This window comes from Pseudomonas sp. CC6-YY-74 (assembly GCF_002025205.1).
GTDB lineage: Bacteria > Pseudomonadota > Gammaproteobacteria > Pseudomonadales > Pseudomonadaceae > Aquipseudomonas > Aquipseudomonas paeninsulae.
In genome coordinates this window covers 1,730,795-1,955,000 of record NZ_CP019947.1, presented here as the reverse complement: position 1 = coordinate 1,955,000, position 224,206 = coordinate 1,730,795, and the positions used below count along the sequence as shown (strand labels likewise).

Genomic DNA, 224,206 nt, shown 5'->3' with positions numbered 1-224,206 from the left:
CACCGAAGCTACGGGTTCATCTTAGGATGAGCGGTAGAGGAGCGTTCTGTAAGCCTGTGAAGGTGAGTTGAGAAGCTTGCTGGAGGTATCAGAAGTGCGAATGCTGACATGAGTAACGATAATGGGTGTGAAAAACACCCACGCCGAAAGACCAAGGTTTCCTGCGCAACGTTAATCGACGCAGGGTTAGTCGGCCCCTAAGGCGAGGCAGAAATGCGTAGTCGATGGAAAACGGGTTAATATTCCCGTACTTCTAGTTACTGCGATGGAGGGACGGAGAAGGCTAGGCCAGCACGGCGTTGGTTGTCCGTGTTTAAGGTGGTAGGCTGATTTCTTAGGTAAATCCGGGAGATCAAGGCCGAGAACTGATGACGAGTTGTCTTTTAGACGACGAAGTGGTTGATGCCATGCTTCCAGGAAAAGCTTCTAAGCTTCAGGTAACTAGGAACCGTACCCCAAACCGACACAGGTGGTTAGGTAGAGAATACCAAGGCGCTTGAGAGAACTCGGGTGAAGGAACTAGGCAAAATGGCACCGTAACTTCGGGAGAAGGTGCGCCGGTGAGGGTGAAGCATTTACTGCGTAAGCCCACGCCGGTCGAAGATACCAGGCCGCTGCGACTGTTTATTAAAAACACAGCACTCTGCAAACACGAAAGTGGACGTATAGGGTGTGACGCCTGCCCGGTGCCGGAAGGTTAATTGATGGGGTTAGCTAACGCGAAGCTCTTGATCGAAGCCCCGGTAAACGGCGGCCGTAACTATAACGGTCCTAAGGTAGCGAAATTCCTTGTCGGGTAAGTTCCGACCTGCACGAATGGCGTAACGATGGCGGCGCTGTCTCCACCCGAGACTCAGTGAAATTGAAATCGCTGTGAAGATGCAGTGTATCCGCGGCTAGACGGAAAGACCCCGTGAACCTTTACTATAGCTTTGCACTGGACTTTGAGCTTGCTTGTGTAGGATAGGTGGGAGGCTTTGAAGCGTGGACGCTAGTTCGCGTGGAGCCAACCTTGAAATACCACCCTGGCAACCTTGAGGTTCTAACTCTGGTCCGTTATCCGGATCGAGGACAGTGTATGGTGGGTAGTTTGACTGGGGCGGTCTCCTCCTAAAGAGTAACGGAGGAGTACGAAGGTGCGCTCAGACCGGTCGGAAATCGGTCGTAGAGTATAAAGGCAAAAGCGCGCTTGACTGCGAGACAGACACGTCGAGCAGGTACGAAAGTAGGTCTTAGTGATCCGGTGGTTCTGTATGGAAGGGCCATCGCTCAACGGATAAAAGGTACTCCGGGGATAACAGGCTGATACCGCCCAAGAGTTCATATCGACGGCGGTGTTTGGCACCTCGATGTCGGCTCATCACATCCTGGGGCTGAAGCCGGTCCCAAGGGTATGGCTGTTCGCCATTTAAAGTGGTACGCGAGCTGGGTTTAGAACGTCGTGAGACAGTTCGGTCCCTATCTGCCGTGGACGTTTGAGATTTGAGAGGGGCTGCTCCTAGTACGAGAGGACCGGAGTGGACGAACCTCTGGTGTTCCGGTTGTCACGCCAGTGGCATTGCCGGGTAGCTACGTTCGGGAAAGATAACCGCTGAAAGCATCTAAGCGGGAAACTTGCCTCGAGATGAGATCTCACTGGAACCTTGAGTTCCCTAAAGGGCCGTCGAAGACTACGACGTTGATAGGTTGGGTGTGTAAGCGCTGTGAGGCGTTGAGCTAACCAATACTAATTGCCCGTGAGGCTTGACCATATAACACCCAAACAATTTGCTGTTTGTGTGCTAGACGATCGAAGTCGACAACACACCGAAAGTTTGCAAGACCACGCACTACCCTTTATCACATACCCAATTTGGAGCCGCGTCCTTCTCGATAAAAGAAGCACGATGTTCCACCCGAATTGCTTGACGACCATAGAGCATTGGAACCACCTGATCCCATCCCGAACTCAGTAGTGAAACGATGCATCGCCGATGGTAGTGTGGGGTTTCCCCATGTGAGAGTAGGTCATCGTCAAGCTTGTATTCCAAACCCCCCATCCGTGAAAACGGGTGGGGGGTTTGTCTTTGTGGGCAGAAAAGACTAATCATCGGTAACCCATCGGGCGGTACCGGAGTGAGCGATTCTGTGCTCCACTCGTCTAGAATAGTTATTCACCTTGCTTGAGCCTTTACAAATGGCCGACTCGACTGGCACTCATGACCTATCGGCGCTTCCACTGGATGAGTTGGTTGCTTGCCCAAGCCAGTCGACTTTCGAAAATCCATTGATGGCCTGGCGGCTTTGGCCAAGTTGGATATCAAGGTGGCGGTGTTCGACCCTGTGTTATTCGTCTTCCTCAACAAGTCGCGCAACCGGGTGAAGATCCCGTACTGGGAGCGCAACGGCTTCTGTTTATGGCTCAAGCGCTTGGAAGCGGAGGGCTTCAAGTCGCATCCCGAGCTAGGCGAGGATGCCATCGTGCTGACGGCCCAGGAATTGAACTGGATATTGGACGGCATCGACCTCTGGCGCAATCGTCCGCATCAGGTGTTGACCCCGCGTTTCGTCACCTGAGTCGGTATAATCCACGGCATGATTTTCGTGCCCGAAACCCTTCCTGACGATCCTGTGTTGCTCAAGTAACTGCTTGTGCGGATGCTCAGTTCGCGTCAGGCGGACCAGGGCACAATCAGTCAACTTAAAGAATAAAACACGCTGCTAATCTAACGCCTGTTCGGCCGCAAATCCGAACAAACCCTTGATCCAGATTCGCCGCAGCTGGCCATGTTCAACGAAGCCGAAAGCCTGGCCGAGCCTGCGCCAGAGGTGGCCGCCGAGGTGGCCGCCGAGGTGGTCGAGGAAGAAGTCGTGACGCCGCTCAAGCGTCGCGGCAAGCGCAAGCCGTTTCCGACCGAACTGCCACGCGTTGAAGTCGCCCACGAATTGCCCGAGCATGAACTGACCCGCACGTGCGGTTGCCGCAAGCAGGTTATTGGTGCTGTTCAGCGACACGCCTAAAAGTGCGGCCGCCAGCGCTCAGCTCTACAGCCTGGTGGAAACCGCCAAGGCCAACGGCCAGGAGCCTCATGCCTACTTGCGCCATATCCTCGAGCGCCTACCTCAGGTCAATAGCGTCGAAGGCTACGAAGCGCTGTTACCCTGGAACTACGTACCTGCAATCGCACCCTGACAGCCAAACCCCATCATAAAAAGACGGGATTTATAGGGCGATTACTACAGTGCAGCCGTCGGTTGGCATAGATTTATGGCGCGCTTACAAAAAGCCACCCGCAGGTGGCTTTTGGATAGTGGCGGCTTGTTCAGTCTCCGCGGTATACACAGCCACTGGTGCAGGTCTCGTGGATGCGGATCCGGGACAGTTCGGGAAGGAGGGGCTTGAGTTGCTGCCAGATCCACTTCGCGATGACTTCGCTGGTGGGGTTTTCCAGGCCAGGAATTTCGTTCAGGTAGTTGTGATCAAGTTGCTCATACAGTGGTTTGAAGATGGCTTTTATTTCAGAAAAGTCACGAATCCAGCCGGTGTAAGGATCGACCTCGCCTTCGATATAAACGGCAACGCGGAAGGAGTGGCCATGTAATCGCCCACACTTATGTCCTTCGGGCACATGGGGAAGTCGGTGGGCCGCTTCGAAAGTAAACTCTTTGAACAGTTCCACGGGTTGTCTCTCTGAAAATTCGCGGTTGCACGCACCGCTCCGATAAAGAGTGATATTACCAGTTCTGGTTGCCCAACGTACGCGTGCAGCCTCCTGGTGTGTTGGTCTTGCAAGTGCACCACCACGCCCTGCAGCGTTTAGCCGCTACCTCGCTGGCCTCTACTTGGTAGCGCTTTGCCGGTTTCTCTCTTGCCGATAAACGCTGACGGCTTCATATACAGCCTTTCTCAGGCGGTTGATCCCGCCTATGGGACGATGCTCCGGTAGCGAGTGCCATGGATTGAATGCCAGGTTGTCGCAAAAGAGATTTTGCTCACTGCTGTCGAAGTCTTGCGCAGGCAACTGGATAGTGGCGACTGTTTCGAATGCTGCAATTGACTCGTCCCACTCGACGCTAGGGTCTTCGATCGGCATGTAGTGCGCAGGATTCTGCCGCTGTATCTGTAGCGCGAAGCAGGCGGGTACGCGGTCGAGCGAAAGCTGCTGGTAGAGCGCATTGCGCAGGAAGTTGGGCAGATCTCTGTTTGGTGTCGGTAGGGCATAATCCGGGCAGTTCTCTGGCGCAGGAATGACTCGGAATTTGATGTTGTGCGGGCCAAGCTTGAACGGGGCGATGGAGTTATAGGTGGTTTCAACCGGGCTTTGGGGGGCGGGGGCAAGAGTTTTCAGAGCAATGATCAAATGGCGGATTTCCCAGCTCTGCGGGTTCCAGCCAGGAAAGAATGCCAGCGCTTTCTTGCCCTCGGCTTGGGCGGCGAAGTTGCTTTTGTACTCAGCTACATCGCGGACGAAAAATGCAGGGTGATTGAACATGACGAAGTCTTGTTCAGTTGTGTGCGCAGGGCTGCTCAAGAGTTTTTCTCCTGGCACCGCTAGCAGTTTGAGGGCCATGCCGCGGGCATCGCGAGCGCGGTCGAATTGCGGGTAAGCGTTGCCGTTGGATAAGCGCACCCATGCTTGCCAGGTTTTGCCTCGCTCGCTGAAGACGCCATACCGGAGACTACCGTCCAGGTTTTTGAGCACGGTTACTTGTGCCTTTATGCAGCCGTGGGCTTTGGCATGGGCGTCGCGCAGGACACGGGTGTTGTCTCGGTGTTGTTCGACTACCCGGATAGCATCTTCGATGATGCCTTGGGTAAGCGCCGCTTCACCGGGAGGGATTTGTTCTTCGCTGGCAACCGGGCCGGAGAATTTCCAGCTGTAGTACACCGTACCTATGCCCCAGGCGCTCAGGCCTATGACCACTAGCAATAGCACTAGCTTTGCGAGCCAGCGGCCAAACCAGAGCCAGAGTCGATTGAGCATGAGGCTAATCCTTGTTCGTTATTGTTATTCCTGTTGGCAGCTACCGGCTCTGCCGTTCGGTCAACGGTATTGGATCAAGCTTGGCACTTGGGTCCTGGGTTCCAGGGTGTTGCTTTGATCGGTTGGAGTTGGGCTTCGAACTCTGGGATGCCCAGCACCTTGAGGTATTCGAGCAAAGCCCAGCGCTCTTCAGGTTGCAATGCACGACCGATCACGCCGTCCTGGCGGCAACCTTCGCGAAATTCATGGCCGCGGTTGCTGTTGCCGCTGATGCTGGTATCGAATAAGAAGCCACCTGGGAATTTGCCGCTGTCGAAGCCGAGATGCTTGGGGTTGTACTCGAAGCTGCCGACCCAGAATTGAGCTTGTCGCTCCGAAAGGGGTGATAGCAGTTGGAACAATGTAGGAACCGAACCGTTGTGCAAGAACGGTGGGGTGGCCCAAATGCCGTGCAGTGGTCGGGCCTTGTAACCGCGTTTTTCTTGCACGCCTATAGGTAGGCCGTAGCCGTTCATGCGCCAGCGTTCACGAGGTTGGATCTCCGCGTTTTGGTAGGCGCGGTTTTCCACATAGGCGGTCAGGTAGGCCAGGCCCTTGGCGCTGGAGATACTGCGCAGATCAACGTCATCCAGGCTCGTGCCGAAAAGGCGGACATCCAGCTTGCTGAGCTCCGCTTCAGTCCAGCCGAGTTTGCTCATATCGAAGCGGTGATCGGCAATATTGTCGGCGGTGGTTGGATCTGTGCCGATTATGTCGGTTGGCACGATGCGCATGCGCCATTCGGGATCGCGTGCCGGCGCCAGACGTTCGGCGCGCGGTTTTGGGTCGGGGGCGTGACAGTAGGCGCAGTTTTCGGCGAACAGGGCGCGACCCTGGCTGGCCAGTGGCAGGTCGATCTTGCCGAAGATATCCACGGGCCAAGCTGGTGGCTTCAACTGCTTGAGGGCTTCCTCCAGGGCGTACAGGTCGCGCAGGCGTACGCTTGATGTGTATCGCTCAGCTTCCGGCACAGGATGTCCATCAGCTTGCAGTAGCTGCAATGTTGCCCCGACGCCTAGCGCTTCGCCGACATTGCGCGCCATGGGCTGCATGGCTGAGCCATTCCACTGTACCCAGTCGAATTTCCAGATATCCCAGACTTGTGGGTAGCTGACCGGGGCGTTCGCGACCCTGTAATTACTGGCGTCGATAGCATCACCGAAGACGCTGTTGGCGATGCGGCCAAAGGCATCGGTACGGCCAAAACCTTCCTCGGTCGGGTACAGGTCGCGATGCCAGTCGTTGAATGCCGTACCGAGCAAGCGATCGAGTACGACTTTGAAGTCCTGGCGCAGTTGATCACGGTCTTGCGGGTAGCGTTCACCGAGTACGGCCTTGGAAAAACGCTTGAATTTAAAGGGATTATAGTAAGTGAAGGCCATACTCATGCCGAGTGACTGGCCAAAGCTGCCGCCTCTCAACGTCGGCACGGTTGAGGCCAATGAATGCAGCGCTGCGCCCCCATCGATCCGCACGGCCTGTCCTTGATAGCGCAACTCGCCGGTATGACAGGCCGCGCAGCTTATATCCAGGTAATGAGTGGACGTCTCGCTATCTTCATGGCGGGCAAAGCCAACAGGCAGATTGGCGGGGTTGAATTCTGTCGGCTTCTGGTCGGGATCGACTAGAAAGCCAAAGCGCGCCAGGTAGTCGGGCGCAGAAAATTTGTCTCTACTCAGGGGTAGCTCAAGGGCGCTGAACCAGTCGTAACGCAAGCCTTTAACTTGAGTGCCCTGAGGTGTGTAGTAATACGTCTGGCGCTGCTCGTCGCTCCATTGATTGAGGTAGTGGAGCTTGTCCGGCTTCTGGTAACTGGGTAGGTTGGGGTAGGCAATGAAGTAGAAACCCAGAGCCAGAGCGCAAACCACAAGCACTAGGAACCCGCTGGCAACTATACGGAGCACACGCATCAGACACTTCCTTGTTGCGTTCTTGTTTTCTGACTTTATGCCAAGCTGGATGGTTGATGGCAAGCTGCCTTTACTAATTTTTCTCAGGCTGGAAAGCCTGGGCTGTTCCATTGCTAATACTTGGCCTTTGCTCAACACATGGATAAGTCGCAGACGGTCGTGGCATTAAACCGAAAGTCAGGAGTAGGTAATGCACCCATTTGAGGCCGAAAAACCACCGCAGTTGGCAATTTTGCTCGGTTATGCCGGGTTGCTACCCTTTGTTAGTGGTGCGCTGGGAATCTGGGTGATTCCATTGGGTTGGCGTCCCTTCGTTTTAGAGGCGTTGCTGGATTTCGCAGCCTTGATCCTGGCTTTTATGGGGGCGATCCATTGGGGCCTGGCGATACGGGCCGAGGAGAGCGATGAGCAAGCGCAGATTCAGTTAGGCTTGTCGGTGATTCCGCCATTGCTCGGCTGGTTGGCTATTTCTGCAGGAATGCCAATGGGGTTGGCCCTGCCGACACTTCTGATCGCGTTCGTAGGTCTTCATTTTGCTGATGTGCATGCGGTCAAGTTGGGGTTGGCTCCACGCTGGTATTCGAGCTTGCGTATGCCGCTAACTGTGGTTGTCTCACTCAGTTTGTTATTGGCCTGGGCCAGCGTGCTGGTTGCATGAGCTCAGTGCGTCGCTGATGCATGCCCGCGCGACTCGAGCCGTTGCCCTCAGTCGTAGTGAAAGCCCTGATCGCGTTGTTTAGGCTGGCCAAGTCCGAAGGGACGGCTCATCGTCATTAGAACCCGTCGGGGTTGGTGGGCTAGCTGGATGAGCCGGTATCTAGCGTTGTGGGAGCGGACCTGGCGCTAACACGCCAGACTGTCAGCTTGGCGATAGAGCATTAGCAGTTTACGGGTGATGGTCTGCTGAATATCGTCGCGCTCGAACGTGGACAATCGGCTGAGGTGGCTGATCTGCAAGCGGTGCAAGTGGATATATGGCATCTGTTGATCGAACTCGCGCAGATCACCTTTCATCATGATGGGCAGAAAAACGTCGCCGGATTTCTTCTGATTGCTGATGATTTGCGCCAGTGCGCGCTTGAACGGCATGGTTTTCGGCGCGGAGCCACCGTCTGTTATCTGTGTGGATAACAGCAGGCCCGGTTTCCCCAGTACCACGCCCGGCAATACGCAGAGTCCGGTTTTGCGTACTGCGTGTGCTTCGATGCCATGCAGGGTGTCATGGAACGCATAGGGGTTGGGCAGTACCACCATTTTGCGTCCCTGATCGTGAGGGAAGTGCAGGTTGTAATTGGTGTAGAGCTGGCGCACGGATTCGGAATAGACGCACAAGCGGTTTTCGAACAGCTTGATGAAGCTCTCAGCCAGCTCGCGTCGAGCCATGCTGTCCAGATCCCAGATCAAATCCTGATTCTGTGGTCGGTCGAGGTCGACTTCCTGGTGTTCCATGCCGCTCATTCATTCCCTCATACGCGAAACTGGCCCAGTAATTGATTGAGCTGCTCAGCCAGTTGGCCCAGGCGTTGGCTGGACTCGCTGGATTGTTCAGCTGCCAGGGCGTTGCTGTGCGCTAAACCGGCTGCCTGGGTGACATTCTGGTTGATATCTTCAACCACTTGCGACTGCTGTAGTGTGGCACTGGCGATCGAGGCGTTCAAACCGGTGAGGTTGCGCAGCGATTGGGCTATTTGCCCCAGGCTCTCACCGGCCAGGCTGGCTTGCTCGACCGTGAGTTGTGACGCGCGGCTGCTCTCATTGATGACCTTTACTGCGGCCTCGGAGTTACCTTGCAAGCGCTCGATCATACCCTGAATTTCAGCGGTCGATTGCTGGGTGCGTTGCGCCAGCAAACGCACTTCGTCGGCGACCACGGCAAAACCGCGACCTTGCTCGCCAGCGCGGGCGGCTTCGATCGCAGCATTGAGGGCGAGGAGGTTGGTCTGTTCGGCAATCGAGCGAATTACTTCCAAAACGCTGCCTATCTGCGTGCTTTCTAGAGCCAGCTTTTGAATCACTTCCACCGCCTGATTGATCGTGCCGGACAGTTGGCTGATCTGGCGCAGGCTGGCATCGATGTTCTGTTGGCCTTGGCTCGCCTGGGCTTCGGCGGCATGTACTTCGCTCGACGCATGCTCGGCATTTTTCGCGACGTCTTGTACGCCATAGGTTACCTGGTTGATCGCGGTGGCTACGAGTTCCATCTGTTGGGATTGCTGCTGACCGTGCTGCTGGGCCTCACGGGCAATGCCGCCGAGCGAGCGCGCGGCTTGATCGAGTGCGCCGGCAGAGTCGAGCGACTGGCGGATCACATGGCGCAACTTTTCGGTAAAGGCATTGAAGTGTCTGGCCAGGGCAGTCAGTTCGTCATTGCCGTTGGTATCCATGGAGTGGGTCAGGTCGCCTTCACCGCTGGCGATGTTGGCCATGGCGTCGACCTGCTCCTGCAGGGGCCGGGCAATACTGCGCGAGATCAGGGTTACCAGCAGGGTCATCAGCAGAGCGATCGCAATGCCGATAGCGAGTGCGCGTAAGGCTTGTGCCTGGAACTCCTCCTGCACGTCATCGACGTACACGCCCGAACCGATGATCCAACCCCAGGGCTGGAACAAGCTAACGTAGGAAACCTTGGCTATCGGGGCGCTCGAGCCTGGCTTCGGCCAGCGATAATGCACGGGGCCGGCGCCCTTGGTTTTGCTGATCTGCACCATTTCATTGAACAGCGCCTTGCCGTCCTGATCCTTGACGGCGGAAAGGTTCTGTCCTTCGAGTTTGGGGTTGGTTGGATGCATGATCATGGTTGGCGTCTGGTCATTGATCCAGAAATACTCCTGGCCGTCGTAGCGCAGGCCGCGGATCACCTCCATAGCCTGTTTCTGCGCCTCCTCGCGACTGAGCGTAGTGGCTGTCTCGAGGCTGTGGTAATGGGCGAGAATGCCTGCCGCGCTCTGTACCACGTGCTGGGTCTTCTCTTCTTTGGCGGCATACAGGTTGCGATTAACCTGTTGCAGCATCAACGCCCCGAGGATGAACAACATGGCGATGGCGACAACGAGAATAAGCCACAAGCGACGGCTAATAGGCAGGCTGCGTAGGCTGTTCATAGAAAGGCTCTCTCGGTTCTTGATCTGGGGGGCAGGGCGCGTCCCTTATATACGGAATGCACCACTGGTTGTGCTAGACCATCCGCCAATTGGCTTGGGGCGTTGGGCGAAGCCGAAATTTCCTCGAATCTGCATCAGTTGGCTCTAATGCAGACAATAAAACCTGGGTCTCTGATAGCATTTCGGCCGCGCAGGCCAAAACCTGAGGGTTTCCCGGCTTTTCCTGTTTATTAGGACCGAAGCACAGGGTCTGAGTCCGACAGCCGTTCACGTGTTGATGGTGTTTCACATAATTTATGTCGTTCGTGCGGTGCATACCGCGCGCCTTAGGAGTGTTGATGGATCTTTGGACCGCCGTGCAGTCGTTTATTTTGGGCGTTGTCGAGGGTATTACCGAGTTTTTGCCGATTTCCAGTACGGGTCATCAAATCATAGTCGCCGATCTCATCGACTTTTCCGGTGAGCGGGCCATGGCGTTCAATATCATTATCCAGTTGGGCGCGATCCTGGCGGTGGTTTGGCAATTCAGGCGCAAGATCATCGAGGTGGTGGTTGGCTTGCCGCGGGAGGCAGAAGCGCAACGCTTCACCGCCAATCTGCTAGTTGCCTTCCTGCCCGCGGTGATTCTCGGTGTGAGCTTTGCCGATCTGATTCAGCAATACCTGTTCAATCCGATTACTGTCGCTGCAGCGCTGATAGTGGGTGGCGTGATCATGCTCTGGGCTGAGCGGCGTGAGCATGTTATCCACGCCGAAAGCGTCGACGATATGACCTGGAAGGATGCGCTGAAAGTCGGCTTTGCCCAGTGTCTGGCGATGATTCCGGGCACCTCGCGCTCGGGCGCGACGATTATCGGCGGCCTGTTGTTTGGCCTGTCACGCAAGGCGGCTACCGAGTTCTCCTTCTTTCTGGCGATGCCCACCATGGTCGGCGCGGCGGTGTACTCCGGCTACAAGTACCGCGAACTGTTCCTGCCAGCGGATCTGCCGGTGTTCGCCATCGGCTTCGTGACCTCGTTCATCTTCGCCATGATCGCCGTGCGTGCACTGCTCAAGTTCATCGGCAGCCATAGCTATGCGGTATTCGCCTGGTATCGCATCGGTTTCGGTCTGCTGATTCTGGCGACCTGGCAGCTGCATCTGATCGACTGGAGTACCGCCCAGGGTTGAACGTGTAAGGCTGTATTCGGCGGATTGATAAAAGGCGCGCTGCTTGGCGCGCCTTTGTCATAGTGATGCCCGCTCATGGAGGCCTGTTATGAATTCGCTGGAACACCAACTGCTCGTCGTCAACGGCATTACGCTTAGCCTCTACAGTGCAGGCCCGGCCGATGGCCGTCCGCTGTGGTTGCTGCATGGTTTTCCCGAATGCTGGCACTCCTGGCGTCAGCAGATCGGCCCATTGGCGGCGGCCGGTTATCGGGTGCTGATCCCGGAAATGCGTGGCTATGGGCAAAGCAGCGCGCCGCGTGATCCGGCGGCTTATGACCTGATTACCGTGTGTGGCGATATCCAGGCAGCCATGGATCTGCTCGGGCACAGCGAGGCGTGCGTGGTCGGCCACGATTGGGGCGCGCCGATTGCCTGGCACCTGGCGTTATTGGCGCCGCAGCGGGTAAAAGCAGTGGTTGGCATGGCCGTGCCATTTGGCGGGCGGCCCCGGCAGCCCGCGATTGACATGATGCGTCAGCACTATGCCGAGCGCTTCCATTACATCCTGCACTTCCAGCAACCGGGTGTTGCCGAGCAGGAAATGGACGCCGATATCCCGCGCACCCTGCGCATGATGATGCACAACACCTCTGCCGCCGTACCCAAGGATTTTTTCCTGCAGGAAAAGCCTGCGGGTGCCGGGTTGTTCGACGGCATGCAGGACCCCTGCATATTGCCGCGTTGGTGCGATGCCGAGGCGTTCAACCACTATCTGCAGACTTTCACTGGCCGCGGTTTCCATGGCGCACTCAACTGGTACCGCAACTTCGAACGCAACTGGCAGCGCACCGAGGCGTTGGCTGACAAGCACATCGAACAACCGGCGCTGTTCCTGCTCGGCGACAAGGACCCGGTTGGCACCCTGGAAGCCTACACCCTCAAGCAGATGCCCAAGCGCATCGCGAACCTGGAACAGCATCTGCTGAGCGATTGCGGTCACTGGATCCAGAACGAACAGGCCGCCCAGGTAAATCGGCTATTGCTGGCGTTTCTCACGCGTCACTACGCCGCGTGAGCCCGCTAGAATAGATCCTTTTCAGTTAAGGACTGGCGTCATGGAACAGCGCGGGCTGTTGCGCAATTGGGACGACGACAAGGGCTTTGGCTTTATCCAGCCGCAGCAGGGCGGTGGCGAGGTGTTTGCGCATATCTCGGCGATGCGTGGCGATCGGCGTCCCGTAGCCGGCGACCAGGTGTTGTATATCGCGGGCAAGGACCGACAAGGGCGTCTGCGCGCCGAGCATATACGCCTGGCGGGCGATTTGGCGCTCGATCAGCCGGCCATCCGGCGGAAGCCGCGGTCCGCCAAACCGTCACCTACGCTGGTGCGAAAACCCAGTCAGCCAAGGGCAAAACGCGAGGCCTCTGGACCGATTCAGAACCGCGGCCTGAAGTTGCTGCTGTTCGCCGGGTTGGGCGGCCTGCCGCTGTTTGGCGCACTGCAACTGCTGCTGAGTGCGGGCTTGATCTGGGCGCTGGTGGCATATGCCGCCGCCAGCCTGATCAGCTTCGGGCAATACTGGCATGACAAAAGCCGTGCGCTGCATGGCGGCAGGCGGATCCCGGAGAACAGCTTGCATCTGGTCGAGTTGCTGGGCGGCTGGCCCGGCGCTTTGTTGGCTCAGCAGATCTTTCGCCATAAAACCCGCAAGGGGTCTTATCAGCTGCTGTTCTGGACGATTGTCGCGGCACACCAGGCGTTCTGGTTCGATTGGCTGGTGCTGGACGGCGTCTATTTCGGTGCCGTGCTGCGCTAGATCGATCACGGGTCGAGGAGCAGGCCCACTTGCAGGCGCTTGGGCAGCCTGCGTACCACCAATTGGTGCGAGCGGGTCAGCAGCTGCCACAGTTCGTCGTCGCCAAGGGGCGGGTGCGCGCAGCTCATGCTGATCCAATGCGCTCGCGCCAGATAGGGCGCCGGGCGGATGCCGGGGCGGTCGACGTAACCAAGGAACAGATCGCTGTCGACCTTGAACGCCAGCTCATGGCCGAGAAAATTGAGGATGGCGAACATCTTGTTGCCCGCCACGGAAAACACCTGGTTGTTGCCCCACTTGAAATCTTCGCGGGCACCGGGCAGTTGCAGACAAAAAGCGGCTATTTCCTGTTGTTTCATGTGCCTCGAGCCTTGTTGCGGGTTCTCTAGCTAAGCTAGCAGAGTGTTGGCCCAACCTTCAGCCCCGATGGAGATTTCCTTATGTCGCTGTCCATGTATGACGCCTCGCTTGCGCAGTTCATTCGTATGCTTGGCAATCTGTCGGCCATCCTGGATAAAGCCGAAGCTTACGCCGCTGAGCGCAAGATCGAGCCGAGCGTGCTGCTCAATGCGCGCCTGGCGCCGGATATGCTGCCCTTGATCAGCCAGGTGCAGATCGCCAGCGACAGCGTCAAAGGCTGCGCCGCGCGTCTGGCCGGTATCGACATCCCTAGCTATGCCGACAACGAAAGCAGCTTTGCCGAATTGCAGGCGCGTATCGCCAAGACCCAGGCATTTCTCGGCAGCGTTACTGCGGTGCAGCTCGAGGGCAGCGAAGGCAAGTCGATCACCCTGAACTTTCCGGGTCTGGAGTTGCAGTTCACGGGGCAGGAGTACTTGCTGCATTTCGTCCTGCCGAACGTCTATTTTCACCTGACCACCGCCTACGCGATCCTGCGCCACAACGGCCTGGATATCGGCAAGATGGACTTCCTCGGCCGGCCTTGAATCCCCAGGGGCTGTAATGCCCGTTACTCAGGGACGTGCGGCTGTCCCGGTAAGGCGAAAGTGGCGGGTTTCGGGGGCATGCAGGCGCGGGAGCAGGGGCGGAGTTGGTGCATGGCCGGGTGTAAAAAATCTAGTGCGCCATTCGGGCTCCACGCAACCTGCCAAGCGGGGGCGGCCTGTTTCATCTGCTTGTTCGCCAGGCGCACAACACTTGTGCGCGGTGGCGTGAGCCAGCGGGCCAGAGCGCGTGCTAGGCTTTGTGCCGGCCTGTTCGGGCCTGATTGCGAGTGTCGTCGATGTCTTCCTCTGCTGCCAGTGCACACCTCAAACGCGGCACCCCTGCCTACCGGCGTGCCACCCTGGCGTTGTTCTGCGCCGGCTTCGCCACCTTTGCCTTGCTCTATTGCGTGCAGCCGCTGTTGCCGCTGTTGGCCGCGCACTTCTCGGTATCGGCGGCCGGTAGTAGCCTGGCGTTGTCGCTGACCACCCTGAGCCTGGCGCTGTGCCTGCTGGTATCAGGCGCGTTGGCTGAGAGCTGGGGGCGCAAGCCGGTGATGGTCGGCGCCTTGGGCCTGGCCTGTGTACTCGGCATCGCCTGTGCGCTGGTCGAAACCTGGGACTACCTGTTGCTGCTGCGCGCGTTGCTCGGCCTGGCACTGAGCGGTTTGCCGGCACTGGCCATGGCCTATGTCGGCGAGGAGTTCGACCCCGAGGCGTTGCCGGCGGCGATGGGCCTGTACATCGGCGGCACCGCTCTGGGCGGCCTGCTCGGGCGTTTGCTCGCAGGCCTGCTCAGCGATATCGGCGGCTGGCCGCTGGCGCTGGGTGGCATCGCCGGCATGGGCTTGCTGGCTTTGGCGCTGTTTATCTGGCTGTTGCCGCCGTCGCGGCATTTTCGCGCCCAGCCATTGTCGCTGCGCGGGTTGCTCGGCAACTTCGCTCAACACCTGGGCAACCGGCAGCTGCGCGCGCTGTTTCTGCTGGCATTTCTGTTGATGGGCGGCTTCGTCGCGCTGTTCAACTATGTCGGTTTTCGCCTGGCGGCGGCGCCGTTCAGTTTGTCGTCGACGTTGATCGGCCTGCTGTTCACGGTGTATCTGGTCGGCATTCTCAGTGCCGGTTGGGCCGGGCGCCTGGTGCCGCATTTCGGTGCGCGCCAGGTGCTGCAGGGCGGTATCGGCATCATGCTGCTCGGCGTCGCGCTCTGTGCCACGCCTTGGCTGAGTGCCGTGGTGCTGGGCCTGGCGCTGCTGACCCTGGGCTTCTTCGCCGCCCATGCGGTGGCCAGCGGCCAGGTCGGTCAGCATGCCAAAGGCGCCAAGGCGCAGGCCTCGGCGCTGTATCTGTGTGCCTATTACCTGGGCTCCAGCGTGGTCGGCTATGTCGGCGGCTATGTCTGGGAACATGCCGGCTGGTTGCCGTTATTGGCGGTTTTGGCGGGTTTGTTCCTGCTGGCCGGATGGTCGGCGCGTAAGCTCTGACTGTGCCGTTTTCCTGGATGACAGCCGGGCTGCGGTGTAGGCCGTACTCGCGAAGCAGTACGCCGTCCGGTGCGCGGTAATAGGCGGCTGTTCGTTGCGCCCCTGAGCGGTGGCCGCTGCGGTCCGCCCTAGAGTTTTGCACGGCTTGCGTATCGACAGACCCGAGGCATCTGCGTTTCAGACGGCGTCAGCTTTCCTGGGCGCGATAAGCACCCGGGGTCAGGCCGGTCCACTTCTTGAACGCGCGGTGAAAGGCCGAAGGCTCAGAAAACCCCAGCTGTTCGGCAATGTCCTGAATCGGCAGATCATCGCGGCCCAGGTGGTAGATGGCCAGGTCGCGGCGCAGGTGATCCTTCAGCTCCTGAAAGCTCGAACCCTCTTCGCGCAGATGCCGACGCAGGGTCTGCGGGCTCATATGCAGTTGTTGCGCGACCGCGTCCAGGTCAGGCCAGGCGCTGCAGTCGCGGCCGAGCAGGCGGCGGATCTGGCTGATCAGGCTGTCGCCGCCGTCTGGGCGGGCCAACAGATCGGCGGGGGAGTGTTGGAGGAATTGCTTGAGCGTGCGTTCGTCCTGCAACAGCGGCATGGCCAGGTAGCGGGCGTGGAACAGTAGGCTGGTTTGCCCGGCGGCGAAGCGCCGGTTGCAGGGGAATAGCAGTTCGTATTCGCCGGCATGGGCGGGTTGGCTGTAGGTGAAGGTGGCTTCTTCCAGGCGGATACGCTGGCCGATCAACCAGCTGCCGAGGCGATGCCAGATCACCAGCAGGCTCTCGAGCAGAAAGTGGTCGGGGTCGCACAGGGTTGAGTCGTCCACCGACAGCCGCGCCCAGTCGCCTTCGCGCTGGATGCTGATGGTCGGGGCTTCGGGGAACAGGCTGTAGAACAGCGCGCCCCGGCCCAGGGCTTTTTCCAGTGAACGGCAGTGGATGATCGCGTAACACATCATGGCGAAGGTACCGGGCTTGCTGCGCAGGCGGCCAAAGCCGAGGTATTCATCGCCGAGGCTTTCCCACAGTAATTGCATCAGGCGGGCGAACTGTTCGGGGGCGACCCGTGCGCGCGGCTCATCCAGCAGGGCGGCCTGAATCCCCACTTGGCGCAGCAGCGCGGCGCAGTCGTGGCCCTGGCGTTCGGCTCCGCACAACGCGGCGCGGACAAAGTGGCTGGCGATGGTGCGTTCGCGCATGACAACTCCTTGAAAGTGCGCCGATGGTAGGCAGCTCGGTGGACTGAGGACAAGTGCCGAGCGAATGGGTCAATCCAGGCTGAGCGTATGGGTCATTGAGGCAGGCGGGTGGGCGGGCCTAACCTGCAACACGACTTCAACTCAGGGAGCACACGCGCATGCAACGCAATATTTTCGATACCGAACACAATATGTTTCGCGACGCCTTCGCCGCCTTTCTGAAGAAAGAGGTGCTGCCGCATCAGGACGAATGGGAAGCGGCCGGCATAGTCAGCCGTGAGGTGTGGAAGAAGGCCGGCGAGATGGGTTTCCTGCTGCCCTGGGCGGACGAGGAATACGGCGGTTCGGGCCTCAAGGATTTTCGCTATGAGCAGATCATGTGCGAGGAACTGGCCAAGATAAACGAGGCGGGCTTCATGCTGCCGCTGCATTCGGCGCTGTGCGGCCCCTATATCGCCGAGTACGGCAACGCCGAGCAGAAGGCGCGGTTTATGCCGGGCATCATCAGTGGTGAGCTGATTTTAGCCGTGGCGATGACTGAGCCCAGCGCTGGCTCCGACCTGGCCGGCATGCGCACCAGCGCGGTGGACAGGGGCGATCACTACCTACTCAACGGCTCCAAGGTGTTCATCTCCAACGGCGTGCTGGCCGATGTGGTGATAGTCGCGGCCAAGACTGACCCGGATAACAAACACGCCATGGGCCTGTTCCTGATTGAGCGTGGGATGGAAGGTTTCGAACGCGGCAAGAAGCTGGAAAAACTCGGCATGAAGAGCCAGGACACCGCCGAACTGTTCTTCAATAACGTCAAAGTACCCAAGGCCAATCTGCTCGGCGATGCCAAGGGTGGTTTTTTCTATTTGATGAACATGCTCGCCCAGGAACGCCTGACCAACGCCTGCGGCGCGGTGGCCGGTGCCGAGGCGGCGCTGCAAGTGACCATCGATTATGTGCGCGAGCGCAAGGCGTTCGATCGGCCGATCTCGCACTTCCAGAACACCCGTTTCAAGCTGGCGGAAATGCGCACTCAGATCGATGTGGCCCAGGTGTTCGTCGACCGTTGCGTGATGGATCACAACGAGAAAAAGCTCACCCCGGAAGTCGCCGCCGAGGCCAAGTTGTTTACCACTGAGCTACTGGGCAAGGTGGTGGATGAAGGGGTACAGCTGCACGGCGGCTGGGGCTATATGTGGGAATACCCAATCTGCAAGATGTACGCGAATGCGCGTATCCAGCGCATTTTTGCCGGCACCTCGGAGATCATGAAAGAGATCATCAGCCGCGGCATGAAGCTTTAATCGAGGGTCGGACACCTAAGCGTCCAGCGCTGAACTAGAACAATAATCATGAGGGCGGGATATGACGGATCAACTGCCCCTGGAGCGTTTCGCGCTCTGGGTCGAGAAACGCCCGGATGCGGCCTGGCTGCGCCAGCCGGTAAACGGCCAGTGGCATGATTTCACCTGGCGTCAGGTCGATGACCAGGCCCGGCGTTTGGCCAGCGCACTACTGGCCCGGGGCTGCGAGCCGGGAGACCGGGTGGCGCTGCTGTCGAAGAACTGCGCCGAATGGTTTATCTGTGATCTGGCGATCATGATGGCTGGGCTGGTCAGCGTGCCGTTGTATCCGCTGCAATCGGCCGAGAGCATTGCCTACGTGCTGGAGCATGCGCAGTGCAGGGTCATCCTGCTCGGCAAACTGGATGACGCGGAGAAGCTGGAGGCGGGGATTGGCCCGCAGCTGACGCGCATTGCTCTGCCGTACCCGACGCTGGCCTGCGCCTATGACTGGCACGCTTTGCTGGCCGCCCATGAACCGCTGCAAACTCCTGCAGTGCAAGAGCCCGGGCAGGTGCTGACGCTGGTGTATACCTCCGGCACCACGGGTAATCCCAAGGGGGTGATGCTCTCGGTGCACGCTATGGCCTTTACCGCAGCTAACGCCTGCCGGGAAATGGACATGAGTACGGAGGATCGATTCTTCTCCTTTCTACCGTTGTCGCATGTGGCCGAGCGCTTTATGGTCGAATTCAACAGCCTGTATAGCGGCGCGCCAGTGGCGTTTGTTGAGTCGATGGAGACCTTTTCCCGCGATCTGTGCCATGTGCGGCCCACGGTGTTTTTCGCCGTGCCACGCCTGTGGACACGCTTTCAGCTGGGGGTGCTGGAGAAACTGCCGCAGGCCAAGCTGACCCTGCTACTGCGTATCCCGTTGCTGGGTCGGCTGGTCGCGCGCAAGGTGCGTCGCGGCCTGGGCCTCGATCAGGCACGCATCATGATCTCTGGCGCTGCGGCGATTTCGCCTGGGCTGCTCGACTGGTATCAAACTATCGGCCTGACTCTCTGTGAAGGCTATGGCATGAGTGAAAATGTCGCCTACGGCTGCTTCAATCGCCCCGGTCAGGTGCGCTTTGGCACTGTGGGGCGGCCGATGAAAGGCCTGGAGGTGCGTATAGCCGACACCGGCGAGATTTTGTTTCGCAGCCCGACGCTGATGCTCGGCTATTACCGGGATCCAGAGAAAACCGCCGAGGCGTTGGTCGGTGGCTGGCTACACACCGGTGACAAGGGTGAATTGGACAGCGATGGCTACTTGCGCATCACCGGACGGGTGAAGGACATCTTCAAAACCAGCAAGGGCAAGTACATCGCTCCGGCACCGATTGAGGGTGAGATTGCCAAGAATCAGTGGGTCGAGCAGGTGTGCCTGATGGGCAGCAATCTGGATCAGCCGCTGGCGCTGATCGAGCTGTCGCCCGCAGCCCGCGATCAGGCGCGCGAACAGGTGACGGCTGACCTGCAGCAAACCTTGCAGCAACTCAATGCCACGCTGCAAAACCATGAGAGGATCAGCCATTTTGTGCTGGTGCGTGAACCCTGGACCGTGGACAACGGTTGCATGACGCCGACCATGAAAATCCGCCGCAATGTGCTGGAAGCGCGCTTTGCTGAGGAGGTCGCCGCGCTCAATGCCGAGCAGCCACTGCATTGGCAATGACTCGACTACGTAGGATGGGGCGGGCCGCGTAGGTTGAGCGCAGCGATACCCATCGGCATTTAAAGAGTATCCACAGGAGTTTTTATGTCAGGCCCGCTCTCCACCCTGAAAGTGCTGGATTTTTCCACCCTATTGCCTGGGCCATTCGCCTCATTGCTGCTGGCTGATATGGGCGCGGAGGTACTGCGGGTTGAGTCGCCCACGCGCATGGACCTGGTGCGGGTATTGCCGCCGCATGACGGCGGGGTGTCCGCCAGCCATGCCTACCTCAACCGCAACAAGCGCTGCATCGCCCTGGATCTGAAGCAGGCCGAGGCGGTGGCGATGGTTAAACAGTTGGTGGCCGATTACGACATCGTTCTTGAGCAGTTTCGCCCTGGGGTGATGGACAAACTCGGCGTGGGTTATGAAGCGCTGAAAGCGATCAACCCCAGGCTGATCTACGTGTCGATCACCGGTTATGGCCAGACCGGGCCGTATAAAGACCGGGCAGGGCATGACATCAATTACCTGGCCCTGGCCGGCATCGCCAGTTACACCGGGCGGCGAGAAACCGGGCCTTTGCCGCTGGGCATTCAGGCGGCGGATATTGCCGGTGGCTCATTGCACGGGGTGATCGGCTTGCTGGCCGCAGTAATTCAGCGGCAGGCAACGGGGCAGGGGCAGCAGGTGGATATCAGCATGACCGACTGCGCCTTCAGCCTGCACGGCATGGCCGGGGCGGGTTATCTGGCTGCCGGCGTCGAGCCGCAGATGGAAAACCAGGTGCTCAACGGCGGCAGCTTCTATGACTACTACCGCACCCGCGATGGTCGCTGGTTCTCGGTCGGCAGCCTGGAACCGCAGTTCATGCAGCAGTTCTGCGCCGCCTTGGGGCGTCCGGAACTGGCTGCCCGCGGCCTGTCGCCCAAGCCCGAGGATCAGCGCGCGCTCAAGCGCGAGCTTGAGATCGAATTCGAGACGCGCGATTTTGCCGAATGGGGCCAGCTATTCGCCGGTCTGGACGCCTGCGTCGAGCCGATGCTGAGCCTGGCCGAGGCGGTCGAGCACCCGCAGCTCAAGGCGCGCCAGCTGGTCACCGAGGTGCCGCGTGCAGGCCGCGACCCACAGCCGCAGATCGCCTGTCCGATCAAATTCTCCGGCGGTTTGCCCGAGCCCAGGCATGTGGGCGCAGCGGTGGGGGCACACACCGAGGAGGTATTGCGCGAGCTGGGCTACTCGGCTGAACGAATCGCCGCGCTGAAGGCGGCCAAGGTCGTGGCGTAAGGGGGGATGCGCGCCATCGGCGGGGTGTCCCGGTGCGTATGGCCTAGGCGGCCCCGCGCACCCTACGCGGAAAGCGGCAATCCCGCCCCCGCCAGCTGTTGCCGGTAGCAATCCTGCAGGCCGTTTGCAGCCGGCCATACCGGGGTGATGAACTCGTCCAGCGGCACATGACTGGCGACCCGACAACGGCTCGGCAGGTCGCAATCCCGGTAGAAGCTATTGACCACCTCGACCATCGACTGGCGCTGATTGTCCAGCAGGATAGCGGCATGGGCCAGGGTCACGTGGCGGCCATCGCTCGGCCGCCGGCGCCAGCGTTGCGCGGTACCGACCAGCTTGCGTTGCTCCAGGGTGACGTTGTAGCGGCCGTCGCAGAAGGCGCCATCCACTTCGCCCAGGCCGGGATCCAGACCGAGGTCGCGCAACCAGTCACACAGTGGCTGGCACAGGCGCAGGTAGGCTGTTTCGATGCGTTTTTGCTCATCGTCGCCCGCGGGCACGGCATAGGCCAACGCCACGTTGAGCACCGCCGGAGACTGCGGCACCGGTTCGCCGCCGGTATCGCGCAGTGCCACCGGCCAGCCTTGCGCCGCGCAGGCCGCCTCGGCGGCGGCGAAACCGGCCAGACGGCTCAGGCGGCGCGGCATCACCAGCGCGGTATCCAGTGGCCGCCAGAACAGCAAGCCACACTCGAGGGCACCGGCATGCACCTGATCCAGCAACTGCCGTTCCGCATCCAGACCGGCCTCGACCGGCAGTCGTTGTATGGGCGTCATGTCACCTCGCTTCGCTTGAGTCGTCGCTACAACCATCGAGAAACTACACCGCTGATGGTAACCGACTTGCCCTTATCTGCCATTCCCGGGGCGGCCGTGCTGTCGCGGGTGCGAATCGCGCGCAGGCCTAACCCGCACAGGTAGCGCCCGCTCAGTACGCCGAGCACGGCGACGACGCTGCTGCCAATCTCCAGGGCACCGGGGATGGCAATCAACAGCCGTGCTGCAGCAGACCAGATCCCCAGCCAGATGGCCGCAGAGGAACGCTGCCCCGGCCTGCGCGGTACCTATACCGTACAACGCCAGCACTCCAGATCCAGACGTGATGCCGGCAAGTGGGCCCTTTGCGATCTGAGTTGCGCGCAGGCGCGGTCGTTGGTAATGCAGATGGGCCTATCCCAGGTGTCTGCTGGCTGACGAGAGGCCGCCGCTTGGCTCTTGGCTGTTCGATGTATTGCGGGGGGAGTCTCGACGGCGGCTCACTCCACTCGCTGTTCGCCGGTATAGCTCAGGGTCACCTTGCAGCTCCGGCAGAAGTAGCGCCGGCCTTTGCCGACCAGGGCGTGACGTTGGGCGGAGAAGGGGAAGTCGCCCTGGGGGCAGCTGCAGCGGTAGATGAAGCGGCTGACCTTGCGACGCTTGACGTCATAGCTATGGCAGCGGTTTGGCGGCAATTCATAGACGCCGCGCATGATCAGTTGCCATTCCTCGCCGTGAGCTTGGATCTTCAGGCCAAACAGTTGATGGGCGATCAGGTGCGCTACTTCGTGGGCCACCGTCTGCTTGAGGAAGTCTTCGCGGTTTTCCCGGTATAGCTGGGGGTTGAAGCGCAGTTTGTTTTCCGTCAGGTGCGCCACCCCGGCCTTTTGCCCGCGCAGTTTGAAGCTCACTTCGGCACGGACAAAGCGCTGTTTGAAAAAGGCCTCGGCCTGCTGGTAACAAGACTCGACACGGGTGTGGATGTGTTCGGGCATGGGCGTAACCTGAAGATGACGGCGCGATTATGCCTAAGCCGAACCGCTACGGCAGCCCCAAAACGACGAAACCACCGTGAGGTGGTTTCGTACGGTCTTCGCTGCCATGCCTTAGCTGGTGTAGACCGGGCCTACCCCAAGACCCCAGAAAATCACCGAGCAGGCGATCATCGCCACCAGTACCACCAACCCTACCGCGAGTACCGAGCTGGAGAACATGAAACCCTCATCCTCGGGGATACTCATGAAGGTTGGGATACCCACATAGAGCAAGTAGACGGTGTGGCAGATGGCCAGTGTTCCCACCACCATGGCCAGCCACATATTTGGATAGAGTGCCGCCAGGCCGCCGACGAACAAGGGCGTAGCAGTGTAGGCGGCGAACACGATGCACCTGGTCAGGTTGGGGCTGGCGTCATAGGTACGTGCCATCCAGTGAATGAAGGCGCCCATCACCGCAACACCGGCAAGCATCGCCAGGTAGGTCATGATCGTCATTTGCAATGCGCTGGCTTCGGTCAGCATTACCGGTGCCCGATCACCGATGGACCAGCCGACCTGAGTGGTGCCGATAAAAGCTGAGATCGCCGGAATCGCGGCGAGCACCAGTACGTGGGTGAGATACATGTGGCTGATGGTTTCTTCTTCGCCACGAATTTCCTGCCATTCCTGATCGGGATGGGTGAAGAGCCCCCAAACGTGATGGATCATGCCAGACACCTCCTCTTGTTATGCGGTCGCCCCCCAGCGTAGTGCCCGGCGCGCGTAGACAGCGCCACCGGGTACTGGCCGAACCTATGCGACCGTATGTCGCAGTATAGGCAGAGGCTGGCGTTCGAGAGGGGGCTGCTCTTAGAGCAAATTGGTCTCTGAAAGTCAGCTGTAATAGCGTTCCAGAATTTCCATCGCTTTGTTGATTGACTGCAGGCGCGCAGTGCTGCCGCCTCGATCGGGGTGATGCAGGCTGACCAGTTGCCTGTAGCGATGCTTGATAAGCCCGAGATTGAGCACTTGCTGGCTTTCGCTCAGTTCGAACAGCTCCAGGGCGGCACGCTTTTCCTCGCCGCCTTGCATGCGTGTCCAGAAACTGGCCAGCAGCTTTTCCACATCGCGCTCGTCGGTGTCGCTCAATTGACTGAGATCCAGGTAATACTCGCGCAACGGGTCGTGCTCGCTCAGTTCGGCGCTGCCAGCCTGGTAAGGCAGCAGCTGGATGCACAGCGGGTTGATCTGGACAAAGCCGAGCCGTTCGCTCCATAGCTGCTCGCGCAGCCGGTACAGGGCGTTGAAGACTAGAAAGTGGGTGCGAAATAGCACCAGGTTGTCGGTCAGCGGCAAGTGGGGAATGTGCGTGCAGTGGCGATCTTTCAGCTGTTGGATCAACTGGTATTCGCCAATCCCGGCGGGGGCGTCCTGCAGCAGCTGGTGCAGGTGTTCTGCCAGATCGGCAGAGGGGTCAAGTTCGTCGTTCATTATTCGAGCCTAGCATTGCAGCGCGATTGGGGTAGGGCGCGTCGCGCTTTCTGGGTAAAATGCCGCTCTTTAGTAAGCCTCCGGATTCCAGTGCACCATGGGTAGCCTCTCGGTCAATCAGAACAAGCTGCAAAAACGCCTGCGTCGTCAGGCCGGCGAAGCCATTGCCGACTTCAACATGATCGAGGACGGTGACAAGGTCATGGTTTGTCTGTCCGGGGGCAAGGACAGCTACACCATGCTCGATGTGTTGCTGCATATGCAGAAGGTCGCGCCGATCAAGTTCGAGATAGTCGCGGTGAATATGGACCAGAAACAGCCAGGCTTCCCCGAGCATGTGTTGCCGGCCTACCTGGAATCCATTGGTGTGCCCTATCACATCGTCGAAAAAGACACCTATTCGGTGGTCAAGGAGATGATCCCGGAAGGCAAGACCACCTGTTCGCTGTGTTCACGCCTGCGCCGCGGCACCCTGTACACCTTCGCCGACGAGATCGGCGCGACCAAGATGGCCCTGGGGCATCACCGCGACGACATCCTGGAAACCTTCTTCCTCAACATGTTCTACGGCGGAACGCTCAAGGCCATGCCGCCGAAGCTGCGTGCCGATGACGGGCGCAACGTGGTGATCCGCCCGCTGGCCTACTGCAATGAGGCGGATATCGAGGCTTACAGCAAGCTCAGGCAGTTCCCGATCATTCCGTGCAACCTCTGCGGCTCGCAGGAAAACCTGCAACGTCAGGTGGTCAAAGAGATGCTCCAGGACTGGGAGCGCAAATCGCCGGGGCGTATCGAGATCATGTTCCGCGCGTTGCAGAACGTAGTGCCTTCGCAGTTGGCCGACCGCAACCTGTTCGACTTCAAGAACCTGAGAATCGACGAAAATGCCGCATCACGTTTCGTCAATGTGATGAATCTGTAGGGCCAGCGATAAAGCTCAAGCGACAAGCAAAGGCAAGGGATGATGCGCGACTACAAATGGCTCCATGAGTATTGCCTGAATCGTTTTGGCTCGGCCGCTGCCCTCGAGGCGCGCTTGCCGCAGCCGTGTAGCGATGCAGAGTTGCGTGCGCTGAGCGATGACCGCTATCTGTCCACCCTCAGCCTGCGCATCTTTCGGGCCGGTCTCAAGCACAGCCTGGTCGATGCCAAGTGGCCGGTTTTCGAGCAGGTGTTCTTCGCTTTCGATCCGGAGAAAGTCGTACTGATGGGCGCCGAGCGTCTGGAAAACCTGATGCAGGATGCGCGCATCATCCGCCACCTGGGCAAGCTCAAGAGCGTGCCGCGCAATGCCCAGTTCGTGCTGGATGTGCGCCGGGAGAAAGGCAGCTTCGGTGCGTTGATCGCCGACTGGCCAGTGACCGATATCGTTGGTCTGTGGCGCTACCTGGCCAAGCACGGTAGCCAGATGGGCGGGTTGTCCGCGCCGCGGTTCTTGCGCATGGTCGGCAAGGATACCTTCATTCCCAGCGATGACATGGTCGCCGCGCTCAAGGCGCAGAACATCATCGACAAGGTGCCGACCAGCCTAAAAGACCGCGCAGCCGTGCAGGCGGCGTTCAATCAGTGGCACGTACAGAGCGGCCGACCGCTGTGCCAGTTGTCGATGATGCTGGCGTATACGGTCAATCATTGACTGACGTTTCATCCACCCACCAAGTCGATGTCGCGGTGGACGAAAGAGCGTCGTCAGGAGAGCTTGAGATGGATGAGGTCATTGCCCGTGTTGCCGAGGCCATCAATGCGGTCGAGCGCATCCTGATCATTACTGGCGCCGGTCTGTCCGCCGACTCCGGTTTGCCGACCTACCGCGGCATCGGCGGCCTGTACAACGGCCAGACCGCCGAAGGCCTGCCGATCGAGGCGGCGCTTTCCGGGCCCATGCTGCAACGCGACCCCGCGCTGTGCTGGAAGTACCTGGCCGAACTGGCCAAAGCCTGCCTCGGCGCACAGGCCAATGCCGGGCATTACGCCATCGCCGAGTTGCAGCGTTTGAAACCCCAGTGCTGGGTGCTGACCCAGAATATCGATGGCTATCACCGCGCTGCCGGCAGTCCGCCCGAGCGCTTGATCGAGATCCATGGCGAACTGGCGCCGCTGTATTGCCAGTCCTGCGGCGCACAAGACCCGCAACTGGCCGAGCACCTGAGCCGGCCACTGCCGCCCAAGTGCCAGCAGTGCGGCGGCATCCTGCGCCCGCCGGTGGTGTTGTTCGAGGAAATGCTGCCGGAGCAGGCGATCGACAGCCTGTATGCCGAACTGGGCAAAGGCTTCGAGGCGGTCATCAGCATCGGCACCAGTGCCAGTTTTCCCTACATAGTCGAACCGCTGCTGCGCACCCGTCAGGCGGGTGGTTTCACCGCCGAGATCAATCCCAATCGTAGCGATTTGAGCGATGCCGTCGACGTGCATCTGCAGGGGCGAGCCTTAGATGTTTTGCCAGCGCTACTGAGTCACATCAACGGTCATAGAATTTGCAAATGAAGGGCATTGAAGGCATAGTCGCGCCCTTGTGAAACTACGACACGTTGTGCTCATGTTCAAACACTTCGCACCTCTCGTGCCTCTCGCACTTACTCTGGTTCTGGCCGCTTGCGCCAGTCATGCGCCGCAAACTCCGGCGACCACTGCAGTGGCGAAGGCCAAGACGGCTGAACATGCAGCTCTTCTTGACGATACCGAAGCGAAAGCCGAAGCCGATGCAGTCATCGACTTTGCCGGCGACAAATCCTACGAGCTTCCCCAGTTGGCCGACAGCATCCTGTCCCATGGTTTGTCGCTGGTTGGCACCCGTTACCGCTACGGCGGCAGCACGGTGAAGTCGGGGTTCGATTGCAGCGGTTTCATCGGTTATCTGTTCAAGGAAGAGCTCGGCATGCAACTGCCGCGTTCTACCCGCGAAATGATCAACATCAACGCGCCTCTGGTCGAGCGTGAAGAGCTCGAACCGGGCGATCTGCTGTTCTTCAGCACCAACGGCCGTGGTCGAGTCAGCCACGCTGGCATTTATCTGGGGGACGATCAGTTCATTCATTCCTCCAGCAGCCGTAGCGGTGGTGTGCGGGTCGATAGCCTGGAAGATCGCTATTGGAACCGCACCTTTATCGAGGCCAAACGGGCGCTGGCCATGGCCCCGACCGATCAGCTCGCCCGCCATCCCTGATTTCTCGGCGCAACCGCAAAGGTTGCGCGGTTTCTCCTGAGTCGGCACAGTAGAGCGCACTCAGGCTCTGGATCGTTTCGCTCATGCACTTCACGACCCGTGTTGCCCTGCTTCTGCTTGCCGCGCTGCTGACTGCCTGCGCCGGTCGCCCTCCTGCTCCACAGCCAATCGTCCATGTGCCCGTTGCCAGCATCGACAGTGGTGCCGAAGAGGTCTTGTTTCGCGCCCTCGGACTGGTCGGCACACCCTATCGCTATGGCGGCAATACCCCGGCGGGCGGTTTTGATTGCAGCGGGCTGATCGGCTACGTCTACCGCGACGCGGCTGGCGTCAGCCTGCCGCGTTCTACCCGCGAGCTGATCAGCATGCGCGCGCCCGCCGTCGGCCGTAATGCGCTGAAAAGCGGTGACCTGGTGTTTTTTGCCACCAGCGGTGGGCGCCAGGTCAGCCATGCGGGGATCTATGTCGGTGACGGCCGCTTCGTGCATGCACCTTCCAGCGGCGGCACCGTGCGTCTGGATAGCCTCAGCAACAGCTACTGGCAACGCACCTATCTGGATGCCAAGCGCGTATTCAGTCCCGAACTGGCGCGTAATCCCTGACGACTGCGTAGGAACCTGCCCCGTCGGCCGGGTGCAATTCGGGTCGATTGTCGATAGAAGCTCCGGACTTCATTCGTGCGGACTCACGCGATGCCGCAGACCCTGCATCTGAACAGAGGCTCTACGGATTGCTGGGTAGACGACATGGCATCTCTTACCTGGACCTGCACGTGGTTAATTCAGGAGAGTCATATGACCAACCGTACCCTCACGCTTGACGACAGCCTTTACCACTATCTACTCGACGTTTCCCTGCGCGAAACGTCGCTGCTCAAGCGTCTGCGCGATGAGACGGCGCAGCTGGCCAATGCCAACTGGCAAATTGCGCCCGAACAGGGCCAGTTCATGGCGCTGCTGGTGCAACTGACCGGCGCCAGGCGGATTGTCGAGGTCGGCACCTTCACCGGCTACAGCGCCCTCTGCATGGCTCAGGCCATGGGGGAAGCGGGGCGGATGATCTGCTGTGATATCCCCGGCGACTACAACGCCATCGCCGAGCGCTACTGGCGCGAAGCCGGCCTCTGCGAACGCATCGAACAACGCCTGGCACCGGCTCTGGAGACCTTGGTCGCGCTTGAGCGTGGAGGTCAGGCGGGTAGCTTCGACCTGATCTTCATCGATGCGGACAAAGCCAACTACCCGGCCTATCTGGAACATGCCCTGCGGCTGGTGCGCCAGGGCGGCCTGATCCTGTTTGACAACACCCTGTGGAGCGGGCGGGTGCTGGAGCAGGCTCCAGACAGTGACGACACCCGCGCCATTCAGGCACTCAACCTGGCACTGAAAGACGATCAGCGCATCGACTTGTCTCTGCTGCCGCTGGGTGACGGTTTGACGCTGTGTCGCAAGCGCTGAAGGCTGTTTTTGCATAGCTCCTATGTTTTCATGCACAAGGCCTGCGATACGTAGGCCGGATGCAACCCGGGAGTGATTCGGCGGATGTGCAACTCATCCAGGTTCAGCTCGCGGTAGTGGGTGACTCCCAGTAGGGCGCCTGGCTTTGGTCTTTTTACGATCCGTGCGGCTTGCCTAGAGCGCGCGCCCATCGTAGTGGGTGACGGGCACGGCCTCCAGCTCGATGTCCTCCAGGCAGCGGATATTGATCGCCGCTATGGCGTTGCCCTTGGGGTCGCTGCCTTCGCCGAAGGGATGGATACCGCAGGTCGGGCAGAAATAGTGCCGGATCACGTGCTTGTTGAAGGTGTAGGTGGCCATCTGGCTTTCCGGCGTGAGCAGCTTTAACTGGTCGCGCGGCACGAACCAGAGCAGCGAACCCTTGCGCTGGCAGATCGAGCAATTGCACGCCATCGCGCCGTCGATCTGGCCTTCCACCTCAAAGGCCACCTGGCCGCAGTGGCAGCTGCCGTGGTATTTCATGGCTGTTCTCCTGTGCGAGAGAGTAGAGAGCAAAGCTTAGACCCGCTGCGCTAACCCTGGGCTCCACGTTCCATCCGCTCTTGATGGCTTCCCCGGATTGCCCCGGCTACTGAGCTGCGCCTATGCATTGACGCTAAGACCGCGTGCCACTAACCTGCGCGGCTTGCAACAGGTGCCCCCAACGCTGTGCGTCCGAGGGGTGAAACAGGGAAGTCGGTACGCTGTGCGTGTTCACGCCAACAATTCCGACGCTGCCCCCGCAACGGTATGCGAGTTGAAACAAACGCTGATTGAGCCACTGTGCATTGGCATGGGAAGGCGCGTTTGAAGGTGTTCTGCATAGTCGGAGCGCCACTCGCAAGCCCGGAGACCGGCCTGCTGCAGTCCACGACATCGCGGAGGGCGTTGTCTGGCGTGTGGCTGCACGCTTGGTGCAGTTCATGCGTCCCCGCTCTCCGTATGTCTTTTCCTGCCTGGGTCGCACGGGTGAGCGCGACGGAGCTAGATCGAGATGAGCAAACCCCTTCCCCCCATGACAGCCGCTGTGCTGTGCAGCCTTTCCTGTATGCCGTCACGGCTGTGGGAGCGCGCGCGATGAGCGAGTCGGCAGAACGCGACGCGCGACACAAGACGCGCATGGCCCGCAAGAAGGCCTTGATCGACGAGAAAATCGCCCAGGCCCAGGACCAATACGGCCTGCTGCTGGTGCACAGCGGCAACGGCAAAGGCAAGAGCAGCAGTGCCTTCGGCATGGTCGCGCGCGCCCTCGGCCATGGCCTCAGGGTCGGTGTGGTGCAATTCATCAAGGGCGCGGCCAGCACCGGGGAAGAGACCTTCTTCCGGCGTTTTCCCGATGAAGTCAGCTACCACGTGATGGGCGAGGGCTTTACCTGGGAAACCCAGGATCGTCAGCGCGATATCGACAAGGCCCGCGAAGCCTGGACGGTCGCCGCGCAGTTGCTCAGTGATCCGGGTATTGGCCTGGTGGTGCTCGACGAGCTGAATATCGCCCTGAAATATGGCTATCTGGAGCTGGAAGCGGTGCTTACCGATATCGAGTCGCGGCCGTTGCTACAGCATGTGGTGGTGACCGGGCGTGGCGCCTTGCCGGGCATGATCGAGGCGGCGGACACCGTCACCGAGATGAACCTGGTCAAGCATGCGTTTAAATCTGGGGTGAAGGCGCAGAAAGGAGTGGAGTTTTGATCGGTGCCAGGATCGACTCGGCTAGGGCGTACTCGCCCCAGACAGTATGCCGTGATGGGTGGGTTGAGCGGATGTGGCGGGCTGCCACTGCGTGGCGAGGCCGCCCTACATGGTGTGGCGCTTCCTCGCGCAGCGCATTGGCTGACGAGAGGTCGCGATGAGTGCGAGAAACTGCCCGGCCCTGCTGATCGCCGCGCCCGCCTCGGGGCAGGGCAAGACCACGGTCACCGCCGCCCTGGCGCGCTTGCATACGCGCCAGGGCAAGCGGGTGCGGGTGTTCAAGTGCGGGCCGGATTTTCTCGATCCGATGATCCTCGCCCGCGCCAGCGGTGCGCCTGTGTATCAGCTCGATCTGTGGATGGTCGGCGAGGCCGAGAGCCGGCGCCTGCTCTGGGAGGCCGCGGGCGAGGCCGACCTGATCCTGATCGAGGGGGTGATGGGCCTGTTCGACGGCACCCCTTCGGCGGCCGATCTGGCGCGCCGCTTTGCTGTGCCGGTAATGGCGGTGATCGACGGCTCGGCCATGGCCCAGACTTTCGGCGCCATGGCCCATGGCCTGGCGACCTTCCAGCCTGACTTGCCGTTTTCCGGGGTGCTCGGCAACCGGGTTGGCAGCACGCGCCATGGCGAGATACTGTGCGCTGCGTTGCCGGCGTCGATCCGCTGGTACGGCGCCCTGCCGCGCAGCGTCGAAGTCGGATTGCCGAGCCGCCACCTGGGCTTGGTGCAGGCCGCAGAGTTGGCCGATCTGGATGCCCGTCTGGATGCCGCCGCCGATGCCTTGGCCGCCAGCGCCGACGTGGCTTTGCCGCCTGCAGTCGAGTTCGCCGCGCCCGAACCGCGCACGATTGAGCCTCTGCTCGACGGCGTGCGCATCGGCGTTGCCCGCGACAGCGCCTTCGCCTTTCTCTACCAGGCCAACCTGGATCTGCTGGGTGAGCTGGGCGCCGAGTTGCATTTCTTCTCGCCGCTGACCGATCAGGTGCTGCCCGAGGTCGACAGCCTCTACCTGCCCGGTGGCTACCCGGAGTTGCACCTGGCGCGGCTCGAGGCCAATCAGGCCATGGCCCAGGCGATTCGTGACCATCACGCCGCCGGCAAGCCAATCCATGCCGAGTGTGGCGGCATGCTCTATCTGTTCGACAAACTGACCGACAAGCAGGGCGCCAGTGGCCGCATGCTCGGTGTGCTGGAGGGCGAGGCGACCCTGCAGCCACGCATGACGGCCATGGCCTTGCAGCACACCGAACTGCCTGAGGGGCGGCTGCGCGGTCACAGTTTCCATTACTCCGCGTTGACCAGCGCGCTGGTCCCGATCACCCGCGGCGAGTGCCCGAACTACAAACGCACCGCCGAGGCGGTCTATCGCATGGGGCGGCTGACGGCCTCCTATATCCACTTTTATTTGCCTTCAGACCCAGTCGCCGCTGCGGCGCTGTTTCACCCCTGCGAGCAGCCATGAACGAGCATACCTTCAGTCCTGAGGAGCGCGCGGCGGTGTATCGCGCCATCGCCGAACGTCGCGACATGCGCCATTTCAGCGGTGGCGAGGTGACGCCGGAACTGCTCGCGCGTTTGCTCGAGGCGGCGCATCAGGCCCCCAGCGTTGGCCTGATGCAGCCCTGGCGCTTTATTCGGATTACCCGCCCGGCGTTGCGCGAGGCGATCCATGGTCTGGTGGACGAGGAGCGGCTACGCACCGCCGAGGCCCTGGGCGAGCGCTCCGGCGAATTCATGCGGCTCAAGGTCGAGGGCATCCGCGACTGCGCCGAACTGCTGGTAGTGGCGCTGATGGACGGGCGCGAGGGGCATGTGTTCGGCCGCCGCACCCTGCCGGAAATGGACCTGGCCTCGCTGGCCTGCGCGATTCAGAATCTCTGGCTCGCCGCCCGCGCCGAGGGCCTGGGCATGGGCTGGGTTTCATTGTTCGAGCCACAGGCGTTGGCCGAGTTGCTGGGCATGCCGCCCGGCAGCAAGCCGTTGGCGGTGCTCTGTCTGGGACCGGTGGTGGCGTTCTACGACGCGCCGATGCTGGTGCAACAAGGGTGGGCAGAGCCGCGTCCACTGAGTGAACTGCTGTTTCAGGATCAATGGGGAACACGATGATGGTATTGCCTGCGAGCGAGGCATGGGCTTGAGTCTGCTACTCAGCGCCCTGGCCGGAGTGGCGCTGGATGCAGCCCTTGGCGAGCCGAAAGGCTGGCATCCGCTAGTGGCCTTCGGGCGCATGGCTGAGCGCATCGAACAACGCTTCAATGCTGGCGGCAGTGGTTGGCGCAGTCATGGGGTCAGCGCCTGGTGCCTGGCGGTACTGCCCTTGACCCTGCTGGTCGGAGTGCTCGCGCAGGTGTCGGTATTCGGTTGGGCGGTGGAGATACTTGCCCTCTATGCCGCCCTCGGCTTGAAGAGCCTGGGCGAACATGCCCAGCCGGTGGCCCAGGCCCTGCGCCTGGGCGATCTGCAACTGGCGCGCGCACGGGTCGGTTATATGGTCAGCCGCAACACCGCCGAACTGGATGCCACAGGCGTGGCGCGCGCAGGCACCGAGTCGGTGCTGGAAAACGGCGCGGATGCGGTATTCGCCGCGCTGTTCTGGTTCCTCGTCGCCGGTGCGCCGGGTGTGGTGCTGTATCGCCTGAGCAACACCCTGGACGCCATGTGGGGCTACCGCAATCCACGTTTCGAGCGCTTCGGCTGGGCCGCAGCGAAGATCGACGATGTCCTCAATTACCTGCCGGCGCGGTTGGTGGCGCTGACCTATGCGCTGCTCGGCAAGACGGCCCTGGCACTGCGCTGCTGGCAACGCCAGGCGCCGCAGTGGGACAGCCCCAACGCCGGGCCGGTGATGGCCGCCGGTGCGGGTGCCCTCGGCGTCAGCCTGGGCGGCGCGGCCGAGTATCACGGCGAATTGCACCCGCGGGCGCAACTGGGTCAGGGCCCGCCAGCGCGGGCGCGGGATATCGAGCGGGCGATCAATCTGGTCTACGCCGGCGTGCTGCTGTGGCTGGCGCTGCTGGTGCTATGGGGGCTTTATCGTGCTTGAACATGGCGGCCGCTTGCGTGCGGCGGCGCTGAATTTTGCCATTCCGTTGCGCGACTGGCTGGATCTGTCCACCGGTATCGCCCCTTATGGTTGGCCGCTGCCGGATATTCCCGCGTCGGCCTGGACACGTCTGCCCGAACTGGACGACGGCCTGGAAGTTGCCGCCCGCGACTATTACGGGGTGGCCAATCTACTGCCGGTGGCTGGCTCCCAGGCGGCGATCCAGGCGCTGCCGCGATTGCGGCGCAACGCTCGGGTCGGCATCGTCTCGCCGGCCTATGCCGAACATGCCGCCGCCTGGCAACGCGAAGGCCATCGCCTGCTGGAACTCAGCGAAGGCGGGATCAATCGCGCGCTGGAGCGCCTCGATGTGCTGCTGCTGATTAACCCGAACAACCCCACCGGCCGCCGTTTCGCGCCCGAGCAATTGCTGAGCTGGCATGCACGCCTGGTCGAGCGTGGCGGCTGGCTGGTGGTCGACGAGGCCTTTATCGATTGCACCCCCGAGCACAGCCTGGCGGCGCATAGCGCGCTGCCAGGGCTGATCGTGCTGCGCTCGTTCGGCAAGTTCTTCGGTTTGGCCGGCATTCGCCTGGGTTTTGTCCTGGCCCAGCCGGGGCTGCTCGATCAGTTGGCCGAGTTGCTTGGGCCTTGGGCTGTCAGCGGGCCGAGCAGGGTAGTCGCAACGGCGCTGCTGCAGGATCAGCTCGGCCAGCAAGCGCAACGCGAGCGCTTGCGTGCCGATGGTCTGCGTCTGGCCGTGTTGCTCAGCGCCTATGGTTTAGCGCCGACTGGCGGTTGTGCCTTGTTCCAGTGGATCGTCAATCGGCGGGCCAGCCTGATACACGAATTTCTCGCCTGTAATGGCATTCTCACCCGCCTGTTCGACAGCCCCGACAGCCTGCGTTTCGGCCTGCCTGCGGGCGAGCAGGGCTGGCTGCGCCTGGAGCAGGCACTGCAGGTATTCGCCAAGGAGTTCGCATGAGCACGCTAATGGTTCAAGGTACGACCTCGGACGCCGGCAAAAGCACCCTGGTAACCGCGCTGTGTCGCTGGCTCAAGCGCCAGGGCGTGGCCGTGGTGCCGTTCAAACCGCAGAACATGGCGCTCAATAGCGCGGTAACTGCCGACGGCGGCGAGATCGGTCGCGCCCAGGCGGTGCAGGCCCAGGCGGCCGGCCTGGCGCCGCACAGCGACATGAATCCGGTGCTGCTCAAGCCCAATAGCGACACTGGCGCCCAGGTGATCATCCATGGCCGCGCCCTGAGCAGCATGGATGCCGTGGCCTACCACGACTACAAGAAGGTGGCGATGAACGCGGTGCTGGAGTCGCACCAGCGTCTGGCTGCCGCCTATCCGGTGGTGATGGTCGAGGGCGCTGGCTCGCCGGCTGAGATCAACCTGCGCGTCGGCGACATCGCCAATATGGGCTTTGCCGAGGCGGTGGATTGCCCGGTGATCCTGATCGCCGATATCGACAAGGGCGGCGTCTTCGCTCATCTGGTCGGTACACTCGAATTGCTCAGCGTGTCGGAACAGGCGCGGGTCCAGGGTTTTGTGATCAACCGTTTTCGCGGTGACATCGCCCTGTTGCAGCCGGGGCTGGATTGGCTGGAGCAACGCACCGACAAACCGGTGCTCGGTGTGCTGCCCTATCTGATGGATTTCCACCTGGAAGCCGAGGACGCCATCGATACCCGGCAGATCGCCAAGGCGGCCGAGACGCTCAAAGTGCTGGTGCCGGTACTGCCGCGCATCAGCAACCACACTGACTTCGACCCGCTGCGCCTGCACCCGCAGGTCGAGCTGACGTTTGTCGGCCCCGGCCAGGCGATCCCGCCGGCCGACCTGATTATCCTGCCTGGCTCGAAGAGCGTGCGCGCCGACCTGGCCTTTCTGCGCGAGCAGGGCTGGGAGGCGGCCATCGACAAACACCTGCGCTACGGCGGCAAGCTGCTGGGCATCTGCGGCGGTCTGCAGATGCTCGGCCAGCGCATCGATGATCCACGCGGCCTGGAGGGCGCGGCGGGCAGCAGCCAGGGTTTGGGCCTGCTGGACTTCTCAACCGTGCTGGAACCCGAGAAGCAGCTGCGCAATGTGCGCGGTCAACTGCGCCTGGAAAATGCCGAAGTCAGCGGTTACGAGATTCACGCCGGGGTCAGCAGCGGGCCGGCCCTGAAGGCCGCTGCCGTGCTGCTGGACGATGGCCGTTGCGATGGCGCGCAGAGTGAGGACGGCCAGGTGCTCGGCAGCTACCTGCACGGTCTGTTCGAGTCGAGCGCGGCCTGCAGCGCGCTGCTGCGCTGGGCCGGGCTGCGCGAGGTGCAAGCGGTGGACTACCACGCCCTGCGCGAGCGCGACATCGAGCGCCTGGCCGATATGGTCGAGGCGCATCTGGATACCGACCGGCTGCGCGAGCTGTGCGGCCTGTGAGCTGCTTTCGTGGGAGGGGCTTTAGCCGCGAAATCGCGGAATGAAGCGTTTCGCGGCTAAAACGGATCGCCGCTCGGCCCCTCCCACACGGCCTCCGCCATCCATTGGATTGAAAAGGTTATCGACATGCTTGAACTGATCCTCGGCGGTGCCCGCTCTGGCAAGAGCCGTCTGGCCGAGACGCTGGCTGACGAATCTGGCCTGGCGGTGACCTATATCGCCACCAGCCAGGCGCTGGACGGCGAAATGACTGCGCGCATCCAGCACCACCGCGCGCGGCGTCCGGAACATTGGGCGTTGCTGGAAGAACCGTTCGAGCTGGCCCGGGTGCTGGGCGAGCACGCGGCGGCGGGGCGCTGCCTGCTGGTCGACTGCCTGACCCTGTGGCTAACCAACCTGCTGATGCTGGAAGACCCGGCGCGCCTGAACGCCGAGCGCGAGGCGCTGCTGGCGTGTCTGGCCGAACTGCCGGGGCGGATCATTCTGGTGAGTAACGAGACCGGCCTGGGCGTGGTGCCACTGGGCGAGCTGACCCGGCGCTATGTCGATGAAGCCGGCTGGTTGCATCAGGCCCTGGCCGAGCGTTGTCAGCGGGTGATTTTTACGGTGGCGGGTTTGCCGATGGTCTTGAAGGGAGAGGGGCTATGAAACACGCATGGTGGCTGGCCGGTGCCAAGTCGGTGGATCAGCAGATGCAGGCCAAGGCCGCGGCGCGTCAGCAGCAACTGACCAAGCCGGCCGGCTCGCTCGGTCAGTTGGAGCAACTGGCGATCCAGCTGGCCGGCCTGCAAGGCCGTGAGCGGCCAAGCATCGAGCGGCTGTGGATCAGCATCTTCGCCGCCGACCATGGCGTAGTCGCCGAGGGTGTGTCGGCTTTCCCGCAGGCCGTCACTGGGCAGATGCTGGCCAACTTCGTCGGTGGCGGCGCGGCGATCAGCGTGCTGGCGCGACAACTGGGCGCCAGCCTGGAGGTGATCGACCTGGGCACCGCAGTGCCGACGCCGCTGCCAGGTGTGCGCGTGTTGCAGATCGGCGCCGGTACGCAGAACTTCGCCCGTGGCCCGGCGATGAGCCCGGAGCAGGCCCGCGCGTCCTTACAGGCTGGGCGCGACAGCGTGCTGCGCGCCCAGCAGGCCGGTAGCCAGCTGTTTATCGGCGGCGAAATGGGCATCGGCAACACCACCGCCGCCAGCGCCCTGGCCTGCGCCCTGTTGAACCAGTCGGCGACTGCCCTGGTCGGTCCCGGTACCGGACTGGATGCCGCCGGGGTCGCGCACAAGGCGGCGGTGATCGAACGCGCCCTGAGCTTGCACAGCGCTGCGCTGCATGACCCGTTGCTGGCGCTTGAACGGCTCGGCGGTTTCGAGATCGCCGCCCTGGCTGGCGCCTATCTGGCCTGCGCCCAGCAGGGGCTGCCGGTGCTGGTCGATGGCTTTATCTGCAGCGTCGCGGCGCTGACCGCGGTGCGCCTCAATCCGAGTTGCCGTGAGTGGCTGTTGTTCGCCCACCAGGGCGCCGAGCCGGGGCATCAATGGGTGCTCCAGGCTTTGGCGGCCGAGCCGCTGTTGCAGTTGGGTCTGCGTTTGGGCGAGGGCAGTGGCGCGGCCCTGGCGGTGCCCTTGCTGCAGCTGGCCATTCGGCTGCACAACGAGATGGCCACCTTCGCCGAGGCCGCGGTGGCCGAGCGTCCAGCATGAGCCTGCACCTGGAGCTACTGCGCCACGGCGAAACCGAGCTGGGCGGCGGCCTGCGCGGCAGTCTCGACGATGCCTTGACCGAGGCCGGCTGGGCGCAGTTGCGCGGCTCGGTGGTCGACGCCGGGCCTTGGGATCGAGTGATCAGCTCACCGCTGCAACGCTGTGCGCGTTTCGCCGAGGAACTGGCCGGGCAACACGGCTTGCCCTTGCGCCTGGAACCTGACTTGCAGGAGCTGCATTTCGGCGCGTGGGAAGGTCGCAGCAGCGCCGATTTGATGGACAGCGATGCCGAAGCGCTCGGGCGTTTCTGGACCGATCCCTACGCGTTCACCCCGCCCGAAGGCGAGCCGCTGCTGGCCTTCGAGACGCGGGTGTTGAGCGCGGTGCAGCGCTTGTACGAGCGGCATGCCGGTGAGCGCCTGCTGCTGATCACCCACGGCGGGGTCATGCGCCTGCTGCTGGCGCGCGCGCGCGGTTTGCCGCGCGCCGAGTTGCTGCAGGTGCAGGTCGCTCATGCCGAACGCTTTCGCCTGCAGGTTGAGGCAGACGGCCAATTGCTGGAGCTGGCATGACGCCCTTGCTGATCGCCTTGCAGTTCCTCACCCGCTTGCCCATCAGCCTGACGGGGATGCCGACGCCGCAGCAGGTTGGCCGTTCGCTGCTCTGGTATCCCGTGGTGGGGCTGTTGCTTGGCCTGCTGCTGCTCGGTCTGCAGCAGCTGCTCGGCGGCACGCCCTTGCTGTTGCAGGCGGCGCTGCTGCTGGCAGTCTGGGTGGGAATCACCGGTGGCCTGCACCTGGATGGCCTGGCCGATACGGCCGATGCCTGGGTCGGCGGCTTCGGCGACCAGCAGCGCACCCTCGAAATCATGCAAGACCCGCGCAGCGGACCGATTGCCGTGGTGGTGTTGGTGCTGGTTTTACTACTCAAGTTCGCCGCGCTGGAGGCCTTGCTGGAGGCGGGCGAGGGCGCGCTGCTGCTCATGGTGCCCTGGCTGGCGCGCGGGCTGGTGCCGCTGCTGTTCCTCACTACCCCTTATGTGCGTGCCGGCGGCCTGGGTCAGGCGTTGGCCGAGCACCTGCCGCGTCAGCAGTTGCCCTGGCTGCTGGCGGCGCATGCCGCGGCGCTGCTGCTGTTCGGCTGGGCCGGCGTGCTGGCGCTGCTGGTGGCTGGGTTGCTGTTCGCCTGGCTACGCAGGCTGATGCTGCAACGCCTCGGCGGCACCACCGGCGATACCGCAGGCGCCATGCTGGAACTGGCGGAATGTGCGGTGCTGGTGGCCCTGGCGCTGTGAACGGCGTGCGGCATGAGTAGGCTGCGGCCACAACACGCCAAAGAGTCGAGCCTGTTGGGGACGGCTAGTGTCACGACAACATTTAAATGCCTGTTAATCGCGATCTTACCCATGTACCGCGATCCCTGTAGGGTGGGTTAGGCGCATGCTACCGATAGCGATGAGCCTGCAAGATCCGTTGCGCCGTAACCCACCATCGGCGCGACGCAGGCCTATCGCCTGGTGGGTTACGCGGCGCGCCACGATAGCGCTGCCTGAACGTTCGGAGCTTGGCGCCGCTAACCTGCGCGGCCCGACCCACCCGACAATGATCCGACATTTCATGATTGACACGACACCAGGCGTGATCCCTCAGTAGGTTTTTCATCCGGGCCGAGCCCGGAATTCTGCAAGCGCGCCCCACAACTCGACCGGCTGCATGGGGCGCTTTCGCTGCCGGGCTTCAGGGCGCGGGCAGGCGCATGCCACTCAGCAATCCTCTGCGTGACAGGGCAGTGAGGCCGGCTCTGCGAGCGCCGTGACATTGGCGAAACACGCTAATTTCTCGCGCCTGACGCGAAACCACCTATATCCAAAGCCTGCTGCCATGCAGGCTCTGGGTTTTCCGTGCGGGCAGCTTTTTCCTAGCCAGCGACTACAAAAATCATAATTTCGCAAATCCCTGGCTCCGAACAGAATGCAGCCAACACCCCCACGGACAGCCGCAACAGTAGAGCAGCAATGATTGGAATCAGCGGCGGCAGCCATGAGCGACCTGGATCAAAGCGCCTTGTGAAGGACACAGACATGACAGTTGAAAAAATACAAATAGATACGCTGGTTATTGGCGCCGGTCAGGCTGGCGTAGCCATGAGCGAACACCTGAGCAACCTCGGCGTGGCCCACCTCGTTCTGGAGCGCAAGCGTATCGCCGAAGCCTGGCGTACCGGGCGCTGGGACTCGCTGGTTGCCAATGGTCCGGCCTGGCACGACCGTTTTCCGGGGCTGGAATTCGACGGTCTCGACCCCGACGCCTTTGCCGCGAAAGAGCAGGTAGCGGACTACTTCGAAGCCTATGCCAAGAAGTTCAACGCGCCTATCCGCACTGGTGTGGACGTGCAGAAGGTGCAGCGCAATGCGGACCGGCCGGGCTTCACGATTGAAACCTCCGCGGGCGTGATCGAGGCCAATCAGGTGGTGGTCGCAACCGGCCCCTTCCAGCGCCCTGTTATCCCGCCGATCGCGCCTGCAGATAACAACATCACGCAGATCCACTCGGCCGAATACCGTAATCCGCAACAACTGCCCGAAGGTGCGGTGCTGGTGGTGGGGGCCGGGTCGTCGGGCGTGCAGATCGCCGATGAACTGCAGCGTGCCGGCAAACAGGTGTACCTCTCCGTTGGCGCGCACGACCGTCCTCCGCGCGCCTATCGCAACCGTGACTTCTGCTGGTGGCTGGGGGTTCTCGGCGAATGGGATGCCGAGGCCGTCCAGCCGGGCAAGGAACACGTCACCATTGCCGTAAGCGGTGCGCGTGGCGGCCATACGGTTGACTTCCGCAGGCTTGCCCAGCAGGGGATGACGCTGGTTGGTCTGACTAAATCGTTCAATGAGGGGGTGGTGAGCTTCGAAGCGAATCTTGCAGACAACCTGGCTCGCGGCGATGAGAACTATCTGGCGCTGCTGGATGCGGCTGACGCCTACATTGCCCGCAATGGCCTCGACCTTCCGCAAGAACCTGAAGCCCGCAGCATGCTTGCGGATCCGCACTGTGTGACCCACCCGCTTCTTCAACTCGATCTGGCCGAGGCCGGCGTTACCTCGATCATCTGGGCAACCGGCTATGCAGTTGATTACAGCTGGCTGAAGGTCGACGCCTGCAACGCAAACGGCAAACCACAGCATCAGCGCGGGTTTCCAGCGAGCCTGGGGTCTATTTCGTCGGCCTGCCGTGGCTGTCGCGTCGTGGCTCCGCGTTCATCTGGGGCGTTTGGCACGATGCCAAGCATATTGCTGAGCACATCGTTAAACAGCGCACCTATCTCGCCTATCGGGATGCCTCGCAACGCCAAGCAGAGGCTGCTCGAAAGGCAAGCCCCGACGGCCTATACCCCAATTCGCACGTCCAAAAAGCCAGCCTGATGGGAGTCAATTGATGCCGACTCATACCCGCATCCGTATGTTCAACACTAAACAGACCTACCCCAACCAGAGCCTGGACAACGACCTGTGCCAAGCGGTGCGCGCGGGCAATACCGTGTACGTGCGCGGCCAGGTCGGTACCGACTTCGAGGGGCGCCTGGTCGGTCTCGGCGACCCGCAGGCACAGGCCGAGCAGGCGATGAAGAACGTCAAGCAACTGCTCGAGGAAGCTGGTAGCGACCTCAGTCATATCGTCAAGACCACCACCTACCTGATCGACCCGCGCTACCGCGAGCCGGTGTACCAGGAAGTCGGCAAGTGGTTGAAAGGGGTATTCCCGATTTCCACCGGTCTGGTGGTCACTGCCCTCGGTCAGCCGCAGTGGCTGATGGAGATCGACGTGATCGCCGTGATCCCCGATTGACAGCTACTACGCTCGCTCAGGATGAGTTGAGGGCCGTCTCAATAATGCTCACTTGCCGTGACGGTCCTCGCCATGCCTGAGCGTCGCTCGTGACACTTTCAGGATCTTTTGTTTAAGGAGGTTTTATGACGTTCTCCATCGTTGGTCACTGCGCCGAAACCGGCCAGTTGGGCATCGCCATCAGCTCTTCGAGCATTGCCGTGGGCGCCCGTTGTCCCTGGCTGCGCGCCGGGGTCGGTGCGGTAGCCACGCAGAACATTACCCTGCCAGCGCTTGGTCCGCAGATCCTCGACCTGCTGGATGCCGGCCAGGAGCCCGCCGCCGCGCTGGAGCAAGCGCTGAGTAGCAATGGCTGGAGCCAGTACCGCCAGGTCGCGGTGATCGACAGCCAGGGGCGAAGCGCGTTGTTCAGCGGTACTCAGTCGCTGGGCATCAGCAACGCGCTGGCTGGCGAGCACTGCGTCGCCGCCGGCAATCTGTTGGCCGGGACTGAGGTCATCGCGGCCATGGTGGCAGCCTTCGAACAGGCCGAGGGCAGTTTGCCCGAGCGCCTGCTGGCCGCCATGCACGCTGCCGTGGCCGCGGGTGGCGAAACCGGGCCGGTGCATTCGGCGGCGCTCGCGGTGGTCGGCGAGCTGATCTGGCCGATCGTCGACCTGCGAGTGGACTGGGCCGACGAGGACCCGCTCGGCCAGCTCGATCAGCTCTGGCAGGCTTACCGCCCGCAGATGCAGGACTACCTGACCCGCGCCCTAAATCCGACCGCCGCACCCAGCTACGGCGTGCCGGGCAACGAGTAGGCAGCCGAGCCGGAGGATGGGTTGAGCGCAGCGCTACCCATCAGCTCTGTTGCCCCATCCACTAAGGAGCCCCCATGCCCACCAGCCGTGACCTACTGGCCAAGCTGATCGCCTTCAATACCGTCAGCCGCGAGTCCAACCTGGCGCTGATCGAGTTTATCTACGACTACCTCAAGGGTCTGGGGGTAGCGTGCGAGCTGGATTACAACGCCGAGCGCAGCAAGGCCAACCTGTTCGCCACCATCGGCCCTGACGATCGCAGTGGCGTGGTGCTGTCCGGTCATACCGACGTGGTGCCAGTGGCCGGTCAGGCCTGGACGGTCGAGCCGTTCCAGCTGACCGAGCGTGACGGCAAGTTGTACGGGCGCGGCAGCGCCGATATGAAGGGCTATATCGCCTGCGTGTTGGCCGCCGTGCCGCGCTTTCTCGCCCAGCCGCTGCGCGTGCCGCTGCACTTGGCCTTCTCCTACGACGAGGAAGTCGGCTGCCTGGGCGTGCGCTCCTTGTTGGCCGAGCTCGAGCGAAGGCCGCACAAGCCCATTGCCTGCATCATCGGCGAACCCACCGAGCTGAAGCCGGTGCTCGGCCACAAGGGCAAGCTGGCCATGCGCTGCCAGGTGCAGGGCGCCGCCTGTCACTCGGCCTACGCACCCCTGGGGGTCAACGCCATCGAATACGCCGCGCGCCTGATTGGCAAACTGGGCGAGATAGGCGAGCAGTTGGCGCGAGTGGAGTTGCACGACCGCCGCTTCGATCCACCATTTTCGACCGTACAGACCGGCATGATTCAGGGGGCAGGGCACTGAACATAGTCCCGGCCGAGTGCCAGTTCGACTTCGAGATCCGCGCCCTGCCGGACTTCGATGCTCAGCAGGTGGTCGAGCAGCTGGCCGGCTACGCCGAAAGCCAGCTATTACCGGCGATGCGTGCGCGCAGCGCCGAGACGTCCATCGCCTTTCAGCCGTTGTCGGCCTATCCGGGCCTGGCCACCGACCCGCACAGTGAAGTGGCCGAGCTGCTGGCGTTGATCAGCGCTAGCCGCGAGTTCGGCACCGTGGCCTTCGGCACCGAGGGCGGCCTGTTCCGCCAGGCTGGCATCCCCACTGTGGTCTGCGGCCCAGGCAGCATGGTGCAGGGGCACAAGCCCGACGAATTCGTTAGCGTCGAACAGCTGGAGGGTTGCGACGCCATGCTCGTGCGCTTGGCAGACTGGATGCAGAACCCAGTGTGAGTCACCCCGTGCCCGTCACATCAAGGCCAATACCGTCTACCCGACGATACGGGTCGCTACCGACGAGGGAGACTTCGCGGGCTGTACTGGGTCGCACTACAGACACCCTTAATAATTGCTGAGACAAGCCCGTCAGGCCTGATAAACGTGTGAGACAAGAAGAGGACGCCCCAGTGCGTCCTCTTCTTGTTTGTCGCCGTTTTCAAGTGCGTCTGCCATGTCATTGTTCCTGAGCAGCGGAGCCCCAGGGTGCATGCAGCGCGATGCTCAGCAGCACGCGCTTGCCACGCATGATGGTCGAGACGCTGTGATCGTACAGATCGGGCCGGAACAGGATGACGCGATTAAAAAGGGAGAAAATGACGCGATCTGTCTCAAAAATTCCACCTTCAGCAGGTTTCATCACTACAAAATTGAGCTTGTAGTAGCTGCCGCTACCGATGGGGTCATTGTGGCGCATCACACGATGACCTTCTGGGTAGGTGACCAGATTGACGGTCAGGCGTAGGGTGTTGAGCAAGCTACGGTTGATGACGCGGCCCATGCTGAGGTCTCCGAAAGAATCAATGAAGCGTATTAAATCGTATTTTGAGCGATTGCTCAAAAACTATTTGAACGAACATTCAAATATCTTTAAGGTGATTGACATTCCACATCATTGGGCAGCCAAGTGGTGCCAATACACCCGAAATACGAGGTTGCTATGAATACGCAAATCGCCACGCAGTACGCCATGATCGAAGGCCATCGGATCGCCTATCAGGAAATGGGCGAAGGTCGTCCGGTGATCCTGATCCACGGTATCCCCACCAACAAACTGATGTGGCGAGACGTGATGCCGAGGCTGGCGGCGCAGCACCGAGTGATCGTCCCGGACATGCTCAATTATGGTGAGTCCGACATGCCACTGGATGCCGATGTCTCGATCAATGCCCAGTGCCGGATCATCGTCAAATTGATGGATGCGCTCGGTATTCCCAGCGCAGACATCGTCTCCCATGACATTGGTGGCGGAGTCGGTCAGTTGATAGCGATCAATCATCCGGAGCGCGTGCGCCGTCAGGTGCTGATCGACAGCGTCTGCTTCGATTCCTGGCCAATTCCGGAATTCAATAGCTTGCTGGAGCCGGGCGTCGAAGAGGCCATGAGTGTCGAGACGTTCGTCGGTATCATGCGCGACTTCATGCCCAGAGGGGTGCATAACCCGGCGGTGATGACCGAAGAGCTCAACGAAATTTATTTGAAGCCGTGGAGCAGCGTTAAAGGCAAGGCAGCGTTCTTCCGCAACATGCGCCGTCTCAACAAGGAGTACACCCAGGCGATTGCCGATGATCTCAAAAATGTCGAGCACGACACTCTGGTGCTGTGGGGCGACAAGGACAACTTCCAGAAACCGGAGTATGCGCCGATGCTTGCTGAGGCTATCCCCGGCGCCAAACTAGTCTGGGTCAAGGATGCTGGCCACTGGGTCATCGATGAGCGGCCTGAAGAAGTCTCGCGCTTGATCGGGGAGTTCCTGGCCCGCTAAGAGCCCCGTTCGTCAAGCAAAGGGGAGCGATTAACCATAAATTACTCCCCCCTTTGAGTGAGCGAGGGCCGGCCGCACAAGCCATCGCCTGCATCATCGGCGAACCCACCAAGCTGAAGCCGGTGCTCGGCCACAAGGGCAAGCTGGCCATGCGCTGCCAGGTGCAGGGCGCCGCCTGTGACTCGGCTTATGCGCCTCAGGGGCAACGCCATCGAATACGCCGCGCACTGATTGGCAGTTGGGCGAGATAGGCGAGCAGTTGGCGCGCGTGGCGTTGCACGACCCACGCTCGATCCGCCGTCTCGACCGTGCAAACCGGAGTGATTCAGGGGGGCAGGGCGCTGAACATAGTCCCGGCCGAGTGCCTGTTCGACTTCGAGGTGCGCGCCCTGGCGGACTTCGATACCCAGCAGGTGGTCGAGCAGCTGGCCGGTTACGCCGAAAGCCTGCTATTGCCACCTACTGCTCAAAGCGACCCGTAGCGTCACGATCGCGCTGGTATCGTCTCGTGAGCGGAAACGGCGGCAACCAGGACTCGCGACGGACGATCCAGCTTTCGTAGGTTGGCATCAGTTGGTCAGGGACATCCAGGGACCCTAGGTTCACTTCGATTTCGTCTGCGGTGCGGGCGAAAACGGACGAGCCGCAGCGGGGACAGAAAAACCGCCCGGCGTAGTCGCGGGTTTCGCCATCGATCGTCACCGCATGCTGAGGGAACACCGCGGAAGCGTGAAAAAGGGCTCCATGATGCTTGCGGCAGTCGAGACAGTGACAAAGGCCGATCCGGTAAGGGAGTCCCGATGCCACAATTCGGACGTTGCCGCAGAGGCAACCACCCGTGAATCGGTCCATGCTGCGTCTCCTCTAAAATCAAGCAGTCGGAATATTTACAACGAACTCCGTTGGGCGTCCGCGATGCTCTACCCATTGGGTCACGACGGAGCTATTGCGCGGCGCTGCGGCGCTTGAGCATTTCCTTGATGGCTACCGCAAGGCCGATCTTCCCGAGTGACGCGCCGGCGTGACCTCGCAAACGGCCATTCTCGGTGGTGTGAAAATAGCAACTAAACGATTGCAAAGGGTCGGATGCTGCCGAACAGGGTTGACTGACTTGCTCAGGGCGTGAAACGGACTTTCACTATTGGTCGCAGAGGAACATCGCGCGTTACTCAAGCTGAGCCCGGCTGCAAGGCACTGGTTGCCGCTCCCGGCGCGAGATTAATCTTTCGCATTAGCTCACTTGCCGTCGTCCGTGCAAAGCGCTTCGGCCTTCAGCCCGGATCGTCCAGAACACGCTGCCTAGTACTAGCAAAATGCCGAGCATTTCCGCAGCGCTTGGCAGCGTCCAGGCCAGCAGATAGCTGTAGAACAGGGCGCAAAGGGTTTCGAAGATGATCAATTGACCGCCGATGGATACTGGCAAGCGTTGGGCCGATGCGTTCCACAGGGCGTTGGCTACCCAGGAGCCAGCAATGGCCATGAACAAGGCTGTAACCAAAAAGATGGAGAGGCGCCCGGAACTCAGGTCGGTGGGTAATAGCTGCGGTTGAGCCAGGATCACCACTACTGTCAGCAGCAGGGCCACGAAGCCGGTTGTTATGCCCAGCAGCGTTGACCATTCACGAGGGCTGAAACGGCCGGTCTTGAGCTGATGGGCATTGCGTAGTGCAAACCATGACCATGACAGCACGCCGAGTCCTGCGTAAACGGCGCCCAGAACCTGCCGCATGCTGCCTTCGCCGCGAATGACCTGCATGACTGCTGGAAGGTTGATCCAGATGATGCCGGTGAAGATCAGCGCGAGTGAGGTCAGCATTGAGCGCAGGCTGGCCTGACTGAAGCGGCGGCCCATGAGCATCACGGCTACGGGAATCAGTCCATTGATAAGGGATGCTGTGGCGACGCCGGCATGCTGCACTGCCGCACTCAATAGAATGAAGTACACCAGGTTGCCAGTCAGTGCCAGCTCAAGCAGTAGGAGCTGATCCTGGCGAGTCAGGCGGGTAAGCAGCGCGCGCGCGTTGGGCAGCGCTACCAGGGTCGCAAACAGCCCGTAGAGCAGAAACCGCACGCAACTGATCACCACTGGGTGAACGTCCGGGATCAGAGCGGGCGCGACGATCACGGCTCCCCATAGGGCTCCTGCCATGCCTCCATGGACTATTGCTGTTCTCATGTCGCTCTACCTCCTCAGTCAAGGCAGCGACCTTACGGTATAGTTCTGGGGTCTTGCAGCGACATTGCTGCATGCTGCTATTCCGTGCAGGCATACCGATAGTCGAGAAAACTTAATGTCCGGACGCTTTCGCCATCTTCCTCCGCTCGATACGTTAATTGCTTTCGAGTCCGTTGCCCGCTTGGGCAGTTTCACCCGCGCCGCCGATGAACTCTGCGTGACTCAAAGCGCGGTCAGTAAACAAGTGCGCACACTCGAGCAGGCACTGGGCGTCGCCCTGTTCATGCGGGGTGCACGGGGCGTCGAGCTTTCAACGGCGGGCGTGCTCTACCAGCAGGAGGTCGTGCCAGCACTGCAGCGCATCCATGTGACGGGGCAGCGGATTAGTACAACCCACCATCCCAATACAGTCACCGTCCTGGCGACCCATGCCGTCTCGCAGTTTTGGCTATTTCCACGCCTGCTCAGTTTCAATGCCGTGCACCCGGAAATCACCATCCACATCCACGCCAGTAACGAGATCATGCCTTTCATGGTTCCCGACCATGATCTGGCGATTCTCTATGGTGGCGGTGACTGGCCGAGCCTGGAGGCGACCGCGCTTATCCCCGAAGTCATCTATCCGGTGGCTCGCCCTGGGGTTGCAGGTAGTGCAGCGAAAACGCTCGAGGAGCTGGCAGGACTGCCACTAATCCAGTTGGCTTCGGCATGGGACTGTATCGAGTGGCGTGACTGGTTTGCTCACTTTGATATTGCCTACCAGTCGCCTAAGTCCGATCCCACCTTCAACCAACTCACTCTGACTTACGCTGCGATTCAACAAGGTGGGGGGATTGGCCTAGTTTGGGACTTCATGGCGGCCGAGGCGATAAATAAGGGCGAATTGGTGCGCGTGACTGATTTTTTGGTTGAAACCGGACTTGCCGAGTTCGTCGTGCATGACCTCGTCCGGCCAATGTCCGCAGCCACAACGCTATTCAGGGATTGGTTGATAGAGGGCGCCACGAATCGTTGCATCCCATCCCCACGCTCAGAGGTTTAACGACTGGAGCACAAACTTGGAACGGGCCAGAGTTAGAGCGCTGTGCGGCCGTTTGTGGGCGGTTGCTGCCCGCCACGACTGGTAGCAATGGGTCGACTACTGCCGGTCGCGACTGGCCGGAGTCGACCCGCTATAGGTAGCCCGTCCGTCTTCCGTAACGCTCGCTATGGCTGGCAGGTTGCTGTCAGCAAAGGCGGAACATGCACCCGAGGACTATGAATAAATCGACCAAAACGCGTGACGTTTGCCGCTTTAGCTTCGAGTTCACGGGTGCGCTTGCGCTCGATAACGAATACTCCGGGTTCACCGTCGTACCGGCTCGCCATGTTGCCAATTGAGTCATGCGGGTTACTGCCAGTGTTAATCGTTTCTGACACCCTGCTCTAAACGCGCTCTCACAGGCGAGCGAAGGCTTTGCGCCAGGCGTCGCAGCGCCCCGCATCGCGCACGTCATAGAGGCTCATGGCGGACTCGAGGTCCACACTGAATTCATCCTCATTGTCTTCTGCGAGCGCAGTCAGTCGCATCGTATACCAAGCCGTCACGCCGCCCGGAGGGGTTGTATCGAATTTCGGAAACGCCGGGTCGCCACCACCGACGCTCAACCAATCGCGCGCAAGATGCGGATTGAGCGCCATGGCACGGCCCACGCTCACCATGTCGACAGCGCCGCTCTCGACGGCGTCAACTGCTTGTTGCCGCGTCTTGAAGCCTCCGGTGGCCATGATTGGAATGGCGGTCGCCTGTTTCGCCCGGCGTGCAAAATCAAGGAAGTAGGGCCCGCTACCAGAGGTGCTATCGGAGCTTGCCGCAGCACCCGGAAAATAGGTTCCGCCGCTGATATCGATCAGGTCAATAGATGTCTGATCGAGGATGCGGACCACTTCCATAGCCTCGTCTTCGGTCAGTCCACCTTCCAGTTTATCGGTCGAGTTGATCTTGATAGCAATCGGGAACGAAGCGCCAACAGCCTGGCGAACCGCCTCTATCACCTCGCGAACGATGCGGAATCTCGCCGCGATTGACCCGCCATATCCGTCTGTCCGGCGATTGAACAACGGAGACAAGAATTGGCTTAACAGAAACCCGTGTCCGGCATGAATTTGCACCCCACCAAATCCTGCGCCTTTGGCGATTGTCGCAGCCCTTGCGTAGATGCCCGGCAGTTCCCCAATGTCTTCGAGGGTCATGCCCGCGCATTGCAGCCCTTCAATGTCCAGCGAGGAGGGGCCTTTTGCTCGACTGATCGGCAAATGGGCAAGCGCTCCGGCGTGTCCGAGTTGCGGCCAGAGATGCGCACCCTCAGTCGATCCCCGACGCGCCAAGGATCGCAACGCTTTTTGATCTGTATCCGGTCCCAGCACCAGATTTCCCGGTTTTTCGGGATAGCGCGGATCACCCTGCACCTCGCCAATCAGTGACAGTGCTGCGCCACCTTCCGCCCAGCGTTCATAGAGCCGTGCCTGCGCTGCGGTAGCATTGCCTTTCCCGTCACCAAGGGAATCCGACATTGCCGACTTTGTCAGTCGGTTTTTCAGAACCACGCCACAGGGAAGCTCAAGCGGGCGGCCCAACACATTTTCCGGGCCTGAGAAATCATGCATGGTCGTTGGCTGCGTCATCGGGCTTCTCCATCGTAATATTTCGTTTTTGTGCGCGACATGCCGTTCGTAGCCAGGTGGCGTATCAACGATCACGGCTTCAACAGTTCTTTCTCAAGCTCACTGAGAAACGCTTGGATGTTGCCTTCATTGCGCCGGTAAAACGTCCACTGTCCATGACGCTCAGCCACCACCAACCCAGCCTGCTTCAACACACCCATGTAGTTTGAGATCGTCGATTGCGACAACCCGGCCTTCTCTTGAATGTACGCAACACACACACCGTCCAAATCGGCATGCTCTGGCAGCGAGGGCGGAAAGTTCGACCGGTCTTTCAACCATTCAAGAATTCGGCGTCGCACAGGGTTGTTGAGGGCGGAAATCACGCTTTCAATATTCATAAATCAAGATATCTCGATATTTAGCTGAGAGTCAACCGCAGCATTTACTACGGCCGCCTCTCCGGTTTCGCCTGGATAGTGTCACAAGCATAAGTGAAGTCAGCTTTTGACACTTATCGCAGAATTGATGTGATCCAGTTTCAGCCACATTGGGCTCCGGCCGGCTGTCTACCGCCGGGTAGGCGGGGCGCAATCTTCAGAACTACACCTCAGGCAGCGTGCTTGGCACGTCCTGGTTGAAAGTGCAGAACGCCGCAATCGGTAAGCAACAGCTTGAGTCTGCGACTCATCAGGCATTTCGCCATAGCCGGCAATCGTCGGCGAAAAGTCGCGCCGAGTTGGCCCGTCGTTGTCGGTCGTGAAGAAAAGGGGACGCCCATTCGCCGGTCGTAAGTCGAGGCTAAAAGCCAACTCTCCCTGCAGTTTCTGCAAAAGCCCTCACTCGCCAAGCGAGCCGGTCGCCTACCGATCACCTTGACGAAGTTTTCACACAGACGCGTGCAAGGTAGCGCGCACCGCAGACAGTCCCCACTGGCAACGAACGGGACCCGCGCAGCGGCCTATTTCTCTGGCTCTATCTACGCTCGTCCTGAGCGACCAAGGTAATTGAACGATGAACAAACGGCAGTTCTTCGGCGTGTTGACGCTCCTCTGTGGCAGCAGCCTGACCTGGCAAACCCAAGCCGCGCCCCTGTTTTCCTGGGAACGTCTCAGCGATGCAAGCGTACGCGCCGCTCGCGAGCCGAGCACCTGGGCGCCCCTGGCGGCCGCCACGGTGATTGCCGGTGGTCATTGGGACAAGCAGTGGCAACGCTCGGCAGGCAAGCATCAATACGTGTTCGGCGAGGACGCCGAGGATATGAGCAACTCACTGCTGGGCGCCAGCACCCTGTTCTATGGCGTCAGCATGCTGATGGCCGCTCCGCCCGACCAGAACCTGGGGGAGGCCCTGGAGTGGAAGGCCAGCAACGTCGGCGTCCTGCTGGCCGATAAGGCCCTGGTGGATGGCATTGTCGGCGAATGGAAAACCCGCTCCGGGCGTGACCGACCGGACGGCGTGGCAGATGATTCATTTCCCTCCAAGCACAGTGCGACCACCGCCACCCAAACCACCCTGACCCGGCGCAATCTGGACTACATCGATATGAATCCTGGGATGCGCCAACTGGCTAAGGTCGGGCTCTACGGCATCGATGGCCTGACCGGCATTGCGCGCATCGAAGCGGATAAGCACTACCCGACCGACGTACTGGTCGGCATGGCGCTGGGAAATTTTCTCGCCAACCTCAGCTATAACCTGTTCCTCGAACAGCCTGCGTCCGAGTCATACAGCTTCTCCTTGCTCCCCACCCGCGAGGGTTTGACGCTTGGCAGCCAATTGCGCTTTTAACCGAACGGTTGCCGCAACGGGCATCTGCGCTAGGCGGGCGACAGGCCATGCTCACTCAGCCACGCCGGGTTGAACAAACGGCGCATGTAGAGCCCGCCACGGTCGCACAGCAAGGTCACCACCGTATGCCCGGGGCCCAGTTCGTGCGCGACCCGCACGGCGGCGACCAGATTGATGCCGGAGGAACCGCCGAGGAACAAGCCTTCCTCACGTAACAGGCGATAGACCATGCTCACGCAGCTCTGGTCATCGACCTGCACCGCGCCGTCGATCGGCGTGCCCTCCAAATTGGCGGTTATCCGGGTGTTACCTATGCCTTCGGTGATGGAGCTGCCCTCAGCCTGCAGTTCACCGCTCAGCACCCAGTGATAAAGCGCGCTGCCCATGGGGTCGGCGAGGACGATACGCACTTTGGGGTTACGCTCCTTGAGGTAGCGCGCGACGCCGGCCAGGGTGCCACCGGTGCCCGTGGCGCAGACAAAGGCGTCCACCTGACCCAGGGTGTCGTGCCAGATCTCCGGCCCGGTGCTGGTGTAGTGAGCCTGGCGGTTGGCCAGATTGTCGAACTGGTTGGCCCAGATCGCACCGGGCAGTTTGTGGGCCAGGCGGCCGGCGATCTTCTGATAGTTGTCCGGGTCCCGGTAGGGTTTCGGCGGTACCGGGCGCACCTCGGCACCGAGCACGCGCAGCAGTTCCAGTTTCTCCTGGGATTGGTTGTCGGGAATCACGATGATGCAACGGTAACCGCGCGTGGCGCAGATGTGCGCGAGACCGATGCCGGTGTTGCCGGCCGTCCCCTCGACCACTATGCCGCCGGGGCGGAGTGCGCCACGTTTCTCGGCGTCGAGCACGATGGACATGGCGGCGCGGTCTTTCACCGAACCGCCGGGGTTGAGGAACTCGGCCTTGCCGAGAATCTCACAACCGGTCTCGCGGCTGAGCCGCTCGAGGCGGATCAACGGGGTGTTGCCGATGCTGCCGATAAAACCTTCACGGATGTCCATGCCGCACCTCCATCAGGCGCACGGGGAAATGCCGTTTTACTGACTCAGTCTAGCGCCTGAGCGGCGGATGGCACGCCGCCACGTCTGCACACGGGTGTTTTCAGCCGCGCCGCCCCGGCCTCATTTGTAACCTAGGTGAGCACAGACGGCAGTGGCCAACATCTTGCGACGGCCACGGCCCACGTTCTCCCTTTCGTGAGCAATAGCCGATGGAATTCTCTTTGACCGCAGCCACTGGCAATCACCGGACAGTCCTGGCCGGCACTGGCCACGCTGCTGAGCGGGCTGCAGCTTTATCTGTGACAACAGCTGCGCCAACGCCAGCAGTTACATCGCCTGCGGTGAGGCCTGTAGCAGCGAGGTAGCCCGGATAACCATTGGTTTCCACCCTATGCGAACTTGAGCGCTATGCAGGGTGGAAAGCCGCGGAGCGTTTTCCACAGGGTCTAATCCAAGTACCTCGCTGTACAGGCCGCGCGGGTATCCGTAGGCGTAGACCGGCTAATGGCTGCCCCCTTTTACGCGTCGGTTTCTGCATTGACATTCGAGACGGTCGGTCTAATATGGCGCCATGACTATCGCCAAACCGCAGGCCCGTCGCGGCCGCCCGCCAAAAATCGAACGAGAGCACGCCGACACACGCGAGGTGCTGCTGCGTTGCGGCATGGAAATACTGACCGAGCAGGGCTTTGCAGCCACGGGTATCGACGCCGTCCTCAAGCGGGTCAGCGTCCCCAAGGGCTCGTTCTATCACTACTTCGATAGTAAGGAAGCCTTCGGGCAGGCGGTGTTGCGACGCTACGCAGATTATTTTGCCCGCAAGCTGGATCGCTGGCTGCTGAATGAGACGGAGCCCCCCCTCCAGCGCCTGCGCAATTTTGTCGAGGACGCCAAGACGGGCATGGCCAAGCACCAGTTCCGCCGAGGCTGCCTGGTCGGGAATCTCGGCCAGGAGATCATTGTCCTGCCCGAGAGCTTTCGCAATGAGTTGGAGGCGGTCCTGCTCGACTGGCAGAGGCGTCTGGCTACCTGCTTGCGCCAGGCAGTCAGTCAGAGGCAGATAAACGTAGACAGTGATTGCGAAGCCCTCGCCGCCTATTTCTGGATCGGTTGGGAAGGGGCAGTACTACGCGCCAGGCTGGTACAGGATGTGCGGCCGCTGGATGTATTTATGAATGGTTTTCTCGCCGGCATTACACGGTGATTCTTCTTCGATAATTAATAGACGATCGGTCTAAATAGGAGCTAGCAATGTTCAAGGCAATTCTTATTGAGAAAGACGCAGATGCTTACCAGGCTCGTTTGACTGAACTGGATGATGCACAGCTTCCCGAGGTGGATGTCACCGTCCGCGTGGCCTTCAGCACACTGAACTACAAGGATGGTCTGGCCATCAGCGGCAGCAGCCCGGTCGTTCGCCGGTTTCCAATGGTTCCCGGCATCGACTTGGCCGGAACCGTTGAAACCAGCAGCCACCCTGACTACAAAACCGGTGACCGGGTCCTGCTCAACGGCTGGGGCGTGGGCGAAGAGCATTGGGGAGGACTGGCGCAGAAGGCCAGGCTGCGTGGTGACTGGCTGATCCCCCTACCCAAGGCGTTAAGCGAGCGCCAGGCAATGGCGATCGGAACCGCAGGCTACACCGCAATGCTCTGCCTGATGGCGCTGGAGCGCCACGGCCTGACGCCGGAGTGCGGCGAGGTGCTGGTGACGGGCGCCAATGGTGGGGTTGGCAGCTTCGCCATCGCGCTGCTGGCGCGTCAAGGCTACTCCGTGATCGCCGCCACCGGCCGTCCGGCCGAAGCGGACTACCTGAAACGCCTGGGCGCAACGACCATCATCGATCGCGCCGAACTGTCCAGCCCCGGACGCGCATTGGCAAAAGAGCGTTGGGCGGCGGCGATCGACTCTGTTGGCAGCCATACCCTCGCCAACGTGTGCGCGGGCACTCGCGCAGATGGCCTGGTCGCTGCGTGCGGCTTGGCTCAAGGCATGGACTTTCCGGCGACTGTGGCGCCCTTCATCCTGCGCGGCGTTAGCCTGCTTGGCATCAACAGCGTCACCCGTCCTTACAAGGAGCGCGTTGAGGCCTGGGAGCGCCTCTGCACTGGCTTGGACCTGGCACAACTGGATGAAATCACCCGCGAGATCGGCCTGAGTGAAGCCATACCGGTTGCACACGAGTTACTCGACGGCAAGGTTCGGGGCCGTGTGGTAGTGGATGTGAATCGGTGAGCACCAAGTACACCGACCTGCAGGCTGAATCGCATTAAGGTTTTTAGCGGCTATGTCCCAGTTCCGTGTTGAAACGTGCCGCCCGGCTAGGCGCTGCGCGGGGGGGGGGGCGATGATTCGTAGGGTGGGTTCGGCGCATGACTGCAGGCTGTTGGCTGGTGCGTAGTCGGTTGCGCCGTAACCCACCGGATGAGGTAGGCCGACAACCGCTTGGTGGGTTACGCGGCGCGCAGTTTGCGCAGTTGATTTTCAGCCTCTGCTCAGCGCCACTAACCTGCGCGGCCCGACCCACCCGACAAAGAACCTGTTCTCGCCTATCCAGGTGCCGAGCCGCTTCGATTTATTCAGGATTAGCCTGCCCCAGCTGCTCCTTGCAGTAATCCATAAACAGCTGCGCCGGCTTGGTCAGTTGGGCGCGCTTGAGCCAGGCGGCCACCAGGCCGGAGGTGCTGACCTGCTCGGCGATGTCCACTGCCACCACCTTCTTGCCGTCGTAGGTGCATTCGGAGTGTGGCCGGGTTACCAGCAGCGAGAAGCCGAAGCCCTGGCCGACCATGCCGCGAACCATCTCGATCGACGGCGAGCTGAAGACGATGTTCGGGGTCAGGTCCAGCTCGGTGAAGAGGCTGACGAAGTAGCTGCGACTCGGCAGCACGTCGAGCAGGATCATCGGTTCCAGGCACAGGTCGCGCAGTGACACCTGGGTCTGCTCGGTGAAACGGTGCCCCTCGGGCAGCAGCGCGTAGGGTTTTTGCGGCGGCATCAAGGGCTCGGTTTCGATGGTGTTGTCGAGGTCGTGTTCGTAGAGAAAGGCCAGGTCGAAGGTGCCGGCGGTGAGGCCCTGGACCAGCTCCTGTTGCTCGCCGTCGCGCAGGCGGATTTCCACGCCTGGGTAGAGGGCGGTGAACCCGGCGATCAGGCGCGGCAGGTACAGCGGCGCCACCGTCTCGAAGCAGCCGATGTCGATCTGCCCGGCCACTATGTCGTTATCCGCCAGGGCGTTCTGCTCGAACTCGTGGGCCATGCGCAGCAGCTCCTGCGCCTTGCGATAGAAGCGCGCGCCGCTCGGGGTGAGCGACACGCCCTGGGCATGGTGACGAATGAGCAGCTGCACGCCGAAGTTTTCCTCCAGCCCCTTGATCGCGGTGGAGATCGACGGCTGGGCGATATACAGCTTGCGCGAGGCCTCGGCGACGCTGCCGGCCTCCACGGTGGTCACGAAATACTTGAGTTGACGCAAGGTATAGGTAGCCACGCAAACCTCTGCTGGGTTGTTGCTGCCCGGCTCTCGGGCAGTCTGTTGGACCGGGTTGCGGCGGGCTTGGCTGTCCGCCTGGTTCCGCCACGCCAGCCGCATGCACTGCACACGCGCTGGCGTAGGGCAGCGTTAAGTCCGACAGGCTCCTAGGGTCGCCCGAGTCTGCACCATACCTCAGCTGCGCGGCTGGGGAGCGCTCGCTCTGCCGAGCTTTTTTATAGGCCCCGAGCATATTTTTACTAATTTTCCTCTGCGGTCTTCTGCCGCACCATCTCCCTCAATCCAACCACAAGCTCGACCGTAGTGGTGGTCGATGAGGGAGTGCAGCGTGTTAGATCTCAGCTATTGGCAACAGCGGGCGGCCCGCCAAGGGTTTATCGACAAGGCACTGATCGGCGGCCGGCAGGTGGCTGCCGCCTCCGGGCTCAGCTTCGACGCGATCAATCCGGCGACCAACCAGCTGCTGGCCCAGGTGACCGCCTGCGGCGAGGTCGAGGTCGACCTGGCGGTACGCAGCGCCCGCCAGGCCTTTGAACAGGGCTCCTGGGCGCGGATGGCGCCGGGTGAGCGCAAGAAAATTCTGCTGCGTTTGGCCGAGTTGATTCTGCAGCACCGCGAGGAACTGGCGCTGCTCGACTCGCTGAACATGGGCAAGCCGGTGATGGATGCCTTCAATATCGACGTGCCCGGCGCCGCCCATGTGTTCGCCTGGTATGGCGAAAGCCTGGACAAGCTCTACGGCCAGGTCGCGCCCACCGCGCAGAACGTGCTGGCGACCATCACCCGCGTACCGCTCGGGGTGGTCGCCGCCGTGGTGCCGTGGAACTTCCCGCTGGACATGGCCGCCTGGAAGCTCGCGCCGGCGCTGGCGTCGGGCAACAGCGTGGTGCTCAAGCCGGCGGAGCAGTCGCCGTTCTCCGCCCTGCGTCTGGGCGAATTGGCCCTGGAAGCCGGCATCCCGGAAGGCGTGCTGAATGTGCTGCCGGGCCTCGGTGAGAGCGCCGGCAAGGCCTTGGGCCTGCACCCGGATGTCGACTGTCTGGTGTTCACCGGCTCGACTCAGGTCGGCAAGTACTTCATGCAGTACGCGGCGCAGTCGAACCTCAAACAGGTGTGGCTGGAGTGCGGCGGCAAGAGCCCGAGCCTGGTCTTCGATGATTGCCAGGACCTCGATCTGGCGGCGGAAAAAGCCGCCTTCGCGATCTTCTTCAACCAGGGCGAGGTCTGTTCGGCCAACTCGCGCCTGCTGGTCCAGCGCTCGATCCACGATGAGTTCGTCGAGCGCCTGATCGACAAGGCCCGTCAGTGGCAGCCGGGCGATCCACTCGACCCCAGCAGCCGCGCCGGTGCCCTGGTCGATGCTGGCCAGACGGCTGGCGTGATGGGCTTTATCGAGGGCGCCCGTGCCGAGGGCGCGAAGCTGGTGTATGGCGGCGAGCGCCTGAGCATCAACGGTTCGAGCAACTTCGTGCAGCCCACGCTATTTACCGGGGTCAGCGCCGAGATGCGCTTGGCCCGTGAGGAAGTGTTCGGCCCGGTACTGGCGATCAGCGCCTTCGACGACGAAGACCAGGCGGTGCGCCTGGCCAACGACAGCCTCTACGGCCTGGCCGCCTCTGTGTGGAGTGATGACCTCAACCGCGCTCACCGCGTCGCCCGCCGACTGAACGCCGGCACGGTGTCGGTCAACACGGTGGACGCCCTGGATGTGACGGTGCCGTTCGGCGGCGGCAAGCAGTCCGGCTTTGGTCGCGACCTGTCGCTGCATTCCTTCGATAAGTACACCCAGCTGAAAACCACCTGGTTTCAGTTGCGTTAACCAGTCAGTGCGTTCCTTACAACAACAATAGAGGGCAAGACAATGACGCAGGATATAAGTGTTCCGCTGCAAGGTGCGGCCGCCGCACCACGGGTAAAGGGGGCGCGCAAGGCACTGGGCCTGGGTTCCCTGCTGGCCGTGGCCATCGGCCTGGTGGTCTCGCAAGGGGTCATGGTGATCATGCTGCAAGGCGCCGGGATCGCCGGGTTGGGCTTTATCGTGCCGCTGGGCCTGGCCTATCTGCTGGCTCTGAGCTACGCCTTTTCCTTTTCCGAGCTGGCGCTGATGATCCCGCGTGCGGGCAGCCTGAGCAGTTATACCGAGGTCGCGATCGGCCAGTTCCCGGCCATTCTCGCCACCTTCTCCGGCTACATAGTAGTGGCCATGTTCGCGTTGTCGGCCGAGCTGCTGCTGCTCGATCTGATCATCGATAAGGTCTACCCCGGCGCATTGCCGTCGATGACGGTGGCCTACGGCGTGTTAGGCCTGTTCACCGTGCTTAACCTGCTCAATATCGACATCTTCGCTCGCCTGCAGTCCGTGCTGGCGCTGGTGATGGTGGTGGTGTTGCTGTTGCTCGGGTTTAGCGCGGTCGCTCACGAGAACGCCGCCCCCATAGCCAGCCTTAGCCTGGAAGGCTGGAACCCTATGGGTCTGGGCGTTCTGGCGCTAACCGCGTTGGCCATCTGGGGCTTCGTTGGCGCCGAATTCGTTTGCCCGCTGGTGGAAGAATCGCGCCGGCCGGAGCGCAATATTCCGCGCTCGATGATCATCGGCCTGAGCGTGATTTTCGTCACCATCAGCCTCTACTGCCTGGGTGCGCTACTGATGGTGCCGCAGGCAGAACTGGCGAGTAACGGCCTGCCTCACTATCTGTTCGCCACCGCGGTATTCGGCGAAACCGGTCAGCTGCTGTTGGTGACCGCCGCCATCACCGCCACCTGCAGCACGCTCAATACCTCGTTGGCGGCTATCCCGCGCATGCTCAGCGGCATGGCGCAGAACGGTCAGGCGTTTCCCTGCTTCAAACGCCTTAGCGCACGTACCGGCGCGCCCTGGGTGGCCGTATTGTTTGTCGCCGCCATCACCGGCTTGCCGATCCTGCTGATGGGTGTCGATTCGATCAATCTGCTGCTGATTGCCGCCGCGCTGGCCTGGCTGCTGGCCTACATCATCGTCCACGTCGATGTGATCGTCCTGCGCATGCGTTATCCAGATCTGGCGCGGCCGTTCCGCACGCCGTTCTACCCGCTGCCACAAGTGTTCGGCATCGTCGGCATGCTCTATGCCGCCTGGTATGCCTCGCCCTCGCCGGAGCTGACCACGCAGATTTTCACCAGCGCTGGAGTAGTGCTGGGCATCGTCTCGCTGATCGCCGTGCTGTGGATCAAGTGCGTGATGCGCAAACCGCTGTTCAGCCCGGAGCCGATCGACAAGGTGCTGAACCCGAACCAAGCCTGAAGGCCGCAGCGCGGTCCTAGTGTTATTGCCTGTTGTCGGGCAGAGGAGAGTTGTAATGAATGCGCAAATCAAACCAAGCCGTGAAACCCGTGATTACCAGGCCCTGGACGCCGCCCACCATATCCATGGCTTTGTCGACCAGAAGGCGCTGAATGCCGAAGGCCCGCGGGTGATGGTGAAAGGCGAGGGCTTGTACCTCTGGGATAACGACGGCAATCGCTACCTCGATGGCATGTCCGGCCTGTGGTGCACCAACCTCGGTTACGGCCGTAAGGACCTCACGGCCGCCGCGACTCGGCAGATGGAGCAGTTGGCGTACTACAACATGTTCTTCCACACCACCCACCCAGCGGTGGTGGAACTGTCCGAGCTACTGTTCAGCCTGCTGCCCGGCCACTACAGCCATGCGATCTATACCAACTCGGGCTCCGAGGCCAACGAGGTGCTGATCCGCACGGTACGGCGCTACTGGCAGATTCTCGGCAAGCCGGAGAAGAAGGTGATGATCGGCCGCTGGAACGGCTACCACGGCTCGACCCTGGCCAGCACCGCGCTGGGCGGCATGAAGTTCATGCACGAAATGGGCGGCATGCTGCCGGATATCGAACATATCGACGAGCCCTACTGGTACGCCCAGGGCGGTGAGCTGACTCCGGCCGAGTTCGGTCGCCGCTGCGCCCTGCAACTGGAGGAGAAGATTCTCCAGCTGGGCGCGGACAAGGTTGCCGGCTTCATCGCCGAGCCGTTCCAGGGTGCCGGCGGCATGATCTTCCCGCCGGAAAGCTACTGGCCGGAGGTCCAGCGCATCTGCCGCCAATACGACGTGCTGCTGTGCGCCGACGAAGTGATCGGCGGTTTCGGCCGTACCGGCGAGTGGTTCGCCCATGAGTACTTCGGCTTCGAACCGGACACCCTGTCGATCGCCAAGGGCCTGACCTCGGGCTATATCCCCATGGGCGGCCTGGTGCTGTCCAAGCGCATCGCCGAGGTACTGGTGGAGCAGGGCGGGGTGTTCGCCCACGGCCTGACCTACTCCGGGCACCCGGTCGCCGCCGCCGTGGCGTTGGCCAATATCAAGGCGCTGCGCGACGAAGGCGTGGTCAGCCAGGTGAAGAACGACACCGGCCCCTACCTGCAGCAGTGTTTGCGGCAGGTGTTCGGTGACCATCCGCTGGTCGGCGAGATCCAGGGCACCGGCCTGGTCGCCGCGCTGCAGTTCGCCGAAGACAAGGCGACCCGCAAACGCTTCGCCAACGAGAGCGACATCACCTGGCGCTGCCGCACCATCGGCTTCGAGGAAGGCCTGATCATCCGCTCCACCCTCGGTCGGATGATCATGGCGCCGGCCCTGGTGGCCACGCGCGGCGAGCTGGACGAACTGGTGGAGAAGACCAAGCGCGCGGTGGACCGCACCGCGCAGGAAATGGGTGTGCTCTAGCGTACCCAGCACCCAGCACCCAGCACCCAGCACCCAGCACCCAGAAAGCCCTGTGCCCCTCCTTGCCGAGGGGCGCAGGGCTTTCCGCAAAATGGCTACTGCAACTATTGGCGCATCAATGCTCGCGCACTGTATGTTCTGGCGTCTCTTTGGGCTTGCCGGCTTACCGCCAGGCGGTTAAGTCGTTGGCCATACGCCCCGGCTGTCGCAGTAGATGGGGCGTTGTTATGGGTTCGAGTCGCGCGCTCTGAATCTACCAGTGGGGCGTGCCGGGATGTGCCTGGCAACAGTTGCCCTAAACACAGACCGTTGGTCTGATTGCCTTATCTCCCGGCGCGCTTCAAGCTAGCCGATTGCTGCTGGGCAGCGGTACGGATTTCAGGTGATAGGCAGATGACGTCGTTAGGACGGACTACGTTTTGGATCATGGTGGGCGGGTCGCTGATCCTCGCCCTGTCGTTGGGCACTCGGCACGGCTTCGGCCTGTTCTTGTCGCCGATGAGTGCCGAGTTCGGCTGGGGCCGCGAGGTGTTCGCCTTCTCCATTGCCCTGCAAAACCTGGTCTGGGGCCTGGCTCAGCCCTTTACCGGTGCGCTGGCCGACCGCCTGGGGGCCAAGCGCACAATCATCGCCGGTGGCGTGCTGTATGCCGTTGGCCTGGTCTTGATGGGCCTGGCGGACTCGCCCGGGTCGCTGTCGCTGAGCGCCGGTCTGCTGATCGGCCTGGGCCTGTCCGGCACGTCGTTCTCGGTAATTCTCGGCGCGATCGGTCGCGCCGTGCCGGTGGAGAAACGCAGCATGGCCATGGGCATCGCCAGTGCGGCGGGCTCGTTCGGTCAGTTCGCCATGTTGCCGGGCACCCTGGGTCTGATTGGCTGGCTCGGCTGGTCGACGGCGTTGTTGGTGCTGGGCCTGCTGGTTGCCTTGATCGTGCCGCTGGCGAGCATGATCAAGGATCACCCGCTGCCGGTGCTCGGCCATGAGCAGACCCTGCGTGAGGCGGTGCGTGAGGCCTGTGGCCACTCCGGGTTCTGGTTACTGTCGCTAGGTTTTTTCGTCTGTGGTTTTCAGGTGGTGTTCATCGGCGTGCATCTACCGGCTTATCTGGTCGATCAGCACCTGCCGGCGCTGGTCGGCACCACGGTGTTGGCACTGATTGGCTTGTTCAATGTGTTCGGTACCTACTTTTCCGGTTGGCTCGGTGGACGCATGTCCAAGCCGCGTTTGCTCAGCGCCCTGTATCTGGCGCGGGCGGTGGTGATTGCAGCCTTCGTCATGGCCCCGCTGACCACCTGGAGCGCCTATGCCTTCGGCATCGCCATGGGCCTGTTGTGGTTGTCCACGGTGCCCTTGACCAACGGCACGGTGGCGACCATGTTTGGCGTGCGCAACTTGTCGATGCTCGGCGGCATCGTCTACCTGTTCCATCAGATAGGTGCCTTTCTCGGAGGCTGGCTAGGCGGCTATATGTACGATAAAACCGGCAATTATGACCTGGTTTGGCAGATATCCATTCTCCTCAGTCTGCTGGCAGCAGCGCTGAACTGGCCGGTGCGCGAGCAGCCGGTGGCGCGTCTGCAAGACGCTGGAGTCGAAGCATGAACACGCGATATTGGCTGGGCGGCGGTCTGCTGGCTGCCGCCGCGCTCGCGCTGCTGGCGCTGATCTGGTGGGGTTGGCAGCAGAGCGGTTTGGCGTTTTTGCAGCTCGGCTTGGGCATCTGCTAGGCGTTGCGCCATAGCTTGACCTTTCCCAGTCGGTAGTGGCCTGTGTGGCTAGTTCAATTAGTCGATTTCGGCGTTTGAGACCCCAATACTGCGTTGCCGCTCCTCGCCATAGCCCACTATGACTCGTCGCGGCGCCTGGTCTTGGAACCTCAACCATCCGAACTTGAGTTAACCAACTAACCGTACAGGCCACTAGCTCGTCACACTCCCGCCGTATTCACCCATCTGGGCGATGGGCCGGTGCTCCTCACCTCCTTAGACTCTTGGCACGCCGGACGCAGTCTCCCGGCGTGCCCACAAGAAGAATAATGGAGGCACCCATGCGTCGAGCAATCACTACAACCCTGGCCGCTCTGGCCCTGGCCGGAGCCGTCGAGGCCCAGGCCGGTACCTATACTCAAACCAAATACCCGATCGTGCTGGTGCACGGTGTCACCGGTTTCGACACCATCGGCGGCCTGATCAACTACTTTCACACCATCCCCTGGAACCTCGAGCGCGATGGCGCCAAGGTCTATGTCGCCAGCGTTTCTGCGCTGAACGACAGCGAGCAGCGCGGTGCAGCGCTGGCGCAACAGATAGTGGCCTGGGCCGGCGCCAACGGCGGCAAAGTCAACCTGATCGGCCACAGTCAAGGTTCGCCAACCTCGCGGGTCGCCGCTTCCTTGCGTCCGGATCTGGTTGCCTCTGTCACCTCCATTAATGGCGTCAACAAGGGTTCGAAGGTCGCCGACGTACTGCGCGGGGTGATTCCGCCCGACAGCGGTATCGAAGGTGGCGTCAATGCCTTGGCCAACGCCTTGGGTGCGGTGATCAATCTGCTATCGGGCAGCAGTAATCCACAAAGTGGTATCGATGCCCTGAAAACCCTGACCACCGCCGGCACCGCCGCGCTCAACAGCCGCCATCCGTGGGGGTGAACAACGCCAGCTACTGCGCCAAATCCACCGAAGTGCACAATGTGCGCGGCTACAACATCCGCTACTTCTCCTGGACCGGTGACTCCTCTTACACCAACATTTTCGACGCGGTCGACCCGTTCCTGGCCATCACCGGCCTGGCCTTCGGCAGCGAGAAAAACGACGGTCTGGTCGGGGTCTGCTCCACTTACCTGGGCCAGGTACTCGGCGACAGCTACCACATGAACCACGTCGATGCGATCAACCACCTGTTCGGTATCCGCGGCTGGACCGAGCCAGTGTCGCTGTATCGCCAGCATGCCAACCGCCTGAAGAACAAAGGCGTCTGATCGTTACCACGTTTGCGGGCTGGCCAAGACAGCCCGCCTTGGAGGTCGCATGCCCTTGCCCATCCGTTCCATCGCCTCGCTGACCGTGCTGGCTATAGTGGCCGCGGCCCTGACCCTTTACTGGCAATGGCCGGAGCCGATCGCGGCGCGGACCGATTCAGCCAGCCCGACTCAACCTGGCGCTCCAATCATTGCCAGCCCCTTGTTGCGTCAGCCGGCGCCCACTGCAGTCGAACAGGCCGCGCCAGCGGCGGTGCTGCCGAGTATGAGCGGTGCCGAGGTCGACGGTGAATTGAAGACCGACAGCGGCGGTAATCTGCAGCTTGATTTGGCGCTGCGTGACTACTTCGATTATTTCCTCAGCGCTGTCGACCAGAACGGGCTTGAGAGTTCGGTCGAGGCATTGCTGGCTGACGCTGGTGGACGCTTGCAGGAGCCAGCACTGGGCCAGTTGATCGGTCTGCTGGGTGATTATCTGGATTACAAACGCGCCAGCCTGGCGCTCATGCAACAGCCGCTGGACGCACAACAGCAAGCCCAGCCGCAAGCGCAGCTCGCGGTATTGCAGCAGGCTTTCGAGAGCATGGCTCAGCTACGCCGCAGCCACTTTTCACCGGGAGCGGTCGAGGCCTTGTTTGGTGCCGAAGAGGCCTATGCACGCTATACCCTTGACAGCCTGAGCGTACTCGCTCGCGATGATTTGAGCGAGCAGGGCAAGGCCGCTGCGCAGCAGGGCTTGCGCGAACAATTGCCTGCCGCCATGCGCGCCAGTGAGGAGCGCCAGAGCCAAGCCCTGGCGCAGCAAGCGCAAAGCGAGCGGCTGTGGCGTGAGGGGGCGAGCGAGGAACAGGTGCGCCAGTCATTGGCTTTGTCCTATGATCCGTCGACTGTCGAGCGTCTGCTGCTTGAGCAGCGCAACGAGCGCGACTGGCAGCAGCGCTACACGTCTTATCGCGAGCAACTGACCAGATTGCACAGCAATGGCCTGAGTCCGGCGGACCAGCAGCATGAACAGCAGCGATTGCGCCAGCGCTTGTTCAACGCCGCCGATCAACACCGAGTCGACACCTATGATGCGTTTGCCGCCAAACAGCAGAACAGCGAACCCGCCGAGCTTTAACTCCGGGTGGCGGCCCGAGCAGCCACTCGCGCAGTCGGGCGGGGTGCGATGAACCTGGAGCAGGAAGAACGCCTGCTGCTGGCACAACAGCGCCGTGGCTACCGGCGGTTGTGCTTTGTCCCTGAGCTGGAACAGGGCTTTGTCGAGCACCGGGTGCAGCGCATCGGCCGCCGCTTACTGTTGATTGTCAGCACCGCAATTGTCTTCCAGCTGATCTACGCCGCTCTCGACCTGCTGCTGATGCCGCTGGCGGTGAGCCTGTCGGTGGAGCCCTTGCGGGCGCTGGGCATCCTTGGGGTGCTGGCTGCTTTCGTCTACTGCCGGCGCCCGCAGAGTCCACCGCGCGCGGTGTTATTCGCCTACATCGGCGCCTACGCGCTGAACGGCGCTTGCGTGGCGGTGATCATTCACCTGTGCTGGGCCCAAGGTGTGGACATGCCCTACGATGGGCTGTTCCTGATCCTGTTGTTCGGCTATGTGCTGCTCGGTGTCTCGTTCCGCGCCGTGAGCCTGGCCGCCTGGGGCTTCTGCCTGCTGTTCCTGATGCTTGGCTTGATGTTGGTCGAACCGGGCAGCCTGTGGGCCTATCAGGGCCAGTTCCTGATTTGCGCCAACCTGATCGGCAGTGTCGGCGCCTACCTGCAGGAGCACGGTCAGCGCGGCGCCTGGCTCAACCTGCGCCTGCTCGATCTGGCCCGCCAGCGCGCCGAAGCGGATGACGCGCGCAAGCTGCGCCTGCTCGCCGCCGCCAGCCATGATCTGCGCCAGCCACTCAACGCCATGGGTCTTTATGCCCAGCACCTGCTCGAGCAGAGTCGGGAGCCGGATATTCGGCGGGTCAGTGCACGTCTGGCGACCTCGGTGGAACAACTCAGCCGCTTGCTGCAATCCATGCTGGACTACACCCGCCTGACCTTGCCCGGCGGGGTGCAGGCCAAGCTTGAAGTGTTCGCCTTGCGTCCTCTGCTCGAACGCTTGAGTGGCGAAACCCGCCGCGAAGCCGAATTGCAGGGGATCGCGTTCGACTTGCAATGCGCGGATTTATGGGTGCGCAGTGACCCGCTGCTGCTCGAACGGGTGCTGCGCAATCTGCTCAACAATGCCCTGCGCCATGCCCAGGCGCGGCGCGTGACGCTTAGCGTCGAGGAGGATGCTGACAGCGTGCTGCTGCACGTCGCCGACGACGGCCGGGGTCTCAGCCCGGCAGAGCAGGCCCAGATCTTCGAGGAGTTCCGTCAACTGGACAACCCTGGGCGCAATGCCGAGCGCGGCCTGGGCCTCGGCTTGGCCATCGTCCAGCAACTGGCCACGCTACTTGAGCACCCGTTGCAGCTGAACTCCACTCCGGGGCAGGGCGCCTGCTTCAGTTTGCGCCTGCCGCGCGCCACTGTGGGTGAGTGGCAGCCAGCCAAACCTGTCGGCGCAGCACTGCATGGGCGGGTCTTGCTGGTGGAGGACGATGCCGCCGGGCGCGAGGCGTTGTCCGGGCTGTTGCAGCGCTGGGGCTGCGAGGTTTGGGCCTGCGCCGATCTGCAGGCGGCCCTGGAATGCCTGGCCGAGGCGACGCCGCAGTTGTTGATCAGCGATTACCGCCTGGCCGCCAATGAAGATGGTCTGCGCGCCATCGAGCGCTTACGCGAAGAAGCCGGATGCATGTTGCCAGCCTTGCTGATCAGCGCCGATATCAGCCCCGCGTTGCAGGAACGCTGCATGCCCGCCCACGTGACCCTGCTCGGCAAACCCCTGTTGCCGGCGCGTTTGCGTCAGGCTTTGGCGGTGCTGTTGCCGGCACCCGAAAAGTCACCGAAACTGGGTGTCGGCAGCGAGTGAGGGGGTTTATTCAGGCCAGTACGCGTAGCGACGGTCGGGCGCCGATCCGTCGGGCGGCGAATCGTCGGCGGCTGCTGCGCGCTTGGAACAAACGCGACCGAAGCGTGCCCCTACAACCACCCCCGTTGGCGCGCAGTACTGACACAGGCGGTGCGGGTGTGCACGTCGAGTTCCTGAAACAGGGTCTTCAGGTGGGTTTTTATCGTGTCTTCGGATACGCCCAGTTGCCTGCTGATAGCCTTGTTCGGCAGGCCCTCAGCCAGTAGCAGGAGAATCTGCAATTGGCGGGGCGTGAGTTGGGGTTTTTCGCCGGCTCCTGGCGCCGGCAGGGTTTCCCCGAGCAACACGCGGGTCACCGCCTGGCGTAGATCGTCACTGTTGGCGCTTTTCGGGATAAAACCCAGGGCGCCAGCGGCCAGCGCCGCCTGAGCATCCAGGTTGGAGTCGCTGGCACTGAGAATCGCCACCGGGGTCATGCGCCCTTGCTGCTGCCAGCGCTGCAGCAATTCGAGGCCGGCGACGTCCGGCAGGCGCAAATCCAGCAGAATCAGATCGAAATCGTGCTGGCTCAGGCACGCCTCGGCTTCGGCGGCGTTCTGCGCGGTATGTATGTGCAGGTCTGGGCAAAGCGGGGCGAGGGCCAGGCTGAGGCCGTCGAGAAAGATCCGGTGGTCATCCACCAGCAACAGGCGGAGCTGTTTGGGTAAGGCAGTGCAGAGTATGGTCATGGCTGTCTCACGCGGCGTTTTCTTATGTTTATAGTCGCCGCGCGAGTTTAGCCTAAAGTGCTCGCTGAATTAGAAGCGGTAGGTCACTTGTGCACCTAAACCATGGGCGGTGTTCTTGTAGGTGGAGCGGTAGGCCCCTTTAGTCGAGCTGACATGGTTGATCTCGGTGTCGTCCTCCATCAGGTAGGAATAGGCGACATCGATGGTCATCTCGTCGTTCGGGCTCCAGCCGGCGCCCAGGCTGGCGATCGTGCGGTCGCCCGTGGGGATGCGTGGCGAGCGGTCGGCATTGTTGGTCGGCGACTGGTCGACGGCCAGGCCGGCGCGTAGCGTCCATTGCGGGTTCAGCTTATAAGCCGCGCCCACAGCATGGGCCCAGGTGTCATGCCAATTCTGCTCTTCGGTGATGGTGGTGAGATTGCCGGCGAGCAAACCGCCGACGCCCTGGTTGTCCACGCGAATCTCTTCCAGCTGGCTCCAGCGGGTCCAGGTGCTGCCGGCGTACAACGTCCAGTCGGCGTTGAGCTCATGGGTGATGGAGAGATCCACGGACTCGGGGGTAGTCAGCTCCAGCGAGGCGTCGTAGGTACCCGCCGATGAGCCGATCACAAAGCCGGGACCTGCCACTTCTGTCTCGCCCTTGAGGGTGTATTCGACCTTGGAGTGATAGGTCAGGCCGAAGCGGGTCTGGGCGTTCAGCTCAAATAGAACGCCGGCGTTATAGCCCAGCGCCAGGTCGTCGCCCTTGATCTTTACCTCGCCGTCGCCGGCACCCGTCAGCGGGTTGCGCAAGGCCGAGGTCAGTTCGCCGTCGATGCGGTTGATGGTCGGGCCAAAGCCGATCGACAGCTGGTCGTTGAAGCGGTAGCTGAGGGTCGGTTGCAGGGTCACTACGCGCACTTCGCTGCGGTCACCGTAATAGCGGCCCTGGAAGTTGTCTTCGTAGTCGGTGATCAGGCCGAAGGGCACGTACATGCCGAGGCCGAAGGTCCAGTTCTCGTCCAGCGGTTTGACGTAATAGCCCATGGGCGCACCGACCAACGGCACCATGTCGCCGTCGTTGCTGCCGGAGAAACTGCCGCTGGCATCGTCGATATCTGTTCTTGCATGGAGCAGGGCAACGCCGCCGCTAACCTGCTCGCGCTTCAGCCGCGACATGCCGGCCGGGTTGCCGAACACGGTGCTGGCATCCTCGGCGGACGATGAGCGGCCAGCAAAGGCGGTGCCCATGCTGCTGACGCTTTGTTCGTTGATGGCGAAGCCGCCGGCTAGGCTGTGACTGGACACTGCCGCAATGGCGAGGGCCAGGCTGGTTTTGAGGGCGTTGTTTTTCACAGGAGACTCCATCGGGGTAAAGCGAGGCGCAGAAATTAGCAGGCTTTGCAGTATCCGCCAAGTAACTGAAGCCCCCGGAATAGAGCGGTTTTGTCCTACAATTCAAGGCAGTGTTTGGGTATTTACAGTGATCGTTTGATTTTCGCGGTGGATTGTTTCGTGCTGTTCGCGAGCGTGTTGAGTGCGCTCAGGCAACTTGGCTGAAGTTACCGATGCAGCGCTGCCAGGCTTCGATGAAGTCATGCGGACGACCTTGTGGGTGAAATACTCGGTGCCAGACTCGGGCCAGGCCGAGCAGGTCGTCGGCGGCGGGCAATTCGTGCTGTTCTACCTCAACCAGCATCCAGGCGATGGCGGTGGCGTAACGCAAATTGACTGTCAGTTCCAGGTGCGGCGCCGCGAGAAAGGCGTGCTGGCTGGCCAGCCCGCGGATCTGGCTGGCCAGGTCTGGATCGAGCGCCAGGTAGTGATCCCAGAGCTGTTGGTGGCGCAGTTCGGCGATGCGGTAGAGGCCATGGCCGCCCTGAGCGTCCAGCGCCGAACCTAGCGCCGACTGGCAGGCCGCGGCGCCTAGCAGCAGGACTTCGGCAGCAGGTGAGTGACGCCCCAGATAGATCAGCGTGGGGCGTATGACGTGCTGGATTAACTCGCAGGCTGGAATTCCCATATAGCCCTCGCGAAAATGGCCGGTGGGGCCGGGACGCGTGGCAGCGTGTGGTGTTATTGAAAAGGCCCCACCGGAAGCGGGGTTAGCCGCTTGATTTGAAGTGTAGTGCGATCTTTCGCGTGTAAAAGACTGTTTTTAAATTGTTTTATGCTTTCGGTTATTACCTATATTCCTCTTGGTACTTAGCCAGCAGGCAGGCGGCAATCTGCCGGCATCGGTTTGGTTTTGCGAATTACCTGCTCAACTCGGCGATTGCCCACGCCGCCGGGCGCCGCACGGACCTGTGGGGCCGCGGCTGTTCTCGAACATGTTCCCGACATTATTCCTACTCCCCATCCATGGGCTCGCTGACGGGCGCGCGGCATTCCCCACTTCCCTGTGGAGCGCTCGACCGGGGCGATGCTTTGGCTGTTTGGACGGACTGCGTCCACTATCGCCGCGGGGCGCGCCTCCTGCAGGGATTGGCGCTGTGGGCTGTTCTTGTAGGAGGGCGACTTCGGCGCTTGCGGGTCAGCGGCCCACATCGTGCGGGCTCGCGTCTCCCGCATGAGCTCAGCGTTGCGCTTGCCCACGTCGCGGTGGCAATGGCTAGGTGCCGACTCGGGGGCGGAAGAAAGTACGTGGTCAGGTTGGCGGTTAACGATTACGTGTCTGCTCGTCGCCCACTGCCACAGGGCGGCTCGGGTCGGTGATCCACTCGCTCCAGGAGCCGGCATACAGTGGCGCCAGCGGGTAGCCGGCGAGGCACAGGGCGAACAGGTTGTGGCACGCGGTGACACCGGAGCCGCAGTAGGCCACCAGTTCGCTGGCCGGGCGTTCGCCAAGGTGCGCGGCGAAGCGCTGGCGCAGTTGGGCCGCCGGCAGGAAGTGTCCAGTGCTGTCCAGATTCTCGGTGAAGGCTGCGCACCGGGCGCCGGGGATATGTCCGGCAACCGGGTCGAGCGGCTCCACCTCGCCACGAAACCGCGGCAGGGCGCGGGCGTCGAGCAGGGTCAGCTGCGGATCGGCGAGGCGTTGTTGTAGCTGGCTGGCGTCGACCAGCAGGCTGCTATCGGCGTGTCCGTCGAAGTCGCCGGGTGCTGGCTGCGGCAGCGCTTGGCTCAGTTCGCCACCTGCCTCGCGCCAGGCCTGCAAACCACCGTCGAGCAAGTAGACGCCCTCGCGCTTGCCCAGCCAGGCCAGTAACCACCAGGCGCGTGCGGCGAAGGTGCCGGGGCCATCGTCGTACAGCACCACCGTGCTGTTGTCGTGCAAGCCCCATGCACGCAGGCGTGCCAGCAGTTGTGCGGGCTCCGGTAGCGGATGGCGGCCGCTGATACCCTTCTGGATCGGCCCGGACAGATCGCGCTCAAGATCGGCGAACTGGGCGCCGGTGATATGCCCATCGGCATAGCTGCGCTGGCCGTAGGCCGGGTCATCCAAGGCGAAGCGGCAGTCGAGGATGACCAACTCGAGTTGGTCAAGGCGGGCCTGGAGTTGATCGGTGCTGAGCAGTTGGGCAATGGGCATGGCGGGCGTCCTAGGTAATAGCAGGGTCGAGGCATGATAAACCGCAGCATGCACTATGCAGAATCTGATGCGGCAAGTCGCGAGTCCTGCCATAGGCCTGATATTGTCCTGCGTGGATACACGCGGAATGTTTAGCTGGCGGCTTGGGCTGAAGGCTTTCAGCCCTATTTTTGTTCGATTGGATGAGGTGCCTGTGCCCCCGCTGTTATCTGTTGTGGCTTTTACCTTACTGGCTGGCATTGCCATGCCGGTGGGGGCGGCGCTGGCCAGCGTCGAACGAATTCGACCGCGTTGGCTGGAGACCGAGTTCAGGCACAGTGTGGTCGCTTTCGGCGGTGGCGCGCTGCTGGCAGCGGTGGCGTTGGTCTTGGTGCCACAAGCGATTGGCGAATTGAGCCCCTTGCCGGTTGCCCTGTGGTTCTGTGCCGGCGGTGTCGCGTTCATGGGGCTGGATATTCTGCTGTATCGACTGAAAACCTCGGGCAGTCAGTTGTCCGCGATGCTGGCGGATTTTATTCCGGAGTCGCTGGCGTTGGGTGCTGCATTTGCACTCGGTGGCCGGGGCGCGGTTCTGCTGGCCGGTTTGATGGCGCTGCAGAACTTGCCGGAAGGCTTCAATGCCTATCGGGAATTACGCGCTTCGACGGACTATAGCCGCGCAAAAATACTGCTGACATTTACCGTCATGGCGCTGTTTGGGCCGCTGGCAGGCGTATCGGGTTATTTGTGGTTGGCGAATTTTCCGCAGTGGGTGGCGGCGATCATGCTGTTCGCCGCTGGCGGTATCCTCTACTCGGTGTTTCAAGACATCGCGCCCCAGGCCAAATTGAACAAGCATTGGGCTCCTGCCCTGGGGGCTTTGCTGGGGTTTATGCTGGGGATTATCGGGCACATGCTTACGGTGGTTTGAGGGCTGCTGTATCGTTCAGCCCCTTGCAAACCCACAGAATCATGAGACAGCCATGAAGCGCTTTGTACTGCTCGATACCGCCCAGATTCCCGATGGCTCGGGTGCGCTCTGCCTGTTCGAGTATGGCGAGGATTTCGTGATCAAGATCGCCGGTGGCGATGGCGGTCAACTGATGAACACGCGCATGCACGGCTCCGAAGATGCCCTGGCGGCGATCCCCTGCAAAAAAGTCGCCGGGCGCCCGGATTCGCGGGTATTGATCGGGGGCTGGGCATGGGCTTCACCCTGGCGGCGGCGCTGCAGAATCTGGGCAAGACCGCCGAAGTGGAGGTGGCCGAGCTGGTGCCGGGGGTGGTCGAGTGGAACCGCGGCCCGCTGGGGGCCAAGGCCGGCTACCCGCTGCTCGATCCGCGCACGCGGGTGGTGCAGGATGATGTGGCCAATTGCCTGAAGCCGGCGGATAAGCGCTATGACGCGATCATGCTGGATGTCGATAACGGCCCTGAGGGCCTGACCCAGAAGCGCAACAGTTGGTTGTATTCCGCGCAAGGGTTGCAGCGTTGTCACCAGGCGTTGCGCGCCAAGGGAGTGCTGGCCGTATGGTCGGCCAGTGCCGACAGCAAGTTCGCCGACAAGGTGCGCAAAGCCGGTTTCAAGGTCGAAGAGGTGCAGGTATTCGCCCATGGCAACAAGGGCGCCCGCCACACCATCTGGATGGCCGAAAAAATCGGCTGAATCCCTCCGCCTTTCAGTGCAGTTCGGCTGTAGCACTATTCACTGGGCTGCGAGTACACCCTGCGACAAGCAGGGTGTTGGGCCTGGGTTTCTCAGTGAATCTTCAGTCTGCCAATCCTGTCGTTATCCAGGCTGCCGAAGTACAGGTAATCACCCACCGGCTTGACCGAGGTGACCATGCGCAGGTGCGAGCCGCTGGTGTCGTGCAGGCTGCGGATGATTTCGCCTTGCTCGTTGATGGCGATGGCGAAGCCGTAGGGAATCGCCTTCGGCCAGAGTGCGCGCGGCAGCTTGGCCAGCTGCGCTTTCAGCCAGGGGTGGCGATGGAGGAAGTCGGCATCGGCCTTGCGCGGCGTCGGCAGGGCGACCCAGAAGGTGCCGGCGCGGTCACCTTGCAGGTTGTCCGGCAGACCCGGCAGGTTGTCGATGAACACATCGTGAGTACCGGCTTGCTCGCCTTTGAGCCAGTAGCGGGTGATGCGGTAACGGTAGGTTTCGTTGACCAGCACGAAGTCCTCGTTGGCCGACAACGCCACGCCGTTGGCGAAGTACAGGTCGTTGAGCAGTACACGGGTCTCGCCGCTGTGTGGGTTGTAGCTGAGCAGGCGGCCATGGGGGCGGGCTTCGAGCAGGTCGAGCAGATAGTCCGGCTGTTCGAAGCGCGAGGAAGCGTCGCTGAAATAGATGGTGCCGTTGCTGGCGATGTCCAGATCGTCGGTGAACTTGAACGGCACGCCTTCTGCTTCGGTTGTCAGTACCTTGATCTGCCCTTGGGGGTCGATGGACAGCAGGCCCTTGTAGGCGTCGGCGACGATCAGGTTGCCGGCGGCGTCGAAGTCCATGCCCAGCGGGCGGCCCCGGGTGTCGACAAAGGTCGCGACGCGGCCGTCGGCTTCGATGCGCACGATCCGCCCGTCATGCAGGCCCGCGTAGACCCGACCCCGGGCATCCACCGCGGTGTCTTCCGGGCCGTGCAGCTGACCACGACCAAGCAGTTCGGCCTTCATCAGGGTGTCGTTGGGTTCCAGCACGCCGGTCATGGCGGGGGCGGGCGGCGCTTCCCAGGCCAGTGGGTCGATGGGGCTGGGGGTGACGGCCAGATAGATCGCCATGGCGGCAATCAACAGGACGAGTAGGCCAAGCAGTTTCTTCATTGCGCTTATTCCTTGTGCCGAAGCGTGCGAGCGGCGGCCAGATTACACAGTAATTAGGCGGCGATGCGAGATTGGCCGGCGCTCAGGGCGTGCTGGGCACCAGGGACGGATCGCTCAGGCGCTCGTTCAGACGGTCGTAGACCAGGCGCACGCGCGCGGCTACCGGGCCACTTTGCGGGCGGTAGATGAACAGCTCCCAGGGCGGCGGTCGGTGTTCGTCGAGCAGGCTGAGCAAGGCGCCGCTACGCAGTGCCGGCAGCACCAGATAACTGGGCAATTGGCCGATCGCCAGCCCGGCCAGTACGGCGTCCAGCTCGACCTCCTGATCGTCGGTGGTGAAGCTCGGCTTGGCCGGTTGCAAGTGGCGGTCGCCCGCGAAATACCAGGGCCAGGGCCGGCCGCTGCTGCGGTCGACCAGGGCGCTGGTGGGCAGTTCGTGCAGGGCGTCGAGGCTGGTCGGGGTGCCGCTGCTGGCCAGCAGTTCCGGGCTGGCGACGACGAACATTGGGATAGGTGCGACAGCGCGGGCAATGTAGCGACGGTCGCGGATAAAACCGATGCGCACGCCGATGTCTATTTGAGCATCCACGGCATCGGTCATGGCGTCCGACAGGCGCAGATCGAAGTCGATCTGCGGGTATTCGTTCATCAATTCGCCCAGCACCGGCATGACGAAACGCCGCCCCACGGCCTGCGGGGCGGTGATGCGTACTCGCCCCGCCAGGTCGTTGACCGGTTGCTGAGCGTTGCGTTGGAACAGTTGATCGAAACTGCTCAGGGTTTGCTGCGCCTGGTCGGCCAATTGGGCGCCGAACGCGGTGATCTGCACCTGGCGGGTGCTGCGGTGAAACAGCAGTTCGCCGAACAGTTCCTCCAGCTCCTTGATCGCCCGCGTCACGCTTTGCGGGGAGACCCCGAGGCGGCTGGCGGCTTCGCGGAAGCTGCTGGTGTGCGCGGCGACGGTGAAGATACGCAGCATTTCCATTCGATTGAGCACGTGATGGGCCTTGTTGGGTGAGTGGCGAAGTGTCGGATCAGCTATTCCATTATATGGAATTGCAAAATCCTGACTATTCCATTAACCGGATTACCAGCGCCATGCATACTTTGGCCATGTTGGTTCTTGTGCAAACGCCAGAGAGGAAATCTCCATGAGCAACAATATTATCGACAAAGTAATTGTGATTACCGGGGCCAGCAGCGGCCTTGGCGAAACCACCGCCCGTCACCTGGCAGCCCTTGGCGCCTCGGTGGTGCTGGGTGCGCGGCGTCAGGAAAACCTCGACAGGATTGTCAACGAAATCACCGCAGCAGGCGGCAAGGCAGTCGCTTTTGCTACCGATGTCACCGTGGCAAGTGATGTCAATGCACTGATTCAGGGTGCGCTCGACACCTTTGGCCGCATCGATGTGCTGGTCAATAACGCCGGGTTGATGGCTATCGCGCCGATGAGCCAGGGGCGTACCGATGAGTGGGAGCGGATGATCGACATCAACATCAAGGGCGTGCTCTACGGCATCGCCGCTGCCTTGCCGCACATGCAGAAGCAGGAGAGCGGGCACATCATCAATATCTCTTCGGTGGCGGGGATCAAGGTGTTTGCCCCGGGCGGCACCGTGTACAGCGGCACTAAATATGCCGTGCGGGCGATCACCGAAGGCCTGCGCATGGAAGTGGGCGCCAAGATCCGCACCACCATCATCTCCCCCGGTGCGGTGGACTCGGAACTCAAGCACGGCAGCTCCGACGAAGCGTCGAGCAAGGCGGTCAAGGATTTCTATCAGATGGCCATCCCGTCTGACTCGGTAGCTCGCGCCATTGCCTACGCCATCGAGCAGCCGGCCGAGGTGGAAATCAATGAAGTGGTGCTGCGCCCGACCGCTCAGGACTTCTGATCCGGGACGCAATACCCGGCAAAGGGCCGGGGCGATATATACTGCGCGGCATTCTTCATGGGAGAGCCGCGTGGCTATTGATATTCACTGGATTCGTGACAACGCCAGCCTGGCCCAGCACTGCGCCAGCTGGCGCAGCCTGCCATTCGTGGCGGTCGACACCGAATTTATGCGGGTCGACACCTTTTATCCGATCGCCGGCCTGCTGCAGGTCAGCGAAGGCGAGCACGCCTACCTGATCGATCCGCTGCTGATCGACGACTGGGCGCCGTTCAGCGCATTGCTGCAAGACCCGGCCGTGGTCAAGGTGCTGCATGCCTGCAGCGAGGACCTGGAAGTCTTCCTGCGCCTGACCGGTAGCCTGCCAGCGGCCTTGTTCGACACCCAGCTGGCCGCCGCCTACCTCAACCTCGGCTTCTCCATGGGCTATTCGCGCCTGGTGCTGGCGGTGCTGAACATCGAGCTGCCCAAGGGCGAAACTCGCTCGGACTGGCTGCAGCGCCCGCTCACCGAGACCCAGATCAGCTACGCCGCCGAGGACGTGCTGCACCTGGCCGAGGTCTATACCCTGTTGCAGCAACAGCTGACGGCCGAGAAAAAGGCCTGGGTCTTGGAGGACGGCGCTGAGCTAGTGGCCAACCTGGGCCGTGAAGTCGCCCCGGAACTTGTCTACCGCGAGGCCAAGCTGGCCTGGAAACTGTCCCGCGCGCAGTTGGCAGTGCTGCGCGAGCTCTGCACCTGGCGCGAGCGCGAGGCGCGGGCGCGCAATCAGCCGCGCAACCGCATCATCCGCGAGCATTCGCTGTGGCCGTTGGCCCGCACCCAGCCGGACAACCTGGTGGCGCTGGCGCGGATCGAAGACATGCACCCGAAAACCGTGCGTCAGGACGGCGAGTTCCTGCTCCAGCTGATCAAGCACGCCGCTGCCACGCCGCCGGCCGATTGGCCCGAGGCGTTGCCCGAGCCGTTGCCGCTGGAAGCCGCGACCTTGTTGAAGAAGCTGCGCGCCCTCGGTCAGCGCGAAGGCGAACGGCTGAACATCGCCCCGGAGCTGATGCTACGCAAGAAAACCCTCGAAGCCCTGCTGAAAACCGGCTACCCCAACGGCCCTTACCAGTTGCCGGACACGCTACGCGGCTGGCGTCGTGAATTGATGGGCCAGGCACTGCTCGATTGCCTAGCCAGTGAAGGAGAATCCGCGTGAAACGCATCTGTTCAATCTACAAAAGCCCGCGCAAGAACGAGATGTACCTCTACGTGCTGAAAAGCGATGCGCTGGAGCGGGTGCCGGAAAGCCTGCTGGCGGCGTTCGGCCCGCCGACCCTGGCCTTCAGCATGGTGCTCACGCCGGAGCGCAAGCTGGCTCGCGAGGACATTCACGCCGTGCTGGAAAACCTCGAGAAGCAGGGCTACCACCTGCAGATGCCGCCGCCGGAAGATGAATACATCGAACACCTGCCGGACGAGTTGCTACGCCGCAACGACCCGATTTGACCGCCATGCGCGTCCTGATCGGCGAAGCCGAACATGCCCGCTATGCCGACCTGTTACACCAGGCGGCACCCGAGCTTGAGCTGTTCGGCAGCGCCGACCCGCTCGAGTTGGCGCAGTGGGCCGGCAGTTGTCCGCTCTGGCTCGGCCAGCCGGATCTGCTTGCCGCCTTGCTGCGTCAGGGGCACCAGCCGCAGTGGCTGCAATCGACCTGGGCCGGCATCACGCCGTTGCTGGCCGGCGATCTGCCGCACGATTATCAGTTGAGTCGTGCGGTCGGCATCTTTGGCCAGGTGATGGCCGAGTACGTGCTGTGTCACCTGCTGGCCCACGAGCGCCAGTTGTTTGCCCGCCTGGCCGCCCAGGTCGAGCAGCATTGGGACAACCGCCTGCCGCAGAGTTTGGCCGGACGCCGTGCGCTGATCGTCGGCAGCGGCGATATCGGCCAGAGCGTGGCAGGCTTTCTCGCCCCATTCGGCATCGAGCTGTACGGCGTGGCCAGTCGCGCGCGCGCTCTAGCGCCTTTTCACGAAGTCGCCGGACTCGATCAGCTGCCGCGCCTGGCCAGCCAGGCCGATTACCTGATCAACCTGTTGCCGGACACCCCGGCCACCCGTGATATCTACGACGCTGCGCTGTTCGCCCGGCTCAAACCCGACGCGCTGCTGATCAACGCCGGGCGCGGAGTGGCGGTGGTCGATGCCGACCTGGTCGCGGCGCTGCAGCAGGGCCAATTGGCCGGCGCGGTGATCGATGTCTGCCGCCAGGAGCCGCTGCCCGCTGGGCATCCGTTCTGGACCGCGCCGCGCCTGTTGCTCACCGGGCACAGCTCCGCGCCCACCGAGCCACGGCTGCTGGTGCAGTTGTTCGTCGACAATCTGCAGCGTTATCAAGTCGGCAGCCAACTGCGCGGCGCCGTGGATTTTGCCCGCGGTTATTGAGTCCTGCGCATGGGTGTCTTCCCCGGATTGCCCACGTCGCCAAAGGCATCGCGCCGGGGTCACGGAACGCCGCCCGGACCCTCCTACAAAAGCAGCAAACACCGCTATGCCTGTAGGAGGCGCGCCCCGCGGCGATAGCGGACAACGTCCGCTATGGAATTGCGGTCAGCCTTGCCGCGAGATCGTGCCTCCATCAGGCGTTGATTTGCTTGCCATTCGGCCCGCCGGCCTTGGCCGCTTGCGAGGTGCGCGCTAGACTGCCGGCCTTTTCGCCAGACACCGTACCCTCGCCATGGCCGCCAAAGTCGAACCCTTCTGGAAACGCAAAACCCTCGAGCAACTCGATCAGGACGAGTGGGAGTCGCTGTGCGATGGCTGCGGCCTGTGCTGCCTGCAAAAACTCGAGGATGACGAAGACGGCAGCGTCTATTACACGCGTATCGCCTGCACGCTGCTCGACCTTAAGACCTGCCGCTGCACGGACTACAGCAATCGCCGAAAGACCGTGCCCGATTGCATCCAGCTCACCCCGGCCCAGGCCGACCAGTTCCAGTGGCTGCCGCCAACCTGCGCCTATCGCCTGGTCAGCGAAGGCAAGGATCTGCTGTTGTGGCATCACCTGGTCTGCGGCGATCCGGAGCAGGTGCACCAGCAGCGCATTTCCCAGTCCGGGCGCATGCTCAGCGAAAACAGCGTGGCCGACGACGATTGGGAAGAACACCTGATTTTCCGCGCCGGCTGAGACAGGGTGCGCATTAACCAGCTATAACGATCAGCTTGCATTGAATTGCACGGCCCATAGCCGGTCTACCCAATGCACTGACCCGTCCCGCAAGGAAATGCCCATCATGATGATTCGCCGTAGCTTGTTGTCCGCCTTACTGCTGAGCCTGTGCACACCGCTCTGGGCGGCGCAGAAGGTCGACCTGGATTACCACGTGCGTTTTCTGCCCGAGAGCGATCAGGCCGAAGTCAGCCTGACCCTGGGGGACGGCGAGCGCGTAAGCAGTCTGACGTTCAATCTGGGTGATGAGGGTAACTACAGCGATTTCAGTGGCGACGGCGAGTGGAGCCAGGAAAGCCCCGAACGTGGGGTCTGGCAGCCAGGTAAAGGCGTGGCGAAGCTGACCTACCGGGTGCGGATCAGTCACCCGCGGGAAGATGGCCGTTTCGATGCGCGCATGACCGAAGACTGGGCCTTGCTACGCGGCGACAACCTGGTGCCCAGCGCCCGGTTGCGTCAGCAGAACAAGACCGAGCTGGTCGCGCGCCTGCAGTTCGAGCTGCCCAAGGGCTGGCGCGGCGTCGAGACCGGTTGGCCGAAAATCGGCAAGGACAAATTCCGCATCGACAACCCGCAGCGCAAGTTCGATCGCCCGACCGGCTGGATCGTCGCCGGCAAGATAGGGACACGCCGCGCCCAGCTTGGCCAGACCGACGTGACCATCGCCGCGCCGGTTGGCGAGGGCATGCGCCGCATGGATATTCTCACTCTGTTGACCTTCGTCTGGAAGGAAGCCCAGGCGGTGTTCCCGCGTGACCCGGCCAAGCTGCTAATCGTTGGTGCTGGCGACCCGATGTGGCGTGGCGGCCTGTCGGCACCTAATTCCTATTACATGCACGCTGATCGTCCGCTGGTCAGCGAGAACGGCACCAGCGCACTGGTGCACGAGCTGGTGCATGTATTCAGCCGCATCCAGTCGCGCGACCGTAGCGACTGGATCACCGAGGGGCTGGCCGAGTATTACGCCATCGAACTGGTTCGCCGCGCGGGTGGCTTGAGCGAAGAACGCTACCAGAAAGTCCGCGAGCAGCTGGTTGACTGGAGCGATCCGGTGAAGAGCCTGCGTGGCAAGAGTGCCAGCGGCCCGGTGACTGCGCGCGCGGTACTGTTGCTGCAGGAGCTGGATCGGGAAATTCGTCAGAAGACCAAGGGCAGTACTGAGCCACGCTCGCTGGACGACGTGACCCGCGGCTTGATGCGCCTGGACAAGGCCAGCACCAAGGACTTTATCGAGATCAGCGAGAACGTGATGGGCGGGGCTTCCAAGGTGCTCGACAGCAAACTGCTGAAGTAGCGCCTGCGCAGGTGGGCGCAGGGTGGGCTTCTCTGTCGGCCTGCCGCTCGCGCGCCCCGGCTTCGCTCGGGGCGTTTAGAACTTGGGCCCGGACTTGGTGTTGTTGCCCTTGGCCATGCGGTCGTAGAGCACCACATTGACCGTGGCGGCGAGGTTCATGCAGCCCTGGGTGGGGATGTAGATCACATCCTCGCACCAGGCGCGTATCTCCTTGTTCAGGGAGCCGTCTTCCGGGCCGAAGATATAGATCGCCCGATCCGGGTGGGTGTACTGCGGCAGCGGTCGTGCGCCTTCGACCAACTCGACGGCGACCGGTGTGCAGCCCAGCGGGATGATCTTCTGCAGATCATCGATACCGATCAGCGGAATATCCTGGAACACCTTCTTGGTGTCGGTGACGAAGTCGCGGGCATGCTCATAGCGTGTGCCGGTGTAGAACACCGAGGCGGCGCCATAGCAACCGGCGGCACGCATCACCGCACCGACGTTCTCCGGGATTTCGGGTTGAATAAACCGATGCAGCTGTATCGTTTTTTCGCCACGAAGCAGGACCTTTACGCAAAAGGCGGCAGTATAAGGCCTGGAGGCATTGCTGCCATGGCAATCGGATAAAGCTCCACGCCGGGGTTAATTGGATTACGGGATTGATGGGCCGACCGCCGATACCCATCACAAATCACCCGGCTGGCAGATGCGTGAGGTGCCGCCGCCTCAGCGGTTGTGAAAATATCGAACGCCGCCGCGAGGCCGCCTCCAGGTGTTCGCGGCGAGGCGCCGCGCCGTACTGCGCTGCGTTTCGCTCCAAGCGAAGGGCAGTCCGGGCGGCGATCCGTTCGCAGCAGAACGTAGGGCGGCCCGGGCGGCGATCCGTTCGGAGCGAAGCGACCGCCCGCCGAATGTGTGGCGTGCCGCTGATCGACGGTGCACTGCCTGCGGCGAGTGACCGCCTACGGAGCGCTCAAGGTATTCGGCGCAGCGGGCGTTTGGAGGCGGTCGCAGTAGGCGAGCGTTATTTCACAAGCGCTCAGCCTTTGCTTTTCAGCAGGGCGGCCAGGTCGGCGAAGGCCTTGTGGCTGGATTTCGGCCCCTGCGGGCTGGCGGTCGAACCCTCGCTGAAGTACTGCTGGTCGGTGTAGCGCGCGTGTTCGTTATCGTGGCAATACAGGCACAGCAATTCCCAGTTGGAACCGTCTTGCGGGTTGTTGTCGTGGTTGTGATCGCGGTGGTGCACGGTCAACTCGCTCAGGCGCTTGCCGGCAAACTCCCGGGCGCAACGGCCGCAGACATGCGGGTACATCTTCAGGGCTTTATCCCGGTAGCCTTCTTCGCGACTGCGCTGGGCATCGGCGAGAATGCGATCGAGCTTGGCGGTAGGCGAGGGTAATTTGTCCGTACTCATGGCTTGTCTCGTGGCTAACTACTAATGCCGACAGTGTAGCCCTGCCGATGGTCGACGAAAACAACCGGGCGGGCACTTATCGGCTTTGCGCACAGCCCAATGCCCAAGAGTCTTGCGAAATAGAGGTGAATGATGCGATTGGCGAGCGTGCTACTGCTGAGTCTGACTGTCCTGTGCGGCACCGCGATTCAGGCGCGGGACTATCCCGCGTCGCCGCCGCGGGAGCGACCTGTCGGCTCACCCGGCACCGCCACGCCGCAACCCTTCACCCAGCCGCTGCCGCGCAACCTGCCGACTCCGGCGCCGAATAATCCACTCTTGCTCAACGACGGTACGGGCTACAAGGCCAATCCATCTGGCGGTTCCCTGGCTCCAGCAGATGGCGAGTTACCGCTGCTGCAGCAGCAGCTCCAGCGCAACAGTCAGGGTTTGCCGGGCAGCCACAAGCACGCCGACTGAACTCGCCAACCAACCTCGGTAAAGCGCAAAATTGCGCGGCTGAAGCGGATCGTCGGCCGACGGATCGCCGCTCGGCCGCTTCTACGGAGTGGGGTGTTACAGGCTAAGGGGATCGCCAGTCGTAGGGTGGATGACGCCTAGCTCTCATCGCTCGGATTGCGCCAGGGCTTATCCGGGCGTTCCCTTGGGACTCCCTGGTTCCTACGAGCACAAGACCGTTAAGTCTGCCTAGATCTGATGCTCGACCAACTGCCCGTCGACCATGCGCAAGCGCCTGGACATGGCCACGGCGATGGCGCGGATGACCTGGGCGGCGGACTTTGGGGCCTCGTGCAGCATCTTCTCCAGCGAGTCCTTGGCCAGGATCAACAAGCTGCAGTCACTGACGGCGATGCAACTGGCCGAGCGTCTTTCGCCGTCCAATACCGCCATTTCGCCGAAGGCGCGACCCTTGCGCAGCTTGGCGATCTCGACTTTTTCGCCGCTGGAGTTGGTCTTGCGGATCGACACCGCGCCGAAGTGGATGATGCACATGAAGGTGCCGGCATCGCCCTCGTGGCAGATGATGGCATCCGGCTGATATCGGCTGATGTTGAAGTAGCCAGCCGCGCTGAGTACTTCGCTGGGCTGCAGGCTGTTGAACAGGCCGCAGTCGAGCAGCATGTCGCGAATTTCATCGATCAAGTAAGAGCTGTCTGGCATGGATGCTCTGCTGCGTCTGGCCGGTATAAGGGTGACGTTAGCCGGCCAGCCCAGGATTGCCAACTGCCGCTTGCGCGAAGCTGTGAATGGGCGCGCAGTCGGGTATCTTTTTTCAGCTCAACTTGAACACCTTGAGCAGGAAGGCGTACTCCAGCGCCACGTCCCTGAGTGCCTGATAACGTCCGCTCATGCCGCCATGGCCGGCGTCGAGGTCGGTCTTGAGCAGCAACAGGTGGCTATCGGTCTTGTTCGCCCGCAGCTTAGCCACCCATTTGGCCGCCTCCCAATACTGCACGCGGCTGTCGTTGTAGCCGGCCACGGCGAGGATGGCCGGATAGGCCTGGGCCTGGACGTTCTCGTAGGGCGCATAGCCCTTGATCCGCTCGAACACCTCGGGCTCATGCGGGTCGCCCCATTCGTCGTACTCGGTGACGGTCAGCGGCAGGTCGGGGTTCTGCATGGTATTGAGTACGTCGACGAAGGGCACTTCGGCGATGGCGGCGGCGAACAGTTCGGGCCGCTGATTGAGCACTGCGCCGATCAGCAGGCCACCGGCGCTGCCGCCGCTGATAGCGAGTTGAGCCGCAGTGGTGTAGCCGCTGGCGATCAGGTGTTCGGCACAGGCGATGAAGTCGCTGAAGCTGTTGTGCTTGTGCTCCAGCTTGCCGGCGCGATACCAGGCTTCGCCCAACTCGCCGCCGCCGCGCACGTGGGCGATGGCAAAGACGAAACCGCGCTCCAGCAGGCTCAGGCGCGCGTGGGAGAACCAGGGGTCGAGGCTTTCGCCATAGGCACCATAGCCATAGAGGTAGAGTGGGGCGGTGACCTGGCCAAGCACCTCGCGCTTGGCCACCAGGCTGATGGGCACCTGGGTGCCGTCCGCTGCGGTGGCCCAGAGCCGCTGGCTGACATAATCGTCGGCGTCGAACGGGCCCAGCACCGGGGTTTCCTTGAGTACCAGCTGTGCGCCATCGGCGAGCGTGAGCTGGCGGATCTGCGCCGGCCGGTTGAGCGCCTCGTAGCGCAGGCGAATCACCGGGCTGGCGAATTCCAGGGTGTCCTGTACGTACAGGCTGTAGGCCGCATCCGGTAGGTCAACGCGGTAGGCTGGCTGAGCCTGGGCATGCACCTCGATGATCGGCAGGCCACCCTCGCGCAGGCTGAGGATCAGCGCGCTGTCGTTGAGACTGACGCCTTCGAGCATCACCTGCGGGTCATGGCCGCGCAGTTCGCTCCAGTGCTCGCGGGTCGGCGTCTGCGCGGCGGCGCTGCTTTGCTTCACGCAGTACAGGGCGAAGTTGATTCCGCTCTGGTTGCTGCGGATCAACCAGGCCCAGTCGCCATCGACCTTGCCGTGGTCGGCGTAATATTCGTGGCCTTCCTCGCGCGGCGCCAGGCAGCTGAACGCGGCGTCCGGCGTATCGGCATCCAGGATCCAGGCCTCGCTGGTGGTCTTGCTATTAAGCAGCAGCACCAGTTGGCGTTCGGAGCTGGTGCGATAGCAGTTGAGAAAGAAACGCCCGTCAGTCTCGTGGAACACCTGCTCGGCCGAGTCGCTGCCGAGACGATGGCGGTACAGCTTGTGCGGGCGATGGCAGTCGTCCAGCTCGCCGAAGAACAAGGTCTGGTTGTCGTTGGCCCAGGTCATGCTGCCGTCGCAATCGGCGAAGGGCAGTTGGCTGACCGCACCAGTGGCCAGTTCCTTGACGAACAGCTGGTAAACCTCTTCGCCGCTGGTGTCCAGGCTATAGGCCAGGCGCTGGTGATCCTGACTGACGCTGAAGGCACCCAGCGAGATAAAACCGCCATCTGCCAGAGCGTTGGGGTCGAGCAGCAATTGCTCGACACTTTCATCGACGTCGAGCGAGCCATCGGCCGGACGCGGGCAGCGGTAGTGGCGCGGGTATTCGTCGCCGGCGGTGGTGCGCTGGTAATACAGCCAGGGGCCCCAGGGCGAAGGCAGCGACAGGTCGGTCTCGCGGATACGGCCCTTGATTTCCTGAAACAGCGCCTCGCGCAACTCGCGTTGCTCGGCCAGTTCGGCCTCCAGGTAGGTGTTTTCCACCTTGAGATACTCGAGCACCTCCTCGGCGTCGCGCTTCTCCAGCCAGCTATAAGGGTCGGCAGCGTTCTCGGTGCGGGCGATGGGGGCTTGCGGCATCTGGTAACTCCAATTCTGTACGGTCTGCAGCTAGCAGCCTGTCGGACCACGGAAAAGCCGTTATCATATGCCGCACTGCGTCAGCAGGCCGTTGAAAAATGCCGCCTTCACTCGCTGCGGTTGCCAACGGCCCAGCCCCGTCATGCTCAGAGATCCGCGTTTTATGACCGAGAACGACTATTTACTTGCCTGGGGCGCCTATGCCGTGGCTGCCCTGGGTTGCCTGTTGGTGTGGTTCCGCTTGACCCGCTGGATGTGGCGTTATCTGCGTGAGCCCCTGCGTTTGCTGGCAGCGGTGCTGCTGTTCAGTCCGACCGTCGTCGATCCGTCCAATGAAGAGGTGCTCGCCCCGGCGATTGCCATCACCGCGCTGGATCTGTTGTTTGATGTGGGAAACAGCATCTGGCGCGCAGTGGCTGATCTGTCCATGTACGGTCTGATTGCATTCGCCCTGTATGTGTTGTTCGTGGCCATTCGCTGGCCCCTGGCGCGCTGGTGGAAGAATCGCCGTGGTCCGCAACCGGAGCCGGATGATGAGAACGCACCGACCCTGCGCGAGATCATGCAACGTGAGGATGGCGACTATGCCGATACGCGTTATGACCAGGGTAGCAAGGGACGTGCACGGGTCGAACCGCGACTTTGAGCGGATTCCCCGCGGCTTAATGACTGGCCATGCCCGGCTCCTATAGATCTACGGATCTTGGGGGCAAGACTGTAGGATGGCGCGGGCCGCGTAGGATGAGCGTAGCGATACCCATCAGGGGGCCGCAGGTTCACCGCCATGCTGGGTCACGCCGTGTAGAACATGCGGTCTTGCCTAACATCACCTGGGCGGCTAATCCATCCTACGGGCTTGTAGTCGCTCTCGCGACGGCGTTGGATAGTTTCATAACCTCTGAGTCGAGAGTTTTAACCATGTGTGAATTGCTCGGCATGAGTGCCAATGTGCCCACCGATATCGTCTTCAGCTTTACCGGGCTGATGCGCCGCGGCGGCGACACCGGGCCGCACCGCGACGGCTGGGGTATCGGGTTCTATGAAGGGCGCGGTCTGCGCCTGTTCCAGGATCCGCGCGCCAGTAGCGAATCGGAAGTGGCGCAACTGGTGCAGCGCTACCCGATCAAGAGCGAGGTGGTGATCGGGCATATTCGCCAGGCCAATGTCGGCAAGGTCTGCCTGGCCAATACCCACCCATTCGTGCGCGAGTTGTGGGGGCGTAACTGGTGTTTCGCACACAACGGCCAGTTGGCGGGTTTTTCACCGACGCCGAGCTTCTATCGACCGGTTGGCGACACCGACAGCGAGGCGGCTTTTTGTGGTTTGCTCAATGGTCTGCGCCGCGACTTCCCGGAGCCGGTGGCGGTGGAGCTGTTCCTGCCCAGCCTGGTCGCTGCCTGTGCGGCCTATCGCCAGTACGGCGTGTTCAACTGCCTGCTCAGCGATGGCGACTGGTTATTCAGCTTTTGCTCGACCAAGCTGGCACATATCACCCGGCGTGCGCCTTTTGGCCCGGCACAGTTGAAAGATGCCGATGTGCGGGTGGATTTCCAGGCCGAAACCACGCCCGCCGATGTGGTCACGGTGCTGGCCACCGAGCCTTTGACCGATAACGAATGCTGGAACCTGTATCGTCCCGGCGAATGGCGGCTGTGGCGGCGCGGCGAGTGTGTGGCTCAGGGCTTGACCGACTGAGCGGTGGCTAACTTGAAATCAGGGGAGGGGCGATGTTCAGAAGCTATCTACGCTTGGCGCTGTTTGCTTTGGGCCTGCTGGTCGGCGTACAGGTGCCGGGGTTTATCGCGGATTACAGCAAGCGTGTCGACGCGCACCGGCTGGAGTCCGAGCAGAGCCTGACGGGTTTCCGTGAGACTGCCAGGCGCTTTTTTCAGGGTGATTTGCAGGCGTTGGTGACCCACTATCAGGCCAGTGATGACCCGGTTATGCGCAGTGACGCGCAGAGCGTGGGGTATCTGGTCGATCGCGCCAGTTTCCTCGAGTTGGAATGGCAGGCCATGCAAGGGACGTGGTACGGCCAGGTCTGGCATCTTGCGACGGCCGCCGATCGCGAGCTGATGGACGAAACCTACAGAGCCTACCGTTACCAAGTGCTGCTGGCTCCACAAGCCATCGCCTGGGGCCTGGTGTGTGCCTTGCTGCTGGCCTGGCTGGTGGAAAGCCTGCTGCTGATGGTTGGTTTGTTGCTCGGTGGCGGTCGTAGCCAAAAGGTGCAGCAGCGGCATTGGCGTTAGTGGCGGCGAAATGCCAAGGCCGGAGTCCATATTCGGATAAGCCCTGGCACAATCCACGAGCGGTTTGGCCGGTGATGAACGCCCCTGGATTTTATCCGGCTACACCGTGCACCTTGCGTCTTCAGCGGCAGTGGACGCAGAGCGTCCGGGCTGCATGCCCACGCAGAGAGCGGAAGTGGTATGTGTCCGGTGTTTACAGCGAACAACTCCGCGCCTCGCTGCCTACCGGCTTCAATAACCTAGAACCAGTTCCGGGCCAAGGTAGCTATTGGCCCGATTGATATCGTCATCGCCGAGTAGACCCACTGCCGCTGCCAGCTGGAGGCGTGAGACCAGATAGCGCAGTTTGGCCTCCAGTAGATCGCGGCGTGCGATGAACACCTGCTCCTCGGCGTTGAGGATGTCGACGTTGGTGCTGGCACCGGCGAGAAAGCCTTTCTTCGCCGAGTCCTGAGCCCGCTCACTCGACATCACGGCATTTTCCAGGGCCTTGATGCGCGCCTGGCCGCTTTGCACGCCACGAAACTGGCGGGCCGTAGACGAGTACACCTCCTCACGCGTGGCATTCAAATCTTCGCTGGATTGCTCGCGACTGGCCACCGCCTGGCGCACTCTGGCGCTGGTTGCACCTCCGGCGAACAGCGGCATATTGAATTCCAAGCCGATCGAGGAATAGCGATTCTGCTGGTTGATGGTCGAGATCGAATCACTCTGACTATCGGTGTAACCCAGCACCAGGTCGAGGGTCGGCCAATGCCCGCTTTTGGCCCGGTTGACTTCTTCTTCGGCCACTCTTTGGCTGTAGTCTCGCGCCCGCAGTGCGGGATTATTTGCCTTGGCCTTGTTCATCCACGTTTGCAAGTCGTTGGGATGCAGGGGAGGGGTGGGGAAGTCGCGACGCAAGGTGGCGACATGTTGCGGTACCTCTCCGAGCATCTCCTCCAGCAGGCGTAGCGCGATCAGCATGTTGTCTTGCGCTTCGATCAGTTCGGCCTGGGCCAGATCACGCCGCGCGGCTGACTGATAGACGTCGGTGATAGTGCCATCGCCGAGTTTGAAGCGGCGATCCGACGCCGCTACTTGCTGCTCGAAGGCCTTCAGCTTGGCATTCGCTAAGTCGATGGTTTCACGCGTCAGCAGGACATCGAAATAACGGGTGGCCAAGCGTACGGCGACGTTCTGCGTCTTGGCATCGAAGACGGCTTCGCTGTAATCGGCGCGCTGTTTGCCCTGGCGGTACTCGGCGAGCTTCTGTCGATTGAACAGCGGTTGACGCAGCTGCACCGCGAGGTTTTCCGAGTCATAGTTCAGGTCGCGCTCGGGTAGCCCCGTTTGTTCCTGGGTGCCGTTGACCTTATTTTTACTGGCGCTGGCTTTGATCTGTGGCAGTAAGCCTGCTCGTCCAAGGGCGCGGTTCTCCAGGCCGGCATCGCGTTCGTGGACCGCAGAACGGTAGGTCGGCCCTTGCAGTTGCAGGGTTTCCCAGGCCTGCTGAAGGTCAAGAGCCGCTATCGGCAGGCTGGCCAGACCAGCCAGGCACGCGAGAACTAAACGGATCGTGATGCCATGACTTCTTGAGGTCACTGTTTATTGCTCCTTGAAGGCATTGTCGACGCGGTCGAGCATCGGCTTCATCAGATAGCTCATCAGGTTGCGCTCGCCGGTTATGATCGTCACCGTGGCCGGCATGCCGGCGCGAATGCGGTTGCTGCCGAGCTTTTCCATGCCTTCTGGCGTCACCTCAATCTGCGCGAGGTAGTAGGGTTGTTTGTTGCTCTCGTCGACCAGGCGGTCAGCCGAGATGGTCAGCACCCGACCAGGAATGCTCGGTGTTTGGGCATGGTTGAAGGCGGGGAAGGTGATGTCTACGGGCAGGCCGGGGGTCATCTTGTCGATAGCCTGTACCGGGATCTGGGCGTCTACCTGCAGCGGTTCGTTTGCCGGCACCACATTCATGATCACCGAGCCGGCCTGGATCACGCCGCCGATGGTCGAGGCATTGAGGCCCAGTACGATGCCGTCGATGGGTGAGCGAATCACCGTATGGGTGACCTCGTAGTCAAGCGAGCGCAAACGGTCGGTTAGGGCAGAGGCTTCCTTCTGCGCATCGGTCAGAAGCGATTGCACCTCCTTCTGGAAGTTCTGCTCGAGTTGCAGGGTACGCAGTTTCAATTCGGCAATCTGGTTACGTGCACGACCAATGTCGGCAATATTTTGGGCCAACGCGGCGTTCAGTTCGGCTGCGCTGCGCTCCAGTTCGAGCATGCGGTTGCGGGTCACATAGCCTTCAGCGGCGAGACTGCGCACGCCTTCGAGCTCCTCGTTGAGAAACCTGATTTGCGCGCGCCGCGAGACTTGCACTTGGCGAAGCCCTCGAATCTGCTCCTCGGCGCCGTGGATGTTTTCCTGCAAGATACCGGCTTCGCCGGTCAAGGCGCTGCGCCGGGTGGTAAAGAGACGTTGTTGCAGGGCAATCGCAGCTTGCAGACGCGGGTCGTCGGCGAAACGGGCCAGTAGGTCGGGGTTGAAAATCACCTCGGTCAACCCGTCGCGCTCGGCCTGCAGGCGATTTTGTACGGTCCCCACCACGATGTACTGGGCGCTGACTACGCCTTGTTCGGCGATGGCTTGGGTCGGTTCCAGTTCGATCAGCGCCTGGCCCCGTTTAACCAGATCGCCTTCGCGGACCAGAATGGACTCTACCGAACCTCCCGTCAGATGCTGAATGATTTTGCGGTTGTCGGTCACATTGACCGTGGCGTTGGCGACTATCCCGGCGTCGAGGGGCGCGAAAACGGCCCACATGATGAACCCGCCAAAGCCCGCTAACACCAGCCACATGCCCCAGCGGCCCGGACGGCGATCATCGACGTCAACTTCTTGCGCCGGGTTGGCAAGTTTTAAACTTTTGCTTTCGAACTGAAGATCCGACATGGCTCTACTCCTTCCCCTTGACCGATGTCAGGCTCGGTGAACCCGCCGCCGCGGGTATCACGCCGGCCTGGCGGAGCGCGTTGAAGACTTCATCGCGGGAGCCGAACGTATGGACTGTGCCCTCGCGTAGCATCAGCACCTTGTCGACCATGTTCAGTATGGTTGGCCGGTGAGAGATCAGGACCAGGGTCTTTTGCCGCCGCTTGAGGTCGGCGATGGCCTGGACCAAGGCCGCTTCGCCGAGGTCGTCGAGGCTGGCATTCGGCTCGTCGAGGACAATCAATGACGGATCTCCGTAGAGGGCGCGGGCCAGCCCGACGCGTTGCTTCTGGCCACCGGACAGCGAGCCGCCGTCGGTGCTCAGGACGGTGTCATAGCCTTGCGGTAAGCGCAGGATCATCTCGTGTACGCCCGCTTGTTTGGCTGCGAGGATGACCGCTTCGCTGTCGATCTCGCCAAAGCGGGCGATGTTGTCGGCAACGCTGCCTTCAAACAATTCGACATCTTGCGGCAGGTAGCCGAGCCAGGGGCCCAGTTCCTCCTTGTTCCACTCGAATACATCGGCGCCGTCCAGACGTACCTTGCCGGCATGAGCGGGCCATACACCGACCAGCAGACGGGCGAGGGTCGACTTGCCCGAGGCGGATGGGCCAATCACGCCGAGTGATTCGCCTGGGGCGAGGTTGAAGGAAATGTTGCGCAGGATCGGTAGACCCGATCCGGGTGCATTGGCGAAGGCGCCTTCCACGACGACTATGCCCACGGGTTTGGGCAGTGGCATGGACGGTTTGTGTGCGGGGAAGTCGTCCAGCAATGCTGCTAGTCGTCCCCAGGACCCACGGCTGGAGAGCAACTGTTTCCACGCCGCGATAACCTGCTCGACCGGGGCCAGGGCACGTCCAGACAAAATTGAACCGGCGATCATCATCCCGGGGGTGATTTCGCCTTTGATCGCCAGCAGTGCGCCGGCACCGAGCATCAAGGACTGCAGGGTAATGCGCACGAAGCGCGTGGTGCCGTTGATATAGGCCGCGCGATCGGAGGCCAGGGTCTGCTTTTCAAGAATGCGCAGATGGTTGCCGAACCAGCGCTGGCGGATGGCCGGAAGCATGCCCATGGCTTCGATGACTTCGGCGTTGCGCAAGTTGTTATTGGCAAAGCTGCCGGATACCACGGACGCCTGGTTGGCTTCGGCCAGTGGTTTACGGGTGCTGATCTCGGTCAGGTAAGCAAGCGCGACCAGTAACAGCGAGCCGATCAGGGCGATGAAACCGAGTATCGGGTGGATCAGGTAGATCACCAGCAGATAGATCGGTGTCCAGGGGGCATCGAAGAACGCAAACAGGCCATTGCCGGTGAGAAACTGACGCACCTGGGCCAGATCCTGCAACGCTTGCGCCGGGTTGCCGCCAGCCCTGCGCAAGTTGCGTTCGAATGCGGCGCCAAAGATGCGGGTGTTGAGCATCATGTCGAGTCGGTTGCCGACGCGAATCAATACAGTGGAGCGCACCACCTCCAACATGGCCATCAGCACGTACAGCCCGATTACCAACAAGGTCAACATCAGCAGGGTGGTGACGTTGCTGCTGACCAGCGCCCGGTCATACACCTGCAGCATGTAAACCGCAGGGGTCAACATCAGTAGGTTGATCACCCCGCTAAAAGCGGCCAAGGCGTAAAAGGTTCGGCGTAAGCGAAAGAGCACCTCAGCCAGTTCTGTGCGCGGTGAAAGCAACATGCCCATTTGGTGAACCCCCATACTGCTGCTTGCGAAACCCTGAGTCGCAGCCAACGGCCGCATGACCCAAGGACGAATGCAAAGAGATGCCCTTCTTCGGTGCAAAACTGGAGAGCTTGTACTTAGGTATAGTTGGGGTTTTAGGTTTCTGGCAAGGAGTAGTTGATACAGAGTTGGCCTGGCTTAAGTCATGTCATTTTTCCAATTGGAGCAATAAGTTATGGTTTGTCAGCGGCTTCCCTTTGAGAGCGGTGGTTTTTTGACGATGTGCTAGCTCGCATCCCTCAAGCACCGCCTATACGGCCATCAGTGCTTCCAGGCATGTGCATGAGCAACGACTAGGCTATGACTGAGCTCTGCGGGCAGGGCGTTAACGCCGAGTGTTTGAGCATCGATGCCGCGCTCGGCGCATCGACCAGCGGTGAGCTATGGGGGCCAATGAGTAGCTGGAGACGTGGGGAGGGATCAGCCCAAGCAGTTGCTTGGACTGTCTTTGATCTTCGGCTTTGCGCCTGAAGGCTACTTCGATGGGCCCGAGCGGAGTTAGCGAGGTGCTGCGCGGGCGCCCATTTCGGCCTGGTGCTCGCGGGTCACGCTATCCTGCGCTCATCACAACTGGGAGAGCGCAAATCTATTGCGCCCGTCGCCCTGAGCCAATTGCAGGGTGCTTATTTCGACAAGAACTTCATGCCTTCTTCCAAGCCTTGCAGCGTCAGAGGGTGCATCTTGTCTTCCAGCAGTTCGCGCATGATATTGGTCGAGGCGGTGTAGCCCCAGGTGTCCTTGGGGTAGGGATTGATCCAGATGAGCTTCTTGTACTTTTCCATGAAACGCTTGATCCACACGTAGCCCGGCTCTTCGTTCCAGTGCTCGACGCTGCCGCCGGCCTGGGTGATCTCATAAGGCGCCATGGCCGCGTCGCCGACGAATACCACCTTGTAGTCGGCGCCGTATTTGTTCAGCAGGTCCTGGGTGGAGAAGCGCTCGGAGCCGCGGCGCAGGTTGTTCTTCCACACCGATTCGTACACACAGTTGTGGAAGTAGAAATACTCCATGTGCTTGAACTCGGTCTTGCAGGCGGAGAACAGTTCCTCGCAGACCTTGACGTGGGCGTCCATCGAGCCGCCGATGTCGAACAGGATCAGCAGTTTGACCGTGTTGCGCCGCTCCGGGCGCATCTGGATATTCAGCAGGCCACCGTCCTTGGCGGTATGGTCGATGGTGCCATCCAGATCCAGCTCCTCCTGCGCGCCCTGGCGGGCGAACTTGCGCAGGCGGCGCAGGGCGATCTTGATGTTGCGCGTGCCCAGTTCGACCTGATCGTCGAGGTTCTTGTACTCGCGCTGGTCCCAGACCTTGACCGCCTTGCCTTGGCGCTTGCCGGCATCGCCGACACGGATACCTTCCGGGTTGAAACCGCCGGAGCCGAACGGGCTGGTACCGCCGGTGCCAACCCACTTGTTGCCGCCGGCGTGGCGCTCCTTCTGTTCTTCCAGGCGCTTCTTGAATTCCTCGATCAGCTTGTCCAAGCCGCCTAAGGATTCAATTTTGGCGCGCTCCTCGTCGGTCAGCGAACGCTCGAATTCCTTGCGCAGCCACTCATCGGGGATCAACGCCTCGATGTGCTGGTTGAGGTTTTCCAAGCCCTTGAAGTAGGCACCAAAGGCGCGGTCGAACTTGTCGAAGTGGCGCTCATCCTTGACCAGGATCGCCCGGGCGAGATAGTAGAATTCGTCCATGTCGGCGAACACCACGTTGTGCTTCAGCGCGTTGATCAGGTCGAGCAGCTCGCGCACCGACACCGGCACCTTGGCCGCGCGCATCTCATTGAACAGGTTGAGCAGCATGGCTGCACCCTCTTGTATTCATTGACTTGAAAAATCGATCCGAGGGCTGCGAGCTAAAGTCAGGCAAGGCGAGATCAGGTGAGGACGCGGAATTTACGTCTGTAAGCATCATTCGCTTCGCTCACCCCTTCGGGGCCGCCCTAAGGGCGTTCAGTGGCAAGCCACTGTCCGAACCTGATCTCAACGCAGCATGGCCGACGCGCAGCCGTCCTTGGGGCGATTTTCAGCGGCTGGCGCGGCGGCTCATGAACGCCAGGCGCTCAAGCAGTTGCACGTCCTGCTCGTTCTTCACCAAGGCGCCGGCCAATGGCGGGATGGCCTTGGTCGGATCGCGCTCGCGCAGCACCGCTTCGCCGATATTGTCGGCCATTAGCAGCTTGAGCCAGTCGACCAGCTCGCTGGTCGAGGGCTTCTTCTTCAGGCCCGGCACCTTGCGCACGTCGAAGAACACGTCCAGTGCCTCGGCCACCAGGTCCTTCTTGATGTTTGGGTAGTGCACGTCGACGATTTTTTGCAGGGTCACGCGGTCCGGGAAGGCGATGTAATGGAAGAAGCAGCGGCGCAGGAAGGCGTCCGGCAGCTCCTTCTCATTGTTCGAGGTGATGATGATGATCGGGCGTAGCTTGGCCTTGATCGTCTCGTCGGTCTCGTAAACGTAGAACTCCATCTTGTCGAGTTCTTGCAGCAGGTCGTTGGGGAACTCGATGTCGGCCTTGTCGATCTCGTCGATCAGCAGAATCACCCGCTCCTCGGCCTCGAAGGCTTCCCACAGCTTGCCCTTCTTGATGTAGTTGCGCACGTCGTTGACCTTGTCCGAGTCCAGCTGCGAATCGCGCAGGCGGCTGACCGCGTCGTACTCGTACAAGCCCTGATGGGCCTTGGTGGTGGACTTGATGTGCCAGGTGATCAGCTTGGCGCCGAAGGACTCGGCCAACTGTTCGGCGAGCATGGTCTTACCGGTGCCCGGTTCGCCCTTGACCAGCAACGGACGCTCCAAGGTGATCGCGGCGTTGACCGCGAGTTTGAGGTCGTCGGTGGCGACGTAGGACTGGGTGCCTTCGAACTTCATCGGTAAATCCTCGAACGGTATCGGCGGGCGATAAACCCGCTAGTTCAGTATTTAAAAAAAGTGACTATAACGCGGAGGTGGCGCCAGTGTGAACTCAGGCGGCTCATTCAGTCACTGAATGAGCCGCGGGCAGGCTACTGATGCTCGTCTTGATCGGAATCAATCAGGGGGCGCTCGAAACTGGGGCTCAAGGCCTGAACGAAGGCGTTCTGCAGAATCGCGATAAAGGCTTGCAGTGGGCTGATTTCCCGCTGGCGCAGGCTGCCGGAGAGTTCGATGCGGGTGGCAAACTGATCCGCGCGCTGGTTCTTCAACAGCGTTTGGCCGCCGCCAACCACGGCCTCCCAGAGCGAGCGGAACAGGTTTTTCTTTTCCTGCGCCACGTCCTGCTGCCAGTCGAATACCTCGACGTTATGCAGCAGTGGTTTGACATAGCCATGCAGCTGGCCATCGACCACCTGGGCCTCGATCACCAGATTTCCGCTGCCGGTGACGAAATCGAACTTACCGTAGGCGCGGGCGAAGTCGTTCAAGCGCGTCAGTTCGACATCGGTGACGCGCAGATGCAGTTCGAGTTCGTCCATAGTGCCGAACGGGTCGAAGTCGGCTGTGGCTTCCAGCAGTGCCTGGCCGAGCACTTGTGAGCGGCCCTCGAAGTGGGCCACTCGCTTGCCCTGGACATCGCGGACATTGGACAGGTTGTAGAGGCTGGCGTTGACTGCTGTGGCCTGCAGGTTCACCGGGGGGGTTGACTGAAAGTTGCGAAAAGCCACGCGGCCATCTTGCACATGCACTTCGTTGAGGGTGATTGGCATCAGGGCTTCCAGCCGAGCGCGCCAGTCCACCCCTGCACCGGTCTGTGATTGCTGCTCCGTGCGGCCATCGACGAAGTTCAGCTCAGGGTGTTCCAGGGTCATCCGCCCGACAATCGCCCTGTCGTGCCAGAGCGAACTCCAGCTCAGTGCCAGCTCGGCCCCTGGGACCTTGAGCAGAGGTACCGGCACCTGGCCGTCGATTTTGACGAAAGTCAGGCCCTCGACTCGACCGGCACCGCGCCACAGGGCCAAGTCAATATCGTTAATGTGACCGCGGTAGTCACCCATGTGGGCAAGCTGGGCATTGAGGTAATACCGCACAAAGTAGGGCAGGGCGATGTGCGCGGCCAGCAAGACAACAAGGAGGCCGAGCATGAGCCGGATGGGAACACCGTAGCGGTTTCTCATAAATAAAAAACTACCGTGGATGGTCTGGAGTGTAGCCTTCATACGCTGAGCTGGACTGCTGCGCTTGCTCGACTTAGGCTCTTAAATTTTTCGCAGAACGCGCATAAGGATCTCGCCATGAGCCGCATCTTCGCTGACAACGCACAAACCATCGGCAACACCCCGCTGGTCAAGATCAACCGCCTTGGCCCTGCGGGCGTCACCATCCTGGCCAAGATCGAAGGGCGTAACCCGGCCTACTCGGTGAAATGCCGGATTGGCGCCAGCATGGTTTGGGATGCAGAGGAGCGTGGTGTGCTCAAACCTGGCATGACCATCGTCGAACCGACCTCAGGCAATACCGGCATCGGCCTGGCCTTCGTTGCGGCGGCGCGCGGCTACCAACTGCTGCTGACCATGCCCGCATCGATGAGCCTGGAACGGCGCAAGGTGCTCAAGGCCCTGGGCGCCGAACTGGTGCTCACCGAGCCGGCCAAGGGCATGAAAGGCGCCATTGAACGGGCTGCGGAAATCGCCGCCTCCGATCCCGCCAAGTACTTCATGCCGCAACAGTTCAACAACCCGGCCAATCCGGCGATCCACGAAACAACCACCGGCCCGGAAATCTGGAACGACACCGATGGCGCGGTCGATGTGCTGGTCTCCGGCGTCGGCACCGGCGGCACCATTACCGGCGTGTCGCGTTATATCAAGCAAGTCCGGGGCAAGCCGATTCTCTCCGTGGCGGTCGAGCCGATCAGCTCGCCGGTGATCAGCCAGACCATCGCCGGCGAGGAACTCAAGCCCAGTCCGCACAAGATTCAGGGTATCGGCGCCGGCTTCGTGCCGAACAACCTCGACCTGGCCATGGTCGATCGCGTCGAGCAGGTCAGCGACGAAGATTCCAAGGCAGTGGCGTTACGTCTGATGCGTGAGGAAGGCATCCTTTGCGGCATTTCTTGCGGCGCAGCCATGGCCGCAGCCCTGCGCATCGCCGTCGAGCCGGAGATGCAGGGCAAAACCATCGTGGTCATTCTGCCGGACTCTGGCGAACGCTACTTGTCGAGCATGTTGTTCAGCGACATGTTCAGCGATCAGGAACTGCTGCAGTAAGGGCGGTAAGGAAGCTGCGGCGCTGCGCAGAGCTATTTTCCCGACTGCTTCAAACCAACGCCCCGTAACCTGCGGGGCGTTGGTGTATTGATCGCGACGCTTTCCACGTCGCAGGTTGTTATTCGAACAATGCGTCGCTGGAAAGACCATTTCTCTCCAGAATGGTCCGCAGGCGTTTGAGTGCCACGGCCTGAATCTGCCTGATCCGCTCGCGTGTCAGGCCGATGCTCTGGCCCATTTCCTCCAGCGTGCATTCCTCCTCATTGCCACGCAAACCGAAGCGGCGTATGACCACCTCACTCTGTCTCTCGGTGAGTTCCGCCAGCCACTCCCTGATGCTGTGTGCCAACTCGCTGTCCTGTACCAACTCGCACGGGTCGTTAGGGTGTTCGTCAGGAAGCGTGTCCAGCAGGGTCTTCTCAGAGCCGAGCGTTGTATCCAGCGAAGCCACGCGAATATTCAAGTCGCGTATGTTTTCGATCTCACTGACGTTTTTTTCCATGAGGTTGGCGATCTCTGCGCTCGAGGGGTCATGATCGAGCTTGCGCGTCAGTTCGCGGCCCGCGGCGAGGTATGCGTAGAGCCTCTTGACGATATAGGTCGGCAAGCGGATGGTACGAGTCTGATTCATCAGCGCTCGCTCGATGGCTTCGCGAATCCACCAAGTGCCATAGGTCGAGAAACGATAACCAAGTTCGGGGTCGAACTTGTCCACCCCATGGATCAGGCCGAGATTGCCTTCTTCGATCAGATCTAGCAGGGACAGACCGCGATTGAGGTAGCCACGAGCAATCTTCACCACTAGGCGCAAGTTGCCCTCGATCATACGTTGGCGTGCCTGCGCATCGCCTTGCTTTGTCAGGCGAGCGAAGTGTTGCTCTTCCTGCGGGGTGAGCAGCGAGGAAAATCCGATTTCATTCAAATACAGGCGAGTTGCATCAAGGGCCTGTGTGTAGTCGATGGATTTATGATCCTTTGCAGAATTGGGCTTTGCAGGATTGAGCCTGTACTTGCCCGGCGTGAGGGAAGCTGCTGCAGCCTTCTTCGAGGGAGGCTGATTGGCGTAATTGCTAGAAGCGCCAGGTTGTTGGCGTTTGTCAGCGGCAAGGTCACTTCCGAATATTAAGGTCATGTTATTTATCCAGATATTCCTTTAGACCTTAAGATGTAGCAGTACCTGCTTCGCGGGAAGATTCGGAAGTCGAGTCAAATTGTGCGACCTTGGTCTGCTATAAGTACTGGACTATGGTCTGATCGAGTTCTGGCTAGGTGTACAGGTAATGACCGTTCTGATGCTGTCGCGCGTGCGATTACGTGGCAGGTGAGGAGGTCGCAGGCTGTTAGAGGCAAGTCGTTGCGGTACGGCAAGTGCTTGCACTCACGTCAAAAGTTCGGCGCGACGGAGGAACGATTAATGAGTTCCAGAATAAGGATTTGCATAGTCGACGATCATCCGCTCTTGAGGCAGGGCGTCGCTGCGGCGCTCAGGAGAGTTGCCGAGTTCGAGGTGGTGGAGCAGGGTGGTTCTGCCGATGAAGCCAAAGCTATTGCCAGCAAACACACGCCGGACGTGATGTTGATGGACGTGAACATGCCCGGTGACAGCTTTGCTGCCGTGCGTTCCATCGTTACAGAGACGCCAGCGGTCAAGGTTTTGATGTTGACTGTGTCCGAATCAGAAGACGATGCTTACGCCGCTTTGGAGGCCGGTGCCAAAGGTTATGTGCTCAAAGGTATAAGCGGGCCGGAACTGGTGCAGGCGATTAAGAGCGTGGCGCTGGGGCAAACGTTTATCACCCCAGGTTTTGCCAGCAAGCTGATCAGCAACCTCAAGAAGCAGAACGACGATGAAAAGGGTATTGCTGAACTTACCCACCGCGAGGAGCAAATCATCCGTGAAGTCGCCAACGGGTTGACCAACCGCGAAGTAGCCGAGAAATTCTCGCTGAGCGAAAAAACCGTTAAGCACTACATGACCAGCGTGATGCAAAAGCTCCATGTGCGTAATCGGGTTGAGGCGGTCACGGCTATCAGGCACCACTGGGATAGTCAGCAAACATCGCGAGTCAGGCAGCGCCAGGCCAGCCAGCGACTGATGCCCTTCCCGCCAGGCAGTGGTATGGATTAGGTGCCACTAGCCGGTTGGCGGAAGAGTAGCCATTGACTCCCCATCGATCTGTTGGGCTTCGTGTGGCTCAGTTGGCGCGGAGCGGCTCAAGCGACAAGCTTGGTATTCTCGGACAGGCGCCTAGACGCTAGTCGCCTCAGAGGGACGCTTGTTTCGGTAGCCCAGCTTGAATTGCGCGCATACCCCGGTGCCAGCGCCGGGCATGGATTGGATGTGGAACTTCCCTCCCAGCGACTCTACGCGGTAGCGCATACCGGCCAAGCCCAGACGCGTCCTGCCTTCACTTGTGGCCATCAGTCTGTCGCTCTCCATGCCGTCCCCGGTATCGGTCACTTGGATGGTCAGCAGTCCCCGGGCATAGGACACGAGGACGGCCTGGCCCTTGGCGTCGGCATGACGATAGGAATTGTTCAACGCTTCCTGGATAAAACGATAGATACAGACCTTGTGCGGTGCCGGCACGTTTTCTGGCAGCGCTATGCAGGTGAGATCGACCTCGGTTTCGGTTCGCTGTCGATGTCGCTGTACCACGAGCTCCAGCTCCTGGCGCAAGCTCATACCGTTGATTTCTGGCAGGGCCAAGCCACGGGAAATTTCGCGAACCTCTCGAAGTGCGTCCTGAGCGGCATTTCTTATTGTCTCAAGTGCATCTCCTTCCGGTTGGGCTCCGTTCTTGTTGTTGCGCCCTTGCACGGTGTTGAGCTCATCGACCCTGACGAGGATCAGGGTCAGCAACTGGGCGGGTCCGTCATGTAGGTCTGCGCCGATACGGCGCAGGGTGAGTTCGTTGATGCGCGAGAATGCCTGGTTTGCGGTGGTGATTTTACGCTGCAGGCCGATATTCTTTGCATGCAGCAGGGCCTGTTCATGCATGTGTTCGCTGAGCGCCTGCTGTTGCCGTACGATGATCCGTTCGCCACGGTGCACGATGGCGAACAGTAGCAACAACATCGAGATGGTAGCGGTGCCAACGATGACCCACACTTCCCGACGGACCTGATTTATTTCTTGCTCAAGCACTTCCGCCAGTTCGTAGAACTCGCCAACGGCAATGATTCGGCCCGTGCCGAACTCGCGCAGTGGGGCATAAATTTCATAAAGAGGAATGCCCAGACTGCGTTCATAGCTATTTTCTGCTTCGTCCAGCTCGCCCCATTCGGTTACCGTTTTTCCCTGTAATGCCAGGGCAATCTCCGTTGTCGAAAACGACTTGTTCACCAGGTCCTTGTTGGTGCTGTAGAGAATTGTGCCGTCCGGGCTCCAGATTTTCACCGAGATCACATGAGCGCTCAGCGTGGGGCTGGTCATCAGGTGGTCAATGGCTTGAGCCGTCTGCACGGAAAGGCTGCTGGTCGTTGTCAGCTCCTGTACATAGGGCTCGAGGAAGGTGGTCATGTACAAGGCGCCAGTATCTGCTGCCGCCTGCACTGCCGAGCGTTCGATGGTCTTACTGACGAGGTTGCCGACGAAGGTCATGGTCAACCCCAGAATGATCGACGCGGCAATGACGAATTGGCTCGAGCGACTCAAGCGGCGCAGTGCTGCGCATACCCTTTGCCACCCCGGCAGGCGCGAATGCAACGTAGGCGCCGAACTCGATCCGGATACGCCCTGGCTGGCCTTTGGTGGTAAGGCCTGCGATGGGGATGCGATATTCTCCTCGATGGACATCCGCACGGCTCCTGAATGCTCTTGCATTAGCGCAACCAGACACAGGCGCTTGATCGCTTGATCTGTCGCCCGACACACGATTGCCCAGGCTACTGGAGCACACCTGACACGATTCGCGCCTGCGCTGATGCCGCACCGTCCGTGTCTGGGGGCAAACCAGAGATCCGCACACACGCCTTGATCCTTAAGACTAGTTCAGCCACAGAATTTGCGCGGGAAACGGAGTCCGCGTGGCGCGGCTTTTGGCTCCTCACTAGCCATCAATAGCCGCTGCGTCGCACCGATCAGGGGGAGGGATGGCGGCCAATTGCCGGGTCAACCTGCTTGATTCATGCAGGAGTGACCTGGCGGTGCTCCTGCAGCAGGCGGCGACGCCAGATCAATCGGCTCACGCGTGGGTGGCGGGGCGCCGAGTCACTCAGCCGAAATCCATTGTTTTATGGGCTGTTCAAATGCTGATCAGCATGCTAAAACAAGTCTATCGAGTGATCTAGCCGCTTGAAAAAGAAGGGAAAACCATGACCAAGTCGGAGTTGATCGAAAGGATCGTCACCCATCAGGGGCAGCTCTCAAACAAAGATGTCGAGCTGGCCATCAAGACCATGCTGGAGCAGATGTCCCAGGCATTGGCTACGGGGGACCGCATTGAAATTCGCGGCTTTGGCAGTTTCTCGCTGCACTACCGCGCCCCTCGCGTGGGCCGTAACCCAAAAACCGGCCAGTCGGTACCACTGGATGGCAAGTTCGTGCCGCATTTCAAGCCGGGTAAGGAGCTGCGCGATCGGGTCAATGAGGACGAGTAGAGTCGCTTGCAAGGTACTGAACCCACTGAAGGGGCTCAATGTGCTGATGTTCTCGGTCTTTCCCTGGTTAGCTATCGATATTTCCGCTTCTGATGCCCCTTTGCTAACGCGCTGAGCTGTCGGCAAAGATCTGCAGTGCCCTCCTTTTATGAGCTGGTGGTCCCTAGTACGGTGGCCGCGCACCTCTCCTCACACACTTCCCTAGTGCGTACCCGCTGGCCTGTCAGTAGCAATGGCGCCGTCAGCCAGGTGTGTGCTTTCTATTTACTGCTGATACTGCTGATTATCAGGTTGCATAACGCCTGGCCGGCAGATACGTCGAATCGGTAACGCTAAATAGTGGACTTCAACATAAGCCATAAACCAAGGCGGCCGCGGAAGCGGAGTGTAACTAAGCGAGGCGCCGCAGCAGGAAAATTGCACATCCAGCTGATTAAATGTGAAGAGTTCGTTAGTTAATTGTGAAAAATTCGTTAGTTAAATGTGAAGAATTTGTTATTTTTTGTCATTAATTTTGTTTTTAATATTGTTGATGTAAATCAATTACATGCGATATCTAAATGGGTAAACAAATATTTATTGGCGATATATTGACATGGTCCACTTCCCGGACTTTAGTCTAGGCGTGAGTGATTGCTGACGAAGCATATTGCGCAGGAGAGGGCGCAGTGGCTTATGTCAGCCACCGACGGAAGAGACACACTATGAACAGTGTTTCGCGTCACCTGAAAGCACAGCTTTCATTGCTAGGGCATTTCTTCGATCCACAACTCCGTGGACCACCCTATGCCTGAGGCTCAACGCCGAACCTTGTTTCGGCGTTGATGGGATAAAGCCAAATCATGTTGGGCGCTGATCAGCACAGGCTATCGGTGTAGAGAGCGTTTGGTCCTATCCCTGGCATTAGCCATTTTCTGAATTGCAACGCTGAGCCACGCCTTTGCGAGGTCGATGCACGTCCGTGGCTTTCTGTTTTTGCGCTTCCGCGCTTTGAGCATTGAGGTAACAGCCATGGCCACCTTCATCAAGTCCGATCTTGAGTTCATTCTTCAGCAGATCCTCATTTCCGAAGCGCATGCTGCTGGTGGGGATCTCCTCGATTTACTGCCGAACGTACAAGTGCCCTGGGGCCTGCGCACCATCGACGGGACCTACAACAATCTCTTGACCGGGCAGAGCGGCTACGGCGCCGCCGACACGATTTTTCCGCGCCTGACCCCGCCAGTATTCAATCCGGCGGAGGCGGGGACCTCCTACAGCCAGACCAGTGGTTTGGTGATCGACTCACAGCCGCGCATCATCAGCAACCTGATCGTCGACCAGACCGCCAATAACCCGGCGGCGGTTGCGGCCGCGGCGGGTAATCCTGGGGGCACCACTGTTGTCAGTCCCGGCTTGGATGGCGTATTTGGCACCCCCGACGATACCGATGTCTTCTTTATCCCGAACATCAAGCCGGACTTCGGCCTGACCGCGCCGTTCAACCAGTGGATGACCTTCTTCGGCCAGTTCTTCGACCACGGTCTCGACTTGGTAACCAAAGGTGGCAGTGGCACCGTATTCATGCCGCTGCAGCCGGATGACCCGCTTTACGTACCGGGTAGCCCGACCAACTTCATGGTGCTCACACGGGCCACCAATTTGCCCGGCCCGGATGGCATCCTGGGCACTGCCGATGACATCCACGAGCAGGCCAACACTACTTCGCCCTTTGTCGATCAGAACCAGACTTACGGCTCGCATTCCTCGCAACAGGTATTTCTACGCGCCTATCAACTCAACAGTTCCGGTGCGCCGGTGGCCACTGGCAAGCTGATCACCAATCGCGACCTGGGTGCCGATGGCAAGTTCGGTACTGCCGACGACACTGAAATAGGTGGCATGGCGACTTGGAAGGTGGTCAAGGCGCAAGCCCGTGACCTGCTCGGCATCAACCTGACCGACGCCGACTTCGACAACATTCCGCTGCTCGCCACCGATCAATACGGCAATTTCATCAAAGGGCCAAACGGTTATGCGCAGGTGGTGATCCGTACCCCTGGGCCCAACGGCATCCTCGGCGATGCCGACGACGGCACCACGCTGGTTGAAGGCAATCCACTGGCTCCAGTCGATCTGACCAATGCCGTGCGCACTGGCCACCAGTTCCTCATCGACATCGCCCACAACGCCGTGCCGGTGGGTCAGAACGGCAACATGCTTACACCGGATGCCGACAGCGTAGCCGGCGGGCCGGTAGCCGCAGGTTTCTACGACAATGAATTGCTCGACGCCCATTACATCGCTGGCGATGGCCGGGTAAACGAGAATATCGGCCTGACCTCTGTGCATCACGTCTTCCACTCCGAGCACAATCGGCTGGTCGAGGTGAGCAAGAGCGTGGCGCTGCAGTCGAATGACCTGGCTTTTCTCAATCAGTGGCTGCTGGCGCCAGTGGTTGCACTGCCGACGACCCAGGCCGAGATCAATGCACTGCAGTGGAACGGTGAACGGTTGTTCGCGGCGGCCAAGTTCGGCACCGAAATGCAGTATCAGCACCTGGTGTTCGAGGAGTTTGCCCGGACCATCTCGCCGCAGATCGATATATTCCTCGCGCCGAATGGCTACGACACCCAGGTCGATCCGTCGATCGTTGCCGAGTTCGCCCATACGGTGTATCGCTTCGGCCACTCGATGATGCTGGAGACCATCGATCGCCTCGATCCGAACTTCGCCTCAAGCGAGATCGGCCTGATTGCGGCCTTTCTCAACCCGCTGGAGTTTGCCAATAGTGGCCCGACTCCTGACGAGGCTGCCGGCGCCATTGTGCGTGGCGTGACCCGCCAGGTCGGCAACGAGATCGATGAGTTCGTCACCGAGGCCTTGCGTAACAACCTGGTTGGCCTGCCACTCGACCTGGCCGCGATTAACCTGGCCCGCGGCCGTGACACCGGCATCCCATCACTGAACGCGGCGCGCAAGACTTTTTACGACATGACCCACGACAGCCAGCTGACACCCTATACCAGCTGGGCCGATTTCGTGATGCACATGAAACACCCGGAATCCCTGATCAACTTCATCGCCGCCTACGGCACCCACGCGAGCATTACCTCGGCGACCACGCTCGACGGCAAGCGTGCCGCTGCCACCGCCATCGTGCTCGGCGGCGCCGGTGCACCGGCAGATCGGCTCGACTTCCTCAATAGCACCGGGGTTTGGGCCAGCGGACCTGGTGGTGTCACCATCACCGGTCTGGATGCGGTGGATTTCTGGATCGGTGGTCTGGCCGAGCAGCAGATGCCATTCGGCGGGTTGCTCGGTTCGACCTTCAACTTCGTCTTCGAGACTCAGCTGGAGGCCTTGCAGAACGGCGACCGCTTCTATTACCTGTCGCGCACTGCGGGGCTCAATTTCGGCACCGAGCTGGAGAACAACTCCTTTGCTCAGTTGGTGATGCTCAATACCACCGCCAGGCATCTGCCGGGCAACATCTTCCTGACCCCGGACTTCATCCTTGAGGTCGATCAGAGCAAGCAGTTCAATGCGGGGCTGGGCAGCGCCGATCCGTCAAACGGCAATTTGCTGATGCCGTTGGTGATTCGCGATAACCCCAACACACCGGGGCCTGACTCGAATTACCTGCACTACACCGGCAGCGCCACTGTGGTGCTCGGCGGTACGGCTGGCGATGACATTCTGATCGCTGGCGACAGCGACGACGATACCCTCTATGGCGACGCCGGCAATGACCGCCTCGAAGGTGGTTACGGCAACGACATACTGCGTGGTGGCGACGGCGACGACATCATTACCGATATCGGCGGCGACGATGTGATTCACGGCGACGATGGCAACGACGTCATCCATGCCGGCAATGGCCTCAACCTGATTTTCGGTGGTGCCGGCAATGACTTTATCGTCACCGGCGAAGACATCTCCGAGGTGTTCGGTGGCCCGGTAATGACTTCATCCTCGGTGCCAAGGTCAACGGGCAGATGGCCGGTAATGAAGGCGACGACTGGATCGAGATCGGCAGCCAGGACGGTGCGCCCGGCGATAACTTCGATCCGTTCGCCCGCGATCAGGTCATTGGCAACGACGTGTTTATTGGCGGTGGTGGCTTCGACGAATTTATCGGCGAGGGCGGTGACGACATCATGGTCGGCAGTCAGGGCGAGGATCGCTATGGCGGCATGTCCGGTTTCGACTGGGTCACCTATCAGAGCGATACAACCGGCGTGTTCGCCGACATGAATTTCCGCTTCGTCAATGTACCGGCGCTGCCGGCGTCGAACGCTTCTGTCCTGGATCGCTTTGAACAGATCGAAGGGCTCTCGGGCTCGAAGTTCAACGACGTATTGATTGGCGACAATGCCGACGCGAACTTTATCGCCACCGCCGGTGCCTATGGCAGCGTGATGACCAACATCGCCCTGATCGACGGCATGCAGGCGTTTCTCGACAGCATGCTCGGTGCCGGGCAAACCTCGTTCGGCGCCGGCAACATCCTGCTGGGCGGCGATGGCAGCGACATCATTGAAGGTCGGGGCGGCGACGACCTGATCGACGGCGACAAGTCGCTGAGTGTGCGCATCAGCGTGCGGGCCAATATCGACGGTAGCGGGGCCGAAATTGCCAGCTATACCAGCATGGTGCCGATGGTCCCGCTTATGCTCAATGGCACCTACAACCCCGGGCAACTGGTCATCGTCCGTGAGCTCCTCGCGGGATCAGGGGGGTTCGACACGGCGGTGTATACCGGCTTGATGTCGGAGTACATCGTCACGCAAAACGCCAACGGTACCTATACCGTTGCAGACACCCTGATCAATGGCGACGGCGTCGACACGCTGCGCAATATCGAACGGATTCAGTTCAACGATCAGGCGCTGGTGCTGACTCCGGGCCTCAACGCCGAGCCGGTGGGGCAGTTGACCATCCTCGATGCCGCCACTAATACCGTGGACAACACTCCAGCCAAGGGGCAGCTGTTGCGGGTGTCGGCTGCCGGCGTCAGTGATGGCGACAATATTATTGCTGGCAATCCGGGCGGAACGATCACCGGCGGTATCTCCTACGTCTGGCAGTTTGAAGCAGTACCGGGTAGCGGTATCTATGAAGACATCAAATCGGCCTTCGGTGGCGGCTTCCTCAGCGTGACGGGTCCGACCTTCAAGGTGACAGCGGATCTCACCGGTTTCGCGCTGCGCGTCAGGGCGGTCTACACCGATGGCCACGGCGTGCTGGAACAGGCCTTCTCGGCGCCGACCGCGGCGGTTCTCGACGCGCCTACTCCTGCGCCGGCACCCGCGCCTGTTGTTACTGAGGTCTTTAGCGGTGGTGCCGGCGTGCATTTCATTCGCTCTGACCTCGATTTCATTCTCGATCAGATCCGTATTTCGGAGCGGCAAGCCGCCGGCGAAGACCTGCTTACCCTGCTGCCGAACATCGAAGTACCCTATGGCTTGCGCACGGTTGATGGCTCCTTCAATAACCTGGTGGCCAAGCAAAGCGGTTTCGGTGCAGCGGATACGGTGTTTCCGCGCCTGGTCAATCCGGTATTCAATGCGGCGGAATCAGGCACCTCCTACAGCCAGAACAGTGGCTTGGTGTTCGACTCGCAGCCGCGCACCATCAGCAACCTGATCGTCGACCAGACCGCCAATAACCCGGCGGCGCTCGCCGCAGCGGCAGCCAATCCGGGCTCGCAGGTCGTCGTCAGCCCCGGCCTGGATGGCATATTCGGTACCGCCGATGACACCCTGGTCAACTTCATCCCCAACGTGACACCGGATGCGGGCTTTACCGCTCCGTTCAACCAATGGATGACCTTCTTCGGCCAGTTCTTCGACCACGGTCTGGACCTGGTGACTAAAGGTGGAAGCGGCACGGTGTTCATCCCGTTGCAACCGGACGATCCGCTGTATGTGCTGGGCAGCCCGACCAACTTCATGGTACTGACCCGCGCCACCAACCTGCCGGGGCCGGATGGCATCCTGGGTACCGCCGACGACATTCACGAGCACAGCAACACCGACTCGCCGTTCGTCGACCAGAACCAGACCTACGGTTCGCATTCCTCACAGCAGGTGTTCCTGCGCGCCTATGAGGCGAATGCAGCTGGTAAGCCGGTCGCCACCGGCAAGCTGATCGTCAATCGCGACCTTGGCGCCGACGGCCAGTTTGGCACCGCCGACGATAGCGTGATCGGCGGCATGGCCACCTGGAAGGTGGTCAAGGCGCAAGCACGCGACATTCTCGGCATCAACCTGACCGATGCCGACGTCGACAACATTCCACTGCTCGCCACCGATGCGTATGGCAACTTCATCAAGGGAGCCAATGGTTTCCCGCAGGTGGTAATGAAGGGCGCCGACGGCATTGCCGGGACCGCCGATGACTTCCTGGTGGAAGGAAATCCGCTGGCGCCGATAGACCTCAGTAATGCGGTGCGCACCGGTCACCAGTTCCTGGTCGACATCGCCCACAATGCGGTGCCGGTGTTCGTTGGCGGGGTTTTGGCGCCGGACAGTGACAGTGCGGTGGGCTTGTCTGAGCCGGGCACCTACGACAACGAACTGCTCGACGCGCATTACATCGCTGGCGACGGCCGGGTCAACGAGAACATCGGTCTGACCGCCGTGCACCATATCTTCCACTCCGAGCACAATCGGCTGATTGATCAGACCAAGGAAATCGTACTCGCCCAGAATGATTTGACCTTCCTCGCCGAGTGGTTGCTGCCAGGTACTGCGCCGGTCTCACTGCCGGCCTCGCAGGCGCAGATCGATGCCCTGCAATGGAACGGCGAACGGCTGTTCCAGGCGGCGAAATTCGGCACCGAAATGCAGTACCAGCACCTGGTGTTCGAAGAGTTCGCGCGCAAGATCTCGCCGCTCGTCGACCCGTTCTTCGCGCCTAATCAGGTGTATGACACTGCAATCGATGCCTCGATCGTCGCCGAGTTTGCGCATACGGTGTATCGCTTCGGCCACTCGATGATGCTTGAAACCATCGATCGACTCGATCCGAACTTCGCCTCCAGCGAGATCGGCTTGATCGCGGCCTTCCTCAACCCATTGGAGTTTGCCCCGAACGGGCTAAGCCCCGATGAGGCTGCTGGCGCCATTGTCCGTGGTGTGACCCGTCAGGTCGGCAACGAAATCGACGAGTTCGTCACCGATGCCTTGCGTAACAACCTGGTCGGTCTACCGCTCGACTTGGCTGCGATCAATATTGCCCGCGGTCGCGATACCGGCATCCCATCGTTCAACGCGGTACGCCGGGAGTTCTACGCCGCAACCGGCGACGCTCAACTGAAGCCTTACACCAGTTGGGTCGATCTGCTGCAGCACCTCAAGCATGCCGAGTCGGTGATCAACTTTATCGCCGCCTACGGCACCCATGCCGAGTTGCTCGCGGCCGATGTAGACACCATGGTCGAAATGCGCGCGGTGGCGACCGCACTGGTGATGGGTGGCAGCGCGGTGATCAACGCCGGAGGGGTGGGCGGTACCGAGCGCACCTTCACCGCCGATGATGCCGACCGCATGGCCTTCCTCAACAGTGCGGGCATCTATGCCAACGTAGCGGGGGTCACCACCACCGGTGTCGATGCCATCGACTTCTGGATCGGCGGCCTGGCCGAGAAGCAGCAGCCGTTTGGCGGGCTGCTCGGTTCGACCTTCAACTTCGTGTTCGAGAACCAACTCGAGAAGCTGCAGGACGGTGACCGCTTCTACTACCTGAACCGCACCGCCGGACTCAACTTCGGCACCGAGCTGGAGAACAACTCGTTCGCCAGGTTGATCATGGCCAACACCACGGCGACCCACCTCTCTGGATTGGTGTTCTTGACCCCTGAGTTGATTCTTGAGGTCGACCAGAGCAAGCAGTTCAACGCGGGTCTGGGCAATGCCGATCCAGTGGGCAGCAACCCGCTCATCCCGCTGGTAATCCGTGACAACCCGGCGACGCCTGGCCCTGATTCGAATTACCTGCGCTACACCGGCAGCGCCACCGTGGTGCTGGGCGGTACGGCCGGCGATGACATTCTGATCGCCGGCTCCAGCGACGATGACACTGTCTATGGTGACGCGGGCAATGATTGGATTGAAGGTGGCTTCGGCAATGACATGCTGTTCGGTGGCAGTGGTGACGACATCATCACCGACATTGGCGGCGATGATGTCATCCACGGCGACGACGGCAACGATGTAATTCAGGGTGGCCCCGGCATCAATCTGATCTTCGGCGGCTTTGGTCAGGACTTCATCATCACCGGCGAGGACGCATCAGAAGCCTCAGGCGGCGGAGGTAATGACTTCATCCTCGGCAGTCGCGCCAACGAGCAGGATATGGGTAACGAAGGCGACGACTGGCTAGAGGGCGGCACCGCCGACGGTTCGCCGGGCGACAACTTCGACCCGTTCGGGCGGGACAATGTAATCGGTAACGATGTGTTCATCGGCGACGCTGGCCCCGACAAGTTCAATGGCGAAGGCGGCGACGACATCATGGTCGGCAGTGCTGGCGAGGGTGATCGTTTCATTGGCGGCTCCGGTTACGACTGGGCCACCTTCAAGAATGCGCTGGGTGGTGTCGAGGTCGATATGGACAATATCCTCTTCGATCAAGTACCGGTACCGGGGAGTAGTGGTTCGATTCTGACCCGCTTCCAACTGATGGAAGGGCTGTCGGGCTCGGCGTACGGCGACATCCTGCATGGTGATAATTCCACCCCGACCACACTCGCCGCGGCCGGTGCCTACGGCAGCGTGCTGACCAATATCGGCCTGATCAATGGCCTACAGGCGTTCCTCGACAATATGCTGGGCGCCGGTCAGACCTTCTTCGACGGCGGCAACATCCTCCTCGGCGGCGACGGCAGCGACATCATCGAAGGTCGCGGCGGCAACGATCTGATCGATGGCGACAAGTGGCTCAACGTACGCATCAGCGTGCGCGCCGGCGTCGACGCCAATGGCCTGCCAACAGGACCTGAGATCGCTTCCTATGACAGCATGGTTCCGTTGATCCCGTTCATGATGAACAGGACATACAACCCGGGACAACTGCAGATCGTCCGAGAAATCCTGCCCGGTTCCGGCGGCTTCAACTTCGACACCGCGATGTTCACCGGCCCGCTGGCGAACTACACGATTGTCGAAAATGCCAACGGCACCTACACGGTCATCGATAACGTCGGCCTGGATGGCACCGACACCCTGCGCGGTATCGAACGCTTGCAGTTCAACGACCAGTCGGTTGTGCTGGTCGATGGCCTGAACGCAGAACCCGTGGGGTTGGCTACGATCAACGACAGCACCCCGGAAGTCGGTTCCTTGCTGGCGGCCAATGTGGTGAGTGTGACCGACGCCGACAACCCGGGTATCGGTCGGGTCACTGGGCCGGTGAGTTACTTCTGGCAGGTCGACCGCGGCACCGGTGTCTTTGAAGACATCACCGTCATCGTCCTGGGGCAGGTGACACGTATGTCCGGGCCGACCTACCGGGTAACCGGAGACCTCGCCGGACTGCAACTACGGGTCAAGGCCATTTACCAGGACGCACACGGTGTACTGGAAACCGTGTTCTCGGCAGTGACGGCTCCGGTTTCTCCGATTCAGGTCAACGACGCGCCGATCGGCACCATGCTGATCAGCGACACCACCCCAAATGTCGGTCAGTTGCTCACCGCCATCAAGGCCTTCACCGATCCGGATGGTCCGGTGAACCCGGTGCTGTCGTTCCAATGGCAGTCGGGTAACGGTGGCGTCTTCGCCAACATCGCCGGGGCGACCACCGCGACCTTCACTCCAACCTTGGCACTGGCCGGGCAGCAACTGCGGGTCAGGGTCACCTACACCGATGACTTCGGTACGTTGGAGACCGTGACCTCGGTGGCGACGTCGACTGTACTGAACCTAATAGTAGGTACAGCAGGGAACGATGTGCTGAACGGTACGGCGTTCGCCGATGAGATCCAGGGGCTGGGCGGTAATGACACGCTGAATGGGTTGGGTGGGAATGACCTTCTGGATGGTGGGGAGGGTAATGATCGGCTCAATGGCGGTGCGGGCGCCGATACCATGGTCGGTGGCGTCGGTGACGACATTTACTGGGTCGACCATGTAGGCGACCAGGTGATTGAGCTTACCGGAGAGGGCATTGACCAGGTGAGGACGACGTTAACCAGCTACACGCTGGGCGCGAATGTGGAGAACCTGTGGTACTACGGCACGGAGTCGTTCACCGGTTCGGGTAATGAGCTGGACAACATCATGATCAGCGGTGCTGGTGATGATCGGCTCAATGGTCGTGCGGGTGCCGATCGGATGGTCGGCGGTGCGGGTGACGACATCTACTGGGTCGATGATGCTGGCGACATTGTGATTGAACAGGCCGGCGAGGGGCTCGACCAAGTAAGAACCACGCTGACCAGCTATACCCTTGCGCCCAATGTGGAGAACCTGTGGTACTACGGCACGGAGTCGTTCACCGGTTCGGGTAATGCGCTGGACAACATCATGATCAGCGGTGCTGGTGATGATCGGCTCAATGGTCGTGCGGGTGCCGATCGGATGGTCGGCGGTGCGGGTGACGACATCTACTGGGTCGATGATGCTGGCGACATTGTGATTGAACGGGCCGGCGAGGGGCTCGACCAAGTAAGAACCACGCTGACCAGCTATACCCTTGCGCCCAATGTGGAAAACCTGTGGTACTACGGCATGGAGTCGTTCACCGGTTCGGGTAATGCGCTGGACAACATCATGATCAGCGGTGCTGGTGATGATCGGCTCAATGGTCGTGCGGGTGCCGATAGGATGGTCGGCGGTGCGGGTGACGACATCTACTGGGTCGATGATACTGGCGACATTGTGATTGAACGGGCCGGCGAGGGGCTCGACCAAGTAAGAACCACGCTGAGCAGCTACACGCTGGGCGCGAATGTGGAGAACCTGTGGTACTACGGCACGGAGTCGTTCACTGGCACGGGTAATGCGCTGGACAACATCATTCAGGGCAGTACCGGAAATGATCGCCTCAATGGAGGAGCAGGCAACGACATGCTTATTGGTGGTGGTGGCAACGACATCTTCGTATTCGGGCCGAACTTCGGCAACGACCGAATTATGGACTTCGATGCCAATCCGGTCGGTGGACAGGATCTGCTGAATATAGCTGCACTGGGCGTGACCGCGGCCACCTTCGCCGCCAGTGTGACCATCGCCGATGTCGGGGCGGACACGCTGGTTACTATCGGAGCGGATAGTATCCGCTTGGTGGGCATCAACGATGCAACCACCATCACCCAAGCAGACTTTATCCTGGCGGTGTGAGGAGGCTGCCAGAGCAGAACTAGCCACAAGTAGATACGGAATGCGGCGCAAGGCCGCATTCCGCTTTTTCAGGGTGAGTATTCCACGTCTGTGAAATTCCGCTGAGATACAGCTTGGCAAGTAGTCGATGGCGTGATTAAGCAAGGTTAACCTGCAGAGTTTGCTGCTGTGAGTTAGGTCTCAACTGCTTTGCTGTGATGGCTGTGTCGTCGTTTCTGATTTGGCTCATGCGGCTGTCGGCCAACCCTTCCTAAGCTCCAAACGCCGGAGTACGAGCGAACTGTCGGCGTTTTGCAAGGTAGTTGTCGCGTCAGCCGTGTTTCTTATGCCGCTATTCTCAGTGCCGGTTGCAGTCTCTCTGGGTTGAGTGTGACAGCCCCGATAGGCTGCCAATTTCGAGTGTTGCCTGACCAGCGATGCGGGTGCTGATGGCGGGCTTGCTGGTACAGCGCGTGGCGCTTGGCCAGCACCTCTTGATCCTCGCCGCGATGACGCTGTGCCGGGGTTACGAAGCGGATACGGCTGTGGCGGTGCTCATGGTTGTACCAGCGGATAAAGTCGCGCACCCAGCTGCGTGCTGCATCCAAATCTGTAAAGCCATCCTTGGGCCATTGCGGGCAGTATTTCAGGGTTCGAAACAGCGATTCCGAGTAGGGATTGTCGTTGCTTACTCGGGGTCGTCCACGCGATGGAGTGATGCCGAGATCGTAGAGTTTACTCAGCAGCGCCACCGATTTCATCGGCGCACCGTTGTCCGAGTGCAGCACCAAGGGCTGACCCACGCAGCGCTCGGCCAGCACGGTGCGCTGCATCAGTTCGGCCGCCAGTTTGCCGCTTTCTTGCTCGTAAACCTCCCAGCCCACGCCCTTGCGGCTGTAGATATCCTCGATCAAATACAGGTAGTAATACTTTCCGCGCACCGGCGATGGCAGGTAGGTGATGTCCCATGACCAGACCTGATTGCTCTTCGTTGCACTGTGCGTGGTCGGCGCCGCGTGCTTGTGCGGCGCATGGCTGCGACCGCCGCGGCGATGTTGCTGATTGGCGGCCTTGAGGACGCGGTAGAAGGTCGCCTCTGAGGCCAGGTAACGGCCTTGGTCGGCCAGCCGTGGCACGATCTGGCTAGGCGGCAAGCTGGCGAATGGCGCGCTGTTGCACACTGCCAGGATGGTGCAGCGCTCGTCCTCACTCAGGGCGTTCGGCGGCTGTGGCCGTACCGTGGTGGTGCGCACATCGGCCAGCATCACCGGCGTCAGCGCCCAGCGTTGCAGGCTGCGCAGCGACAGTCCGATCTCTGCGCAGGCCACCGCCTTGCGCGCACCAGAAGCGACGGCATGGTTAAACCGTTCAACGAGTTGTTGCCGTTCTGGCAGCGAGGTCAAACGTCCTCGTTGTCGTTTCCCCAGAAGGCATTCATCTTTTTTCGCAGCACCAAGATCGCGGCGGTTTCAGCCAGTGCCTTGTCTTTGCGCCGCAGCTCGCGCTCCAGTGCGGCTATGCGCTTCTTGTCGGCACGCGCCTGATCCCGATCGGCTTGACGCTGCGCTTGGGCCGACAGCTGGCCACTGATGCAGGCTTGGCGCCATGCGCTGATTTGCTCAGGGTACAAACCCTTGCTGCGACAGTATTCGCTGAGCTCGATCTCGCTCAAGGTGGCCGCATGCAGCACCGCCGCGAACTTGGCTTCAGCGGGCCAGTTATCGGCTTTGGTTTTGTCTCCAGGCACTACTGCGCCTCCTGCTTTGAGCTTGGTACGCCAAGCATACAGCGTCGCTTCGGGGACGCTTTCTTGGCGCGCGAGCTCAGCTACGGAGTGGTTTAGTGGCGGGAGTAACTTGTTCAGCAGGGCAGCTTTACGCTCAGGTGAATAGCTCGACATTGCAGCTCTCTTTGACGCCCCCAATCTATCGTTTTGATAAATCCACTGAGGCGACAACTAGCCTGACACCGGGGGCTGTCTCGTCCTTGCTACAAGGGTGAGCCTCTCCCAGTGTCTGCGGTTCGGAATATAGCTGCTGTTCAGGTCTTCCGGTCCGAGCAGTCGCCCGGTAAACGGGTAACGGACGCTGTTTGGAGGTTAGTCGACTCGTTGATGCACACTGGATAAATATGGTTATTTTATAAAAAAGCTATTAAAAACAATAAAATAATGGGCCTGTGTGTTTTTATATTATTTGGTGTCGAGTCCTTGACAGAAACTCGGTATGGAACTTTTCTAGAGAGTGTTAAAGGAGCGTTAAAAAGCTGTGAAGGGAGCGTGATTGATTTAACGGATGCAGGGCGAAGGTGAGAGGCGCCGTCATCCGGTTTTGCTAACGCACGACTCAGGAGTAACACCGTGGACAGAGCCAAGCTCGCCTACATGATGGCGGTACGCCTCAAGTTCGTTTTGTCGGCCCACCTCCGTGGACCGCCTCCCCACCTGCGATAAAGCTCCGCCTGAGCGGCTAGAGCATCCCAGGGACATCGTCCTCGATAGCTGACCACAGAAGACCGCGAATCATTGAGCGCGGTGTGGCTGAGGGCATCACCTGAAATAACTGAGTTTTCAGTCTCTGCGCAAAAAAGCGGAGTGGATTTCTTGCAGCCTGAATTTAGACCGGTTGCAGTCAGCATTGAGGAAGTAATCATGGCCAACTTCATTAAATCCGACCTCGAGTTCATCCTTCAGCAGATTCTGATCGCCGAAGCTCATGCTGCAGGCACCCCCCTTATCGATTTGCTGCCTAATACCGAGGTGGGTTTTGGGCTGCGCACCGTCGATGGCTCATTCAATAACCTGATTGACGGGCGTACGGATTTCGGCGCAGCCGACACTTTATTTCCTCGGCTGCTCACCCCGATATTCAATGCTGCGGAGGGCGGCACCTCTTATACCCAGACCAGCGGACTGGTGTTCGACTCGCAGCCGCGCATCATCAGCAACCTGATCGTCGATCAGACCGCCAATAACCCGGCGGCAGTAGCCGCAGCTGCCGGTAATGACGGCGCTTCGACCGTTACTAGCCCTGGGCTGGATGGCATTTTTGGAAATGCCGACGACAAGGATGTTTTCCTTATTCCGAACATTGCCCCGGACGAGGGGCTCTCTGCGCCGTTCAACCAGTGGATGACCTTTTTCGGCCAGTTCTTCGATCATGGTCTCGACCTGGTCACCAAGGGCGGCAATGGCACGGTGTTCATGCAGCTGCAGCCGGATGATCCGCTGTATGTGCCGGGCAGCCCGACCAACTTCATGGTGCTCACCCGGGCCACTCAGGTGGCCGGGCCTGGTGCGGATGGGATTCTCGGCACGGCCGACGATACCGTGGAGCATGAAAACACCACCTCGCCGTTCGTCGACCAGAACCAGACTTATGGTTCGCATGCCTCGCAACAGGTGTTTTTGCGCGCCTATGCGGTCAACGCTGAAGGCAAGCCGGTCGCGACTGGCAAGTTGATCACCAACCGCGATCTCGGCGCCGATGGCAAGTTCGGCACTGCCGACGATGTGGAAATCGGTGGCATGGCCACCTGGAAGGTGGTCAAGGCGCAAGCCCGTGACCTTCTCGGTATTAACCTGACCGACGCCGATTTTGACAACGTGCCGCTGCTGGCTACCGATCAATACGGCAATTTCATCAAAGGGCCGAACGGTTATGCGCAGGTAGTGATACGTACCCCTGGGCCCAACGGCATCCTCGGCGATGCTGACGACGGCACCACGCTGGTTGAAGGTACTCCGCTGGCTCCAGTCGACCTGACCAACGCCGTGCGCACTGGCCACCAGTTCCTGATTGACATCGCCCATAACGCGGTGCCGGTGAATCAGGCAGGCAACATGCTTACGCCTGATGCAGACACCGTTGCCGGCGGGGCAGTCGGTGCAGGCTTCTACGACAACGAACTGCTCGACTCGCATTACATCGCAGGCGATGGCCGGGTTAACGAGAACATCGGCCTGACCACCGTGCACCACATCTTCCACTCCGAGCACAACCGCCTGGTTGAGCAAACCAAGGGCGTGATTCTCGGCTCAGGTGACCTGGCCTTTCTCAACCAATGGCTGTTGACGCCTGTAGCTGCCGTGCCTGCCAATCTATCCACCCTCGTGTGGAATGGTGAGCGGCTGTTCCAGGCCGCCAAGCTCGGCACCGAGATGCAGTATCAGCACATCGTATTCGAGGAGTTTGCGCGCACCATTCAACCGCAAGTCGATGCATTCATTGACTTCGATGACACCATCAATCCGTCGATCGTCGCCGAGTTCGCGCACACGGTTTACCGTTTCGGTCACTCGATGTTGCTCGAAACCATCGACCGGCTGGACCCGAATTTCGTCTCCAGCGAGATCGGCCTGATCGCCGCCTTCCTCAATCCGTTGGAGTTTGCCGCCAGCGGCCCCACTCCCGATCAGGCGGCTGGCGCGATCATCCGCGGTTTGACCCGTCAAGTCGCTAACGAAATCGACGAATTCGTCACCGAGGCCCTGCGCAATAATGTCCTGGGTTTACCGCTCGATCTCGCCGCGATCAACATCGCCCGTGGCCGAGATACCGGTGTGCCGTCCTTGAATGCGGCGCGTCGTGAGTTCTATGCCGGTACGGGTGACGCACAACTGAAGCCCTACACCAGTTGGGGCGATTTCGTACTGAACATCAAACATCCAGAATCGCTGATTAACTTCATCGCCGCCTACGGCACCCACTCGACTATCACCGCCGAAACCACACTGGACGGTAAGCGTGCGGCGGCCTCGGCTATCGTGCTCGGTGGCGCTGGCGCCCCGGCCGACCGTTTCGATTTCCTCAATAGCACCGGTGCCTGGACCAGCGGCGCTAATGGTGTGACCACCACGGGTCTCGATGCTATCGACTTCTGGATCGGTGGCCTGGCCGAGGCGAAAATGCCGTTCGGCGGCATGCTCGGTTCGACCTTCAACTTCGTCTTCGAGACCCAGCTTGAGGCGCTGCAGAATGGCGACCGCTTCTACTATCTGCACCGTTTGGCGGGACTGAATTTCGTCCATGAGCTGGAGCAGAATTCCTTCGCCGAACTGGTGATGCGCAACACTGATGCCACCCACCTGCCAGGTCAGTTGTTCCTCACTCCTGGTCTGATTCTCGAGGTCGATCAAACCAAGCAGTTCAATGCTGGACTGGGTAGCGCCGACCCCGACAGCGGCCACCCGCTGATGCCGTGGGTGATTCGCGATAACCCGGCGACCGCTGGGCTGGACAGCAACTACCTGCGCTACACCGGTGGTGAGCATGTGGTGCTCGGCGGCACCGCCGGCAACGATATTCTCATTGGCGGCATCGGCGACGACACCCTGTATGGCGATGCCGGCAATGACCGTCTCGAGGGTGGTCACGGCAACGATGAAATCCAGGGCGGCGCCGGCGACGATATCATCACCGACATGGGCGGTGACGATCTGATCAAAGGCGGCGACGGCAACGACGTGATCCACGGCGGTCAAGGTGCGAACCTGATCATCGGTGGCCGTGGTAACGACTTTATCGTCACCGGTGAGGACAGCTCCGAGGTGATAGGTGGGGAAGGCAACGACTTCATTCTTGGCAGCAAGATGAACGTGCAGATGGCCGGTAACGAAGGCGACGACTGGATCGAGATTGGCTCCCAGGATGGTGCGCCTGGCGACAACTTCGACCCATTTGGAACCGATTCGGTGATCGGTCACGACGTGTTCCTCGGTGACGGCGGCTTCGACGAGATGATCGGCGAGGGCGGTGACGACATCATGGTCGGCAGTGCTGGCCCGGACAAAATGAAGGGCATGTCCGGTTTCGACTGGGCCACCTTCAAGGACAGCCGCTTCGGCGTGAACGTTGACTTCTTAGCTAATGCCTTCAATGAAACGCCGATTGCCGCGGCGCTTGCCGCAGTCACCACCAAATATGCCCAAGTGGAAGGTTTGTCCGGCTCTGCTTTCGCCGACTACCTGCGTGGCGATCATGCCGACGCGGCAGTGATTGCCACCGCCGGTGCCTACGGCAGCGTGCTGACCAACAATCATATTGACCTGATCACGGGCCTGCGAGCCTTCCTCGGCACTGCTGCTGCTGGCCCGGATGGCATTTTGGGTACTGCCGACGATCAGTTCGGCGCCGGCAACATTATCCTCGGCGGCGATGGCAGCGACATTATTGAAGGTCGTGGCGGCGATGACCTGATCGACGGCGACAAGTGGCTGAATGTGCGCATCAGCGTGCGGGCCAACATCGATGGCAGCGGCCCAGAAATTGCCAGCTTCAACAGCATGAAGCCAATGGTCCCGCTCATGCTCAACGGCACCTACAACCCCGGCCAACTGGTGATAGTCCGTGAATTGATGGACGGTGCGGGCGGCTACGACACCGCCATGTTCACTGGCAATGTCCTTGATTACGACATAACGGTTAATGCGGACGGTTCCGTTACCGTCGCAGATACTTTTATCGATGGCGACGGTACCGATCGTCTGACCAATATCGAGCGTCTGCAGTTCGGCGATGGCGCCTTGGTCCGCGACCCAGGCACGGGTAACTTTGTCGCGGAAGTCGCGGGGACCCAGCAGTTCGGCAACTGGGCTCCAGGAGGCTTGGTGCAAATCATCGGCACACCTACGTCTGGCCAGGCGCTCACCGCCTCGATTGCCGGTGTGACCGATGGTGATAACACAGACTCGGCTGGTGCTATCAGGGGTCGGGTCAGCTATTACTGGCAGGTTGAACTGGTGCCTGGTGATGGCTTCTTCGAAGACATCGTCGGCCCTGGCGGTTTGCCGGTAGTCGGTCAGACGTTCAGAGTGACCCCCGATCTGGAAGGGTTGAACCTGCGGGTCAGAGCGATCTATCAAGACCAGCATGGCGTACTGGAAAATGTCTTCTCGGCACCTACCGCCGATGTACTCGTCGGTGTTGCGCCCGGCCTTGTGGCTCCTCTACCGATCGAGTCGAGCACTACTAGCCCGGGCATGCACCTGATCCGCTCGGATCTGCAGTTCATCCTCGATTCGATCAAGATTGCCGAGCAGCACGCAGCAGGCGCGGACTTGCTATCCCTGCTGCCGCACGAGCGTTCGCCACTCGGCCTGCGCACGGTGACGGGGGAACTCAATAACCTGTACGCCGGGCAGAGCCAGTTTGGCGCGGCGGACACGGTATTCCCGCGTTTGCTGGATCCGGTGTTCAACGAGGCGGAGCCCTTGTCTCCCACTATGGGCGGTGATGGCGTAACGCCTACGTCGTATAACCAGACCAGCGGCTTCGTACAGGACTCCCAGCCGCGCATCATCAGCAACCTGATCGTCGATCAGACCGCCAACAACCCGGCGGCGGTAGCCGCGGCAGCGGCAGCGCTGGCCCAGGGTTCGGCCACTGTGCTGAGCCCCGGCCTGGATGGTATTTTCGGCACCGCCGACGATAAAGAGGTGTTCTTCCTGCCCAACGTGGCGCCGGACGAGGGCCTGTCCGCGCCGTTCAACTCGTGGATGACCTTCTTCGGCCAGTTCTTCGACCATGGCTTGGATCTGGTGACCAAGGGCGGCAATGGCACTGTGTTTATCCCGCTGCAGCCGGATGACCCGCTGTTTAATCCGGCCCCTGGGGCACCGAACTTCATGGTATTGACCCGTGCTACCCAGGTAAACGGTCCGGGTGCCGATGGCATTCTTGGCAACGCTGATGACACCACGCACGAAGCAGCGAACACCACCTCGCCATTCGTCGACCAGAACCAGACCTATGGCTCGCATCCCTCGCAACAGGTATTCCTGAGGGCCTATGACGTAACTCCAGGCGGGCCGGTCTCCAGCGGACGTTTGATCACCAACCGGGATTTGGGTGATGGCATCTTCGGCAACGCAGACGACAATGAAATCGGTGGCATGGCCACCTGGGCGGTGGTCAAGGCCCAGGCGCGCGACATCCTGGGCATCAACCTGACCGATGGCGATGTGTTCGATATCCCGCTGCTGGCCACCGATCAGTACGGCAACTTCCTCAAGGGGCCGAATGGTTTCCCAATGATAGTGCTCAAGCCTGAGCACGTGGGCGGCCCATTGGATCTGGGAGGCCTCTTCGCCGGCCTCGCCGAAGGTAACCCTGCGGCGCCGGTCAACGCTTCCTTTGCGGTGAGTACCGGTCACCAGTTCCTCATCGATATCGCCCATAACGCGGTACCGGTGAATGGGCAGACTGGCGCAGCACTCACGGCCGATGCCGACGATGTTGCCGGTCCCGTTCCAGATGGCGCCGGCGGCTTCCTGCCGCAACCGGCCGGCACCTACGACAACGAACTGCTCGATGCGCACTACATCGCCGGTGACGGCCGGGTCAACGAGAACATCGGCCTGACTGCGGTGCACCACATCTTCCACTCCGAGCATAACCGGATGGTCGCCCACACCAAGGACGTGGTGCTGGCGAGCAACGATGTGGCCTTCATCAACGAGTGGCTGCGCACCCCAATCACTACGCTACCGGTTGGCCAAGCGGCGATCGACGCACTGGTGTGGAACGGCGAGCGGTTGTTCCAAGTTGGCAAGTTCAGTACCGAGATGCAGTACCAGCACCTTGTGTTCGAGGAATTCGCGCGCACCATGCAGCCGCAAATCGACCTCTTCACCGGTCCGACCCAGGGCTACGACGCCGACATCGACGCCTCGATCGTCGCCGAGTTCGCGCATACCGTGTATCGCTTCGGTCACTCCATGCTGACCGAAACCATCGACCGCCTGGACCCGAACTTCGTCAGCAGCGAGATCGGCCTGATTGCCGCCTTCCTCAACCCACTGGCGTTCGCTGCCAGCGGTCCTACCCCGGATGAAGCCGCCGGCGCGCTCGCGCGCGGCATGACCCGTCAGACCGGTAACGCTATCGATGAGTTCGTCACCGAAGCCTTGCGCAATAACGTGCTGGGCCTGCCGCTCGATCTGGCCGTGATCAACATCGCCCGTGGTCGTGATACCGGCATCCCGTCATTCAACGCGGCGCGCCGCGAGTTCTACAACATGACTGGCGACAGCCAACTGAAGCCGTACACCAGTTGGGTCGATCTGCTGCAGAACCTCAAGCATCCAGCGTCGGTGATCAATTTTATCGCCGCCTACGGCACCCATGCCGAGTTGCTCGCGGCTGACGTCAATACGCTGGTTGAAATGCGTGCGGTGGCGACCGCACTCGTTTTGGGCGGCACGGCCATCATTAATGAAGGGACTGCGGAACAGCGGACCTTTGATGCGGATCTGATTGCCGGTGATCGCCTGGACTTCCTCAACAGTGTGGGCGCCTATGCCAACCTGGCAAACGGCGTGACCACTACCGGCGTCGATGCCATCGACTTCTGGATTGGCGGCCTGGCCGAAGCCATCATGCCGTTCGGCGGCATGCTCGGCTCGACCTTCAACTTCGTCTTCGAGACCCAGTTGGAGGCGCTGCAGAACGGCGACCGTTTCTACTACCTGGATCGTGCCGCTGGGCTGAACTTCGTCACCGAACTGGAGAACAATTCATTCGCCAAGATGGTGATGAACAACACCAACGCTACTCATCTGCCGGGCCTGATCTTCCTGACTCCGGGGTTTATTCTCGAGGCCGATCAGAGCAAACAGTTCAATGCTGGGCTGGGTAATGCCGACCCGCTCGGCGACGTGATGCGCGACAACCCCAACACCGCAGGTCCGGATGCCAACTACCTGCACTACACCGGTGGTGAGCATGTGGTGCTCGGCGGTACCGACGGCAATGACACCCTGATCGGCGGTATCGGCGACGACACCATCTGGGGCGACGCCGGCAACGACCGCCTTGAGGGCGGTGACGGCAACGACATGATCCGTGGCGGCGATGGCGACGACATCATCACTGACCGCGGCGGCGACGATAACATTCAGGGCGATGGTGGCAACGACGTCATTCACGGCGGTAACGGCGTCAACCTGATCCTCGGCGGCTTCGGTCAGGACTTCATCATCAACGGTGAGGACAGCACCGAATCCTTCGGCGGCCCAGGCAACGACTTCATCCTCGGCAGCAACGCCGACGAGCAGAACGCCGGTAACGAAGGTGACGATTGGCTCGAGGGCGGACACCTGGATGGCAGCCCTGGCGACAACTTCGACCCGCTCGGGCTGGATCTGGTGGTCGGTAATGACGTCTACATCGGCAGCGGTGGTCCAGACATCATGAACGGCGAGGGCGGTGACGACATCATGGTCGGCAGCGCTGGCCCAGGTGACAAATACATCGGCGCCTCCGGCTTCGACTGGGCCACCTTCAAGGACGACCTGACCGGGGTGAACATTGACCTTAATGTCCGCGCCGCCAACGCGGCACCGGGTCCGGTAGCGGCCGGCATCCTGGCGCGCTTCAAGGAAGTGGAAGGTCTGTCGGGCTCGAAGCACAGCGACATCCTGCAAGGTGATGATGCCGACGCAGCGGTGATCGCGACAGCCGGTGCGCAGGGCAGCGTGTTGACCAATATCGCCCTGATCAACGGCCTGCAGGCCCTGCTCGATAACGCCATCGGCGATGGCATCAACCCCGTGACTTCCTTCGGTGCTGGCAACATTATTCTCGGTGGCGATGGCAGCGACATCATCGAAGGCCGGGCGGGTGACGACATCATCGACGGCGACAAGTGGCTCAACGTGCGCATCAGCGTACGCGCCGGCGTCGACGCCAATGGTTTGCCGACCGGTCCGGAAATCGCCACCTACGACAGCATGCGGCCTATGATTCCGCTGATGCTCAGCGGCTTCTATAACCCAGGGCAACTGCAGATCGTCCGTGAAATCCTGCCGGGGTCCGGCGGATTCAACTTCGACACGGCTGCGTATTCTGGACTCATGGCGAACTACACCATCATCGATAGAGGTAATGGTAACTACACGGTTATCGACAACGTCGGAACCGACGGCGTCGACCAACTCAGCGGCATCGAGCGCTTGCAGTTCAACGATCAATCAGCAGTGCTGGTTGCCGGCTTGAACAACGAAGCCGTAGGCCTGGTGTCAATCAACGACAACACGCCGGAAGTAGGCTCGCTGCTGAGCGCAGGGGTCGAGGGCGTAACCGATGCCGACAATCCAGGCCTCGGTAGGGTTACCGGACCTGTGAGTTACTACTGGCAGGCCGATTTCACCGGCACAGGCCTATTCGAAAACATCACAACAGAAACAGGGGTTGGTTTGGAGACTGCGGTTGGCAAGACCTTCCGCGTGACCGCAGATGTCTCAGGGCTACAACTGCGGGTCAAGGCTATCTACAAAGACGCCAACGGTGTGCTGGAGACCGTGTTCTCGGCAGTGACCGACCCGGTCTCACCGATTCAGGTCAACGACGCGCCGGTTGGCACCATGCTGATCAGTGACACCACCCCAAATGTCGGCCAGCTGCTGACCGCTACTCGAGCCTTCACCGACCCAGATGGCCCGGCCAACCCGGTGCTGTCGTTCCAGTGGCAATCGGGTAATGGTGGCGTCTTCAGCAACATCGCCGGGGCGACCACCGCGACCTTCACTCCAACTTTGGCACTGGCCGGGCAGCAACTGCGGGTCAGGGTCACCTACACCGATGACTTCGGTACGTTGGAGACCGTGACCTCGGTGGCGACGTCGACTGTACTGAACCTAATAGTAGGTACAGCAGGGAACGATGTGCTGAACGGTACGGCGTTCGCCGATGAGATCCAGGGGCTGGGCGGTAATGACACGCTGAATGGGTTGGGTGGGAATGACCTTCTGGGTGGTGGGGAGGGTAATGATCGGCTCAATGGCGGTGCGGGCGCCGATACCATGGTCGGTGGCGTCGGTGACGACATTTACTGGGTCGACCATGTAGGCGACCAGGTGATTGAGCTTACCGGAGAGGGCATTGACCAGGTGAGGACGACGTTAACCAGCTACACGCTGGGCGCGAATGTGGAGAACCTGTGGTACTACGGCACGGAGTCGTTCACCGGTTCGGGTAATGAGCTGGACAACATCATGATCAGCGGTGCTGGTGATGATCGGCTCAATGGTCGTGCGGGTGCCGATCGGATGGTCGGCGGTGCGGGTGACGACATCTACTGGGTCGATGATGCTGGCGACATTGTGATTGAACAGGCCGGCGAGGGGCTCGACCAAGTAAGAACCACGCTGACCAGCTATACCCTTGCGCCCAATGTGGAGAACCTGTGGTACTACGGCACGGAGTCGTTCACCGGTTCGGGTAATGCGCTGGACAACATCATGATCAGCGGTGCTGGTGATGATCGGCTCAATGGTCGTGCGGGTGCCGATCGGATGGTCGGCGGTGCGGGTGACGACATCTACTGGGTCGATGATGCTGGCGACATTGTGATTGAACGGGCCGGCGAGGGGCTCGACCAAGTAAGAACCACGCTGACCAGCTATACCCTTGCGCCCAATGTGGAAAACCTGTGGTACTACGGCATGGAGTCGTTCACCGGTTCGGGTAATGCGCTGGACAACATCATGATCAGCGGTGCTGGTGATGATCGGCTCAATGGTCGTGCGGGTGCCGATAGGATGGTCGGCGGTGCGGGTGACGACATCTACTGGGTCGATGATACTGGCGACATTGTGATTGAACGGGCCGGCGAGGGGCTCGACCAAGTAAGAACCACGCTGAGCAGCTACACGCTGGGCGCGAATGTGGAGAACCTGTGGTACTACGGCACGGAGTCGTTCACTGGCACGGGTAATGCGCTGGACAACATCATTCAGGGCAGTACCGGAAATGATCGCCTCAATGGAGGAGCAGGCAACGACATGCTTATTGGTGGTGGTGGCAACGACATCTTCGTATTCGGGCCGAACTTCGGCAACGACCGAATTATGGACTTCGATGCCAATCCGGTCGGTGGACAGGATCTGCTGAATATCGCGGCCTTTAACCTGAACGGCGCTACCTTCGCCAGCCGAGTAGCGATTACCGATGCTGGGGCCGATACCTTGGTCACGATCAACGGAGCTGACGGAGGCAGCATTACATTGGTTGGTGTCACCAATCACACCACGGTGACCATCGCCGACTTCCAGTTGGCGTGAGCTAGTGTGGTGCTTGTCTTCAGCCATGAGCAGTAGCTGAGGGCAAGTTTCAGGTTCGATACGGTGTATGGCCAGGTAAGGCGGTACACCGTATTTTTATGTGCGCTTGGGTCTGACACTCGCTGGATTGTACGGTTGCAGAAAAACGTTCAGCAGAGCCTAGAGCCTGTCGGTGCTGGGGCGCCAAGTCCTTTCTCCGCGAAAATCGTTGGAACACTGACAAAGTTTCGCGGCTAAAGCTGCTCCTACGGACTGTGGGCTTGTTTGAGCATTTTTCTGCAAGTTAACTGGGGCATAGCCAAAACACTGCCCTTAGCCGGATGACGGCAGGAGGCAGTAGCGCTGGCTATTGCCGGTAAACGCCTACTTGGACAGGAGCTTCATGCCGTCTTCCAGACCCTATAAGATCAGAGGGTACATCTTGGCAACGGGTGACCGTATTGAAATCCCCGGCTTCGGCAGTTTTTCTCTGCACTACCGCGCGCCGCGTGTTGGACGTAACCTGAAAACCGGTGATTCGACTCGCCTCGATGGCAAATTTGTACCGCATTTCAAGCAGGGTAAAGAGCTACGTGATAGGGTCAACGAAGACGAGTAGCCAATGCCTACCGGCGTTTTGCAAGGTAGTTGTCGCGTCAGCCGTGTTTCTTATGCCGCTATTCTCAGTGCCGGTTGCAGTCTCTCTGGGTTGAGTGTGACAGCCCCGATAGGCTGCCAATTTCGAGTGTTGCCTGACCAGCGATGCGGGTGCTGATGGCGGGCTTGCTGGTACAGCGCGTGGCGCTTGGCCAGCACCTCTTGATCCTCGCCGCGATGACGCTGTGCCGGGGTTACGAAGCGGATACGGCTGTGGCGGTGCTCATGGTTGTACCAGCGGATAAAGTCGCGCACCCAGCTGCGTGCTGCATCCAAATCTGTAAAGCCATCCTTGGGCCATTGCGGGCAGTATTTCAGGGTTCGAAACAGCGATTCCGAGTAGGGATTGTCGTTGCTTACTCGGGTCGTCCACGCGATGGAGTGATGCCGAGATCGTAGAGTTTACTCAGCAGCGCCACCGATTTCATCGGCGCACCGTTGTCCGAGTGCAGCACCAAGGGCTGACCCACGCAGCGCTCGGCCAGCACGGTGCGCTGCATCAGTTCGGCCGCCAGTTTGCCGCTTTCTTGCTCGTAAACCTCCCAGCCCACGCCCTTGCGGCTGTAGATATCCTCGATCAAATACAGGTAGTAATACTTTCCGCGCACCGGCGATGGCAGGTAGGTGATGTCCCATGACCAGACCTGATTGCTCTTCGTTGCACTGTGCGTGGTCGGCGCCGCGTGCTTGTGCGGCGCATGGCTGCGACCGCCGCGGCGATGTTGCTGATTGGCGGCCTTGAGGACGCGGTAGAAGGTCGCCTCTGAGGCCAGGTAACGGCCTTGGTCGGCCAGCCGTGGCACGATCTGGCTAGGCGGCAAGCTGGCGAATGGCGCGCTGTTGCACACTGCCAGGATGGTGCAGCGCTCGTCCTCACTCAGGGCGTTCGGCGGCTGTGGCCGTACCGTGGTGGTGCGCACATCGGCCAGCATCACCGGCGTCAGCGCCCAGCGTTGCAGGCTGCGCAGCGACAGTCCGATCTCTGCGCAGGCCACCGCCTTGCGCGCACCAGAAGCGACGGCATGGTTAAACCGTTCAACGAGTTGTTGCCGTTCTGGCAGCGAGGTCAAACGTCCTCGTTGTCGTTTCCCCAGAAGGCATTCATCTTTTTTCGCAGCACCAAGATCGCGGCGGTTTCAGCCAGTGCCTTGTCTTTGCGCCGCAGCTCGCGCTCCAGTGCGGCTATGCGCTTCTTGTCGGCACGCGCCTGATCCCGATCGGCTTGACGCTGCGCTTGGGCCGACAGCTGGCCACTGATGCAGGCTTGGCGCCATGCGCTGATTTGCTCAGGGTACAAACCCTTGCTGCGACAGTATTCGCTGAGCTCGATCTCGCTCAAGGTGGCCGCATGCAGCACCGCCGCGAACTTGGCTTCAGCGGGCCAGTTATCGGCTTTGGTTTTGTCTCCAGGCACTACTGCGCCTCCTGCTTTGAGCTTGGTACGCCAAGCATACAGCGTCGCTTCGGGGACGCTTTCTTGGCGCGCGAGCTCAGCTACGGAGTGGTTTAGTGGCGGGAGTAACTTGTTCAGCAGGGCAGCTTTACGCTCAGGTGAATAGCTCGACATTGCAGCTCTCTTTGACGCCCCCAATCTATCGTTTTGATAAATCCACTGAGGCGACAACTAGCCTGACACCGGGGGCTACATCAAACACCGCCATTTGATCGTTCGACGGACTTAGTGCGTCTTGGTCGGGGTTGCCACGCAGAGAGTACAAAGCATCGCCAGAAAGCTGGCTCCTGCGCATTCCGTTCACTCACCGTTGCGCGCAATGTGCCGACTGATTGAGTCGTTATTTCGATGCAGCCCTCCGCGCACGATCAGGCAAAGGGGCATGCGCTTGGGCAGCATTCACTAGAATTTAGGATGGGAATCACAGGGGATGCATGGCAAACTGCCGCTATCAGGTAGCGGGGCTATGCAATTCAGCTCTTGCCTAGCATTCGACCGGCGTATTCGCATCGCTCAATACCAAAGTTAAAGGACTAACTGATGGGGTTTCCTCATATCTTGCACCATGGCGCCAAAGACGGCGTCACCGGCTCCTGTCATCAGCTGCTGATGGACGCCCAACACAGCCTGATCATCGACCGCGGCCTGTTCCAGGGCGCGGAGACCTCACCTGAAGGCAAGTCCGGCGCCGATCGTCTGGCCATCGAATTCCCCCTGGATACGATCAAGGTCCTGGTTGCCACCCACGTGCATGTCGATCACGTCGGGCGCATCCCCTACCTGCTAGCCGCCGGTGTCAAAGGACCAATCCTTTGTAGTGAACCCTCCAAGCTGCTGCCCATTGTGCTCGAAGACGCCTTCAGGCTCGGCTTCAGTCGCGATCAAAAACAGGTCGAGCGCTACATCAAGCTGATCGAGCAGCGCATCATCGCCTAGCCCTACAAGACCTGGTTCAGCCTGCACGAAACCGAAAGCCTGACCTGCCGCATCCGCCTGCAGCGCGCCGGGCATATTCTCGGCTCGGCCTATGTGGAAATCGATCTGCATTACCCCGAGTCTGGCGAGAAGAAACGCATCGTCTTCTCCGGCGACCTGTGCGCGCCGCATGCGCCGCTATTGCCAGCACCCAAGCCGCCGTATCGCGCCGACATCCTGGTGATCGAGAGCACCTACGGCGACCGTTTCACGAAGACCGCCGCACCCGCCGCAAGCGTTTGGAGAGCGTCATCGAACAAGCACTGGCCAACAACGGCACGGTACTGATCTCCGCCTTCAGCATCGGCCGCACCCAGGAATTGCTCTACGAGCTGGAAGACATCATCCACAGCAAGAAACTCGATGCCGTTAGCAAGGGGCTGGGGAGCAGAGTCGCTCTTAATCTCCCTCTCCCCTCTGGGGAGACGACTGCATGGATGTAGGAGGTAGGGCGAAGCAGGATGCCCGAGCCGAGGGCTGGGGTGAGGGGTAAAGCCAGCAGTCACGACACGGCTGGCCCCGACTGGCCCACACTCCCGATCATCCTCGACTCCCCCTTGGCCAGCCGTTTCACCCGGGTCTACCGCGAGCTGAAACCTTTCTGGGACAACGAGGCCCTGCAGCGTGTCAAGCAAGGCCGCAACCCGCTGGGCTTTGACCAGCTGTGTTGCCGCTAACCGTCGACAGCCACCAGGCCCATCTGGCGCATGGTGCGCCATCTGACGGCAACCGCTCGTCCGGCCATCGTCATCGCCGGAAACGGTATGTGCAGCAGCGGTCGAATCGTCAATTACCTGAAAGCCATGCTGCATGACCCTCGGCATGATGTGCTCTTCATCGGTTACCAGGCGCAAGGCACGCTCGGCCGAGCTATCCAGATGTATGGTGAGCGCGGTGGTTACGTGGATTTAGACGAGGAGCGCTACAAGATTGGTTCGAAAATAAATACCATAGGCGGCTATTCGGCCCATGCCGATCAAAAAGGCCTGCTGGGTTTCGTCACACGCATGCGCGACTGGCCCAGCCAAGTGCGCATCGTCCATGGCGAAACCAGCGCTAAGCACGAACTCGGCGAACGTCTGAAAGCGCTTCACAAGTAGACCCAACGCAACCAGGAGCTATTAATCCCTAGCGGTGCCAACGATGCCTAACTGTGTAGGCGCAGCCGGGCGGCGTTCCGCTTTAGCCGCGAATTCTTCGATGCACAACACAGCTGCCGTACCTGCAGGTGGGGGCGCTTCAAAACCCTCCCACCATGATGGCAGAATGAATAGAAGCAGGCCGCCAAAAACCCGGCACTTGGCAACACATATAAATGTGGCCTCAATCGCCAAAAGTCCTTCCTATCCATCCTAATGGCTGGCTAGGCCTAAACGAACCATGCAGCTGGCTCAACCAAGCCAACTCAAACAGGAGTGAACTGTCGGCCTGCAGATACTGCACCGATGTGCTTGTTACCCATATGAACGTAAGCACTACGACTAACCGCTGCACCGCAAGTACGGCCCCGGCCTGGTACCTCGTGTACTGCAAGCCCCGGCAGGATGAGCGTGCAGAAGAGAACCTGCTACGCCAGGGCTATACCTGCTATCGGCCGCAGCACAGCTGCGAGCGGATAGTCCGTGGCCGTCGGCAAATCATCGCCGAATCGCTGTTCCCTGGTTATCTATTCATTCAGTTGGCAGCCGATGCCAACTGGGCATCCCTGCGCTCGACCCGTGGGGTCAACCGCATCGTGGGTTTCGGCGGTATGCCGCTACAGCTCGACAACAATCTGATTGCGCAGTTGCAGCAACGCACGGCCGCTATCGTTAAACTGGCCCTCGAATCTGGGGATGGCGTGCGCATTACCGAAGGTGGCTTTGCCGAACTGGATGCCATCTTCGTGGCAATGGATGGCGAGCAGCGCGTGATACTGCTGCTCAATATGCTCAACCGCCAGCACCAGATCAGCATGCCGCTGGTGAGTATTGTCAAGAACTGAATAAGCCTCGGCCCTGGCCGAGATCAAGGTTGCACCCTGGCAATGCCAGTAAAATTTGAAGAGTGTGACGTTCTCAGGAAACCAACGATAAATCCTGGGGCGGTAGCGTGTCTGGGATCGAATCGCGACTGGCGTGGGCTGCATTTGCTCTTGTAGGAAAGCCGCCCCGGCGCGATGTCTTTTTGCTTTTTGAAGCGAACCATCCGTGTTATCTGTGGGCATGCGTCCTGAAAACAGGGGGCGGGATTGTACTCAGTGACGGAGGGTCAGGCGGACTTCGGCAGAAAAGTCGACGTGTTTAGGAAGAAGAATAAATAACGGGAAACCATTATCCCGCCAAGTTTCTCACCCCATTACCTACTGCGCGTAATGGATCTATTTGATTTTCAGCAACGGCATAAGCATGACCATAAAAGCCCTTTGCGTGTTCGGCACACGCCCCGAAGCCATCAAAATGGCCCCCCTCGCTCTCGCGCTGGTCGCTGATGCGCGCTTCGACGCCCAGGTCTGCGTTACCGGCCAGCATCGAGAGATGCTTGACCAGGTACTTGAGCTATTTGAGCTGAGGCCAGACTTCGACCTGAATATCATGAAGCCGGGTCAGGATCTGACTGACGTTGCCAGTGCCATTCTGCAAGGCATGAAAGGGGTCTTCAGCGAGTTTCGGCCGGATATCGTCTTGGTTCATGGCGATACAGCTACAACCTTCGCAACGACTTTAGCGGCCTATTACCATCAGATCCCGGTTGCCCACGTTGAGGCAGGCCTGCGTACAGGTAATCTCTATTCCCCATGGCCAGAAGAGGCCAATCGCAAGCTGACCGGTGCTCTGGCCGCCATTCACTTTGCGCCGACTGAAACCTCCCAGCAGAATCTTCTACGTGAAGGCATTCCAGCCTCCAGTATCGAAGTCACCGGCAACACCGTTATCGACGCCTTGCTTCAGGTCGTGGCGAAGCTCGATCAGGACGTTGAGTTGCAAGGCTTATTCAAGCAGCAATTTTCCTTTCTTCGTCCCGATAGCCGTTTAGTGCTGGTCACCGGCCATCGCCGCGAAAGCTTCGGTGATGGTTTTGAGCGTATCTGCCAAGCCTTGGCCGAAACGGCGAAGGCCTTCCCGGATATCGAGATCGTCTACCCGGTGCACCTCAATCCTAATGTACGCGAGCCGGTCAATCGGCTCTTGGCGGGTGTCAGCAATATCCACCTGATCGAGCCGCTGGATTACCTGCCTTTCGTCTACATGATGAACCGCTCTTACCTGATTCTCACCGACTCGGGCGGCATACAAGAAGAGGCCCCCTCACTGGGCAAGCCTGTACTGGTTATGCGTGACACCACCGAGCGCCCGGAAGCGGTCGACGCAGGTACCGTGAAACTGGTGGGTACCGATGTTGACGTCATTACGCGTAACTTGAGTAGTCTGCTGACGAACGCCGAGGCCTATCGTCAAATGAGTTTTGCCCACAACCCCTACGGTGATGGCGAAGCCTGCACTCGCATTATTGAAACCCTTTCCAAAATCCAGAAGAGCTGAAGATGAAATTTGAAACTATTTCTGTAGTCGGCCTCGGCTATATTGGGCTCCCTACTGCAGCAGTTTTCGCTGCGCGCAAGAAGAAAGTCATTGGTGTCGATGTAAACGAACATGCTGTAGCGACCATCAACCGCGGCGAAATTCATATCGTTGAGCCCGATCTGGATATAATTGTGCATGCAGCTGTCACCGAAGGTTATCTCCGGGCAACCACTAGAGCCGAGCCGGCCGACGCGTTTTTGATTGCGGTGCCTACTCCATTCAAGGGCGACCATGAGCCCGACTTGTCCTATATCGAAGCGGCAAGTAAAGCGATTGCACCTGTATTGAAGAAGGGCGATCTAGTCATTCTCGAGTCCACCTCCCCGGTAGGTGCAACCGAGCAAATGGCTGCCTGGCTTGCAGAGGCTCGTTCGGATCTGACTTTTCCTCAAACGCATGGAGAGGAGTCGGATATTCGGATTGCTCATTGCCCCGAGCGTGTGCTGCCGGGCCACGTACTTCGCGAGTTGATAGAAAACGACCGGATTATTGGCGGTATGACAGCCAAGTGCTCGGCGGAAGCTGCACGGCTATACAAAACCTTCGTAGACGGTGAGTGCATCATCACCGATGCGCGCACGGCCGAGATGTGCAAGCTGACCGAGAACAGCTTTCGTGACGTGAACATCGCCTTCGCCAATGAACTGTCGATCATCTGCGACAAGCTCGGTATCAATGTGTGGGAGCTCATTCGCTTGGCCAACCGTCACCCGCGGGTGAGCATCCTGCAGCCCGGTCCGGGTGTGGGCGGGCACTGTATCGCGGTCGACCCCTGGTTTATCGTCAGCCAGGCGCCGGAAGAAGCGCGTCTGATTCGTACCGCCCGCGAGGTGAACGATAGTAAGCCGCAATGGGTACTCGATAAGGTCAATCAGGAGTTGGGCGCTTATTTGGCCATTAATCCCGGTAAGACAGCTAGTGATGTGGCCATTGCGTGCTTCGGCCTGGTCTTCAAGCCAGATATTGATGATCTGCGTGAAAGCCCGGCGTTGGCCATTGCATCCGAGTTGCTGCAACGGCATCCCGGTCAGATCATGATGGTCGAACCGAACATTGAGATCCTGCCTAAGAACCTTGCGAAAGCCGATCTGGTGAGTGTTGATGAGGCGCTTGAAGGTGCGGATATCGCCGTGCTTCTGGTGGATCATCAGCAGTTCAAAAACCTCAGCCTACCGCAGCAACTGAGCGTGGTGGATACCCGCGGGCTGTGGCCAGCGTCTTAAAAGTTGAAAGGCCTGCCTGCTCTAAAATGCACTGAGTTTCAAAAAAATAGAGCAGCGGCAATCCGAATACATAAAGAATGTTTGTTCGCACTAAATAATTAAGTGAGACTCTTGTGAGTTATAGGCCCCGGTCATTGTTTCCAGCAAAAAAACAATTTTCTCCAGATTTTGTTTTTCAGGGGGAGGGGGTCTCATTTTTTTATACCTACATTCGTAAAAATGCCTCAACTTCGTTCAAAAAACTGTTCAAGGTTCTGCACCCAGGGCTGTGTCCGGGCGATATTCCTTCGCTGGGTTGTATGGCGAAATACGCGCAAGTCAGAGATTTAACACCTGAGGAAATTGATCGATCTTTTGCCGATAAGGTATTTGTATACCGGGATCCTATTGATCGTGCTTTCTCTGTCTATAAGAACAAGCTAATTCAGCAAGATGGTGCCGAAGATCTGTTGGGCCGGTTAAGCAAGTCTGTTCAACGGGATGCTGGTTTGTTGACGTTTGACGACTTCGTTAATGAATACGTAAGCTTGCTGGAGACGGACCGCTGGGAAGACGTGGATGGCCATCTGTATCCGCAGTCCTGGCATCTGTTGCCGATAACATACAATAAAGTCATCACTATGGATTCGTTGTATGCTGAGATGCGAGAGTTGTTGCCCGAGGCATTGTGTAATGAGGTTTTTTTAGAACCAACAAACAGCACTACTAAGGGTGCGGTGCCGCTGGAAATGTGCGACGTCAATTGTCCTGCCGTATATTTTCAAAAAAAATATGCTGAATTCAAAGCGTTACCAACGCTCGAACAGGTGTTGACCCCTGCCGCTGAAGCGCGCCTCAAAGAAATTTATGCTGATGACTACCGTATCCTAGAGTGGAATAGTGTTGTAGGCGAAAACGAAAATAGAACACCGCAACAGCTGGATAATTCACGAAGGCTGCTGGTGCGGTTGGAAACAAAGAAACATGAGTACAAGGCTGCATGTGAAAAAATTTCCGAACTTACTGCGCGGATAGTGATTAAGGAGAAAGAGGCCAAGGTTGCACAAGATACAACTGATAAATTACAGCAAGCTTTGAATGATCAGAAGGCATCATTAGACGCTGTGCAAGTGCAGTTGGCCAGTAGTAAGTATGAGGAGCAGTTCTCAGCCGAAGTGGAAACGCATGAGTTGACACGAGATAAGCTGGCCGCTCTGGCGGAGCAGTTTGTAGAGGCTGAGCAGGCGTTCCAACAGGCACAATTGATCGTTGTTAAGCTTGAGGAAAAAGTTTCAATCGAAGCTGAGGCGCATGAGTTGACGCGAGATAAGCTTGCGGCGCTGGCGGAGCAGCTTGAAGTGGTTGAACAGGCGTTCCAACAGGCACAATTGGTCGTTGTTAAGCTTGAGGAAAAAGTTTCAATCGAAGCTGAGGTGCATGAGTTGACGCGAGATAAGCTTGCGGCGCTGGCGGAGCAGCTTGAAGTGGTTGAGCAGGCGTTCCAACAGGCACAATTGGTTGTTGTTAAGCTTGAGGAGAAAGTTTCAATCGAAACTGAGGCGCATGAGTTGACGCGAGATAAGCTTGCGGCGCAGCTTGACGCGGATGAGCAGGCGCTCCAGCAGGCACAGTTGACCATTAGCAAGCTTGAAGAACAGGTATCTGCAGAGTCTACCGCACACAAAGTTACCAATGATCGCCTTGTAGAGCTTGCAAGCAAGTTAGAAGAGAGCGGGGCAGTTGCTGAATCAAAGAGTCTCAAGGTTGGCGAGTTACGGGGCCTGCTGGAGTCTGAAAAGAAAGCGCATGATAGTACGCGCAGTTTGTTGAGCAGTATTTCAGGTGATATGCAATCACGCGAGGATGACTCGAAAGTTAAAGAGCGCCAGTCTTTATCAAAGACCAAGACCCTTGAGGGGCGAGTTGCACAGCTGGAAAAACTTCTTGCCAGTAGTCTGGCCACACAGGAAAGGCTGAAAAATTCTGCGCGCTATCAGGCTGGGTATCACCTAGTCATGGCCGGGAAGTCCTTGGGGGGGTTGCTAGGCTTCCGCTAGCGCTATGGCGTTTAGCTAAAAATAAGAGAAGCGAAGGAAAGGCCAAGCCACACTTTCCGGAAAAGTTAAGTGTAGACAAGAAAAAAGAGGAGGAGCTTAAACCGGAGTTTGGGGTTTTCCAGCATAAAGGCGTTGTTGAGCTCGTGGGCAAAGATCCCGTTTGGTACAAAGTTAAGGTTATGCCGGGCCAGTTGCTATCGGTGACCGCTGCAGTTGAATACCGTAATGTAAAAGGCGATGCGAAGCGTAAGGCAGTGATGCTGTTCAAGAGCTTCAACGCTGCGGGTGTTGAAGTGGAGAGGGAGTGTGGGAAAGTCGTTAGGTCAGGTCACCTGAAAGCATTTTTCAAGTACCTGTCCTGCACGCAAAATCAGGTGCAAGAGTTACATGAGTTCACTGTTCCTGCAGGAGTTTCTGAAGTCCATTTTGGGTTGTGTGGTTTTAATAAGAACGAGCAGGAACAAGTTTTTATCTGTGATCTCGTGGTCAAGCCCAAACTCAAAAAAATCCATGTCGTTGATCAGTTTATTCCGCCTAGCGCGCAAGCCGCTGAAATTAGTATTTTAGGCTGGCCCGAATATCCGAAAAATGGCAAACCCTACGTGCTAGGCGTCATGGACGAATTTACCAGTGGCTGTTTCGAGGAAGATGTGAATCTTATCCAGCCAAGGCCAGATAACTGGTATGCATTGGCTGAAAAATATAAGCCCGAATTGATTTTTATTGAAAGTGCCTGGAAAGGCAATCAAGGTAGTTGGCAGTATCGGGTGGCTGAGTATGCCAATAAACCAGGCCAGGAAATTGCTCAGATTTGTCAGTATGCTCGGGAAAAGGGCATCCCCACGCTTTTCTGGAACAAGGAAGATCCAGTGCATCACGATAAATTCATGTGCACAGCGAAACTTGTAGATCACATCTTTACTACTGATGCCGCTATGAAGGATTCTTACCGACTCAAGACAGGCAATCAAAACGTTCATGCACTACCGTTTGCCGCACAGCCTGCACTCCACAAGCCGGCACCATTGGCGGGCCGTAAGCCGCTCTCCTGCTTTGCTGGTAGTTGGTATGGCAATCGCCATGCGGAGCGTGGGCAAGCCATGCGTTGGCTATTGGAAGCAGCCAACAAGCATGGCCTTGATATTTATGATCGCAATCATGGGACGGGTATTTTTCCCTTCCCTGATGAGTATAAGGCAGGTATCAAGGGAAGCTTGCCGTATAAAGAGCTGTGCGACGAATACAGTCGTTATCGAGTGTTCTTGAACGTTAATTCAGTTACAGAATCGCCCACCATGTTTTCACGGCGAGTATTCGAGCTGATGGCCTGTGGCACGCCAATAGTTAGTACTTATGCTCAGGGCATTGAAAACCTGTTTGAGCTGGGGGCTGTATGGCTGGTGCATAGTCAGGAAGAGGCTGATGAGGCCATTCATACCCTGATGACCGATGATGTGGAATGGCGTCGGCGTAGTCTTGCTGGCATTCGTGAAGTCTTCTCCAGGCACACTTATGCTCACCGTCTCAACGATATTTTCGAGCGTCTAGGTATCGAATATCGTATGCCCACTGAACCTGCCATAGTTTTAATTGCCGAAGTGCATAGTCAGGTAGAGCTTGAAGTCCTGAACCAGTTCGCCAAAGAGCAGAGCTACCGTCGCTTTCTCCTTGGTGTCGAGTGCCCACAGGGTATTGCTGCAATGGCGGGTCACCTTTCCGAGCAAATAGTCCTGATGCAACCGGGAGAAAAAAATGCCTGGTTTGTTGAGCAGCAGGCCGATACTCCAATTGCCGGTTGTTTAAGTCCTCGCTGCCATTACGGTGTGCATTACCTGAGAGATCTGGTCAATGCCAGCGCCTATGAACCTGAGGCCAAAGGTTGGGCAAAAGCGCTCAAGCAGGATGTATTTGGCTATGGCGAGCAGGCCGTATTGTGCGGTGCACTTTGGGACACTACCGATTTCCGCAAACACCATCTCACCACTAAGCCTGAAACCAGGTTGTCGCGTTCAGACCTGTACCTGGCAGATAGCGAGCACTTTCAGCAGAGCGGTTCAGCGGCCCAGCAAGAGATTGGGGGCGGTAAATGATAAAGCGTGTATTGATCTGTGCGGCTCCGGATCTCAACTATATTGATGGCTCATCAATTTGGGCGCAAACCATTGCTCTAGCTACGGCCGCTACGGGTATGGCTCATGTCGATTTTATTGCCAAGAGTTCTCCTGCCCGTGATGAACTATTCCAGCCATTGAAGGTATCCCCGGCTCTCAACATTATTGATGGCACCAGTAGTAAATACTGGCAGGGTAAGGCCCATCAGCGCTTGTCTCTATCGATGATGGCGGATCTGGCATTAAAGCTGGACAGCATCGCCCCCTATGATGTGGTTATCGTTCGAGGGATGGAGATTGTCGCCAAACTGCTGGACAACCCAGGGCTGTTGAGCAAATGTTGGATCTATCTCACCGATATCCCGCAGTCGGCGGCGGAGTACAGTGGCGACTTGCGCCATACCATGCGCCGCATAGCCAATGGCTGTCGTCGATTACTTTGCCAGACAGAAGGCTTCAAGGCCCTCTGGTGCGCGTTGGTACCCGGTTTGGACGAAAGCAAGGTCAGCCTTTATACCCCTGTGATTCCTGATCTCCCTGAGCATCTACCCGTGTTGTCGGAGCGCCCTCTACGCGCTATCTATGCTGGCAAGTTCAAAGGGGATTGGATGACGCTGGAGATGGCTGAGGCGTGGCCGGCAGTGCATCATCCGGTTCCGGGTAGCGAACTGTTGATGATTGGCGACAAGATCCATAGTCAACCAGGCCGCCTTGACTATGAGGCACGCATGGGCCTTGCATTGGCTGATACTCAAGGTCTGCGCTGGTTGGGGCCCCAGTCGCGCGAAGCGGTGCAGCAGCAGTTGCTCCAGGCTCGGGTAGGACTTTCCTGGCGCGCCGAGAGTATGAATGACACCGTTGAATACTCCACCAAAATGCTGGAGTACGGTGGTGCAGGGTGCGCCGCCATTCTCAACCGTAACTCCCTGCATGAGGAGCTACTTGGCAAAGATTACCCACTCTTTGCCAACAGTGCCGAAGAGTTTGCGAGTCAGCTTACCCGGGCACTGAGTGAGCCGCTGGTCGCCCAGCAGGCAGCGGATGTGCTACACGCGCTGGCAAAGCGACACACGTTTTCAGCACGCACGGAGGACATCCGTCAATGGCTCGTAGAAACACCAAACTTGATACGTAAAATCCGAGTTCTGGTGGCTGGGCATGATCTAAAGTTCTTCAACTTACTTCAGAAAAAGCTGGAAGCCACAGGTCAGTTTGAGTTTCTGATAGATGAATGGCAAGGACATAACAGGCACAGCGAAGCGCAAAGTCGCGCCCTGCTGGAGCAGGCCGATGTGGTCTTCTGTGAATGGTGCCTAGGCAATCTCAAGTGGTATTCGCACAACAAGAAGCCCCATCAGCGCCTGGTCGCACGTTTTCACGCTCAAGAAGCTCGTGTGCCCTACATGGCGGAGGCGAACTGGAACGCAATTGATCATGTTAGCTTCGTCAGCGAGCATACGCGTCGCCATGCTCTCGAGGTATTTAAAGGTTTTTCTCTGGAAAATACCTCTGTTATCCCGAACTACCTGGATGACAGCAAGTTTACCCCCAAGAAAAAAACCGGGGATGCCCGCTATACGCTTGGTATGGTTGGTGTAGCACCAAAGGGCAAGCGACTGGATCGCGCCATCGACCTACTTGAAGCCTTGCAGGCAGAAGATAAACGCTATTGCCTGCGGGTAAAGGGCAAGCATCCGCTGGACTATGACTGGTTGCTCAAGCGAGAAGACGAGCTGGTCTACTATCGTCAGGTCTTCGAGCGGATCAACAGCAACCCTTTGCTGCGCAATAAAGTCATATTTGATCCGCCTGGGGACGATGTAAACGATTGGTTTACCATGGTGGGCTTTATTCTTTCGCCCTCAGACTCTGAATCATTCCATATGGCTATCGGAGAAGGGATGCTTACGGGGGCTATGCCGATAGTTTGGAACTGGGAGGGGGCTAAAGATACTTGGGGTGCAGGAAATATTGTTAATGATTCTCGTGGGGCAGCGTCAAAAGTATTGGGGGTAGACGTAATAGATATTAAGGGCGAGAAGGATCGGCTTATTGCGCGAAATAAACCTGTGGTCGAACTTCTTTCTGAGGTTTTAGGTGGTTTATGAAAAGGAGTATTCGGCTTAAGGAATGGGGTGTAAGTCAGGTCTTAACTAAATCACCAAGCGAAAAATATTCTGAAGTAAGGGACCGGTGCGTAGTCAAGGATTATCGGATACAGACGAATAGCCAGGGTTTTATTGTTTCGGGTAATGGGTTTGATCTTGACGATGCTGAGGGTCTGCTCTTGTTTTTAGGTGACTCTTTTGTTGAGTCAGTGTTTGTGGACGAAAAGTTTAGGTTTCATTCTATATTAGAAGATAGGCTTTGGCGTTTGGGAAGGCGGATGGCTTGCTACAATGGTGGTTATTCAGGGGCAACTAGTGTTCACTTGTTGAATGTTATTGTGAACAAGGTTCTCCCTCTTAAGCCTAAAGCGGTTTTTTATGTGCTGCCCTCTAACGATGCATTTTCGCTGGGGGTTGATGGCGGCGCTTGGGGGGCTAGTAAAGTCGTTTCTCCCTTTGTTCCGCATGAGTCAGGATACAGTGGTATTGGCTTTACCCTTGTTGATATAAGGTCTCTAATAAAGAGTGTGCATGAGGTTTTGGCTGCTTTTGGCATACGGGTGATTTTTTTAACGTTCCCGCATAGACAAGATTTTGATAGTGATGGGTTTCTAAGAAGTAGATATAATTCATTAATTCGATTTTCTTCGGTTTTGAAAGCAAGGCGTGAAACAAACTTGGTGTTGAGGGGATATTGCAAGCGGCGAAATGTGGATTTAATTGACCTGGAAGAAGTATTAGGTCATTTTGAAAATTACTCGCAAGATGATTTGCATATGGATGAAGCAGGGTCGCGCTTTTTTGCGGATTTATTGTTCTCGTGGATAGGGTCAAATGAAGAATATTTTGAGTAAAGTCGCTAAGCCAAAGAAAGATTTTTATAATCATTCTTATATTTCACTAAAGAATAAATACTTTTTTCATTCTGTTGGTAAGGCTGCCAACAGTACGGTAAAACATTTCTTGTATGGTGAGGAGCTTGCCGGCACCGGGATTTCCTATAAAACTGTGCATGATAGGCTTAGTTCTCCTCTGATTTCGCCTTACCAACTGACTGAAAGTGCTTTGGAAGAGGTTTTGTTTGGGGGGGGTATTATCGATTTACGTTTGTTAGAAACCCATTTAGTAGATTGCTGTCTTGTTATCTTGACAGGATTCAGGATGTGAAATCCGCCCCATATAAGGAGCTGGTTCGATGGTCTGGGGTAAAAGAGGGGCACAAATTTAGTTTTGAAGAGTTCGTGACAGTTATTTGTGAACAGACAGATTTTGAGCAAAACAATCATTGGCGGCTGCAATACGCCGATACGATGTCGGGCTTGGTGAAGTATGATTTCATTGGTAGGCAGGAGAATTTTAACGAGGATATGGGCAAGGTCTGGAAGATAATATACCCGAAGTCTGCAGTGAAGGATTTTTCTAGTATAAATAAATCTCCTTCTAAAACCAATTCTACCAAAAGTCTTGGTGACTATTGGGAGAGTCATTTGGTTAAGCTGGTTGCTGAAAGGTATGAGAAGGACTTTTCCTGTTTTGGGTACAATGTGTCCATTCTTAGGTAAGGAGTTAAACGGGTTATGTCGATTGTTAGTTATGAACATAACTTTGTTTTTATTAAAACAAAAAAGGTTGCTGGTACTTCGGTTGAGGCTCACTTGAGAGGGTTTGCTGGTGAGTGTGATATTGTTCCAGCTGTTACCCCAAGAGATGAGCATTACTGTGCGTCACGAGGGCATATGTCAAAAAATTATCTCAAGTTTGCCGCGAATGAACAGATATATACTGATTTAGTTCTTGCTGGGAAGTATGATGAGGCAGCCAGTTTTTTATCGGGTCAGAAAAAGAGTGCTTTTAGTCATATGGATTACAGCTATTGTAAAAATCTGGTTGAGGCGTCTGGTTTTGATGTAGGGGGCTTCTATTCTTTTAGTATCGATAGACATCCCTATTCGTGGCTTCTTTCAAGTGTTCTGTATGATAATGCGCAGTATAATTCAGTGGGTGGTGTTTTTTGGGAATTTGATGTTGGTAAGATAAATTATGCGATTGCAAAATTTATGGATCAGCCTGGCTTTTATAAAAAAATAAATTGGAATAAATATACAGAAGGTGGCAGGGTTGTAGTTGATAGGGTTATTGATTTTGATGATCTTTCGAAAGGGCTTTCGGAGGTTCTTCAGGTTTTAGGTCTGCCCTCTGATTTGGCTGGCTTTCCTGATCTAAAAAAATCATCTCGACACCTAGATGCTTTTCATATATTAGATTTCGCAAACAAGGCTCGTGCGCAAACGCTTTTCTCGGAGGCCTTCTCTTTTATGAATTATGATGTTTGATGTTTGATGCGGTTGTGTGATTTGTTTTTATTTTGCGCTAGTCATCATTTTAAGTCTCCCCGGTTTTGAATGCCTTCGTTAACAGATTTTTTGTTGTTTTGAGTGTGAGCGCTGGCTTTTGTGCGGCTGTGTTGGTGTTTTTGAAAGCTGGTACGGTATATCGGTATGCTTTCTGAGATTGAGGCCTCGGTTTAGGCTTAATGTTTTTAATATACACTTGGTTTGCGTAGCTGTTACGGCAGCGCAGCATGATTAATTAGGCGTTGGTTGTTCGTTATGGCACTGCTAGCATTTATACTTTTTGAGAGTTTGAATTCATAGAATAAGTGCAACGTTTGAGACGACAGGCAGAGAGCCAGCCACCGGTAGAATCCAGGCTCTCACACCGAAGGATTCAAGCGCAGATGACTACGCCTTACCGGCAGCTGACTCAGAGCCAACGTTACCAGATTGAGGCCGGTTTAATCGCCGGCAAAAACCAGGTCAGCCTTGCTAAACAGCTTGGCGTGCATCCCGCAACCATCAGCCGAGAGATCCGCCGCAACAGCACAGAAAATCGCTACGCAGCTGCTCCAGCGACCCAGAAAAGCGATGCGCGCCGTGCCCAAGCACACAAGTACTGCAAGCCCGTTGCCTGGTTCCGTCACTACCTGCCGATCTGGCTTCAGCACGGGATGAGCCCAGAACAAATTGCTCATCGTTTGAAGCAAGAGCGGCCTGATGACACTGCGAGTCATGAGTGGATTTACCAGTTCATCGCCATCGACAAGCGCCGTGGCGGTGATTTGTATATGCACCTTCGCCACCGTCGGAAATGCTACCGAAAGCGCTACGGAAGCCACGACCGGCGCGGACAACTACGAAATCGCGTGTCGATCAGTGAGCGGCCTGCTGAGGTCGAAACACGTGAACGGCTAGGCGATTGGGAGGGTGATACGGTGCACGGCCTCGGCGGCAATATCGTGACGTTGGTTGATCGAAAAAGCGGCTACCTGAGCGCGTATCCGGTCAAGCGCAGAACACGGCGACAGGTGACGCGAGCGATCAACCTGCTGCTCAAGGGGCATGTGGCAAACACGTTGACGCTGGACAATGGCCGGGAGTTTGCCGGTCATGAATGCATCGCCCGCAAGAGCCAATGCGCGGTCTATTTTGCTGACCCGTATTCGTCTTGGCAGCGCGGCAGCAATGAAAATGCGAATGGCCTGTTGCGGCAATATTTCCCCAAGGGCAGCAACTTCAGCAAGCTGACTGTGGAGGCCGTTAATCAGGCGGTAATGAAGATCAATTTACGACCACGCAAACGCTTGGGCTGGAAGACACCATACGAAGTACAAACAGGGGTGAGCGTTGCACTTATGCGTTGAATTCAGGGAGGTAATAAATGATTTCACATGCGCATCGCTGCGTTTTTGTTCATATACCGAAGTGTGGGGGGCAAAGCGTCGAGCGCATATTTATCGAGGATTGCGGTTTGACATGGGAGAGTCGTGCTCCCCTGATATTGAGACCCAATGATAATCCCGATGCGGGGCCCCCTAGACTGGCTCACCTTACTTATCGGGACTATCTGCGTTACGGGTACGCTGATGAAGCGTTGATGCGGGAGTATTTCGTATTTTCTGTTGTCAGAAATCCGTATGCACGTGTATTGTCTCTCTACAGGTACCTCCGGTATGACTCGTCAATGTCTTTTGCGGAATTTGTAATCGATGTCCTTTGTTGGCAGGTCAAAAATAAAGGAGACATGTGTTGGTTCATGTCGCCTCAGTTTGAATATGTTTGCGACGCTAAAGGTTTTGTAGGCATCGATCAATGGGTAAGGCTTGAGGAAATTGACGAGAAGTTGCCTCCGCTGTTGCAGAAGGTTGGGGTCTCTGTCTCGGAGATTCCTCGTGCTAATAAAACAAGAGTGCGTAGGATGGCGGCGGAAGGAGTAGCTGATATTGCCGAGGATGATGGTTGGAACCCGGATTTGAAGGCGAGGGTGTTTTCAGTTTACGAGCCAGATTTCTTTCACTTTGGCTATGCTAGATAGTTCCTTTGTGGCTTTTGCTATGCTCTTTGCGAAGCTCATTGTAAATTAAATAAAATATGGCGGCAGCCCTCTAAGATCGGAGCAAATGTGGCACGCATCTCAATGATCGTTTGGAACGAGTTTACCAATGACGCCCGCGTTCTCAAAGAGGCTCAGACGCTATCGTCCGCAGGCCATCATGTAAGCGTTCACGCCTTGCATACGCCGGGTGTGACGCTGTTACGAGAAACGCTGCAAGGCGGAGTCAGTGTCCTTAGAGTGCCGCGAAGCCCATTTTGGAAATATAGAAAATCGACGGCAGCCAGCAAGGTTGGTGCGGTTGGAAAACCAGCTGGTAGATTGGGTTTATTCAGGTTTTCATTAAGAGTTGTGGCGCGCCTTTGGGCGCATTTTTATTTGCTGCTCAGTATATTAAGAGCCAAGCCTGACCTCGTTCACTCTCATGATGTCAATACCCTTGTTACTGGCTGGTTGGCGGCAAAAGTATCGAGGGCGCATTTGGTCTATGACGCGCATGAAATTAGCACCAGCCGGGAGGGTTATGCCGGGCTACGAAAAATTGTTGGCTTGATCGAAAGAATGCTAATGCCACGGGCTGATGGCACCATCACTACGACTGATGCAAGAGCCAAGTTTTTTGCAAGGGCATACCGTATACCTCGTCCGATTGTTTTGCAGAATAGGCCGCGTCAGCAGCCAGTGCTGCAGTCAAACCGCATTCGCGAGGAGTTGGGGCTGGACAAACCATGGCCAATTGTTCTGTATCAGGGCGGGATTCAACAAGGCCGAGGTTTGGAGCGATTGGCCTGCTTGGCGCATGATGTTCCCGATACCTATTTTGTTTTCATCGGTGGCGGCCGGCTTGATGGTCCATTGCGTGCAATTGTTCAGGAGGCTGGCGTATCAGATCGTGTTCGCTTTATTCCAACTGTTTCCTTGGTTGATTTACCTGCTTATACCGCTTCTGCGGATATCGGTGTACAGCCTATTGAGAATACCTGTTTTAATCACTTTACTACGGATTCCAATAAGCTCTTTGAGTACATTCAGGCAGGGCTACCTGTTATTGCATCAGACCTTCCCGAAATTCGTCGTGTCGTACGTGAGTACGACCTTGGATTGTTGGTCAGACCTAGTGACTCCGCAGCGCTTGTTGAAGCTATCAAGCAACTTGCTGGCAATAAATCTCTGCGTTTGTATTACGCCGAGAGTGCTTGCAAGGCATCCAGCAGACTCTCCTGGGAGTCGCAGGAACATGAGTTATTGAAGCTTTATGACAAAGTATTGGGCTGTGATCGGTGAGTGAATGTGTTTTCGTGTTATGTTTTTATGTGGCCGGCTAAAGATATTTCTCGTGCTCTGTTACTGCTTTTTGAGCAATGTTTTGAGTGTGTTAGAGGTTTGATTTATGATGCTCACCGTGGTACGAGCGTTGCGCTGGGTTGTGTCGCTGGGGGCAAAGTTTGCGCGCGTTGTTCCCCTGCAGACATTTATTATTGTGTGCGCGACGTTGCTGTCGCAGATATCGACCTTGTTGGCAAATTTTCTGCCGTTGAAAGTCGTTATCTTGCTGGGCTCCGAGCGCATTCCACGTTATTTTCCGGAAAGTCTGGCCGCATTGGATTGGGAGTTGCTGATTGGGGCTCTATGCTTAGGAACTCTGGGTTTTTATCTGCTGCATCTTTTGGCTGAGCGGTTGATTCGAGCTATTACTGCGATGGGTGCGCAGCGATTGCTACAGCGTAGCCATAAGATGGCATTGTTTGATAATCAGGATGAGTTGGCGCGGGATGCGTACTCGCGGTTTTCCCGTGCTTTGGCAAGCGGTGTCTTCATTGCTTTGGCATTGGTTGGTTTAGGCTATTTCTACCCGATAATGGCGTTGGTGTTGCTCGGCTATACCTTGCTAGCTTGGGCATTGGTGTGGTTGTTGTACCGGTTGAACGAAGGCTTCCGGCAAAAGCTTGAAAATAATTTAGCTAGTGTGCTTGCGGTAGCTGCAGGGCTTGGCTTTTTTGTCGCTTTTGGTTATCTGGTCGCCGACTTTATTTTATGGATTCCACCAGGTGTGATTATTGGCATTGTTGCTCTGTTGTTGAGCCGCCAGGTAATGCAGCGTATGGGGGGCATGGTAGGCGATTTGGCCAGCCTCAGGCGACAGCAGATCAAACTGGATGCGCTGTTTTTTCATGGCAGGGTACTTTTGCCGATGCTTGCGCATGACAAGAGCGAGTACCTGAATTTGTTAGCGCCTTCGAACCGTCGGGACTGGGTGTCAGCGCTTATGCGCGAGTTTACTTCCTGGCAAGGTGGTGAGTTGGACATTCGCTGGCAGCAAACCGGCGTGGCGAGTGTCGCTGCTTTGCTGGTAGAGGTGCAAGAGGGTCGATTCCTGATTAAGTTGTATGACCCGAGTCGCCGCACACTTGCGCTGCATGAGTCAACCCTTGCATCAGAAGCTTTGCCAGGCCTGCCTGCACTGCGGCTGCGTGGGGTTACGCAAGTAGTGGGGGTGCATTGTTTGTTATATGTGCTGCCCGAAGGCAGTTTCGTGGGCATGCTGACGGGCAAGAGAATGCGTATCCCCCTGATTGCCAGCTTGATGCACGTTCAGCCGAGTGAAGCCTTGATAAAGCGCTATAAGCGTTCGCGGCCGTTTTTATGGCAGCGTCTGCGAGCCCCTCTGCTACTAAGGCTGCAGGTCGCAGTCGTCGATGCTGGGCAGCAGCAGCAGTTGGACCGCTTGTTAGCGGTTCTGCCACAGTTGATTGGCATATTGCAGCGGTTACCGCTATGGATATTTACCCCGGACACGGGGTTTCCCAATATTTACCAGTGTGAGGAATCAGGGCCGGTGCTGCTGAACTGGGGGCGCTGGTCGATGGAGCCGCTCGGTGCTGGCTGGCCGGTCGTGCGGCTAGATGATCTGGCTGAGATGCTGGGGCGGTCACAGGCTGTGCGGCAGGAGCTTGCGGGGAGCGATGTGTGTCAGGTAGAGCTTGCCGCCTTGTGCGCTGCGCTTGAGGCTGGCTGCAATAGGCAGCTTTATTCGGATGCAGTTGCTCTGTTGCCAGCCTTGCTAGAGCGTCTTGACGTTGTTTCGGCATCTGTCAGTTATTGAATATTTATACGGATGAGGGCGCAGAGAAGATAGCCTTCGTCGCTTGAGCGGCAATGGCGTGCTGTTGATGAGCACTCCGAGCCGACGTCGCTCGCATGTCTGCTTTGCGTTAGACTCCCTGAAAATGTAGGTGCGATATGCATCGGATCTTTCTGTGGCCGACCTAGGGCGCGTGATTTTTGTAGTAATCAGCGACTCAGTGGAGGCCTGATTGCTTCATTACCGAGCTCGCGATGAGCGACAAACGTACTGAGCAGCTGTTTTGTCTTGGGTTGATCGAGCAGGGCTAACAGCGGCGGATTATCAGGAGTACTTGCTGGCTAGTCGTATCCATAGAGTGGATTACAGGCCTGTGTGAGGGACGGCAGGGCAGAGTTTCTACTGGTGTGTAGCCGCTTGCTAGCGTGATGCGCTGATCGGTGGCGATCTCCTGATGCTTTGTAATTCGTAGTTCGGCGGGGCCAACCCAGAGCCGGTAACGGGCTTTACTTTTTAACGAATGGATATGATTTGACCACATGAGCACAAACTCGAACATCGTCTGGCAGGCCTACAAGGTTAACAAGGCTCAGCGCTCCGAACATAAGCGCCAGCAACCCTGCATTCTGTGGTTTACCGGTCTGAGCGGCTCTGGCAAGTCTACTTTGGCTAATGCGCTGGAGCAGAGGTTGTTCGAGCTCAACCATCACACTTATCTGCTGGATGGGGACAACGTGCGTCACGGCTTGAACAAGGATCTGGGTTTTTCTGACCAAGATCGCCAGGAGAATATTCGTCGTATCGGTGAGCTGTCTGCTTTGTTTGTCGACGCAGGGCTGCTTGTGCTGGCCGCTTTTATTTCACCGTTTCGTGCCGAGCGGCGCATGGTTCGGGAGTTGGTCGGGCCTGGTGAGTTCATCGAGGTTCATGTGGCGACGCCGCTGAGCACCTGTGAGCAGCGTGATCCCAAGGGCTCTATAAGAAGGCCCGGGCTGGGGAAATTCGTAATTTCACTGGGATTGACTCTGACTATGAGGCACCGGAGCAGCCCGAGCTGGTGATCGACACCTCATTACAGAGTCTTGATCAATCAATGGATTGCATCATCAACCATCTGAAGATTAAAGGAGTTCTTAAGGGCGGTTGGGATGCGTAGCTACGATGTTTTCAATGGTGATGCTGATGGTATTTGCGCCCTGTTGCAGTTACGCCTGGCCTCACCACGTGATGCCGAACTGATAACCGGTGTCAAGCGAGATATAGCTCTGCTTAAGCAGGTGCCGGACGGTGCGCCGGCAAAGGTGACGGTGCTGGATATCAGTCTGGACAAAAATCGTGATGCTCTGGATCGGCTACTGGCTTCGGGTAGTCGTGTTTTTTACTGCGACCATCACTACCCAGGTGAGATCCTGGCGGATCACCCGGGGTTTACGGGGCTTATTGATACCCAACCAACTACCTGCACGAGTCTGCTGGTCGACCAGTATCTGAATGGACGTTTTCATCACTGGGCGCTAGCCGCTGCGTTTGGCGACAATCTAAATGCCGTGGCGCGAACTTTGGCTGCCTGGGCAGGGCTTTCACAGAGGCAGGCGGAGGCGTTGAGGGAGCTCGGTGTTTGCCTCAATTATAACGGTTATGGTTCGAGCCTGGAGGATCTGCACTTTCATCCGGCACGTCTCTACTCCGAGTTGCTGCCCTATACAGACCCTCTGGACGTTATTGCCGATCAACCTGAAATATTGCGACAGCTTAGCGCAGGTTATGCCGAGGATATGGCCTGTGGCTTGAGCGTAGAGCCGCTTCACCGCTGCGCGCACGCGCATGTGGTGCTTCTGCCCGACCAGCCCTGGGCTCGCCGTGTAAGTGGCGTGTTGGGCAATGATCTGGCTAATCGCTTTCCCGGCCAGGCATGCGCAGTGATCACCGAGGCAGATGCCAGTCACTACCTGGTCAGCATACGGGCTCCTTTGAACAACAGGACAGGGGCTGATGAGTTGGCGAGGCAATTTCCTACCGGGGGCGGCCGCCAGGCCGCAGCCGGGATCAATCTGCTGTCCCAAGCAAACCTGAGTGTTTTTATCGACGCCATGGCGCGACAGTTCTCAAGCAATTGAGTTGACTCATCGTATCGCTGCGTTTGCCTTGCCGATTGACATGAGGACTGACCCAGATGGAGCTGCAAGCCATTTTGACATTGGTAATAGTGGCGGGTGTGCTGTTGTCACTGGCTGCTGCCCGCATTCCGGCTGACCTGGTTCTGATGGCTGCGCTGGCTTTTCTGGTCATCAGCGGCATTCTGACTCCGTCCGAGGCGCTGGCTGGCTTTGCCAACACCGGGGTAATCACCATTGCCACCTTATATGTGGTGGCCGCTGGCCTGAAGGAGACTGGTGCGGTGCAGTGGGTGGCTTCGCGTCTGCTCGGGCAGCCGCAATCCGTACGCGGGGCACAGTTGCGTATGCTGATGCCAACCAGCGTGCTCAGCGCCTTCATGAACAACACCGCCGTGGTGGCGATGTTCATTCCGGCGATCCAGGACTGGTCACAGCGCCTGAAGATTCCCGCATCCAAGCTGTTGTTGCCGCTCAGCTACGCGACCATTCTGGGCGGCACCTGTACTCTCATCGGAACCAGTACCAATCTGGTGGTGGACGGTTTGCTACAGAGTAAAACCGGTACGCATCTTGGTCTGTTCGAGCTGGCTTGGTTGGGGGTGCCATTGTTGCTTGCCGGTAGCGGCTTTCTGGTGCTGTTTGCGGACCGGCTGTTGCCCAGCCGGGGCGGGGTGAACGAACAGTTGGAGCAGGTGCGCGAGTATGGCGTTGAGGTCGAGGTGGAAAGTACCGGGCCGCTGGTTGGTAAGGCCATCGCCCAGGCGGGCTTGCGCCATTTGACTTATGGCTATCTGGCGGAAATTGATCGGCAAGGCCGGCTGATCACGGTGGTTGAGCCTGACCGCACCTTACAACCGGGTGACAAGCTGTATTTCATCGGCGCTCCAGAGTGCGCAAGCGAGCTACGCCGCATTCAAGGGTTGAAGCCGGCCAACGGTAGCATTCACAAGCTTGAAGTGGCCAACCATCAGCGATGCTTGGTTGAAGTGGTAATAGGGGCGGAGTTTCCGGGGCTGAACAACACTGTGCGCGAGTCGCGATTTCGAACACGCTTCAATGCGGTGATTCTATCCGTCTCTCGCGAAGGCAACCGGATTCCCGGCAAGTTGGGCGACATTACCCTGCGTGTGGGCGATACACTGCTGCTGGAAGCCAGTCATCAGTTTGTTGAACATTATCGCTTTCGCCGAGACTTCCTGCTGGTCAGCGCCTTGAACGACTCCACACCGCCAGATTTCCGCAAGGCCCCGCTGGCACTCGGCATTCTTTTGCTGATGGTGCTGGTGTCCGCTGTAGGGCTGATGCAGATCATGGAGGCGGCGTTCTTGGCAGCGGGTGGCATGATCGCGACACGCTGTATTACTGCCAGCAAGGCTAGGCGCAACATCGAGTTGCCAGTTTTGGTGGTTATCGCCGCGTCATTCGCATTGGGCAATGCCATGACTTTGACTGGTGCTGCAGCCAGCATCGCAGGGTTGCTGGTGTTCTCCGACAGCATGTCACCCTGGCTTGCGCTAGGGTTGGTCTACCTGCTAACGGTTGCCTTTACCGAGGTGATTACTAATAACGCTGCTGCAGTGCTTATGTTTCCTATTGCTATTGCTGTGTCGGAGCAATTGGAAGTGTCCTACTTACCATTCGTAGTCGCAACCATGTTTGCTGCCTCTGCCAGTTTCATGACGCCCTTGGGATACCAGACTAATTTGATGGTATATGGCCCTGGACAATACCGATTTTCCGACTATCTGCGAATAGGTATACCCATGAGCCTCTTGGTCGCGTCTTTAGCGATTGGGCTTATTCCGTACATATGGGGTTTCTGACTTTGGCTTGATGGGATAGGTGTGATTTATATAGGCTAGTGCAGTGCTTTAGGTTGTTGGTAGTATGTATATGCTTTTTTGAGCTAAATATTTAGTGATTATTAATCTAGCGGGAGTGGTGTATGAGGGTTCTCGGAAGCGTATTGGTTATGGTTTGTATTGTGCTGACCGGCTGTGGCGATAGCAGTGCTGTGGGGGAGTCTGAGAATGTTGCTATGGATGGGCAGACTTCCCAGAATATATTTAGAAAGGATTCTGTTGTCATAGGTGAAGGTCAGTCTCTGGGCATTGATGGAAGAATCGTTAGTTATGATCTTATACGTAATGATAAAGGTGCCTTCGATCGTTATGCCATAGAGTCAAATCGATCTCTTATGGGGCTTGAGGGGGAGGTCTATGTGTCCCTTGTGCGGTTGGGATATTCTCGCCGTGTTCGGCAAGAATCGGCAGTTCGCTATGTTGTTAACTATTTAAAGAAAGGGGCTCCGGCTCTCGTTGCGGACTATCGGGCAGAGGAGGGTATGGTGGGTCTGCAGCGTTTGATCTTGACTATAAAGATAGATGGTTAATGGGGTTGTGTGATTTTCTGGCCCTTGATTTTCTATATGTTTATTCAGTGCTTGGTGTCTTATGTTGATGTATTTTTATAGAATGCTTAGGCGTATTTTAATATTTTTTCGCTCACACTTATTAAGTGGCGCTTCAGATTTTTTTACTGATCCGACTGCGAGGCTGAGTGCGTCAGCAATGCGACGTATTGAGAGGGCTGTTATACGAACAGAGGGTGTAGGTGAGGTTTCGAGCGTCCTCTTGGGGAAGCCACAGTTTTCTTGAGTCTATTTCTTTTGATTTTACCAGGCGAAATTAAGTTCTTTAATTTTTTATTGGATACATTTTTCATCCGGATGCTTGAAGGGCTTTCTGTGTAATTGGTTATTATATGAGTATTCTTGCGGGGTAAAGGGCAGGGGTTGATTATTATTCCGCTTGGGATGTGCAAAAAAATTTAATGCTTACGACTTCTTTCGGGGCGCCGGATAAGTAATTTGACTTGCAGGTATAAATATGACAACACTTGCTCATGACGGTAAATCTAGTTATCGGCCTGACATTGATGGTCTGCGCGCCATCGCTGTTCTCGCTGTTGTATTGTTTCATATCGATCCTGCCTTGTTGCCTGGCGGTTTTGCAGGCGTCGATATCTTTTTTGTAATATCCGGTTTTCTGATAACTGGAAATATAATCAAAGATGTTCGCTCAGTACAAGGCTTCTCTTGGGGCGAGTTCTATCGGCGGCGCGCGCTGCGTATTTTGCCCGTTCTTTTTTTTGTTTTGCTCGTGACTCTGTTGGTAGGGCATTTCACGCTACTGCCCGAAGACTTGGAGGAACTGAGTTACTCCGCTTTGGCCTCAGTATTTTCGGTTGCCAACGTCTATTTCACATATTTTCTTGATACTAGCTATTTCGCCGACGACAGTAATTTGCAGCCGTTATTGCATCTGTGGTCGCTGGGAGTGGAGGAGCAGTTTTACTTATTCTGGCCCATTATCCTGATTGCTTTGTTGGCGCGTTTTTCCCGCCTTTGGTTGCTATGGGTAACGTTGATTCTGACACTGGCTTCTTTCGTGCTGGCGGAACTCATGCTCCCAAGTGCTCCCATGTTTGCCTATTACATGCTGCCCACTCGGGCTGGTGAGTTGTTGATCGGGGCTTTGCTCGCGCTCTGGTTGAGCGACAAGCGAGCAGATATGCCCGAATGGCGTCGGCTGTTGTTGAGCGTTGTTGGGGCGGCATTGATTGTCTTCAGCTTGGGGTGGATCACCGAAGACATGGGATTCCCAGGGAGCAATGCTCTACCCTCAACCATAGGTGCAGCGCTGCTGATATGGGCAGGCAGCAATAGGTCAGTAGGTGTAACTCGTATTCTGGCTTTGCGGCCGCTGGTGCTGATCGGCCTGATTTCTTATTCGCTTTACCTGTGGCATTGGCCGGTTTTGGCTTTTTATCGTTACGTCTTTGGTGTTGTAGAGCCTGTAGTTGGTGTGGCGCTATTTGGGGCGATGTTGCTGTTGTCAGTGGTTAGTTATCGCTGGGTAGAGAAACCTTGCCGCCAGCTACGTTGGAGTTTCGGTCAAGTTATGATGCGCGTTGTCGCAGCTAACGCCTTTGTGGTGTCAGCTCTGTGCGGCGCTATTGTGCTGAGTGGTGGGTTGGGGCTTTATAGCTTTGATACTCAGTACCAGGCGCAGCTTAAGGCGCTAAGTCCAGCTCCGGCGGCCTATTCCTATCCGTATGTCTGCCAGCGTCGGCTTCTGAGGGATGTAGATCTGCAAAGCGAAGCGTGTATTGTCAACTCAGAGCGTGAGCCCGCTGTACTCCTGTGGGGAGACTCCAATGCCGCTCATTATGTTGGTATTCTGGGGGCGTTTGCCGAAGCCTCGGGGTTTTCCTTTCGTAATGCGGCACATAGTAGTTGTCCGCCTGTTTTATATGGGGTTGAGCATCTCCTGAAACCAGATCGAGTGGAAAATTGCCGAGCATCGATTGATTTGGTTAAGGCATATTTGGATAGTTACTCTACTATTGTTTTGGGTGGTGTTTGGTCTTTTTATTCTGGTAGAGATGACGGATTCAAAGCAAACCTAGAGCAAACGATAGAGATGCTTGTGGCTCAGGGGAAGCAGGTGATAATTTTGGGGCAAGTCCCGCGTATGAAAGAAGTGGTGCGCGAGTGTTCGCAAAAGGCTCTTAAATTAGCAATGATTAAATGTGAGAGCGGTGATGAAGGGGGTACAGCCCCGCTGATTAATAAATGGTTAAGAGAGTTTGCTGGATCTCACCCGGGTGTTAATTACTTTGATATAACCGATGCTCTTTGTCGCGGCGATCGTTGTAGTGCTTATCTTAATAGCTCTCTGTTGTATTACGATGCTGGTCATTTAAGTATGGAGGGGTCTTGGTTCTTAGGGCGTCACATTGTGGCGGAAAGTGGTGTTCCGAATGTATTTTCACGTTTGGTCGCTGGAAAGCCTACTTACCAGAGGGATATACCTCTGGATAAGTCTCTGCTTGCGCGTAATCAAAGTTTATTTGACCTTCCGGAGGGTGCGTGGCGGTCCCTTATTGAAGGTGCTTATAGTAAGCTCTGGAGTGGCAGTGCCATGCAAGAGGGGAAACTGGAGAAAGGTGTAGTGTTGCAGGATGATCGTGACGATGCCTATAATCTTGTCCGTTATCGAATTCCTGATGTCGAACTCCAAGCGTACGCGAAAGAAGGTGGCTACTTACATTTTCGAGTAAAAATAGCCACCTGTACTGAGAGCTTTCCCATGTTGCGGCTCTTGGTGCAGGTTGGAGGGAGGGAAGTTAAACACGATGTGGTGCTGGACTGTGAAACTTTGCTAACCGTGGCCAAGGGGGGCTTCCGGCCGAAGGATGTTGGGGCTGAATCTGAAGGCGATAGCCTCATATTAAGGGCTCGTTATCATATGCAGTCAGATTTGGATGGCTTGGAAGTCATCTTTTTCCCCGCATCAGGGAAAAATTTTGGAGCATATAGTCCAAGTGCAATCGGTGCTGTGGCAGTTGATGATATTGAGCTGGCGGTTGTTTCGGCGCATGGTGAGGTTTCAGATTTTACCGTAGGGGTTCGCGATAGTGGTATACATTAATCGAATCTTTTGAGTGTCGCTTTTATCAGAACCTATATGTCCTGTCGAATTCTGCTGCTGACGTTTTTTTAGGCTAGGCGGCGGCAAAAGCTGAGTGCAACACCTGACCTTTCCGGTACGGTGCTGCCCCTATGTCTTATTCCGAACTCAGCGTTGAAGAGCGCGCCACCATTCAAATCGGTCATGCCCAAGACTTCAGCCTGCGTAGGATTGCCTGCTTGATCAACCGATCCCCTTCGACCATCAGCCGGGAGCTGCGCCGTAATCGAGGCGCCTGTGGCGGCTATTCGGCCCTCGTGGCCCAGCAGCAGATGCAGATCCGCCGCCAGGTTTGTCGACCGATGCGAAAGCTGTTGCCGGGTAGCGAGCGCTTCGCGTTGGTGGCTCATATGCTGCGTGAGCGTTTGTCCCCCGAGCAGATTGCCGGCAAGCTGCGCAGCATGAACATTCCCAGCCTCCGAGATGCCTACGTCTGTCGCGAGACGATCTATAACGCGATCTATGCCTTGCCAGTCGGCGAACTGCGTAAGGAGCTGATTATCTGTCTGCGCCAAAGCAAGGCGACGCGCAGGCCGCGCTCTGGCGGCGTGGATCGGCGCGGCCAGATCCCGGAGATGGTCAGCATTCATGTGCGCCCGCCGGAGATTGAAGACCGTCTGATGCCGGGGCATTGGGAAGGCGATCTGATCAAGGGCAAGGCCAACGCCTCGTCTGTAGGCACGCTGGTGGAGCGCACCAGTGGCTACCTGATGCTGGTGAAGATGAATGACGCGACGGCAACCTCGGCGATGGAGGGATTCAGTGCAGCGCTCAATGGCATGCCGCTGGCGATGCGCAAGAGCATGACCTACGACCAAGGCAGGGAGATGGCTCGACACGCTGAGATCACCCAGAAAACCGGTGTAGCGATCTTCTTCTGCGACCCGCACAGCCCTTGGCAGCGCGGAAGTAACGAAAACATCAATGGTCTGATCCGCCAGTACCTGCCCAAAGGCACAGACTTGTCGGTACACAGCCAGGAAGAACTGGATGCCATCGCCCTGCAACTGAACATGCGCCCACGTAAGCGCTTTGACTTCAAATGCCCAATCGAAGTTATGGGTAAGGTGATGCAGGAAGCCATGGCTATGCGGCATGATGCTCCAGCGTCAATTCAATAACCGTGTTGCACTCAGCTCCTGCAACCGCCCTATGTCCTCGTTAGCTGTTGCAAGGCCTAGACTGAAGACGTGTGCTCATCAAGGAGTGCCGTTATGGATGCCCAATCCTTTCAACACCTGCTGGCTCGGCTTGATCGCCTCACGATCAAACAGAAGTCCATCGTTCAGCGTTTTCTCCAGATCAACGTGCAGCGGGATGGCTTTGAAGAGCTCATCCCTGATCTGAAAACCTGCCCGCACTGTGCCGCCGACGCCGCGCAACTGGCCTCATGGGGCCGCAGTGGTGGCCTGCAGCGCTATCGCTGCAAAGTCTGTCGGCGCACGTGCAATGCATTGACTGGAACACCCTTGGCGCGCCTACGCAAAAAGGACTGCTGGCTGGATTATGCCCAAGCCCTCATTGCTGGATTGACCGTGAGAGCGGCGGCCCGACACTGCAGCGTCAGCAAGAACACTTCATTTCGCTGGCGACATCGGTTTTTGCATGATGTGGCGGCGCATCACGATGCGCGTGAAAGCGGCATTGTCGAGGCCGACGAAACGTTCTTTCTCGAGTCATTCAAAGGTCAGCGCGAGATGCCGCGCCCACCCCGTAAACGCGGGGGTGTGGGCAAGACACGCGGAACGGGGCCGGATCAGATAGCCATTTTGGTTGTTCGCGACCGTGAGGGACATACCGCTGACTTTCAGCTGGATAAGCTCGACGCCGCCCATGTAAGTGCCGTAAGCGCTCCATAGACCCCGTCTTCAATTGATCCAAACATCGCCCGATGCTGTGCTCCCGATTTCTTTCTGGAGCCAGCAACCATGATGCGTCCCGACGCCAAAGTCGAAAAAGTATATCTGTATCCCAAACCGGTGGATTTCCGAAAGTCCATTGACGGCCTAGCCGCCTTGGTCGAGTTGGATATCAAGGTGGCGGTGTTCGACCCGGTGTTATTCGTCTTCCTCAACAAGTCGCGCAATCGGGTGAAAATCCTGTACTGGGAGCGCAACGGCTTCTGTTTATGGCTCAAGCGCTTGGAAGCGGAGCGCTTCAAGTCGCACCCCGAGCCAGGCGAGGATGCCATCGTGCTGACGGCCCAGGAATTGAACTGGTTATTGGACGGTATCGACCTCTCGGCGTTTTGCAAGGTAGTTGTCGCGTCAGCCGTGTTTCTTATGCCGCTATTCTCAGTGCCGGTTGCAGTCTCTCTGGGTTGAGTGTGACAGCCCCGATAGGCTGCCAATTTCGAGTGTTGCCTGACCAGCGATGCGGGTGCTGATGGCGGGCTTGCTGGTACAGCGCGTGGCGCTTGGCCAGCACCTCTTGATCCTCGCCGCGATGACGCTGTGCCGGGGTTACGAAGCGGATACGGCTGTGGCGGTGCTCATGGTTGTACCAGCGGATAAAGTCGCGCACCCAGCTGCGTGCTGCATCCAAATCTGTAAAGCCATCCTTGGGCCATTGCGGGCAGTATTTCAGGGTTCGAAACAGCGATTCCGAGTAGGGATTGTCGTTGCTTACTCGGGGTCGTCCACGCGATGGAGTGATGCCGAGATCGTAGAGTTTACTCAGCAGCGCCACCGATTTCATCGGCGCACCGTTGTCCGAGTGCAGCACCAAGGGCTGACCCACGCAGCGCTCGGCCAGCACGGTGCGCTGCATCAGTTCGGCCGCCAGTTTGCCGCTTTCTTGCTCGTAAACCTCCCAGCCCACGCCCTTGCGGCTGTAGATATCCTCGATCAAATACAGGTAGTAATACTTTCCGCGCACCGGCGATGGCAGGTAGGTGATGTCCCATGACCAGACCTGATTGCTCTTCGTTGCACTGTGCGTGGTCGGCGCCGCGTGCTTGTGCGGCGCATGGCTGCGACCGCCGCGGCGATGTTGCTGATTGGCGGCCTTGAGGACGCGGTAGAAGGTCGCCTCTGAGGCCAGGTAACGGCCTTGATCGGCCAGCCGTGGCACGATCTGGCTAGGCGGCAAGCTGGCGAATGGCGCGCTGTTGCACACTGCCAGGATGGTGCAGCGCTCGTCCTCACTCAGGGCGTTCGGCGGCTGTGGCCGTACCGTGGTGGTGCGCACATCGGCCAGCATCACCGGCGTCAGCGCCCAGCGTTGCAGGCTGCGCAGCGACAGTCCGATCTCTGCGCAGGCCACCGCCTTGCGCGCACCAGAAGCGACGGCATGGTTAAACCGTTCAACGAGTTGTTGCCGTTCTGGCAGCGAGGTCAAACGTCCTCGTTGTCGTTTCCCCAGAAGGCATTCATCTTTTTTCGCAGCACCAAGATCGCGGCGGTTTCAGCCAGTGCCTTGTCTTTGCGCCGCAGCTCGCGCTCCAGTGCGGCTATGCGCTTCTTGTCGGCACGCGCCTGATCCCGATCGGCTTGACGCTGCGCTTGGGCCGACAGCTGGCCACTGATGCAGGCTTGGCGCCATGCGCTGATTTGCTCAGGGTACAAACCCTTGCTGCGACAGTATTCGCTGAGCTCGATCTCGCTCAAGGTGGCCGCATGCAGCACCGCCGCGAACTTGGCTTCAGCGGGCCAGTTATCGGCTTTGGTTTTGTCTCCAGGCACTACTGCGCCTCCTGCTTTGAGCTTGGTACGCCAAGCATACAGCGTCGCTTCGGGGACGCTTTCTTGGCGCGCGAGCTCAGCTACGGAGTGGTTTAGTGGCGGGAGTAACTTGTTCAGCAGGGCAGCTTTACGCTCAGGTGAATAGCTCGACATTGCAGCTCTCTTTGACGCCCCCAATCTATCGTTTTGATAAATCCACTGAGGCGACAACTAGCCTGACACCGGGGGCTCTGGCGCAACCGTCCACATCAGGTGTTGACTCCGCGTTTCGTCACCTGAGTCGGTATAATCCACGGCATGATTTCCATGTCCGAAACCCTTCCCGATGATCCTGTTGCCCTCAAGCAACTCCTGCGTGCATTGGTCGAGGAAAAGGACGGGCAAATCGAGCGACTGCGTGAACAAAGCGCGCTGCTGATCCAACGCCTATTCGCCCGCAAATCCGAACAAACCGTTGATCCGGATTCGCCGCAACTGGCCACGTTCAACGAAGCCGAAAACCTGGCCGAGCCTGCGCCAGAGGTGATCGTCGAGGAAGACGTCGTGGCGCCGCTCAAGCGTCGCGGCAAGCGCAAACCACTGCCGGCCGAACTGCCACGTGTCGAAATCGTCCACGAATTGCCCGAGCACGAGCTGACCTGCGCGTGCGGTTGCCGCAAGCAGGTGATCGGCGAACAAACCAGCGAACAGCTGGAGATCATCCCGATGCAGATCCGGGTGATTCGGCACATCCGCAAGACTTACGCCTGCACAGGCTGCGAAAGCGCCCCGGTCACTGCCGACAAGCCGGCCCAGCTGATCGAAAAAAGCCTGGCCAGTCCCAGCGTGTTGGCCGTGCTGCTGAACACCAAGTATGTCGATAGCCTGCCGCTGCACCGCTTCGAAAAGGTGCTGACGCGCCACGGCATCGATATTTCCCGCCAGACCCTGGCGCGCTGGGTGATCCAGTGCGGCGAACAGCTGCAACCGCTGCTCAACTTGCTGCGCGACCGACTGCTGGACAGCCCGGTGATCCACTGCGATGAAACCCGCGTGCAGGTGCTCAAAGAACCGGGCCGAGACCCCGGTAGCCAATCCTGGATGTGGGTGCAGACCGGCGGCCCGCCGGACAAACCGGTGATTCTTTTTGACTACTCAACCAGCCGCGCGCAGGAGGTGCCACTGCGTCTTCTGCAAGACTATCGCGGCTATTTGATGACCGACGACTACGCCGGTTACAACGCCGTGGCCGCCCAAGAAGGCGTCGAACGCCTGGCCTGCTGGGCGCATGCGCAGCGCAAATTCGTCGAGGCGCAGAAGGTGCAGCCGAAGGGCAAGACTGGGCGCGCCGATATCGCGCTGGGGATGATCAACAAACCCTACGGGATCGAGCGCGACCTCAAAGAGGCCAGCGCTGAACAGCGCCTGCAAGGTCGCCAGCAGCACAGCCTGCCTCTCCTGGCTCAACTCAAGGCCTGGCTGGAGAAAACCCAGCCGCAGGTCACCGCGCAGAATGCCCTAGGCAAAGCCGTGAACTACCTGGCCAGCAACTGGAGCCGCTTGGTGCGCTACGGCGAAGGCGGCAACCTGCCGATCGACAACAACGCCGCCGAGCGGGCCATCCGGCCCTTCGTCATCGGCCGTAAGAACTGGCTGTTCAGCGACACGCCTAAAGGCGCGACCGCCAGCGCTCAGCTCTACAGCCTGGTGGAAACCGCCAAGGCCAATGGCCAGGAGCCTTATGCCTACTTGCGCCATATCCTCGAGCGCCTACCTCAGGTCAATCGCGTCGAAGGCTACGAAGCGCTGCTACCTTGGAACTGCACACCTGCAATCGCATCCTGACAGCCAAACTCCATCATAAAAAGACGGGGTTTATGGAGCGGTTGCGGATCGAACACCGCCACCTTGATATCCAACTCGACCAAAGCCGCCAGGCCGTCAATGGATTTTCGAAAGTCGACTGGCTTGGGATAGAGGTAACTTTTTCGACCTTGGCGTCGGGACGCATCATGGCAGCTGGCTCCAGAAAGAAATCGGGAGCACAGCATCAGAGGATATTCAGGCCAGTTGAAGGTGACTTGGCGGGACGCTTAGTGCGCCAGTTAAAGCTGGCGGAGGATAGTCGATGAAAGTTCGATACTGGTAAGAAATGGCGAATCAACCAGACCCCGAGTCATGCATGTTGCACCGTGAGGTGCAGGGTGAAGCGTTGACAGGGGAAACCGATGGGCCAGCCATTGAGCCGCGTAATCACAAGTTCGGGATGCCGATGCTGTTAAGCGAAGCAGAAGGCAACACGGAGCATGGCGTTTTACGCCAGTCATGCTCTGATCCCGCGCGGTCGGAGACCCTGTGCACGTCGGGAAGTCCTTCGCACAGAAACTGGGAGATCTCAGCGGTGCCCGGTGCGCAAGCACCGGGCGGAGCAGGAAAGGCCAAAAGCCGTAACCCTGCTGTCCACGTCGCTGAGAAGTCGGATACGTCCGTAGTACCTGAGAAGCCATCGAACAAAGGGTTTGCCCCGGCGGAGATAGTGGAGGAAAGGGACGTAGCCAAGGGAAACACCGAGAAGAACCCCGCGCCCCGGACACTGAGCCGGATCAGTTGCACGTCGATGGGACTTGAAGGTGTACGTGAAGCAGCCCGAAGGAATAAGGGCATGCAGTTCACGGCATTGCTGCACCACATTACACCGCCTGAACTCAGGACTTGAATGGCTTTCCCGCATTCAGGCGTGTATTACCTTCCAACCTTTTTGAGTATGCCGCGACTAGTAAGCCAATTTTGGCGGGTGTGGCGGGTTATGCTGCCGACTTTATTGGTCGTGAGGTAAGCAACGTGGCAGCCGTTCTAAGCTGGGAGAGCCAGGAGCATGAATTGCTCGCGCTATATGACTGGATACTGTCCAATTCTGCTTCGACTCGAATCAGTGCCGTGTGATGCAGAAACGAATTCTGTTACTTACTTTTTTCTATCCGCCGGATCTCTCTGCCGGTTCCTTTCGCGCTGTGGCGCTGATGAAAGCGTTGCGCGCGCAGGCATCAGGCGATGTGCAAATTGATCTGCTGACGACACAGCCCAATCGTTATAAATCCTTCGCTCGGGATGCTCTGGATTGCGAAGAGCATGAAGGCTTGAGTATCCATCGGGTGCAGTTGCCGGAGCACCAGGGAGGGCTGCGGGGCCAGGCTTGGTCTTTTCTGTGTTTCGCTTGGGCAGTCTGCCGATTTATTCGAGGCCAACAGTACGATCTGGTTTACGCGACCTCGTCCCGTTTGATGACCGCGCTATTGGGCGCACTGGTTGCTGCCGCTAAAGGTGCGCGGCTGTATCTGGATATCCGCGATATCTTCGTGGAGAACCTGCAGGCGGTGTTCAACTCTGCTGCTTGGCGCCCAGGTATCTGGCTGTTCGAGGTTTTGGAGAGCTGGACGATAGGGCGTGCTGACAGGGTCAACCTAGTCTCCCCTGGCTTCCTTCCTTATTTCCAGTCCCGCTACCCTGGTGCTCGGTTTTCCGCCTTCTCCAATGGGGTGGATGGCGTGTTTGTCCGGCAGTTTTCGGATTCCCGGGGAGGCAGCGCTCGTGGCGAGCCTTTGCGGGTTGTCTATGCGGGAAATATCGGTGATGGCCAGAGTTTGCATAGCATCTTGCCGGCGCTGGCTGAGCAACTGGTGGGGCGGGCTCGGTTCCAGGTTATTGGTGACGGCAGCCGTTCTGATGAGTTGCGCAAGGCTTTGGCGCAGCGCCAGATCGAGAATGTCGAGTTGCTGAAGCCGGTCCCGCGCAAAGAGCTTCAGAGTATTTATGAGCGCGCCGATGTGCTCTTCCTGCATCTGAATGATTTGCCTGCCTTCAAGCGCGTGTTGCCGTCCAAACTCTTCGAATATGCCGCCACCGGCAAGCCGATCTGGGCCGGTGTCGGTGGTTATGCGGCCGGGTTTGTTAATCGCGAGATAGCTAATGCTGCAGTATTCCCACCTTGCGATGCCACACGGGCCGTGCAGTGTTTCGAGCAATTGAGCATAGGTTGTGTCGATCGAAGTGTCTTTGCTGAGAATTATGCCCGCGAGCGCATCATGCGCGAGATGGCGCAGGACGTGCTTGAACTGCTGGAGCCTGCCTGATGCGAGTACTACTTACCGGTCCCAGTGGGTTTGTCGGCCGGGCTTTGTTGAAGCGCTTGTGCGATGCGCAGGGCATCACACCCGTTGCCAGGCTTCGGCGTGCAGATGCACTGGGCGGGCTTGGTCGTGCCTGCGAGTGTCTCTTGCTGGGTGATTTTGCTGTAATGTCTACGGCGGCCAGTGTGTTGGCCCTTAGGCAGGCTATGCAGACGTTATGGGATTATCCGACGCAGCCTGAGGCGATGGGCAGGCGTGCAGCGCTGCGCGCTGATGCATTGTTTTCTGCCGAAGCGATGGTGGCCAGCTATGCGGGCCTATATCGCAGTTTGTTGTAAGTTATGCGATGACGGATGCCCATAAATATTGCGAGCTGCAAGGACTTGTATTGCATGGTGTTGCCGGCACAATGCGCCCCTTGCGAAACCCTCTGCTATGCGAGTGGCGTTACGTTTGAGCAATCGAGTTTTTGACAAAAATGGATCTACAGTGATCGAGCAAACAAACCCGAGCCACGCCGATAATGACGATGAAATCGATCTTGTTGAGCTGTTCTACGGTCTGTCGACGCAAAAATGGCTAATAGTCCTGATTACCTTGGTGTTCGCTGTGGGGGCAGCTTCGTATGCCTTTTTCAGCAAGCCTGTTTATGAGGCGCGCGTCGCTGTGCTGCCACCTTCTCTCAGCGACATTGCTGGTTTCAGCCTGGGGCGAACGGGTGAGAACACAGATGGAAATGATCTGAAGCCATTTTTGGTTAGCGATGTATATGCGGTTTTTAGCCGCAATCTGCAGTCCGAGAAGTCTCTGCGTCATTTTTTTAGGGAAGTCTATTTGCCGTCCCTGAGTGAAGCGCAGCGCTCCGGCTCTCAGGATGGTCTTTATAAAGGGCGGCGGCAAAAGCTGAGTGCAACACCTGACCTTTCCGGTACGGTGCTGCCCCTATGTCTTATTCCGAACTCAGCGTTGAAGAGCGCGCCACCATTCAAATCGGTCATGCCCAAGACTTCAGCCTGCGTAGGATTGCCTGCTTGATCAACCGATCCCCTTCGACCATCAGCCGGGAGCTGCGCCGTAATCGAGGCGCCTGTGGCGGCTATTCGGCCCTCGTGGCCCAGCAGCAGATGCAGATCCGCCGCCAGGTTTGTCGACCGATGCGAAAGCTGTTGCCGGGTAGCGAGCGCTTCGCGTTGGTGGCTCATATGCTGCGTGAGCGTTTGTCCCCCGAGCAGATTGCCGGCAAGCTGCGCAGCATGAACATTCCCAGCCTCCGAGATGCCTACGTCTGTCGCGAGACGATCTATAACGCGATCTATGCCTTGCCAGTCGGCGAACTGCGTAAGGAGCTGATTATCTGTCTGCGCCAAAGCAAGGCGACGCGCAGGCCGCGCTCTGGCGGCGTGGATCGGCGCGGCCAGATCCCGGAGATGGTCAGCATTCATGTGCGCCCGCCGGAGATTGAAGACCGTCTGATGCCGGGGCATTGGGAAGGCGATCTGATCAAGGGCAAGGCCAACGCCTCGTCTGTAGGCACGCTGGTGGAGCGCACCAGTGGCTACCTGATGCTGGTGAAGATGAATGACGCGACGGCAACCTCGGCGATGGAGGGATTCAGTGCAGCGCTCAATGGCATGCCGCTGGCGATGCGCAAGAGCATGACCTACGACCAAGGCAGGGAGATGGCTCGACACGCTGAGATCACCCAGAAAACCGGTGTAGCGATCTTCTTCTGCGACCCGCACAGCCCTTGGCAGCGCGGAAGTAACGAAAACATCAATGGTCTGATCCGCCAGTACCTGCCCAAAGGCACAGACTTGTCGGTACACAGCCAGGAAGAACTGGATGCCATCGCCCTGCAACTGAACATGCGCCCACGTAAGCGCTTTGACTTCAAATGCCCAATCGAAGTTATGGGTAAGGTGATGCAGGAAGCCATGGCTATGCGGCATGATGCTCCAGCGTCAATTCAATAACCGTGTTGCACTCAGCTCCTGCAACCGCCAAGCGTTTAGTGGAAAATTCAGCGTCAAGGCGCCGGATAAAAACCAGCCCGACCGCTATTCCATCGTTGTCGAGCACTACAATCCTGAATTAGCGTCAACTTGGGCGAAGCAATATATCGATTAGGTGGCTGAGCGATCATTGGATGAAATGCTGCAGAATTCGGAGCGCGAACTTGCGGTGCAGGCTCGCAATATCGAACAGCAAATCAAGTCTGAGCGTGCTAGCGCCAAAGCTCGCCAAGATGACCGCACCAAGCAATTGCAAGAGGCATTAACGGTTGCGGAGGCAATAGGTCTAGATAACCCTCCGGTTATAACCGGGCGAGTTTCAAATGACAGCGAGCTTTCCGCCTTTATGGATGGCAGCTTGATGTACATGCGTGGTGCCAAGGCTTTGCGCGCTGAAATGCAAGTGTTGTTGGCGCGTACATCCGATGATCCGTTCATCCCAGAGCTGCGTAACCTGGAAGCGCGATATCAGTCATTCGCGGGTGTGAGTCTTGATCCGACCAATGTCGCGGTCTTCCGGCAAGACGGAGATGTCGACGTGCCGGATCAGCCCATCAAGCCGAAAAAACCCCTGATAGTGGCATTGGGTGTGGTGCTGGGCGGTATGCTCGGCGTATTTATCGCGTTGATTCGCCTGATGCTAAGAAAGCGCTCCACCAAGGCCTGATCGTTACCGCAAGCGATAGCTGAGGACATCCTCCTCACAGCGCCAAAGACGGTGTGACCGGCACCTGCCATGTATGCAGGAGCGGGCGTAGGAGCGGCTTCGGCCGCGAAGTTCTTGGGACTCACAAGCGGCCTCGGCCGCAGCAATGGGCCGCACCGGCAAGGCTTAATCTGCCGGCCATCGTTAATGGACTAACAGAGATTAATCACATGGACTACCCCGACATCCTCCACCATGGCGCCAAAGACGGCGTAACCGGCTCCTGCCATCAACTGCTGATGGACGCCCAGCACAGTCTGCTGATCGACTGCGGCTTGTTCCAAGGTGCGGAAACCTCGGCCGAAGGCAAGTCCGCTTCTGACCGCTTGGCCATCGAGTTTCCCATGGATACGATCAAGGCCTTGGTCGCTACCCATGTGCACATCGATCATGTCGGGCGTATTCCCTATCTGTTGGCTGCTGGTTTCAAGGGCCCGATCCTCTGCAGCGAGCCCTCGGCCAAGCTGCTGCCCATCGTGCTCGAAGATGCCTTCAAGCTTGGCTTCAGTCGTGATCAAAAGCAGGTCGAGCGTTACATCAAGTTGATCGAGCAGCGCATCATCGCCTTGCCCTACAAGACCTGGTTCACCCTGCAGGACACTGAGAGCCTGGTCTGTCGTATCCGTTTGCAGCGCGCTGGGCATATTCTCGGCTCGGCCTATGTCGAGATCGATCTGCATTACCCTGAGTCCGGCGAGAAGAAGCGCATCGTCTTCTCCGGCGACCTAGGTGCACCGCATGCGCCGTTGCTGCCGGCGCCCAAAGCGCCATACCGTGCCGACATCCTGGTAATCGAAAGCACCTACGGCGACCGTCTGCACGAAGACCGCCGCACTCGTCGTCAGCGCCTGGAAAGCGTCATCGAACAAGCCCTGGCCAACAACGGCACGGTGCTGATCCCCGCCTTCAGCATCGGTCGCACCCAGGAATTGCTCTACGAACTGGAAGACATCATCCACAGCAAAAAACTCAATGCCGGTGGCAAGGGACAAGGGAGCAGAGCCGTTCTTAAGCTTCCTGTCACGTCGGGGCGGAAGGCCGGGGTGAGGGGGAAAGATGGCAGCGACGGCAAAGTCGAAATCGACTGGCCGACATTACCGATCATCCTCGACTCGCCCCTGGCCAGCCGTTTCACCCGGGTCTACCGCGAGCTGAAACCCTTCTGGGACAACGAGGCGCTGCAGCGTGTAAAACAAGGCCGTAACCCGCTGGGTTTCGAGCAGCTGCTGACCGTCGACAGCCATCAGGCCCATCTGGCCATGGTGCGCCACCTGACAGCTACCGCTCGTCCGGCCATTGTCATCGCAGGGAACGGTATGTGCAGCAGCGGTCGAATTGTCAATTACCTGAAAGCCATGCTCCACGATCCTCGACACGACGTACTCTTCATCGGTTACCAGGCGCAAGGTACGCCCGGTCGAGCCATCCAGATGTATGGTGAGCGTGGTGGCTACGTGGATTTAGATGGGGAACGTTACAAAATTGGCTCAAAAATCAATACCATAGGAGGCTATTCGGCCCATGCGGATCAGAAAGGTCTGTTGGGCTTCGTCACACGCATGCGCAACTGGCCCAGCCAGGTGCGCATCGTTCATGGCGAAACCAGCGCCAAGCGCGAGCTCGGCGAACGCCTCAAGGCGCTCTATAGGCAGGCCCAGCGTGAGGTGGAGCTGTTAATCCCCAGTGGTGATAGCGATGCTTGATTGTAGGAGTCGGCTTTAGCTGCGAAGCCCTTGTTAGCGGTGAAGCATCGCGGCTAACACGAAACGCCGCTCAGCCGCACCTACAGGAGGTTACGTTTCAAGGCCCTCCCACCATGGGGGCAGAATGAATTTATACAGGCCTCCACCTAACCACCACCTGGCGATACATATAAATGTGGCTTCAACAGCCAATAAACCTTCCTATCCATCCTAGCGGCAGGCTAGCTCGGAACAGGTCCAGCACCCGGCCCATCCAAGCCAGCTGCAAACAGGAGTGAACTGTCGGTCTGCAGATGCTGCGCCGATTGGCTTGATACCCATATGAATGTAAGTGCCACAACTACCCCTTGCATCGCAGGTACGGCCCCGGCCTGGTACCTCGTGCATTGCAAGCCCCGCCAGGATGCGCGTGCAGAAGAAAACCTGTTGCGCCAGGGCTACACCTGCTATCGGCCGCAGCACAGCTGCGAGCGAATAGTGCGTGGCTGTCGGCAAACCATCACCGAATCGCTGTTCCCCGGTTATCTATTCATTCAGCTGGCCACCGATGCCAACTGGGCACCCCTGCGCTCGACCCGTGGGGTCAGTCGCATCGTAGGTTTCGGCGGCATGCCGCTGCGGCTTGATGACAGCTTGATCGAACACCTGCAACAACACACGACAGCACCCGTTAAACCGGCCCTCGAAGCTGGCGATAGCGTACGCATCACCGAAGGCGGCTTTGCCAAACTGGATGCCATCTTCGTGGCCATGGACGGCGAGCAGCGCGTGATCCTGCTGCTCAGTATGCTCAACCGTCAACACCAGATCAGCATGCCGTTGGTGAGCATCGTCAAGAATTGAATAAGTCTCGGCATGGGCCGAGATCAAGGTTTCACCCTGGCAATGCCAGTAAAATTTGCAGATTGCGACGTTCTCAGGAAACCAACGGTAAATCCTGGGGCGGTAGCGTGTCTGAGATCAAACAACATTCAGGCACGTGCAGCACCCGCCCTTGTAGGAAATCCGTCGGTGCGATGTTTTTGATTTGTTGATCGCTTATTTTCATTTTCAGTCCGCGTCCCAATTGAAAAAAATAATTCGGTATTTACAATCAACTATTTGGACACCCTCCATGCTCAATTTGGAAGACATCAAACTCGCTATCATTGGTCTTGGCTATGTTGGGCTGCCGCTTGCGGTGGAGTTCGGCAAACATCGTTCCGTGGTAGGGTTCGACATCAACCAGCAACGTATCGCCGCCCTCAAGGCTGGCCATGACGCCACCCTGGAAGTCAGCGACGAAGAGTTGACGCACTCTGTCCACCTCAGATACAGCGCCGACATTGACGACCTGAAAGCCTGCAATACATACATTGTTACCGTGCCGACTCCTATCGATGCGCACAAGAAGCCCGATCTCACCCCTCTTATCAAGGCCTCGCAAACCATCGGCAAGGCTCTAAAGAAGGGCGACATCGTCATCTACGAGTCGACCGTCTATCCCGGTGCCACGGAGGAAGATTGCGTGCCGGTACTGGAGGAGGTATCCGGTCTCAAGTTCAATGTCGACTTTTTCGCCGGCTACAGTCCCGAGCGCATCAATCCGGGGGACAAAGAGCACCGCGTAACCACCATCAAGAAGGTGACTTCCGGTTCCACACCGGCAATCGCCGAGCTGATCGATACCCTATACCGCCAAATCATCACTGCGGGGACGCACAAGGCCAGCAGTATTAAGGTAGCGGAAGCAGCCAAGGTCATCGAGAACACCCAGCGCGACCTGAATATCGCCCTGATAAATGAATTAGCGCTGATCTTCAACAGGATGGGCATCGACACCGAAGCGGTACTAGAGGCTGCGGGCACCAAGTGGAACTTCCTGCCGTTCCGCCCCGGCCTGGTTGGCGGCCACTGCATTGGCGTAGACCCCTACTACTTGACGCACAAGGCTGAAAGTATTGGCTACCACCCGGAAATCATCTTGGCAGGCCGTCGACTTAACGACAGCATGGGTGCCTATGTGGTGTCGCAACTGATCAAAGGCATGCTTAAGCGCCGCATCCATGTCGATGGCGCCCGCGTGTTGGTAATGGGCCTGACCTTCAAGGAAAACTGTCCTGATCTGCGCAACACCAAGGTTGTAGATATTGTTCGTGAACTCACCGATTACAACATCGCGGTCGATGTCTACGATCCCTGGGTCAGCGTTGAAGAGGCGCAGCATGAATACGGCATTACCCCTATTGCAGAACCTGCGGTCAATGCTTACGACGGCATCATTCTCGCTGTAGCCCACAATGAGTTCCGTGCCCTAGGGGTCGAGAACATTCGTAAACACGGTAAGGCCGAACACGTGCTATATGACCTCAAGTACCTGCTGAGTGCTGAAGAGTCCGACCTTCGACTGTAAAATACTGTGGCAAGCGTGACTCGCGATGGCAGGATTATAAAGCCCGACACTCAGCGGCGATCGACCTCCTTGATGAAAGCCGCGAACATACCAGCATGCTCCACTAATGCAGACTGAGCCCATGACACTCTACGAATCTTTGTTGCAAGAACTACCTACCACCCCGAAAACTTGGCTGATCACCGGAGTAGCCGGCTTTATAGGCTCCAACCTACTGGAGACCCTGCTCAAACTCGGGCAGCGTGTGGTTGGATTGGATAACTTTGCCACCGGTCACCAGCGTAATCTCGACGAGGTGCAATCCCTCGTTACCGCAGAGCAGTGGCAGCGCTTTTGTTTTATTGACGGTGACATTCGTAATCTGCACGCCTGCCAAGAGGCTTGTAAAGGTGTTGATTATGTTCTTCACCAGGCCGCTCTGGGCTCTGTTCCGCGTTCTATTGTTGACCCGATCACCACCAACGACACCAATATCAGCGGCTTTCTCAACATGCTGGTCGCGGCCCGCGATTCCGGGGTGCAAAGTTTCACCTACGCAGCTTCAAGCTCCACCTATGGTGATCACCCAGGCTTACCTAAGGTAGAAGATGTCATCGGAAAACCGCTGTCGCCGTATGCCGTGACCAAGTACGTCAATGAACTCTATGCTGACGTTTTTGCCAAAACCTACGATTTCAACACGATTGGTCTGCGCTATTTCAACGTATTTGGTAAACGCCAAGACCCAAGTGGTGCCTACGCTGCAGTCATTCCTAAATGGACCGCAGCCTTGATCAACGGCGAGGACGTATTCATTAATGGCGACGGCGAAACCAGCCGCGACTTCTGCTTTATCGACAACACTGTGCAGGCCAATTTATTGGCAGCGACCAGTGACAACCTGGCGGCGCGCAATCAGATATACAACGTGGCAGTAGGTGGGCGCACCGATCTTAATCAACTGTTTGCAGCCATCAAGAAAAGCCTAGCCAGCAACGGCATAAGTTATACCAAGACTCCGGTATATCGTGATTTTCGTTCCGGCGATGTGCGCCACTCACAGGCTAATGTTGGCAAGGCAGAACGTTTGCTGGGCTATGATCCGAGAATTGATATCAATAATGGTATTAGTCAGGCAATGCCTTGGTATATTTCTTTCTTTACAGCCGAAAAATAGTAGTTTGGGTTATATATTGCCATAAATTTAATGAAACCGATCACGGTTTTCGCCTGGGTGATGTGCCCACTCTTTGAGTGGTACTAAAAAAGCTAAAGGCTTCTGGGCTATAATTCATCGCGCTACACTCGAGAATGGCTTGCAGTAACGGTGGGCTTTTATATCAAAACTCATGGTTAAGTAAATGAAAGAATTATGCTATGAAAGCCCAGTTGGCCCTCAGTTTATATCGATAAAGTCGTTTGCATGAGGAAGCAGCTAGCTATTATATCGATACTCACGATAGCGTCGCAGCTGGCTGCATTCCTTAAGCTGTGGTTCACGGCACGTATCTTTGGAGTTGGTCCAGAAATGGATGGATACAGTCTATCTATTATCTTGCCGACTATGGTTGCGGGTGTTGCGGCTGGTGTTTTGCAAACTGGTCTTTTCCCTGTTCGAGCAAAGCTTAACGTTGCGGGTAACCACGCGGAAGTGTCTGCCTTCGAGCGCTCTGTTTTGCTGGGTATGGCAGGGCTCGGTGGTGTTGTTTCCCTCGTGTTGGTGTTGGGTTCACCCTTCGTGCTGGATGAGCTTGCGGCCTCTGCGCCCGCCTCGGTTCGCACCTCGCTAGCTTTTGCATTCCCCTTTGCTGCAACGTTAGTGATGCTTAACTTCATTGGCGACTCTTGTGGCTACCTCTTAGCCATGCGCAATCGTTTTGCAATTGCAGCAGCAGCTCCAGTGGCCAACGGCCTGCTCGGCGCATCTCTTCTGGCTGCTTGGCCCGAAGGTGGCTTGCTCAATCTAATTGGTGGCACGGTACTTGGCCTAGCGTTACAGGTTTCTATTTGCTTGTGGGGGTTAAAGTCAACGGGGTTTGCTTTTTTTGATGAGCTTCCATCTTGGGAGAAAACGAAGCAGCTTTGGTGGGAAATGCTTTCGCTTGGTGGCTGGATTCTACCAGGGGTTGTTTTCTCTAACCTTGTGGTGTCATTGCCACCGCTGTGGGCTACAAAGTATGGCGAGGGTGCCGTTTCGGCTTTTGGATATGCCTATCGCTTGCATTCCTCTGCTTTACAGCTCTTGGTTATAGCCAGCTCCACGGTGATACTTGCGCGTTTTTCCGACCTAGTCGCCCAAAATGATGTAGCAGCGGTGAGACGTATTCTGGTCAAGGCTGGGCTTGCTTCGGCAGTCATTGGTGTATTTGGGGTATTCATGGTATGGGCGCTGGGCGCTGTGAGTCTTGAGTGGTTATTTGGCGGGCGTTTTGACGCCGCTGCCGCTGCGCGTGTTTCTTCACACTGGTTGCTGCTGACATTAGGTTTGCCCTTTGCCATGGTGGGCAACGTTTTTGCCAAATTATGGCAGGCGCAAAAACGACCGCAGTTGATATCCATAATGGCGGGTATGAGCCTGTCTGCTTTGATGTTTTTTTACTGGGCGACAAAATATTCTTTTCAAGAACTTTCATTGCCAGCCTCAATATCGGTATCCGCTTTTTTGGTGGCGATGGTAGGGGTATGCTTTTTAAATGTAAAAAATAACAACTATTTTAAAATTTAAGGATTTATAAATGAGGACTCATCACGCTGTCGAAGTTCTATGTCCTGTATGTAAAGGTGATAAATATAAGTCGTTATTTAATACAAGGGATTATGTATTTTCCTGTACGGATCAGGTGTTTCGAGTAAATAGATGTTTAACCTGTGGCTGTGGCTATTTGAGTCCTCGTCCGGCTAAAGAAGATATTCCTGCATATTATCCTAAAGAATTTTATTGGTCGTGGGAAGGCGATGGCGATACTCTAGGTTGGGAATCTATTGTCAATAAGCGCGGCACTCAGCTTGTAGAGAAAGCTAAGTGGCTGGCCGATATAAAGCCAGGTAGATTGCTTGATATTGGAGCTCAAAAGGGCGAATTTTTATGGTATATGCAGGGGCGTGGTTGGGTGGTTGAGGGGGTGGAACTTGATTCATCTGTACCTAACCCTGCAAAAATGCCCATTTGCTATGGGGATTTTTTAGAAATGAAATTCCAAGAAGGTGTATATGATGTTATTACTTATTGGGCGGTCCTTGAACATGTATATGAGCCTAGATTGTTTATAGAAAAAGCGTCTCTGCTGCTCAAGCCAGGTGGTTTAATAATAGGTGTTGTTACAAATCTCAACTCTATACAGTCACGTTTCTATCAGGCGGATGACTACCCTCGGCATTTGACAATATTCACGAAGAATTCAGTGAAGAAATTATGCGGAGATTATGATCTTGAGATTGCTCGTATTCATACTGGCCAAGAGATTTTCGGTGGAAGCCTAAATGGTGGTTTGGTTTATATGTGCAAGAGGCTTTTTGGTTATTCCACTACTGAAGCCATGTCGGAATGGAAACAAATAAAAAATCCTGATTTATTTTGGTGTCAGTGGCGCGGGAAAGAGTCGTTTATGGTGAAGAACGTAAGCCGATTAGACCGTTTGCTTTCCTATCCAGTTGAAAAAGTGCTTGATAAATTAGGTTTCGGATTAACGCTCTCATTTTCGGCAAAAAAAGGTAATTGATGTTAAATCGGAGAATCCTCTACATAATCGGCTCACTTGAGGTCGGGGGGGCAGAGCGTCATGTGGCTCAAGTGGCCATGCGCCTCAAAGAGCGCGGCTGGGAGCCAGAGATTTTTGTGTTGATGCCTGGTGGGCCGCTGACGCATGTCCTGAACGATGCTGGAGTGACCATCCATGGAGTCACTCTTCCCGCATGGGTGTCTCGTGTCTTGAAAAACGATCGACTGCACGCACGTGTTGGGCTCGTGGTGACATCGTTCGCGCTCATCTGCAAGCTGTGGCTTCGACGTCCAGCAGTTGTGCACTTTTTCCTCCCTGCGGCATACGTCATTGGTGGGCTGGCGTCATTGTTTGCTAGGGTTCCTGCCCGAATCATGAGTCGAAGAAGCTTGCGAAACTATCAAGCTGCTCACCCTTTTTTTGCAAGGGTCGAGAGGTACCTGCACCCTAGAATGACGCTGGTATGTGGCAATTCAAATGCGGTAGTGAATGAGTTATTTGCAGAAGGGATAAGCGCTCAGCGTCTTCGGCTCACTTACAACGGAATTGATCTTGCACCATACAATACGCCTTTTGATCGTGGCGCAGCCCGTACCAAGGCAGGTTTGCCTGAGAACGCTTTGGTGTTCGTATTGGTCGCAAACCTAATTCCGTACAAGGGTCATGCTGACCTCATCAAAGCCTTGGCGAGAATAAAAAAAGCTCTTCCTGAGCCTTGGTTGGTGCTTTGCATTGGGCGTGACGACGGCATTGGCGCTGACCTTCAACAAGAAGCCGATTCCCTCGGTGTCGGTTCCAATATCCATTTTCTTGGCTCGCGGACAGATGTGCCAGGCTTCCTGCGGCTGGCCGATGTGGGCCTGCTCTGTTCTCACGAAGAGGGCTTCTCCAACGCAGTGCTTGAATGCATGGCTGCTGGACTGCCCATGGTGGTGACTAACGTCGGCGGCAACGCAGAAGCTGTACTTGATGGAGTCACGGGATATGTCGTCCCTGCCCACAATCCGGAACGGCTCGCCGATGCTTTGTTGCAAATTTCACTCGCCAATGACAGAGCTTCAATGGGTGAAAAAGGCAAGAGGCGAGCTGGGGAGCACTTTTCGATGATTTCCTGTATAGACGCATATGAAGCGTTGTACCACGAGACTGGGGCAGGGGTGCGCTGAAGTGGTTAGAAAGATTCTCTCGGTTCAGCTCCTGCAATCGCTCTGGCATGCTTTTTTGGAGAGCTTGTTTGCCTGCGTATGGGGAGTAACTCTTTGTCTGAGGGCGCCGAATAGACAATTTCTGTTCTTGACCTCTATATTGTTTATTTTCCTTGTTGCATTTGTTTTTTTGGGGGATTGGAGCACCAGTCCGCGTGTTTTATTTTGTCGATATACTGTGATTTCGCTGCTATCGGTTGGGGCCATTCATATGACCGGTGAGTTTTTTGAAAGGGTTGAAGTTTAATGTGTGGATTTACAGGTTATTTAGGACACGGGCACTGGTGCGAATCTGAGCAAGCGCCAAAGACATTAGCACTCATGGCGAACACAATAATTTCGCGCGGGCCAGATGATTTTGGTATATGGCAAGACGAGGTCGCGGGTATTGGGTTGGCTCATCGGCGTCTTTCTATAGTGGACTTGACGCCGGCAGGACACCAGCCGATGTTTTCTGTATCAGAGCGGTATGTAATTGCGTTCAACGGCGAAATTTACAACCATCTCGCTTTGCGCGCCGAGCTTGAGCGTACTGCTGCCAGGGTATCTTGGCGCGGACATTCTGATACCGAAACACTTTTAGCCGGTTTCGATGTGTGGGGTATTCAAAAGACGCTTGAGCGCGCCATTGGTATGTTTGCCTTTGCGGTGTGGGATAGGCAAACCAACACACTTATGCTTGCACGTGATCGTTTGGGTGAAAAACCGCTTTATTATGGTTGGATGAACGGCACTTTTTTATTTGGTTCTGAGTTAAAAGCATTAAAAGCCCACCCAGTTTGGAGTGGTGAAATTGATCGTGGTGCTTTATCACTATATATGCGCCATAACTACATCCCTGCGCCTTATTCAATTTACAAGGGGATTTCAAAGCTGCGGCCAGGTTGTCTGCTAACGATCTCCTTAAAACAGCGTGAACCAAGAATAGTGACTTATTGGTCTGGGGCTAAAGTAGCAGTAAAGGGCGTTGCCAATATTTTTACTGGTAGCGCAACTCAAGCAGTAGATGATCTGGAGACCTTACTGAAAGATGCGGTGCGCCAGCAGATGATGGCAGATGTGCCGTTGGGGGCTTTCCTGTCGGGTGGGGTGGATTCTTCTACGGTAGTTGCGCTGATGCAGGCGCAGTCATCGCGACCTGTGCAAACGTTCACCATTGGGTTTAACGAAGAGGGTTATAACGAGGCGGTGCATGCCAAGGCGGTGGCCAAACATTTGGGAACGGACCATACCGAGCTGTATGTTACGGCTGAGCAGGCTCTTGCAGTGATTCCGCGTTTGCCCACTTTGTACGACGAGCCTTTTTCAGACTCTTCGCAGATACCTACCTTTTTGGTATCGCAACTTGCCCGACAGCATGTCACGGTGTCTCTCTCTGGCGATGCAGGCGATGAGCTGTTTTGTGGCTACAACCGCTACCAGATGACGGCAAATCTCTGGAGCAAGTTGGCTACTGTGCCGCTGCCTTTGCGCAAACTGGCGGCAAGGTGGCTGACCAGCATTTCGCCTCAATCATGGGATAAGCTGGCTGGTGGTTTAGCTAGCTTAGTGCCGCGATCGGCCCGGCTTTCAAATGTTGGGGACAAACTTCATAAGGGCGCGGAGGTGTTGTCAAGCGAATCAGCCGATGCTTTGTATCTTGGCTTGGTTTCCCATTGGCATGACCCTGCATCGATAGTTATCGGTGGGCATGAGCCGGCTACCTTATTGACTGGTGATCTACCGGCTCTTGAAGGGCTTGATGATGTACAGCGTATGATGGCGCTGGATATGCTGAACTATCTTCCTGATGACATCTTGACTAAAGTGGACCGAGCTGCAATGGGGGTTTCGCTCGAAACGCGCGTGCCATTTCTCGATCATCGGGTTGTGGAGTTTGCGTGGAGTCTTCCACAATCTATGAAGTTACGCGACGGGCAAGCCAAGTGGGCGCTCCGGCAGGTATTGTATCGCCATGTGCCCAAAGCGCTTATCGAGAGACCCAAGATGGGCTTTGGCGTGCCGATTGATAGTTGGCTGCGCGGGCCGCTGCGAGAATGGGCAGAGAACCTGTTGAGCGAAACACGCCTCAAGCGCGAGGGCTTCTTCAACCCGGCGCCAATTCGGCAGAAGTGGGCCGAGCATCTGAGCGGGCAGCGCAACTGGCAATATCACCTCTGGGATGTGTTGATGTTTCAGGCGTGGTTCGATGAGCAGTCCGAAAGCTGAGTGACAGGCTGGCGTAGTTATAGAATAATTTAATAGAAACCCTTCCATGGTCAGGTCTTTATGTTGGGCGAAAAATAATAGGTTTTTTTTATAATATTAGATAAATTTAATCATACTTTCAATTAAAGGTGTTCTGTGAAAAAGTATTTGGTTGCACTGTTTTCTGGGCTACTATGCCTTCTTGTCTTTAATTTTGTGGATTTAAATGGCTTTTATAGCTCATTGGTGGGTTTTTCGCTAGCGACTATTGCGGGTGTCTTTTTTTTGTTTGTATTTAATGCGTTGGTAGTGATTTTTAGATACTGGCGAATATTACAGCACTTCGGCTACTTTATTAGATTTGCAGATGTTGTGAGAGCAAGTGTTTCGGGGAATATAGCTTCTTTGCTTATGATCCCGCTGGTGGGTCAGGTTGCCGGTAGGCAGGTAATGTTGGATAAAGCAGGTATTTCGGCAGCCGAGAATGCCGCAATTGCTGCTTATGAAAGGTTTGTGGTTGGAAGCTTGAGTGGTTTACTTGCGCTTCTAGGCGGCTTTTATATTTTTTCTTCGACTATAAATGAATATATTAAAAATATTCCTTTGCTAGAGATTTTTTTAATTGTACTGGTCACCATTTTTATTTATTTAAGTTTGGCCGCCGGGCGTTTTGAAAGATTGATGCTTCGTAAGCTATTTAGTTTGAGGTCGTGCTTGAATGCTATTGAGGTTTATTTCATAACATTACTCAGTAGTGCGGTTGTTTTATCATCGTTCTATATGCTTTTTAGTTCCGTTCTGCCGGAAGTAGGTTTCCTCAGTGTGTTGTCTGCAGCAGCTGTTGTTTCGTTTTTAGCAGGGCTCCCTGTTAGTTTTGGTGGCTGGGGGTTAAGGGAGGTTTCTTCGGTATACGTTCTTTCTGTTCTTGGGGGTACTTCGGCAAGTGCATTGGCAGCATCTATTCTGTTGGGGTTGATATCAACAGCAGCGGTTTTGATATTATTTCCATTGTTGTTCATTAAAAGTAAGCTCTCAGAGATTGATTTGGATAAAAAATCTAGCTGTAACTCTGGTGTGATCAATATCGAGGATACTGCAGTCTGGATATTAACGCTTATGGTAGGCGTTCTAGTTTTTTTTCAGCTTCACGTTCAAGTAGGCGCCGGGTATTTAAATGTGAATCTGGCAGATCCATTTGCTATTTTGATTTTTTCTATAGTTTTGTTGGATGTAACTATTAAACGTGAATTGCCTAAGTGGAGGCTCCCGAATTTTAACGTTTGTCTTTTATTGATAACACTAACTTTTATATTTTCGTATGGCCTAGGTGTTTTTTCATTTGGCAGCACGGGTTGGGCCTCGGGGAAGTTGATTGGATGGTTGGTTTTGTTGGGGTATTTATTTTCCGGTTACTTAGTTGTAAAATATTTCAAGTTGGTGGGTTTTTTTAAGCTGTTGCAATTGATGGTTATCGCTGTTGCGGTAATATTAGTGGTTAATATAGTTATGTGGGTTCTGTTTGTTAATGGAGTTATGCAGTTTGATAATTTCCATTATATTCTTGAAGCGTACTCCGGTAATCGAAATGCCCTAGCCTTTCAGGTTCTTGTGGTCCTGTGTTTGGCTTTGGCGTTTGACTCCTGGTATGCAAGGCTGCCAGTAAAGTTTAATCGCGTAGACATTTTTAGTCTTTCTGTAGCTGTTATGATCGCCGCGGTTTTAATAACGGCTTCACGGTCTGCAGTTCTAACTATGTTTATAGTTCTTGCGGTTTCATTTTTTTCTGGAATGGTCAGGCGCTATTTTTTAGCCAAAGTTGTGATTTTTGGATTTCTTATTTTTATAACTGCGCAGTATGGTGTTTATTTTTTTAATGTATTGGTTCCATCTTGTTTTTCCTTCTTTGCAGTAGGTTCTTCTGTGTCTGCAGTTGGTTCTTCTGTGCCTGCAGTTAGTATGCCAATCTCAAGTGAATCAAGCGATTTGGCTAGATGGGGACTGATTGTAGAATCTTTCGTTATGTGGCGTGATAATCCATTTTTCGGGGCTGGTTTAGGCGCGTTTTATTTTAATAGTTTGAGTCTTATGGGTTTTAGTGTTGTAGTGCATAATACCTCTTTGTGGTTGCTTGCTGAGTTTGGTCTTTTTGGTTTTATTGTTTTCCTAAGCCCATTTTTGTTTATTTTAAAATACGCGATTTGGGATTGTAAAATTAGAGTCGTTTCTAATGCGTTGATTTTGCTTTTATTGATGTTTGCAGTGATGAGCATGTTTCATGAGGTTTTTTATCAACGAATGTTTTGGCTTGCGCTTGGTGGGCTAATAGCACTGCCCGGTGTGCGCAAGGGTTTGGCGTGATCCTGTATGTTGGGCGCAACTGGTTGTACCTTTTGTGGCGTATGTCGGTGTTTCAGGTGTTTTTGGGGGAAAATCGTTAATGAAAAAATTATTGTTTGTTGTCAATACTCCAGAGTTCTTTCTATCCCATCGTCTCCCCCTTGCGATTTCGGCGAGTAAATCAGGTTTTAAGGTGTATATAGCATCAGCGCATGGCGCAGGGGTGGAGAAGTTCAACCAGCTTGGTTTTGAGCATCATGTAATTGATATAGCCAGAAGCGGTCAAAATCCGTTTAAAGAGTTGTTGTCAATTGTGAGAATGTTTCGGATTTTTCAAAAAATTCGGCCACAAATTGCGCATCTGGTTACCATTAAGCCGGTGTTGTATGGCGGCTTGATCGCGCGCTTTACCGGTGTCGACGGAGTGGTGGCTGCGGTTTCAGGACTGGGTACTGTCTTTTTGAGCCAGTCAGGCTTGGCAGGGTTACGCAAAGCATTTATTTCGTTTTTATATCGCCAGGCGTTCAAACAGAAGAACCTGACGGTTATTTTCCAGAACCCCGATGATCGTCAGGTATTGCTTAATATCGATGCGCTCTCTCTCGATCAGTCACGGCTTATTCGTGGTTCGGGAGTTGAGCTAGATAATTACCCTTACTTGCTTGAGCCGGAGGGAGTGCCAGTAGTTGTTATGGCCGCTCGACTGTTGCGTGACAAGGGTGTTTATGAATATGTTGAGGCTGTACGTCTGTTACGTCAGCGCGGTATTGAGGGCTGCTTCAGACTGATTGGCGCACCTGATCCAGGTAATCCATCATCAATTGAGCAGAGTCAACTAGATGCTTGGGCGACTGAAGGAATTGTTGAGGTGTTGGGTTATCGCAGTGATATTGCCCAACAGTATTCAGCTGCCTCTATCGTGTGTTTACCCTCTTATCGTGAAGGCTTGCCTAAAAGTCTGGTTGAGGCGGCCGCTTGTGGTAGGCCTGTAGTCACTACCGATGTACCGGGTTGTCGGGACGCGATTGAGCAGGATATAACTGGGCTGCTAGTGCCGGTGAATAATGTAGAGGCTTTGGCCGGTGCTCTGCAGCGTTTAATAGAGTCGCCCGCTTTAAGGCAGTCGATGGGGGCCGCAGGTCGAGTATTGGCTGAGCGTGAGTTTGCGATTGAGAAAATTGTGGATGCGCATTTGAGTATTTATCAGGAGTTGGCACCCCCAACAGGAAGGATGCATTGAATCATCCAGCATCTATTTTAGTGACTGGCGCTACTGGCTTTGTGGGTAGTAACGTGCTGGTGAGGCTGGGTCGAATGTCCCACCTCTGTAGTTTGGGCGCTTATCGAGTTGATCAAACTTTTGCTTTCCAACCTTGTGTGGTTGTAGGTGATATCAACAGCAGTACGGATTGGCGGTTGGCTGTTAGAGGCCAGAATGTTGTGATCCATTCTGCCGCTCGCGTTCATATGATGAGCGATGATTCTTCCGACCCGCTTGTCGAGTTCCGTCAGGTGAACGTCGAGGGAACATTAAACCTAGCTCGTCAGGCCGCAGCAGCGGGTGTACGCCGCTTTATCTTTATCAGCTCAATCAAGGTAAACGGTGAGGGTACGCCAGTCGGTGCGCCTTACCTCGCCGATGCCCAGCCGGCCCCTGTAGACCCCTATGGCATCTCCAAGATGGAAGCCGAGCAGGGCTTGCGTGCGCTCGCTGTCGAAACCGCGATGGAAGTGGTGATTATCCGTCCGACGCTGGTCTATGGGCCGGGTGTAAAAGCCAATTTCTTGAGCATGATGCGTTGGTTAAATAAGGGCGTGCCTTTGCCGTTTGGGGCTATCCATAACCGTCGCAGCCTGGTCGCTCTGGACAACCTAGTTGATCTGATTGTGACCTGTATTGATCATCCCGCCGCCGCCAACCAGACCTTTCTGGTCAGCGATGGCGAGGATCTTTCGACGACTGAGTTATTGCGCAAAATGGGCCTTGCCTTGGGTAAGCCAGCCCGACTATTGCCGGTGCCGAGTCGGATGCTGGAGGTTGGGGCAGCGGTGCTCGGAAAGAAAGCGCTCTCCCAGCGGCTGTGTGGCTCGCTACAAGTCGACATTAGCAAGACACGCGAGTTACTCAACTGGACACCGCCGGTTTGCGTCGATGAGGCGCTGCGCAAGACGGCCAAACATTTTCTGGAACAGCAAGCCAAATGAGTATCTGGTGGTTATTGCCGGTGGTTGCCGGCGTTTCGCTTTTGATGACTGGCGCGTTGCGTCGTTACGCCCTGACCCGCAGCCTGATGGATATTCCCAATGCGCGTAGCTCGCACTCGGTGCCGACGCCGCGGGGCGGTGGCGTGGCGATTGTCGTGAGCTTTTTGCTGGCCTTGCCGTTGATGGCCGGCATGGGCTTGGTTGCTTGGCCTTTGGCCTGGGCGTTGTTGGGCGCCGGTGCCGGTATTGCCGTGTTGGGATTTCTCGATGATCACGGGCATATCGCTGCGCGTTGGCGCTTACTGGGCCATTTTGCTGCGGCTATCTGGGCGCTGTCCTGGCTGGGTGGTTTGCCACCACTGATCTTCTTCGGTTTTAGCCTGGATTTGGCTTGGTTCGGCCATGTGCTGGCAGCGCTGTATCTAGTGTGGCTGCTCAACCTCTATAACTTCATGGACGGCATCGATGGCATTGCCAGTGTCGAGGCCATTTGTGTGTGTTTGGGTGGTGCGTTGCTGTATGCGTTGTTGGGCTTCGCTGGCTCAGCTCAACTTACGATTTGGGTTATGCCGATGTTACTGGCGGCTGCGGTTGCGGGTTTTCTGTTCTGGAACTTTCCGCCAGCACGGATCTTTATGGGCGATGCGGGCAGTGGTTTTCTCGGGATAACCCTGGGCGTATTGTCTCTCCAAGCGGCCTGGGTGGCGCCACAGTTGTTGTGGAGTTGGTTGATTCTGCTCGGTGTATTTATCGTCGATGCTACCTTCACCTTGCTACGCCGCCTGTTGCGGGGCGACAAGGTGTATGAGGCTCATCGCAGCCATGCTTACCAGTACGCCTCGCGCCGATTCGGTCGGCATTTGCCGGTGACCCTTATTGTGGGTGGCATCAATCTTCTCTGGCTGTTACCTATTGCGTTGTGGGTCGGTCTTGGCGGGGTAGATGGCTTGCTGGGGCTGTTGATCGCGTATGTGCCGTTGCTGGGCCTGGCGGTGAAATACCATGCCGGTGAACTGGAGCCGCGGGCATGAGCGAGCGGACGTTAGTCATCATCGGGGCCGGCGGACACGGTAAGGCGGTTGCAGAAGCCGCGCTGCTGAGTGGCGAATGGCAGCGGATCGCTTTTGTCGATGACCGTTGGCCTGAGCTGCGAGCGAGTTTTGGCTGGCCGGTTGTAACTGATCTGGCAGGGTTGGCTGCGCTGGAGATCCAGGTGGCGGGTGCGATTGCTGCAGTTGGCAATAATGCGGCGCGCGAACAGTGGGTCAAGGCCATTCATGCCGCCGGGCTGCCTCTGGTAACGGTGGTACATCCTCGGGCTTGTGTGAGTCCTGCCGCAATCATTGGTGTGGGCACGGCGATCATGGCGCTGGCGATGGTCGGGGTCGACGCGACGATTGGCAAGGCCGCTATCGTTAATGCCCATGCGACGGTCGATCATGATGCCAGCCTTGGGGATTTTGCCCATCTTGGCGTCGGTGTCCAGCTGGCCGGTGGCGTGAAGATTGGCGCTCGGGCCTGGCTGCAGCCAAGGTGTAGCGCGGGTTACCGGGTTGTGGTTGCAGACGGGGTGGTATGTGCGCCAGGAACGGTATTGCGGGCTGATGTGTTGGTTGGTGTATAGCTAGTGGGTTAGCTGGTGGCGGATCAGGTAGTTGTGTGGATGGCTGCAGGTACCTGGTGCTGCTTATGGTTTGGGCGGACGTTGTCCGCCATCGCCGCTGAAGCAGCTCCTGCAAGGGGACGGCTATGCGATTTGCATTTGTAGGTGGCGTGTATTCGCTGTTGGGTTTTTCCATCATATAGTCATGTTTTTACCCGGCGGAGGGTGTTGCCTCGCTGGTGTCATGCTCCAAGGATTGAGGTGTTGTTGTGTTAAGACTTGCCGAAAAGCTGCGCAGCCGTCTGGTCAAGCTGCCACGACGTTATAAACGACTGATTCAGGTCAGCGTGGATGTAGTGTTGGTCTGGGCAGCGCTGTGGCTGGCTTTTTATGTGCGGCTTGGAAATCCTCTTTTTGTTGAGCCATTGGGTGGGCATGCTTGGCTGTTTGCCGCCGTTCCGCTGATAGCTATTCCCCTATTTGTGCGCTTTGGTATGTACCGGGCGGTGATGCGTTATTTCGGTAACGATGCGTTGTTGGCCATTGTCAAGGCGGTCACGCTCTCTGCTTTGATTCTGGCACTGGCGGTGTACTGGTATCAGGGAGCGCCCAAGCTGATTCCTCGATCGATGGTCATCAACTACTGGTGGTTGAGCCTGCTGCTGATTGGTGGGCTGCGACTTGTTATGCGCCAGTACTTTATGGGCGATTGGTACTCACCAGACCAGCCGACCCGACTCAAGGGCCGTGACGCCGGTTTGCCGAAGGTGGCGATATATGGCGCTGGCGCGGCTGGCAATCAGCTGGTTGCAGCGTTGAGGCTGGGTCGGGGGATGCGCCCTGTGGCGTTTATCGACGATGACGCCAATATCTCCAATCGGGTAATCGCCGGGCTGCGGGTCTACACCTCCCGGCATATCCAGCAGTTGCTCGATGAAACGGGCGCCGATGAGATACTGCTGGCGATCCCTTCCGCCAGTCGGATTCGGCGTCGCGAGATTCTGGAACTGCTCGAGCAGTACCCGCTGCATGTGCGCAGTATCCCCGGGTTTATGGATTTGGCCAGCGGTCGGGTCAAGGTCGATGATGTACAGGAAGTGGACATCGCCGACTTGCTAGGGCGTGATGCGGTGCCGCCGCAGCAGGCTTTGTTCGAGCGCTGTATTCGCGGTCAGGTGGTGATGGTCACTGGAGCGGGAGGTTCTATCGGCTCGGAGTTGTGCCGACAGATCATAGCCACCGGGCCGACGACCTTGTTGTTGTTCGAGCACAGCGAATTCAATCTTTACAGCATTCACAGCGAGCTGGAGCAGCGTATTCGTCGCGAGTCACTGCCTGTGCGCCTGGTGCCGATCCTTGGCTCGATTCGTAATGCCGAGCGTCTGTTCGATGTGATGCGCACCTGGACTGTGAATACGGTGTATCACGCCGCTGCGTATAAGCATGTGCCTATGGTCGAGCATAATATCGCCGAGGGCGTGCTGAACAACGTATTGGGCTCCACCTTTACGGCCCAGGCAGCGTTGAAGGCCGGGGTTGAGCACTTCGTGTTGATTTCCACCGATAAGGCCGTTCGCCCTACTAATGTGATGGGCAGCACCAAGCGCCTGGCCGAGATGGTCTTGCAAGCGTTGAGCGGGGAACCCGCTCCGGTACTATTTAGAGATGGCGATGATGTGCACCGGGTCAACAAGACCCGTTTCACTATGGTGCGTTTTGGCAATGTACTGGGGTCTTCCGGCTCGGTGATTCCGCGCTTTTACGAGCAGATTCGTAAGGGCGGACCGGTAACGGTGACCCATCCGAATATCACCCGTTATTTCATGACCATTCCCGAGGCCGCGCAGTTGGTGATTCAGGCCGGTGCCATGGGGCAGGGCGGAGATGTGTTCGTGTTGGATATGGGCCAGCCGGTGAGGATCGTCGAGTTGGCGGAGAAGTTGATCCATTTCAGTGGTCTCAGTGTGCGTTCGGAAAAAAACCCGCACGGTGATATTTCCATCGACTTCACCGGCTTGCGTCCTGGCGAGAAGCTGTACGAGGAATTGCTCATCGGCGATAACGTCAGCCCGACCGATCACCCGATGATCATGCGTGCTAACGAAGAATGCCTGTCTTGGGAGGTCTTCAAGAAAGTTTTGGCCGATCTGCTCAATGCGGTTGAGCGCGACGACTACGACCGCGTGCGCCAACTGCTGCGTGAAACCGTAAGCGGTTATGCACCTGAAGGTGAGATCGTCGATTGGATACACCTGCAACGGCGGGTTGAGCCTTAGGGAGAAGTTTGTCGGTACTGCTGCTTTTGCAGGAAGGCTGATCTCGGCGTAATTGCCTTCGGTAGTTGAATCAGCCGCGGAGTAGACGCGAGACGTATGGCCCTTGCCCCACCAGCAACATCCGCCGCCCTACTTCGTAGGGCGGCCTCGGAGTGAAGCGACAGCCCGCCAGCTGTTGTGCCGAGCCGATTATCCATGGTGCATTGCCTGCGGCGAATGACACCCTGATATGGATTGGGGATTGCTAACAGTTGGGCGTGTTTATCTATACGCGACAGCAAACAATAAGGGAAAGGCCTGGGTTCATTAGTGCGCAGGCGGCACTGCTCAGCGCGGGTACAGCGGTGGCAGTGCACTGCTTTCCTGAGTGGTGAGGTTGCTGCCGGCTTCGTTGTTGGGCAGGGTGCGGATGGCGCGCCAGAGGTCTTCGCCTTGCCAGTGCTGGCCGGTTTCGCTGTAGAGCGCGCCGTTCAGGCCGTCCAGTGCGTCGGACAGAGGCACGAAACGGGCGGCCATTTCTGCCAGGGTTTCCGGTTGTTGGCGAGCCCAGGCGTCGAGGGCGTGGCGGGTGGCTTGCGAGTCGTTGGCCAGGCAGGCGCGTTTGAGGTCGTCGAGCAGGGTGCGTGGGCTGGGGCCGGTTTGGTTGGCGCGGGCGATGGCTGGCTGGCGGCGGGCATGCCACCAGAGACCGAAGCCAAGCAGGGTCGTGACGGTCAATACGGCGCTGCTCAGTTGCCAGGGCCACAGTGGCGGGCCCTGGACCCAGGCCTGGGACGGTGTTTCGTCGGCCAGCGGCTCTGTTTCCAGGCCGGGGGCGGGCGCAACCTCGAGGCTGCGCGCCGGCAGGCTGGTGCGTTCCAGGCGATCTTCGTGGGTATTCCACCAGACGATTTCTACCGCTGGCAGTTCGAATTGTCCGCTGCGATTGGGCACCAGGGCTTCGCGTTCCTCGCGGCTGCCGATCACGCCGCTATCGCTGATTTGGTTGGCCAGTTGCGGCTGGTCCGGGTAGCGGCGCAGGCCTTTGACTGCGGTGGCGGGCAAGGGTGAGAGTTGTGCACTGGACAGTCCATCGACCTTGAGCAGCAGGCTGCGGGTCAGCGATTCGCCGACTTTGCCGCTGTCCGGTTGCGGGCTCCAGGTTTCCGCCAGGCTCAGCGCACGGGCCGGTAGCCAGGGGGCATTGCTTGGGTAGCCTGCGGGCTTGGCTTTGACCGTCAGGGGGATCTCCGGTGACTTGACCCGTGCGACCTTGCCGGGACGCGGGCCGAATGGCTGGAAGTCGTTGTCGTTGGCGCGATCGACCAGGGTGGCGCTGAACGCCTGGGCGGGAATGGTCAGTTCACCGCTGCGCTGGGGGAAGATCGCGTAGCGCAGTTCGATCACGCCATGGAGGATGCCGTTGATGTCTTTTTCGTAGGTGCGCGGCTCGCCCAGTTGTTCGATGCGTGCCTCGGGCATTTCCAGTGGACTCAGGCTGCTGTCGTCATACAGCGAGACGGAGTGGTAGATGCGCAGGGTCAGCACGCTCTGCTCCTGAACGTAGACGCTTTCCTGGTCCAGGCTGGCGTCGATGAATACTGGTGCCAGTTTGCTGGTCGCGCTGTCGTTAGCGGCTTCCTGCACGTGCAGGGTGATCGACAGGGTCCGTAGCTCGCCCAGGCTCAGCGGCGGCACGACCACGTAGCCGCTGTGTTTCGGTTGCAGGGTAACGATCCAGCGGGTGATGGCGCGGGACTCGCCGTTGAGCGTGGTCAGGCGATTGACCTGGCGGCTGCCGTGTACCTCGAACAAGGTGTCGAGCGGGCTGAGGTCGGGTTTGCCGAATTGGGTGGCGTCGTCGGATTCGAGGGTCAGTTCGAAGGTTTCGCTGGCACCCAGGCGGGAGCGGTCGATGCTCGCGGTGAAGCTTTGCGCGCTGACCTGGAGTGCCAGCAGGCTGAGGAGAAGGGTGCAGAGCAGGCGGGTCATCGAGTTTGTTCCTGACGCTGTTGCTGTTCGTACCAGAATTTACGCCGCAGCAATTCACCGGGTTCATCGGGGATTTGCCGCAGCCATTGTTCCAGGGCCTGGCGCCGCTCGCTATCGAGGGGCGGCGCGGAGCTGGCGATTTGTTCTTCGCTCTGCAGGTCATCGTCCGGTTCGCTGGGTGTTGGCTTGTCACTGTCGCCGGGCGTGGGCTGGCTGGGCGCTTGCTCCTCGTCGCCCGGGCTGGATTGGCCGGAGGCAGGCGGCGGCTTGTCGGCATCAGGCTGCGCGGGCCCGGCCTGCGGTTGCGGTTGCGGTTGCGGTTGCGGCGGGGTGGGCATGCTGTCCGCTTGTTCTGGCGAATTTTGCTGCTGGTTTTGCTCTTGTTGGTTTTGCTGCAACAGTTGTTCGATCAGGGTTTTGTTGTTCTGCGCCGGGAGCAGGTCCGGCTGCAATTCCAGGGCTTGGCTGTAGGCATCCAGGGCGGCTTCCAGTTCATTGCTGCGGGCCAGGGCGTTGCCACGGTTGTAGTGGGCGATGGCGTTGTCGCCGCGAGCGAAACGTTCGGCCGCGGCCGGGTAATCGCCCGCCTGGTAGAGCGCCAGGCCCTGCCACTGCGGATCCTGGAAGCGTTCGGCAGCTTCGCCCGGGCGTTGCGCCTCGAGCAGGCGCTGGCCTTGCTGATCGGCGCGCCACCAGAGGTCGTCAAAGCTGAAGGCGTAGCTGGTCTGCGGTGCACCGAGCAGCAGTAGCGGCAGGCAGAACAACCAGCCGCGGCGGCCGGCGCAGGCGGCCAGCAGCAACAGCGGCAGGAGCAGCCAGTGGCCTTGATCGGCCCAGGCCTGCAGGCGCGTCTGTTCGCCGTCGCTGTGCAGTTGCTGGGGCGCCGCGAGCAGACCGAGGTTGCGCAGGTCGCGGTCATCCAGGCTGACCTGCTGATAACGCCCGCCGATCTGCCGGGCGAAGCGGGCGAGGCCAGCGCTGTCGAGGCGCGGGATGAGGATTGCGCCCTGGGCGTCTTTGAGAAACGAGCCGTTTTCCTGAACGATGGGCGCACCCTCGGTGCTGCCGATCCCAAGCATATGCAGGCGTGCACCGTTGCTGCCGAGCGCCTGGCGGATGCCGAGGCGTTCCTGCTGATCCAGGCCGCTGCCGATCAGGAGGATGCGGCCCTGGCCCTGGCCGCTCTGTTCAAGCAGTTGCAGCGCCTTGTTCAGCGCCAGGTCCGCGCGCCGGCCGGGCTCGGGCATGATCGAGGGTTTGAGCGATTCGAGCAGGTTGCGACTGGTGGCCAGGTCGTCGGATAGCGGCACCAGGGTGTGTGCGCTGCCGGCGAAGACGACGATTGCGGTCTGCGCATCGCGGCGCGCCTGGAGCAGGTCGAGCAGCTTGCGTTTGGCCTGCTCCAGGCGGTTGGGCGACGTGTCGCTGGCGAGCATCTGCGGGGTCAGTTCGAGCATGATCACCAGCGGGTCGGCGGGTTTCAGATTGCTCTGCTCCAGGCGTTGCCAGCTGGGCCCAAACAGCGCCAGCAGGGCCAGCAGCCAGGCCAACCCGAGGGCGATCGAGGGCAGGCGGCTGGTGCGACCTCGGCCGCCGCTGAGCAGCGCCGCGTGAAACGCCGGCGGCAGCAGCAGTTGCCAGCGCCCGGCGCGTTTCTCCCGGTGCCAGAGTTGCCAGAGCAGCACCGCCAGCAGCGGCACCAGCAGCAGCCAGTAAGGGCGCAGCCAGTGGGGCCATAAACCCAGTAGCCAATCTTCGATCATGGCTGTCTCCGCCAGGGACGTTGTGCCAATCGGCGTAGCCGTTGTTGCGGTTGCGGCCAGAGTTCGCGGCCCACCAGGAGCATGCTCAGCAGCAGCGCGGCGCTCAGTGGCCAGGCATACAGCGCCTGGGCCGGGCGGGCCAGGGTCGGCTGCTGCGCTACCGGTTCGAGGCGGTCGAGCTGCTGCTCGATGGCACGCAGTTCGCTGCTGTCGCGGGCGCGGAAGTATTCGCCGCCGGTCACATCGGCTATCGCGCGCAGGCTCGGTTCGTCCAGATCCAGCCCCGGATTGAGACCGAACAGGCCAGCGATCCCGCCTTGTTGCAGGTCTGCGCCAATGCCGATCGGGTAGATCTTGATTCCTTCCTCGGCGGCCAGACGTGCCGCGATCATCGGTTCGATCTCACCACCAGTATTGGCGCCATCGGTCACCAGCACCAGCACGCGACTATCCGCCGGGCGTTGGCGCAGGCGCTTGACCGACAGGCCGATGGCATCGCCGATGGCGGTGTTCTTGCCGGCAATGCCGATCACCGCTTCGTCGAGCCAGGTACGCACGGTGCGCCGGTCGAAGGTCAGGGGCGCCTGCAGATAGGCCTGGCTGCCGAACAGGATCAGGCCGACGCGGTCGCCCTGACGGCCTTCGATGAAGTCGCCCAGCAGGTGTTTGACCAGGGTCAGGCGGTCGACTTCCTCGTCTTCCCAGCGCATGTCGGCATAGGCCATGGAGCCGGACACATCCACCGCGAGCAGCAGGTCGCGGCCGCTGGCGGGCATTGGCAGCGGTTCGCCGACCCATTCAGGGCGGGCGGCGGCGGTAAGTAGCAGCAGCCAGAGCAGGGCGAAGGGCGCCTGCTGGCGCCAGGCCGGCAGGTTGGCCCGCGCGCGGCGTCCGGCCAAACCTTCCAGCTCGCCGAGGAAGCTGACTTTCAGGGCCGCCTCGCCGCTGTCCGCCGCCGGCAGCAGCAGGCGCAGCAGCCAGGGCAGCGGCGCGAGCAGGATGAGCCACGGCCAGGCGAATTCAAACATGCTTGCGAATCCAGATGGCGACTGCCTGGTTGAGCCCGTCGATGGCCTTGTCGTCGAGCGTGCAGTGCGGTCGATAGGCGCCTTCGACCAGAATCATCCAGCGGGTCAGGCCGGCCGCCGGGCAACGGCTGTCGAGAAACGCCAGCCAGCCTCGACTGCTCAGGGTGTGGCTGTGGCTTTGCGGGTAATGCTGGCGGCACAGGCGCTTGAGCAGGCCGTTGAGCTGTTGCAACCAGGGGCCGGCGGGAGCACCGTCGTAAGGTTTGCCCAGTTGTTCGAGTTCCACCAGGGCGGCTACCCGCAGCGGGTCGAGGGCGTTGTCGCTGACGTTGGCTGTGTGCGTGCGGCGTAGACGTTGCAGCAAGCGCGTCAGGCCCCAGAGCAGCAGTGGCACGAGCAAGGCCAGCAGCCACCAGCCGGGTGCGGGCGGCCACCAGTCGATCGGCGCCGGGGCAATCAGGGGCTCGAGTTGATCCAGCGGGTTCATAACCGTTTACCGGGGCGTTGCGCGTTGAGGTGGTCGCGCAGTTGTTCAATCATCTCACGCTGGGTGCTCAGCGCCAGCAAGGGCACGCCAAGCTTCTGCGCCAGGCGTTGCCAGCGTGCCTGGCGCGCCTCGCCTTGGGCGCGATAGGCCTGGCGCAGGCTGGCGTCATGGGTGTCGAGCTCCAGTTGCGCGCCGCGTTCGGCAAACCGCAGCAGGCCGGCGGCCGGCAGGGCATGGTCGAGCGGGTCGGAGATCGGCAGTAACAGCAGGTCGGTGTGGCGCGCCAGCAGGTTCAATTGTTGCTCGCTGCTGTCGCCGAGGGTGCGTTCGTCGCAGATGATCACCGCCAGGCTGCCGGGGCGCAGGACTTCGCGGGCGCGGCGCAGGGCCAGGCCGAAACTGTCGCGGCTGGTTTGAGCGTCGCTGGACAGCGCCTGGTTGGCGCGGGCCAGGCGATTGAGCAGCTGCAGCAGGCTTTGCTTGCTGCGCCGCGGTTTGATTTCGTGCTGCTCCTCGCCAAATACCAGGCCGCCGATGCGGTCGTTATGACCCAGGGCGGCCCAGCCGATCAGGCTGGCGGCCTGGGCGGCGAGCACCGATTTGAACATCAGCCCGGAGCCGAAAAACAGCCGCTGGCTCTGCTCCACGAGGATGTAGGTCGGCCGCTCGCGTTCCTCATGGAACAGCTTGGTGTGCGGCTCCTGGGTGCGCGCGGTGACCCGCCAATCGATGGTGCGCACGTCATCGCCCGCCTGGTAGACCCGTACCTGGTCGAAATCCACGCCGCGCCCGCGCAGCTTGGAGTGGTGCAGGCCGATCAGCGGGCTGCGCTTCGCCGGCGTGGAAAATAGCTGCACCTCGCGCACGCGGTGGCGCATCTCGATCAGTTCGGCGAGATTGACTCGCACGCCGGGTTGGCTGGGTTGGTTGTGCATGGCGGTTCAGCAGCGCGCCCGGATGCAATCCGGGCGCGCTGTTCGGTGCTCCCCGGATTGCATCCGGGTTATGGCTTGCGGCTTATGGCTTATGGCTTGCTGCTGCATTTATGCCACCGCCACCACATCGAGAATGCGCTGGACCACGCGATCCTGGTCGATACCGGCGGCCTCGGCCTCGAACGACAGGATGATGCGGTGGCGCAGCACGTCGAACAGCACCGCCTGGATGTCTTCCGGGCTGACGAATTCGCGCCCGGCCAACCAGGCGTGGGCGCGCGCGCAGCGATCCAGGGCAATCGAGCCGCGCGGGCTGGCGCCGTAGGCGATCCATTCGGCCAGTTCCGGGTCGAATTTTGCCGGCGTACGCGAAGCCATCACCAGTTGCACCAGGTATTCCTCCACCGCATCGGCCATGTACAGGCCGAGGATTTCCTTGCGCGCGGCGAAGATCGCTTGCTGGCTGACCCGGTGCTCGGGCTTGGTTTCGCCATGCAGCGCTTCGCCGCGGGCCTGGGCGAGGATCTTGCGCTCGACGCTGGCATCCGGGAAGCCGACGGTCACGTGCATCAGGAAACGGTCGAGCTGGGCCTCCGGCAGCGGATAGGTGCCTTCCTGCTCGATCGGGTTCTGCGTGGCCATCACCAGGAACAGCGGCGACAGCTGGTAGGTGCTGCGGCCAACGCTGACCTGGCGTTCGGCCATGGCCTCGAGCAGCGCCGACTGGACCTTGGCCGGCGCGCGGTTGATCTCATCGGCCAGCACCAGGTTGTGAAAAATCGGCCCCTGCTGGAACACGAAGCTGCCAGTCTCCGGACGGTAGATCTCGGTGCCGGTGATGTCGGCGGGCAACAGATCCGGAGTGAACTGGATGCGATGGAATTCGGCTTCGATACCTTCGGCCAGTTCCTTGATCGCCTTGGTCTTGGCCAGCCCGGGCGCGCCTTCGACCAGCATGTGCCCATCGGCGAGCAAGGCGATCAGCAGCCGGTCGATGAGCTTTTCCTGGCCAAGGATCTGGGTAGAAAGAAAGGTTCGCAGCGCGAGCAGCGCTTCACGGTGTTCCATCGTTGGACTCTTTTGGCGGGGGAATGCACGTCGTGCCGGGCGCAACGACGGCTATGACTTTAATGCATTTGCCGATGCCTCGGCTATGCGTGACTCGGCATCCTCGCCACGTGACAGGCGCTTGGCAAGGGGCTGCGGAAACAATCGCCGTCTTGCTACCACTGGCATTGCTACATTCGCGCGGTGAGAGCCGCTGCGATACGGCCGGATGGCTCGTGTGCATTTGCTCGGTGAGGGGCTGAGGCAGCCTCATTAGCGGGAGGACGTTACAGGCGCCCGGCAGGCCATCGATACACTGCTCGATGTATGGTCCACCCGCGCCAAGTGGCATGCATTTGACGGGGCTTTAGAGAAGCAACGGCTGCTCAGTCCTCAGCCTTGCCGCCATTGCTTGAGCAGGCGCAGGTGCGCCTCTTGCACCGATTCCTGCTGCACCGGCGCTAGGCGCAGCTCCTCACCGGGCAGGCACTGCGCCAGGCGCGCCACCGCTTGCGGGGTGAGGGCGCCGAGGCGCGGGTAGCCACCGATGGTCTGCCGATCGTTGAGCAGGACGATCGGCTGGCCATCGGGCGGCACCTGCACGGCGCCCAGGGGAATACCCTCGGAAACCATGCTTGAGCGGCGGCATTGCAACTGTGGGCCGAGCAGGCGCATGCCCATTCGGTCGGAGCGTGAATCAATCTTCCAGGCGCTATTGAATACGTCGAACAAACTCTGCCCGCTGAAGTCGCCGATTTGCGCGCCCATGACCAATTGCAGTTGCGGTGCAGGCGTGAATACCGGAATCAGTCGCTCATCGATCGTGCGTTGCCGCCGCTCGCTACCGGACCAGCTCAGTCGCTCGCCGGCCGCCAATGGTTTGCCGTTACCCTGCAAGCCGCCCAGCTCTTCGCGGGCAATGCTGGCGCAGCTGCCGAGCACGCTGGGGGCATCGAAGCCGCCGGGAGCTGCCAGGTAGGCGCGCGCGCCGTGACGCGGTTGAGCAAATTTGAGCTGCTGGCCTTGGCGCACCATGAAGCTGCGCCAGGGTGCCAGGGGCTGGCCGTCCAGGCTGGCGCCCAGGTCGGCGCCAGTCAGGGCGAGGCAAGCGTCCTGCTCGCAGACCAGGTTGAGATTGCCCAGGGTGATTTCCACTACGGCGGCGCCGAGCGGATTACCCAGCAGCCAGTTGGCCCAGTACATGGATATCCAGTCCAGGGCGCCGCTCTGGGTCACGCCCAGGTGGCGCACGCCGAAGCGACCGGCATCCTGCAATTGGATAAAGGGTGTGCTGCGTTCGACGCGCAAGCCGCCGGTCATGGGGGCGTGGCTCATTACGTCATCTCCAGGGGGCTGTCATCGCCGCCGAGGCGGATGAATTCGGCGTGGTCGATGGGTTCGAAACGCACCCGGTCGCCCGGCTGCAGCAGGCTGTAGCCGTCGATGCGTCGGTCGAAGAGTTGCGCCGGGCTGCGCCCGATCAGGTTCCAGCCGCCGGGCGAGACCACCGGGTAGACGGCGGTCTGGCGTTCGGCAATGCCCACACTGCCGGGGGCGATGCGCTTGCGCGGGGTGCTCAGGCGTGGCGTGGCCAGGGCTTCTTCGACCAGCCCCATGAAGGCGAAGCCGGGGGCGAAGCCGATGGCGAACACCTGGTATTCATGGCCGCTGTGGCGGCGAATGACCTCGGCCGCACTGAGGCCGCTGCGCTGTGCCAGCAGCGGTAGCTCCGGACCGACGCTGCGGTCGTACCAGGTCGGCAGACTGTGGCAGCGACCCCCTGCGGTGCTGGCTGGTTGCAGGTCGGCGAACGCCTGGGCGATCAGCTCACGGGCCTGGGACGCGCTGATGCGTTCGAGGTCGTAGTGCAGCAGCAGGGTGGTGTAGGACGGCACCAGATCGATCAGCGCGGCGCCGAAGCTGCTCCGCAGCCGTTCGCTGGCGGCCAGCATCCAGGGCATGTTGCTTTCTTCGATGCGGTCGAACAGGCGCAGGATCAGGCTGTCGATGCCGGCGACTTCGAGCCGGGGCACAGGGGCGCGTGCAGTCATGCCAGGGCCAATGCGTCGAAGGCTTGGCGGATGCGCCGTACCGCGGCGACCGAGCCGGCGTTGTCGCCATGCACGCACAGGGTGTGGGCCTGCAGGGGCAGGGCGCTGCCATCGCTGGCGATCAACGTCTCGCCCTTGGCTAGGGTGACGGCCTGGTTGACGATGACCTCGCTGTCGTGATGTACCGCGCCGGGCTGGCTGCGCGCGAGCAGAAACCCGGCCGCGTCATAGGCCCGGTCGGCGAAGGCCTCGAACCACAGGCTGATGCCGAATTCGTCGCCGATGGCTTGCGCCTGGCGATTGTCGCGGGTGGTCATCAGCATCACCGGCAGGCTCTTGTCGTAGCTGGCTACGGCGCGCATTACCGCGCGGAGGATGTCCGGCTTGCGCATCATGTCCTGGTACAGCGCGCCGTGCGGTTTGACGTAGCTGACGCGAGTGCCCTGGCTGCGGCAGAGCGCTTCGAGGGCGCCGATCTGGTAGAGCAGCAGGTCCTCGACCTCCTGCGCCGAGCAATCCATCGAACGGCGGCCGAATCCAACCAGGTCTTGATAGGCCGGGTGGGCACCGATGCGCACGTCATGGCTGACCGCCAGGGCCACGGTCTTGCGCATGGTGCTGGGGTCCGAGGCGTGGAAGCCGCAGGCGATGTTGGCGCAGTCGATATAAGGCATGACCTCGGCATCCATGCCCATTTGCCAAGGGCCAAAACTTTCGCCGATATCGCAGTTCAGAAGCAGGCTGTTCACGGAAGTGTTCCTCTGGGCGGAGCGTCATGCTCTGGTCTGTCAGACGCAGGCTACGACGGCTGTTGAGTGGCCACTGCACGAATTTGTCTATGAAAAATGGACCGTTCAGCATTCTTGACCGGGCCACTTGGCGCGTCCAACTAATAAAAACGTGCACCGGAGATAGGAAAAGTCGATGGCAGTCATGGTCTGTCGGCTACGTCATTGGCTCGCGCGCGCTGGGTTGCGGTATTAGGCTTCCGCTACGCGCCCCTGCGTTACTTGTGGCTTGCGGGCAAGTAGCGAAAACGCGGCAACTATGGGCCGACGCTACCCGCCCGTCGGCCGTGTAGCGCTTTACCAGAGCGCCACGCTGTAGCTGAGGATCAGGCGGTTCTCGTTCAGGTCGTTACCGAAGTTCGAACGCACGCTCGCATTCCGCCATTTGACCCCGAAGTTCTTCAGCGCGCCTTGCGGGACGACATAAGCGATGTCGGTGTTGCGCTCCCACTCCTTGCCACCGTTGCTGGCGCCAACCTGGACGTTATCGCCGGAAACATAGCGGCTCATGAGCGTCAGGCCGGGTATGCCCACTGCGGCAAAATTATAGTCGTAGCGTGCCTGCCAGGAGCGTTCGTCGATATTGGCGAAGTCATTGATCTGGATGAAATTCACCAGGTAAGGGTCGCTGCTGGCGATGTAGGGGAAGGGGTCAGCACCGCTCATGCGCTGGTAGCCGGCGCCGAAGGCATGGCCGCCGAGGGTGTAGGTGAACATGGCGCCGAAGGCCTGGTTGTCGATGTCGCGGAAGTTGCCGTCTTCCTGGCTCCTGGAGAAGCGCAGATCGGTCTTGAGCGGCTGGCCTGCGCCCAGTGGCTTGAGGTAGACCAAGGTGCTGTAGTACTGCTGGTAGATGTCTTGCAGATTGCCGTAGTGCAGGCCCGCGCTGAGCTCGGGGGTCAGCTTGTAGTCGCCGCCGCCGAACACGAACGAGTCGCTGCTGCCACCGATGCGGTTGGCGCTCATCGCGGTGTAGTCGCTGGAATTGTTGGCCTTGATCCGGTCGATCTTGCCGCCCTGCAGGGTGAGCTGGTCGATCTCCTGCACATTCAGCAGCGCGCCGCGAAACGATGCAGGGAGCAGGCGCGTGTCATTCGAGGAAGCGATCGGGCTGCGAAAGGCCAGGGAGCCTACTCGCAGGGTGCTCTTGGAGGCTCTGAATTTGGCCGTCAGGTCGAGCTTGGAATACTCGTCCTGCGAGCCGCCGGAGCCGTCGGCTGGCAACAAGCCGCTGCCTGCGGTGCCGTCACCGGAGTCGAGCTTCAGACCGAGCATGCCAAGCGCATCGACGCCTATGCCGACCGTGCCTTCGCTGTAGCCTGACTCCAGGCGCAGGAGAAAGCCCTGGGCCCATTCTTCCGCCTTGTCGCGTGCGTTGTGCTGGCGAAAATCACGGCTGAAGTAAAAAATGCGCAGCTGATTACCGTCTTTCCGCAGATCGTTCTGCTGTTACCGCAGGCAATGCGGGGCGCCTGAATTCTCCTTGGCTAAGGCGGCTGCGACGCCTTTTGCCAGCGATCGAGCCGCCACTGACGCTGCAAGTGGGCGCAATGGCCCTCTTTTCATCGCATTTGCCTGCCGGGGGAGCAGCCTTGAAAGAAAATGTCGCAGCGCGGCAAGCGCTGCAAGGCGTTCCCTCGTTAAGCTCATGCGGCAATTGTGACCAGCGAGTCGTTGCTGTCGCCACACCTTAGGGGCAAGCATTTGAATGCAGCAAATGCCACCTGGACTAAGGTTGTGGCGTAAGTGCAAGGCTCGCGACTGCCTTCAGCCTGCTAATCGAATCTCAAGCCAATTGGAGCTTAACCATGGCGTTCTTTACGGCGGCCAGCAAAGCCGACTTTCAGCATCAACTGCAAGCGGCCCTGGCGCAGCACGTCAGTGAACAAGCATTGCCACAAGTCGCGCTGTTCGCCGAGCAATTCTTCGGCATCATCGCGCTAGACGAACTTACCCAGCGCCGGCTTTCCGACCTGGTCGGTTGCACCCTGTCATCCTGGCGTATGTTGCAGCGCTTCGATCACGGCAAAACTGAAATTCGCGCCTTCAACCCCGATTACGAGAAGCACGGCTGGCAGTCGACGCATTCCGGCGTGGAAATCCTGCGCAGCGATATTCCCTTCCTGGTCGACTCGGCACGCATGGAGCTGAATCGCCGTGGCTACAGCATCCACACCCTGCAGAACACTGTGTTCAGCGTACGCCGCAATAAACAGGGCGAGCTGCTGGAAATCCTGCCCAAGGGCACCCAGGGTGAGGGGGTGCTGCAGGAAGCGCTGATGTTCCTGGAAATCGACCGCTGCGCCAGCAGTGGCGAGTTGAAGATCCTGGAAAAAGCCCTGCGCGAAGTCTTCGAAGAAGTGCGCCTGAGCGTGATTGATTTTCGGCCGATGAAGGCCAAGGCCCAGGAACTGCTGGCCTGGTTGGGCAGGGCAAAACTCAATGTCGAGGGCGCCGAAGTCGAGGAAATCAAGGTTTTCCTGAGCTGGTTGCTGGATGACCACTTCACCTTCCTTGGCTATGAAGAATTCACCGTGGTCGATGCGCCGGGTGGCGGCACCATCGTCTACGACGAGCAGTCCCTGCTGGGTATGTCCAAGCGCTTGCGCGGCGGTCTCAAGAGTGAGGACCTGAGCATCGAGCCGGAAGCGCTCAGCTACCTGCGCGAGCCGCTGCTGTTGTCCTTCGCCAAGGCGGCGGTGCCGAGTCGCGTGCACCGTCCGGCCTATCCTGATCTGGTGTCGGTACGTGAGCTGGACAGCCAGGGGCGGGTAATCAAGGAATGCCGCTTCATGGGTCTGTACACCTCGGCGGTGTATGCCGAGAGCGTGTGGAATATCCCCTATATCCGCCGCAAGGTGGCGGTGATCGAGGAGCGTGCCGGTTTTGACAGCAAGGCACACCTGGGCAAGGAACTGGCCCAGGTATTGGAAGTGCTGCCGCGTGACGACCTGTTCCAGACCCCGGTCGATGACCTATGCGATACCGCCATGGCCATCGTGCAGATTCAGGAACGCAACAAGATCCGCGTGTTCCTGCGCCGCGACCCCTATGGTCGTTTCTGCTACTGCCTGGTCTATGTGCCGCGTGACGTCTACTCCACCGAGATCCGGATGAAGATTCAGCAGGTGCTGATGGAGCGCCTGCAAGCCACCGATTGCGAATTCTGGACCTTCTTCTCCGAGTCGGTGCTGGCGCGGGTGCAGTTCATCCTGCGTGCCGACCCGAAGAACAAGGTGCAGATCGATCCGGTGCGCCTGGAGAAGGAAGTCATTCAGGCCTGTCGTTCGTGGAAGGACGATTACGCTAGCCTGATGGTGGAAAGCTTCGGCGAGGCTCAGGGCACCAATGTGCTGGCGGATTTCCCCAGTGGTTTCCCGGCCGGTTACCGCGAGCGGTTTGCCCCGCATTCGGCAGTGGTCGATATGCAGCACCTGCTCAACTTGAGTAGCGAGCGGCCGCTGGTGATGAGCTTCTATCAGCCGTTGGCCGATGCCGGTCAACAGCTGCATTGCAAGCTCTACCATGCCGACACGCCGTTGCCGCTGTCGGACGTGCTGCCGATTCTGGAAAATCTTGGCCTGCGCGTGCTCGGTGAGTTCCCTTATCGCCTGCACCAGCAGAATGGCCGCGAGTTCTGGATCCACGATTTCGCCTTCACCTACGCCGAAGGCCTGGACGTCGATATCCAGCAGCTCAACGACACCCTGCAGGACGCCTTCGTCCACATCGTCGGTGGCGACGCTGAGAACGATGCCTTCAACCGCCTGGTGCTGACTGCGGCCATGCCATGGCGTGACGTGGCGCTGCTGCGCGCCTATGCGCGTTACTTGAAGCAGATTCGCCTGGGCTTCGGCCTCAACTATATCGCCAGTACCCTGGTCAACCATGCCAACATCGCCAAGGAATTGGTGCGTCTGTTCAAGACTCGCTTCTACCTGGCCCGCAAGCTCGGCGCCGCAGACCTGGAGAGCAAGCAGCATAAGCTGGAGCAGGCCATCCTGGCTGCGCTGGATAACGTGGCGGTGCTCAACGAAGACCGCATCCTGAGGCGCTACCTGGACCTGATCAAGGCCACCCTGCGCACCAACTTCTACCAGCCCGATGCCGCAGGACAGAGCAAGTCCTACTTCAGCTTCAAGCTCAACCCGCGGGCGATTCCGGACATTCCCAAGCCGACGCCAAAATTCGAGATATTCGTCTATTCGCCGCGAGTCGAAGGCGTGCACCTGCGTTTCGGTGACGTCGCCCGCGGTGGCCTGCGCTGGTCGGATCGTGATGAAGACTTCCGTACCGAAGTGCTTGGCCTGGTCAAGGCGCAGCAGGTGAAGAACGCCGTCATCGTGCCGATGGGCGCCAAGGGCGGCTTCCTGCCGCGGCGCATGCCGCTGGGCGGCTCGCGTGACGAGATCATGGCCGAGGGCATCGCCTGCTACCGGATCTTCATCAGCGGCCTGCTCGACATCACCGACAACCTCAAGGAAGGCGCAGTGGTGCCGCCGGCCAACGTGGTTCGCCACGATCAGGATGATCCCTATCTGGTGGTCGCGGCCGACAAGGGCACCGCGACGTTCTCCGATATCGCCAACGGTATCGCTGGCGACTATGGCTTCTGGCTGGGCGATGCCTTCGCTTCCGGTGGTTCGGCCGGTTATGACCACAAGGGCATGGGCATTACCGCCAAGGGCGCCTGGGTTTCGGTGCAGCGTCACTTCCGTGAGCGCGGCATCAACGTGCAACAGGACAACACCACGGTGATCGGGATCGGCGACATGGCCGGTGACGTGTTCGGCAACGGCCTGTTGCTGTCGGACAAGCTGCAGCTGGTCGCGGCCTTCAACCACCTGCATATCGTCATCGACCCCAACCCGGATGCGGCCATGAGCTTCGTCGAGCGCCAGCGTCTGTTCGACCTGCCGCGCTCCAGCTGGGCCGATTACGACACGGCGCTGATTTCCGCGGGTGGCGGGATTTTCCTGCGTAGCGCCAAGAGCATTCCCATCAGCGCGCAAATGCAAGAGCGCTTCGACATCAGCGCCGACAAGCTGGCGCCGAACGAACTGCTCAATGCGCTGCTCAAGGCGCCGGTGGACCTGATCTGGAACGGCGGTATCGGTACCTACGTCAAATCGAGCAAGGAAAGTCATGCCGATGTTGGCGACAAGGCCAACGATTCGTTGCGCGTCGACGGTCGCGAACTGCGGGCGCTGGTCGTGGGTGAGGGCGGCAACCTTGGCATGACCCAGTTGGCTCGCGTCGAGTACGGCCTCAATGGCGGGGCGAGCTATACCGACTTCATCGATAACGCCGCCGGGGTGGATTGTTCCGACCATGAGGTAAATATCAAGATCCTGCTCAACGAGATAGTCGCGGCTGGCGACATGACCGGCAAGCAGCGCAACAAGCTGCTGGTCGAGATGACCGATGCGGTGGGCGGCCTGGTCTTGGCCAACAACTACAAGCAGACCCAGGCCCTGTCGTTGGCCGAGCGTCGTGCGCGTGAACGGCTGGGCGAGTACAAGCGTGTGATGGCGGGGCTGGAGGCTGCAGGCAAGCTGGATCGTGCCCTGGAGTTCCTGCCGTCCGACGACGAACTTAATGAGCGTGCCGCCAAAGGCCAGGGCCTGACTCGTCCGGAGCTGTCGGTGCTGATCTCCTACAGCAAGATCGATCTGAAAGAGTCGCTGCTCAAATCCCAGGTGCCGAACGATGAGTACCTGGCGCGCGAGATGGAAACCGCCTTCCCGCCGTTGCTGGCGCAGAAGTTCGGTGAGCAGATGCGTCGTCATCGCCTCAAGCGCGAGATTGTCAGCACGCAGATCGCCAACGATCTGGTCAACCACATGGGCATCACCTTCGTGCAACGCTTGAAGGAGTCCACCGGCATGAGTTCGGCCAACGTCGCCGGGGCCTATGTCATCGTGCGCGATGTGTTCCGCCTGCCGTATTGGTGGAAGCAGATCGAGGCGCTGGACTACCAGGTGCCGGCCGAACTGCAGTTGCAAATGATGGATGAGCTGATGCGTCTGGGGCGTCGGGCCACCCGTTGGTTCCTGCGTAGCCGCCGCAATGAGCTGGATGCGGCGCGCGACGTAGCACATTTCGCGCCCCGCATCGAGGCGCTGGCGCTGAGCCTCGACGAGTTGCTCGAAGGCCCGGCGCGTGAGCAGTGGCTCGCACGTTTCCAGGCCTATGTCGAGGCCGGTGTGCCTGAAGTGCTGGCGCGTATGGTGGCCGGTACCAGCCATCTGTACACCCTGCTGCCGATCATCGAGGCGTCGGATCTCACCGCCCAGGATCCGCAGCGGGTTGCCGCGACCTACTTCGCTGTTGGCGGGTCGCTGGATCTGTCCTGGTATCTGCAGCAGATCACCGGTCTGACGGTGGAAAGCAATTGGCAGGCACTGGCGCGGGAAGCCTTCCGTGACGATCTGGACTGGCAGCAGCGCGCGATCACCGTGTCGGTGCTGCAGATGGTCGAGGCACCGACAGAGGTCGAAGAGCGGCTGGTGGTCTGGCTAGAGCAGCATCGCCGCCTGGTCGAGCGCTGGAAAACCATGCTCGCCGAGTTGCGCGCGGCGACAGGCTCCGATTACGCCATGTATGCGGTCGCCAATCGCGAGCTGATGGACCTGGCACAAAGCGCCCAGCGTGGGGTGAGCGTGCCCTGAGGCGCGCCTGAGCTGAACCCGAGCCCCGCCTAGTGCGGGGCTTTTTACTGGGTGCGTCGTGATCGGCGCCGTTCGGTTCACGGGCTGTGAGCTGGAGGACTTGGCGAGCGGAGGGGAGGCGGCACGGGTGTGCGGGTGACGGCGGCTGCGCAGGAATCCCCAGGCAAGATGCTGGCCTGGCGCTACATTGTTCAGCGGCCTGTCAGCCCCGCGTATGCAGGCGTGGGGGGGATGAGGCGCGATGGGTAGTGGTGGGCCGTAGCAGCTCGCTGCTGGCCCAGCCTACAGCCCATCTTGCCAGGGCTCAGTCTGCCTGGATCAGGGGATCAGGCCCTGGCTGCGCAGGTAGTCGTCGTAGGTGCCGCTGAAGTCGATTACGCCGCTGGCGGAGAGTTCGATGATGCGCGTGGCCAGGGAGCCGACGAACTCGCGGTCGTGGCTGACGAAGACCAGCGTGCCCGGATAGTTTTCCAGCGCCAGGTTGAGCGCCTCGATGGATTCCATGTCGAGGTGGTTGGTCGGTTCGTCCATGATCAGCACGTTAGGCTTTTGCAGGATCAGCTTGCCGAACAGCATGCGGCCCTGTTCGCCACCGGAAATCACCTTCACCGACTTGAGGATTTCGTCGTTGGAGAACAGCATGCGGCCGAGGGTGCCGCGCACCAGTTGCTCGCCGCCCTGGGTCCAGCGGCCCATCCAGTCGAACAGGTTGCTCTCGTCTTCGAAGTCTGAGGCGTGGTCCTGGGCGTAGTAGCCCAGTTCGGCGCTTTCGGTCCATTTGACGGTACCGGCATCCGGGTACAGTTCGCCGACCAGGGTGCGCAGCAGGGTGGTCTTGCCGATGCCGTTGGGGCCGATGATGGCCACGCGTTCGCCGGCTTCGACGTTGAAACTGAAGTTCTTGAACAGCGGCTTGCCGTCGAAGCCCTTGGCCATGCTGTCGACGATCACGGCCTGGCGATGCAGCTTCTTGTTCTGCTCGAAGCGAATGAACGGGCTGATCCGGCTGGACGGCTTGACTTCGGCCAGCTGGATCTTGTCGATCTGCTTGGCACGCGAGGTGGCCTGCTTGGCTTTCGAGGCGTTGGCCGAGAAGCGGCTGACGAAGGACTGCAGCTCGTTGATCTGGGCTTTTTTCTTGGCGTTGTCCGACAGCAGTTGCTCGCGCGACTGGGTCGCGGCGGTCATGTACTCGTCGTAGTTACCCGGGAACAGGCGCAGTTCGCAGTAATCCAGATCCGCCATGTGGGTGCACACACTGTTGAGGAAGTGGCGATCGTGGGAAATGATGATCATGGTGCTGTTGCGCTGGGTCAGGATGTTTTCCAGCCAGCGGATGGTGTTGATGTCCAGGTGGTTGGTCGGCTCGTCGAGCAGCAACACTTCCGGATCGGAGAACAACGCCTGGGCCAGCAGTACTCGCAGTTTCCAGCCTGGAGCGACTTCGCTCATCGGGCCGAAATGCTGAGTCAGCGGAATGCCCAGGCCCATCAGCAGTTCGCCCGCGCGGGATTCGGCGGTGTAGCCGTCCATCTCGGCGAACTCGGTTTCCAGTTCGGCCACGGCCATGCCGTCGTCTTCGCTCATTTCCGGCAGCGAGTAGATGCGGTCACGCTCGGCTTTGACCTTCCACAACTCCTCGTGGCCCATGATCACGGTATCGAGCACGCTGAAGTCTTCGTAGGCGAACTGATCCTGGCGCAGCTTACCCAGGCGCACGTTCGGCTCCAGCATCACCTGACCGCCGCTCGGTTCCAGGTCGTTGCCGAGAATTTTCATGAAGGTCGACTTGCCGCTGCCGTTCGCCCCAATCAGGCCGTAACGGTTGCCGCCGCCAAACTTGACGGAAACGTTCTCGAACAGGGGTTTGGCCCCGAATTGCATGGTGATATTGGCGGTGGAGATCACGTAATCGTTGTCCAGGAAGCGAGCGCGGGAGCGCGAAAGGGGCAAGATTGTACAGCTTTATGGCCCGGCAAGGCAGCCGGGAGGACAGATGGGAGGGTTTTGCCGGGTGATCTGCGGTTGTGAAAATATCGAGCGCCGTCGCGAGGCTGCCTCAAGGCGTCTGCGGCACGCCGCAGCGGACGTTTGGAGGCTGCCGCAGTATTTTCACAAGCGCTCTGCTCTCAGTCGCGGTAGAACACCTGTACCAGGTGATAGCCGAACTGGCTCTTCACCGGACCATGCACCTCACGCAGGGGTTTCTTGAAGATGACCTGATCGATCGCTCGGACCATCTGTCCGGGGCGCACTTCGCCGAGATCGCCGCCGCGCTTGCCGGACGGGCAGGTGGAATACTGCCGTGCGAGCAGATCGAAGGCCTCGCCGGCGGCGATGCGCTTCTTCAGTGCCGCGGCTTCCGCTTCGGTTTTCACCAGAATATGGCGGGCCATTGCTTTTGCCATGACGAGTTCCTCATTTCTACCGGGCGCGTATTGTGCCAGTGTTTGCTGCGCCATCAGAATGACGTCACTGTTCAGGTTTGCCGATTCTCCGGGGGCACGGATGAATTCTGGCCTAACGTATTAAATCCAATCGACGGAAGCGCTGTTCATGGATATCCATTCAATGTTGAAAGTCCTGGCCAGCCAGGACGGTTCTGACCTCTACCTGTCAACCGGCGCGCCGCCATGCGCCAAGTTCAATGGCGTGCTCAAGGCGCTCAGTCAGGAACCCTTGAAGGCCGGCGAGGTGGCCGCCATCGCCGAAGGGGTGATGGATGTCGCCCAGCGTGAAGAGTTCGAGCGCGAACTGGAGATGAACCTGGCGATTTCCCTGTCTGGCGTAGGGCGCTTTCGTATCAATATCTTCAAGCAGCGCAACGAGGTGTCCATCGTCGCGCGCAATATCAAGCTGGATATCCCCAAGTTCGAAGACTTGAAGCTGCCCGAAGTGTTGCTCGGCACCGTCATGGAGAAACGCGGCCTGGTGCTGTTCGTCGGCGGCACCGGTTCGGGCAAGTCCACCTCCCTGGCGGCGCTGATCGACTACCGCAACCGCAATAGCGGCGGGCACATCATCACCATCGAAGACCCGGTGGAGTATGTCCACCGGCACAAGAAATCGATCATCAACCAGCGTGAAGTCGGCGTCGACACCCGCAGCTTCCACGCGGCGCTGAAGAACACCCTGCGCCAGGCGCCGGATGTGATCCTGATCGGCGAGATCCGCGACCGCGAAACCATGGAGCACGCCCTGGCCTTCGCCGACACCGGCCACCTGGCGATCTCCACGCTGCACGCCAACAACGCCAACCAGGCGTTGGACCGCATCATCAACTTCTTCCCAGAGGATCGCCGTCCGCAGTTGCTCAACGACCTGGGCAACAACCTCAAGGCTTTCGTTTCCCAGCGCCTGGTCAAGACCATCGATGGCAAGCGCCGCGCCGCGGTGGAGGTGTTGCTCGGCACGCCGACCATCCGCGACCTGATCAAGCGCAACGAGTTTTCCGAGATCAAGGAAATCATGGAAAAGTCGAAGAACCTGGGCATGCAGACCTTCGACCAGGCGCTGATCGATCTGGTCAATGAAAACGTTATCGACGAAGAAGAAGCGGTGAAGAATGCCGACTCGGCGAACAATGTGCGTTTGAAGCTCAAGCTCTATCGCGACAACCCATCCACCGCCAGCCCGGTAGCCGCCGTGTCGGCTGCCGTTGCCGCGCCTGCGAAAGCTGCCGAAGCCGGCGACTGGGGGCTGGAGCTGAAACTCGAAGACATTGAAGTGGATTCGCCTTCGGAAGACCCAGGGCGGCAGGGGATTTAAGCCAACGCCGAGGCTGCATCGGCGCGACTCGCCTTCTGGGGCTGCGCGCCAACCGCCCTGCGTGCTGTATGGGAAAATTTCACCCTCACTGTGCTTAGCGCGTGGCGCCGGGAGTCGATAGATTCATGCGTTGCGCCGAGCTGCCGAGCTGCCGAGGGGAGGGTGAGATGCGTATTGCCGTGCTGACATTCGATGGTTTCAACGAGCTGGATTCCTTTGTCGCCGCCGGCGTGCTTAACCGCTTGCGTGGGCAGGGCTGGCAGGCACAGATCACCTGCCCGAGTGCGCAGGTCACCTCGATGAATGGCGTACAAGTGCAGGCCCAGCAGCCCTTGGAATTCGCCAGCCAGGCGGATGTGGTGCTGTTCGGCAGCGGCATGCAGACCCGTGCGATTGCCCAAGATCTGAGCATCCTCGAGCGCCTGCGGTTGGATCCGTCGCGCCAGTTGGTCGGTGCACAGTGCTCGGGAGTCTTGTTGATGGCCAAGCTTGGATTGCTCGGCGATCTGCCCGCCTGTACCGACCTGAGCAGCAAGCCCTGGGTGATCGAGGCCGGGGTGCGCGTGCTGGATCAGCCGTTCTATGCCAAGGGCAACCTGGCCAGCGCAGGCGGTTGCCTGTCGGCGCCGTACCTGGCGGCCTGGGTGATTGCCAAGCTGGCGGGAGAGGGCGCCTGCGCCGAGGCGCTGCACTACGTTGCGCCGGTTGGCGAGAAACAGGCCTTCGTGGAGCGGGCGCTGGCGGTGATTCGCCCGTATCTGTAGTGCGCGCGGACACGCTAGTGGTTGGTTAACTCAAATGTGCCGGCTTGAGTCTTATCTGTGGCAGGCCCAACCTCGGTGTGTCCTGCACCGCGACAGCACAACCTGGCAACCCGCCGGCGTCCCCGTGGATGGGAAAGGTAGGGAAAATGCCGGGAACATTTTCGCGAGCGGACGCCGCCGTCTACCAGGTTCTGGACCGGCTGAGTCCATGGATGAACGGATTAACCGATCAGGCCACTAGGCGCTAAAAGCGTCAGCTGCAACCGCAGATGTGCTACTAGAAGCGCCTGCAAAGCGGTGAAGTCCTTGACCGGCAGTTCGGCTAGCAATTAGTGGTATTCCAAAGCGTGGGATTGCTTATCTAACGTTCGTCGGCGGTGAACCAGAATTCGATCTCGTCGGTTTCCTCGGCAAACTCGGCGGCGTGCAGCATGCCGGCCGGCACCTGATACCAGTCGCCGGTCCTGTAGGTAGTGGTCTGCCCGTCGATGGTCAGCTGCAGCGCCCCCCGGGTGATCACCCCGTAATTATCGGTGTCATGGCTATGGGCTGGGATCGTGGTGCCCGCCGGGTAGGAGGCGAACAGCACGTCGCTGCCCGTGGCCGCCAGCTTGTAGGCATCGAAGCGGCCGTCATACAGCGGCAGGGATTTGATTTTATCGGGGTACTGACCGGCCATGATATTGTTCCTTGTGTGTGATGTCCTGGGCCTATGACCCTCTTATCTAGTTGCTGTTATGCAATAGCGGCAGGGCTTCGGCAACGGGGCGCGAACACGGCCTGTGCTATTAGCCGAGCTCGAAGCTGGTCACGCCGAATACGCGCTCGATGGGCAGATTCGGTGGGGTGCCCAGGTACATGCGTGCGGTCTCGAACGAGACCTGCATGCCGTAGCGCTGCGCCAACGCTACTGCCGCAGGGTTCAGCGCCGGCGTATCCAGGAAAAGCTCCGCGCCTGCTGGTGCGCTGGCGTTGAGGGCGAGAAAGAGCTGTTCGGCCAGCGCGCCACTGTTGGCAAACAATGGACCGATCTTGTAGCCGCTACGGCACTTGCGCAGCACCGCGTAGCCGGCCAGCTTGCCCGCCTGCAGGATGCCCAGCGCGGTGCTTGCCGGCTGCTCGATCCAGCAGCTCAGAAAGGCCGTGCGGTTCTCGGCAAACAGTGTCTGGTCGTAGGCATCTAATTCGGCAAAGGGCAGCGTGGACAACGGCACTATGGCGGGATTGGCCGGGAAATCTCCGCCAGCGACACCCTGATAACGAATATTGGCGCAGGCCAGCTTGAACCCCGATTTCATGTAGTTGCCTTGCTGCGCCACCACGCCGTCCAGGCCAACGGTGCGCCCCTGCAGATAGGTCAGCCCGGCCTTCCAGATCTGCAGGCCATAGCCCTGGCCACGGTACTCCGGCTTGACGATGTAGCAACCGAGAAAGCCAAAGCCGCTGCCGTACTTCACCACCGAAATGAGCGCAATCGGCTCATCGCCCAGCAGGCCGATCAGAAAGCCATTGGGGTCGGCCGCATAGAAGCACTGCGCGTCATGCATACCCGGATTCCAGCCTTCAGCCGCGGCCCAGTCGATGGCGATATCGACTTCTGCGCGGGTCATGGTTCTGATCTTGTAGTCGGGCTTGTGCACGGTCTTTGTCCATTGCCTAAGGCAGGGCTGGGCGCGACGGTGTGGCAGCCAGCGCGCGCAAACCGTCGCCGTTCGACGCTATTCGATCTTTTCTGCCCTGTCCATCCGTCAGCAGCCGTTGGACAGTCGTTTATTCGGTGCCACCAGCTAGCTGGGATGGTCCGGCCTTGGTGATCAGTGCTGCAGCTCCGGCAGATTCCGATACAACTCCAGCGCCCGGGGGTTGGCCAGGGCGTCGCTGTTCTTCACCGGCTTGCCGTGCACCACGTTGCGCACCGCCAGCTCGACGATCTTGCCGCTGAGGGTGCGGGGAATGTCGGCCACGGCGATGATCTTGGCCGGTACGTGGCGCCGCGTGGTGTTACTGCGGATCGCCTGGCGAATGCGTGCCTGCAGTTCATCGGTCAATGTCACGCCGTCGCGCAGACGGACGAACAGCACCACGCGCACGTCATCGTCCCAGTCCTGGCCGATGGCGATGGACTCCAGCACCTCCTCGATTTTTTCCACCTGGCGGTAAATTTCCCCGGTGCCGATACGCACGCCGCCCGGATTGAGTACCGCGTCGGAGCGACCGTGAATCACCAGGCCGCCGTGGCTGGTCTCCTCGGCGTAGTCGCCGTGAGCCCAGACGCCGGGGAAGGTGTCGAAGTAGGCGGCGCGGAACTTCTCGTCAGCCGGATCGTTCCAGAAACCCACCGGCATTGAGGGGAAGTGTTGGGCGCAAACCAGTTCGCCTTTCTGGCCAATAACCCGCTGGCCAGCCTCGTTCCACACCTGGACGTCCATGCCCAGGCCCTTGCACTGCAACTCGCCGCGCCAAACCGGCAGCAGCGGATTACCCAGGGCGAAGCAGGAGACGATGTCGGTGCCGCCGGAAATCGATGACAGGCACAGCTCGCTTTTGATCTCGCGGTAGACGTACTCGAAGCTCTCGTGGGACAGCGGCGAGCCGGTCGAGAGGATGGCTTTCAAGCGTGCCAGTTGGTGCGAGCTGCCTGGCTTGGCGCCGGCCTTTTCCAGGGCGGCGAGGTACTTGGCGCTGGTGCCGAAGATGCTGATATTTTCCGCGTCGATCAGGTCGATCAGGCGTTGCGCGTCGGGGTGAAACGGCGAGCCGTCGAATAGCACCAAGGTGGCGCCCAGAGCCAGGCCGGAAACCAGCCAATTCCACATCATCCAGCCGCAGGTGGTGTAGTAGAACAGCGTGTCGCTGGCGTGCAGGTCGCTGTGCAGGCCGAGTTCCTTGACGTGCTGCAACAACACGCAGCCGGTGCCGTGGACGATGCACTTGGGCACGCCGGTGGTGCCACTGGAGTAGAGGATATACAGCGGGTGATCGAAGGGCACGGCAGTAAACTGAGGCTCGCCGCCGGCCTGGTAGAAGTCCTGCCAGAGCGCGACCTTGGCTTCGGTGGTGAAGTCGTCGACCTTGGCTTGTGGCCGGGAGTAGGCCACCACGATCAGCTGCTGCAGCGACGGCAGGCGTTCGAGGATCTCGTTGAGTTTGCCGGTCAGGTCGAGGTTCTTGCCGGCATAGCGGTAGCCGGCGGCGGCGATGAGCACCTTGGGCTCGATCTGACCGAAGCGGTCGATTACCCCCTGGGTGCCAAAGTCCGGCGAGCAGGATGACCAGGTGGCGCCCAGGCTGCTGGCGGCGAGCATGCCGACCAGCGTCTGCCAGGTGTTGGGCATCAAGGCCACGACCCGGTCGCCAATGCCTACCCCGGCGGCCTTGAGGCTTTGCTGCAGGCCGGCGACATGGGCGGCCAGCTCGGCGTAGCTCATTTGCTCGCGCGAACCGTCCTCGCCGACGGCCACCAGCGCCGGGTGGTCATCGCGGCGGCGCAGCAGGTGTTCGGCGAAGTTAAGCTGGGCGCCGGGGAACCAGCGGGCGCTGGGCATGACCAGGCCTTCTTCCAGCACGGCGTGGGGTTGCTCGCTGAAGCGGATCTCGAAGAAGTCGACGATGGCCTGCCAGAACGCCTCGCGGGCAGCCAGGCTCCAGGCATGCAGGGCCGGGTAGTCGGGCAGTTGCAGGCTGTGGCGCTGGTTGACGAAACGGCGGAAGGCGTCCAGCCGGGTGGCGGCGATACGGTCCTGGGAGGGGGTCCACAAGGGCTTTTGCATGTCTGTTCCTCATTCGGCTGTCGCCGAGGCTCTTGTTGTGCCAGGCCATCGTGCATGGCGATGGCACCCTAGCCTGCCGAGCGGCGGTCGCCTTGGACTGCAACGACCTTTCCTGCAAGGGCTCCGACCTCCGGCCCCGTGGCATGGACAAAGCCTGCGGGTAACGGCTCGTTTGCCCCGCAACAACCTGGGGGCAACTGCAGGTCGGCGCAGCCCGCGATCAGGCTGGCACCTAGCCTGACCGTCGCAGTTGGCTGGTGGCGTGGGCTGCCAAACCGCTACCGGCTTGTCGGCCCAATGCCGGGCACGGGCGGCACCAGGGTCAGCACGTGACGGCCATAGGTTCTGGAGCGGCCGGTTCATCGTTACCCCGACGTATGCTTTACATAATGGCACGCAGTCGGCGGCGATGCCTGGCGGGCGCCGTCAGCTGCCGGCCGGCGGTGTTTCGACTCGCGGAAGATTCAGGCTGTTCCAGTCCGTGACGTGCAGCAGCACATCGCTGAGGGCCTGGGCCGCGCTCGACAACTCGTGCCCGGCCAGGTGCAACAGGCCGACGCGGCGTTCCACCCGCGGCTCGGATAGGGCAATGCAACGGGCGCCGAGCTCTTGCATCTGCTGGATGCACAGGCTCGGCACCGCGCTCACGCCGAGGCCCTGGGCGACCATGCGGCCGACGGTCACCAGCTGGTGGCTCTCAAAGGCCACCCGCAGTTTGCCATGTTGGGCCGCGATGCTTTCCTCCAGCAGCAGGCGCACCGCAGACGGGCGCTGCAAGGTGATAAAGCTCTCTTGCAGCAACGCTGCCCAGCTCAGTTCGGGCAACTCGGCCAGCGGGCAGTCAGCGGGTACCACCGCGACAAAACGGTCGGTATAGAAGGGGATAAAGTCCAGGCCATCGAGGGATTCCGGCTCGAAGGCAATGCCCAGCTCCACCCGGCGGTTGCGCAGCATCTCCAGCACCTGTTCGTTGATGACGTCATGCACCGCCACGTTGACCTTCGGATGCCGCGTACGAAACGCCTTGAGGGCAACCGGCAGCAGGTTGCCGGCGAAGGAGGGCATGGCGGCGATGGCAACCTTACCCAGTTGCAGGGTGAAGTGCTGGCGCAGCAGTTCCTCGGTGTTGTCCCAGTCGGCCAGCAGGTGCCGGGCGATCGGCAGCAGCAGTTCGCCTTCCGGGGTCAGGCTGACACTGCGGGTGGTACGCACCAGCAACGGGCCACCGAGGGATTGCTCCAGGTTCTTGATCGCCAGGCTCAGCGCCGGCTGGGACAGATGCAGGCGCGCGCAAGCCTGGACGAAGCTCAGGCTCTGCGCCACGGCGAGGAAGGCACGCAATTGCTTGACGGTCATTGGTTTGTTTTTCTGATTAATGGCTTAGAAAAACAAACTTAACAAATTAGTCTGCAGCGGTGAAGCTCTCACTTGCTTTCTGGCGGCACGGCTGCCGAACCGACAATTACAAGAGGCGCAGCGATATGAGTGGACTCGACAAGCGAGTAGGCAGTTACGCAGAGGCCCTGGCCGGGCTGACCGACAACATGACCGTTCTGGCCGGCGGCTTTGGCCTGTGCGGGATTCCGGAGAACCTGATCGCCGAAATCCGCCGCCTCGGCGTGCGCGGCCTGACCGTGGTCTCGAACAACTGCGGGGTCGATGGTTTCGGCCTCGGCGTGCTGCTGGAAGACCGGCAGATCCGCAAGATGATCGCCTCCTATGTCGGTGAGAACGCCCTGTTCGAGCGGCAGTTGCTCAACGGCGAACTGGAGGTCGAACTGACTCCGCAAGGCACCCTGGCGGAGAAACTACGCGCCGGTGGCGCCGGTATCCCGGCCTTCTTCACCGCTACCGGCTACGGCACCCCGGTCGCCGAAGGCAAGGAAGCACGCGAATTCAATGGCCGCCATTACATCCTCGAACCGGCCATCACCGGCGACTTCGCCATCGTCAAAGGCTGGAAGGCCGACCACTTCGGCAACGTGATCTATCGCCACACTGCGCAGAACTTCAACCCGCTGGTGGCCACCGCCGGGCGCATTACCGTGGTCGAGGTGGAGGAAATCGTCGAACCCGGCGAACTCGATCCGGCACACATCCACACCCCGGGCATCTACGTCGATCGCATCATCCAGGGCAGTTTCGAGAAGCGGATCGAGAAGCGCACCCTGCGCGCCTGAGAACCTATCAGGATCGGCTGCGCGTCGGCCCGGTTGTGTTGAAATCGGACTCGGACTGCTCATTTAGCGCTCGTAAATTCCGCGTCCTCGTCCGATTTCGCCTTGCCGGCCTCTAGCTCGCTCGAGCCTGACCAGATTCTTCCACCACTGAATAAATTGAGGAAGTACAAATGGCACTTACCCGCGAACAGATGGCTCAGCGTGTGGCGCGCGAATTGAAAGATGGTTACTACGTGAACCTGGGCATCGGCATCCCGACCCTGGTGGCCAACTATGTGCCGCAAGGCATCGACGTGATGCTGCAATCGGAAAACGGCCTGCTCGGCATGGGCGCATTCCCGACCGAGGATGAGCTGGACGCCGACATGATCAACGCCGGCAAGCAGACGGTGACCGCGCGTAAAGGTGCGTCGATCTTCTCCTCGGCCGAGTCCTTCGCGATGATCCGCGGTGGTCACGTCGATCTCACCGTACTTGGCGCCTTCGAGGTGGACGCCAACGGCAACATCGCCTCCTGGATGATCCCCGGCAAGCTGATCAAGGGCATGGGCGGCGCCATGGACCTGGTCGCCGGCGCCGACAACATCATCGTGACCATGACTCACGCCTCCAAGGATGGCGAGTCCAAGCTGCTGAAACACTGCAGCCTGCCGCTTACCGGCTGCGGCTGCATCCGCAAGGTGCTCACCGACTTGGCCTACCTGGAAATCGACAATGGCAGCTTCATCCTGCGTGAGCGCGCGCCGGGTGTGAGCATCGAGGAGATCGTCGCCAAGACTGCAGGCCCGTTGATCGTGCCGGACGATGTTATCGAAATGACCTTCTGAGCACCTCCCCGCTGCGCAGGCTGCCACCACGCATGGCGCCCTGCGCAGCGGCTTTTTCATTTGTAGGATGGGTCGGGCGGCGTTCCGCGAGCGCAGCGTTACCCATCGCTTGTCGATGCCCCGAACGGCATCGACGCAACTCGCAGGAGTCTCACCATGCAAGAAGTCGTCATAGTCGCCGCCACCCGCACCGCGGTCGGCAGTTTCCAGGGTTCGCTGGCGGGCATTGCTGCCCCCGAACTGGGCGCTGCGGTGATCCGCCGCTTGCTGGAACAAACCGGCCTGAATGGCGCCGAGGTCGACGAAGTGATCCTCGGCCAGGTGCTCACCGCAGGCAGCGGACAGAACCCGGCACGCCAGGCAGCGATCCTCGCCGGCCTGCCCCATGCGGTACCGGCACTGACCCTGAACAAGGTCTGCGGTTCGGGCCTGAAAGCCCTGCACCTGGGCGCCCAGGCGATTCGCTGCGGCGATGCCGAGGTGATCATCGCCGGCGGCATGGAGAACATGAGCCTGGCCCCCTACGTCATGCCCGGCGCACGTACCGGCCTGCGCATGGGCCACGCCCAGTTGGTCGACACGATGATCACAGACGGCCTGTGGGACGCCTTCAACGACTACCACATGGGCATCACCGCCGAGAACCTGGTGGACAAGTACGCCATCAGCCGCGAGGAGCAGGATGCCTTCGCCGCCGAGTCGCAGCGCAAGGCCTGCGCCGCCATCGAGGCCGGCCGCTTCAAGGATGAAATCACCCCGATCCTGATTCCCCAGCGCAAAGGCGAGCCTCTGTCCTTCGCCACCGACGAACAGCCGCGCGCCAGCACCACCGCCGAATCATTGGCCAAGCTCAAGCCGGCGTTCAAGAAAGACGGCAGCGTCACCGCCGGCAATGCCTCCAGCCTCAACGACGGCGCCGCCGCGGTGCTGCTGATGAGCGCAGGCAAAGCCCAGGCCCTCGGTCTACCGGTGCTGGCGCGCATCGCCGGCTACGCCAACGCCGGCGTCGATCCGGCAATCATGGGCATCGGCCCGGTCTCCGCCACCCAGCGCTGCCTGGCCAAGGCCGGCTGGAGCCTGGAGCAGCTGGACCTGATCGAGGCCAACGAAGCCTTTGCCGCCCAGGCCCTGGCCGTTGGCAAGGAATTGCAGTGGGATGCCAGCAAAGTCAACGTCAACGGTGGCGCCATCGCCATCGGCCATCCGATCGGCGGTTCCGGCTGCCGGATTCTGGTGACCCTGCTGCACGAGATGATCAAGCGCGATGCCCACAAGGGCCTGGCCACTCTGTGTATCGGCGGTGGTCAGGGCGTGGCATTGGCGATTGAACGCGGATAAATAACGCTCCCCGCCCTACAAGGCTACGAGCACCGGACAAGAAGTCCTAACAGCCAAACGCCGGTCGCACCTCGATAGAGGGCGCCGGCGTTTTTTCGCTTATCTGCGAGAGAGGCTGGTTGGTGAACAAAAAAAGCCGCGGCACAGGGTGACCACGGCCAGGGAAAGGCGTGGATGTGTTCAGGCCTGTGCCTGGGCCAAGCGGGCGCGGGCCACCCGCGAGCCGTTGGGCTTGTCGAGCACCGCGCAGATGCGCTGACCGGCGGCGATCAGCAGATCCATATCGATACCGCTGCTGATGCCCAGGCCATTGAGCAGATACAGCACATCCTCGGTCGCGACATTGCCGGTGGCGCCCTTGGCATAGGGGCAGCCGCCGAGGCCGGCGACCGAGCTGTCGAACACCTCGATACCTTCCAGCAGGCTGGCGTAGATATTGGCCAGGGCCTGACCGTAGGTGTCGTGAAAATGCCCGGCCAGCTTGTTGCGCGGGACCTTGCCGCCGACTACTTCAATCAAACGCCGGGTTTCTCCGGCGGTGCCAGCACCTATGGTGTCGCCGAGGGAGATCTCGTAGCAGCCCATGCTGTAAAGCTCGCGGGCCACCTCTGCCACCTGGGCAGGGGCGATGGTGCCCTCGTAAGGGCAGCCGAGTACGCAGGATACGTAGCCACGCACGCGAATGCCCTGCTGCTTGGCGGCGTCCATCAATGGCAGAAAACGCTGCAAGCTCTCGCTGATGGAACAGTTGATGTTCTTCTGCGAGAAGGACTCGGAGGCGGCGGCGAAGACGGCCACTTCCTTGACTCCGGCCGCCAGTGCCGCTTCGAAGCCCTTGAGGTTGGGGGTCAGGGCGGCGTAGGTCACGCCGGGCAACTGCTGGATCTGGACGAACACCTCGGTGCTGCCGGCCATCTGCGGCACCCACTTGGGCGAGACGAAGCTACCGACTTCGATATAGCTCAAGCCGGCGGCGGACAGGTCGTCGACCAGGCGCACCTTGTCGGCCACGCTGATCGGCTGTTTTTCATTCTGCAGGCCGTCGCGCGGGCCGACTTCGACCAAGCGCACCTTGCTGGGAATTGTCATTGCGTCATCTCTTGAATCGGGATCTTGGGCTTCGTATCCAGGCAGCACCTTACGAAGGACCTTGGACGCTAGGATGGGTATCGCTTCGCTCAACCCATCCTACGCAGTCAATTCAGCATTCGACAGCAGCGAGCCATCAGGCTTCGTCCAGCTCAACCAGCACGCTGCCTTCGCTGACCATCTCGCCTTCGCTGCAATACAACGCCTTGACGGTGCCGGCATGCGGGGCGCGGATGCTGTGCTCCATCTTCATCGCTTCCAGCACCACCAGGGCGGTGCCGGCCTCGACCTGCTGGCCTGCTTCGACCAGTACGCGGACGATGCTGCCGTTCATTGGCGCCGTCAGGCTACCGTGGTGGCTGTGGCTGGCCTCGACGGCGGCAATCGGGTCGACGCGATTGACCGGGTGCAGCTCACCATCCCACTCGAAATACAGGGTGTCGCCTTGGCGAATCGCCGTGTGGCGCCGCTGCACGGCTGTAAGCGCCGGTGATTCGCCTTGCAGGCGGACGTCGCCACTGAGCTTGACGGTCTGTTCACTGCCATTGCAGTTGAGGCTGATCGAGCACTCGCTGGGCAGCCCGGCACGCCAGCCGCTGCTGGTTGCCCACGGCGAATGGAAGTCCTCGTGCTTGCGCCGTAGCGGCTCGCTCTGTACGAAGGCTTCGCCGGCCAGTTGCCAGAATTCGGCGGGCAACTCGCCTGGCGGCGGCAGAAGTTGCGCTTCGTGGCGCGGGATAAAACCGGTATCCAGCTCGGCGTCGGCGAAGGCCGGGTGGGCCAGCACGCGACGCAGGAACGCCAGGTTGGTCTTGACCCCGCCGATGCAGGTTTCATTGAGCATGGCCAGCAGACGCAGGCGCGCTTCTTCGCGGTTGTCGCCCCAGGCGATCAGCTTGCCGAGCATCGGGTCGTAGAAGGGCGACACCTCGTCACCTTCGGCCACGCCCATATCGACCCGCCGGCCCGGTCCGGCACTGGCCTCGCGGTACAGGGCGAGGGTGCCGGTGGAGGGCAGGAAGTCGTGATCAGGGTCTTCGGCGTACAGGCGTACCTCGATGGCATGACCGATCAAGGGCACTTGCTGCTGAGTCAGCGGCAGCGGCTCGCCACGGGCCACGCGGATCTGCCAGGCGACCAGATCGAGGCCGGTGATGGCCTCGGTGACCGGGTGCTCGACCTGCAGGCGGGTGTTCATCTCCATGAAGAAGAAGTCGCCGCGCTCGTCCAGCAGAAACTCCACGGTGCCGGCGCCGACATAGCCGATGGCCTGGGCTGCCTTGACTGCGGCCTCGCCCATGGCGCGGCGCAGTTCCGGGCTGAGGCCCGGCGCCGGCGCTTCCTCGACCACCTTCTGGTGGCGACGCTGGATCGAGCAATCGCGCTCATTCAGGTACAGGCAGTGGCCGTGTTGGTCGGCAAATACCTGGATCTCCACGTGGCGCGGTTTGAGTACGTATTTTTCCACCAGCATGCGAGAGTCGCCGAACGACGACTGCGCCTCGCGCTGGGCGCTGGCCAGGGCTTCGGCCAACTCGCTCTCGCGCTCGACCACCTTCATGCCCTTGCCGCCGCCACCGGCGGTGGCCTTGAGCAATACCGGGTAGCCGATGACTTCGGACGCGGCGCGGAAGGTCTCCAGATCCTGGGCCTCGCCGTGATAGCCAGGCACCAGCGGTACGCCGGCGGCGTCCATCAGCGCCTTGGCCGCGGACTTGCTGCCCATGGCGTCGATGGCGCTGGCGGGCGGGCCGAGGAAGAGCAAGCCGGCCGCTTCGATAGCGCGGGCGAAACCGGCGTTCTCCGAGAGAAAGCCATAGCCGGGGTGGATGGCCTGGGCGCCGCTGGCCTGGGCCGCGGCAATCAGCGCGTCGATGCGCAGGTAGCTGTCGGCCGGCTTGGCGCCGCCCAGGTCGACGGCGATGTCCGCCTCGCGCACGTGGCGGGCGTTACGGTCGACGGCGCTGTGTACCGCCACGGTCGTGATGCCCATGGCCTTGGCCGTGCGCATCACGCGGCAGGCGATTTCGCCGCGGTTGGCGATCAGCAGGGTGTCGATGTGCTTGCTCATGCGTGTTGCTCCTGCCGGAGGGATTGACGTTTATCGAGCCAGCTGCCGCACTGAACGCTATGGAGCACTAGATCGCAAGGAATAGTCATTGTTGCTCCTGCCAGCTCGGCTTGCGTTTATCGAGGAACGCGCGCAGGCCTTCCTGGCCTTCGGCGCTGACGCGGATGCGGGCAATGGCGTTTTCGGTATAACGGCGCAGGGCCGGGGTAAGCACGCCGCTGGCGACTTCCTTGAGCAGGTCCTTGCTCGCCTGCATCGCCTGCGGGCTGTTGAGCAGCAGGTTGGCGACCCAGTCGTTGACCGCGTCGTCCAGCGCCTCGGCCGGGTAACTCTCGGCCAACAGGCCCAGTTCACGGGCCCGCTCGCCGCTGAAGCGTTCGGCGGTCAGGGCATAACGACGCGCCGCGCGTTCGCCGATGGCCTGCACGACGAAGGGGCTGATCACCGCCGGGGCCAGGCCGATGCGCACCTCCGACAGGCACAGTTGCGCGTCGTCGGCACCGATGGCCATGTCGCAGCAGGCGATCAGCCCCAGTGCGCCGCCGAAGGCCGCACCCTGGACCACGGCCAGGGTCGGAATCTTCACCTGGTAGAGGTTGTGCATCAGCTCGGCCAGTTCGCGCGAATCGGCCAGGTTGGCCTTGTAGTCGAGGGTCGCGGCATGTTGCATCCAGGCCAGGTCGGCACCGGCAGAGAAGTGCTTGCCACGCCCGCGCAGCAGGAGAAAGCGCAGGCTCTTGTCGGCCTGCACGTCATCCAGGGCGAGGATCAGTTCACGGATCATCTCGGCGTTGAAGGCGTTGTTCTTGTCGGCGCGATTGAGCCAGAGGGTGGCGAAACCGCGCGGGTCTTGTTCCAGTTGTACGGTGGTGAAGTTGGTCATGGTGTTGGCTCGAAGAGTTAGTTCTGTGGGAGGGGCCGGGCGGCGGTCCGCTTTAGCCGCGACAAGGCGAAAAGCATCGCGGCTAAAGCCCCTCCCACAAGGGTGATCACATGCGGAACACACCAAAGGTGGTCGGCTCGATCGGCGCATTGAGGCTGGCGGACAACGCCAGGCCGAGCACCTCGCGGGTCTGCGCCGGGTCGATCACGCCGTCGTCCCACAGCCGTGCGCTGGAATAGTAGGGATGGCCCTGGCGCTCGTACTGCTCGAGGATCGGCTGCTTGAGCTTGGCCTCATCCTCGGCGGAGAAGTCGTGGCCGGCGCGGGCCGCCTGCTCGTGCTTGACCTGCACCAGGACGCCGGCGGCCTGTTCGGCGCCCATCACGCCGATCCGCGCGTTCGGCCACATCCACAGGAAGCGTGGGTCGTAGGCGCGGCCGCACATGCCGTAGTTACCGGCACCGAAGCTACCACCGATGATCACGGTGAACTTCGGCACCTTGGCGCAGGCCACCGCGTTGACCAGTTTGGCGCCGTGCTTGGCGATGCCGCCGGCTTCGTACTTCTGCCCGACCATGAAGCCGGTGATGTTCTGCAAAAACAGCAGCGGAATGCCGCGCTGGCAGGCCAGCTCGATGAAATGCGCGCCTTTCTGCGCGGATTCCGCGAATAAGATCCCGTTATTGGCGAGGATCGCTACCGGATAGCCCTGAATGTGCGCGAAGCCGCAGACCAGGGTGGCGCCGAACAGCGCCTTGAACTCATCGAATACTGAGCCGTCGACGGTGCGCGCGATCACCTCGCGTACATCGAAGGGCTGCTTGGCGTCGGCCGGGATCACCCCGTACAGCTCCTCGCTGTCATACAAGGGGGCGATCGGCTCGCGATTATTCAGCACCCCGAGCTTGCGCCAGTTGAGGTTGGCGATACTTCGCCGGGCCAGGGCCAGGGCGTGCTCGTCGTTCTCGGCGTAGTGGTCGGCGACCCCCGAAATCTTGCAGTGCACATCGGCGCCGCCCAGGTCCTCGGCACTGACCACCTCGCCGGTGGCGGCCTTCACCAGCGGCGGGCCGGCGAGGAAGATGGTCGCCTGATTGCGCACCATGATCGCCTCGTCGGCCATGGCCGGCACATAGGCGCCACCGGCGGTGCAGGAGCCCATGACCACGGCGATCTGCGGGATGCCCATGGCGCTCATGTTGGCCTGGTTGAAGAAGATCCGGCCGAAGTGCTCGCGGTCCGGGAACACCTCGTCCTGGCGCGGCAGGTTGGCGCCGCCGGAGTCCACCAGGTAGATGCACGGCAGGCGATTCTGCTGGGCGATGGTCTGGGCGCGCAGGTGTTTTTTCACCGTCAGCGGGTAGTAGCTGCCGCCTTTCACCGTGGCGTCGTTGGCCACGATCATGCACTCGACGCCTTCGACCCGACCGATGCCGGCGACTACCCCAGCGGCCGGCACGTCTTCGCCATACACCTCGTGGGCCGCCAGTTGGCCGATCTCGAGGAAGGGCGAACCGAGGTCGAGCAGGCGGTTGATCCGTTCGCGTGGCAGCAACTTGCCGCGTGAGATATGCCGGTGCTGGGCCTTCTCACCGCCGCCTTCGTGGACGCGGGCGAGGAGGGCGCGCAGGTCATTGACCTGGGTGAGCATCGCCGCGCTGTTGGCGGCGAACTCCGGGGAACGGTTGTTGATCTGGGTATGCAGGATGGCCATCGAGTTGGCTCCGTGAAAAACCGTAGGATGGGTTGAGCTTGCGATACCCATCGCAAACACCGGCATGGGTATCGCGTTGCTCAACCCATCCTACGGCTCTGGCTTATTTGGTTTCGTTGAACAACTCGCGGCCGATCAGCATGCGCCTGATCTCGCTGGTGCCGGCGCCAATCTCGTAGAGCTTGGCGTCGCGCAGCAGGCGGCCGGTGGGGAATTCGTTGATGTAGCCGTTGCCGCCGAGGATCTGGATCGCCTCCAGGGCCATCTGCGTCGCACGTTCGGCGCTGTAGAGGATCACCCCGGCAGCGTCCTTGCGGTTGGTCTCGCCGCGGTCGCAGGCCTGGGCCACGGCGTACAGGTAGGCGCGGCTGGCGTTGAGCTGGGTGTACATGTCGGCCACCTTGCCCTGGATCATCTGGAACTCGCCAATGCTCTGGCCGAACTGCTTGCGGTCGTGGATATAGGGCACCACCACGTCCATGCAGGCCTGCATGATGCCGATCGGCCCGCCGGCCAGGACCACGCGCTCATAGTCCAGACCGCTCATCAGCACCTTCACGCCGCCGTTTTCCTTGCCGAGGATGTTCTCTTCCGGCACCTCGACGTCATCGAAGAACAGCTCGCAGGTGTTGGAGCCGCGCATGCCCAGTTTGTCGAACTTGCTGCCGCGGGAAAATCCCTTCCAGTCGCGCTCGACGATAAAGGCGGTGATGCCGTGGGCGCCTTTCTCCAGGTCGGTCTTGGCGTAGATCACATAGGTGTTGGCGTCTGGGCCGTTGGTGATCCAGGTCTTGCTGCCGTTGAGCACGAAGTGGTCACCGCGACGCTCGGCGCGCAGCTTCATCGACACCACGTCGGAGCCGGCGTTCGGCTCGCTCATGGCGAGGGCGCCGACGTGCTCGCCGCTGACCAGCTTGGGCAGGTACTTGGCCTTCTGCTCAGCGCTGCCGTTGCGGTTGATCTGGTTGACGCACAGGTTGGAGTGGGCGCCGTAGGACAGGCCGACCGAGGCCGAGGCGCGGCTGATTTCCTCGATGGCGACCACGTGGGCCAGGTAGCCGAGGCCGGCGCCGCCGTATTCCTCGGACACGGTGACGCCGAGCAGGCCCATGTCACCGAACTTCTTCCACATGTCGGCGGGGAACAGGTTGTCGCTGTCGATGGCGGCGGCGCGCGGTGCCAGTTCCGCGGCGACAAAGGCCTGGACCTGATCACGGAGCATGTCGATGGTTTCGCCGAGGGCAAAGTTGAGGGACGGATAGCTCATGGTTCCACCTGTCTTAATCGTTCTTAGGTTTAGGCTGTAATGCCTTGTTTCTTATCTGTTTTTGCTAATGCATTGAGGCAACGTTCTTCGGCGGTATCCAATTCCAGCTGCATCTGTTGAATGTCCAGTAGTTGCTGCTGCAGCTGAGTGCGGCGCTCGGCGATTTTCTGCATGAAGGTCTGCAGTTGCTTGCGGTTGCCATGCACCGGGTCGTACAGCTCGATCAGCTCCTTGCACTCGGCCAGCGAGAAACCGATGCGCTTGCCGCGCAGAATCAGCTTCAGGGTGACCTTGTCCTTGCCGCTGTAGATACGTTCCTGGCCGCGCCGCTCGGGGCTGAGCATGCCTTGCTCTTCGTAGAAGCGGATGGCGCGGGTGGTGATGTCCAGCTCGCGGGCCAGGTCGGAAATGCTGTAGGGAGCAGGCATGGAGAAGGTCTCAGTGATTTACCTTTACGTTAACGTAAATCAGTGTCAGCCTTGCTGTCAACTGTGTATCGGACTGGTGTGACGCCCGGCCGCAACAGGCAAGGCCAGAGCCGTAGAGAAAGCTTTACCAGCTTAGACTGCAGGTGTAGACATTCAAAGCAGGTAACTCCACTACCGGGCGACCAGCCTGGAATCATAAGGTTGGCCTAGTGGACGAAGTCGCTGGAGCGAGAGATGGCACAAGAGATTCGAACAACTATGGCCACTGATCCTTTGCAGGAGTCACGGCTCGCACGTCTGAAGCTGATCAGCGAGGGCGATCTGCCGCACGGCGTGCTGCGTGATGAGATCGATGCCTCCTGGCGGCGCAGCCTCGGCTATGGCCTGAACTGCCTGGAGAACGAAGATTCGGGCCTGCAGCAGGATAGCGATCTGCATGTCTTGCTGGAAAGCAATCGCTTGTTGATCGATGCCGCCACGCCTGAGTTGGAATACCTGGTCAACCATCAGGGCAAGGCGGGGCTGGTGATCCTTGGCGATGCCCAGGCCAACATTCTTGCCCTCGAAGGACAGACTCGCTACCTGAGGGAATTCGGACTACGTGACCTCAAGCTCGGCAGTTGCTGGAGCGAATCGTTGCGCGGTACCAATGCGCTAGGCACCGCAGTAGCGGAAGGACGTCCGACCCTGATCAACTGTGGCGAGCACTACCTGGACCGTCTCAGCCGGTTCTCCTGTACCTCGGTGCCGATCAAGGACGCGCAAGGAGCGGTGGTCGGCGTACTCGACCTGACGCGCGATGGTCATATGAGTCATCCCCAGGACAACTTATCCACCCTGATGTTGGTCGCCAGCAATATCGGAAATCGATTATTTGCCAGCAGTTACCCCGAGCACCTGGTGTTGGCTGTCCACACTCGCCCACAATTTCTGGACTCTGCGTGGCACGGGTTACTGGCACTGAGTCTCGATGGCGAAGTGCTGGCGGCCAATGAACAGGCTTGTGCGCTTTTGCAATCGAGCCGCGCGGCCCTGGTCGGCCGGCGTAGCAGCGACTTGCTCAGCAGCGACTCGCCGCACGTCATCGGTCGGCTACTGCGGGGCGACGTCAGTAGCGTGCAAACTGCTAAAGGGGTGTTCTATTTCAAGGCCTTGCAGCTGCCGCGGCATGCCAACTTGGCCACAGTCCCGATGCAACGCGCGCGCCCTGGCCGAGCCAAGGCCGTTGATCTGGACGAATTGGCCGGCGGTGACAGTCGTTTTGCCCGGGCATTGCGGATGGCCCGCCAGGGATTGGCTGGAGATCTTCCGGTATTGCTGTTGGGGGAGACTGGTACGGGCAAGGAAGTGGTCGCACGGGCGCTGCACCAAACCAGCGCACGGGCCGACAAGCCCTTTGTCGCGGTCAACTGTGCGGCCATTCCCGAAGGCCTGATCGAGTCCGAGTTGTTTGGCTACCGTGAAGGTGCCTTCACCGGCTCGCGGAAGGGCGGCATGATTGGCCGGTTGATGCAGGCTCATGGCGGCACTTTGTTCCTCGACGAAATCGGCGATATGCCGCTGAGCCTGCAGGCGCGTCTGTTGCGTGTATTGCAGGAGCGCAAGGTGGCTCCCTTGGGCGCCGGCGAGGAGCAGAACATAGACATAGCGGTGATTTGCGCGACCCACCGTGATCTCAAACGTCTGGTCCAGGAGTCGGCCTTTCGCGAAGACCTCTACTACCGCGTCAACGGGGTCAGTCTTCGTCTGCCGTCGTTGCGCGAGCGCGATGACCTGGCGGGCATGATCGCGGCGATGCTAGGTAAGCTGGGCGCTGCTCAAGTCAGTCTGACGCAAGAATTGACCGACCTGCTTGGCCGCTATGACTGGCCGGGTAATATTCGCCAGCTAGATATGGTGCTGCGCTCGGCTCTGGCCATGCGTGAGCCGGGCGAAAGTGTGCTTGGACTCGACCATCTCACCGACAGCCTGCAGGAAGAACTGACCG

The 224,206-nt window shown here is 59.3% G+C and carries 164 protein-coding genes, 2 rRNA genes, 15 pseudogenes and 1 riboswitch (2 of these 182 cut by a window edge); of the genes and pseudogenes, 117 read left to right on the top strand and 64 right to left on the bottom strand.

Features of this window, described 5'->3' with window-relative positions; translation table 11 throughout:
- From B2D37_RS08960 to B2D37_RS08940, 5 genes and pseudogenes are all read left to right on the top strand, one after another.
- A 23S ribosomal RNA gene (locus B2D37_RS08960) occupies positions 1-1,751 on the top strand; it begins 1,140 nt to the left of the window's first position.
- 152 nt (positions 1,752-1,903) lie between these two features.
- Positions 1,904-2,019: ribosomal RNA gene (gene rrf / locus B2D37_RS08955) — 5S ribosomal RNA — on the top strand.
- A gap of 216 nt (positions 2,020-2,235) precedes the next feature.
- Positions 2,236-2,556 (top strand): IS66 family insertion sequence element accessory protein TnpB, encoded by a 321-nt coding sequence (gene tnpB, locus B2D37_RS08950; RefSeq protein WP_079202361.1) that lies wholly within the window; start codon positions 2,236-2,238, stop codon positions 2,554-2,556.
- 81 nt (positions 2,557-2,637) lie between these two features.
- Positions 2,638-2,976 (top strand): annotated as a pseudogene (locus B2D37_RS08945) (transposase); the annotation flags it as partial.
- A 4-nt stretch (positions 2,977-2,980) separates the two neighbouring features.
- Positions 2,981-3,172 (top strand): annotated as a pseudogene (locus B2D37_RS08940) (transposase domain-containing protein); the annotation flags it as partial.
- A 130-nt stretch (positions 3,173-3,302) separates the two neighbouring features.
- Here B2D37_RS08940 and queD read toward each other — a convergent pair.
- The 3 genes from queD to B2D37_RS08925 form a co-directional block, all read right to left on the bottom strand.
- A complete protein-coding gene (gene queD, locus B2D37_RS08935; RefSeq protein ID WP_079202358.1) occupies positions 3,303-3,659 on the bottom strand; it encodes a 6-carboxytetrahydropterin synthase QueD in 357 nt (118 codons plus the stop codon).
- Between the two features lie 159 nt (positions 3,660-3,818).
- Positions 3,819-4,964, bottom strand: a complete 1,146-nt coding sequence (locus tag B2D37_RS08930; protein ID WP_079202357.1) for a catalase family protein — start codon at positions 4,962-4,964, stop codon at positions 3,819-3,821.
- Positions 4,965-5,038: 74 nt separating this feature from the next.
- Positions 5,039-6,913 carry a di-heme-cytochrome C peroxidase gene (locus B2D37_RS08925; protein WP_079202356.1) on the bottom strand — a complete coding sequence of 625 codons (1,875 nt, stop codon included), beginning with the start codon at positions 6,911-6,913 and terminating at the stop codon, positions 5,039-5,041.
- A gap of 190 nt (positions 6,914-7,103) precedes the next feature.
- On the opposite strand from B2D37_RS08925, the gene B2D37_RS08920 reads away from it, so the two are divergent.
- The gene (locus tag B2D37_RS08920) at positions 7,104-7,571 is read left to right on the top strand and encodes a DUF3429 domain-containing protein (RefSeq protein ID WP_079202355.1); all 468 of its coding nucleotides are present in this window, start codon (positions 7,104-7,106) and stop codon (positions 7,569-7,571) included.
- Positions 7,572-7,756: 185 nt separating this feature from the next.
- On the opposite strand, the gene B2D37_RS08915 is transcribed toward B2D37_RS08920, so the two are convergent.
- Together B2D37_RS08915 and B2D37_RS08910 are read right to left on the bottom strand one after the other, a co-directional pair.
- Complete coding sequence (locus tag B2D37_RS08915) at positions 7,757-8,371, bottom strand: hypothetical protein (RefSeq protein WP_079202354.1); 615 nt, start codon at positions 8,369-8,371, stop codon at positions 7,757-7,759.
- An 8-nt stretch (positions 8,372-8,379) separates the two neighbouring features.
- Positions 8,380-10,014: a methyl-accepting chemotaxis protein gene (locus B2D37_RS08910; RefSeq protein WP_079202353.1), complete on the bottom strand. Its 1,635-nt coding sequence runs from the start codon at positions 10,012-10,014 to the stop codon at positions 8,380-8,382.
- A 338-nt stretch (positions 10,015-10,352) separates the two neighbouring features.
- Here B2D37_RS08910 and B2D37_RS08905 point away from each other — a divergent pair, with 338 nt between their 5' ends.
- The 3 genes from B2D37_RS08905 (at position 10,353) to B2D37_RS08895 (ending at position 12,982) form a co-directional block, all read left to right on the top strand.
- Positions 10,353-11,183, top strand: coding sequence for an undecaprenyl-diphosphate phosphatase (locus B2D37_RS08905; protein WP_079202352.1), 831 nt, complete (start codon positions 10,353-10,355; stop codon positions 11,181-11,183).
- An 88-nt stretch (positions 11,184-11,271) separates the two neighbouring features.
- Positions 11,272-12,240 carry an alpha/beta fold hydrolase gene (locus tag B2D37_RS08900; protein WP_079202351.1) on the top strand — a complete coding sequence of 323 codons (969 nt, stop codon included), beginning with the start codon at positions 11,272-11,274 and terminating at the stop codon, positions 12,238-12,240.
- Between the two features lie 40 nt (positions 12,241-12,280).
- Positions 12,281-12,982 (top strand): DUF1294 domain-containing protein, encoded by a 702-nt coding sequence (locus tag B2D37_RS08895; protein ID WP_079202350.1) that lies wholly within the window; start codon positions 12,281-12,283, stop codon positions 12,980-12,982.
- 5 nt (positions 12,983-12,987) lie between these two features.
- On the opposite strand, the gene B2D37_RS08890 is transcribed toward B2D37_RS08895, so the two are convergent.
- Positions 12,988-13,341 (bottom strand): MmcQ/YjbR family DNA-binding protein, encoded by a 354-nt coding sequence (locus tag B2D37_RS08890; protein WP_079202349.1) that lies wholly within the window; start codon positions 13,339-13,341, stop codon positions 12,988-12,990.
- Positions 13,342-13,422: 81 nt separating this feature from the next.
- Here B2D37_RS08890 and B2D37_RS08885 point away from each other — a divergent pair, with 81 nt between their 5' ends.
- Together B2D37_RS08885 and B2D37_RS08880 are read left to right on the top strand one after the other, a co-directional pair.
- Positions 13,423-13,929 carry a DUF1993 family protein gene (locus tag B2D37_RS08885; protein WP_079202348.1) on the top strand — a complete coding sequence of 169 codons (507 nt, stop codon included), beginning with the start codon at positions 13,423-13,425 and terminating at the stop codon, positions 13,927-13,929.
- A 296-nt stretch (positions 13,930-14,225) separates the two neighbouring features.
- Complete coding sequence (locus tag B2D37_RS08880) at positions 14,226-15,410, top strand: MFS transporter (RefSeq protein WP_079202347.1); 1,185 nt, start codon at positions 14,226-14,228, stop codon at positions 15,408-15,410.
- Between the two features lie 187 nt (positions 15,411-15,597).
- Here B2D37_RS08880 and B2D37_RS08875 read toward each other — a convergent pair whose 3' ends face one another.
- Positions 15,598-16,596, bottom strand: a complete 999-nt coding sequence (locus tag B2D37_RS08875; protein ID WP_079202346.1) for an AraC family transcriptional regulator — start codon at positions 16,594-16,596, stop codon at positions 15,598-15,600.
- A 158-nt stretch (positions 16,597-16,754) separates the two neighbouring features.
- Here B2D37_RS08875 and B2D37_RS08870 point away from each other — a divergent pair, with 158 nt between their 5' ends.
- The 3 genes from B2D37_RS08870 to B2D37_RS08860 all read left to right on the top strand — a co-directional run bounded on the left by B2D37_RS08870 (position 16,755) and on the right by B2D37_RS08860 (position 20,859).
- On the top strand, positions 16,755-17,894 hold the full coding sequence (locus B2D37_RS08870) for an acyl-CoA dehydrogenase family protein (protein ID WP_079202345.1): 1,140 nt from the start codon (positions 16,755-16,757) through the stop codon (positions 17,892-17,894).
- Positions 17,895-17,955: 61 nt separating this feature from the next.
- Positions 17,956-19,593, top strand: coding sequence for an AMP-binding protein (locus B2D37_RS08865; RefSeq protein WP_079202344.1), 1,638 nt, complete (start codon positions 17,956-17,958; stop codon positions 19,591-19,593).
- Between the two features lie 84 nt (positions 19,594-19,677).
- Positions 19,678-20,859: a CaiB/BaiF CoA-transferase family protein gene (locus tag B2D37_RS08860; protein WP_079202343.1), complete on the top strand. Its 1,182-nt coding sequence runs from the start codon at positions 19,678-19,680 to the stop codon at positions 20,857-20,859.
- 62 nt (positions 20,860-20,921) lie between these two features.
- On the opposite strand, the gene B2D37_RS08855 is transcribed toward B2D37_RS08860, so the two are convergent.
- The 5 genes from B2D37_RS08855 to B2D37_RS08835 form a co-directional block, all read right to left on the bottom strand.
- Entirely contained in the window at positions 20,922-21,635 is a 714-nt protein-coding gene (locus B2D37_RS08855) for a lipoate--protein ligase family protein (protein ID WP_079202342.1), read from the bottom strand.
- A gap of 26 nt (positions 21,636-21,661) precedes the next feature.
- Positions 21,662-21,850: a hypothetical protein gene (locus B2D37_RS24135; RefSeq protein ID WP_177345202.1), complete on the bottom strand. Its 189-nt coding sequence runs from the start codon at positions 21,848-21,850 to the stop codon at positions 21,662-21,664.
- Positions 21,851-22,114: 264 nt separating this feature from the next.
- Positions 22,115-22,609 carry a SprT family zinc-dependent metalloprotease gene (locus B2D37_RS08845; protein ID WP_079202341.1) on the bottom strand — a complete coding sequence of 165 codons (495 nt, stop codon included), beginning with the start codon at positions 22,607-22,609 and terminating at the stop codon, positions 22,115-22,117.
- Between the two features lie 111 nt (positions 22,610-22,720).
- Positions 22,721-23,320: a Yip1 family protein gene (locus B2D37_RS08840; protein WP_079202340.1), complete on the bottom strand. Its 600-nt coding sequence runs from the start codon at positions 23,318-23,320 to the stop codon at positions 22,721-22,723.
- A 165-nt stretch (positions 23,321-23,485) separates the two neighbouring features.
- Positions 23,486-24,082, bottom strand: a complete 597-nt coding sequence (locus B2D37_RS08835; protein ID WP_079202339.1) for a DNA-J related domain-containing protein — start codon at positions 24,080-24,082, stop codon at positions 23,486-23,488.
- A gap of 97 nt (positions 24,083-24,179) precedes the next feature.
- On the opposite strand from B2D37_RS08835, the gene ttcA reads away from it, so the two are divergent.
- The 6 genes from ttcA (at position 24,180) to B2D37_RS08805 (ending at position 28,702) form a co-directional block, all read left to right on the top strand.
- A complete protein-coding gene (gene ttcA / locus B2D37_RS08830) occupies positions 24,180-25,004 on the top strand; it encodes a tRNA 2-thiocytidine(32) synthetase TtcA (protein ID WP_079202338.1) in 825 nt (274 codons plus the stop codon).
- Between the two features lie 42 nt (positions 25,005-25,046).
- Positions 25,047-25,718: a DNA-3-methyladenine glycosylase I gene (locus B2D37_RS08825; RefSeq protein WP_079204944.1), complete on the top strand. Its 672-nt coding sequence runs from the start codon at positions 25,047-25,049 to the stop codon at positions 25,716-25,718.
- A 68-nt stretch (positions 25,719-25,786) separates the two neighbouring features.
- Positions 25,787-26,566: an NAD-dependent deacylase gene (locus B2D37_RS08820; protein WP_079202337.1), complete on the top strand. Its 780-nt coding sequence runs from the start codon at positions 25,787-25,789 to the stop codon at positions 26,564-26,566.
- A gap of 52 nt (positions 26,567-26,618) precedes the next feature.
- Positions 26,619-27,245: a C40 family peptidase gene (locus B2D37_RS08815; RefSeq protein ID WP_079204943.1), complete on the top strand. Its 627-nt coding sequence runs from the start codon at positions 26,619-26,621 to the stop codon at positions 27,243-27,245.
- 83 nt (positions 27,246-27,328) lie between these two features.
- A complete protein-coding gene (locus B2D37_RS08810) occupies positions 27,329-27,847 on the top strand; it encodes a C40 family peptidase (RefSeq protein WP_079202336.1) in 519 nt (172 codons plus the stop codon).
- 192 nt (positions 27,848-28,039) lie between these two features.
- Complete coding sequence (locus tag B2D37_RS08805) at positions 28,040-28,702, top strand: O-methyltransferase (RefSeq protein ID WP_079202335.1); 663 nt, start codon at positions 28,040-28,042, stop codon at positions 28,700-28,702.
- A 174-nt stretch (positions 28,703-28,876) separates the two neighbouring features.
- Here the strand turns inward: B2D37_RS08805 and B2D37_RS08800 are convergent, their stop codons facing one another.
- Positions 28,877-29,224, bottom strand: a complete 348-nt coding sequence (locus tag B2D37_RS08800; RefSeq protein ID WP_079202334.1) for a GFA family protein — start codon at positions 29,222-29,224, stop codon at positions 28,877-28,879.
- Between the two features lie 153 nt (positions 29,225-29,377).
- Positions 29,378-29,618, top strand: a riboswitch (cobalamin riboswitch).
- Positions 29,619-29,818: 200 nt separating this feature from the next.
- Here B2D37_RS08800 and cobO point away from each other — a divergent pair.
- From cobO to argE, 14 genes and pseudogenes are all read left to right on the top strand, one after another.
- Positions 29,819-30,430 (top strand): cob(I)yrinic acid a,c-diamide adenosyltransferase, encoded by a 612-nt coding sequence (cobO, locus tag B2D37_RS08795; RefSeq protein ID WP_079202333.1) that lies wholly within the window; start codon positions 29,819-29,821, stop codon positions 30,428-30,430.
- 157 nt (positions 30,431-30,587) lie between these two features.
- Positions 30,588-31,892 (top strand): cobyrinate a,c-diamide synthase, encoded by a 1,305-nt coding sequence (locus tag B2D37_RS08790; protein ID WP_079202332.1) that lies wholly within the window; start codon positions 30,588-30,590, stop codon positions 31,890-31,892.
- Positions 31,889-32,536: a 5,6-dimethylbenzimidazole synthase gene (bluB, locus tag B2D37_RS08785; protein WP_079202331.1), complete on the top strand. Its 648-nt coding sequence runs from the start codon at positions 31,889-31,891 to the stop codon at positions 32,534-32,536. Before B2D37_RS08790 ends, bluB begins: the two co-directional genes overlap by 4 nt.
- A gap of 28 nt (positions 32,537-32,564) precedes the next feature.
- Complete coding sequence (gene cbiB / locus B2D37_RS08780) at positions 32,565-33,473, top strand: adenosylcobinamide-phosphate synthase CbiB (RefSeq protein ID WP_079204942.1); 909 nt, start codon at positions 32,565-32,567, stop codon at positions 33,471-33,473.
- Positions 33,466-34,458 carry a threonine-phosphate decarboxylase CobD gene (cobD, locus tag B2D37_RS08775; protein WP_079202330.1) on the top strand — a complete coding sequence of 331 codons (993 nt, stop codon included), beginning with the start codon at positions 33,466-33,468 and terminating at the stop codon, positions 34,456-34,458. Before cbiB ends, cobD begins: the two co-directional genes overlap by 8 nt.
- The gene (locus B2D37_RS08770) at positions 34,455-35,906 is read left to right on the top strand and encodes a cobyric acid synthase (protein WP_079202329.1); all 1,452 of its coding nucleotides are present in this window, start codon (positions 34,455-34,457) and stop codon (positions 35,904-35,906) included. Before cobD ends, B2D37_RS08770 begins: the two co-directional genes overlap by 4 nt.
- 126 nt (positions 35,907-36,032) lie before the next feature.
- On the top strand, positions 36,033-36,554 hold the full coding sequence (gene cobU, locus B2D37_RS08765; RefSeq protein WP_079202328.1) for a bifunctional adenosylcobinamide kinase/adenosylcobinamide-phosphate guanylyltransferase: 522 nt from the start codon (positions 36,033-36,035) through the stop codon (positions 36,552-36,554).
- Positions 36,551-37,603 carry a nicotinate-nucleotide--dimethylbenzimidazole phosphoribosyltransferase gene (gene cobT, locus B2D37_RS08760; protein WP_079202327.1) on the top strand — a complete coding sequence of 351 codons (1,053 nt, stop codon included), beginning with the start codon at positions 36,551-36,553 and terminating at the stop codon, positions 37,601-37,603. Before cobU ends, cobT begins: the two co-directional genes overlap by 4 nt.
- Positions 37,600-38,175 (top strand): alpha-ribazole phosphatase family protein, encoded by a 576-nt coding sequence (gene cobC / locus B2D37_RS08755; protein ID WP_079202326.1) that lies wholly within the window; start codon positions 37,600-37,602, stop codon positions 38,173-38,175. Before cobT ends, cobC begins: the two co-directional genes overlap by 4 nt.
- Positions 38,172-38,897 carry an adenosylcobinamide-GDP ribazoletransferase gene (locus B2D37_RS08750; protein WP_079202325.1) on the top strand — a complete coding sequence of 242 codons (726 nt, stop codon included), beginning with the start codon at positions 38,172-38,174 and terminating at the stop codon, positions 38,895-38,897. The genes cobC and B2D37_RS08750 overlap by 4 nt, the downstream gene beginning before the upstream one ends.
- A gap of 745 nt (positions 38,898-39,642) precedes the next feature.
- A pseudogene (locus tag B2D37_RS08745) lies at positions 39,643-41,032 on the top strand (flavin-containing monooxygenase).
- Complete coding sequence (locus B2D37_RS08740; protein ID WP_079202324.1) at positions 41,032-41,442, top strand: RidA family protein; 411 nt, start codon at positions 41,032-41,034, stop codon at positions 41,440-41,442. Before B2D37_RS08745 ends, B2D37_RS08740 begins: the two are co-directional and overlap by 1 nt.
- Positions 41,443-41,567: 125 nt before the next feature.
- Positions 41,568-42,242 (top strand): DUF1028 domain-containing protein, encoded by a 675-nt coding sequence (locus B2D37_RS08735; RefSeq protein ID WP_079202323.1) that lies wholly within the window; start codon positions 41,568-41,570, stop codon positions 42,240-42,242.
- Positions 42,243-42,316: 74 nt separating this feature from the next.
- Positions 42,317-43,473 (top strand): annotated as a pseudogene (gene argE / locus B2D37_RS08730) (acetylornithine deacetylase).
- Positions 43,474-43,693: 220 nt separating this feature from the next.
- On the opposite strand, the gene B2D37_RS08725 reads toward argE, so the two are convergent.
- Complete coding sequence (locus B2D37_RS08725) at positions 43,694-44,017, bottom strand: hypothetical protein (RefSeq protein ID WP_079202322.1); 324 nt, start codon at positions 44,015-44,017, stop codon at positions 43,694-43,696.
- 159 nt (positions 44,018-44,176) lie between these two features.
- On the opposite strand from B2D37_RS08725, the gene B2D37_RS08720 reads away from it, so the two are divergent.
- Together B2D37_RS08720 and B2D37_RS08715 are read left to right on the top strand one after the other, a co-directional pair.
- The gene (locus tag B2D37_RS08720; RefSeq protein ID WP_079202321.1) at positions 44,177-45,001 is read left to right on the top strand and encodes an alpha/beta fold hydrolase; all 825 of its coding nucleotides are present in this window, start codon (positions 44,177-44,179) and stop codon (positions 44,999-45,001) included.
- Between the two features lie 63 nt (positions 45,002-45,064).
- Positions 45,065-45,459 (top strand): annotated as a pseudogene (locus B2D37_RS08715) (peptidase dimerization domain-containing protein); the annotation flags it as partial.
- 1 nt (position 45,460) lies between these two features.
- Here the strand turns inward: B2D37_RS08715 and B2D37_RS08710 are convergent.
- Together B2D37_RS08710 and B2D37_RS08705 are read right to left on the bottom strand one after the other, a co-directional pair.
- Entirely contained in the window at positions 45,461-45,853 is a 393-nt protein-coding gene (locus tag B2D37_RS08710; RefSeq protein WP_079202320.1) for a GFA family protein, read from the bottom strand.
- A gap of 379 nt (positions 45,854-46,232) precedes the next feature.
- Positions 46,233-47,150: a DMT family transporter gene (locus B2D37_RS08705; protein ID WP_256573194.1), complete on the bottom strand. Its 918-nt coding sequence runs from the start codon at positions 47,148-47,150 to the stop codon at positions 46,233-46,235.
- A 142-nt stretch (positions 47,151-47,292) separates the two neighbouring features.
- Here B2D37_RS08705 and B2D37_RS08700 point away from each other — a divergent pair, with 142 nt between their 5' ends.
- Positions 47,293-48,219 (top strand): LysR substrate-binding domain-containing protein, encoded by a 927-nt coding sequence (locus B2D37_RS08700; RefSeq protein WP_079202318.1) that lies wholly within the window; start codon positions 47,293-47,295, stop codon positions 48,217-48,219.
- Positions 48,220-48,614: 395 nt separating this feature from the next.
- Here the strand turns inward: B2D37_RS08700 and B2D37_RS08695 are convergent, their stop codons facing one another.
- The gene (locus tag B2D37_RS08695) at positions 48,615-49,841 is read right to left on the bottom strand and encodes an NADH:flavin oxidoreductase/NADH oxidase family protein (protein ID WP_079202317.1); all 1,227 of its coding nucleotides are present in this window, start codon (positions 49,839-49,841) and stop codon (positions 48,615-48,617) included.
- A gap of 71 nt (positions 49,842-49,912) precedes the next feature.
- Positions 49,913-50,221, bottom strand: a complete 309-nt coding sequence (locus B2D37_RS08690; RefSeq protein WP_079202316.1) for a helix-turn-helix transcriptional regulator — start codon at positions 50,219-50,221, stop codon at positions 49,913-49,915.
- Positions 50,222-50,834: 613 nt separating this feature from the next.
- On the opposite strand from B2D37_RS08690, the gene B2D37_RS08685 reads away from it, so the two are divergent.
- The gene (locus B2D37_RS08685; protein WP_079202315.1) at positions 50,835-51,611 is read left to right on the top strand and encodes a phosphatase PAP2 family protein; all 777 of its coding nucleotides are present in this window, start codon (positions 50,835-50,837) and stop codon (positions 51,609-51,611) included.
- A 29-nt stretch (positions 51,612-51,640) separates the two neighbouring features.
- Here the strand turns inward: B2D37_RS08685 and B2D37_RS08680 are convergent, their stop codons facing one another.
- Entirely contained in the window at positions 51,641-52,615 is a 975-nt protein-coding gene (locus B2D37_RS08680; RefSeq protein WP_079202314.1) for a cysteine synthase A, read from the bottom strand.
- A 571-nt stretch (positions 52,616-53,186) separates the two neighbouring features.
- On the opposite strand from B2D37_RS08680, the gene B2D37_RS08675 reads away from it, so the two are divergent.
- Positions 53,187-53,819, top strand: a complete 633-nt coding sequence (locus B2D37_RS08675; protein WP_177345200.1) for a TetR/AcrR family transcriptional regulator — start codon at positions 53,187-53,189, stop codon at positions 53,817-53,819.
- A 47-nt stretch (positions 53,820-53,866) separates the two neighbouring features.
- Positions 53,867-54,850 (top strand): MDR family oxidoreductase, encoded by a 984-nt coding sequence (locus B2D37_RS08670; protein WP_079202313.1) that lies wholly within the window; start codon positions 53,867-53,869, stop codon positions 54,848-54,850.
- Positions 54,851-55,190: 340 nt separating this feature from the next.
- On the opposite strand, the gene B2D37_RS08665 is transcribed toward B2D37_RS08670, so the two are convergent.
- The gene (locus B2D37_RS08665) at positions 55,191-56,105 is read right to left on the bottom strand and encodes a LysR family transcriptional regulator (protein WP_079204940.1); all 915 of its coding nucleotides are present in this window, start codon (positions 56,103-56,105) and stop codon (positions 55,191-55,193) included.
- Positions 56,106-56,436: 331 nt separating this feature from the next.
- On the opposite strand from B2D37_RS08665, the gene B2D37_RS08660 reads away from it, so the two are divergent.
- From B2D37_RS08660 to B2D37_RS08630, 8 genes and pseudogenes are all read left to right on the top strand, one after another.
- Positions 56,437-57,927, top strand: a complete 1,491-nt coding sequence (locus B2D37_RS08660; protein WP_079202312.1) for an aldehyde dehydrogenase — start codon at positions 56,437-56,439, stop codon at positions 57,925-57,927.
- Between the two features lie 42 nt (positions 57,928-57,969).
- Positions 57,970-59,388: an APC family permease gene (locus B2D37_RS08655; RefSeq protein WP_079202311.1), complete on the top strand. Its 1,419-nt coding sequence runs from the start codon at positions 57,970-57,972 to the stop codon at positions 59,386-59,388.
- 55 nt (positions 59,389-59,443) lie between these two features.
- Entirely contained in the window at positions 59,444-60,826 is a 1,383-nt protein-coding gene (locus B2D37_RS08650) for an aspartate aminotransferase family protein (RefSeq protein WP_079202310.1), read from the top strand.
- A 393-nt stretch (positions 60,827-61,219) separates the two neighbouring features.
- Positions 61,220-62,428 carry an MFS transporter gene (locus tag B2D37_RS08645; protein WP_079202309.1) on the top strand — a complete coding sequence of 403 codons (1,209 nt, stop codon included), beginning with the start codon at positions 61,220-61,222 and terminating at the stop codon, positions 62,426-62,428.
- Entirely contained in the window at positions 62,425-62,553 is a 129-nt protein-coding gene (locus B2D37_RS23605) for a hypothetical protein (RefSeq protein WP_256573162.1), read from the top strand. The genes B2D37_RS08645 and B2D37_RS23605 overlap by 4 nt, the downstream gene beginning before the upstream one ends.
- Before the next feature lie 320 nt (positions 62,554-62,873).
- Positions 62,874-63,802: pseudogene (locus B2D37_RS08640) on the top strand (esterase/lipase family protein).
- Positions 63,803-63,851: 49 nt separating this feature from the next.
- Positions 63,852-64,922, top strand: coding sequence for a lipase secretion chaperone (locus B2D37_RS08635; protein ID WP_079202308.1), 1,071 nt, complete (start codon positions 63,852-63,854; stop codon positions 64,920-64,922).
- Positions 64,923-64,970: 48 nt separating this feature from the next.
- Complete coding sequence (locus B2D37_RS08630; RefSeq protein ID WP_079202307.1) at positions 64,971-66,752, top strand: hybrid sensor histidine kinase/response regulator; 1,782 nt, start codon at positions 64,971-64,973, stop codon at positions 66,750-66,752.
- A gap of 110 nt (positions 66,753-66,862) precedes the next feature.
- Here the strand turns inward: B2D37_RS08630 and B2D37_RS08625 are convergent, their stop codons facing one another.
- The 4 genes from B2D37_RS08625 to B2D37_RS08610 form a co-directional block, all read right to left on the bottom strand.
- Positions 66,863-67,480, bottom strand: a complete 618-nt coding sequence (locus B2D37_RS08625; RefSeq protein WP_079202306.1) for a response regulator — start codon at positions 67,478-67,480, stop codon at positions 66,863-66,865.
- 69 nt (positions 67,481-67,549) lie between these two features.
- On the bottom strand, positions 67,550-68,827 hold the full coding sequence (locus tag B2D37_RS08620) for an outer membrane protein transport protein (protein ID WP_079202305.1): 1,278 nt from the start codon (positions 68,825-68,827) through the stop codon (positions 67,550-67,552).
- Positions 68,828-69,002: 175 nt separating this feature from the next.
- Positions 69,003-69,482, bottom strand: coding sequence for a hypothetical protein (locus tag B2D37_RS08615; protein ID WP_079202304.1), 480 nt, complete (start codon positions 69,480-69,482; stop codon positions 69,003-69,005).
- 636 nt (positions 69,483-70,118) lie between these two features.
- On the bottom strand, positions 70,119-70,991 hold the full coding sequence (locus B2D37_RS08610) for a sulfurtransferase (RefSeq protein WP_079202303.1): 873 nt from the start codon (positions 70,989-70,991) through the stop codon (positions 70,119-70,121).
- Between the two features lie 55 nt (positions 70,992-71,046).
- Between B2D37_RS08610 and B2D37_RS08605 the strand changes: the two genes are divergently transcribed.
- Positions 71,047-71,901, top strand: coding sequence for a ZIP family metal transporter (locus B2D37_RS08605; protein WP_218190381.1), 855 nt, complete (start codon positions 71,047-71,049; stop codon positions 71,899-71,901).
- On the opposite strand, the gene B2D37_RS23600 is transcribed toward B2D37_RS08605, so the two are convergent.
- Positions 71,888-72,070, bottom strand: a complete 183-nt coding sequence (locus B2D37_RS23600; RefSeq protein WP_256573221.1) for a hypothetical protein — start codon at positions 72,068-72,070, stop codon at positions 71,888-71,890. The two genes, B2D37_RS08605 and B2D37_RS23600, sit on opposite strands and share 14 nt — an antisense overlap.
- Between B2D37_RS23600 and B2D37_RS08600 the strand changes: the two are divergent.
- A pseudogene (locus B2D37_RS08600) lies at positions 71,987-72,636 on the top strand (MnmC family methyltransferase). The gene B2D37_RS23600 and the pseudogene B2D37_RS08600 sit on opposite strands and share 84 nt — an antisense overlap.
- Before the next feature lie 92 nt (positions 72,637-72,728).
- Here B2D37_RS08600 and B2D37_RS08595 read toward each other — a convergent pair.
- Complete coding sequence (locus B2D37_RS08595; RefSeq protein WP_079202302.1) at positions 72,729-73,790, bottom strand: SMP-30/gluconolactonase/LRE family protein; 1,062 nt, start codon at positions 73,788-73,790, stop codon at positions 72,729-72,731.
- Positions 73,791-73,872: 82 nt separating this feature from the next.
- Positions 73,873-74,787 (bottom strand): LysR family transcriptional regulator, encoded by a 915-nt coding sequence (locus tag B2D37_RS08590; RefSeq protein WP_079202301.1) that lies wholly within the window; start codon positions 74,785-74,787, stop codon positions 73,873-73,875.
- Between the two features lie 154 nt (positions 74,788-74,941).
- Between B2D37_RS08590 and B2D37_RS08585 the strand changes: the two genes are divergently transcribed.
- The 6 genes from B2D37_RS08585 to B2D37_RS08560 all read left to right on the top strand — a co-directional run bounded on the left by B2D37_RS08585 (position 74,942) and on the right by B2D37_RS08560 (position 80,195).
- Complete coding sequence (locus B2D37_RS08585) at positions 74,942-75,685, top strand: SDR family oxidoreductase (protein WP_079202300.1); 744 nt, start codon at positions 74,942-74,944, stop codon at positions 75,683-75,685.
- Between the two features lie 70 nt (positions 75,686-75,755).
- A complete protein-coding gene (gene rnd / locus B2D37_RS08580; RefSeq protein WP_079202299.1) occupies positions 75,756-76,889 on the top strand; it encodes a ribonuclease D in 1,134 nt (377 codons plus the stop codon).
- Complete coding sequence (locus B2D37_RS08575; RefSeq protein ID WP_079202298.1) at positions 76,886-77,179, top strand: YcgL domain-containing protein; 294 nt, start codon at positions 76,886-76,888, stop codon at positions 77,177-77,179. Before rnd ends, B2D37_RS08575 begins: the two co-directional genes overlap by 4 nt.
- Before the next feature lie 5 nt (positions 77,180-77,184).
- Positions 77,185-78,117: a D-2-hydroxyacid dehydrogenase gene (locus tag B2D37_RS08570; RefSeq protein ID WP_079202297.1), complete on the top strand. Its 933-nt coding sequence runs from the start codon at positions 77,185-77,187 to the stop codon at positions 78,115-78,117.
- A 292-nt stretch (positions 78,118-78,409) separates the two neighbouring features.
- On the top strand, positions 78,410-78,859 hold the full coding sequence (locus tag B2D37_RS08565) for a YcgN family cysteine cluster protein (protein ID WP_079202296.1): 450 nt from the start codon (positions 78,410-78,412) through the stop codon (positions 78,857-78,859).
- A gap of 106 nt (positions 78,860-78,965) precedes the next feature.
- Positions 78,966-80,195: a hypothetical protein gene (locus tag B2D37_RS08560; protein ID WP_079202295.1), complete on the top strand. Its 1,230-nt coding sequence runs from the start codon at positions 78,966-78,968 to the stop codon at positions 80,193-80,195.
- Positions 80,196-80,270: 75 nt separating this feature from the next.
- On the opposite strand, the pseudogene B2D37_RS08555 reads toward B2D37_RS08560, so the two are convergent.
- Together B2D37_RS08555 and B2D37_RS08550 are read right to left on the bottom strand one after the other, a co-directional pair.
- Positions 80,271-80,737, bottom strand: a pseudogene (locus tag B2D37_RS08555) (RNA methyltransferase).
- A gap of 482 nt (positions 80,738-81,219) precedes the next feature.
- The gene (locus B2D37_RS08550; protein WP_079202294.1) at positions 81,220-81,594 is read right to left on the bottom strand and encodes a YajD family HNH nuclease; all 375 of its coding nucleotides are present in this window, start codon (positions 81,592-81,594) and stop codon (positions 81,220-81,222) included.
- Positions 81,595-81,723: 129 nt separating this feature from the next.
- On the opposite strand from B2D37_RS08550, the gene B2D37_RS08545 reads away from it, so the two are divergent.
- A complete protein-coding gene (locus tag B2D37_RS08545) occupies positions 81,724-82,053 on the top strand; it encodes a hypothetical protein (protein WP_154067067.1) in 330 nt (109 codons plus the stop codon).
- A 228-nt stretch (positions 82,054-82,281) separates the two neighbouring features.
- Here the strand turns inward: B2D37_RS08545 and B2D37_RS08540 are convergent, their stop codons facing one another.
- Together B2D37_RS08540 and B2D37_RS08535 are read right to left on the bottom strand one after the other, a co-directional pair.
- On the bottom strand, positions 82,282-82,755 hold the full coding sequence (locus B2D37_RS08540; protein WP_079202292.1) for a cyclic nucleotide-binding domain-containing protein: 474 nt from the start codon (positions 82,753-82,755) through the stop codon (positions 82,282-82,284).
- Between the two features lie 112 nt (positions 82,756-82,867).
- Positions 82,868-84,916 carry a S9 family peptidase gene (locus B2D37_RS08535; protein ID WP_079202291.1) on the bottom strand — a complete coding sequence of 683 codons (2,049 nt, stop codon included), beginning with the start codon at positions 84,914-84,916 and terminating at the stop codon, positions 82,868-82,870.
- Between the two features lie 163 nt (positions 84,917-85,079).
- On the opposite strand from B2D37_RS08535, the gene B2D37_RS08530 reads away from it, so the two are divergent.
- The 3 genes from B2D37_RS08530 (at position 85,080) to B2D37_RS08520 (ending at position 87,168) form a co-directional block, all read left to right on the top strand.
- Entirely contained in the window at positions 85,080-85,562 is a 483-nt protein-coding gene (locus B2D37_RS08530) for an MFS transporter (RefSeq protein WP_079202290.1), read from the top strand.
- Positions 85,563-85,834: 272 nt separating this feature from the next.
- Positions 85,835-86,611 (top strand): class II glutamine amidotransferase, encoded by a 777-nt coding sequence (locus B2D37_RS08525; RefSeq protein ID WP_079202289.1) that lies wholly within the window; start codon positions 85,835-85,837, stop codon positions 86,609-86,611.
- Positions 86,612-86,643: 32 nt separating this feature from the next.
- Positions 86,644-87,168: a DUF2937 family protein gene (locus tag B2D37_RS08520; protein ID WP_079202288.1), complete on the top strand. Its 525-nt coding sequence runs from the start codon at positions 86,644-86,646 to the stop codon at positions 87,166-87,168.
- Between the two features lie 231 nt (positions 87,169-87,399).
- On the opposite strand, the gene B2D37_RS08515 is transcribed toward B2D37_RS08520, so the two are convergent.
- The 6 genes from B2D37_RS08515 to B2D37_RS08490 form a co-directional block, all read right to left on the bottom strand.
- Entirely contained in the window at positions 87,400-88,752 is a 1,353-nt protein-coding gene (locus B2D37_RS08515; RefSeq protein ID WP_371915435.1) for a TolC family outer membrane protein, read from the bottom strand.
- 3 nt (positions 88,753-88,755) lie between these two features.
- Positions 88,756-90,102, bottom strand: coding sequence for an HlyD family type I secretion periplasmic adaptor subunit (locus tag B2D37_RS08510; protein WP_079202287.1), 1,347 nt, complete (start codon positions 90,100-90,102; stop codon positions 88,756-88,758).
- Between the two features lie 4 nt (positions 90,103-90,106).
- The gene (locus tag B2D37_RS08505) at positions 90,107-91,861 is read right to left on the bottom strand and encodes a type I secretion system permease/ATPase (RefSeq protein ID WP_371915434.1); all 1,755 of its coding nucleotides are present in this window, start codon (positions 91,859-91,861) and stop codon (positions 90,107-90,109) included.
- Positions 91,862-92,508: 647 nt separating this feature from the next.
- Positions 92,509-93,687: a VWA domain-containing protein gene (locus B2D37_RS08500; RefSeq protein ID WP_079202285.1), complete on the bottom strand. Its 1,179-nt coding sequence runs from the start codon at positions 93,685-93,687 to the stop codon at positions 92,509-92,511.
- A gap of 223 nt (positions 93,688-93,910) precedes the next feature.
- Positions 93,911-94,756 (bottom strand): MoxR family ATPase, encoded by an 846-nt coding sequence (locus B2D37_RS08495; RefSeq protein WP_079202284.1) that lies wholly within the window; start codon positions 94,754-94,756, stop codon positions 93,911-93,913.
- Between the two features lie 134 nt (positions 94,757-94,890).
- Positions 94,891-95,979, bottom strand: coding sequence for a DUF748 domain-containing protein (locus tag B2D37_RS08490; protein ID WP_079202283.1), 1,089 nt, complete (start codon positions 95,977-95,979; stop codon positions 94,891-94,893).
- 117 nt (positions 95,980-96,096) lie between these two features.
- On the opposite strand from B2D37_RS08490, the gene cysK reads away from it, so the two are divergent.
- Positions 96,097-97,071, top strand: coding sequence for a cysteine synthase A (cysK, locus tag B2D37_RS08485; protein WP_079202282.1), 975 nt, complete (start codon positions 96,097-96,099; stop codon positions 97,069-97,071).
- A 118-nt stretch (positions 97,072-97,189) separates the two neighbouring features.
- Here cysK and rpoS read toward each other — a convergent pair whose 3' ends face one another.
- Entirely contained in the window at positions 97,190-98,203 is a 1,014-nt protein-coding gene (rpoS, locus tag B2D37_RS08480; protein ID WP_079202281.1) for an RNA polymerase sigma factor RpoS, read from the bottom strand.
- A gap of 282 nt (positions 98,204-98,485) precedes the next feature.
- Here rpoS and B2D37_RS08475 point away from each other — a divergent pair, with 282 nt between their 5' ends.
- Entirely contained in the window at positions 98,486-99,199 is a 714-nt protein-coding gene (locus B2D37_RS08475) for a response regulator transcription factor (protein ID WP_079202280.1), read from the top strand.
- 120 nt (positions 99,200-99,319) lie between these two features.
- Here B2D37_RS08475 and B2D37_RS08470 read toward each other — a convergent pair whose 3' ends face one another.
- Positions 99,320-100,870: a sensor histidine kinase gene (locus B2D37_RS08470; RefSeq protein WP_079202279.1), complete on the bottom strand. Its 1,551-nt coding sequence runs from the start codon at positions 100,868-100,870 to the stop codon at positions 99,320-99,322.
- Between the two features lie 518 nt (positions 100,871-101,388).
- Between B2D37_RS08470 and ihfB the strand changes: the two genes are divergently transcribed.
- Both ihfB and B2D37_RS08455 read left to right on the top strand, forming a co-directional pair.
- The gene (ihfB, locus tag B2D37_RS08460) at positions 101,389-101,673 is read left to right on the top strand and encodes an integration host factor subunit beta (RefSeq protein ID WP_079202277.1); all 285 of its coding nucleotides are present in this window, start codon (positions 101,389-101,391) and stop codon (positions 101,671-101,673) included.
- Between the two features lie 1,011 nt (positions 101,674-102,684).
- Positions 102,685-113,000, top strand: a pseudogene (locus B2D37_RS08455) (peroxidase family protein).
- 323 nt (positions 113,001-113,323) lie between these two features.
- On the opposite strand, the gene B2D37_RS08450 reads toward B2D37_RS08455, so the two are convergent.
- Positions 113,324-114,879 (bottom strand): IS3 family transposase gene (locus tag B2D37_RS08450; protein WP_154067063.1). Its coding sequence is split into 2 segments (ribosomal slippage): positions 113,324-114,417 and positions 114,417-114,879, totalling 1,557 coding nucleotides; the frame shifts between segments, so codons are not numbered across the junction.
- A gap of 750 nt (positions 114,880-115,629) precedes the next feature.
- Between B2D37_RS08450 and B2D37_RS08445 the strand changes: the two genes are divergently transcribed.
- A complete protein-coding gene (locus tag B2D37_RS08445; protein ID WP_079202276.1) occupies positions 115,630-126,039 on the top strand; it encodes a peroxidase family protein in 10,410 nt (3,469 codons plus the stop codon).
- A gap of 421 nt (positions 126,040-126,460) precedes the next feature.
- Positions 126,461-126,637, top strand: a pseudogene (locus B2D37_RS08440) (HU family DNA-binding protein); the annotation flags it as partial.
- Between the two features lie 50 nt (positions 126,638-126,687).
- Here B2D37_RS08440 and B2D37_RS08435 read toward each other — a convergent pair.
- Positions 126,688-128,242 (bottom strand): annotated as a pseudogene (locus tag B2D37_RS08435) (IS3 family transposase).
- Positions 128,243-128,668: 426 nt separating this feature from the next.
- Here B2D37_RS08435 and B2D37_RS23595 point away from each other — a divergent pair.
- The 23 genes and pseudogenes from B2D37_RS23595 to tnpB (B2D37_RS23590) all read left to right on the top strand — a co-directional run bounded on the left by B2D37_RS23595 (position 128,669) and on the right by tnpB (B2D37_RS23590) (position 157,590).
- A pseudogene (locus tag B2D37_RS23595) lies at positions 128,669-130,203 on the top strand (MBL fold metallo-hydrolase RNA specificity domain-containing protein).
- Positions 130,204-130,565: 362 nt separating this feature from the next.
- The gene (gene rfaH / locus B2D37_RS08425; RefSeq protein WP_177345199.1) at positions 130,566-131,087 is read left to right on the top strand and encodes a transcription/translation regulatory transformer protein RfaH; all 522 of its coding nucleotides are present in this window, start codon (positions 130,566-130,568) and stop codon (positions 131,085-131,087) included.
- A gap of 403 nt (positions 131,088-131,490) precedes the next feature.
- Positions 131,491-132,624, top strand: coding sequence for a non-hydrolyzing UDP-N-acetylglucosamine 2-epimerase (gene wecB / locus B2D37_RS08420; protein ID WP_079204936.1), 1,134 nt, complete (start codon positions 131,491-131,493; stop codon positions 132,622-132,624).
- 2 nt (positions 132,625-132,626) lie between these two features.
- Positions 132,627-133,889, top strand: coding sequence for a UDP-N-acetyl-D-mannosamine dehydrogenase (wecC, locus tag B2D37_RS08415; protein ID WP_079202274.1), 1,263 nt, complete (start codon positions 132,627-132,629; stop codon positions 133,887-133,889).
- 134 nt (positions 133,890-134,023) lie between these two features.
- Complete coding sequence (locus B2D37_RS08410) at positions 134,024-135,925, top strand: sulfotransferase family 2 domain-containing protein (protein ID WP_177345198.1); 1,902 nt, start codon at positions 134,024-134,026, stop codon at positions 135,923-135,925.
- 143 nt (positions 135,926-136,068) lie between these two features.
- Positions 136,069-138,015 (top strand): glycosyltransferase, encoded by a 1,947-nt coding sequence (locus B2D37_RS08405; RefSeq protein WP_079202272.1) that lies wholly within the window; start codon positions 136,069-136,071, stop codon positions 138,013-138,015.
- Positions 138,012-140,144 carry a glycosyltransferase gene (locus B2D37_RS08400; RefSeq protein ID WP_079202271.1) on the top strand — a complete coding sequence of 711 codons (2,133 nt, stop codon included), beginning with the start codon at positions 138,012-138,014 and terminating at the stop codon, positions 140,142-140,144. The genes B2D37_RS08405 and B2D37_RS08400 overlap by 4 nt, the downstream gene beginning before the upstream one ends.
- Entirely contained in the window at positions 140,141-140,998 is an 858-nt protein-coding gene (locus B2D37_RS08395; protein WP_079202270.1) for an SGNH/GDSL hydrolase family protein, read from the top strand. Before B2D37_RS08400 ends, B2D37_RS08395 begins: the two co-directional genes overlap by 4 nt.
- Entirely contained in the window at positions 140,979-141,311 is a 333-nt protein-coding gene (locus B2D37_RS23070; protein WP_154067066.1) for a hypothetical protein, read from the top strand. Before B2D37_RS08395 ends, B2D37_RS23070 begins: the two co-directional genes overlap by 20 nt.
- Positions 141,275-141,706, top strand: coding sequence for a sulfotransferase family 2 domain-containing protein (locus B2D37_RS08390; protein WP_154067065.1), 432 nt, complete (start codon positions 141,275-141,277; stop codon positions 141,704-141,706). Before B2D37_RS23070 ends, B2D37_RS08390 begins: the two co-directional genes overlap by 37 nt.
- A gap of 15 nt (positions 141,707-141,721) precedes the next feature.
- Positions 141,722-142,477: a hypothetical protein gene (locus B2D37_RS23065; protein WP_154067064.1), complete on the top strand. Its 756-nt coding sequence runs from the start codon at positions 141,722-141,724 to the stop codon at positions 142,475-142,477.
- 404 nt (positions 142,478-142,881) lie between these two features.
- Positions 142,882-143,844 (top strand): IS30 family transposase, encoded by a 963-nt coding sequence (locus tag B2D37_RS08385; RefSeq protein WP_079202269.1) that lies wholly within the window; start codon positions 142,882-142,884, stop codon positions 143,842-143,844.
- A gap of 17 nt (positions 143,845-143,861) precedes the next feature.
- The gene (locus B2D37_RS08380) at positions 143,862-144,515 is read left to right on the top strand and encodes a sulfotransferase family 2 domain-containing protein (RefSeq protein WP_079202268.1); all 654 of its coding nucleotides are present in this window, start codon (positions 143,862-143,864) and stop codon (positions 144,513-144,515) included.
- 87 nt (positions 144,516-144,602) lie between these two features.
- A complete protein-coding gene (locus tag B2D37_RS08375; protein WP_079202267.1) occupies positions 144,603-145,817 on the top strand; it encodes a glycosyltransferase family 4 protein in 1,215 nt (404 codons plus the stop codon).
- Positions 145,818-145,923: 106 nt separating this feature from the next.
- On the top strand, positions 145,924-147,636 hold the full coding sequence (locus B2D37_RS08370) for a hypothetical protein (RefSeq protein ID WP_079202266.1): 1,713 nt from the start codon (positions 145,924-145,926) through the stop codon (positions 147,634-147,636).
- A gap of 518 nt (positions 147,637-148,154) precedes the next feature.
- A pseudogene (cysC, locus tag B2D37_RS08365) lies at positions 148,155-148,771 on the top strand (adenylyl-sulfate kinase).
- Positions 148,764-149,732, top strand: coding sequence for an acetyltransferase (locus tag B2D37_RS08360; protein ID WP_079202265.1), 969 nt, complete (start codon positions 148,764-148,766; stop codon positions 149,730-149,732). The pseudogene cysC and the gene B2D37_RS08360 overlap by 8 nt, the downstream one beginning before the upstream one ends.
- A gap of 56 nt (positions 149,733-149,788) precedes the next feature.
- On the top strand, positions 149,789-151,555 hold the full coding sequence (locus tag B2D37_RS08355) for an SLC13 family permease (RefSeq protein ID WP_079202264.1): 1,767 nt from the start codon (positions 149,789-149,791) through the stop codon (positions 151,553-151,555).
- 122 nt (positions 151,556-151,677) lie between these two features.
- Positions 151,678-152,124 (top strand): hypothetical protein, encoded by a 447-nt coding sequence (locus B2D37_RS08350; protein ID WP_079202263.1) that lies wholly within the window; start codon positions 151,678-151,680, stop codon positions 152,122-152,124.
- Between the two features lie 496 nt (positions 152,125-152,620).
- Positions 152,621-155,227 (top strand): acyltransferase family protein, encoded by a 2,607-nt coding sequence (locus B2D37_RS08345; RefSeq protein ID WP_079202262.1) that lies wholly within the window; start codon positions 152,621-152,623, stop codon positions 155,225-155,227.
- Positions 155,228-155,358: 131 nt separating this feature from the next.
- Positions 155,359-156,387: an IS30 family transposase gene (locus B2D37_RS08340; RefSeq protein ID WP_079202256.1), complete on the top strand. Its 1,029-nt coding sequence runs from the start codon at positions 155,359-155,361 to the stop codon at positions 156,385-156,387.
- 225 nt (positions 156,388-156,612) lie between these two features.
- Positions 156,613-157,122: pseudogene (locus B2D37_RS08335) on the top strand (IS1595 family transposase); the annotation flags it as partial.
- Between the two features lie 72 nt (positions 157,123-157,194).
- Positions 157,195-157,590: an IS66 family insertion sequence element accessory protein TnpB gene (gene tnpB / locus B2D37_RS23590; protein WP_256573160.1), complete on the top strand. Its 396-nt coding sequence runs from the start codon at positions 157,195-157,197 to the stop codon at positions 157,588-157,590.
- Here the strand turns inward: tnpB (B2D37_RS23590) and B2D37_RS08325 are convergent.
- Positions 157,547-159,102 (bottom strand): IS3 family transposase gene (locus B2D37_RS08325; RefSeq protein ID WP_154067063.1). Its coding sequence is split into 2 segments (ribosomal slippage): positions 157,547-158,640 and positions 158,640-159,102, totalling 1,557 coding nucleotides; the frame shifts between segments, so codons are not numbered across the junction. The two genes, tnpB (B2D37_RS23590) and B2D37_RS08325, sit on opposite strands and share 44 nt — an antisense overlap.
- 144 nt (positions 159,103-159,246) lie before the next feature.
- Here B2D37_RS08325 and B2D37_RS08320 point away from each other — a divergent pair.
- The 21 genes from B2D37_RS08320 (at position 159,247) to B2D37_RS08210 (ending at position 185,379) form a co-directional block, all read left to right on the top strand.
- Positions 159,247-160,773, top strand: a complete 1,527-nt coding sequence (locus tag B2D37_RS08320) for an IS66 family transposase (RefSeq protein WP_079202260.1) — start codon at positions 159,247-159,249, stop codon at positions 160,771-160,773.
- Positions 160,743-161,060 carry a hypothetical protein gene (locus tag B2D37_RS23060; protein WP_154067062.1) on the top strand — a complete coding sequence of 106 codons (318 nt, stop codon included), beginning with the start codon at positions 160,743-160,745 and terminating at the stop codon, positions 161,058-161,060. Before B2D37_RS08320 ends, B2D37_RS23060 begins: the two co-directional genes overlap by 31 nt.
- Positions 161,061-161,870: 810 nt before the next feature.
- The gene (locus B2D37_RS08300) at positions 161,871-163,058 is read left to right on the top strand and encodes a glycosyltransferase family 4 protein (RefSeq protein WP_079202258.1); all 1,188 of its coding nucleotides are present in this window, start codon (positions 161,871-161,873) and stop codon (positions 163,056-163,058) included.
- A complete protein-coding gene (locus tag B2D37_RS08295; protein WP_079202257.1) occupies positions 163,058-163,393 on the top strand; it encodes a glycosyltransferase in 336 nt (111 codons plus the stop codon). The genes B2D37_RS08300 and B2D37_RS08295 overlap by 1 nt, the downstream gene beginning before the upstream one ends.
- Positions 163,394-163,544: 151 nt before the next feature.
- On the top strand, positions 163,545-164,090 hold the full coding sequence (locus B2D37_RS08290; protein WP_256573159.1) for a Wzz/FepE/Etk N-terminal domain-containing protein: 546 nt from the start codon (positions 163,545-163,547) through the stop codon (positions 164,088-164,090).
- Entirely contained in the window at positions 164,000-165,028 is a 1,029-nt protein-coding gene (locus tag B2D37_RS08285; protein ID WP_079202256.1) for an IS30 family transposase, read from the top strand. Before B2D37_RS08290 ends, B2D37_RS08285 begins: the two co-directional genes overlap by 91 nt.
- A 178-nt stretch (positions 165,029-165,206) precedes the next feature.
- Positions 165,207-165,734 carry a GNVR domain-containing protein gene (locus B2D37_RS08280; protein WP_079202255.1) on the top strand — a complete coding sequence of 176 codons (528 nt, stop codon included), beginning with the start codon at positions 165,207-165,209 and terminating at the stop codon, positions 165,732-165,734.
- 209 nt (positions 165,735-165,943) lie between these two features.
- Positions 165,944-167,476 (top strand): MBL fold metallo-hydrolase RNA specificity domain-containing protein, encoded by a 1,533-nt coding sequence (locus B2D37_RS08275; RefSeq protein WP_079202254.1) that lies wholly within the window; start codon positions 165,944-165,946, stop codon positions 167,474-167,476.
- A gap of 321 nt (positions 167,477-167,797) precedes the next feature.
- Complete coding sequence (rfaH, locus tag B2D37_RS08270; RefSeq protein WP_177345197.1) at positions 167,798-168,319, top strand: transcription/translation regulatory transformer protein RfaH; 522 nt, start codon at positions 167,798-167,800, stop codon at positions 168,317-168,319.
- A gap of 271 nt (positions 168,320-168,590) precedes the next feature.
- Positions 168,591-169,868 (top strand): Vi polysaccharide biosynthesis UDP-N-acetylglucosamine C-6 dehydrogenase TviB, encoded by a 1,278-nt coding sequence (gene tviB / locus B2D37_RS08265; protein ID WP_079202253.1) that lies wholly within the window; start codon positions 168,591-168,593, stop codon positions 169,866-169,868.
- Positions 169,869-169,989: 121 nt separating this feature from the next.
- Complete coding sequence (locus tag B2D37_RS08260) at positions 169,990-171,024, top strand: NAD-dependent epimerase/dehydratase family protein (RefSeq protein ID WP_079202252.1); 1,035 nt, start codon at positions 169,990-169,992, stop codon at positions 171,022-171,024.
- 246 nt (positions 171,025-171,270) lie between these two features.
- On the top strand, positions 171,271-172,572 hold the full coding sequence (locus B2D37_RS08255) for a lipid II flippase MurJ (RefSeq protein WP_079202251.1): 1,302 nt from the start codon (positions 171,271-171,273) through the stop codon (positions 172,570-172,572).
- 10 nt (positions 172,573-172,582) lie between these two features.
- Positions 172,583-173,566, top strand: coding sequence for a bifunctional 2-polyprenyl-6-hydroxyphenol methylase/3-demethylubiquinol 3-O-methyltransferase UbiG (locus B2D37_RS08250; RefSeq protein ID WP_079202250.1), 984 nt, complete (start codon positions 172,583-172,585; stop codon positions 173,564-173,566).
- Complete coding sequence (locus B2D37_RS08245; RefSeq protein WP_079202249.1) at positions 173,566-174,732, top strand: glycosyltransferase; 1,167 nt, start codon at positions 173,566-173,568, stop codon at positions 174,730-174,732. Before B2D37_RS08250 ends, B2D37_RS08245 begins: the two co-directional genes overlap by 1 nt.
- Positions 174,733-175,017: 285 nt before the next feature.
- A complete protein-coding gene (asnB, locus tag B2D37_RS08240; protein ID WP_079202248.1) occupies positions 175,018-176,979 on the top strand; it encodes an asparagine synthase (glutamine-hydrolyzing) in 1,962 nt (653 codons plus the stop codon).
- Positions 176,980-177,114: 135 nt separating this feature from the next.
- On the top strand, positions 177,115-179,316 hold the full coding sequence (locus B2D37_RS08235; protein WP_079202247.1) for a lysylphosphatidylglycerol synthase domain-containing protein: 2,202 nt from the start codon (positions 177,115-177,117) through the stop codon (positions 179,314-179,316).
- 79 nt (positions 179,317-179,395) lie between these two features.
- Positions 179,396-180,535: a glycosyltransferase family 4 protein gene (locus tag B2D37_RS08230; protein WP_079202246.1), complete on the top strand. Its 1,140-nt coding sequence runs from the start codon at positions 179,396-179,398 to the stop codon at positions 180,533-180,535.
- Between the two features lie 20 nt (positions 180,536-180,555).
- Entirely contained in the window at positions 180,556-181,500 is a 945-nt protein-coding gene (locus tag B2D37_RS08225; RefSeq protein ID WP_371915447.1) for a UDP-glucose 4-epimerase family protein, read from the top strand.
- On the top strand, positions 181,497-182,531 hold the full coding sequence (locus B2D37_RS08220) for a glycosyltransferase family 4 protein (protein ID WP_079202244.1): 1,035 nt from the start codon (positions 181,497-181,499) through the stop codon (positions 182,529-182,531). Before B2D37_RS08225 ends, B2D37_RS08220 begins: the two co-directional genes overlap by 4 nt.
- Positions 182,528-183,124, top strand: coding sequence for an acetyltransferase (locus tag B2D37_RS08215; RefSeq protein WP_079202243.1), 597 nt, complete (start codon positions 182,528-182,530; stop codon positions 183,122-183,124). The genes B2D37_RS08220 and B2D37_RS08215 overlap by 4 nt, the downstream gene beginning before the upstream one ends.
- Positions 183,125-183,372: 248 nt before the next feature.
- Positions 183,373-185,379: a nucleoside-diphosphate sugar epimerase/dehydratase gene (locus B2D37_RS08210; RefSeq protein ID WP_079202242.1), complete on the top strand. Its 2,007-nt coding sequence runs from the start codon at positions 183,373-183,375 to the stop codon at positions 185,377-185,379.
- A gap of 327 nt (positions 185,380-185,706) precedes the next feature.
- Here the strand turns inward: B2D37_RS08210 and B2D37_RS08205 are convergent, their stop codons facing one another.
- From B2D37_RS08205 to B2D37_RS08160, 10 genes and pseudogenes are all read right to left on the bottom strand, one after another.
- On the bottom strand, positions 185,707-187,350 hold the full coding sequence (locus tag B2D37_RS08205; protein WP_079202241.1) for a BatD family protein: 1,644 nt from the start codon (positions 187,348-187,350) through the stop codon (positions 185,707-185,709).
- A complete protein-coding gene (locus B2D37_RS08200) occupies positions 187,347-189,113 on the bottom strand; it encodes a VWA domain-containing protein (RefSeq protein WP_079202240.1) in 1,767 nt (588 codons plus the stop codon). Before B2D37_RS08200 ends, B2D37_RS08205 begins: the two co-directional genes overlap by 4 nt.
- Positions 189,110-190,141, bottom strand: coding sequence for a VWA domain-containing protein (locus B2D37_RS08195; protein ID WP_079202239.1), 1,032 nt, complete (start codon positions 190,139-190,141; stop codon positions 189,110-189,112). The genes B2D37_RS08200 and B2D37_RS08195 overlap by 4 nt, the downstream gene beginning before the upstream one ends.
- Positions 190,134-190,628 (bottom strand): DUF4381 domain-containing protein, encoded by a 495-nt coding sequence (locus B2D37_RS08190; protein ID WP_079202238.1) that lies wholly within the window; start codon positions 190,626-190,628, stop codon positions 190,134-190,136. Before B2D37_RS08190 ends, B2D37_RS08195 begins: the two co-directional genes overlap by 8 nt.
- On the bottom strand, positions 190,625-191,563 hold the full coding sequence (locus tag B2D37_RS08185; RefSeq protein WP_079202237.1) for a DUF58 domain-containing protein: 939 nt from the start codon (positions 191,561-191,563) through the stop codon (positions 190,625-190,627). The genes B2D37_RS08190 and B2D37_RS08185 overlap by 4 nt, the downstream gene beginning before the upstream one ends.
- A gap of 108 nt (positions 191,564-191,671) precedes the next feature.
- Entirely contained in the window at positions 191,672-192,631 is a 960-nt protein-coding gene (locus tag B2D37_RS08180) for a MoxR family ATPase (protein ID WP_079202236.1), read from the bottom strand.
- A gap of 372 nt (positions 192,632-193,003) precedes the next feature.
- The gene (locus B2D37_RS08175; RefSeq protein ID WP_079202235.1) at positions 193,004-193,945 is read right to left on the bottom strand and encodes a biotin-dependent carboxyltransferase family protein; all 942 of its coding nucleotides are present in this window, start codon (positions 193,943-193,945) and stop codon (positions 193,004-193,006) included.
- The gene (locus B2D37_RS08170) at positions 193,945-194,661 is read right to left on the bottom strand and encodes an allophanate hydrolase subunit 1 (protein ID WP_079202234.1); all 717 of its coding nucleotides are present in this window, start codon (positions 194,659-194,661) and stop codon (positions 193,945-193,947) included. The genes B2D37_RS08175 and B2D37_RS08170 overlap by 1 nt, the downstream gene beginning before the upstream one ends.
- The gene (locus tag B2D37_RS08165; protein WP_079202233.1) at positions 194,658-195,410 is read right to left on the bottom strand and encodes a 5-oxoprolinase subunit PxpA; all 753 of its coding nucleotides are present in this window, start codon (positions 195,408-195,410) and stop codon (positions 194,658-194,660) included. Before B2D37_RS08165 ends, B2D37_RS08170 begins: the two co-directional genes overlap by 4 nt.
- A gap of 336 nt (positions 195,411-195,746) precedes the next feature.
- Positions 195,747-196,895, bottom strand: a pseudogene (locus B2D37_RS08160) (OprD family porin); the annotation flags it as partial.
- A gap of 362 nt (positions 196,896-197,257) precedes the next feature.
- Here B2D37_RS08160 and B2D37_RS08155 point away from each other — a divergent pair.
- Positions 197,258-202,120, top strand: coding sequence for an NAD-glutamate dehydrogenase (locus tag B2D37_RS08155; protein WP_079202231.1), 4,863 nt, complete (start codon positions 197,258-197,260; stop codon positions 202,118-202,120).
- 318 nt (positions 202,121-202,438) lie between these two features.
- On the opposite strand, the gene B2D37_RS08150 is transcribed toward B2D37_RS08155, so the two are convergent.
- Both B2D37_RS08150 and B2D37_RS08145 read right to left on the bottom strand, forming a co-directional pair.
- Positions 202,439-204,028, bottom strand: coding sequence for an ABC-F family ATPase (locus tag B2D37_RS08150; RefSeq protein WP_079204934.1), 1,590 nt, complete (start codon positions 204,026-204,028; stop codon positions 202,439-202,441).
- Positions 204,029-204,249: 221 nt separating this feature from the next.
- Positions 204,250-204,528: a peptidylprolyl isomerase gene (locus tag B2D37_RS08145; protein WP_079202230.1), complete on the bottom strand. Its 279-nt coding sequence runs from the start codon at positions 204,526-204,528 to the stop codon at positions 204,250-204,252.
- Between the two features lie 148 nt (positions 204,529-204,676).
- Between B2D37_RS08145 and B2D37_RS08140 the strand changes: the two genes are divergently transcribed.
- Both B2D37_RS08140 and B2D37_RS08135 read left to right on the top strand, forming a co-directional pair.
- The gene (locus B2D37_RS08140; RefSeq protein ID WP_177345194.1) at positions 204,677-205,888 is read left to right on the top strand and encodes a PilT/PilU family type 4a pilus ATPase; all 1,212 of its coding nucleotides are present in this window, start codon (positions 204,677-204,679) and stop codon (positions 205,886-205,888) included.
- A 167-nt stretch (positions 205,889-206,055) separates the two neighbouring features.
- A complete protein-coding gene (locus B2D37_RS08135; protein ID WP_079202228.1) occupies positions 206,056-206,652 on the top strand; it encodes a DJ-1/PfpI family protein in 597 nt (198 codons plus the stop codon).
- A 361-nt stretch (positions 206,653-207,013) separates the two neighbouring features.
- Here the strand turns inward: B2D37_RS08135 and B2D37_RS08130 are convergent, their stop codons facing one another.
- The 4 genes from B2D37_RS08130 to B2D37_RS08115 form a co-directional block, all read right to left on the bottom strand.
- On the bottom strand, positions 207,014-207,331 hold the full coding sequence (locus B2D37_RS08130; protein WP_079202227.1) for a cupin domain-containing protein: 318 nt from the start codon (positions 207,329-207,331) through the stop codon (positions 207,014-207,016).
- Between the two features lie 109 nt (positions 207,332-207,440).
- Positions 207,441-208,292, bottom strand: a complete 852-nt coding sequence (locus tag B2D37_RS08125; RefSeq protein WP_218190380.1) for a GNAT family N-acetyltransferase — start codon at positions 208,290-208,292, stop codon at positions 207,441-207,443.
- Positions 208,293-208,466: 174 nt separating this feature from the next.
- Positions 208,467-210,422, bottom strand: coding sequence for an acetoacetate--CoA ligase (locus B2D37_RS08120; RefSeq protein ID WP_079202226.1), 1,956 nt, complete (start codon positions 210,420-210,422; stop codon positions 208,467-208,469).
- Between the two features lie 426 nt (positions 210,423-210,848).
- Positions 210,849-211,778 (bottom strand): LysR family transcriptional regulator, encoded by a 930-nt coding sequence (locus tag B2D37_RS08115; RefSeq protein WP_079202225.1) that lies wholly within the window; start codon positions 211,776-211,778, stop codon positions 210,849-210,851.
- Between the two features lie 125 nt (positions 211,779-211,903).
- Between B2D37_RS08115 and B2D37_RS08110 the strand changes: the two genes are divergently transcribed.
- The 3 genes from B2D37_RS08110 (at position 211,904) to B2D37_RS08100 (ending at position 214,767) form a co-directional block, all read left to right on the top strand.
- On the top strand, positions 211,904-212,602 hold the full coding sequence (locus B2D37_RS08110; RefSeq protein WP_079202224.1) for a CoA transferase subunit A: 699 nt from the start codon (positions 211,904-211,906) through the stop codon (positions 212,600-212,602).
- 170 nt (positions 212,603-212,772) lie between these two features.
- A complete protein-coding gene (locus tag B2D37_RS08105) occupies positions 212,773-213,429 on the top strand; it encodes a CoA transferase subunit B (protein WP_079202223.1) in 657 nt (218 codons plus the stop codon).
- A 156-nt stretch (positions 213,430-213,585) separates the two neighbouring features.
- Positions 213,586-214,767, top strand: coding sequence for an acetyl-CoA C-acetyltransferase (locus tag B2D37_RS08100; protein WP_079202222.1), 1,182 nt, complete (start codon positions 213,586-213,588; stop codon positions 214,765-214,767).
- Positions 214,768-214,947: 180 nt separating this feature from the next.
- On the opposite strand, the gene B2D37_RS08095 is transcribed toward B2D37_RS08100, so the two are convergent.
- The 6 genes from B2D37_RS08095 to B2D37_RS08070 all read right to left on the bottom strand — a co-directional run bounded on the left by B2D37_RS08095 (position 214,948) and on the right by B2D37_RS08070 (position 222,219).
- Positions 214,948-215,856, bottom strand: a complete 909-nt coding sequence (locus B2D37_RS08095) for a hydroxymethylglutaryl-CoA lyase (RefSeq protein WP_079202221.1) — start codon at positions 215,854-215,856, stop codon at positions 214,948-214,950.
- 136 nt (positions 215,857-215,992) lie between these two features.
- The gene (locus B2D37_RS08090; protein ID WP_079202220.1) at positions 215,993-217,927 is read right to left on the bottom strand and encodes an acetyl/propionyl/methylcrotonyl-CoA carboxylase subunit alpha; all 1,935 of its coding nucleotides are present in this window, start codon (positions 217,925-217,927) and stop codon (positions 215,993-215,995) included.
- Positions 217,928-218,012: 85 nt separating this feature from the next.
- Positions 218,013-218,810, bottom strand: a complete 798-nt coding sequence (locus B2D37_RS08085) for a gamma-carboxygeranoyl-CoA hydratase (RefSeq protein WP_079202219.1) — start codon at positions 218,808-218,810, stop codon at positions 218,013-218,015.
- Positions 218,811-218,916: 106 nt separating this feature from the next.
- A complete protein-coding gene (locus B2D37_RS08080; protein WP_079202218.1) occupies positions 218,917-220,524 on the bottom strand; it encodes a carboxyl transferase domain-containing protein in 1,608 nt (535 codons plus the stop codon).
- A gap of 103 nt (positions 220,525-220,627) precedes the next feature.
- Positions 220,628-221,791, bottom strand: a complete 1,164-nt coding sequence (locus tag B2D37_RS08075; protein WP_079202217.1) for an isovaleryl-CoA dehydrogenase — start codon at positions 221,789-221,791, stop codon at positions 220,628-220,630.
- A gap of 29 nt (positions 221,792-221,820) precedes the next feature.
- On the bottom strand, positions 221,821-222,219 hold the full coding sequence (locus B2D37_RS08070; RefSeq protein ID WP_079202216.1) for a MerR family DNA-binding transcriptional regulator: 399 nt from the start codon (positions 222,217-222,219) through the stop codon (positions 221,821-221,823).
- A 234-nt stretch (positions 222,220-222,453) separates the two neighbouring features.
- On the opposite strand from B2D37_RS08070, the gene B2D37_RS08065 reads away from it, so the two are divergent.
- Positions 222,454-224,206, top strand: partial view of a sigma-54-dependent Fis family transcriptional regulator gene (locus tag B2D37_RS08065; protein ID WP_079202215.1) — the 5' portion only. 155 nt of this gene lie beyond the right edge of the window; 1,753 of the gene's 1,908 nt are visible here — the first part of the coding sequence; the start codon lies at positions 222,454-222,456; its stop codon lies off the right edge, out of view.

Bases quoted from the DNA above. Each gene is read 5' to 3' on its own strand.
- tnpB (WP_256573160.1), top strand. From the start codon at position 157,195: ATGATGCGTCCCGACGCCAAAGTCGAAAAAGTATATCTGTATCCCAAA.
- B2D37_RS08295 (WP_079202257.1), top strand. From the start codon at position 163,058: ATGCGAGTACTACTTACCGGTCCCAGTGGGTTTGTCGGCCGGGCTTTG.
- B2D37_RS08190 (WP_079202238.1), bottom strand. From the start codon at position 190,628: ATGAACCCGCTGGATCAACTCGAGCCCCTGATTGCCCCGGCGCCGATC.
- B2D37_RS08855 (WP_079202342.1), bottom strand. From the start codon at position 21,635: ATGACGCCCATACAACGACTGCCGGTCGAGGCCGGTCTGGATGCGGAA.
- wecB (WP_079204936.1), top strand. From the start codon at position 131,491: ATGACCATAAAAGCCCTTTGCGTGTTCGGCACACGCCCCGAAGCCATC.
- B2D37_RS08350 (WP_079202263.1), top strand. From the start codon at position 151,678: ATGAGGGTTCTCGGAAGCGTATTGGTTATGGTTTGTATTGTGCTGACC.
- B2D37_RS08645 (WP_079202309.1), top strand. From the start codon at position 61,220: ATGACGTCGTTAGGACGGACTACGTTTTGGATCATGGTGGGCGGGTCG.
- B2D37_RS23065 (WP_154067064.1), top strand. From the start codon at position 141,722: ATGTCGATTGTTAGTTATGAACATAACTTTGTTTTTATTAAAACAAAA.
- B2D37_RS08195 (WP_079202239.1), bottom strand. From the start codon at position 190,141: ATGTTTGAATTCGCCTGGCCGTGGCTCATCCTGCTCGCGCCGCTGCCC.
- ttcA (WP_079202338.1), top strand. From the start codon at position 24,180: ATGGGTAGCCTCTCGGTCAATCAGAACAAGCTGCAAAAACGCCTGCGT.
- B2D37_RS08095 (WP_079202221.1), bottom strand. From the start codon at position 215,856: ATGACAATTCCCAGCAAGGTGCGCTTGGTCGAAGTCGGCCCGCGCGAC.
- B2D37_RS08610 (WP_079202303.1), bottom strand. From the start codon at position 70,991: ATGCCCATTGCCCAACTGCTCAGCACCGATCAACTCCAGGCCCGCCTT.
- B2D37_RS08845 (WP_079202341.1), bottom strand. From the start codon at position 22,609: ATGCCCGAACACATCCACACCCGTGTCGAGTCTTGTTACCAGCAGGCC.
- B2D37_RS08185 (WP_079202237.1), bottom strand. From the start codon at position 191,563: ATGCACAACCAACCCAGCCAACCCGGCGTGCGAGTCAATCTCGCCGAA.
- B2D37_RS08135 (WP_079202228.1), top strand. From the start codon at position 206,056: ATGCGTATTGCCGTGCTGACATTCGATGGTTTCAACGAGCTGGATTCC.
- B2D37_RS08320 (WP_079202260.1), top strand. From the start codon at position 159,247: ATGATTTCCATGTCCGAAACCCTTCCCGATGATCCTGTTGCCCTCAAG.
- B2D37_RS08680 (WP_079202314.1), bottom strand. From the start codon at position 52,615: ATGGACATCCGTGAAGGTTTTATCGGCAGCATCGGCAACACCCCGTTG.
- B2D37_RS08345 (WP_079202262.1), top strand. From the start codon at position 152,621: ATGACAACACTTGCTCATGACGGTAAATCTAGTTATCGGCCTGACATT.
- B2D37_RS08670 (WP_079202313.1), top strand. From the start codon at position 53,867: ATGTTCAAGGCAATTCTTATTGAGAAAGACGCAGATGCTTACCAGGCT.
- B2D37_RS08300 (WP_079202258.1), top strand. From the start codon at position 161,871: ATGCAGAAACGAATTCTGTTACTTACTTTTTTCTATCCGCCGGATCTC.
- B2D37_RS08275 (WP_079202254.1), top strand. From the start codon at position 165,944: ATGGACTACCCCGACATCCTCCACCATGGCGCCAAAGACGGCGTAACC.
- B2D37_RS08545 (WP_154067067.1), top strand. From the start codon at position 81,724: ATGATGCGATTGGCGAGCGTGCTACTGCTGAGTCTGACTGTCCTGTGC.
- B2D37_RS08820 (WP_079202337.1), top strand. From the start codon at position 25,787: ATGGATGAGGTCATTGCCCGTGTTGCCGAGGCCATCAATGCGGTCGAG.
- B2D37_RS08815 (WP_079204943.1), top strand. From the start codon at position 26,619: ATGTTCAAACACTTCGCACCTCTCGTGCCTCTCGCACTTACTCTGGTT.
- B2D37_RS08155 (WP_079202231.1), top strand. From the start codon at position 197,258: ATGGCGTTCTTTACGGCGGCCAGCAAAGCCGACTTTCAGCATCAACTG.
- B2D37_RS08115 (WP_079202225.1), bottom strand. From the start codon at position 211,778: ATGACCGTCAAGCAATTGCGTGCCTTCCTCGCCGTGGCGCAGAGCCTG.
- cobO (WP_079202333.1), top strand. From the start codon at position 29,819: ATGAGCGAGTCGGCAGAACGCGACGCGCGACACAAGACGCGCATGGCC.
- B2D37_RS08380 (WP_079202268.1), top strand. From the start codon at position 143,862: ATGATTTCACATGCGCATCGCTGCGTTTTTGTTCATATACCGAAGTGT.
- cobU (WP_079202328.1), top strand. From the start codon at position 36,033: ATGCTTGAACTGATCCTCGGCGGTGCCCGCTCTGGCAAGAGCCGTCTG.
- B2D37_RS08690 (WP_079202316.1), bottom strand. From the start codon at position 50,221: ATGAATATTGAAAGCGTGATTTCCGCCCTCAACAACCCTGTGCGACGC.
- rfaH (WP_177345197.1), top strand. From the start codon at position 167,798: ATGAATGTAAGTGCCACAACTACCCCTTGCATCGCAGGTACGGCCCCG.
- B2D37_RS08215 (WP_079202243.1), top strand. From the start codon at position 182,528: ATGAGCGAGCGGACGTTAGTCATCATCGGGGCCGGCGGACACGGTAAG.
- B2D37_RS08695 (WP_079202317.1), bottom strand. From the start codon at position 49,841: ATGACGCAGCCAACGACCATGCATGATTTCTCAGGCCCGGAAAATGTG.
- B2D37_RS08870 (WP_079202345.1), top strand. From the start codon at position 16,755: ATGCAACGCAATATTTTCGATACCGAACACAATATGTTTCGCGACGCC.
- B2D37_RS08395 (WP_079202270.1), top strand. From the start codon at position 140,141: ATGAAAAGGAGTATTCGGCTTAAGGAATGGGGTGTAAGTCAGGTCTTA.
- asnB (WP_079202248.1), top strand. From the start codon at position 175,018: ATGTGTGGATTTACAGGTTATTTAGGACACGGGCACTGGTGCGAATCT.
- B2D37_RS08495 (WP_079202284.1), bottom strand. From the start codon at position 94,756: ATGAAGTTCGAAGGCACCCAGTCCTACGTCGCCACCGACGACCTCAAA.
- rpoS (WP_079202281.1), bottom strand. From the start codon at position 98,203: ATGACCTTAATATTCGGAAGTGACCTTGCCGCTGACAAACGCCAACAA.
- B2D37_RS08360 (WP_079202265.1), top strand. From the start codon at position 148,764: ATGCGTAGCTACGATGTTTTCAATGGTGATGCTGATGGTATTTGCGCC.
- B2D37_RS08900 (WP_079202351.1), top strand. From the start codon at position 11,272: ATGAATTCGCTGGAACACCAACTGCTCGTCGTCAACGGCATTACGCTT.
- B2D37_RS08925 (WP_079202356.1), bottom strand. From the start codon at position 6,913: ATGCGTGTGCTCCGTATAGTTGCCAGCGGGTTCCTAGTGCTTGTGGTT.
- B2D37_RS08835 (WP_079202339.1), bottom strand. From the start codon at position 24,082: ATGAACGACGAACTTGACCCCTCTGCCGATCTGGCAGAACACCTGCAC.
- B2D37_RS08445 (WP_079202276.1), top strand. From the start codon at position 115,630: ATGGCCAACTTCATTAAATCCGACCTCGAGTTCATCCTTCAGCAGATT.
- B2D37_RS08140 (WP_177345194.1), top strand. From the start codon at position 204,677: ATGGATATCCATTCAATGTTGAAAGTCCTGGCCAGCCAGGACGGTTCT.
- B2D37_RS08245 (WP_079202249.1), top strand. From the start codon at position 173,566: ATGTTAAATCGGAGAATCCTCTACATAATCGGCTCACTTGAGGTCGGG.
- B2D37_RS08880 (WP_079202347.1), top strand. From the start codon at position 14,226: ATGTCTTCCTCTGCTGCCAGTGCACACCTCAAACGCGGCACCCCTGCC.
- B2D37_RS08750 (WP_079202325.1), top strand. From the start codon at position 38,172: ATGACGCCCTTGCTGATCGCCTTGCAGTTCCTCACCCGCTTGCCCATC.
- B2D37_RS08725 (WP_079202322.1), bottom strand. From the start codon at position 44,017: ATGGGCCGCGTCATCAACCGTAGCTTGCTCAACACCCTACGCCTGACC.
- B2D37_RS08685 (WP_079202315.1), top strand. From the start codon at position 50,835: ATGAACAAACGGCAGTTCTTCGGCGTGTTGACGCTCCTCTGTGGCAGC.
- cobT (WP_079202327.1), top strand. From the start codon at position 36,551: ATGAAACACGCATGGTGGCTGGCCGGTGCCAAGTCGGTGGATCAGCAG.
- B2D37_RS08675 (WP_177345200.1), top strand. From the start codon at position 53,187: ATGACTATCGCCAAACCGCAGGCCCGTCGCGGCCGCCCGCCAAAAATC.
- B2D37_RS08605 (WP_218190381.1), top strand. From the start codon at position 71,047: ATGCAGAATCTGATGCGGCAAGTCGCGAGTCCTGCCATAGGCCTGATA.
- B2D37_RS08340 (WP_079202256.1), top strand. From the start codon at position 155,359: ATGTCTTATTCCGAACTCAGCGTTGAAGAGCGCGCCACCATTCAAATC.
- B2D37_RS08915 (WP_079202354.1), bottom strand. From the start codon at position 8,371: ATGAGCGGCATGGAACACCAGGAAGTCGACCTCGACCGACCACAGAAT.
- B2D37_RS08920 (WP_079202355.1), top strand. From the start codon at position 7,104: ATGCACCCATTTGAGGCCGAAAAACCACCGCAGTTGGCAATTTTGCTC.
- B2D37_RS08200 (WP_079202240.1), bottom strand. From the start codon at position 189,113: ATGATCGAAGATTGGCTACTGGGTTTATGGCCCCACTGGCTGCGCCCT.
- B2D37_RS08790 (WP_079202332.1), top strand. From the start codon at position 30,588: ATGAGTGCGAGAAACTGCCCGGCCCTGCTGATCGCCGCGCCCGCCTCG.
- B2D37_RS08470 (WP_079202279.1), bottom strand. From the start codon at position 100,870: ATGTCCATCGAGGAGAATATCGCATCCCCATCGCAGGCCTTACCACCA.
- B2D37_RS08385 (WP_079202269.1), top strand. From the start codon at position 142,882: ATGACTACGCCTTACCGGCAGCTGACTCAGAGCCAACGTTACCAGATT.
- B2D37_RS08720 (WP_079202321.1), top strand. From the start codon at position 44,177: ATGAATACGCAAATCGCCACGCAGTACGCCATGATCGAAGGCCATCGG.
- B2D37_RS08490 (WP_079202283.1), bottom strand. From the start codon at position 95,979: ATGAGAAACCGCTACGGTGTTCCCATCCGGCTCATGCTCGGCCTCCTT.
- B2D37_RS08260 (WP_079202252.1), top strand. From the start codon at position 169,990: ATGACACTCTACGAATCTTTGTTGCAAGAACTACCTACCACCCCGAAA.
- B2D37_RS08565 (WP_079202296.1), top strand. From the start codon at position 78,410: ATGGCCGCCAAAGTCGAACCCTTCTGGAAACGCAAAACCCTCGAGCAA.
- B2D37_RS08895 (WP_079202350.1), top strand. From the start codon at position 12,281: ATGGAACAGCGCGGGCTGTTGCGCAATTGGGACGACGACAAGGGCTTT.
- B2D37_RS08625 (WP_079202306.1), bottom strand. From the start codon at position 67,480: ATGACCATACTCTGCACTGCCTTACCCAAACAGCTCCGCCTGTTGCTG.
- B2D37_RS08130 (WP_079202227.1), bottom strand. From the start codon at position 207,331: ATGGCCGGTCAGTACCCCGATAAAATCAAATCCCTGCCGCTGTATGAC.
- B2D37_RS08355 (WP_079202264.1), top strand. From the start codon at position 149,789: ATGGAGCTGCAAGCCATTTTGACATTGGTAATAGTGGCGGGTGTGCTG.
- B2D37_RS08175 (WP_079202235.1), bottom strand. From the start codon at position 193,945: ATGAGCCACGCCCCCATGACCGGCGGCTTGCGCGTCGAACGCAGCACA.
- B2D37_RS08930 (WP_079202357.1), bottom strand. From the start codon at position 4,964: ATGCTCAATCGACTCTGGCTCTGGTTTGGCCGCTGGCTCGCAAAGCTA.
- rfaH (WP_177345199.1), top strand. From the start codon at position 130,566: ATGAACGTAAGCACTACGACTAACCGCTGCACCGCAAGTACGGCCCCG.
- B2D37_RS08890 (WP_079202349.1), bottom strand. From the start codon at position 13,341: ATGAAACAACAGGAAATAGCCGCTTTTTGTCTGCAACTGCCCGGTGCC.
- B2D37_RS08620 (WP_079202305.1), bottom strand. From the start codon at position 68,827: ATGGAGTCTCCTGTGAAAAACAACGCCCTCAAAACCAGCCTGGCCCTC.
- B2D37_RS08500 (WP_079202285.1), bottom strand. From the start codon at position 93,687: ATGCTGCTCAACCTGTTCAATGAGATGCGCGCGGCCAAGGTGCCGGTG.
- B2D37_RS08505 (WP_371915434.1), bottom strand. From the start codon at position 91,861: ATGGGGGTTCACCAAATGGGCATGTTGCTTTCACCGCGCACAGAACTG.
- B2D37_RS08100 (WP_079202222.1), top strand. From the start codon at position 213,586: ATGCAAGAAGTCGTCATAGTCGCCGCCACCCGCACCGCGGTCGGCAGT.
- B2D37_RS08105 (WP_079202223.1), top strand. From the start codon at position 212,773: ATGGCACTTACCCGCGAACAGATGGCTCAGCGTGTGGCGCGCGAATTG.
- B2D37_RS08905 (WP_079202352.1), top strand. From the start codon at position 10,353: ATGGATCTTTGGACCGCCGTGCAGTCGTTTATTTTGGGCGTTGTCGAG.
- B2D37_RS08510 (WP_079202287.1), bottom strand. From the start codon at position 90,102: ATGTCGGATCTTCAGTTCGAAAGCAAAAGTTTAAAACTTGCCAACCCG.
- B2D37_RS08735 (WP_079202323.1), top strand. From the start codon at position 41,568: ATGACGTTCTCCATCGTTGGTCACTGCGCCGAAACCGGCCAGTTGGGC.
- B2D37_RS08145 (WP_079202230.1), bottom strand. From the start codon at position 204,528: ATGGCAAAAGCAATGGCCCGCCATATTCTGGTGAAAACCGAAGCGGAA.
- B2D37_RS08740 (WP_079202324.1), top strand. From the start codon at position 41,032: ATGCCGACTCATACCCGCATCCGTATGTTCAACACTAAACAGACCTAC.
- B2D37_RS08400 (WP_079202271.1), top strand. From the start codon at position 138,012: ATGATAAAGCGTGTATTGATCTGTGCGGCTCCGGATCTCAACTATATT.
- B2D37_RS08655 (WP_079202311.1), top strand. From the start codon at position 57,970: ATGACGCAGGATATAAGTGTTCCGCTGCAAGGTGCGGCCGCCGCACCA.
- B2D37_RS08570 (WP_079202297.1), top strand. From the start codon at position 77,185: ATGCGCGTCCTGATCGGCGAAGCCGAACATGCCCGCTATGCCGACCTG.
- B2D37_RS08865 (WP_079202344.1), top strand. From the start codon at position 17,956: ATGACGGATCAACTGCCCCTGGAGCGTTTCGCGCTCTGGGTCGAGAAA.
- B2D37_RS08255 (WP_079202251.1), top strand. From the start codon at position 171,271: ATGAGGAAGCAGCTAGCTATTATATCGATACTCACGATAGCGTCGCAG.
- B2D37_RS08770 (WP_079202329.1), top strand. From the start codon at position 34,455: ATGAGCACGCTAATGGTTCAAGGTACGACCTCGGACGCCGGCAAAAGC.
- B2D37_RS08285 (WP_079202256.1), top strand. From the start codon at position 164,000: ATGTCTTATTCCGAACTCAGCGTTGAAGAGCGCGCCACCATTCAAATC.
- B2D37_RS08885 (WP_079202348.1), top strand. From the start codon at position 13,423: ATGTCGCTGTCCATGTATGACGCCTCGCTTGCGCAGTTCATTCGTATG.
- B2D37_RS08370 (WP_079202266.1), top strand. From the start codon at position 145,924: ATGATGCTCACCGTGGTACGAGCGTTGCGCTGGGTTGTGTCGCTGGGG.
- B2D37_RS23070 (WP_154067066.1), top strand. From the start codon at position 140,979: ATGAAGAATATTTTGAGTAAAGTCGCTAAGCCAAAGAAAGATTTTTAT.
- wecC (WP_079202274.1), top strand. From the start codon at position 132,627: ATGAAATTTGAAACTATTTCTGTAGTCGGCCTCGGCTATATTGGGCTC.
- B2D37_RS08635 (WP_079202308.1), top strand. From the start codon at position 63,852: ATGCCCTTGCCCATCCGTTCCATCGCCTCGCTGACCGTGCTGGCTATA.
- B2D37_RS08860 (WP_079202343.1), top strand. From the start codon at position 19,678: ATGTCAGGCCCGCTCTCCACCCTGAAAGTGCTGGATTTTTCCACCCTA.
- B2D37_RS08120 (WP_079202226.1), bottom strand. From the start codon at position 210,422: ATGCAAAAGCCCTTGTGGACCCCCTCCCAGGACCGTATCGCCGCCACC.
- B2D37_RS08250 (WP_079202250.1), top strand. From the start codon at position 172,583: ATGAGGACTCATCACGCTGTCGAAGTTCTATGTCCTGTATGTAAAGGT.
- B2D37_RS08630 (WP_079202307.1), top strand. From the start codon at position 64,971: ATGAACCTGGAGCAGGAAGAACGCCTGCTGCTGGCACAACAGCGCCGT.
- B2D37_RS08560 (WP_079202295.1), top strand. From the start codon at position 78,966: ATGATGATTCGCCGTAGCTTGTTGTCCGCCTTACTGCTGAGCCTGTGC.
- B2D37_RS08585 (WP_079202300.1), top strand. From the start codon at position 74,942: ATGAGCAACAATATTATCGACAAAGTAATTGTGATTACCGGGGCCAGC.
- B2D37_RS08220 (WP_079202244.1), top strand. From the start codon at position 181,497: ATGAGTATCTGGTGGTTATTGCCGGTGGTTGCCGGCGTTTCGCTTTTG.
- B2D37_RS08875 (WP_079202346.1), bottom strand. From the start codon at position 16,596: ATGCGCGAACGCACCATCGCCAGCCACTTTGTCCGCGCCGCGTTGTGC.
- B2D37_RS08520 (WP_079202288.1), top strand. From the start codon at position 86,644: ATGTTCAGAAGCTATCTACGCTTGGCGCTGTTTGCTTTGGGCCTGCTG.
- B2D37_RS08530 (WP_079202290.1), top strand. From the start codon at position 85,080: ATGACCGAGAACGACTATTTACTTGCCTGGGGCGCCTATGCCGTGGCT.
- cysK (WP_079202282.1), top strand. From the start codon at position 96,097: ATGAGCCGCATCTTCGCTGACAACGCACAAACCATCGGCAACACCCCG.
- B2D37_RS08110 (WP_079202224.1), top strand. From the start codon at position 211,904: ATGAGTGGACTCGACAAGCGAGTAGGCAGTTACGCAGAGGCCCTGGCC.
- B2D37_RS08075 (WP_079202217.1), bottom strand. From the start codon at position 221,791: ATGAGCTATCCGTCCCTCAACTTTGCCCTCGGCGAAACCATCGACATG.
- B2D37_RS08230 (WP_079202246.1), top strand. From the start codon at position 179,396: ATGAAAAAATTATTGTTTGTTGTCAATACTCCAGAGTTCTTTCTATCC.
- B2D37_RS08595 (WP_079202302.1), bottom strand. From the start codon at position 73,790: ATGAAGAAACTGCTTGGCCTACTCGTCCTGTTGATTGCCGCCATGGCG.
- ihfB (WP_079202277.1), top strand. From the start codon at position 101,389: ATGACCAAGTCGGAGTTGATCGAAAGGATCGTCACCCATCAGGGGCAG.
- B2D37_RS08615 (WP_079202304.1), bottom strand. From the start codon at position 69,482: ATGGGAATTCCAGCCTGCGAGTTAATCCAGCACGTCATACGCCCCACG.
- B2D37_RS08710 (WP_079202320.1), bottom strand. From the start codon at position 45,853: ATGGACCGATTCACGGGTGGTTGCCTCTGCGGCAACGTCCGAATTGTG.
- bluB (WP_079202331.1), top strand. From the start codon at position 31,889: ATGAACGAGCATACCTTCAGTCCTGAGGAGCGCGCGGCGGTGTATCGC.
- B2D37_RS08700 (WP_079202318.1), top strand. From the start codon at position 47,293: ATGTCCGGACGCTTTCGCCATCTTCCTCCGCTCGATACGTTAATTGCT.
- B2D37_RS08910 (WP_079202353.1), bottom strand. From the start codon at position 10,014: ATGAACAGCCTACGCAGCCTGCCTATTAGCCGTCGCTTGTGGCTTATT.
- B2D37_RS08080 (WP_079202218.1), bottom strand. From the start codon at position 220,524: ATGGCCATCCTGCATACCCAGATCAACAACCGTTCCCCGGAGTTCGCC.
- B2D37_RS08540 (WP_079202292.1), bottom strand. From the start codon at position 82,755: ATGCCAGACAGCTCTTACTTGATCGATGAAATTCGCGACATGCTGCTC.
- B2D37_RS08810 (WP_079202336.1), top strand. From the start codon at position 27,329: ATGCACTTCACGACCCGTGTTGCCCTGCTTCTGCTTGCCGCGCTGCTG.
- B2D37_RS08170 (WP_079202234.1), bottom strand. From the start codon at position 194,661: ATGACTGCACGCGCCCCTGTGCCCCGGCTCGAAGTCGCCGGCATCGAC.
- B2D37_RS08825 (WP_079204944.1), top strand. From the start codon at position 25,047: ATGCGCGACTACAAATGGCTCCATGAGTATTGCCTGAATCGTTTTGGC.
- B2D37_RS08090 (WP_079202220.1), bottom strand. From the start codon at position 217,927: ATGAGCAAGCACATCGACACCCTGCTGATCGCCAACCGCGGCGAAATC.
- B2D37_RS08525 (WP_079202289.1), top strand. From the start codon at position 85,835: ATGTGTGAATTGCTCGGCATGAGTGCCAATGTGCCCACCGATATCGTC.
- B2D37_RS08280 (WP_079202255.1), top strand. From the start codon at position 165,207: ATGCTGCAGAATTCGGAGCGCGAACTTGCGGTGCAGGCTCGCAATATC.
- B2D37_RS08085 (WP_079202219.1), bottom strand. From the start codon at position 218,810: ATGACCAACTTCACCACCGTACAACTGGAACAAGACCCGCGCGGTTTC.
- B2D37_RS08180 (WP_079202236.1), bottom strand. From the start codon at position 192,631: ATGGAACACCGTGAAGCGCTGCTCGCGCTGCGAACCTTTCTTTCTACC.
- B2D37_RS08550 (WP_079202294.1), bottom strand. From the start codon at position 81,594: ATGAGTACGGACAAATTACCCTCGCCTACCGCCAAGCTCGATCGCATT.
- cobC (WP_079202326.1), top strand. From the start codon at position 37,600: ATGAGCCTGCACCTGGAGCTACTGCGCCACGGCGAAACCGAGCTGGGC.
- tviB (WP_079202253.1), top strand. From the start codon at position 168,591: ATGCTCAATTTGGAAGACATCAAACTCGCTATCATTGGTCTTGGCTAT.
- B2D37_RS08840 (WP_079202340.1), bottom strand. From the start codon at position 23,320: ATGATCCATCACGTTTGGGGGCTCTTCACCCATCCCGATCAGGAATGG.
- B2D37_RS08650 (WP_079202310.1), top strand. From the start codon at position 59,444: ATGAATGCGCAAATCAAACCAAGCCGTGAAACCCGTGATTACCAGGCC.
- B2D37_RS08205 (WP_079202241.1), bottom strand. From the start codon at position 187,350: ATGACCCGCCTGCTCTGCACCCTTCTCCTCAGCCTGCTGGCACTCCAG.
- B2D37_RS23605 (WP_256573162.1), top strand. From the start codon at position 62,425: ATGAACACGCGATATTGGCTGGGCGGCGGTCTGCTGGCTGCCGCCGCG.
- B2D37_RS08475 (WP_079202280.1), top strand. From the start codon at position 98,486: ATGAGTTCCAGAATAAGGATTTGCATAGTCGACGATCATCCGCTCTTG.
- B2D37_RS08805 (WP_079202335.1), top strand. From the start codon at position 28,040: ATGACCAACCGTACCCTCACGCTTGACGACAGCCTTTACCACTATCTA.
- B2D37_RS08070 (WP_079202216.1), bottom strand. From the start codon at position 222,219: ATGCCTGCTCCCTACAGCATTTCCGACCTGGCCCGCGAGCTGGACATC.
- B2D37_RS08705 (WP_256573194.1), bottom strand. From the start codon at position 47,150: ATGGCAGGAGCCCTATGGGGAGCCGTGATCGTCGCGCCCGCTCTGATC.
- B2D37_RS08800 (WP_079202334.1), bottom strand. From the start codon at position 29,224: ATGAAATACCACGGCAGCTGCCACTGCGGCCAGGTGGCCTTTGAGGTG.
- B2D37_RS08535 (WP_079202291.1), bottom strand. From the start codon at position 84,916: ATGCCGCAAGCCCCCATCGCCCGCACCGAGAACGCTGCCGACCCTTAT.